Raw genomic sequence first — 226531 nt, forward strand, 5'->3', positions numbered from 1 at the left:
CCCTTCCCTTGCAACCCCGCCCAGCCGGTCCGGTCGGGGGCTGGTCGTCGGCGCTCGGGTATCGCATTTCTAAATGGCTGACGACGCCCAAAATGACATTTCTACTTTGCGCCAGAGCGGACATTCCAACTTCCCCGCCACAGTGTAGCCGGGTGGGCTCAAGGATGAAGTGCGACTTGCAATAGATAACAACGGTTTATCCTTGCAAGGAACGAGATATGAATTGCACCTACTCCCAGATCGATATGGATGAACGCCGCAAGATTGCCCGCTGGCGCACGGCTGGGATCAGCGTCGAAGTTATCGTCGAGAAACTTGGCCGGCATCGCTCGACGCATAGACGAAGATCGCTGCGCCTGAAGCGATATATCTCCTCCTACCCGACGATGACGTGCGGCACGAAACGCGATAGATTGGCGGTTATGCGCGAGCGGTCCTCGCGGACGGCAAGCCCGCAGGCGCGATCACCGACGATCCAACTGCCGAGCACGGCGAAGCCGCCATCGCTTTCGAAAAGCGGGGCATAGGCCTGGACGATAAAGCCTTCGTCGCCATAATCGCCGGGGGCGGAAATCAATTCACGGCCATCTCGGTATATCGTGACGTTCTCGCCTTCTCGCGACAGCAGCGGTTTGCGCACATAGTCCGTCAAAGTCGAGACCGCCGGGTCGTCGGTGAAATAGCTGGGCAGCAGGTTGGGATGATTGGGGTGGCGCTGCCAGAGCAGAGGCAGAAGCCCTTTGTTGGAGAGCACGGCCTTCCAGGCGGGCTCGACGAAAACATCGCCCGAGCGCACGAGATCGCGGGCGAACGGCTCGCGCAGCATGAATTCCCAGGGGTACAGCTTGAAGCAGCGGTCGATCACCCGATCCTTGAGGTCGGTGTAGCGGCCCTGCGCATCGATGCCGATCTCGCGGATGTCCAGAAGCTCGACGCGATGGCCGGCCTGCACTGCACAGTCCATCAGATAGACCGTCGTGCCGCGATCCTCCTCATTGTCGGTCATCGCCGCGAAGTGGAAGATCGACTCCTTGGAAAATTGCTCGAACGCCTCGACGAGGCTTTCCTGCAAGGAATTATACTGGTCCGCATCCTTGGGCAAAACACCCAAAGCCATCTGGTCGGTCAGCCAGTTGAACTGGAAATAGGCTGTCTCGAACACCGAAGTCGGGGTATCGGCGTTGTATTCGAGCAACTTGGCCGGACCAGTGCCGTCGTAAGCAAGATCGAAACGGCCATAGAGGTGCCGGTCGCGGCGCTGCCAGGAGCGCTGCACCACATCGCGCAGGTCCTCCGGAATGGCCAGCCTGTCGAGCGTCTCTTCGCTTCTGACGATATCGCCGACCATATCCATGCACATGTCGTGCAGTTCCTGGCTCGGCCCTTCGATCTGCATCTCGATCTCATCGAGCGTGAACGTATAGGCGGCATCGTCGAGCCAATAGGGCTCGCCATACATGACGTGAAACCCGAAGCCGACGGCGCGCGCCTTGTCAAGCCAATCAGGACGCGCCGGAAGGGTGATGCGCTTCATGTCAGCCGCCGAAACTGAACGACGAACGGCCCCCGAAGCCTTGACGGGCAACGGTGCGAGTGTTGACGTTGACCGGCTTGACAGTCTGACGCGAGGGCGCGATCGCGGTGTCGTTGCCGCCCGAGCGAACAGTCGTTGTCACCGTTTGCCCCGAGCGATTGCGATAAATTGGTGTCGAGCCGTAGGAGCCACTCTCCTCCTGGCGCCGGCGATAATTGTAATAGTCGCCGATGTTGTTGAGTGTGGAAGACAGCACGTAGCCTGTCAGGAACGGCACGAAAAAGCTGCCGCCTCCGCCGGTATTGTTGGGGACGGCACCGGCCGACTGTTCCGTGCATTGGCCCGAGCCGTATTCGGCCTCGCAGGCGGCCATGCCGTTGAAACGCGGCGCGGCGGCGAGATGGGCGCGCATCGCATCCTGATAGCCTGCCTGGCAGACCTGCCGGTCCATGCCGGAAGTCACGCATTGGTCGACCGAGGTGAACATTGTCTCCGAAGGTGTCTGATCGCCGCAACCCGACAGCGCCAGGGTCGAGGCAGCAATAGTGCCGAGGGCCAGGAAAGGTCGTTTGTGCCCGGTCATGCGTCTGCGCATCGTTCCCTCCCTCAATAGGTCATGCAGGCGGCGTTGAGAATACCGATGACGAGCGCGATGCCGCCACCCCATATGCCCGCGGCGATATCGTCCGCAGTGATCTTTTCATGCAGATCCGTCATGGTGAAATTCGCGATATAGAAAGCGAGGATCTGCGCCAGAATGCCGACCACCGCCCATATGATGTAGTCGACGATGCTGACCGAATTGGCTGCAGCCGAAGCCAGAGGCAGGCTGAAACCGACAAGCGCGCCCAAGAATGCCGTGACGGCGGCAAGATTGCCTGCGCGAATGAGTTGGACTTCCTTTTGTGGCGTCAAGAATGTGTAGATCACCGCAAAAACGCCATAGGCGGCAAGACCGACGGCGAAATAGCCGAGGAAGGCAGGCAGACCCGCCACATAATCGAGCATTGAAAAAGTCCTCCGTTGAAATTGATAGAATCTCCTCAGACGCGGCGAACATCGGCCGGAGTGAGTCCATAGCCGATCAGAAATTCCACCGAGCTGCCCGCCTGGCTCTGTCCGAGATCCAGGTCGCGCTCGACATTGATCAGAAGCATTTCGCGCGTCGAACCAAGCGGGCGATAATACAACATGCAAGTCTGGTGAATGGAGCGCTGCGCCTCACCGTCGTCGACCTTCTCGACAAACTCCGCCAATGGGGTGCGCTCCGGGCCCTCGCCCCAGAAGCGGCTATAGAGGATGCCATCGGCATCGTAGCTTGGCTGACCGATCAGGCCGTCCGGCCCGGTCCAGCGGTTCCATTCGCCCTGCCCGGCAGGCACGACGCTGTCCCAGGGCTGATAAAAGCTGATGTCGTCGACATCACCCGGCTGGCCCGACGTCGACATCACCTGAATCATCCGATGGTCCTCATCGTAGTAGCGCGACAGAACCGTCGCGGCATCGAGCGAAACCTCACCGTAGGCGGCGATGATGAACGGGCCGCTCCGTGGCAGCGGCATCGCCGGCTGGCCGGCCAAAGCCTCGGCTTCGAGGGAGAGGAAATCGATGTCCAACGCCCCCCCGATGGCGGCGCTCAACGGGCCAAGTTCTTTGGGTAAGGGCCTTTCGTTCTTGTCTCTGCCGAACCAGCCGATCATGATACGTCTCCCATTCGAGCCCAAGCGATGGCAGCGGGATCTAGCCGCATTCCGCTGATGTAGTAAAGGGTCTCGCCGCCCCGCATCAGCGTCTCGTCCTGGCAATTGAGGTCGGTCATGCCCTGGCTCAGCATGCCCACCAGCGTCACATTATGCTGACGCTTGAGCCTTAAAAACACGTCCCCATAGAGTAGCGGCGTTTGCAAAGGCGGTACCGGCAGCGAAAACGCCGTGTCGGTGGAAGCGGCCGACAGCAGCCGTGCGGCGATTTCCGAAGAGCCTGGATCACGAGCGGAACGCGACAGCAGCTCCTCGGCGAGCGAGCCCACCGCCTCGACGCGCGGCCGGCGTTGTTTGACCATCTGTGCCGTGCGGTCGTCGGCGAAATAGGCGACGATATGGGCATTGGGCGCGTGGTCTTCGGCAATCAGCACGGCGGCGAGCGTCTCGTCGTCATTTGCACCGCGCGCGATGATCGCGCGCGCCTTCGCCACTCCGGCCCGCACCAGAGCGTCGGCATCGGCAAGCCGCTCGGTTCTGATATAGTCGGCGTAATTGCTGGCGGGATTTTCCGGCAGGTCCTTGGCAACCAAAACGCTCATCGGTTCGTTGGCCTGTCGTTCGGCATGCAGCAGCCGCAGCGTCTGGTATGTCTGCCCCTCTTGCCAGCCCAGGACGATGATATGGCCGGCGCGTTCGCTGTAATCACCCAATCCGCGCATGCGGTTTCTCCAGATCGTACCGATATTTGTCAACAACTTGCCAAGAACAGCGGTGAAGATGGCAATGCCGCCGGGAAGAACGAACAGGACGGCAATTAATCGGCCAGGCCCCGATTTTGGAGAAAGATCTCCATAGCCGACAGTCGTTGCCGTCACCATATAGTAATAAAGAAAATCGACCGGATTACCGACCAGATCGCCTTCGCCGGCGAGCATGAAGAGCAGATAAGAAGCGACCAGGTGGATCACGAGGATAACAAAAAGGGCTGACCAGGCCAATTCGCTGAGCGAGAGATATACACGCCGCATCAATGAAGCGATAAATGGCAAGCGATTCGCCCCCGTTCCCAACGCGTACCCTAGCGAAATTTATTTAGCGCACCAGATCTTTAAGTTGCAAACCGATTACCCAAATATTTTGACGTTCCAACCGATGGAGGACTTTTTGGAGACCTGGAACCTCACCACTTTAACGCGCCTGTTCGCCGCCGATCCCGACGCACTGGGTGATGTGGATGTAGCCGTACCCGAACAGGGCGACGTCATATGCGTGACTCTTAAGGAAAAAGGCGATCTCGACGTCTTCGTCGCGGTAAGCGGGGAGCGCGACATCCTAGTCAGCGCTGTTCTGGTGCCCTGCAAGGACGTGTCCAATCGAGAAGCCTTCGAACGTATGGTGCTGAAGACCCATAAGTTCGTGCCGCTCTCCAGCTTCGGCATCACCACGATCGACGGTGAGGAATGGTATGAATTGTTCGGCTCGCTGTCAGCACGCTCGCCGGCCGAGACGGTGGTAGAGGAAGTCGCGATTCTGGCTGCCAATGCCGTCGATGCGGCACATATGATTGAAGAATGGAAAAGCGGGGAGATTGCAGCATGAGCACCTGGGGAAAGATTTTCACCGCCATTCGCGGCGGCATCAACGAGGCAGCGGAAGCGGCCGCCGACAGCCAGTCCATGCGCATTCTTGACCAGGAAATCCGCGACGCAGAACAGTCGCTGCGCAGTGCGCGATCCGATCTGGCCGGCATCATGGCTTCCAACAAGAGCGTCATGCGCCGACTTGAAGAAAACCGCGCCAAGGACACCAAGGATACCGACAGCGCTCGTGCCGCGATCTCCGCGGGCCGCACGGATCTCGCTCAAGGTCTGGCTCAGCGCATTGCGAGTATCCGTGCCGAAGTGCAGCGCGACCAGGAAGAGCTCGATCGGCTGCTGCCCCGCCAGCAGCAGATGCTGCGCACGATCCAGGAGACCGAAGCGCGCATTGCTCAGATGAAGCGCGAGGTGGGGAATGTCAAAGCCAATGAGTCGCTGCTGCGCGCTCAATCGGCGATCGCCCATAGCCAGTCGGGCATCAATACCCGCCTCGGTAGCGCCGTCGAAAGTCTCGAACGCATCAAGAAACGCCAGGAAGTCACTGCCGGCCGCATCGAAGCCGGTGCCGAACTGGCCGCGCTGGAAAACGGCAGCGACCTCGATCGTCAGCTGCGCGAGGCCGGTATTGGCAGTTCGAGCCATTCGGCCGACGACATTCTTGCACAGCTGATGGCACCGAAACATTCGGTCGAGCCCATCTTGCTGCCTGCGCCGACCAGCAAAAAAGACTGACAATCCCGGGAGCGGCAGCCCTGCCTGCCATTCCCGCGCGCGCTTACGGAATTGGAACGCCGCAACCCAGCCTCTTAAAGCAGTGGGGATCGCGGCATTTCAATCCGCTGCAAGCTGCCCTTGGCAGGCGGTGCCATCGCCCGCCTGCCCGCTTGTTTGGCGCCGGCAGCGAGAAAGGCACGGTTCCGCGGCCGATACGCCGGATACGCCCGTCAGATCTTGAAATTTGTCGCGACACATGACATATAAAAAGCGACAGATGACGCAGGAGAAAGATCATGGCCGTCGCAGCAAAAGCACCTTCTTCAGCGGCAGGCGGTGGTGAACTGCAAAAAATAGAAGCATTGCTCGGCGGTTCGCGCATTCTGTCGCGTAGCCTGACCAATGCCCTCGACGCCCATGAGCTGCTCCTGCACGGCCTGCCTGCAACAGCACTGGATCATCTTGTCGGTACTCTCGTCGTCCTCGGCAAGAACGAGTCTCTCGAAAAGGCGGTGGGCATGAGCTTGCGCACCTGGCAGCGGCGGAAGGATACGCCTTCCAAGCCGCTCAGCCAGGAACAGAGCGGCCGCGCGTGGAAATTCGCCGAGATCCTCGCAAAGGCAACGGATATCTTCGGATCGCAGGCAGAAGCCGAACAATGGCTGGAGCGTCCGGCGGTCGGACTTGAGCAGCGCCGCCCGATCGATCTTCTCGGGACGCCCGCCGGCGTCGAGCTTGTCGAGGATCATCTCGATCGCCTGGAATACGGCGTCTATGCATGACCCTTTTGCCGATCGCGCTCGGCGGGACCGAGCTGGTCGCGTGGCGGCTCGATCAGGCCGTCCATGCGCCGACTTGGGATAGCGGAGAAGGCGCCTATCGGGTTGGCGGCCGCTGGAACAGCAAGGGGGTTCGCGCGGTCTACTGCTCGCTCGATCCCGCGACGGCGATCCTTGAAGTCGCGGTCCACAAGGGGTTCCGGGCGCTCGACACCGTGGCGCACAGGATGACGGCAGCTGTCATTGCCGACGTCGGCGATATCCATGTTGTCGATCCGGGAAACGTGCCCAATCCCAACTGGTTGCGCCCGGGCATTCCCAGCGCCGGACAGCAAACCTTCGGAGACGATTTGCTTCGACAGCATCGTTTCGTGGCGATCCCGAGCGCGGTCTCGCGGCATAGCTGGAACCTGATTTTTCTGGCAGGCGGCGCAACGGGCGCCTATGCGCTGAAGTTCCAGGAGGCTTTTGCCCTCGATACGCGGCTGCATCCGCCCACGTCATGAACGTCTTGGAGCCACGGGGATATTTGGAAGGGACCGAATCTCAATGTCAAATATTGACATCGCGACCCGGATGCAGAACAATTTCAGGAATTTGATAAGGAGGGTGCTACATGACCAGCAGCCTGCATGTGAGCTTGCCCGATGAAATGCGCGCCTTCGTCGATATGCGCGCCAACGGGAAGAGCCAGTACACGACGCCGAGCGAATATGTACGCGCCCTTATTCGCGAAGATATGGCACGCGAAGAAGATCGCCGCTATGCCATCCGCTCGCTGCTGCGGGCGGAAGAGGAATTCCGGCGCGGAGAGATGCTGCCCCTTTCCGCTCTGGATGCTATCGACGCGGAGCTGGATGAAGAACTGCGCTAGTGACTCCTCGCGTTCTCATCCTCCCGACCGCCCTTGATAACTACCGTCTGGCAGTCCGCGAAACGGCGCGAAAATGGTCCGCCGAACAGGCGAAAGCATATGGTCGCTTGCTGCGGGCGGGATTTGAAGGCATCCCCGAAGCCTATGCCCGCGTAAGGATAAAGAAAGACGAGCGCGCCGGGAATTCGCTCTTCCGGCTCCACAAGATAGAACACCATTACGCCGTATACATCGTCGTTGACGACTCAACCTTCGTCATTGCCGCGGTCTTGCATGAGCGGATGGATATTCCAGCGCAGCTGAGGACAATCGAACGATTGTCCGACAGAGAGTATGAAGCGTTGATGGGACATCCTCGGCCGAAGTCCTGAGGACGGTCGGCCGCGATCACCGGCGGCGCGGCGGCAGATCGAGCAGCAAGCCGCGTTAGATAGGCGAGAGGCGCCCGGTTGCCGAGCGGATAATCGACGCGCAAACGCAGCACGCCATAAAAATGCTCGATCCGCCAAGTCGGCTATTCTCACGGCCTCCTAGTTGACACCGAGAAATTGCTTCAGCTCAGCAGACTGCGGATTGGCAAAGACTTCCTCCGGCGGGCCTGCTTCGTGGACTCGGCCCTGGTGCATGAAGACGACGCGGTTGCAGACGTCGCGGGCGAACTTCATCTCGTGCGTCACCATCAGGAGGGTCATTCCCTCAGCGGCGAGTTCGCGCACGACGGCCAGAACTTCGGCGACCAGTTCCGGATCGAGCGCCGAGGTGATTTCGTCGCAGAGAAGTGCTGTCGGTTGCATGGCCAGCGCGCGGGCGATGGCGACACGCTGCTGCTGGCCGCCCGAGAGCTCGTCCGGATAGGCGTCGAACCTGTGACCCAGCCCTACCCGCTCCAGCATCTTGCGGGCGGTGGCCTCGGCTTCGGCTTTCGGGGTCTTCTTGACCACGGTCTGCGACAGCATGACGTTGCCGCCGACGGTCAGGTGCGGAAAGAGGTTGAACTGCTGAAAGATCATGCCGACCTTGAGGCGCAGTGCCTTCAGATGGACTTCGTCATCAAGGAGCTGCGCGCCGGCCACGGAGATGGAGCCGTCAGTGATGGTCTCCAGGCCGTTGATGCAGCGAAGCAGGGTCGATTTGCCCGAGCCGCTTTTGCCGATGATGGCGATGACCTCGCCGGCCTCCACATCGAGATTGATGCCTTTCAGCACTTCGGTGGTGCCAAAGCTCTTGCGGACTTCAGTGATTTCGATGAGCGACATTGAGCTTCCTTTCCAGGATCTGGCTGCTTTTTGACAAAGGCCAGCAAAGGGCGAAGTAGATGAGAGCGACGAGCCCGTAGACGGTGAAGGGCTGGAAAGTGGCATTGGTGACGACCGTGCCGGCTTTCGACAATTCGACGAAACCGATGATCGAGGTCAGCGCCGTTCCCTTGACGATTTGAACGGAGAAACCGACCGTCGGCGGTATGGCGACCCTCAGCGCCTGCGGGAGAATGACATAGCGCATCTGCTGCAACCGGCCCATACCGAGGCTGGCGGAGGCTTCCCATTGACCCCGCGCGACCGCTTCGACGCAGCCTCGCCAGATTTCGGCGAGAAAGGCGGCACTCCACAGGGTGAGCGCCAATCCCGCAGCAAGCCAGGCCGGTACGTCTATCCCGAAGAGGCCGAGACCGAAAAATGCGATGAAGAGCTGCATCAGCAGCGGCGTGCCCTGGAAGAGCTCGATGTAATATTTCGCGAGTGCCTTGAATGCCTTGCGCTTGCTGATGCGCAGGAACAGCAGCCCCAGTCCGACTGCGCCGCCGCCGATGAACGAGACGAGCGAAAGCAGGATCGTCCAGCGGGTGGCGAGCAGCAGGTTGCGCAGGATGTCCCAGAGTGTGAACTCGATCATCGTGCTGCTCTCCTCGGGAAAATGAACCCGCCGACCATCCCCAGCAGCTGCCGGAGCAGGATCGCCAGCACAAGATAGATGGCTGTCGAAACGATGTAGGCCTCGAAGGCGCGGAAGGTTCGCGATTGTATGAAGTTTGCGGCAAAGGTCAGATCCTCGGCGGCGATCTGCGAGACGACCGATGAGCCGAGCATGACGATGACCACTTGCGACGACAGCGCCGGCCAGATGCGCTGCAGGGATGGCACGAGAACGACATGCCGGAAGGTTTCGAAGCGCGTCATGGCAAGGCTCTCGCCTGCCTCGAACTGGCCTTTCGGGGTTGCCTGGATGCCCGCGCGGATGATTTCGCAGCTATAGGCGCCGAGGTTGACGACCATCGCGAGGTTCGCAGCCGTCAGCTCGGAAAGCTGCAGGCCGAGCGACGGCAGGCCGAAAAAGATGAAAAAGAGCTGGATCAGGAACGGCGTGTTGCGGATCAGCTCGACATAGGTCGCCACGACAGGCTTCAGCCAGGCCGGGCCGAGTGCACGCACCCAGGCACAGAAGATGCCGAGCGATATGCCGAGCACTCCGCCGATCGCGATAAGCTCCAGCGTGATCAGTATGCCCTTGATGATCTCAGGATAATATTCAAGCAGCCAGCCGAATTCGAAATGGTAACTCAAGGAATTGTCCCCTCTTGTGGCGACGGAGCGTCATGTCATCCCGCTCGCGGGCGCGGGATGACATCCGTGAGACCGGTCCTTAGAGATCCGACGGGAGATCGGCGCCGAGCCACTTCTGCGATATGGCGTTCAGCGCGCCATCGGTTTTTGCGGCGGCGACAATGCCGTTCACCTTCTCCAGAAGAGCTGCCTGTTCCTTGTTGAGACCGATGTAGCAGGGCGAGTTCTTGATAAGGAACTTCATCTCAGGGCGCTTGGGAGGATTTTTGGCGAGGATCGCAGCGGCCACGACGTTGCCGGTAGCGATGGTGTCGACCTGGCCGGACAGAAAGGCCGAGATGGTGCCATTATTGTCCTCGTAGCGCTTGATCGTCGCGTCGGCCGGCGCGATCTTCGTCAGCTCGAGATCCTCCACGGCGCCGCGCGTGACGCCGATGCTCTTGCCGGCGAGATCTTCCACCTTGGCGATCGAAAGATCGGCCGGTGCGAACACGCCGTTGAAGAAGGGTGCGTAGGCGGTGGTGAAATCGATCACCTTTTCGCGCTCCGCATTCTTTCCGAGGCTTGATATGACCAGATCGACTTTGTTCGTCTGCAGATAGGGAACGCGGTTGGCGCTGGTGACCGGCACGAGTTCGGTCTTGACGCCCAGCTTTTCGGCAATGAGATTGGCCACATCGATATCGTAGCCCATCGGCGCCATATCGGTACCGACGCTGCCGAAGGGCGGGAAATCCTGCGGAACGGCGACACGCAGCGTACCGCGCGCCGTGATGTCGGCGAGAGCATCGGCGTAAGACGCCGAGCCGAAGCCGAAGGTTGCAGCCAGGGTCGCCATGGCGAAGAAGACTCGTCTTGTCAGCATAGTTTAATTGCTCCTTTGGATGTGTGGTTTCTGGGGTCTGACAGTTTGGGCGGAGGATACGGTCTTGGGAGGAAGTGACAGGGAACTGCGCAGTTCCGAGAGCGGGTCCGGGCGTGTGGTGAGGTCGAGGCCCGTTTCCACTTCGTCCAGATGTTCGATGGAGAGTTCTGCGGCTCTGACGAAATCGCCCGCTTGCATGGCCTCGAAGATCCGGCAATGCCCGTCATGGGACTGTGCGGCATGAAATTCAGACTGATAGAGCATCGAAATGAGGATCGTCCGCGCGGTGAGATCGCGGAGGATGTCGACGATGATGGCGTTACCGCTCAATTCTGCGATGCGGATGTGGAAATCGCCCATCAAATAGGTCAGGCGCTGGCGGTCGCCCGCAGCCATTGCGCTTTTTTCCTCGTTCAAATGCGCGTCGAGCGCTTCGCGTCCCTCGCCTGTCAGCACGCGCATGCCGCGCAGCAACCCGGCTTCGATGACGCGCCGTGCCTCATAGACTGCGGTCGCCTCTTCAGCGGACGGCTCGACAACAAACCAGCCTCGTCTCGGACTGACATGCACGATGCCGCGTGTTTCCAGGCGCATCATGGCTTCGCGGACGCGGGTTCGAGACACACCGAAGAGCGCCGCCAGCTGGTTTTCGCTGAGACGCGTCCCAGGCCGAATTTTAGCTGAAAGAATCCCGGAAACGATCGTCTCCTCGATGGTCTTCTGCGTGCTCTCAGATGTGTGGCTATCTTGCATACAAGACAGGAAAGCAAAGCTCGTGCCAAAATTCTGCGTTCAGGATTTCCAAGATGTCTCGGATCCCTCGCCCTGGAATTTGCACGCTGGGAATGCAGACTGAGCGTAAATTGAGCGAGTCCCCGCAAATTCCTTGCAAACTCCTCAGCGTTGGCCGCCCAAAGCCGGCAAAGCCCCTTCCCTATCGAAAAGTTGCTTGCGGCTGGACCGCTTCGGCTTATATAGTCATGGTAGTCACTATAGTCAGGATAGAGCGAATGCAACCATCACGATCAGAGGATAAACGTTGGACCGTCGCCAGTGCGAAGGCCAAGCTGTCTGAGGTTATCGAACGCGCGCAAGCAACGCCGCAAACGATCATGCGCAATGGTAAACCAAGCGTCGTCGTCGTTTCGGCCGAGGAATGGCAGCGGAAGACCGCGCGCAAGGGCACCCTTGCAGAGTTTCTGATGCAATCGCCGCTGCGTGGCGCCGATCTGGACCTCGAACGACAGCGCGACGAACCGCGAGATCTCTAGCTGTGAGACTTCTGCTGGACACCAACGTGCTTTCCGAGGTGACAAGGCCGCGTCCCGATGCACATGTCCTACAATGGCTGGACAGTCTCGACGAGGATCGCTCATTCATCAGCACCGTATCGATCGCGGAGATCCGGCGTGGTGTTGCATTGATGGGAAGCGGTCGGAAGCGCGACGCGCTGGCCGAATGGCTTGCCCAGGATCTGCCGCAGCGCTTCGAGCAGCGCGTCATCCCCGTGGACCAGCCGGTTGCGATAGCCTGGGGCGACTTGACGGGGCTCGCAAAGCGAAGCGGACGCGGCTTGTCGTCAATGGACGGCCTGATTGCCGCCACCGCGATTGCTCACGATCTCATCCTCGCCACGCGCAATATAAAGGATTTCGAGGGCTTGGGGATCGAACTTGTCGACCCTTGGACCGAGCGCCCGTGACGATCCGCAGAGCGGACGGTCATGGGATCTTTCTTTTCGCCTAATTGAAACTCGAGGTTTTGAGGAATTCCGCCAGTCGTTCGGTCTTCGGATGCACGAACATGTCCTTCGGATCGCCCTCTTCGCAGATGACCCCCTGATTCATGAAGATGACCCGTGACGAAACGTCGTAGGCAAAGCGCATCTCGTGCGTGACGAGCAGCATGGTCATGCCGTCGGCGGCAAGCCCCTTGATGACCTGGAGCACTTCGCCCACCAGCTCGGGGTCGAGCGCGGAGGTCACTTCGTCGAACAGCATCAGCCTCGGCGACATGGCGATGGCGCGGGCGATCGCGACGCGCTGCTGCTGGCCGCCGGACAGCTGGCCGGGATAATGGTTCGCGCGGGCGGAAAGGCCGACACGATCGAGCCATTTTTCCGCGATGGCGCGCGCATCCGGCTTCGTCATCTTCTTCACCTTGACGAGGCCGAGCATGACGTTTTCAGCGGCGCTCATATGCGGGAAGAGATTGAACTGCTGAAACGCCATGCCGGTCAGCGCGCGCTGGCGCGCTATCTCCTTCTCGCTCTTGCGGCGCCGCGTCGCGCCTTCGGCGCGGTAGCCGATCTCCTCGCCATCGAGGCTGATCGTGCCGCCCTGGAACTCTTCGAGCATGTTGATGCAGCGCAGCAAGGTGGTCTTTCCGGAGCCGGACGAGCCGATGATGGAAATGACTTCGCCCTCCTCAACGGCGCAATCGACGCCCTTGAGGACTTCGTGGATGCCGTAAGTCTTGCGCAGACCCTGGATGTCGAGAATGGTCTTGGCCATCGGGGTGTCTCCTCAGGACGGCAGGGCGGTCTTGCGCTCGACATATTTGCCGAAGTGCTCGATGCCGTAGTTGATGATGAAATAGAGACCACCGGCCAGGAAATAGAACTGGAGGCTCATGAAATTGCGGGAGATGATTTCCTGCGTGCGCAGGAGAAGCTCCGCGACGCCGATGACGGAGAGCAGCGTCGAGGCCTTCACCATCTCGGCCGCCGTATTCACCCAGGCCGGCAGGCACTGGCGCATGGCCTGCGGCCACAGCACCGAGGTGAAGGTCTGGGTAAAGGTCAAGCCGATCGCCTTGGCGGCTTCGGTCTGCCCTTTCGGGATCGCCTGAAGCGCCCCGCGCACGATTTCGCCGACATGGGAGGAGCAGAAGATGGCAAGGGCGAGCACGCCGGCCGAGAACGGCCCGAGATCGAGGCCGACGGCGGCGGAGACATAGTAGCTCGCCAGCACCAGCACGAGCACCGGCGTGCCACGGATGATATCCGTATAGGCGCGCACGGCCAGACGCAGAACAACGCCGCCATAGACGAGCGCCAAACCGACGAAAACGCCGAGTATGGAACCCGCGAGGATGGCCAGCAGGGAGATCGACACGGTCACGCCGATGCCGTTCATGACGACGTGTCGGGCGATCCAGAGTTGTTCGAGAAAGGTGTGGGACATCGGCTTATCTCGGCAGGGCCAGACGGCGCTCGACGAAGCGCATCACGGCGGCGATGAGGAAACAGGTCGCGACATAGAGGGCTGATGTGACCATCCAAGTTTCTATGACGCGGAAGCTCTCGACATTGATCTTGCGGGCGGCAAACGTCAGTTCAGGCACGGCGATGGCGGCGGCAAGCGAGGTGTCCTTGAAGAGCGAGATGATCGTCGAGGAAAGCGATGGCAGCACGTTGCGCAGCATCAGCGGAGCGATGATGGAGCTGCGGATCTGCATCCCCGTCAGGCCGATAGCAAGCCCCGCTTCCGTCAGTCCTCTCGGAATAGACAGCAGCCCGGCGCGGAACACCTCAGCCAGATAGGCGCCGGAATAAAGCGACAGAACCAGGACGAAGCTTTTTATCTTGTCGAGGCGCACGCCCATCTGCGGCAGCGCGAAAAACACGAAAAGCACCAGGACGAGAATCGGCAGGTTGCGAATGACAGTGACATAGACCCGTGCCGGCACAACTGCAAAACGGCTCTTGGATGTCAGCGCGAAGGCCACGACAAGGCCGATCGCGGCCCCGATCAGGATCGAGATCACCGCAAGGCCGAGACTGAGCGCGAGCCCGCTCAAGAGAAAATCGAAGTTGCGCCAGACGGCAGCGAAATTCAGCGTGTAACCCATACGGGCCGTCCTTTCAGGCCAGAGCATGATGCCGAAAAGTGCGAGCGGTTTTCGGCATCATGCTCTCACTCTTTAAATGCAGAGCGGGAAATATGTCCCGCTCCGCATGGCTGTTACTTGAACTCGACCGGGAAGCCGATCTGCGGCGGCGTCAGATCTTTGCCGAACCAGGTCTTGAAGGACTTGGCGTAAAAGTCGAATTCAACGCCGGTCATGGCTTCGTGCAGGGCGGTGTTGACGAAGTTCAGCCAGTCCTGATCGCCGCGCTTGACGCCGCAGGCGTAGGTCTGCGGGTTCCAGCCGTAGCCGGCATCTTTATAGCGGCCCGGGTTCTGCGTCATGTACCAGGCGAGCGACGACTGGTCCGTGGCGACTGCATCGGCGCGTCCCGATTCCAGCGCCTGATAGATCAGGTCGACGGAATCGTATTGGTCGACGGTCGCCTCCGGCAAGGCCGCATGCACCATCGCCTCGGCGTAGACGTTCTGGAGAACCGAGATGGTGACGGAGGAGCCGGCCGCCTTGAGGGTGGCGTAGTCGGCATATTTGCCATCCGCCTTGAGCATCAGGCCGACACCCTCGCGATAATAAGGAATGGTGAAGGCAACCTGCTGGGCGCGTTCGCCGGTAACGGTCATGAACTGGCAGGTGATGTCGACTTTGTCGGTGGTGATGTTCGGGATGCGGGCGTCGGAGGACTGGTTCACATACTCGATCTTCTCAGGATCGCCGAAGAGCGCCTTGGCGATGATGTGGCCCATGTCGACGTCGAATCCCTGAAGCTTGTCGTCGGCGCTCTTGAAGTGCCAAGGCGCATTGGTGCTGCCCGTGCCGAGGACGAGATGGCCGCGGGCCAGCACTTCATCGAGCTTGCTGCCTTCGGCCAGCGCAGGCGTGGACAACAGAGCGGCGACAGCCAGCGACATCACGCCGGTGCGAAAGGAAATGGTCATGGCGTTCCCCTTATGGATTGTTCCTATTGTTCCAGTATACTGGACGCATGTCTGTTTTACTGGAATAATGCTATGAAGTGCCATCAGGGATGAATTGTCAATGGGTCATGCTGAAAAAACGCGCAGCGGAGCGCGTGGTGATTTTTTCGGCAGTGCAGGATGTATAGGCAGGTTCGACAAACATGCTGTGATGTTTTCCGACGATCTCCCTCAACTCGTAACCAAGCGCCCTGCCGAAGCTCTCGTTTGCGGTGAGGATATCGCCCGATAAATCAAACTCGATCATGGCATCTGCACCACGATCAAGAATACTCACGCGCGACGCGCGCGTCCGACGTGACATCGTTGGGATCGAGCCCCTTCGCCTCGAGCACGAAGGAACCAGACGATCGTCGGCCAGGAATTCGCTGGCCGTGGTCGTCATCATCTGGTCGTGAAAATAGGCAAATTTTTTCGTCCGCCGCGTCGGTCGCTTCGGTCAACTCGTCGCCTTCGAGATATCGGATCTTGTCCTGCTTGCAGTAGGTTGCATAGTCGTCGACGACGGACTCCGACATGGCCTGCAGCGAAACGGTCACGTCACCATTGCTGTCGAAGTTGATGGCTTCGGCGACGAACCGGTCACCATCGAGGCTGTTGAAATAGCTTCGAGTCCGAGCATCGCTTTCCAGGATTTTTCGAATGCGCTTTAGGCGGCGCCGACGCCTGCGGCAAAGATGGCAATGCAGCGGCGAAGATGGGCAAACAGTTGAGCCCGATCGGGCCAGGCCCGCGCGCGCCCTTCCGGCGGACCCATGCCGCCGAGGATCATATCCATCAGCATCCGGGCTCCGCTCGCCGTATCGTCCAGCGTCAATCTGCCTTCCGACCGGCGTTCGCTCAGCCAGTCGGCGAGATGCTGGCGGCTGGCAAGCATGCCTTCGCGCTGCAGGATATCGACAAGTTCCGGAAATTGCGCCGCTTCGCGAAAGACGAGCTGCAGGAAGCCGGTGCGATCGGCATCCTTGTCCTCATCCATATCGATCATGAAGATGCGTTCGAGGCTCGCGGCTATCGAGATATCTTCGGCAGGCCTGGGCAGATCGAGCATCAGGCGTCGATGCGCGCCGACCACGGCAGCAAACAACTCTTCCTTGCTCTGAAACAGCTTATAGAGCGTCTGCTTCGAAACGCCCGCCTCGGAGGCGACGATCGCGGTCGTGCTTCCGGCATAACCGTATTTGACGAAAACGCGGCCGGCGACTTCAACGATATGCGCCCGCTTGTCCTCGTCGCTGGAAACTTTCGGTCGACCGCGTTTGCGCGGCTCAGCCGCAGGCTCGTCGACAATATCCATGATGGTCTAGACCACTCTGCCGAAACGCGTAGCGACGACCTGAGAACGTAGACTACGATTTCTAAGGGATAGTGTTCTCGGTTGTGGCATTAGTGATTTCGATTTAAAGAACTAATCAGTTCTGTAATGCGCGTTGCGTCCCCACCTCCCTAGCGATGGAGCGCTTATGACGACTATTTCCGCTGCAACATCAGTCTCTTCCTATTCCTATAGCAAGCGCCCGACATCCGGGTCCCAGAACATCTTATCGTCTAATACGGTTTCGTCGGCAAAAGCAACCAAAAGCGGGCAGCTCGACGAAGACACGTCGAGCAGCGCCGATCCGATATGACGTTGGTATCGAGAAAGATCAAAGTTCGATGCCCTTGTGTGCCCGCCTGTCCTCTTTGATGGCTGATTCAAGGTCGATATCCGTGCTGCTTTGCTGCAGAAGACGAGCATAGAAGGTCGTGGCTGCCTCGCGGCCGGCTTCCCGTATTTCATACGATTCCAGAGCCCGCTCAACGATGTCAGCTATTGAGCGATTTTCGCGCCAGGCAAGCCGATGCGCAAGATCGCGTGCCTTCGCACTGCGCACGGAAAGTTGAGGTTCAGCCATGTCGGTCTCCTTTCACCTGTATATAGCATCAGTCAGCCATCAACATGGCAACTGATGGCTTGATACCACAAGTATTCAGGGTCCTGATTTTGTTCCGATGTCGAAAAGAATTAACCATATCTCAGTGGTCTTACGAAATAATGCCATACGTAGATCAGGCATCTCGAAGCAGAGAGGCCAAAAGTTATTTGGAGACAGTCTTGGCACTTACCATTGCTCGTAGTCTAGTGGCGTTTGGTGTCGCCGTTTCAGCCGGCCTTTTCATGTCGATCGGATTGCAGCAATCGGCGCTCGAACGGCTGAAGGTCAACGGTCCGGTTTACGAGCAGGTCGTCTACGGCAAGGATTTGATCGCCGATATTCTGCCGCCGCCACTGTTTGTGGTCGAATCCTACATGCTGTCCTTCGAGGCGAGCAAATTTCCGGAGCTCACAGAAACCAATCTTGCCAAGATCGCAAATCTCAAGGCCGCTTACGACGACCGCCGCGCCTATTGGAAAACCACCCGCCTGCCGCAGGCTTTGAAGGACGAACTTGAAAACGATGTCATCGCCAAGGGCGATACATTCTGGGGGGTGATGAACCGTGAGATCATCCCGGCCCTGAATGCCAAGGATGAAGACAAGGCGCATGGTGCGATCGAGCAGCTGCGCGTCGCCTTCCATTCGCACCAAGATGCAGTCGAGAAACTCGTTGCCAATTCCGACGCCTTCCTGAAGGGCGAGGAGCGCAATGCTGCCTCGGAGATCGTCACCTGGACGATCTATGCGGGGGTTGCGGGTCTCGGTTCGTTCGGGCTATTGCTGGTGGGGCTCTATCTCTTGCGTCGCCGGGCGATCGTGCCGCTCGATGGCATGAAGGCCTATATGGGCAACCTTGCCGAAGGCGACTTTTCGACCGAAGTTCCCTATGCCAACCGGTCCGACGAGATCGGAGCCATGTCCAAGGCCGTGGCGGTATTCCGCCACAACGCGCTTGAGCGGCAGGAGGCGCAGAAGCGCGAGACGGTGCTTCGCGATGCTGAATTTGAGCGCGAACGCAGCCAGCTGGCCGAAAGGGCCGCAGAGGAGCAGATCCGCGAAACGGTGATCGATAGGTTGACATACGGCCTGGAACAGTTGTCGACCGGCAATCTCGATTGCCGGATCACGACGCCGTTCGCCGCCGCCTATGAGACGTTGCGCGCGAAGTTCAACGACAGTATGGACGCGCTTTGCGCTTCGATGGCGGAGATCGCCCAGACCTCCAAGCAAGTGGGCAGCTCCTCGGCCGGCATCACAGAGGCAGCCGACAGTCTTGCGTCGCGCACGGAACAGCAGGCCGCAATGCTCGAAGAGGCCACAGCTGCGCTCGATGAGATGAATATCAAAGCCAAAGACGCCTCCCACCATGCCGGCAGAGCGACCGGCATGATGGCCGAGACGCGCACCAGCGCCGAACATTCAGCAGCTGTCGTTCGCGAAGCCATCGCCGCCATGGAAAGGATCGAAGGCTCGTCCTCCCAGATCGGCGACATCGTCAATGTCATCGATGAAATCGCCTTCCAGACCAATCTTCTGGCGCTCAATGCCGGGGTTGAAGCCGCCCGTGCAGGCGAAGCAGGCAAGGGTTTTGCTGTCGTGGCGCAGGAAGTGCGCGAACTCGCCTTGCGCTCGGCCAACGCCGCCAAGGAGATCAGAGCTCTGATTTCCACCTCCTCGTCTCAGGTCTCCACCGGGGTGCAGCTTGTCAATCGCACCGGCAAGGCGCTGCTGGAAATCGAAGGCCAGGTCGAACAGGTTGCCGGGCTGATCGCCCGTATCGTTTCGGTGTCATCCGAGCAGGCGGTGGCGATCGGCGAGATCAACGCCTCCGTCAACGCCCTCGATCAGGTGACGCAACGCAACGCAGCCATGGCCGTCGAAACCGCCTCGGCCTGCCGGGCGCTCGGCAGCCAGACACAGACGCTGGAGGGGGTCGTCAACCGCTTTCAGGTCGATGCGGGAGCCAGCAGACCGCAGAAAGCGGCTTGACGAGCGATCGTTGAAGCTCGTCTCTCTACCTCAGTCGTCAACGATCGCCACGACGGCGACGCAGTCTCCGGCCTTGACCAGCCCCGGGAAATGCCGGGCACAGAGAATGCCGTTCATGCCGGCGCGGATCTCGCGGGGGCCTACCCCGGTCCGCCCGGTCGGATAGATGCGAGCGATGACGGCATCGGCCGTGACGGCTTCACCGAGATCGATGACAGCTTCGATCAGCCCACCCTCCTCTGCGAAGGAGAAGCAGCGGCCGTCCGGCATGTCGAGCCAGGTCGTCGGACCGGGATCGACGGCGCCCGCGACGATCCCGGCGTGGCGCAGCACGTTCATGGTGCCGCGCTTGGCAATCGCCGCACTTTTGGCCGTGGCGGTGCCGCCGCCGCCGAGTTCCGTGGTGATGAAGATCTTGCCCATCTCCTCGGCCGCGGTGTCATACATGCCGACCGCGTCGATCTCCAGCATTTTCATCGAATAGGGAGCGGCAAAGGCCGTCACGAATTCGAAGGCTTTTTCCTCCTGTTGCTTGTTCGGCAGGATGTGGGCGGCGCAGAATGGCAGAAAGTCGAGCGTCTTGCCGCCGGAATGGAAGTCGAGGACGAGATCCGCCATCGGCAGAAGCACACGGCTGAAATAGTCGGCGATCTTCTCCGTCACCGTGCCGTCCGGCCGGCCCGGGAAGCTGCGGTTCATGTTGCCCCTGTCGATCGGCGAGGTCCTGGTTCCCGCCAGGAATGCCGGATAATTCATGGCCGGCACGATGATGACAGTGCCGTTCACGTCTTCGGCCTTCAGCGAGCGGGCAAGATCGAAAAGCGCGATCGGTCCCTCGTATTCGTCGCCGTGATTGCCGCCCGTCAGCAGCGCCGTCGGCCCCTTGCCGTTCCGGATGACCGTTATCGGCACCATCACCGATCCCCAGGCGGAATCGTCGCGGCTGTAAGGCAGGCGCAGGAAGCCGTGCTGGACGCCCTCGGCGGCAAAATTGACCGTCGCGCTGATCGGCGACGGCCGCAAGCCAATCTCTGTCATGACAGCCTCAATCCTTGACCATCAGCCTGCGCGGCACGTTCGCGAAGCACTCGACACCGCTGTCTGTGATGAGGATGCTCTCGGTCGTCTCGAAACCCATGTCGTCGAGCCAGAGACCGGTCATGAAATGGAAGGTCATGCCGGGCTTCAGCTCCGTCCGGTCGCCCGGCCGCAGGCTCATGGTGCGCTCGCCCCAGTCCGGCGGATAGGAAAGGCCGATCGGGTAACCCGTGCGGTTGTCCTTGACGATGCCGTATTTCTTCAGCACAGCGAAGAAGGCGTTGGCGATATCCTCACAGGTATTGCCAGGTCTGGCGACCGCAAGACCGGCTTCCATGCCCTCCAGCGTCGCCTTTTCGGCATCGAGAAAGGCCTGCGTCGGCTTGCCGAGGAAGACGGTGCGCGACAGCGGCAGATGATAGCGGTTGTAGCAGCCGGCGATCTCGAAGAAGGTGCCCTCGCCCTTCTTCAGCGGCCGGTCGTCCCAGGTCAGATGCGGTGCGGATGCTTCGACGCCGGACGGCAGCAGCGGCACGATCGCCGGATAATCACCCCCGATCCCGTCAACGCCGCGGGTGCCGGCATCGTAGATTTCCGCGACCAGATCGCACTTGCGCATGCCGACCTCGATCTTGTCGAAGATGCGGGCGTGCATCGCCTCGACGATACGGGCGGCATTGCGCATGTAGCCGATCTCGGTCTCGCTCTTGACGGCTCGCTGCCAGTTGACGAGGGCGGTCGCGTCGACGAAACGCGCATTCGGCAAGTGCTTCTGCAGCGCCGCAAAGGCCGCCGCCGAAAACCAGTAATTATCCATCTCGACGCCGATCGTGAGCTTGCCGAAGTCGCGCTCGGTCAGGATGCCCGAGAGGTAGTCCATGGGGTGGCGCTCGGTCGACTGCACATAGTGATCGGGATAACCGACGATGTTGTCGTGCTTCAGATAGGTAGTGAACTTGGCGCCATTGGCATCCTGGCCGCGGCCGAACCAGATCGGCTCGCCCTGCGGCGGCACGATCACCGCCTGGTGCACGTAGAAGGACCAGCCGTCATAGCCGGTCAGCCAGGCCATGTTCGACGGGTCGCTGACAACAAGCAGGTCTACGCCCTTCGTCTCCATGGCACGCCGTGTCTTTTCCAGCCGCGCGGCATATTCGCCGAGCGAGAATTTGAGTTTGGGCTGGGTCATATTTCTTCCCTTCTTTTCCGGCGCCGCGCCGGTCAGCTTTCGAACGTGGTCCCGGCATTTGCCGCGCCGGCACGGGCAAAGGCGAGCGTGGCGATGGCGGTGTCCTGGATGCCGGTCCCGGTCAGGTCCGCAATGGTGATTTGGTCGTTGCGCGTCCGCCCCGGCATCCGACCGGCGACGATCTGGCCGAGCTCGGCAAAGACCGCATCGCCTGCGACCAGGCCGGCATCGATTGCGTGATGCAATTCGCCGAGGCGCCGCGTCTGCTTCAAGCTGTCGGCGACATAGACGTCGGCACCTGCGATGGCGGTCGGATCGATCTCATTCTTGTGCTCAGCATCCGAGCCCATGGCCGTCAGATGCTGTCCGAGTTCCAGCCACCCGGCCTCGATGATCGGGATTTCCGCCGGCGTGGTGGTGACGATGAGATCAGCGCCGCTCACCGCACCTCTGGCGTCCGATGTGGCGGTGATGGGAAAGCCGAGCTTTGCCGCCAGTTCCGCTGCCACGCTTTGCGCCTTGGCGGCATCGCGCGCCCAAATCCTCGCTTCGCGGATCGGCCGGACCAGCGTCAGTGCTTCGAGCTGCAGCCGCGCCTGCATGCCTGCACCGAAGATCGCGGCCACGGACGCATTTTCCCGCGACAGATGTTTTGCCGCGACGGCGCCCGCTGCTGCGGTGCGCACGTCGGTGAGATAGCCGTTGTCCAGCAGCAGCGCTTGCACCAGTCCGGTTCGGCTCGACAGCAGCACCATCATGCCGTTGGTGCTCGGCAGGCCGATCTTGGGATTGTCGAAGAAGCCGGGGCTGATCTTGATCGCGAAGCCCTCGATGCCGGGCACATAGGCGGTCTTTACATCGACTTCGCCCCGATATTCCGGAATGTCGAGTCGCAGGATCGGCGGCATGGCGACGGCCTTGGTCGCGAGTGCTGCGAAAGCGGCCTCGACGCAATCAACCGCATCGCGATCAAGCCCGATGACTTTCCTCAGTTCCGCTTCCGTCAGAATGATCATTCGGCTCATAGGCCCTCCTCGCGATAGAGCGGCTGAGTCCCGTTGATCACCCGAAGATGCTGTTCCATGTCGACATTCTGCCCGGACAGGATCGCGACGATAGGACCGTTCCCCACAAGCTTCCCGGCAAGAAGCGCTGCAATGCCGACCGCGCCAGCGCCTTCCACAACCTGGCGTTCGCAGGCATAGGCATGGCGCATGCCCGCGGCGATTTCCGCCTCCGTCAGCAGGATGATCTCGTCGAGAAGGTCGCGGCACATGGCAAAGGTCACGCGATTGTCGAGGCCGATGCCGCCGCCGAGCGAGTCGGCAAGGCTCGCCACTTCCTCCACCTGCACCGGCCGTCCGGCATCGAGGCTCGCCTTCATCGCGGCACCCTTCTCCATCGTCAGGCCGATCACTTTGGTCGTCGGACTGATGCCTTTGACCGCGGCGGCAACGCCGGCCGCAAGGCCGCCGCCCGAAAGCGGCACCAGCACGGTGGCCGCCTCCGCCAAGATGTCGATGATTTCGAGCCCCAGTGTCCCCTGCCCGGCTACGACATCAGGATGGTCGAAGGGCGGGACCATCACCAGCCCCTCCTCGCGGACCAGCCGATCGACCTCCTGCTGCGCCTCGTCCTGCGATGATCCAACGATGCGGACATCGGCACCGAGGCGGCGGATTTCCGAAACCTTGTTCTCCGGCACCAGCCGCGACATGCAGATGGTCGCGACAGCACCCTCCGCCTTTGCCGCATAGGCAAGCGCCCGGCCGTGATTTCCGGTCGAGGCCGCGACGATGCCGCGCGAGCGCTCCGCCCGCGACAAGGAGAGCACCGCATTGGTCGCGCCGCGCAGCTTGAAGCTGCCGGTCATCTGATGATGTTCGAGCTTGAGATGGACAGGTACACCGGCCAATTCGCCAAGGGAAAAGGACTGCACCATCGGCGTGCCGAGCACGCGGCCGGCAATCCGGCGCGCCGCCGCACGGATATCCTCCAGCGAAACGAGCAAGGTGCTCACCATGATCTCAGCCTTCCCGATAGGGCTCGGTCATCAATTGACCGAGTTCGGGCCGCGCCCGATCGTCGCCGCAAAGCCGCAGGCAGGCCCAGGCGGTCGCGAGATTGCTGGTGACCACCGGCTTGCCGATTTCAGCCTCGATCCGGGCCGCGACCTCTGCTGCCCGCACCGCCGTACAGGAGATAAACAGCGCGTCCGACTGCGGCGCCAGCGCCTGGCGCGCGAAGGCAAGGATCTCCTGCGGCGCAATCCGCGCCATCTCGCGATCATCGGTCAGGCCGAGACAGGTGAAGCGGTCGATCGCAAAGCCAAGCTCCGCGAAATAGTCCGCCATCGGCCGGCTGGTCTCGATCGTATAGGGCGTCAGCACCGAAATCCGTCTGGCGCCCAGCGCCTTCAGGCCGGTCACGGCGGCAGCCGTTGGCGTCACGACGGGCACGCCGGGCTTGGCCGCATGGATCGCCGCCTCGATGTTCCGGTCGCCGATCACCACCGAAGCGGAGGTGCAGGAATAGACGATTGCATCGAGCGCCTCGTCCGGCAGGATCAGTGCCGCGCCTTCGGTCAGCGACGGCTGCATCTTCAGGAGATTTTCCGGCGTGACCGGATTGGCATAATGGATGCGGCTGACATAGACGCCGAGGCGATCTCCGGCGACCATGCGCTGGAAGTCGACTTCCGTCGTATGGTCCGTTGCGAGGATGACCAGGCCGATGCGCTTTTCCAGCGGCCGGTCCTCCAGCCGCGGCGGCCGGCCGGCAGCGATGATCTCGATCTCTGCGGTCATGGTCAGTCATCCATCCTGGCGTAGCGTTCCTCGAGCCAGCGCAAACCCACCACCGAGATCAGGCTGATGACGAGGAAGAAGACGCCGACCAGCGTCATCGGCTCGATGTAGCGGTAGTTGCTGTTGGCGATGCTCTTTGCCTGGTTCATGAGTTCGAGCACGGTGATCGCCGAAAGCAGCGGCGTCTCCTTGAACATGGCGATGAAATAATTGGCGAGCGCCGGGATCATCGGCGGGATCGCCTGCGGCAGGATCACGTGGATCCAGGCCTGGCGCGTCGAGAGATTGGTGGCCTTGGCCGCCTCCCATTGTCCGCGCGGCACGTTCTCGATGCCGGCGCGATAGACCTCGGCGGTATAGGTCGCATAGTGAATGCCCATGCCGATGACGCCGGCGACCAGCGGCGCCAGCCGGATGCCGATATCCGGCAGCACGTAGAAGATGAAGTAGAGCTGCACCAGCAATGGCGTGCCGCGGATGAATTCCGAGACGAAAGCGACGGTCCTGGAAATGCCGGCGACCGGTGAGCGCCGCGCAATGGCGAGCCCCAGGCCGACGATCATGGCGACGGCAGCGCCGAGGATGGTCGCGAGAAGGGTGATCTTGAACCCTTCGAGAAGGGTCGGCATGATCTGCCAGACGAAGTCCCAATCCCATTCCATCTGATCAGGTCCTTATGCCGTCGAGGCTGCGCGCCAGCCGCCGCTCCAGCCAGCGCATCGTCGCGGAGATCGCCGAGGCCATGAGAAAATAGAGGAGGAGGATCGTCGCGAAGGGCACCAGCGTATTGCCGGTCTGCGCCCGCACCACCTGCGCCTGGAAGGTCATATCCGTCAGCGAGATCAGCGAGACGACCGCCGTGCCCTTCAGTAGTTCGATCGCATTATTACAGAAGGTCGGCAGCATTAGCGGCAGCGCCTGCGGCAGGATGACGTGGCGCATGCGCTGGTATCGCGAAAGGTTGAGCGCGATACAGGCTTCCGACTGTTCGCGCCCGACGGCCTTGACGGCGCCGCGCACCACTTCCGCCGCATAGGCGCCGACATTCAGCCCGAGCGCCAGCACGCCCGCCTGCAGCGGCGTCAGGGTCAAGCCCGCAAAAGGCAGTACAAAATAGACCCAGAAGAGCTGGACGAAGATCGAGGTGCCGCGGAAGAATTCGATATAAGCCGTCGCCAGAGCCCGCACGGCGAAGAAGCGCGACAGGCGGCCGAGGCCCGCCAGGAAGGCCATCACCAGCGCCAGCGCAGACCCCATGATCGTCAGTTCGAGCGTCACCAGGGCGCCCTCAAGGATCAGTGTCAGATAGCCGGACCATCCCGACATCGGCAGCTCACTTCTCTTCTCTGGAGATCGTTCGAGGACGATCCGGCCATGCCCATGGCATGGCCGGCTGCTTACCCTTTATTACTTCGCCGCGGCGCAGAGCTTTTCGCGGCTCGTCGACATCGCGGCCTTGGCCGAGAAGCCATAGGGCTCGATGATCTTGGCGAATTCGCCGGATTCCTTCAGCTTCTTCAGCTCGACATCGAAGGCGTCGCGTAGCGCAACATCCTGCCTGCGGAAGGCAGCGCCATCGCAATAGACCGGAGCATTGACGACGGGAGCGACGGTTTCGAGGTTCGGATCGTTTGCCTTGGCCATCAGATCGTGGATCGAAAGAACCGGCAGCGAGTAGACGTCGATGCGGCCGTCCTGCAGCATCTTGATGCCGCTCTGGCCATCGGGAACGACGATGACACGATCGCGCGGCACGCCGGCCTCGAGCGCCAGCTTTTCCTCGGTGCCGCCGCCCGGCGCGCCGATCTTGGCATCCGGATTGTCGGCGATGTCCTTGTAGCTCGTCAGCTTCAGCGGGTTGCCCTTCTTGAGAGCGAAAGCTTCGGCATCGCAAAGGATCGGTTCGGAATAGGCGACGGCGTTGCAGCGCTCGGGCTTCATGAAGAGGCCTGCGGTGATCGCGTCGTGGCGGCCGGCCTGCAGGCCGGGGATCATCGCGCCATATTCCGAGATCGAGGCGACCACTTCCTTGATGCCCAGCTTTTCGAAGATTGCGCGCGCCACATCGGGTGCGGCGCCGGACACCTTGCCGTCGGCGCCGACAGCGGTGAACGGCGGCTCGTTGGCGATGGCGATACGCGCATAGCCTTGCTCCTTCAGCTGCTCGAGCTTATCATCGGCGGCGGAGGCCGGGGCGGCCGTCATGACCAGAAGCACCGACAGGCTGGCGGCGCTCAAAAGATATCCTGCTTTCATCGTTCCCAACTCCTCTGATTTTCCTTGAGTTTTGTTCTTGCGGGCAATGTCTGAGGTTAGACGCGGTGCCCCGCCGCAATGATCTTGCGCAGGAAAGTCTGCGTCCTCTCCTGCGTCGGATTGCGAAAGATGTCGCCCGGCTTGCCTTCCTCGACGATCTTGCCGCGGTCGAAGAACAGCACACGGTCGGCGAAATCATGGGCGAAGCCCATCTCATGCGTGACGAGAAGCATGGTCATGTCGGTCTCGGAGGCGAGCCGCCGCATGACGTTCAGCACCTCCTCGACCAGTTCCGGGTCGAGCGCCGACGTCACCTCGTCGAACAGCATGATCTTCGGCGACAGCGCCAGCGCCCTGGCAATGGCGACGCGCTGCTTCTGTCCGCCGGAAAGCTGCGCCGGAACGCTCTTTGCCTTGTCGGCCAGGCCGACCATATCGAGAAGCTCCATCGCCCGCTTTTCCGCCGCGGGCCGCTTGATGCCCTTGGTCAGCATCGGCGCCAGCGTCACGTTGTCGAGCACGCATTTATGCGGGAACAGATTGAAATGCTGAAAGACCATGCCGATCTTTTCGCGCATGCGATGCAGATGCCGTTCATCGGCCGGCACCAGCCCACTGCTATCAGGCATATGGTAGAGCTGTTCGCCGTCGACCTCGATATGGCCGCCGCTGATCGTCTCCAGCGTCATCAGAATGCGCAGGATCGTCGTCTTACCGGAGCCGGACGGCCCGATCAGCGCCAGCTTCTCGCCCGGCATGACATTCATCGACAGGCCGTCGAGCACGGTCAGCGGGCCGTATTTCTTGACGATATTGTCGATGCGGATGATGGGCGGAAGCATTCATGTCTCTCCCTGTTGAGACAAGCAATGTCTAACGATGACGGTCCATCAAAATCATGTCAATTCGTAAAATAATATCATGACAATTATTCTGCACACGCTCAAATACAAGGCAGCGGCATCAGATCGCAAGCAGCAGCTCTTCCGGATTGCCTTGCGCCAATGAGGCGACGATGCCGAGCCCGGTCCGCAACTCACTTTCCGTCGTCGAACCAAGCGAGATGCGCACGGCCGGCGTCCAGCCCTGATCGGCGGTGTGGAACGATTTGCCGGGCGCGATCGCCACGCCGCGCAGCCTTGCCTGCGATACGAAACCGTCCTCCGTATGATTGCCGGAGAGCGGCAGCCAGACGTGCAGGCTTTGCGGATGCGCCCGGTACGGCAGGCCGGCCAGCATCTCCGCCGCGATCGCGTGCCGGCTCAAAAGGGCACGGCGCTGCCAGTTGACCAGCTCCATCGCCGTGCCGTCGCTGACCCAGCGGGTGGCGATCTCGGCCATGGCAGGCGTCGCCATCCAGTTGGAGACAAGATGCCGGTTGGCGACGGCGGCGACATAGCGGTCGGGCGCGGTGAGATAACCGATCCGCAGGCCGGGAACAGTAATTTTCGTGAAGCTCGTGACGTAGAGTGTCCGCTCCGGCGCAAACGCGGCCATCGGCGGCGCACGACCCTCGACCATCGGGCCGAGAATATCGTTTTCGATGATCGCGATATCATGCTTCGCAGCGACGTCAGCAAGCGCCTGCCTGCGCTCCGCGCTCATCAGCGCAGCCATCGGATTGATCACCGAGGGCTGCAGGAAAATGGCCCGGATCGGTCCCTTTCGGCAGGCTTCGTCCAGCGCTTCGGGGATCATGCCCTCCTCGTCGATCGCCAGTCCTTCGAGGTGCAGACCGAGATAGGTGGAGAGTGGAACGAGCGTATGATGGCTGATGGCTTCGGTCGCAACCGTCGAGCCGGGCGGGGCGACGCTCATCAGCGCCACCGTCATGCCCGATGTCGCACCGTTCGTCACACTGATGTTCAGCGGCGACACCTCCAGCCCGCAGCGCGCCAGCCATTCCGTAGCGACCGCGCGATGGCGCGGAAATACCATGTTCGGCCTGAACGAAAGGGCCGAGCTGGAAGGCAGGTTTTCCGAAAGCCAGCCGAAGGCCTGCCGAAGCCTTTCCAAATGGATCTGCTCGCAGACCGGTTTCAGGATCGACAGATCGATCACCTCGCCCAGCCGTTCCGGCAGATAGGGCGGCTCCGGCTCACGCGGCCTGGTCTGGACGAAACTGCCGCGTCCGATCTCGCCGGAGATCAGCCCCCGGCGGATCAGTTCGTCATAGGCGCGGCTGACCGTCTGCACGGAAAGATGCAGATCGTCGGCCATCTTGCGGTGCGGCGGCAATTGTGTGCCGTCGGAGAGCTTGCCGTCCGTGATCGCGCTTGCGATCTGTTCGGCAAGCGAGAGATAGGCCGGCCGGCGAAGTTGCGAGGGATCGGGGCGCCACTTTGTCATGATTTCAACACTGCTAAAAATCAGTTCAATTGACAATGCCAAAATGCGCTCCCATTGTCTTTTCCCTGCGTTTGAAATGATTTCTTTCTAAAGAAAGCACCATGAAGCTCGACGCCATCGACCTGCGTATTCTCGACGCCGTCCAGCGCGACGGCCGCATCACCAAACTGGCGCTGGCCGAAAAGGCCGGGCTGTCGCCGACGCCGTGCTGGATGCGGCTGCGCAAGCTCGAAAAGGCGGGTGTTATCACCGGCTATCACGCGCGCATCGCGCCGCGGCGGATCGCTCCGGTCGCCAGCGTGATGATGGAAGTGACGCTCGCCAACCATCGCCAGGCAGATTTCGAGCGCTTCGAGCGCGCCGTGACCGCGATCCCGGAGATTGTCGCCTGCTGGTCGGTCGGCGGCGGCGTCGATTACATCCTGAAGATCATCGCGCCCGATATCGATGCCTATCAGCGGCTGGTCGACGGGCTTCTCGACCGCGAACTCGGCATCGACCGCTACTTCACCTACATCGTCACCAAGACGGTGAAGGAGGACACAGTCCTTTCGGTCTCTTCCTTCACTGCCACCGATGAAGAACCGAGCGCGTCGTAGACAATCTCTCTGCCAGGCGGCCATCCTTTAGACCGTCTCTCTCTTTTCGCATTCGCCAACAGACAATCTCTCGCCCGCTCCCGTGGAAGACTTGCGTCAACCGCCACGAGGAGAATGGATATGACCGCCGTTTTTGCCCGCCCCGCCTATCATGACGCGCTGTCGCGGCTCGCCGACCGTCATCTCCTGCGCGATCTCGCCTATGTCGGCGGCCGGTGGATCGCCGGCAAATCAGGGAAAAGTTTTGAGGTCACCGATCCCGCCTCTTCGGCGACGCTGGCCTGGGTTGCAAGCCTTGACGCCGATGAGACGGCGCTGGCGATCGATGCAGCGTCGGAGGCATTCGCCGGCTGGCGCGCGATGCTGCCGCAGAGCCGCGCGTCGATCCTGCGCAAATGGTTTGAACTGATGCTTGCGGCCAAGGAGGATCTGGCGCTGATCATGACGCTCGAACAGGGCAAGCCGCTTGCGGAATCGCGTGGCGAGATCGATTACGCCGCCTCCTTCGTCGAATGGTATGCCGAGGAAGGCAAGCGGCTGAACGCCGAGAGCGTCACTAGCCATCTGCCCGATGCGGAAATGATCGTTCGGCGCGAGGCGCTCGGCGTCGTCGGCATCGTCACGCCCTGGAACTTCCCCTCTGCCATGCTCACCCGAAAGGCTGCCGCAGCGCTGGCCGCCGGCTGCACGGTCGTCGCCCACCCCTCCTCCGAGACGCCGCTTTCGGCACTGGCGCTTGCCGAGCTCGGCGAACGGGCCGGCATTCCCGCCGGCGTCTTCAACGTGGTCACCGGCAATGCCGCAACGATCGTCGGGCGGATGTGTGCGGACACCCGCGTGCGCGCCATGAGCTTTACCGGCTCCACCGGGATCGGACGGCTGATCGCCGCCCAGTGCGCGCCGACCCTGAAGCGGCTGGTGATGGAACTCGGCGGCCACGCTCCGCTGATCATCTTCGACGACGCCGATATCGAAAAGGCGGTCGAGATCGCCGTCAACGCCAAATTTGCAACCTCCGGCCAGGACTGCCTTGCCGCCAACCGGATCTTCGTCCAGCGGCGGATCGCCGATGGCTTTGCCAAGGCCTTCGCAGACCGCATTGCCGAACTGAAAGTTGGTCCAGGGCTCGAGGATGGCGCCGAGATCGGACCGCTGATGCATGAACGCGCCGTCGCCAAGGTCGAGGGACAGGTCGCCGACGCGCTGGCGCATGGCGCACGGCTCGTCACCGGTGGCAGGCGCCACAAGGCCGGCCGGCTTTTCTATGAGCCGACGTTGCTGACCGATATGCCGGCGGATGCGCTGATCATGCGCGAAGAGACCTTCGGGCCTGTTGCGGCGGTTACCACTTTCGACACCGAAGACGAGGTCATCGTCCGCGCCAACGATACCGAATATGGTCTTGTCGCCTATATCGTCACGGAGAACGGCGCCCGCCAGATGCGGCTCGGCCGCGCGCTGGAATACGGCATGGTCGCCGTCAACCGCGTAAAAATCACCGGCGCTCCCATTCCCTTCGGCGGCTGGAAGCAGTCCGGCCTCGGCTGCGAGGGTTCACGCCATGGGCTCGAGGCCTTCACCGAGCTCAAATATCTCTGCATCGACACGGCCGCCTGAGCCGCCCCATTTTCAAGAAAGAGGTTACGACATGCTCGATAGAAGTAACGAACTCACCGCCTGGGACCGCGATCACTTCTTCCATCCCTCGACCCATATGGGTGGGCATGCCCGCGGCGAGACGCCGACCCGTGTCGTCGCCGGCGGCGAAGGCGTCTACATCACCGACACGACAGGACGCAAAAGCCTCGACGCCTTTGCCGGCCTCTATTGCGTCAATGTCGGCTACGGTCGCCAGAAGATCGCCGACGCGATCGCCGAACAGGCGAAGAACCTTGCCTATTACCACGCCTATGTCGGCCACGGCACGGAAGCCTCGATTACGCTGTCGAAGATGATCATCGACCGCGCCCCCGCCGGCATGAGCCGCGTCTATTTCGGTCTCTCCGGTTCGGACGCCAACGAGACCAACATCAAGCTCATCTGGTACTACAACAACATCCTCGGCCGTCCGGAAAAGAAGAAGATCATTTCGCGCTGGCGCGGTTATCACGGCTCCGGCGTCATGACCGGCAGCCTCACCGGCCTAGCGCTCTTCCATAATGCCTTCGATCTGCCGCGGGCGCCGGTGCTGCACACCGAAGCACCCTATTATTTCCGCCGCCCCGACCGGTCGATGAGCGAGGAGCAGTTCTCGCAATATTGCGCCGACAAGCTCGAGGAGATGATCATCGCCGAAGGCCCGGAAACGGTCGCCGCATTCATCGGCGAGCCCATCCTCGGCACCGGCGGCATCGTGCCGCCGCCGAAAACCTACTGGCAAAAGATCCAGGCCGTGCTCGACAAATATGACATCCTGCTCGTTGCCGATGAAGTCGTCACCGGCTTCGGCCGTCTCGGCACGATGTTCGGCTCGGATCATTACGGCATGAATCCGGACCTGATCACCATCGCCAAGGGCCTGACCTCGGCCTACGCTCCCCTTTCCGGCACGATCGTTTCGAACAAGATGTGGCAAGTCCTGGTGCAGGGTTCCGATCAGATGGGCGCGATCGGTCACGGCTGGACCTATTCCGCCCACCCGATCTGTGCCGCCGCAGGCATTGCCAATCTCGAACTGATCGACGAACTCGGCATCGTCGAGAACGCCGGCACGACCGGCGCCTACTTCCGTTCGGAACTCGCAAAGGCCGTCGGCGGCCACCGCAACGTCGGCGAAGTCCGCGGCGACGGGCTGATGGCGGCCGTCGAATTCGTCGAGGACAGGGACGACCGCACGTTCTTCGATGCCGGCCGCAAGATCGGCCCGCAGGTCGCCTCTGCCCTCCTCGAACGCGGCGTCATCGGCCGCGCCATGCCGCAGGGCGACATCCTCGGCTTCGCCCCGCCGCTCTGCCTGACACGCGAGGAGGCCGACATCGTGGTCAAGGCCGCGGCGGATGCGATCGAAACCGTCTTCAAGAACATCTGAGAGAGAAGAGCGGTATGACGATCCCGGAAAAGATGGCGGCCGTATTGCTCACCGGCCATGGCGGTTTGGACAAGCTCGTCTATGACAGGGACGTGCCCGTCCCGACGCCCGCGGACGGCGAGGTTCTGATCCGCGTCACGGCCTGCGGCATGAACAATACCGACGTCTGGGTACGTCAGGGCGCCTACGGGACCGAGGATGATCCGTCGGCCGTCTCCACATGGCGCAGGCAAGGCAATACGCTGACATTCCCACGCATTCAGGGCACCGATACGGTCGGTCATATCGTCGGCGTCGGAACCGGCGTCAATCCGGCGCGCATCGGCGAACGCGTCATGGTCGACTTCTCGATCTATAACCGCGACGACGACAGCCTCGCAGACATCGACTACATGGGCCATGGCCGCGACGGCGGTTATGCCGAATACATGGCACTGCCGGCCGAGAACGCCCATGTCGTCGCAACCGATCTGACCGACGTCGAACTCGCCACCTTCTGCTGCGCCTATCTGACCGGCGAGCGCATGCTGGAACGGGCAAGGCTTGTTGCCGGTGAACGCATCCTCGTGACCGGCGCCTCGGGCGGCGTCGGCTCGGCGATCATCCAGCTCGCACGGGCCCGCGGCGCCATCCCGATCGCGGTCGCGGGCCCCGGCAAGGAGGCGGCGATGCTCGATATCGGCGCCGAGGCGGTGGTGACCCGCGGCAAGGGCGATCTGGTCGAAGCCGTCCATTCTGCGAGCCGTGGCCAGCCGATCGATGTCGTCGCCGATCTCGTCGGCGGACCGCTGTTCAACGATCTCCTGAAGATCCTGCGCCCCGAAGGCCGCTACACGACAGCCGGCGCCATCGCCGGCCCGGTCGTCCAGCTCGATTTGCGGACCATGTATCTGAAGCAGCTGGAACTGCACGGCTCGAGCCAGGGAAGCCGCGCCGACTTCCGCCGGATCGTCGGCTATATCGAAAGCCGGAAAATCCGGCCTCTCGTCGGCGGTGTCTATCCGCTGTCGGAATTCCACCGCGCGCAGACCGATTTCATGGCGAAGAACTTCGTGGGCAAATTGGTCGTGGTTCCCGACGACAGATGATCCTTGCTTTCGCGGCGAACCTTATCGGGTTTGCAGCGTTTCACGGCCATGGAAAATCATGATGGCACCGGGCTTTCGCTACGTCGGAATATTTCGCAGCAATGCGACGACATCCTTCCCGCGCCGTCACTCGAGGAGGCGGAACGGTCGTTCGCGCCAAAAGGTCGCTGATGCCAGCCTCCGCCAGCACGAAACACCTGACGTCCATCGAACTTGGAAGAATTCGGCGCGCCGTCAGCATAGCGCGCCTGATGGATACCGCGATCCGATTGCCTGTCATCGGCGTGCGCATCGGCGCAGACTCAATTCTCGGTCTTATCCCGGCTGTCGGCGACATTGCCGCATCCCTCATCGGTCTGTTCATTATCGATGAAGCCAGACGTCTCGGTGTTCCCACCCATAAGCTCGCACGCATGGCCGTCAATCTCGGGATCGACGCCGCCGGCGGAACAGTTCCTCTGATCGGCGATCTTTTCGACGTCTACTTCAAGTCTCATCGCCGAAACGTCGGCATCATTCTCGACCACTTTGGGATCAGCGAAGATGAGCTGAATCGGCGCATCTGACCAAGCCGGCGTCCCTTTGCAACTCCCCTGTCGAGGAATTGGTACGAGGCCGTCAGCGCCGGTTCCAACGAGGCCGCGCAACCGGTGCCCTCGCCTTAAAATGACGAGCAACCTGCAGAGGTGGCACTGAACTGGAGCGCCTTCGCTTAAAGTTCAGTCAGAGCGCCGGCCGTCTTCACTGCGTGGTCAAGAACGAATTGCAGCTTGGCCGCGTGGCCGAAACCAGGCTCATCCAGCTGCCCCTTTTGCACGGCATTTGCAAATCGCTGGAAATTGGTGATAACCGGTTCGACCTCGATGTTACGCCAGATTGCCTTGTCGGCATCGGGACCTTCACAGGCCCTAAGCGTCGACCCTTCAGGCGTATGCACCACCTCCAGCGCGCCCTTGTCTCCATGTAGGCGCAGGCGCAATTCGTTCAGATGGCCAGTCGCCCAGCGCGTTGCGTGAATGACGCCAGCGGCACCGTTTTCGAGTTCAGCCATCATCAGGAAACTGTCATTTGCATCGAGATCATACTCGCCGATCCGATTTCCGGGGCTCTTGTCGAACACCTTAAGATGCGATGCGGCCGCCTTGACGTCACTTCCGGCTGCAAAAACCGCGAAGTCGAGAATATGGATACCGACATCGCCCAGCACGCCATTGGAGCCGTGCTTTGTCGACAGCCGCCAAAGCCATTGCGATTCCTTGGTCCAGTCGCCCCACGCCTTTGAGACCAGCCAGCTCTGGAGATAAGACGCTTCGAAGTGGCGGATCGCGCCGATGCGTCCGTCCAGCACCATCTTACGCGCTGCTTGCAGCGGCGCCACATTACGATAGGTAAGGTTTACCATCGTGACCTTGCCGGACGCAGCGGCGGCGTCGGCCATCTCTTTGGCTTCGCGGTAGTTAACCGCAAGCGGCTTCTCGCAGAGGACATGCTTTCCGGCGCCGAGTATCTTCATTGTCGTGGAATAATGCGCGCGATCCGGCGTGACATTGGTCACGGCGTCAAACTCTCCCCAGGCAAGCGCGTCATCAAGCGACGTGAAAGTAAGTGGGATACCATGCCTGAGCGCGAAGGCCCGCAGCCGGACCTCGTCCGTATCGACAGCAGCAACGATTTTTACGTCGGCGATTTCGGAAAAATTCATGGCATGGGTGTTTGCCCATCCTCCGGTTCCGAGAATGATCAAGCGCATTTTTGTCCTCATGGTCGTTTATCGAACTGTTAGCAGCAAAATCGATCGTCTTTCACAAGCACCAGACACCCTTGCCGATAGCGCCCGTCTGTCATGGTCTCCACGCCCAAGGAAGGCGTTTCAATTTCTCAGCGGTAACCGGCTTCGCCGGCCTGGTGCAGTCTCGGGCCGCGTTCGACGATCGGCTCCAGTGCTTTTTCTACCGGCACATTTGGAGCATCGGTGATACCAGTCAACGACCCCTCAGGGTTATAGGCCCACTTCACGCCGTTGATCAGCACCTTCTGGACATTGACGTCGTGATAGGTCGGATAAGTCTCGTGGCCGGGGCGGAAATAGAAGATGTTGCCGGCGCCGCGGCGCCAGGTCAGGCCCGAGCGGAACACTTCGCCGCCCTGGAACCAGGAGATGAACACCGTTTCGAGCGGTTCCGGCACCGAGAACTGCTCGCCGTACATTTCCTCGTTCTCAAGCTCGAAATGCTCGCCGATGCCAGCAGCGATCGGATGGCGCTGGTTGATCGTCCACAGACGCTCGCGCTCACCCGCCTCGCGCCATTTCAGCGCGCAGGGCGTGCCCATCAGCCGCTTGAAGATCTTGGAGAAATGGCCCGAATGCAGCACCAGCAGGCCCATGCCTTCCCAGACGCGCTTGGCGACACGCTCGACAACGACGTCGGAGACCGCGCCGTGATCCTTGTGGCCCCACCAGGTCAAGACGTCGGTCTCAGTAAGACGGGCTTCGCTGAGGCCGTGTTCCGGCTCCTGCAGCGTCGCTGTCGTCGCCGAGATACTTGGATCGGTGTTCAGTGCGTTGGCGATCGTCGTATGCATACCTTCGGGGTACATGCCCCGGACGATCTCATTGGTAGTCTCGTGGATGTTCTCACCCCACACAACGGTGCGAATGGTCACGTCGTTCTCTCCTTTTAGTTAAAAACGGATCGAGCCTTGGGAGGAACATCGACCCTGGGAAAATCAGGCAGCCCGCATGGATGCTCGCTCAAGCGCTCGGCCCGACCGGTCGAAACGGTGAACGTGGCCGGCAAGCGGCACAAGGCCAAGTGTTTGGCCGGGCGCGTGGCGGGAGACACCGGCTTCCCGCACGACGAACGGCTCATCCGCCCCGATATCCAGATAGACGAAGCTATCGGCGCCGAGGATTTCTGAATGGATGACCGTGCCGCTCCAAACGGGCGACTCCGGCGTGATGCGAACATGCTCTGCGCGCACGCCAATCGTATGGCTATCATAGGGTTGCGCCAGCCCGCCCGAGAGGAAATTCATTTTCGGCGAACCGATGAAGCCGGCAACGAAGACCGAATTGGGGCTTTCGTAAAGTTCCAGCGGCGTGCCGATCTGCTCGACGACGCCGTCCCTCAACACGCAGATCCGATCGGCGAGTGTCATGGCCTCGACCTGGTCATGGGTCACATAGATCATCGTCGTGTTGTGCATGCTGCGATGAAGCTTCGCGATTTCCAGCCTCGTCGCGACGCGAAGCGCCGCATCGAGGTTGGACAGCGGCTCGTCGAACAGAAAGACCTTGGGATCGCGTACGATCGCCCGGCCGATTGCGACGCGCTGACGCTGCCCGCCGGAAAGCTGTCGCGGCAAGCGGTCTAAGTAGGGTGAGAGCTGCAGCATACCGGCGGCCTGTTCAACGCGCTGGCGGCATTCGTCTCTGGTGCTTCCGGAAAGTTTCATGCCGAAAGCCATGTTGTCGAAGACCGTCATATGCGGGTAGAGCGCGTAGGACTGAAACACCATGGCGATCCCTCTCTTCGACGGCGCATGCTGGTTCACCGTCTTGTTGTCGAAGGAGAGGGTTCCCGACGTGATGTCCTCGAGCCCGGAGATAAGCCGCAGCAGCGTGGACTTGCCACATCCCGACGGCCCCACGAACACCATGAACTCGCCCCGGCGGATGTCCATCGTCACGCCTTTGATCACCTCGAAAGCGCCGAAGCTCTTGCGGATATTCTCCAGTCGGATTTCTGCCATGTCCTACTCCCTCAACCCTTGACGCCGCCGGCGGTCAGCCCCGAAATGATCCGGCGTTGGAATATCAAAACAAGCACGACGACCGGCACGGTGACGATCACTGAAGCCGCCATGATGTTGCCCCAGGGGATCTCGAATGCGCTGTTGCCCGAAAGCAGGGCGATCGCAACCGGGACGGTTCGCTGCGTATCCGACGATGTGAATGTCAGCGCGAAAAGAAACTCGTTCCAGGCGGTGATGAAGGCGAGCAGTCCGGTTGTTACCAGCGCCGGCCACATCAACGGCATGAACACCTGGGTGATGATGACCCACGGTGAGGCGCCGTCGACGATCGCCGCCTCCTCGATCTCGATCGGCAATTCCCGCATGAAGGTCGTCAGCACCCAGACGGTGAAGGGGAGCGTGAAGATCATGTAGGAAAAGATCAGCGCGAAGGGCGTGTTGAAGATGCCGATCCAGCGGATGAGTTCGAAGAGGCCTGCAAGAACGGCAATCTGCGGAAACATCGACACCGAGAGGATCGTCAACATCAACAGTGCCCGCCCGCGGAAGTGCACCCGGGCCAAAGCGAAGGAAGCGGTGATCGAAAGTAGCAGCGATGCTGAAACCACGACGCAGGCGATCATCGCGGAATTCGCCAGACTGCGGACGAAACCGCCCTGGCCCATCACGGACGTGTAGTTGCCGAAGGAGATCGAGGTCGGCCAATAATCGACTTTGAAAAGGGCCGTGCCGGTCTTCAGGCTCGTGATGATTGCATAGTAGAACGGAAATACCGCAATGATGACGATGATTGTGACGAGCAGGTAGAAGAGCGTATTTTTGGCGATCGAAAGCAGCATCAACGTTCCTCCCCGCCGAGCTTGACGCGACCGAGCCAGATATAAAGGACGGTTACGGAGGCAATGATGAGGAAAAGCACCGTTGATGCGGTGGCGCCGTAGGCGAACTTGTCGAAGTCGAACAGGTTCTCGCGCGCCATGACCGACATGGTCTTCGTCTGAGCATTGTTGGGCGTCAGTACATAGATCAGGTCGAAGATGCGCATCGCATCCAGCATCCGGAAGATCACGGCAACCATGATGGCCGGTCGGATCAGCGGCAGCGTCAGACGCCAGAAAACCTTGACCGGATTGACGCCGTCGATCTTGGCAGCCTCATAGATGTCTCCCGGAACCATCTGTAGCCCCGCAAGAATCAGAAGCGCCATGAAGGGCGTCGTCTTCCAGACATCGACGATCAGCACTGCGATCATCGCCGTTTCCAGATTGGCGGTCCAGGCAATCTTCTCGCTGATAAGACCGAAGCCGAGCAGAATATCGTTCAGAATGCCGAACTGATCATTGAGCATCCAGGCCCACATCTTTGCTGAGACGATTGTTGGGATCGCCCAAGGAATGAGGATTGCGGCCCGTACGATCCCACGCCCGACGAACCGTGCGTTCAGCACCAAGGCGACGATCAGCCCGAGCACGGTCTCGATTACCACCGAAAGGACGGTAAACTTGGCAGTGTTCCAGACGGCATTCCACCAGACCGGATCGGCAAGCAGCCCGCGATAGACGGTCCTTCCGCTCTTCAGTGTCACCCAAGACAAATAATTGTCAAAGCCGACGAACTGCGCATTGCCAAGGTCGTTCAGCGACGCATTCGTGAAACTGAAATAGATCGTTCTGAACAGCGGCCAGCCAGCGACGATTGCCAAGATCAACAGCGTCGGCGCCAGAAACATCCATGCCGATCGAATGCGCTCGGACCGCAACTCCGTGGTGGCTTTGAAATGTGAAACCCTGGGCTTGATTGCGTGTGGAACTACGATTTCGCTCATGAAACGTCTATCCCTCGTTAGCGTGTCCGAAGACCGGACCGGCGGCCTGACAGCCGCCGGTCGGAGTACTCACCAAGCATCGCCTTTGAGGGTCGTTAGGTCGGCTTCAAGAAGCTCGAGGTTCTCGGCAGCTGAGCCGCTGCCTGACAAGGTATTGTGCACCGCAGTCCAGAACTTCGAGGACACCTCATTGTACTTTACCTTGGCCGTCGCCGAAGGGCGTGGCACCGCGTCCTGGAAAATGGGTTTCCAGTTCGGCATGAAGGGCTGCGCGGCAGCAACATCCTTGTCGTCATAAATATCCGTCAGGGTCGGCAAATTGGAGAGTTCGATGGCACGTGCCTTTTGAACGTCCTTCGACGCCAGGAATTTTACGAGCGCGATGGCTGCGTCCTGCTTTTCGGAATATTTCGAAACTGCCAGGTTCCAGCCGCCAAGTGTCGAAGACGGCTTATCGCCGACGGCTGCAACCGGTAGCGTCATCACGTCGAACTTGCCCTTCACCGCGCTGTCGGCACCGTTTCCGAGAGAATAGGCATAAGGCCAGTTGCGCATAAAGACGGCGTTGCCGGTCTGCCAGACGCCGCGCGATTCTTCTTCCTGATATGCGAGCACCCCTGGCGGTGAGATCGTGCCGATCCAGCCCTTTGCCCGTTCAAGCGCGGCCGCCGCCTTCTCGTTGTTGATCGAGATCGTCCCGTCCGGCTCGACGATCTGGCCGCCACCCGACGATTTCACCCATTCCAGTCCGTTGCAGGTAAGCCCTTCGTAGGAATTGCCCTGGAAGACGTAGCCCCAGAGGTCCTTTTGTCCGGCCTGGCGTTCCTTATCCTGAATCTCTTTGGCGGTTGCGGCCATCTCGTCCCAGGTCTTCGGCGGCTGTTTTCCATATTTCTCCAGCAGGTCCTTTCGGTAAAACAGCGCGGGAGCATCGGTAAACAACGGCAGCGCCACAAGCCGGCCATTGACAGTCTGAGACGCGATGATCGACGGGAAGAACTGGCCGACCACGTCCTTGGCTGCCTCCTTCAGATCGACGAACTGGTCGGCAAGCTGCGGTGCCCAGATGACATCGGTCTGATAGACATCGACGTCCTTGTTTCCAGCAGCAAGCCACAGGCGATATTGAGAAAACTGCTCGCTGCTCGATGACGGCATGGTGACGAGCTTGACCTGATTGCCGGTATCTTTCTCGAAAATAGCCAGCTGCTTGTTCAAGAATTCGACGTTTTTTCCCGTGGTGTTGGCGGCAAAGGAAATTTCGGCAGCACGGATCGGGCCGGCGGTCGCGATGGCGATTCCGAGCGCGGACAAGCCCAAAGCAAATTTTTTCATGATCTCCTCCCAGAAATTGAAATCGATTTGGCGATCAAACCATTGCAGAAGGTCGCAGAGGCGTCAAGCCCATCACGATTAACGATCTTCAGTTGTATTCCGATGGGAAATCGGCCAATATACAGTGATTAGAGGTATTTTTTACCCCCTTCCCCCGAGATTCAAAGCAACAAAATTGAAACCGATTTCAATTTTCGCCGGACTGACACTTGCCCGTTGCGCATCGCCAAAGCTTCGTCCATTGATTGCCGGGACAAAGAAGACATCCGATGAAACTTCGTGAATTTGCAAAGCAGCTTGGGCTCTCTCCGACGACGGTCAGCCGTGCGCTCAGCGGCTATCCCGAGGTGAGCGAAGCCACGCGCGCCAGGGTTGCGAGCGAAGCAATGCGGCTTGGCTATCGTCCCGATATCAATGCCGTGCGACTAAAGACCGGGAGAGCCGGAGCGATCGGCGTCATGATGGCGCGTTCTGGAGAAATCCATTTCGCTGAATTCATGTCGGGGATGGCACAGCGCCTGGAAACGGCCGATACCGACATTCTCATCACGCCTATTACCGCGCACAATGATGACGATGAGATGCAGGCCTACCGACGCCTGGTCGAAAGTCGCCGAGTGGATGCAGTGATCATTCATTCGCCTCGCCCCAAGGACCCGCGGATCGAGCTGCTGAACAGCCTGGGCCTGCCTTTTCTGGTTCACGGCCGCTCGGAGACCGAATGCGTTCACGCGTGGCTCGATATCGACAATGAAAATGCCGTGCGCAGAGCCACCGAACACCTGCTCGATCTCGGGCACCGGCGCATTGCCATGATCAATGGCCTGCGGGGCAAGACGTATTCGATCCATCGCGAACATGGTTTTCGGATTGCCCATCAGGAGCGTGGGCTCGTCGTCGATCCCAACCTGATGGTCTGCGATAAATTCTCCGACGAGAGCGGCTTTCGTCATGCCCGCTCTTTTCTGGAGAGCGCGAATGCGCCGACCGCCATCGTCGCCGGTTCCACGATGACGGCGCTTGGTGTTTACCGTGCCGTCCGTTCGCTTGGGATGACGGTGGGTCAGGATGTGTCGGTTATCGCCCATGACGACGTTTTCCCTTATCTGACGGCCGAAAACATGGCGCCGTCGCTCTCGACAACACGATCGTCCATGCGTGCCGCGGGCACACGTTGCGCTGAGCTAACGCTACAGCTTATCGCTGGACGTGCCGTGGATGACGTCCACGAATTGTGGCCAGTCGAACTGATCCTGAGAGAAAGTACCGCCCCGCCGCCCTGACGAAGAGCAACCTCTCGATACGGACAGGGGACCTTGCGCCAGCGCGTTTACCGATGCACGCAGGATCAGCCTGCTTTTCTAAAGCTGATCGATCGCAGGAGCCTTGCCGGTCAGAAACGCCAGAGCCGCTGCGCCAACGAGGCCCGAGTTCTGATCCAACGCCGCCAGCATTACCCTGACATCCTTGAATGCCGGCATTGCCCATTGCGTGATGTAGGCTTGAATGCCGGGTTGTAGACGATCGAACTCGTGGGAAAGCCCGCCTCCCATCATGATGATATCGGGACTGAAGATATGGATCAGGCTGGTGAACCCGCGACCGAGAATCTCTGCTTCCTCGTCAATCAGTTGATTTGCGAGACGATCGCCATCTCTTGCAGCCGCAAAAACGCTGCGGCTGTCGATGGCGCCGCCGTCGCTGCCGATCGTCGTCCCGCTGGTTTCCATCGCCCTCATTTGGGCGCGGCGCGCAAAAGCCGTTCCGGATCCGTAGGCCTCGAAACAACCCCTGTTGCCGCACGGGCAAAGCTCTCCGTTCGGCACGACCGACATGTGGCCGACATGGGCCGCCATGCCCTTGCGGCCGCGCACGACGCGACCGTCCGACACAACGCCACCGCCAATACCGGTGCTCACGGTGACATAGACCAGATTATCGAGCCCCTTGCCGGCTCCGAACTGCCACTCGCCGATGGCAGCGGCAATAGCATCGTTCTCGAGGTTGACCGGAAATGGAAACCGCTTCTGCAGTTCCGTCTTCAGCGGAAAATCGACAAAGCCGGAGAGGGTCGGGATATGCGAGGCTACACCGGCGACCGTATCGAGCGGGCCTGGAGCGGATACGCCGACGCCCACCACCGAGGCAGGGTTCGATGCTGCCAGCAGTCCATCGGTCAGGCCGCAGATTTGGGCGAGCACACGGTCGGGGCCTGCCAGCGCATCCGTCGGTTCGGCTGCGCGCGCCAGGATACTGCCCTGCTCGTCGACGAGGGCAGCGCGCACCTGCGTCCCACCGAGGTCGATTCCAATGGCAATCTGCTGCATGTGAAGACCATGAGTTAGAGTGCGCGCACCCATGCCATCCGCTCGTCGAGCGAGGGTGCGTTGAAAGCCAGGGAGCCGAGGACGACCGTTTCCGCACCCGACTGGCGCAGAAGAGGCACGGTGTGCTCGCGAATACCGCCGTCGGCGGCAAGCACGATCCGATGCGCCGCACCGCAGCCGCCGATGATCTGCTTTGCCTGCTGAAGCCGCGCGCCGGCTTTTTCGTCGAGACCCTGGCCCTTCACGCCGATCGCCGTGCCGAGCAGCGTCACAAAGCGCAGCCGGGAAGCGTATTTCTCAACGCGCTCGACAGGGGTGTCAACCTTGAGGACCATGCCGGCTGCAACACCGCGGCGGTCGAGAAGATCGAGAGCCTCGGCGGCGACGCTTTCGTTTTCAACATGAAGACTGATCAGGTCGCTGCCCGCATCGGCGAACTGCTCGATCTGCGACAGGAGGATGCTGTCGGCGACCATCAGGTGAACGTGGATCGGGCGCGCGGAAACTTTGCGCACGCCGGCAACAAGATCAGGGAAAAACAACATTGCCGGCGCGAAATGGCCATCGGCGACATCGATGTGGAGGACGTCGACATGAGGATCCACACGCGCGAGATCATCCGCCAGACGCACGAGATCGGCCGACCAGACGGAGAATTCGGCAATCAGGCGATCCTTCGGAAGATCGGCGATCCAGGTCTTGGAGGGGGTCGTCATTGTTTCAGAGCTCCTTCAGAAAATTGCCCGCGGCAAGCCGGAAGTCGGCGACGTATTGCGGGCGGCTCTCGGTCTTCGATGTGATCTGCACCAAACGCGCGCCGGCAATCCGCTCGGCAAGAGCATGCGCGTAGGCGAAAGGATGAATGCTGTCCCGATCATGACCGATAACCAGCGTCGGCAAGGTGAGATTGCCGACCTCCTCGTCGCTCACATCAGGACCATCATTGGAAATCCTGGTAAGCAGCTCGGCGGTCACATCCAAAGGCGTGCGGGAGAAAAAGCCGGCAAGCGACGCCAGATTGTCCGGCGCCTCGGCGGCGAGCCGCACGCCCACCGGCCCGGCCAGGAACGTGGTCTTTGCCTCGCCCAGTGGCAAAGTTTTCAGAAGCCGCCCGACTTCGGCGTTGGGTGCCATATTCTCCGGCGCGGCTGCCGTCAGCCAGGCCGGCCTTGCGATGATCAGAGCCTTGACAAGATCGGGCCGCTTGACCGCGAGACGCAAGGCGATCGCCGCACCCATCGAGATGCCGCCGATCACGATCGGCGGCGTAAGGTTCTTCTCGATATAAGCGGCGATATCATTGCAGAAGATCGCAATCGACAACTGCTCCAGATTGCCGGCTTGGGAGCGGCCGTGGCCGCGCGCTTCGATCGTTACCCGGCGAAAACCTGCGTCGAGCGGAAAGACCTCATCGGTCTGCGCCGCGTCGCCGCATAGACCGTGCTGGAAGATTATGGGCGCGCCTTCGCCCGCCATATCGACATTGAGAATGGTCCCGTCGCTGGTTTCGAACGGTTGCGCCCGTCTCATCTTCCTGCCCCCGCAAAATTAACGTCGAGGCTATTCTTCAGGAAGGCCGCCGCACCGGCCGCCTCCGAAGCCGAAAGACCATGCGTGACGAGACTGCCCTTAAAGCCAATCGCCTCGAGACGGCCGAGATAATGCGCGTAGTCGAGCACACCCTTGCCGGCGGTCGCAAAACTGCCGTCCGGATTGCGATCTTTCGCATGCGCCATGACGATCCAATCGGCCAGAAGCTCGATGGCGGAAGAGACAATGCTCCGCTGCTCATCGAGCGTCGCGACCTCAAAGAGATTGGCCGGATCGAGCACGATCTTGATGCGGGGGCTCTTCAGTGCCGCGATCAGCCGATAGGCTTTCTCAGCCGAGTTGACGACATTGGCAAGCTCGGGTTCGATGCCGAGATCCACGTCATAGCGCTCGGCGATCTCGATGGCCGCGCCCATGGCCCCGAGGAGATCCTGCCAGGCCTCCGGCGTGTCGTTGTCGGCATGCGCCTTCCACTGATCGATGGGGTCGCGTGTGCCGGTGCAGAGCGTGATCAAGCTCGTCGACATGTTGGCGCAGCGCTCAGCCAGCGTTGCCAGTCTGCGAAGGCCGGCCTCGCGCACGGCGGGGTCCGGATGGATCATGTTGAAAGTGCCGGAAACAGCAGCGATCTCGACGCCGCTCTCACGCGCCGCTTCGGCAACCGAGCGGGCCTGGGCTTCCGTGATGATCTCCGGCATCGGCGCAAGGCCCGAGCAGGCCATGTTATATTGCGCGCAGTTGAACCCGGCGCTAGCGACCGAGTTAAGAACGGTTGCGGGGTCCGTTCCCTCGAAGGTCTTTGCGAAGATGCCGAGCTTCATCACACGCCACCCGTGACGTCGGACAGCGCAACCGCCTTGCCGCTTTCGACGGAGCGCGCAACCGCGACCATGGCCCGGACGGATGCCAGGCCATCATCGATATCGGCGCCTTCCATCACCGCGCCATCCAGAATGGTGCGGGCAAAGCCCTCGACCTGGCGGCGATAGAAATGGCCGTCGGCACCGAGAATGCGATGGGTGGCGCCGTCCGCCTCCCGGAAAATGTCCACCTCGCTGGTCTTGTAGTACCACGGGTTATAGGTCTTGCCCAAAATGCTGCCGTTCTTGCCGTAGATCTGAAAGCCTTCGTGCCAGTCCATGCGCACCTGGACGGTGAGATCGAGATGGCCGAGCGTGCCGGAGGCAAATTCCACGTCCACGAACCAGCACCAGATACCGGCGCGCTCGGACAGACGCGCGTTGACGGAGACGATGTCGCCGGCGAAATACCGTGCCGTGTCGATCAGATGGCAACCATGCGCAAGCATATAGTAGCGCCGCAGGTCGGCCTTCGGATTGGTGGAGGGTTTCTTCGCATTGGCGCTGGTAACGATCAGCGGCTGGACCGCATCGGTCATCGGATAGCGGTGCGTGCTGTCGCAATACCATGCTTTCAGAGCGACCATCTCGCCCATTTCATCGCGGATGAAGGATTTGGCAGCTTGGAGCCCGGCGTCGAAACGCTTCATGTGCCCGACCTGAAACACCTTCCCCGACTTGTCGACCGCGGCCTTCAGTTCAAGGCATTCCTCAATGGTAACGCCGACCGGTTTTTCGCACAGGACATGTTTGCCTGCCTGAAGGGCGCGAAGTGAAGCCGGGACGTGAAAGGCATCGGCCGTCGCGATGACTACGGCATCGAGGTCGGGATCGGCCAGCATCTTATCGTAGTCGCCATAGGTTTTTTCCGCCCCGTGGGTGATGGCCATACGTTCGCGGAGATCCTCGGCAACGTCGCAAATTGCATAGAGGTCGGCATTGGCTGCCTTGGTGCAGCTCTCGAAATGCGCGGCCTGGGCAATCTGGCCCGCTCCCAAGACGCCGATGCGGAGACGTCGTTCCTGTTTTGCTGGCATCGATAAGCCCTTTGGATCGGATATTGAAGATGAATGCTGGTTTCGGCGTCGGATGGAATGCTTTCAAGACATCGAACGTTGCCGACCTCTTCTGGCCGGACCGCCACCGGCGTGTCGGCTCTCCCTTGTCACTTCACAGCGCCATATGTGTTTGAGGATTGAAAAAGTGAAGTTTCGCCGGGTCGATGGCCAGATCGATCGATTGGCCCGTCTCGACCGCGCTGACCGCTTCGAACCGCGCGACGGCGTTGGCGGCCCCGCTCAGGTCCTCGACGGCATCGGGATCGCCCGAGTCGATCCGGGCCGCGTCGATCTTCAAATGCACGATCAACTCGGAGCCGAGCTCCTCGATCGACTTCACGACAACCGGGATCGTCGGATGGGAAGCTCCAGACGGCAACCGGCTGTCGTAGAGGTCCTCGGGCCTGACCCCAAAGATCACGTCCTTTCCCTCGAAAGCGGATAGACCGGGGGCACGCTCGAAGGCGCCGCCGGACAAGGGAATGGAGAAGCCCGGCAGATGGATCCGCCCGCTCGACAGACGCCCTTCGAAAAGGTTCATCGACGGCGAACCGATAAAGCCGGCGACAAACGCATTGATCGGGCGGTGATATAGAGCCTTGGGCGTATCCACCTGCTGAAGTACACCGCCCTTCAGCACCGCGACCCGATCGCCCATGGTCAGCGCTTCGGTCTGGTCGTGCGTCACATAGATCGTTGTCACGCCCAGCTGTCTCTGCAGGCTTGCGATCTCTGCCCGCATCTGAACACGCAGCTTCGCATCGAGGTTCGAGAGCGGTTCGTCCATGAGGAACGCCGCGGGCTCGCGGACCATGGCGCGGCCCATCGCAACACGCTGGCGCTGGCCGCCGGAAAGCTGTGCGGGCTTGTTGCCCAGCAAGGGCTCCAGCTGGAGGATCTTGGCGATCTCATGCACGCGCTTGGTGCGTTCGGCCTTGTTCTTTCCGGCCAACTTCATCGAAAAGGCAATGTTGTCGAACACGGTCATGTGCGGATAAAGCGCGTAGCTTTGAAAGACCATGGCAATGTCCCGGTCCTTGGGCGCGAGATCCACGACGTCCTGACCGCCGATGCTCAACGTTCCGCTGCTGATTTCCTCGAGCCCGGCAATCATGCGCAGAGCGGTCGATTTTCCGCATCCGGACGGCCCGACCAGAATCAGAAACTCGCCATCATGGATCGTCAAGCTCAGATCCTTGATCGCATGGTAGCTGTTTCCATAGGTCTTGCAGATTTTGTCGAGTACAACCACAGCCACGTCTCGTCCTCCCGTACCAGTTCGGATCACATCTTCCAACGGCGCTCCCGACGTCTCCGATCCTTTCGACAAGAAAGCTCAGGCCTGAGCTTCAAAGTCAACCAAAGAATCGAGGATTGCTAGCCGTAAATTGTCAGACGATCTTTATAACTATCTGAAAAGAATATATGTTTTACAAGAAATCAAAAATTATTTGCGGAACTATATTTTTTATCGCGCGTAACTTTTATGATTGGCGCATCGGGAGTGGCGCAGGTGCATTCTCCGCCGCCATCCATGTCAGGCACGTCTGGTGATCTGGCAAGCCCTTGCGCCCTCCCCGTGCAGTCACGGAAATGGCGGCCGCCGCCGTGGCATAGGCAGTGCAATCAAGCGGGCTCTTGCCCCTCGCAAGGGCGAGCGCATAGGCACCGTGAAAACAATCCCCGGCGCCGGTCGTGTCGACCGCCTGAACCGGATAGGCCGGCACATGCCACAGGATGGCATCGCCTTTCTGGCGGAGGTAGGTCCCTCGTTCGCCGTCAGTCAGGACAACCGCGGATCGATCCCCGGACCAAAGCTTGTCCAGGATCATCGTGGGATCACCTTCGCCGGTGTATTCCTTCCCGAAGGCGAGCGGCAGCACCAGGTGGTCGGCAAAAGCCAGGATCCGGTCGGTCGCGGCACCGACCGTCCATTCGATATCGGCTATCACGGCAAGGCCCAAAGCGCGTGCGCGCGCCACGACACTTTCGGAGTGCGTGGCATAGCCATCGATCAGCAGTACCGGAGCCTGCATCAAAACCTCGTCGGACAGCGCCTCCGACGTGCCGTGCAGCACATCGTCATCATAAGCGATGAACCGGTCGCCGTCGGGACCGACCGTGATCACAGAGCGGATCGGCGCGGCATCCGCGTGGCGGGGAGCCAGCGATATGTCGACACCGTCCCGCTCGAGCTCGCTGCCCGCCACGTCGGCCGCCCGCTCGTCGCCGAGCCAGCCGATGAAGCCGGCCCGTCCGCCGAGCCGGGCGACGGCGACAAGAGCCGTCGCCACGTTGCCGCCATGGTCCGTGGCGCGCTTCGTCACCTTCCCCTTGCCGGCCGTCAGTCCCCGATCGACATAGATGATGTCATCGATGGCCAGGGCGCCAAAGCCCAAAACCTGGAAAGGGCGCGACACGTCTCAAGCACCGGCCGCCGCCAGCGCATCCTCCGGCGTCATGCCCTTGTGAATGACGAATTTGAAGGCGCGTGCGGCCATGGTCGTATCGCCGTGACCCCAAAGATTGCGACCGACGACCGTGCCTTTGGCTCCAGCGCGCAATGCTTCCGACGTCTGGACGAGCGCTCCGAGCAGCGTATCGGTCTTCGGGCCGCCAGCGATCACGACCGGGATCGGGCAGGTCGCAACGGTCTCGCGGAAGGACTCGAAATCGCCGGTGTAGCCGACCTTGATCACGTCGACGCCGGCCTCGAAGCCGATGCGCACGGCGTAAGCGATTTCATCCGGGGTGAACACGATCTTGCCGCCGTCGGAGAAATCGCGGGGATAGACATGGGCGACGACCGGCATTTCGAAGCGGGCGGCGGCGTTGACCGTATCGGTGAGCCAGCGGATATACTCTCCTTCGGTAGCGCCGCGCACGGGGATGGCGACAGCCAGAGCGTCCGCACCATAACGCACCGCGTCCTCCGGAGTCGCAATGAGCTGACGAATGCGGTCGTCGGCGGTGAAGCAACCACCCTGAATGACGAGCGCTGCCTTTCCGGCATATTCCGACCACAGGTGGCGCGCCGCGCCAGGCTGGATGCTGATATAGTCGGGGCCTCCCGCCATGACGCGTCTGAGCGCACCCGGCAGGTCGGCAAGCCCGCCCTCACGCACATTGCCATAACCGACAAAATGATCGACGGCACCCCCGAACAAATGACCCGATGGGTTCGAGAACAGGCGTGCGAGGCGGATTTTGGTTCCGAGACCCATGGCGATACTTCCTTTGTGATGGCAGCCTTTGGATTGCTGGCGCCGATGCTGGCAAACCCTAACTCGAAAACAAACAAACATTCAATATTTCGATTTCTTTCGTTTTTACGTGAATGCTGAATTTTAGGCGTGCATTTCTGCCATCGAACGGCTATTTCTGCAGCAATAGACGTGGGATGGGATGGCGAACTTTCGTTTTTCAAAAGTCACATTGTTGCAAATAACAGCGGTCGGGATCACACATGCTTGCAGAACAGAGGCGGCAGCAGATCATGCTGGAACTTCAACGGGTCGGTCAGGCACGCACCCGTCAGCTGGCGGAATTCTTCGAAGTCTCAGAAGTGACGATCCGCTCCGACCTCGAAATCATGGACGCCAAGAAACAGCTGATCAAAACACATGGCGGGGCAATCGCCCTGCCGTCCGACTCTCCGGCAGCGGCCTTCGAGGAACGCATGCAACGCAATTTCGATGCGAAGCGACGCATCGCCCAGATGGCTGCGAGACAGATCATCGATAACCAGTCGATCGTCTTCGACAGCGGTTCGACGCTGCTGCAGGTGGCCATGCAGATGCCAGCGGTCAACAACGTCGTGGTTGCGACAACGGCGATGAACATCGCCCAGCATCTGATGTACCGGCCAGGGCTCGACGTACACATGATCGGCGGCCGCGTATTTCCCAGCACCGTGAGCACGATCGTACAAGATTCCGACAGGGCGGTCGGCGGCCTCGTCGCCCACCAGGCCTTTGTCGGCGCCCACGCGATCGATCAGGCGTTTGACGTCGTCGATGTTTCTGAGGACGTGGCGCGGACCAAGCGCAACCTCGTTCGCATGGCCCGGCGTGTCGTCCTCGTGGCGGATTCGAGCAAATTCGACATCGGCGCCTCCTCCAAAGCCTTCTCGCTGTCGCGCGTCGACATGATCATCACGGACAGCAACATGCCGCACAACATTCGCCACCGGCTGGACAAGCTGGGCGTGGAGGTTCGCTACGCGTGACCTGCAGTCAACCTCTCCACTTTAGAAGAGATCGGGGCGACGCTTCGGCGCCGACCAGTGGCTTCGGCCGACACGGGGGAAAACTAGATGGGCTAGAAGCCCAGACGTCGAAGCGTCTCGCGGTTCGCGCGAACGGCGGCAGCAGGATCGGTTGCGGCATGGCCCGATTCTTCCTCGACCACAATCCAGCCGATAAACTTCGGCGCATCCCGAACGGCCGAAATCACGGCAGGCACGTCGCAGACGCCTTGGCCGAGCATCGCCCAGGTCCCGCCGGCGTCGACATCCTTCAGGTGCACGTAACGGATCCGGTCCCGGTGGGCCACCAGCGTGTCGCCGATCGGCTGGCCGCCACGCAGGATATGGCCGGTATCCGGCACCCAACCCACCCGCGGGTCCAAGAGAGCAAACAGGCGATCATAGTCGTTCCGGGTAAAGAGCAGCGTGTCGTGGTGCGAGGAAGGATGAACGGCAACTGTAACGCCAGCCGACTGTCCGATCTCGGTCGCACGATTGTAGCACTCGGCCGCAATGGCGAACTTGTCATCGCGCGGGCCATCCGAAACGACCGTCGCCGATCCCATCGATACCAACGCACCGGGAAAATTCGCCGCGAAATCGATCCATCGCCGCGCCGTGTCGAGATCGGAGGCGATCTTTTCCGCCACCGTGAAGCCACTGGCGGAGCCGAAGGCAAAGGAAACCAGCGCCAAGCCGGCATCCGTCAGGGCGCGGGCAAAGTCGGCAGGCTTGAGCGCGTAGTGACCGATCATCGTGTCGGTGATTTCGATACCGGCATATCCGCCATCGGCAATGGCGCGCACCAGATCGTCCGGACCGCCGCCCCAATCTGTCCCCAGCATCTCCCAGGTGAATGTCTGGCAGCCGATCTGCAGCTCAGCATTTTTCATATCTTGGTCCTGACCCATCCGTTGACGACAGCCGATGCCGAAGCCGGCAGCCGCACGCAATCCTCGGAAGCTTCGCCGGCCTTGCCGAAAGCCCCTTCCGCGGGAGAGGCGGCCGAAACTGGGACGGCAGGCTCGTCATCGGAGATTGCGACGCCTCCCAGCGTCTTGTCATTACGTACGGTCAAATGTTACCGTGCGTCAATATAATTTATTGCTTGCGCTTAAAACACTAACATCCTTCACTCTCCGCGCCGCGACGGCAAAATCAGGTTCTTAGATGGCACAGACCAATGGTATGAAACTCAAGATCGGCGTTGTTGGATGCGGCAATATTTCGCTTGCCTATATGCGCAACGCGCCGCTGTTTTGCGGCGTTGAAATCACCGCCTGTGCAGATCTCAACGCCGACGCCGCCAAGCGTCGCGCGGCGGAGTTCAATTTGCGCGCAGCTGATGTCGATAGCCTCATTGACGACAGGAACATCGACCTCATCCTCAACCTGACGATCCCGGCTGCGCATTTTGACGTTTCGATGCGGGCTCTGTCGGCAGGCAAGCATGTCTTCACGGAGAAGCCGCTCGGCGTCACGGCCGCAGAAGGACGCAGCTTGGTGGATGCCGCCGCGGCGAAGGGCCTCATGCTCGGCTCGGCGCCAGACACGTTCCTCGGCGCGGCCGGACGCCATGCCCGGCGGCAGATGGAAGCCGGCGCCATCGGCAAGCCGGTGACCGGGACAGCCTTCATGATGGGGCGCGGCATGGAGCACTGGCATCCGGATCCCAGCTTTTATTACCAGGCCGGCGCAGGCCCGCTGATGGATATGGGGCCTTATTATCTCACGATGATGGTCAATCTGATGGGGCCGATCCGTCGTGTGCAGGCCGTCGCCACAAGCGGGCAGGAAGAGCGGCTCATCACGGCGGAGGGACCGAAGCAGGGCACGACGTTCAAGGTCGGCACGCCGACCAGCGTGCTGTCGCTGCTAGAATTCGAGTGCGGTGCGACAGTCACCTTCGGCACCTCCTGGGACGTATTCCGCCATTCCAACCACCCCATCGAACTCCACGGAACCGAAGGCTCGCTGCGCCTGCCCGACCCCGACAATTTCGGCGGCTCCGTCGCGCTCTCCGGCCGCGGCGCGCCCTGTCAGGAAACGGATACATCAGGCGAACTCTTCGGTGCCGTCAATTGGCCGATCGCAGCGCCGGATCGTGCCAACTATCGCATGCTCGGTCTTGCCGATCTCGCACGCGCAATCGTCGAAGGCCGTAAGCCGCGCGCTTCGGGCGATCTGGCGCTGCACGTGCTCGAAGTCATGGAAGCGATCCTGCATGCCGGCGAAACCGGTATCGCGCAGACCATTTCGGGTACCGTCGCGCAGCCGAGGGAATTGCGGGAAGACGAAGCGAGGAGTTTGCTCAAATGACACAACTGGATGAATCCGCCAAACGCGCGCTTGCATGGCCTGGCGATCCGCAAACGCCGGTCGAAAGCTGCACGCCGGCGCTGGCCCGGCAGCAATATCTGGATAGTTTCGCAGACATTCAACGGCCGCTCGAAGACGTGGTCGAGACCCTGGAAAAGCATGCAGGCGCAATCAGGTTGAGGATATGGCGCGGCCGCGCTGCGCCGCGCCAGGGCGCGCCGGCCTTGCTTTATCTCCATGGCGGCGGCTTCGTGATCGGCGCGCCGGAAACCCATGAGGATATCTGCCGGACGCTTGCCAATATGGCAGGCGCCGTCGTGGTTTCGCCCGACTATCGCCTAGCCCCGGAACATCCCTTTCCTGCTGCCATTGATGACTGCGCCGCCGCACTCGTCTGGATGACGGAGCAGGCTGATGCGCTCGGCATCGATCCCTTGCGGGTTGTCGTCGCTGGTGATAGCGCCGGCGGCAATCTGGCCGCCGTCGTCGCCCTGCTGGCGCGGGACGGACAGGTGCCGCCTGTCATCGGACAGGTGCTGATCTATCCGGTGACCGACCAGCTGCAGGGAACCGACAGCTACTCACGTTACGAAGAGGGTTTTGGCCTGACGGCAGCCGCGATGAAATGGTTCCGAGACCACTATCTGCCGGACACCACGAGGCGGTCGGACTGGCGAGCCTCGCCGCTTAAAGTAGCGTCGCTGGCGGGCGTGGCGCCGGCTCTCGTGATCCTTGCCGGATACGACGTGCTGTTCGACGAAGGGGCCGCTTATGCCGAGCGGCTCAGCGCCGAGGCGAAGGCAACGACCCGGACCTGGCCCGGACAGATCCATGGCTTCGTATCGAAGAGACGGGCCATTCCGGAGGGGCAAGAGGCCCTCGAAGCCATCGCAACGGCATGGCGCGCTATGGACCCAGCGCTTGCCCGTTGACGCGGAAACCCGTGCCGCCCTCAAGCAGACTCGCGCATAACAAGCGTTGCCTCGAGGATTACCTTGTTCGTCACAGGGGTGGTCCCATCATCCTCGCTCTCGATATGCGCCAGCAAAAGCTCCACGGACTTCGCGGCGATCTCGGGCGCGTTCTGGGCCATCGTCGTCAGCGACGGACAGGTGTATCGGCTAAGCGGATGATCGTCGTGCCCGGCAATGCGCACGTCGCAATCGTCATTCCGGCCGATTTTCAGTCCCGAAGCGAATGCGGCTGCCATCGCGCCGAAAGCAAAGCGGTCGTTGGCGCATAGCAGCGTTTTGCCCGGAAGACCGCCATTCGCAAGAATTCTCTGCATCTGCTCGTATCCGAGACGCTCGAATTCCCAGGAAGGCGGCGCGTCGCAATCGATGACGAGCGGGGAATGCCCTTCCCTCGCCATGGTCGCGCGGTAGCCCGCCTGCCGCTCGCCGGCATTTTCGGTCATATGCGGAATTTCCAGGAAGATCGGCGGCTCACCGGACCGGCAGAGATATTGCACAATGGCTGCCATGCTTTGCGCATTGTCGTTGCCGACATAAGGAAGGTCGGCGTCGGCAGGATTGTCGAAGCAGACGACGGGGATGGCATCCCTTAATCTTTCGAGCGCGGAACGGCGCGAACCGGCTCCGAGCGGCGCCACGATCGCACCCGCGACCTTCAGCGAGAGCAAGGTCCGAACGGCCTCCGCCTCCAGCTCCGGCCGCGTGTGCGAAGAAATCTGGACGGGCCAGAATCCCTTTTCGCGCAACTCCAGCTCGATCAGCGACACGACCTGCACATAAAAGGGATCCGACATGGTCGGGACCAGAATCCCGATATTCCTGGTCCGCTTGCGATTGAGATGCCGCGCGAAAAGGTTCGGCTCGAAATGCGACTTCTTGAGAGCCGCCTCGATACGTTTGCGGGTCACCTCCTTGATCTGCGAGGGATCATCGAAATATTTCGACAAGGTCGGACGCGATACGCCGGAGGCGCTCGCGAAGTCGTCCATCGATTTATAACTTTTCTTGGCCATTCAATTCCTTATTGGCGGGACGACGACAACTGATCGGGAACGATTTCGCACAAAGGCAGATCCGCCGACGCGCCAAATCTCGCATTCGGCAATTTGTACAGGTGATCTTCGGATCCTGAATCGTCGAAAATCACCGCATAACCGGCGTGATCCGTCGTTTTTGGTGCGGGCCCTGCCCTCGCTTTCGAAAAGCGAAATATTCCCTTCACTGCGACTTGCCCCGTCTGCGCCGCGTGGTTGCAAAAGGCGCTTGTTTCAGCACCCAAAATTCGAAAATTTGCAACGAAGACGCCGGGTGCCACGCTTTTCATTTTGTTGGGTAAACTTTCATTTGTTTACGAAAGTAAAGAAAAAATGCGTCACAAGCAATACAAATGCTGCAGAAAAACACTGATGATGTCAATCAATTTTATGATTTTTTATCAACGATTTAACGCAACTCGCTCCGTGCATGCCGGCCTCCCATCTTTTCCAGATCGCAGTTCTTCATTGACAGATAGGGCCGTCAGGGAACCTACTTTGCCTACGATCTTGAGGAGGATCGATTAACTGACAATCTTTGGGAGGCACAGATGAATATCAGAAAATTCGGCGTGACGATGCGGGCTGCCGTGGCGGTATGGGCGCTCTGCGCCACATCGGCATTTGCCGACACCACCATCGAGTTCATTCAATGGTGGGAACCCGAAATGCCGTCGGGCGCTCTGCGCGGCATCATGAACGATTTCGAAGCCAAAAACCCCGGCATCAAGGTGACGCTGGTCAGCGGTCCCTATGCCACAACGCGTGACCAGATCGTCGTCGGCGCAGCCTCCGGAACGTTGAGCGACGTGGTGGGCCTCGATGGTGCCTGGGTAAACGGGCTCTCCAAGCAGGGCGCGATCGCCTCCATGGACGAACTGATGGAGAAGGCGAAATACGACAAAAGCCAGATCACCGATATCGTCAAGGTCGATGGCAAGAGCGTGATGTTCCCGCTGGCATCCTTCGTCTACCCGGTCTTCGTCAACCTCGATATCTCCAAGGCATCCGGCGTAGACAAGCTGCCGACCACGCGCACGGAATTCGCTGAAGCCGCGAAGAAAATGACCGACGCCTCGAAGAACCAGTACGGCTGGGTCCTGCCGCTATCGCTGCAGTCTCCGAGCGGAATCCAGAACGACGTCATGTCCTGGGTCTGGGCCTCCGGCGCCTCAATGATGAAGGACGGCAAGCCTGACCTCGAAAATGACGCCGTCGTCGGCACGCTCGACTATATCGCTTCCCTCAACAAGGAAGGCGTTATTTCTCCCGGCATTTTCGCCAAGAAGGAACAGGACAAGGTCGAGGAATTCGTCAACGGCCGCGTCGGTATGATGGTCGACTCCCTCGCACATGTGAACCTCATCCGCGAGCGCAATCCGAAGCTCAATTTCGGCATCTCCGCTTTGCCGGCCACTGACGGCTACACCGGCAAGCGCGGCATGCCCTATGCATCCTGGGGCATCGGCATCAGCGAGGGCAGCCAGCACAAGGAAGAAGCCTGGAAGCTGGTCGAATATCTGATGAGCCCTGAGGTCAACGGCCGTCTCGTCTCGATTGCCAACGCCTTCCCTGGCAACGTCCATGCCAAGCCGGACTTCGTGGCCTCGGACCCGATCTTTGCGGAAGCCTTCAAGATCTTCCAGAGCGGTTATCCTGCGAACGAATTCGTCGGCCTTCCGGTTGCCGAAGAGCTGATGCGCGACATGAACGTCGAAGTTCAGAAGATGTTCGACGGCGGGCAGTCAGCCAAGGAGGCAGCTGCCAATACCGAGAAGGCTTGGCTGGCGAAGTTCTAAGCACGTCGCTTTCACGGATCACCGGCAGCGCGACCAGGCGCTGCCGGTGCAAGTCGTCAAATCTCGGCAGAATAGAAAGTCACAGCTCATGAATCATTCGGCTACGGCTCTGGTCGCTGCGCAAGCCAAAGCGCGAAGAAAAGGATGGCTTCGTTACAGCACCTTGAGGAAGCTGGTGCCGTATTTCTACGTTTCGCCGGCGACCCTGCTGCTTGTCCTGCTGATGCTGTTTCCCATGGTGATGGTCTTCAAATATTCACTGATGGACGGCGCCATCATGAAAAAGGACGCAGCCTTCGCGGGCGTCCAGAATTATATGACCATCTTCGAGAATCCGGTCTTCTGGCAGTCGGTCGTGCAGACGCTTTATTTCACGATCATGAGCGTCATCTTCCACTTCATCATCGGCCTGGCCTTCGCGCTGCTGTTGAACACCAACCGCGTCGATCCGCTCATTCGCAGCATCCTGCGCGTGCTCTTCATCCTGCCCTGGCTGTTCACGGCCGTCATCATCGCCATCATCTGGCGCCTGCTGCTCGACCCGAACGGCGTCGTCAACAGCGTGCTGATGGCGCTCCATATCATCAACTTCAAGGTCGAGTGGTTCTCCTCCACGCGCACCGCCATCCACGCTTTGACCTTCGCAAACATCTGGGCAGGCTATCCGCTCTACATGGTCAGCCTGCTCGCCGGCCTCCAGGGCATTTCGAAGGAGCTTTACGAGGCGGCCGGTATCGACGGCGCCAACGAACTCCAAAAGTTCTGGTACATCACCATTCCGCAGCTGATGCCGATCATCATCAGCATCGCGCTCCTCGATTTCATCTGGACGATGCAGGTTTTTCCACTCGTATGGATGACGACGGGCGGCGGCCCGATCTATTCGACGGAAGTGCTCTCCACCTTCACCTACAAACTCGCCTTCTCCCAGTATGAATTTTCGCTGGCTTCGGCGAGCGCGATGATCATCCTCATCATCTCGATGAGCGTCACCTACTTCTACATCAAACACCAGCAGCGCAGGTGATCCATGGCAAAGCGTTCCTTCAAGAGCTCGGTATTGCCGACCATCCTGACCTATCTCGGCCTGGCGATCGGCCTGGTCTTTTCGGCCTTTCCGATCGTGTGGATGTTTTTCAGTTCGCTGAAATCGAATACGGAAATCTTCGCCCTTCCGCCGCGGCTGTTGCCGGATGATTTTACGGTGGCCGCCTATCTGACGATCTTCAACGATCCAGTGAAAGTGCGGTTCTTCATCAACAGTTACTTCGTCGCCGGCGTCGTCACCGGCCTGACCCTGATCGTAGCAATCATAACCGCCTACGGCTTCAGCCGCTATCAATTCCGGTTCAAGAACACCTTGAACATCTTCATCATCAGCACCCAGACCGTTCCGCCGATCACCCTTCTCATCCCCTACTTCGGAATGGTGGTCGCCTTCAGGATCTTCGATACCTATGTGGCGCTGATCCTCACCTACATGGTCTTCACCCTGCCTTACGCCGTCCTGCTGATGACAGGCTATCTCAACACCCTGCCGAAAGAGCTGGACGAGGCCGTCCTTGTCGACGGCGGCTCAAGCTGGACGGCGCTCTGGCGCGTCATCGTTCCCGTTTCCATCCCCGGGATCGTTGCAACCGCGGTCTACACCTTCCTGCTGGCCTGGAACGAATTCCTCTTTGCGCTGACGCTGACGAAATCGATGGACCTCAGAACCGTGCCGATCGGCATCCAGCTTCTGATGGGGCAGCACGCCTTCGAATGGAACGAAATGATGGCGATGAGCGTGCTCGGTTCCCTTCCCCTTCTGGTTCTTTACCTGGTTGCTCAACGCTATTTCCTGGCAGGCATGACCGCCGGCTCGGTCAAAAGCTGACGAGACGTCTCAGAACCCGCGCCAGCCGCGTCCAAGATCGTTTGGGCAATCTCGGCAAAGCCAAGCCCGGCGGGTTGCGAGGAGACCCATTTCGGCGCGTATTGCAATTGTGAAAGAACCGGGATGATGTTGTTGACCCCGAAGGAGTTGCGGATAAAGCCGAACATTGGCGCATCGTTTCGAGAGTCGCCGACGAAGGCGGTAACGGCGGGAGTTTCAGCCGAGTCGATACCGAATATCTCGGTTAGAACGCGTTCGCTCATCGACCGCTTGTTGTAATCGCCGATCCACGTGTTGATGTGAATGGAGCTGATCGCAACCGTTCCGCCAATGGCTCTTATACTGGACGCGAGGTCCTCGACCTCACGCGGGTCGTGACCCTGGATATCGATCGCGACGTCCGCCAGCCGGAAGACCTGATCGTGGGCAATTCTGAACGTCTTGCTCCCCTGAGAGACCAGCTCTTTGATTGCCTGGAGATGCTGGCGCTGGCGCTCAGCCTGCAGGGTGGCGTCCTCCCAATAGTCGAAGACGACTGCGCCGTCCTGACGGGTGACACAATATGCGCCACTTTCGCCGATGACCGCAGCTACCGGCCAGGCACGAACGATATGTTCGCACCAACCGGCGGAGCCGCCCGTAACCGGCACGACTGCAATGCCCGCCCGGCTGAGATCCCAGAGAGCGCCGTAGGTCTGCGGCAGAAGTTTACCCTCTGTCGTCAGGGTATCGTCGATGTCGGTGAACAGGTAGCGCACGTCCTGCAACTCACGAGCTGATGGCGCCAGGTCTACGTAGCTCATGTCATATCCTCGCTGCATGTGACCACGTCCAAGCCGCTCTCGGCCAGAGCATTGGTGGCGGCCGCGTCGCCAGGCAGCTGATCGGTGTAGAAACGGGTGAGTTTGCTGAATGGCGCAACACGCACGGCCGCGTTGCGCGTCCACTTGCTGACGTCCGCGGCCAGGATCTGCGTTTGTGAATTCTCCAGCAGGGCATTGGTGATCTGGGCTTCGCTATAGCTGAAGTCCATCAGTCCGTTCAGCGGGCTCAGAGCGCCTGCACCGACGATTGCGTAAGTCGCATAAAATTTTTCGACGAACCTGATCACATCCGTGCCGACCACATCGCGGTCATCGTGACGCAAAAGACCGCCCGTCAAATGAACCTCGACGCTCGGCGCGTCGCAAAGGCTCAAGGCGACGTGGATGTTGTTGGTGATCACCGTCAGCCCCTGATGATCACGCAGCGCTTCGGCAACGAATTGAACCGTACTGCCGATCCCGAGAAACACTGTCGCGTCTGCCCCTATGTCGGCGGCGACGCGCTTGGCGATCAGCCGCTTGGCCCGTCGGTTGAGCTGGGCGCGGGCATTGAGCGAGATGTTGCTGCCTTCGACCGGCAGATCGACGCCGCCGTGGAAGCGGCGTGCGTGCCCGAGATCGCATAATGCGTTGATATCGCGCCGGATCGTCTGCGTCGTCAGATCGTATCGACGTGCCAGTTCCTCGATGTACTGAACACCTTCCGTCTCGATCAGCGCGAGGATCTCACGTTGCCGGCTCGATATGATCCGCTGCCCCATCGCCGCTCCTTAGGTGAGGTAGACACTGGGGTCGTCTGTTATCACACCGGTCAAACCGACATCCCAGAAAGATGCGAGCCGCCGGGGATCGTTGCAGGTCCAAGCCCGCACCTTGATGCCACGACGAACGGCCTCTTCAAGAAACCCGATACTGAGAGCCTTGTAGTCAAGATGGATGGTCTTTGCGGGTATTGACCGAAGGATATCGGTCCAATCCGCAGGCAGCTTGCTCCACAGCATGGCGAGTTCGTAGCTTGGATCGATCTCGTACATTCCCCTCAGCGCAGCGACGTCAAAGCTCGAGATCATGATCTCGGTGTGCGCCGCCCGCGCCTTCAGATGTCGATCAACGACTTTGACCAGCTGGCCGAGTGACTTGTGATGGGCGTGCTGCTTGATCTCGACATTGGCGTTGAGGCCGAGTTCGTCCAGCGCCGAAACAACGCGGGCCAGCGTCGGCAGTGGTTCGCCTTTGAACTTCGGGCTGAACCATGAGCCGGCGTCGATGGCGTCGAGATCCGACGCGGTGAGGTCGGCAAGATTTCCCTTCGACGACGAACAGCGATCGATGGACACGTCGTGGATGACGACCGGGGTTCCGTCGGCAAGAAGTGCAACATCGAGTTCGACCCACTCCGCGCCTTGTTCGGCGGCCGCCCGGAAAGCGGCAATGGTATTCTCGGGCGCAATGGCAGAGGCGCCTCGATGCGCCTGAACCTCACTGCGTCTTGGGCCGGATCGCGGCTCTACGGTCGTCATCGTCTCATCTCTTTCGTCGTCGTCTGCGGTGGGATGGAGAAATAATAAACCGGAGTCAATCTGTGCGTTTTCCGGTTTCGCTGTTGAAAGGATGCATTGCGCCGACACGTGCGAAGACGTCGATATTTGCATTCTCAGCAAAATCAGGACGACCCGGCACTGTCAGGACGACCGTCTGCTGGCTTCCGCGCAATCGCACATGCAGGTGGCTTTCTCCCCCGATTGGCTCGAGCAATTCGACCGTTGCATTGAGACGAACGGAAGGCTCTACCGGTTTGGTGACGAGCAACGCGTCCGGGCGAAGGCCGACCATGTCGGTGCCGGCGGGCAATGCCAGCGCACCTGCGCTGTCGGCTGCCCTGAGGACGTCGATCGGCACGAGATTCATAGGTGGCGAGCCGATGAAGCTGGCGACAAACAGGCTCGCCGGGCGATCGTAGACCGCCACGGGCGTGCCGACCTGTTCGACAAGTCCTCCGTTCATGACGACCAGCCGGTCTGCCAGCGTCATCGCTTCAAGCTGGTCATGAGTGACGTAGATGCTGGTGGTCTTCAGACGCCGTTGCAGCCGACGTATTTCAACACGCATCTGCACCCGCAATTTGGCATCGAGATTGGACAAAGGCTCATCGAAAAGGAAGGCGGCCGGCTCACGAACGATGGCGCGCCCCATAGCAACACGCTGGCGCTGCCCGCCGGAGAGTTCGCGAGGTTTACGATCCAACATCGGCCCGATCTCGAGGATCTCGGCTGCCTCCGCCACGCGGCGGTTGATTTCCGCCCGTTCGGTGCCGCGATTTTTCAAACCATATTCGAGATTTCCGCGTACGGTCATATGCGGATAGAGCGCATAATTTTGAAAGACCATGGCGATATCGCGGTCGGCGGGCTCTGCCTTGTTGACATTGCGGCCGGCAATCTCGACATGGCCTTCGCTGATGGTTTCCAGCCCGGCAATCATGCGAAGCAGGGTTGATTTGCCACAGCCGGAGGGGCCGACGAGGACGATCAGTTCGCCGTCTGCAACAGACAGGTTGATGCCTTTCACCGCCGGAACGGCACCATAATTCTTCTTGACGTCGATGATATTGATCGTTGCCATTTCATTTCTCCGTTTCGACCAGGCCTTTGACAAAAAGGCGTTGCATGGCGACGATGACGAGGACGGGTGGTAGGGCGGCCAGAATGACGGCTGCCATCACAAGGTTCCAGCGCGGCTCGGCATCGGCAACCGCTGCCATGCGCTGGATTCCCATCACGACGGTATAGAAGCTCTGGTCGGTCGTTATAATGAGCGGCCACAGATACTGGTTCCAGCCGAGCACAAACAGGATGATGAACAATGCGGCGATGTTGGTGATCGACAGCGGCAGCAGGATATCCCGGAAGAACTTCATCGGCCCTGCCCCATCGACACGGGCAGCCTCCATGAGTTCGTCGGGAACTGTCAGAAAGAACTGACGAAACAGGAAGGTTGCCGTTGCCGATGCGATCAGCGGAATGATGAGGCCGCCGTAATTGTTCAGCATTCCAAGATCGGCGACGACTTTATAGGTCGGCACGATGCGCACCTCGACCGGCAGCATCAGCGTGATGAAGATCATCCAGAATGCCAAGGTCCGGAACGGAAACCGGAAATAGACGATGGCAAAGGCTGAAAGGATCGAAATAGCGATCTTCCCGACGGCGACGCCAACCGCCATGATCAGCGAGTTGATCATCATCGGCCCGATCGGCGGCGCCCCGGAGCTTGTCATTCCCGACGACAGCATCGTCGAATAGTTCTCGATGATATGGCTTCCCGGTGTCAGCGGCACGACGCCTGACAGGAAGTCGTTTGGGCCGTGGCTCGATGCGATGAAAGCCACGTAGACCGGAAATACGACGATCGTGACGCCAATGATGAGGACAAGGTGCGCCAGAAAATTCAGGAAAGGGCGATTTTCAACCATCCTCGGGATTCCTCAATATTGCACGCGGCGTTCGATGAAGCGGAATTGGACCGCGGTCAGAGCAATGACGATCACCATGAGAATGACCGACTGCGCCGCCGACGAGCCCAAATTCAGTCCGATGAAGCCGTCGAAATAAACCTTGTAGACAAGGATCTCGGTTGCCCGCGCTGGTCCGCCCTGGGTGGTCGCATGAATGATGCCGAAAGTATCGAACATCGCGTAAACGATATTGATGACGATCAGATAGAAGGTCGTCGGGGAGATTAGCGGGAACACGATCGTCCAGAAACGCTTCATGGGACCGGCTCCGTCGATGGCGCCGGCTTCCTGAAGCGAGCGCGGGACGGATTGCAGCGCAGCCAAGAAGAACAAGAAATTATAGGAAATCTGTTTCCAAGTCGCCGCTATGACGATCAGGACCATGGCGTCATCAGGATTGATCAGATGGTTCCAGTTGATCCCCATCGCCCGCAACATATAGGCGATGATACCGATCGATGGATTGAACATGAACCACCAAAGAATGCCGGCGATCGCGGGTGCGACGGCATAGGGCCAGATGAGCAAGGTCGAATAAATTCGAGAGGTGCGCAACACGCGCATCGCCGCTGCGGCCAGGAGTAACGCGATCGCCGTCGATAGGACCGTCACGAGAATGGCGAAGACGAGCGTGTGGCCGAAGGCATTGATGTAGATCGGATCGGCAAAGAGCCGGCGATAGTTTTCGAACCAGACGAAATTCGTTTTGAATCCGAAGGCATCCTGGCGCAGGAAAGACTGCCAGAATGCAGTCGCCGCGGGCCAGAGGAAGAATACCACGGTCACGAAAATTTGGGGTGCGATGAGCAGGTAAGGTAAAAGCTTATTGGGAAATACGGTCCGTTTGGTTTGCATAGGCCCTCACACTGACGGATGGGAAACGGGGGCCGGTCTCTCACCAGCCCCCGTCGCGGAGCCCATTAGTTGGCGGACTGGAAATCGCGAAGCTGTTCGTTGCCTCGTGCGACCACGGAATCAACCGCTTCCTTCGCCGTCTTCTTCCCGCCCAGCAAGGCTGCAAACTCATCGTCGATGATGCCACGCACCTGGACGTAGTTGCCGAACCGGATACCCTTGGAATTGTCGTTGGGTGTCACCCGCGTCAGCTGCTTGATACCGATATCTGCTCCGGGGTTCTTCTCGTAATAGCCCTGGTCCTGGCCCAGCTTGTAGGCAGCCTCGGTGATCGGCAGGTAGCCCGAGAACTGATGCCAATCGGCTTGGACTTCTGGCTTCTGCAGGTAGGTGAAGAATTTCGCGACTCCCTTGTACTCCTCTTCCGGGCGGCCTTTCAGCGTCCAGAGCGTGGCGCCGCCGATAATCGAATTGAGCGGCTGCGGAATGACGTCGTCATAGTAGGGAAGCGGCGCAAACCCGACCTTGAAAGCCTTTGCGTTGTTGATGACACCGGCCCGGCCGGCCGAGGAATTCATGTACATCGCGCATTCCTGCGAATAGAACATCGGAGGAGCGTTATCGCCGCCGCCAGGTCCGCCGAATTTGAAGAGCCCCTCGTCCTGCCACTTCTTCAGATTGCCCCAATGGCGGATCGTCAGATCGTTGTTGAAGGTGAATTCCGCATCCAGGCCGCCAAAGCCGTTGGCCTTGGTGGAGTATGGCTTGTCGTGCAAGGCATTGAGGTTTTCAGTCTGGATCCAGGAGATCCAGGCGCTGGTAAAGCCGCATTTGGCAGCGCCGGACTTCATGATCGTCCGTGAGAAGGCTTCGATGTCCGCCCATGTTTTCGGCGGTGTTTCCGGATCGAGCCCCGCTTTTTGGAAGACATCCTTGTTGTAATACATAATCGGCGTCGAGGAATTGAACGGCAAGGACAAGACGTTGCCGCTGGTGTCCGAGTAGTAGCCGACGACCGGGGCAATGAACTTGCTCTGGTCCCAGGCTTCGCCTTCGTCCTTCATCAACTGATATACAGGATAGACCGCACCCTGTGCTGCCATCATCGTGCCGGTGCCGACTTCGTAGACCTGTACGATTGCCGGCTGCTGGTTGGCACGGAACGCAGCAATGGCGCCGGTCAGCGTCTCATCATACGTGCCTTTGAAGACCGGAACGATCTCGTAGTCAGATTGAGACGCGTTGAACCCCTTGGCGATCTGTTCAAGCTTCGCGCCATTCTCGCCACCCATTGCGTGCCACCACTGGATCTTCGTGGCGGCCATGGCCGGAACGGATAACGAAAGGCTGGTCAGTCCTGCGGACAGGAAAAAAGCGATCTTGTTCATTCTCACTCCCACTTGTTGTCGGTTCATAGCCTCCCGCTACGAACGTGAGCCGATCGTAACAGGCGAGTTTCACTTTGCAAATATGGAATGTTCATATGAACATTTGATGACACCAAGCCGGACGGTCATAAAGGGCTGTTGGCTGGAAATATGAGTTGAGTGGCCGACCGATTTGCGCGCTAGCCCAGCTTTGGGAAACAGCTCTTCACGGCAGCGGCGTGCTTTGTGGCAGTTTTGCGACACTCGATGGAGCGCAGATGCTGAACTGGTTCCGAAAATTGAGGCCGCGGGAAGATCGCTTCTTCGATTTGTTCGCCCAACACGCGAAGACCGTCGTCGGTGCGGCCGAAACCCTGCGATCATTTCAGCCTTAGGCTATTGGCTTTCGGACCTTTTCCATTGACGATCCCTGATCTTGGTCATCGGCACGTCCCAATACCGCAGGCCATCGCAGACCTCGGCTCTGCTAGGCGCGCCGGTACGACCGCCGAACACCTGGCATTTGAGCGCCGCTGCGATGGATGACACGCGCATCGTCTCTTCGATCGGCAAGCCTTCCGCAGTAGCCAGCGCAAAAGCACCGTGAAAGATATCGCCGGCTGCGAGCGTGTCGATGGTGCTCACCTTCGGAGCGGCAAGATGGACAATTTCGCCGGTCCGGTCATCGAACCAGAAGGAGCCCTTTTCGCCAGCCGTGACGCTGATGAAAGCTTGCTCGAACTTTCGCTTCAGAATGCCGACGACCTTCACCAGCTCGGCCGTTCCGGCAAGCCGCTCGGCCGCCGGCTGCGAGAAGACGATGTGGCTCGCAACCGGTGCAAGCATCTCGATTACGCCATCGCCTGCGACATCGCCATCGAGAATCGCCGGTTTTCCCGCCTCTCGGGCCGCAGACAGCGTGCGCAACGCAAGCTTCGGCCACCGTACGTCGACCAGCACCGCATCGAAAAAAGAAACGTCCTCTCTTGTGACCGGCTTGACCGTCTCGTGCAGGCCCGCATCGTAGAAGGGCACAATCAAGCGCTCGCCATGATCATCGACAAGGATGGTCGAGATGGCCGAGTGGGCGCCGTCCACGCGCAGCATGCCGTTCGTGTCTATGCCGCTCTCGCTGAGATCGGCAATGATGCGTTCGCCGGTGGCATCGTTGCCGACAGCGCCCCAGAGGCTGGCGTTGCCGCCCAGCCGGGCGACCGCAAAGGCAGCACTCGATGCCATGCCCTCGGCGATCTGCAGCATGTCGTAGGGCAGAATTTTGCCCTGGCCGGTGGGCAGCGAGCGCACCCGAAACAGGGTATCCATCACCGCCGCGCCGACACACAAAACGCGGCGCGCCGGACCGGGAGGCGCATCGAAGGCAGAAGAAGTCGTCAAAACCGTTGTCTCACCCGCTTACTTGACGGCTCCGGCCGTCAGACCCGCCACGATCTGCCGTTGCGCAAACACCGTCAATATCAGCACGGGCAAGGTGACGATCAATGCGGCTGCGGCGAGCGGACCCCAACTGACCTGTTCGAAAGACAGCATGTTATAGACCGCGACAGGAAGCGTGCGCGTCTCGCGGCTGGCGAGCACGATGCCGAAGACGAAGTTGTTCCACGAGAAGATGACTGACAGGATGAAGGCGACGACGATGCCCGGCCTGGCGATCGGCAAGGCGACCAGGCGGAAAACCTGCCAGGGTGTTGCGCCGTCGATGCTTGCAGCCTCCTCCAGCTCCATCGGCGTCGTCTCGAAATAGCCGATCATGATCCACACGACGATCGGCACGGTGACAACGAGATGGATGATGATCTGCGGCATGAGCGTGCCGAGCAGGTTCAGCCACTGGAATAGCAGGAAGAGCGGTATCAGGAAGGAAAGGCCGGGCGTCATGCGCGCGATCATGATGACCATCGCGGACTTCTCGGCCTTCAGGCGCGCAATGCCATATCCGGCGGGCACGCCGATCAGCAGCGCCAGAAGCGTGGCCGCGCCCGTCACCAGCACCGAATTCCAGAGATAGAGGAAGAAGTTGTTCTCTTCGAAGACCTTCAGATAATTCGACCAGGCTAAGCGCTCCGGGATGAAGACCGGCGGATAGGCGCCGTTGTCGATCTCATATTTCAGCGACAGCGAGATCATCCAGAGAAAGAACAGGACGACCGGCGAGATCATCACCAGGGCAACAAACAGCAGTCCGATGCGATCGAGCGTCTTGCGTTTCATCAGCGTGCCTCCCCGTCGGACCAGTTCACGCGCTGCCGGAGCATCATAAGGACGAAGGAGAGCAGCACGATGAGGATGAAGAAGACAACCGCCATGGCCGAGCCATAGCCGATATCGTAGTAAGCGAAAGCGGTGTTGTAGAGATAGATGTTGATCGTCTCCGACGCCGTGCCGGGACCGCCTTGGGTCATGGCATAGATGATGTCGAAACTTTTCACCGCATCGATGCTGCGGATGATCACCGCAATCATCAGAAACGGCGCGATCATCGGCAGCGTCAGATAGCGGAATTTCTGCCAGACATTGGCGCCGTCGATTTCAGCACTTTCATAGGGCTCGCGCGGAACCGCCGCCAGACCGCCGAGCACGATCAGCATGATAAGCGGCGTCCACTGCCAGGTCTCAACCAGTACCAGCGACGGGATGACGCTGCTCTGATTATAGATCCACTCCTGCGGGCCGATGCCGATGAAGGAGAGGAGATAGTTGAGGACGCCGAGCTGCGGATGGTACATCATCGTCCAGACGAGTGCGATGGCGACGGGCGTGGCCATCATCGGCATCACGAATATGCCGCGGATAAGACCGCGCAACGGAAATTGAGCATCAAAGATCAGCGCGGCGAGCGTCCCTAGAAAAAGGGGGACCACCACGGAAAGCGTCGTATAGAGCACCGTATGCCACAGCGAGTCCCAGAAGCGCATGTCCACAACCAGCCGGGCATAGTTGTCCAATCCCGCAAAGACCTGGGACTGGCCAAGCGTCCAGCTGTTGACGCTCATCCAAAGCGTAAACACCCATGGAAAAACGATGACGGCCGCAATGACGATCAGCGCCGGGATGACGAAAGGCCAGTAGTTGGGAGCAAACCGGTCCGGTTTGCTCCTCCCTTTCGACGTCTTGGCCACTGCGGCCGTTTCGATGCTTGTCGAGGCCATTATCCCTCGCTTTTCGCCAGGACGGGTTCGAACTGTGCCGTCGCTGCCTTCAGCTCGGTTTCGGGATCGGCGCCGCCGATCATGTTAGTGAGACCGACACCATAGACGTCGCGGAACTCGGTGACCGGAATGATGACCGGCAGCGCGAGTTGCGAGATCTTGCCGGAACCGACGACGGCATCAAGCCAGGCGCCCGGCATCTTGACGCCTTCGCGGACCTTCGCATCCTCGAGGACGGACTGGCGGAAAGGAACGCCGGCGCCGGCCTGCAGCAGACGTGCGCCCATTTCATGCGAAATCGCCCATTGGCAGAAGAGGTACCCGGCTTCTTTCTTCTGGCTTGCCGCGACAACGCCAAGACCGTCGCCAAAAGTGCCTGCGGCTTGTGCCTTCGGACCTTTCGGCATGATGCCGTAACCGACCTGGCCGACGACGCGCGACTTTTCCGGATTCTCGATCGGCGGTGCAAAACCGACGCCGTCCAGCCACATGCCGATCTTGCCCTGCAGGAAGGCCGACTGCGCCTCGGCCCAGTTGAAGCCGGAGACGCCGGGAGGGGCGGTCTTGGTCATCAGCTTTTGATAAAGCTTGGCTGCATCGATCGCTTCTTGCGAGGTGGTGCGCAGCTTGCCATCCGGACCGAGCGGGCTCGAACCATAACCGAGCAGCAGCGACGTCCAGACCGGCGTATTGGCGTTCTTCAGGCCGCGGGCGACGAAGCCGTAGGTGTTGCTCGAAGGATCGGTGAGCGCCTCCGCAGCACTGGCGAGTTCTTCGAACGTCGTCGGGTAGGCGAGCCCCTTCTTCTCGAACAGCGTCTTGTTCCAGTAGATGATCCAATAATCGACCGAGAATGGAAGCGAACGCAGAACGCCGTCCGGGTCTCTGGCGAAGGTCAGGCCGGCTTCGGCGAAGTCGCTTTCAACCAGAGACGGGTCGGTCAGAGAGGGGTCCTTGAGAAACCCGCCGATATCCGCAAGCCAGCCGCCCTTTTCGAACTGCCGCTTCTGGACGTGGTAGCTCATGTGCACGACATCGAAGCTCGGCTTGCCGGAGCTCAGCTCGATGGTCGTTTTCTGACGCTGCTGTTGTTCGGGCGTCGCTTCGGCATTGACCTTGATGCCGGTGAGCTCCTCGAATTCGGACAGGTACTTCAGAAGTATTTCGCTGCGCGGGCTCTTGACCAGGTTGACTTCAAGCGTCGTGCCGGCAAAGCGCTTCCAATCGACGGCAGCCGATGCCAACCGGACGCCGAGCATGCAGCTGGCGCCAAAAGCGGCCGTACCCGCCAGAAAGCCGCGTCTCGTCGGGTTCAAAAACGATGTCATGTGATTCCTCCTCCTTTTGCCGGCGATCTCCTCATCCCCGGCTGTTTATTTCCGATTATATCCTGAGCGCACGATCTCTTGCATGATTGATATGTGCGACAAGGCTGTTGACGGCGTCCTCCGCCGATCGCCGCTCGATCGCCTCGAGCACCTTCAGGTGCTCACCCATGACAGGTCCGACGTGACCATCGATGCGAAAACGGTCCTGACTGATCAGGCGCATCTTGATCGAGTTCACCCGGTAGGCATTCGAGATGATGGTATTTCCCAAAGCATCGATGAAGGCGTCGTGCATGCCCCAATCGACGGCTTGCGCGTGAACTTCCAATTCGTGCGATCCATCGCCGTTTCGAATGGCGTCGGCGATATCCCGATGCTGCTTCACCAGCCCGGCGATCGTCTCGTCAGATGCGGAGCGGGTGAAAAGCGCGACCGCTTCCTTCTCCAGGAAGACGCGCAGCTGGAACGCCTCGCGAATGAGGTTCAGGTCGATATGAGCGATCTGCAAACCCCGCTGGGGCACCGTCTTGATCAGCCCTTCGGCTTCGAGCCTCGGGATGAGTTCGCGGATAGCGCCAAGCGTCAGCCCTGTCAGCTCGACGAGGCGACGCTGCGAAACGAACTGGCCGGGGCGCACGTCACGCGCAAGAAGGTGGCGTGTGAAGCTCTCATACGCCTTTTCCCGCAGCGTCGGCTGCTCGTCCGTTCCGTCCATCGCCTCTCCCAGAAACATCTCCGCCCTATGCCGCCTTCGAGCGGAAAAGAGTGTCGAACGCAAGAGCGAGTTGCGCCTGCCCTTCGCCGGATATTGAAACGAGTGGTGGGCGAACCGCAAGCCAGATTTCATCCGACGTCAGGTGAGCGACCATCGCTTTCACGGCGGCGGTCACCGGAAATTTCAGCAGTTCGTCCACGAAATCCTCGATGCGGGAATCGTCTTTGCCCTCCTCCGCCATCAGCTTGACTTCGCGAGGCACGAAATTCGCCATGCCGGAGATCGCACCCTGGCCGCCAAGCCGCACGCCCTTCGCCAGGTGACGCTCGTCACCGACCAGGATGACGAGATCGCCATGCGCCTTCAGTAGCGTTTCGGTAAAAGGCCAGTCGCCGGAGGAATCCTTGACGCCCGTAACCACCTTGGGAAAGGCAGTCCGCAGTCGGCCGATCAGCGAAACAGTCAGCGGAACCATGGTGACCGAGGGAATGTTGTAGACGATAATGTCTCGCGCCTTGTCGCCCAGGATGGCGAAGACAGCCGAAAACCACTGGAAGACGCCGTCGTCACTCACGTTCTTGAAATAGGAAGGAGGAGCAAGAAGGATATTGCGGGCTCCCTCGGAAAGCGCATGCCCGGCCTGCATCGCCGCATCCTCGGCCGCGTCGACCAGCACACCGACGATGATCTGATTTGCGGCTATCCCACTATCGAGCAAGGAAGCGAGAACATTCTCACGTTCCCGCGTGCCGATGGAAGAGCCTTCACCCGTCGTCCCGAACAGGGTCACGCTCGAGCACCCCGCAGCGAGGCTTCGGCGTGCCTGCTCGACCATCGCCTCGATCGCGATATCGCCATTGCTGTCGAACGGTGTGGCGAGAGCGACCGAGAGCCCGAATTTTTGTGTCAAATATGCTTCCTCCCAAAGAATGGATCAGATGTAGCAAACTAACATGTTAGATGTAAAGAGGTGATTGCACTCTGCCTACGCGAATGTCGAGGCAGTCGCTTTCTCACGATCAACTAGCATGCCTCACTGTCGGCCCGTTCGTTCGCACGAGCGCCATCAGCATCGGGCCGATCGCAAATTCGCTCCTTTCGGTCCTTCGGGTCAGATCTCTGAGATAACCGCCGGGCGAGTTGATGTGCCCTCCCCTTTCCAGGATGCAAGCGATCACGGTTGCGGCGTTTTCCGGCCCCATGCCCGAGCAGGCTTCCTCATAGGCCGAGGGACTGACGCCGAGCATCGACCGCACGACGACGGCGGCCGACATCAGGTCTCGCCAATTGCCGATGCTTCCGCCAGGCCCGTAATCGAGAATACTGGGGCAGGCCTGGAGGACGAGGCCGAGCGGGAAGGATTTCAGGCTTGGTCCGGCGCCCGGATCGGCCGCGCCCCCCGCCCTGTTGCTCATCCCGCCGGAAGGCTTTTGCTGTTTCAATCTTCGTTCGTCCGACGGCCCGGCGTCCGGGTCGTTATCGGCCGCTGCCTTTTCGCCCTGCTTCGTTTCGAAGCTTGGTTCAAATTCACAAAGGGAGTTGGGATTTGAACTCTGTTTGTGATGCTCAATTTGAGACTCATTGGCGTCTATTTTTTTTGCTTTTATCCGTCTTTCCAGCATGTTGACGATCTCAGCACGCAGCAGCCCCATCTCGTCGAGCAGCGGTGCGAGGTCTTCGGCAGTCGCCACGCGTGGAATTCGAGCAAGAAGCGCTCGAAACATCGCCGAAATGCCTTCCCAATTACCGGAAACCCCTTCTTCGAGCGCCGCCGCGATTAGTTTGGAAATGTCGCGCCGGCACACCGTCAGGCGTTCCCTTGTCACCCGTAACAGCTCCCGGTCGGCAACCGCCTGGGCGGCCAGGCTTTCGATTTCGACAGCACGGGCCAGAAGCGGTGCGACGCTGAAGCCGAAGGCCTCGCCGATGGCACCTGCCCTGTCGCGGCGCGCATAACGCTTTCCATTCGGGCTGTCCTTGCGCAGGATCAGGCCGGCCTCGACCAGAACGGCAAGATGCCGCCTGAGGGTGGCTGGGGTCATGCCGCGAGCGCGCAACGAAAGCTGCGCATTCGACGGGAAGACGATCAGTCCCTTTTCCTCGGAGATTTCGTCGTCAGGGTAGAAGGTCAAAAGCGCGTCGAGCACCGTCAGCGCCCGATCGGTGACGCCAAGCGCCGGCCGTGCTTCGCAGATCGCCCTGAACAGCTTCCATTTGCTGCGTTTCATCCCCGGCTCGATGGTCTCGGCCAGTTGCTGGCTTGCCAGCATGCCAAGCGACATCGGCCGCCGCCCGAAGGGCGTCGTCACATATCCACTCTCCATTTGCCTTCACCTTCGTTCAGGCAAAAGAAAACCATCCACCAATTTGGTGCCTAAGACGCTTGACTGTGATTCGTGGAAATGCGATTCTCGATGTGCTTAAGATCTGAGAAGGGCTTCCACGACGGCGTCGTTGGGGGCCTTTTTCTTTTGCGCGCTACGCTCCTCTGTCCTTGTTGAACTCCTGGAATAGGCCCTTCAGCCTTTCCTGGACGAATTGATCGAAACCGGGCGCGGTCTTGCCGTCGAAGACGAAGGTCGCACCGGATGCTGTCTTCTTGATCATGACAGGCACGCCACTAACCTGGGTTTTGGCCACCGCCGGCTTCGGCGCGGCCGTCTTCTTCGTTGCCAGAACGAGTGCCCGCTGAAACCGCTCGTCGCTTGAAATTTTGCGCGCGTCGTCCGCGGACAACTCGGCGATGATCTTCTCGACGTCGGCTTTCTCAAGCCGCTCGCCCAGTTCCAACCATCGCCGGCGGCCGATATCAGGTGCTGCACCTATAGCGTTGACGAGCCCCAGCGGGACCTGTCGTATGACGATCAGCATTCTCGACAGCGCCGCCTTGTCCACACCGAGAGCCGCCATGATGACATCGCGGCCAAAGCTGCGTTCCTCGAGCCGCGATGCAAAGAGCGCGCGCTCGATGTAGGAGAGATTGGTTCGAGCGCTGTTTTCCTGTCCCTGGCTGACGACCAGTTGACCGTCGGTGAGATCGCGGACGACCGCACGCACCCGGATGCCGATTTCTCGGGTGGCAGCCAGGCGCCGATGGCCGTAGGCGACCTGATAGCGTCCCCTGGTTTCCGGATGCGGGCGGACAAGGATCGGAACCTGCTGCCCATGCTCGCGGATCTGCTCGACAAGTTGCGCGAGTTCGGCCGCATCGATCGCCAATCGATCACTGACGAAGGAGGCGTCGATCAGGCCGGGATCGAGTTCGACGATGGTTTGGCCGGTGGCAAGCTGCCGTTCCAGCTCACTCGCCCGCTCCATTTTCTCGGTAATGTTGCCGAGCGTCTTGGTAATGCCGCCGACCGGCGCGGCACTGCGCTCCTGCGGTACGAATCCGGCGATCGGACGATTGTCGCGCGGCGCGACCGTTTCCGCCCTTGCCGGGTTCGGAGCGGAAATTTCGATGAGGTTTTTGCGCGCCATCTATCTATTTCCTCCCCCAGGTCGAGCGAATATGCGCCTCGATCTCGCCATTTACGAGGTTGAGGGATTCCAGTGCCCGATCGTAGGTTCCGCGTGTGAACTGCGACCGCTCGACCTCGTAGAGTGTCTGCTTGGTGACGCCGGCGTCGGCGACCGCCGTCGACTTCACCATGGCGTTGTGGAGCATTCGATTGCCGAAGATCGCTCGCATGAAGCCGGTCATCTGGCTTTGCGGTCCGTCGTTCGGCTCGAACCGCGTCACCAGATAGCGCATCCAGTCATAGCTGGTACGCCCGCCGGCCTTTTCCACGACCGACATCAGCTCACTCGTCATCGTCAGAAACTGCGACATCGACATCACATCCAGCATCTGCGGGTGGACCGTGATCAAAACCGAGGTGGCCGCGCAGAGCGCCGACATCGTCAGGAAACCCAGCTGCGGCGGGCAGTCGATGACCACGACGTCGTAGAGGCTTTCGATCTCCGTCAGGACTTCGCCGATGCGGGCAAAGAACATCGTCTCGGCCGTACCCGACGCCATCGCCTTCGGCGTCTCGTGCTCGAATTCCATCAGCTCGAGATTGCCTGGAATGAGATGCAGATTGGGCGTGTAGGTGGCGCGCACGATGTCGGCGATGGGGCGCGGCTCCTCATATCGGATCGCACCATAGATCGTTTCGCCCTCTCCGACATCGAACTCCGGCTGATGGCCGAACAAGGCGGACAAGGAGGCCTGCGGATCGAGGTCGACGGCGAGCACGCGGTAGCCCCTGAGCGCCATGAACTGCGCCAGATGGGCCGCAGTGGTGGTCTTGCCCGAGCCGCCTTTGAAATTCATGACCGAGACGATCTGGAGCTTTTCGCCCGGCCGGCGGGCCGGTACATATTTCGGCGTTCCGTTTCGCTCGTCGAGGACCCGGCGAATCCGGTCCATATCGGTTGCACTGTAAAGCCGCCGTCCGTTTGCGAGCGGATCCGGCCCATGGCCGTCGGCGGCCACCTGGCGGAGATAACCTTCGCCGATGCCGATGAAGGCCGCAGCTTCCGCCGGCGAAAATGTTCTGATGGTCTTTTGCGAGAGCGGGGGAAAGATTTTCGCTTGATGCTGCTGAAGTTGATAGGATAACTCCTTCGCGTCTGTTGCCAGAAGCGATGGGAGGTGCTCTTGATCGTCTTGAAGAGCAAGACTCGGCTGCATGATCTTTTTCCCAGGTAACTGCGCAATTTTGAACGAAAGCGCTTCAGTTGCGCAGTTACTATATGCCTCGATTCGTTACCAATTTACAAATGCTTAACCAAACCGCCCGTTGCAGCCCATCGTGGCGGCTGGCGACATGAGCCAGATTTCAAGTGATCCGCGCATTGCCGATGATTCGAAGTGACTGATAACTACGGTGGTTTCCAGTCGCCCGGGAGGTCAATCACGTCGCCCTATAATCCCTATTTATCAATAGCTTGGGCGCGCCATCTCTATTTCCCATCGTCCTTCAGGTAGTTGTTGCCGTTGATCACCAGAAGCCCGTCGGAACCTTTGTCGGGTTCGAATATGCTCATGGTCTCCGTCTTGCCGCTCGCATCGGTCAGATCGCGGCGATAGCCGGAAAGCTTGTAGCGTCCGCTTGCGCCCGGCGGTTGCTCGACGTGGTGACGCCCGATTGCGATCCGCCCATTTCGCCAGCCTGTGCGTTCGAAAGTACCGTTTCGATGAAGCGTCAGCGTATGGCTGGACGCCACCGATCCCGATGATGTCGCGGTTATGCTGCTCGAGGCGAAGGTGGATACCCATTCGCCGTCGAGCGTCGCTCCCTCATCAAATGGCGGCACGGCGCGGTAGTCTGCGTCGGCAATCACCAGGTCTTATCCGGCAAATGAATGTTTGCCATCCCTTGTTTTGCAGTGCACAATATTTGCTGTTAACAGGGATGTGAGCCGGTGAGAATTTGCATCTACAAATCAGATGAAGCTCCTGAAGTGACGCTGTTCTTGCGAGAGGGCGTACCGGTGCCCGCACACCCGAAGAGCCAAAAGTGGCGGCACATAAAAGCGGTTGTTGGCGAAGAGGTAAGGGCCGACCTTCTGACCCAGATAGAGATCGGCAATGGATGTCTTTTTGTCAATCTTGGGGCATCCCCGAAGCACTGATCTAGGCGGCTGGGTTAAACGCTGCTCAACCGACACGGAATATGCTCGCTCATTATTGTACCCGCCGCCAATCTTTCAGGGGGCAAGCCTTGGACCCCCCGTTCATCTCGATTTAAAGATTACGGTGAAGCCTTTGAGGGTTCTAATCGCAGCCAGATGAACGTTCTGTGGCGAGCCAATTTTGTGTCTCCAACCGGCCGGAAGAAAAGCCGCACGGCCTACTCCCCCATCGATTGGTAGAGCCAGTCGGAAAGCGTCTGGCGCGCCACGCGCGCACCGGCGCCGGGAATCAGGGCGTCGTCGGTCAGTTCGACGCCGAAATACGACGTGGACCGATCGGTTATCACCTGGCGTTCGTCTTCGTTCGCGGCGAGATAGATCCGAGCGATTTCATCGATGCCGAACTGCTCCGGGCCGCCGATTTCGACGACATCGCCCGAGGGAGCGCTGGCTGCCAGTTCCGCCAGGAATGCGGCGACATCCCCGGCAGCGACCGGCCTCATCAAGGCCGATGGCAACCGAAAGACATTGCCTTCAGCCCCGATGTCGATCAATCCGTTTATGAACTCGTAAAATTGCGTGGAGCGGAGGATCGTATAGGGTCGACCTGAAGCGCGGATCAGATTTTCCTGCACCATTTTCGCGCGAAAATAGTCGCTCTCCACGAGGCGCGGCGTGCCAACGACGGAGAGTGCGAGATAGTGCCGGATGCCGGCTTGCCCCGCAGCTGCGAGCAAGTTCTTCGTCGACGCCTTGAAGAAATCGAACGCCGAACTGTCACCGAACGATGCGGCATTGGTCACGTCAACGACGATTTCGGTTCCCGCCATTGCCGCTTCGAGACCCTTGCCGGTCACCGTATCGACGCCCAGCGACAATGATGCGGCCGTGACGTCATGGCCCGAGCGGCGCAGCTTCTCGCTGAGCCGGGTTCCGATGAGACCGCTTGCGCCCACCACCATGATTTTCATGTCGGCATCCTCTGTTGCATCTCGTTTGCAATGCCTCGCGCGGATCGACAATGGCCGGAAAGCCGCGCGCCTTCCATCGTGCTTGAGGTCCGGCGCCTTAGACCTGCGGCATAGCGGAGGCAGCCCAAGGTCTAGTCTGTGCCATCGGAAGGAGGGAGGAGCCTTCGGATTGCGCGTTCGCCCCCGAAAATTCCGGCTATATTCCCGCGCAATGCATGGGTTTCCATGAGTTGCGGTTGTGGTGTCGCGGGATTACGGTTTGAAGATGAGCGCTCCCGCCCCGAAATCGAGAACGACCGCTTCAGGAAATGCCGACGATCCCCCGGTTCTCTCTGCCCGGCAGGGGCAGTTGATGCTGAGCATCTGGTCGCACCGTCCCCAGTTCCTGCATCTGGGGCTTTTCTTCCTGGCCTATGTGCTCGCCTGCGGCTTCGCGCAATCGCTGGCAATCGTGCCGGGAACGGGTATTTCCATCTGGCCTCCGGGCGGGCTTTTCGTGGCTACGCTCATCCTCGCCTCCAGGCGCAGCTGGCCATGGTGGATCCTGGCTGGCTGCCTGGCAGAAATGTTCAGCAATTTCCTATGGTTCTACAGCCCCGTGCCGGCGGCCTTCCTGATCTATGTCGGCAACGCTCTTGGAGCAATGGTCGCAGCATGGCTGGTGAACCAGGCCCTGAAGCATCCGGTTCGGATGGAGACCCTGCAGGAGGTTCTCACATTCGTCGTCCTGGCTGCCGGAATTGCACCGATCGTGAGCGCGACCGTGGGAAGTGCGACGCTCGCCTGGTTCGCGATCCAATCGCAATCCTTCGCGACGGCCTGGCCGCTGTGGTGGATCGGAGACGCAACCGGGGTTCTGATCGTAGCGCCGCTGGCGCTGGTGCTCTTTCACAGCTGGCGCGGCAAGACGCAGTTCTCGACCGCGCAATGGGTGGAAGCCTGCGTCCTGGGGCTCATCTTTCTCGGTGTCGCGGCTCTTTCGCTCAGCGGCTATCTTCCCTTCGCCTATATCATCATGCCGCCTCTTCTTTGGGCGGCGGTCCGTTTCGAGTTCAAGGGTGCAGCCGTATCGCTCGCCCTGCTCGCTCTAATCACGGCGGTATTTACGATAACCGGCGCCAGCCAATTTGTCGGCGACGCCGAGTCCCAGAAACACAAGCAGATCATGCTGCAGCTGTTTTTGGCCATTTCGGCATTTTCGGCGCTTATCGTTGCCGCCATATCCCGGCAGCACCAGTTGGCGGTGCTGACATTGCGCCAAAGCGTGGAGACGTTGCGCGACCGGGAGCGGGAACTCTCTCAGCTCGTGGACATGGTTCCAAGCCATGTCTGGCGTCTGACGCCCGACGGCGAGCCGACCTTCTTCAACAGGCGGATGGTCGATTTCCTGGGTCTCGACGTGGCGGACTCGGACAGGCCAGGCATCAGCCGGCTGGAGGCGGTCCTGCAGGCCATCGTTCATCCCGATGACGCAGCCGGGTTCAGGGACGCCCTTCGCCATTGCCTCGCGACCGGCGAGAGCTTCGTCATGCGGTATCGGCTGCGGCGCGCCGACGGTCTCTATCGCTGGATGTCGAGCCGCGCCGAGCCGATGCGCGATCAGGCCGGCAACATCGTCCAGTGGTACGGGCTTTGTCACGATATCGACGATCAGGTGCATGCCGAAGAGACCGTGCGCCGGAGCGAGCGGCAGCTTCAACAGATGATCGATGCCGTGCCGGTCCGCATATGGAGCGTGGAACCAACAGGCGGATCGATCTACTTCAACAAACGCTACCAGGATCATTTCCACGCCGTCATTGCCAATTTTGACGCGCAGGCCGAACCGCGCATCGATGAACTGCTGCAGCAGCTGGTCCATCCCGAGGATGCGTCCGAAGTGCAGCGCACGCTGCACACCTGTTTCGAAACCGGCGGCGGCACCACCATGCGGTTCCGCTGGCTTGAAAAGGACGGCGTCTATCGCTGGGCGGAATGCAGAGTGGAGCCTCGGCGTGACGACCACGGAACGGTCGTGCAATGGTACGGCGTCTCCCTCGACATCGACGAGGAGGTGCGCGCGCTGCAGGCGTTGCGCGACCGAGAGCGCGAGCTCTCGCAGCTCGTGGACATGGTCCCGGTGCAGATCAGGCGCCTGACGCCGGAAGGCGAGCCGGTCTTCTTCAACAAGCGCCTGATCGACTTTTTCGGCCTCGATGTTGGCGATATGGACAAGCCAGGCATGAGCCGCCTCTCGTCGGTCATTCACACCCTCGTCCATCCCGATGACGCATCACGATTGCTGGAGACGGTTCATCATTCCCTCGCCAGCGGCGAGCCCTTCTCGATAAAATATCGCATGCGCCGTTTCGACGGAGCCTATCGCTGGGTCGATGGCCGAGCCGAGCCGCTGCGCGATCAAAGCGGCGCGATCATGCAATGGTATGTCATATCCGTCGACATCGACGATGAGATGCGCGCGCAGGAAGCACTGCGCGACCGAGAGCGAGAGCTTTCGCAACTCGTGGACATGGTTCCGAGCCTGCTCTGGCGGCTCAATCCGGAAGGCGCTCCGACCTTCTTCAACCAACGCCTGATCGATTTTCTCGGTCTCGATATCGCCGATATGGAAAAGCCGGGCGTCAGCCGCCTGGCAGCGCTCATCGAGGCCGCCGTCCATCCCGACGATGCCGCCGGCCTGGAGCAAGCGCTCAACCATTCTCTCGCCACCGGGGAGCGCTTCTCCAGCCAATATCGCCTGCGGCGCGCCGACGGTGTCTATCGCTGGGTGAAAGGCAGCGCGGAGCCGCTGCGGGATGATAATGGACGGATCGTTCAGTGGTACGGCCTCTCGCATGACATCGACGATCAACTGCGCGTCGAGGAAGCACTGCGGGAGAGAGAACGATCGCTCTGGCAGCTCGTTGAAACGCTGCCGGCGATGATCGATTGCGCAGCACCTGATGGAGAGCCGATCTATCGCAGCCAGCAACTGCGCGACTTCCTCGGTTATAATCTCGAAGAGCTGGATGGAACAGGCAAAACCCGGCTGGACGGCACACTCGATGCCGGTGTTCATCCCGACGATTTGGCCGGGGTCAAGGAAAACTATGCCCATTCATTGTCCACTGGCGAGCCCTATGCGCGCAGGCACCGTCTGCGGCGCCATGATGGTGAATATCGCTGGGTCGAGACGCGCGCGGCACCGATGCGCAATGCCGAAGGCGTCATCGTCCAGTGGAATGTCATCTGGCTTGATATCGACGGTGAGGTTCACGCGGAGGAAGATCTGCGTCGGGCGCGAGAGGGTCTTGCGCGGGCGAGCCAAGTGGCGAGCCTGGCCGAGCTTTCAGCCTCCATCGCGCACGAGGTGAACCAGCCGCTCGCGGCCGTCGTGGCCAACTCACACGCCTGCCAGCGCTGGCTCATGGCCGAGCCGCCGAATATGGAGCGGGCACAGAGGACGGTCGAGCGCATCATCCGGGATGCCAACTCGGCGGCGGATGTCGTCAGCCGCATTCGCGCTCTGTTCAAGCAATCCGTAGACAGGAGGACCCCATCGACGCTCTCCGGTATCGTCAACGAAGCGCGCAACCTCATGGCCGACGAGGCCTGGCGTCGTCACGTTCAGATGGAAGTGGAGGTCGACGCCACCCTTCCGCTCATCGCAATCGACCGCGTCCAGATCCAGCAGGTTCTCATCAATCTCATCCGCAACGGCATCGAGGCAATGGACGCCACGACAGGCGACAGGGTCATCGAAATCCGCGTGCGCCAGATCGGGAATATCCTCCAGACCGAGATCAGCGATCGCGGCCAGGGCATCGACTTTCCCGAAAAGATGTTCGAGCCGTTCTTCACGACGAAGGAAAACGGCATGGGCATGGGGCTCGCCATCTGCCGCTCGATCGTCGAACTGCACGGCGGACGATTGTGGGCCGAGAAGAACAATCCGTGCGGAGCGACGTTGATCTTCACATTGCCTATTGAAACGAAGGCGGCGCCATGACGGCCGACGACCATATCGTCTTCATCGTCGACGACGATGAACGTATCCGGGAAGCGCTCGTCGAGCTGCTGGACTCGCACGGCATGCACGCCGTCGCCTTCGAATCGGCCTGCGACTACGTGAGAGCGGACAAGCCGCACGTGCCCGCCTGCCTCGTGCTGGATATCGAGCTGCCTGACATCAACGGTCTCGATCTGCAGAGACAGATCGCCGACAGGGATCATCCGCCGATCGTCTTCATTACCGGACACGGCGACATTCCCTCCTCGGTGCGTGCGATCAAGCATGGCGCGGTGGACTTCCTGACCAAGCCGTTCAGCGATGCGGATCTGATGGCGGCAATCCACGCAGCGATTGCTCAGGATCGGGAAAAGAGAGCCGGGCGCGCCGAGATCGACATGCTCAGACAACACTATCTCGACCTGACGCCGCGCGAGCGCGAGGTGCTGCCGCTCGTCGTCAGCGGCCTTCTCAACAAGCAGGCCGCAGCCGAACTGGGGATCAGCGAAGTCACGCTGCAGATCCACAGAAGAAACGTGATGCAGAAAATGGCCGCGGCATCACTCGCCGATCTGGTGCGGATCGCGGAGAGATTGGAAATACCGATAACCCATTCGCGCAGAGTGGGAGGGAATTGAACATGAACAAGACAAGACATGTCGTGGCAATTGTCGATGACGATCCAAGGTTGCTTGAATCGATGGGCGACCTTCTGGAATCGGCGGGCTATGTGGCCCGCAGCTTCTCATCGGCGGGCTCGCTGCTCGTCAACGGGCTGTCGGACCTCGACCTGCTCATCACCGATATCGGAATGCCTGGCATCGACGGCTTCGAACTTCGTGACCTCGTGAGGAAGTCGCGTCCGGAGCTGCCGGTATTCATGATCACGGGCCGCCACGAAATAGCGGATCAGGGACGCGCTCAAGGCGCGAGCGGATTTTTCCGCAAGCCCTTCGATGCCCAGGCCCTGCTGACGGCCATTGCCAACGCTTTGCATAAATCGACAGATGGAGGGTGACATGAGAGTTGACCAGCCGTTGCCGCGGAGATCGGCGCCGTTATCATTGCAGTACAGTTATGAAGAGAACCAGCCGCTTGTCATTATCGTCGATGACGACGCGTCGGTTCGCGAAGCGCTGTCGGAGCTGATCCTGTCGGCGGGTTTCCAGTCGACCAGTTTTGCTTCGACCCGAGAATTGCTTGACGCCGATATTTTGGATAGCCCCGGCTGCCTGATCCTCGACGTGCGCATGCCGGGGGCAAGCGGCCTTCACCTGCAGAGCCATCTGGCCGAAAACGGCATTTCCAAGCCGATCATCTTCCTGACCGGGCATGGCGACATCCCGATGACCGTCCAGGCGATGAAGGCCGGCGCCGTGGATTTTCTCACCAAACCGGTGCGAGACCAGACGTTGCTCGACGCCGTGACTGCCGGCATTGCGATGGATGCCGAGCGACGAGCCGAAGCGGCGATCACCAAGCGCAATATCAAACGCCTGGAGACACTGACGCAGCGCGAGCGCGAGGTCCTGCATGAAGTGGCGCGCGGCCGCCTCAACAAGCAGATCGCCTTCGACCTCGGCATCAGCGAAGTGACGGTCAAGCTGCATCGCAGCAATGTCATGCACAAGATGGAGGCGGCCTCCATCGGCGAACTGATCCGGGCCTGGGAAACACTGCCCGCGCAAATGCGCCAGGTCGGCCCGCGCTAGTAGGCGAAGGATGCCGGCCTCGAAGATGCTCTGCCGCCGCTGTCCATTTGATGCGCGCCGTATCCGATTCGCGCCGGAAAAGACGATACGGCGCCGATAATGGGTTTCGGCCCCGCACCTATGCGTTATCTCTAAATTAAAGCTCGGGGATATGACCTGGTGCCCGGCTTTGGTTCCCCAAAGGAGATCTCGCCTTGAACAATCAATCGTCAGCTGCGCCTTCCCCTGAAACCAACGCCTTCGACAACGAAGCAAATTTCCTGTCGGCCATGGGGAATGCCAAACGGCTTCACATTCTGCATCTTTTGGCCGAAGGAGAAATGTCCGTGTCCGTCCTGGCTGACGAGGTGGGATTGAGCCAATCTTCGACTTCCCAGCATTTGGCAATTCTTCGAGAACAGGACCTCGTGCGGACGCGAAGGGCTGCCCAGACGATCTTCTATTCACTTCAATCCGCGGCGGCCACGGCGATGCTCGATACGCTCGCCGACATCTTCGGATGGCACCCTCGCTCCCCAGTGGAACGCGTCCGAGCCGTAGGTACCTGACGAAATGACGAAGCGTTGCTCTTGCGGCTCATGATTGGAGCATGATCTTGTAGGCAACTCGGGATCGGCGCCGCGGCGACGAAGAGCAGCGTAATGGCGAAGACGGCGAAAGATATGACCCGGCTTGAGCGCAAGCGCCAAGCCGAGGCCGTTCAATGGGCGTAGTTCTAAGCCCTGGATGCAATGGCGCGGGGGTCCGGCGATGCTTCGCCTACATGCCCCTCGAATGCCTCGATCCCTGATGTACGTTTGATGTACGCCTCCTAGACGACGGTGTGATTACGCCTCCATTGCGAATGGAGATAATGAACCACATCAGGAACGGGAACTGTCAGGAGGAGACGCCATGAGGATGGACGTACCGAACGACCGGCGGCATGGAGGCGATCATGGACGTATATGAGGCAGTCACAAGCCGACGGGCGGTGCGCGGATTCAAAGGCGAGCCTGTGAAGAGGAAGGTGCTTGAGCGAGTGCTGTCCGCCGCAGCTTGGTCGCCGTCAGGATCGAACATCCAGCCGTGGAACACCTATGTGATGACCGGCGCACCGCTGGCTGAGCTCAAGACGTCCGCCGTCGAGCGCGTGGCCCATGGCGACGCCTGGGACAAGCGGCAGTACGAGATGTACCCGGCCGTGCTGAAGTCCCCCTACGGGGAGCGCCGATCCGCCTTCGGCAAGGAGCGCTACAGCGCGCTCGGCATTGCGCGCGAGGACTGGGAGGCGCGCCAGCGGGCAGCGATCGCCAACTGGAACTGTTTCGGCGCGCCCGCCGCCCTGTTCTGCTACATCGACCGCGACCTGGGCCTGGCCCAATGGGCCGACGTCGGCATGTATCTGCAGACCGTCATGCTGCTGCTCCGTGCCGAAGGTCTGCACAGTTGCCCGCAGATGGCTTGGTCGCAGGTTCGCGAGACGGTCGCAGAAGTCCTGTCACCCCCGGACGAGCTCATCCTCTTCTGCGGCATGTCGATCGGCTACGAGGATCCCACGGTCAGTTACGCCCGCACAGGCCGCGCGCCGCTCGACGAGACGGTCACGTTCGTCGGCGATTAGTGACTTGCGATCATCATGCGAGATATTGGAGAACGCCATGACCACGCATAAAGTAGGCTATCTCATCGGCAGCCTCGCCAAGGGCTCGATCAACCGCAAGCTTGCGAAAGCGTTGGTGCGGTTCGCCCCGCCGGAACTTGAAATGTCGGAGATATCCTTCAAGGACCTGCCGCTCTACAGCTACGACTATGACGCCGACTACCCCCCGGCTGGCAAGGCATTCAAGGCAGCAATAGCGGCCGTCGACGCCGTGCTGTTCGTCACGCCCGAATACAATCGATCCATACCCGGCGGGCTGAAAAATGCCATCGACTGGGCGAGCCGCCCCTACGGCACCAACTCGTTCACACGCAAGCCGTCAGCGGTGATCGGCACATCGCCGGGCGCGATAGGCACAGCAGTCGCCCAGCAGAATTTGCGCAGTGTGCTCAGTTTCTGCAACTCTCCCCAGATGAATGCCCCGGAAGCTTACATTCAGTTCACACCGGGGCTGATCACCGATGACGGCGAGGTCACGAACGACAAAACCGCCGATTTCCTTCGCACCTTCATGCAGGACTTCCATGTCTTCATCGCAAGGGTTCGCTCAGTGCTGCCGAAAGATGCCTAGAACCGGATGATTTTAGGCCGGACGGCCCAAAAATCTGAATCCTGTTCTAAATTAAATAGTTAGAGCATGATGTCACCCGAAAACCGCTCACACTTTTCGGCATCATGCTCTAGAAGCGTCGCCCTGCGGGAGCTGGCCGCGCCATCCGGGCGGCCAGCTCCTGTTTTAAGCGGGCGATGCCCTCAGGCGAAGGCGTAGGAGCCGTCGGGCCGCTTCGGCACGCGTCGCTGCCAATGGATGTAACCTTCCTCTTCCATCGCCTTCTCGTCCATTTCGACGCCCCAGCCCGGCCGGTCGGGACGCAGCTCCAGATAGCCGTCCTTCGGTAGATAGGGATCGACGACGTAACGGGTTTCCCCCTCCCGCTTCTCGATATCGAGGCCGCCATAGACATAGGCCTGTCCCTTTGGCAGCCGGTATTCGAGGATGCGAAAATTCTGTGCCGCCGCCGAAAAATGAACGTTGACCGCCGTCGCAAGCGGGCCCATCGGGTTGTGCGGCGCCACGCCGACGAAGAAGGCTTCGGCGAGAGTGGCGATGCGGCGCATCTCGCTGATGCCGCCGACGACGCAGATGTCAGGCTGGATGAGATCGGCGCCCTTGACCTGCAGCAGCCGCAGGAACTCGTTTCTGTTGTAGAGCGACTCGCCGGTCGCAAGCGTGCAGTTGAGGCCCTGTTTCAGGTCGCCCCAGGCCTCGATATTTTCCGGACGCAGCGGCTCCTCAAAAAACAGCGGATCATAAGGCGCCAGCGCATTGCCGAGCTGACGAGCCGCGATTGGCTCGAAAATCTTCGCATGGGCATCGAAGGCAATTTCGTATTCGTCATTGACCGTTTCGCGAAGCGAGCGGAAATAATCCGCCGAGGCTTTGACGACATTGCCCCAGCGGTTAGAGTGCATGTCGATCCGCCAGGGGCTGAGCTTGAAGGCGGTGAAACCCCACCCCTCCTTGAGACGATCGAACTCGTCGCGGGCCGCCGGCGCATCCGGTGCGGTGTAGACACCGGCATAGACCTTGATGCGGTCGCGCACTTCGCCACCCAGCAGCTTGTAGACCGGGACATTCGCCGCCTTGGCGGCAAGGTCCCACAGGCAGTGATCGAGCGCGGAGATCGCGGCAAGACCAAGCGCTCCCGGCGGAAACCGGCTTTGCTGGATCAGCAGATTGACGAGATAGTCGACGCGTGTCGGATCCCGGCCGGAGAGAAATTCGTACAGATAATCCAAGAGGGGCGGCAGCGCCTTATCGGGGCCGTGATTGTAGCATTCGCCCCAGCCCGTCAGCCCGTCATCGGTGTCGAGCGCGACGATCACGCGGGGACGGTCCTTGTCGCGGGTCATGAAAACCCGCATGCGGTCGATCTTCATCTTTCTGTCCTTCTAGCGATTGAAATAGGTGCGGCGCGACTGGCGCGTCTGCACGTAGACATGCTCATTGTCGGTTCCGGGATTGTAGGCGCCGGCGCTTTGCGGCACCGAGACATTGCCGTTGCTGGGGAAGCGCGCCACGAAGGCCTCGTCGATATCGCAGCCAAGTCCCGGGCCATCAGGAACGGCGATCAAGCCGTCGACCTGTTGCGGATGCGGCATGATCGTCTGGCGGCGGCCGTCCCAGTCATCGTCGAGGCGCTCGAGGATGAGGGCGTTGGGGATCGCCGCAAGCAGATGCAAAGCTGCATATTCCGCCACCGGCCCGAGCGAACCCGAATGCGGCGCCACCTGGATATGATGGGCTTCGGCCATGGCGGCGATCTTCTTCATCTGGGTGATGCCGCCGGCCCGGCCGGTGTCCGGCTGGATCACGTCGACCAGTTCCTTCTCGATGAGCTCACGCTCGCCGAAAATGGTCGCCGAGCGTTCGCCGGCGGCAAGCGGCACATGTGCTGCGTCGCGGATGCGCCGGTAGCCGTCGATATTCTCCGGCGCGATCGGATCTTCCACCCACATCAATTCATAGGGTTCGAGCGCCCGCACCAGCCGGCAGGCATCCGCAGGCGTCAGCCACGGCGGCCCATGCAGATCGATGGCGATGTCCATATCGTCGCCGACGGCGTCGCGCAGCGCAGCAACCTTGCGGACCGGATCGGCGACGCCGCCGCATTTGATCGCCTTTATGCCGCGCGCTTTTATGGCAAGCGCGCGCTCGGGCGTATTCGCATGCGAATAGATCGGGATCCGGTCGCGCACCTTGCCGCCGAGCAGCATCCAGACAGGCACGCCGAGCGCCTTGCCCTTGATGTCCCATAGCGCCATGTCGATGCCGGTCATCGCACCGCCTCCGACCGTCCCGAGCATGCCATGGCCCATCATGGCGATATGCATCTTCTGCCATAGCCGTTCGGTATGGGCCGGATCTTCGCCGATGAGAAGTGGGGCGATATCATGGATCGCCGTCTCGACGACGCGCGGCCAGCCTGAGCATTCACCGATGCCGGTGATGCCCTCGTCGGTATCGACCTTCAGAAAGAGCCAGTTTCTGGTGCCGCCGAACTGTTTCGAGGCGCCGCCACCGGAATGCTGGTCGGAAGCCCAGTTCGCGGGATCGGGCTGACCGACATGCATGAGAAAAGTGCGGATCCCGGTGATTTTCATCGCTGAAAACTCCCATTCTTCAAAATATCCGGCGCGACATAGCGGAAGCGCCGCGATTGATCGCGATCACGCGGATCGGGGCGCGGGATCGCTGATATGAGCGCCTGCGTATAGGCGTGCTCGGGTGTGCGGCAGACCTTCTCCGCATCGCCGATTTCGACGAGCTGGCCTTTGTACATGACGCCGACACGGTCACACATGTAGCGGATAACGCCGATGTCATGGCTGATGAAGATATAGGCGAGGCCGAGTTCGTCCTGCAGGCGCATCAACAGATCGAGCACCTGCGAGCGCACGGAAACGTCGAGCGCCGAGGTCGCCTCATCGGCAACGATGACGCGCGGATTGAGGGTGATGGCGCGGGCAATGCCGATGCGCTGGCGCTGACCGCCGGAGAATGCGTGCGGATAGCGTTCGCGTGCCCTCGGATCGAGGCCAACCTGCTCCATCAGGTGGCAGACCCGCTCTTCCAGCGCCCGCCCCTTTGCGACGCCATTGACGAGCAGCGGCTCGCCGATGATCTGGGAGACGGTCATGCGCGGGTTGAGGGAGCCGAAAGGATCCTGAAACACCATTCGCAATTCCCGCCGTGCGGCGGCGAGCGTCTGACCTTTTGCCGTTGCCAGGTCGATGATGTCGCCGTCGGCGCGGCGATAGAGGATTTCGCCTGCAGTCGGATCGATCAGCCGCATGATCGAGCGACCCATCGTCGTCTTGCCGGATCCGCTCTCGCCGACGATACCGAGCGTCTCGCCCGGTAGAAGCGAAATGGAAACATCGTCCAGCGCTTTCACCTCGCCGAAATCCATCGATACATTGCGCAGTTCGAGGATCGGCGCCGCCGTCGTGTCGAGCGGCGCGCGCGCCAGCCGGATTTCGGCTTTCGCTTCCAGCTTCAGCACCGAGCCGATCAGCATGCGTGTGTAGTCGTCTTTCGGCGCATGAAAGATCTGCTCGACCGGCGCATATTCCTTGGCGACGCCGTTGTGCATGACCAGCACATCGTCGGCGATCTGCGCCACGACGCCCATGTCATGCGTGATGAACAGAACGGCCATGCCCTTGGCCTTCTGCAGCCGGGCGATCAGGTCGAGAATTTCGGCCTGCGTCGTCACGTCGAGGGCCGTGGTCGGCTCGTCTGCGATCAGCAGCTGCGGTTTGCAGGCGAGCGCCATGGCAATCATCGCGCGCTGGCGCATCCCGCCGGAATATTGAAAGGCATATCGGTCCAGCGCTTTTTCCGGCGAGGGAATTTCGACCTGGCTGAGCAGCGATATGGCTTCCGCGCGCGCCTCTGCCTTGCTCATCCGGGTGTGAAGGCGAAGCGCCTCGACGATCTGGTTGCCGACCGTGTGGATCGGCGACAGCGACGACATCGGCTCCTGGAAGATCATGGCGATGTCGCGGCCGCGGATCGCTCGGATCTGACGCCCGCGCGGATTGAGGCTGGTCAGATCGATCGACCCGCCGTTCTGATCGTTCAGTATGATCGACCCGCCGGATATGCGGCCGGGCGCATCGACGATCTGCAGGATCGAACGCGCCGTCACTGACTTGCCGGATCCGCTTTCGCCGACGACACAAAGCGTCTTGCCCGGCTCGATCGAGAAAGACAGATCGCTGACCGCGCGAAAGACGCCGGTGCGCAGGGGGAACTCGACCGTCAGATTTTTCACCTGCAGCAGCGGCCTGCCGGCAATGGGAACAATATCGGTCATGCCGGCCTCATTTGTTGTAGGGATCGGCCGCATCGCGGAGGCCGTCGCCGAGAAGGTTGAGCGCCATCACGGCGACCACGACGGCACAGCCCGGCATGAAGAGCCATGGCGCGGTGGCGATCGAGCGAATGTTCTGGGCCTCGCGCAGAAGCACGCCCCAGGAGATGGTCGGCGGCTGCAGACCGAGCCCCAGGAAGGAGAGAGAGGTTTCGGCAAGGATCATTGCCGGCACCGCCAGCGTGATCGACGCGATGATATGGCTGGCAAAGCTCGGCAGCATGTGGCGAAAGATGATGCGCCTTTCGCGAACGCCGTCGAGCCTCGCGGCGGCGACGAATTCCTCGGTGCGCAAAGACAGGAAGCGGCCGCGAACGACGCGGGCGAGCTGCGCCCAGCCGGTCAGCGACAGGATGATCGTGATCATCATATATTGCAGCGTCGCAGGCCAGTCCTGCGGCAGGGCCGCGGCCATTGCCAGCCAGATCGGGATCGTCGGCAGCGACAGCACGAAATCGATCACCCGCTGCAGGAAGAAATCGATGCGGCCGCCGTAATACCCCGAGATGCCGCCGAGCACGATGCCGAGCATCAGCGAGAAGAAGACGCCGACGAGGCCGATCGACAACGAGATCTGCGAGCCCTGCACCGTTCGGCTGAAGACGTCGCGCCCAAGCCTGTCGGCGCCGAAGAGAAGCAGCGGCGTCGTCTTGTCGGGCGAGGCGATCAGATGGATGTTGGTCCTGAACAGGCCGAACACCGAATATTCGTAGCCGCGCCCGAAGAACTGGACATCGACACGCTTCGTCGTGTCTTCCTTGAAGATGGCGGCCAGCGTTTCCGGATCGCGGGTCAGCTTCATCGGATAATAATGCGGGCCGAAGGAGAACCCGTTCTCAGTATCGATCAGATGCAATTTCTGCGGCGGGTGAAAGGTCGCCCGCGCATTTTGCAGGTACGGATCGTTGATGGCGAAGAAGCCGGGAATGAGGGCGACGATATACATCAGCACGGTGACGACAAGCGCCACCATGGCCAGCCGGTGCCGGCGGAAAGCCCACCAGATGAGCTGCCACTGGGATGCAACGGCGGCGCGATCCGGCGGAATGTTCGTAACGGTGATGTCGGCCATGTGAGGCTCCTATTCCAACCGGATGCGGGGATCGACCAGCGCAAGCAGGATGTCGCTGATCAAAGAGCCTATCAGCGTCAGCGCGCAGATCAGCAGGACGAAGGCGCCGGCGAGATACATGTCCTGGGCCATCAGCGCCTGTAGCAGCAAGGGTGCCGCCGTCGGCAGATTGAGGACGATGGCGACGACGACCGAGCCGGAAATGAGGTTGGGCAGCAGCCAGGCGATCGTCGAGATGAACGGATTAAGGGCGATCATCAGAGGGTATTTCATCAGCAGCCGGAACTCAGAGAGCCCTTTTGCCCGTGCCGTGGTCACGTAAGGCTTCGGCAGTTCATCAAGCATGTTGGCGCGCATGACGCGGATGAGGCTCGCCGTCGAGGAGACGGCAAGGATGATGACCGGAAGCCAGAGATGCGAGAAGAGGTCGACCATCTTGGCGAAACTCCAGGACGCGTTCTCGTATTCCGGCGAAAACAACCCGCCGACATCCTGTCCGAATTCGACCGCCGCGACATACATCAGCACCAGCGCCAGCAGGAAGGACGGAACGGCCAGGCCGAAAAAGGTGAAGGCGGTGAAGAAATAGTCGCCGATCGAATATTTGCGCACGGCGGAATAGACGCCGATCGGCAGCGCGATCGCCCAGGTGGCGATCAATGTCGACAGGGCCAGAACGAGCGTCAGCGCCATGCGCTCCCAGATCAGGTCCGAGACCGGCTGCTGCCATTCGAAAGAGATGCCGAAATCGCCGCGCGTGAGAATGCCCCACATCCATTTGAAATATTGGACGAGCATCGGGTCGCCGAGGCCGAAGCGCTCGCGCAATTGCGCCGCCGTGTTCTGATCGACGATCTCGTTGGAGGCTGCCAGCGTCGCAATATAAGTCGTGACATAATCGCCCGGCGGCAGCTGGATCAGCACGAAAGCCAGGAAGCTGACAGCAAACAGCGATGGAATCATCCATAGGAAGCGTTTGGCGATAAAGACCAGCATGAGGCGCCTCTTGCATTGAACGCCGCCTTCCGGGCCCTGTCGGCCGTCGGGGCCGGCAAGGTATCTCGGAGGGCGAACTGAAAGAAAGCGCCGTACCTGATGGTACGGCGCTCAAGACGAAAATCAGCTCGTGAAGGTGAATTGCTGCGGCATTGCAGGGCCGGGATTGGGCCAGGACCAGCTATCCGGCTCCTTCTCGGGAACATTGCGCAGATTGTTGCGGATGATGCCGAAACCGCCGACGGCAAGGCAAAGGCCGACGGTCTCGAACTCCTCGGCCGCGATGTCGAAGATCTGCTTCATGATCGCACCGCGCTTGTCGAGATCGGCCGTCGAACGCGCTTCGTCGAAAAGCTTCATGCGCTTCTTCTGGCTTTCCGGCGGTTCTTCGCCGCGTGCACCGTTGGAGGTGTACCAAAGCGTCCACGGGATGGCGTAACGCGAACCCTGCGGATGGAAGGCGAAGAAATCGCGCGGATCGAGCATCGGATCGAGACCGCCAGGACCCGGCCACACCGCCGCATCATGGGCGTTGTCGTCGCCGCGGGTGTAATAGAGCGCCCGCTCGATCGTGTTGACCTTCATGTCGATACCGATCTGAGCCCAATGCGCCTTGACCAGTTCCAGGGCATCGACGAGGTCGGGATAGAGCGTCGGAATGACGTCGATCGAGAAGAACACCTTCTGGCCGTCGGGCCGGAGGCGAAAACCGTCGCCGCCTTTCTTATAGCCGGCCTCATCGAGCATTGCGCCTGCCTTGTCGGCGTCAAATTCGGTGAATTGGCGCGCGTATGTCTCGTTATACCAGGGATGGGTCGGACGCGGCCCGGCCTGGTAGGGCTCGCTCTGTCCGAAATAGACGATGTCGATGAGCTCCTGGCGGTTGATGCCGATCGAGAGCGCTTGCCGGAACGCCTTGTCGGCAAACATCTTACGCATGGCAGGATCTTTGTGGGTGATGTTGAAGTAGATCTGGCACTGTTGCGCGGCCGAAGGCACGAGCGTCAGCAGCCGATAATCGCCCTTTTCCATGTTTTTGGACAGCGTCGGCTTGTTGGCGAGAACGCTGATGTGACGTTCCTGGATGTCGATCTTTCCAGAGATGACGTTCAGCATCAGCGATTCGACGTCCTGCGAGATGCCGAAGTTGATTTCATCGATGTAGGGGAGCTGGTTGCCCTCGGTATCGACCTGCCAGAAATAAGGGTTGCGGGTCATGACGACGCGCGTAGCACCGCCGGCATAGGGCTCCTTGACCACCCATGGATCGAGCGTCGGCTTGTCGACATTGCCCCATCGCGACGGGATCTCGATGTCGCCGCAACGGCTGCGGAACAACTCCGTCCAACTGGTAACGCCGGCCTTCTTCGCATCGGCCTCGATATTGGGATTATATTTCGGCAGGAACTGGCTGCAGTAATGTTTCGGGAACAGCGTCGGATGCTGTCCAAGCGGTGTGGCGAGGTTTTCCAGGTAAAGCGCGTTGGCCGCAGCAAAGGTGAACTTCACCGTATAATCGTCAATCTTCTCGACCGTGACCGGCTTGCCGGCGACAGCAAGCTGCGCCGGGGTCGAGCTGTAGAGCTCGGTGTTCTTGACGCAGTCTTCGATCGCGAAAACGACGTCATCGGCCGTAAAGGGATGACCGTCGGACCAGCGCACGCCTTCGATCAGATGGAACGTGAATTGTGTTGCGTCGTCGCTGACTTCCCAGCGCTCGGCAAGGTTCGGCTGCACGGCGGTAAAATCGAGGTTCCAGCGCACAAGGCTCTGGTTGCCGACCATGCGCAGGATGCCGTTATGGTCGGATGAACCACGAAGGCCGCGGCGCAGTGAGCCGCCATAGGTGCCGACCTTCTCGAACGGCGTCACGACCATCGGCTTTTTCGGCAGGCGCTCGGCGAGCGGCGGCAGCTTTCCATCCTTGGCGAGCTGCGCAAGGGCCGGCGCTTCGCCGCCTGCGGCAGACACGCGACCGGCGATAGACAGCGCCGCGACACCAGCCATGCCACCAAGCACGGCGCGGCGGGTGACGCCACGCGACAGTATTTCTTTGGCCATTGAATTCCTCCCTTTTGTGCCGGCGCAGCCTTTGCACCGGCTGATGCGGCGGGCTCCCGACCCGACGCTGACGCCCTCCTCGGCGCTACGACCGAAACCATAGACACGTTCTCAAATGATTACAAGAGTTGACAGATAATTACAAATTTTGTAGCCATGCTGCATTGAAATGCGGCGTTGTGCCGCTGAAATACGGCCAGCAGGACGAAAAACGTTGGATCTGTCAGATGCTGTCGCAGCCCTGAACATCATGGCCGGCGACAGCCAGGGTGCGGCCGCTGACCCGGCGCACGCGGCGTTGAGAGAAAAGGACCATGATGACATTCGCCGCCGATGCCGTTTCGAACAGGGGCGCAACGCGCTTCAGCGACATCATCTACGAGAAGATCGTGGGAATGATCGCCGACGGCAACTTTCCGGTGAACGAACGGCTGCCGCCGGAGACGAAGCTCGCCGCTGATTTCGGCGCATCGAGACCCGTCGTGCGCGAAGCGCTCGAACGCTTGAGAGCCGATGGGCTGGTCGTTTCGCGCAAGGGTTCCGGTTCCTATGTCAGGCAAAGGCCGGATTCGTCGATGCTGAAAATGGTGCCGGTCGGCTCCTTGGCCGATGTCCAGCGGTTCTTCGAATTTCGCGCCGGTCTCGAAGCCGAGGCGGCGGAGCTTGCAGCGCGAAACTGGCAACCGGTCGACAAGGAGCGGATAACGGCAGCGCTTCTGTCGATCGAGCAATGTTTGCGCAACGGGGAGCTTGGCGCCGAGGAGGACCAGGCTCTGCACGATGCAATTGCCATGGCAACCGGTAACCAGTTTCACATCACCCTGCGCGAGTGGTTCAAGCCGCATTTCGCCATCGGGCATTCCGTTACGCGAAGCTTGAGCTTGAAGCGGACGCCGGAACAGATCCGCAGCGTCCAGGATGAGCATGCGGTGATCGTCGAGGCGATCTTCGCGCGCCGGGAAACCGAAGCGCACGATGCGATGAAGAAACACATACTGAATGCTCGCGCCCGCATGTTCCAGGGCGTTTGAGCGATAATGGGAGGAGAGACGATGAAACGGGTCGCTATGACGGGTGCTGCCGGACGTGTAGGGACGCTGCTGCGCCCGTTTCTTCGGTCGCATTTCGAGCACCTCAGCCTGATCGATCTCCATGAACCTGACGGGCTTGGCGAAAACGAGAATTTCGTAAAAGCCGACCTCACAAAGCTCGACGAGGCGACGGCTGCGCTGAAGGATATCGACGGCATCGTCCATCTGGCGGGTATTGCCAGCGGCACGGACATGAACGCCATTCTGCACGCGAACGTGCTTGGAACATACAATCTCTACGAAGCGGCGCGGATCAACAAGGTCCAGCGGGTCGTCTATGCATCGAGCAATCATGCCACGGGCTTTTATCCGCGCGGCCAGCTCGTGTCGCCGCTCGACCCGATGCGCCCCGACAGCCCATATGGACTTTCCAAATGCTGGGGCGAGCTTGTGGCGGGGCTTTATTACGACACGTCGGGCATTCGCTCTCTTTCCATCCGCATCGGCAATGCGGGCACCTATCCCAACAGCGAGCGATCCATTGCGATCTGGATCAGCGCGCGAGACCTGGCGCAATTGGTCAGGATCGGCCTTTCGCACCCGTTGATCGCAGCAACAGTGGTCTACGGCGTTTCTGACACCGAGGAGATGTGGTGGGAGAACGATCTGGCGACACGATTGGGCTACCAGCCGCAGGACCGGCCGCGTGACCACGCCCTGATCGAAGAGGGATCCGAAGGGCCGGTCGCGCTGGCGTTCCAGGGCGGCGGGTTCTGTGAGATCAATCACGACGGCACCATCCGCATGCGCGATGCCGAGGGCCTGGCCAAGAACCTGGAGACGGTTGAATGACGGCGCCTCGGATCATCCGCCCGGACATCCGTCCGGTGTTCCAGCAGCCGCTGACGGTTGGTGAATCACCGGTGTGGGACGAAGAGACCGGCACTTTGTGGTTCATCGACATTCTGGCGCCGGCGCTCGTCCGGCTCTCGGCTTCTGGAAAGATCGACCGCTTCGACATGCCGGCTGCAATCGGCGCCCTCGGGCTTTGCCGCGATCATAGGATCGTCGTGGCGCTTCAGACGGGCGTCCATCTCTTCGATCCTGTCTCGGGAGATTTCGAGCTTGTGTCGGATCCAGTCGGGCGCCACATCAACTGCCGCCTCAATGACGGAAAGGTCGGCCCCGACGGGCACTTCTGGATAGGCTCGTTCAGCGAAGCCAAGCCGCAGACCGATGAGGCCGCACTTTACCGCGTGGGCGCCGATGGCCGCACGCGGACCGTTGCAACCGGACTGACGAGTTCCAACGGCCTTGCCTGGTCGCCGGACGGCCGGCGGATGTATCACTCCGACAGCCGGCAATGCTTCCTGCAGGCATTCGACTTCGATCCAGATACGGGCGACCTCGGCGATGGGTGCCGGCTTCGCAGCTTCACGGAAGACGAGGGTCGGCCGGACGGAGCGACAACCGATCGTGACGGGTTCTACTGGAGTGCCGGCGTTTCCGCCGGTCGCCTCAACCGAATATCGCCCGAAGGCGAAATCGTCGAAATCTACATTCTGCCGGTCCCCGCACCGACGATGCCGTGTTTCGGAGGGCCGGATCTGCGCACCCTCTTCGTCACGAGCCTGTCGACGGACCGTACCGGACATTTCGAGGCAGGCACCGTCATTGCCTTCGATGTGGATGCGGAAGGCCTGGCGCCCTTCCGCTTCGGATAACGATCATTTGGGTGGAAAGATAACGGGGAAGAAAGATGAGCATCGCAACCATGCGCAAGGCGCTTACAGGCGTATCGGGTGTTCCGGTCACCGCCTATGACGGCAAGGGTGAAGTCGAACCCCGGATCACGGCGAAGGTCTATGAGCGGGTGGCGGCAGCGGGCATTCACAACATCGTCGCTGCCGGCAATACCGGGGAATTCTATGCTCTGACGCCGAATGAGATCAGGATCGTCCACGAGGCGGCGGTTTCAGGCGTTGCCGGCAAGGCGCCGGTGACGGCGGCGATCGGCCGGTCGCTGCGCGAGGCGATCGGCATGGCGAAAGATGCGGCCGCGATCGGCGCATCCGCCGTCATGTCGCATCAGCCCGTCGATCCCTTCGCAGCACCTGCGGCCCAGATCGACTATTTCTGCAATCTTGCGGATGCTTCCGCCCTGCCGCTCATCGCCTATGTCAGGGCGGATGGTTTCGCCGTCGCCGATATCGTCCGCCTCGCAAATCACGGCAATATTGCCGGCATCAAATTCGCCACGACCGATCTGATGTTGTTGTCGAGAGCGATCCCGGCGGCGAGCCCCGGCGGCGCGCTGTTCGTCTGCGGCCTGGCGGAGAGCTGGGCGCCGACATTTACCGCAGCCGGCGCCCGCGGCTTCACGTCCGGCCTCGTCAATGTCGCGCCGAAGCTCTCGCTTGCGGTCCACGCTGCGCTTGAAAAAGGCGACTTTGCCGCCGCCAGGGCGGTCGTCAACAAGCTCGAGCCATTCGAGCGGATGCGAACCAAATTCCGCAATGGCACGAACGTGACCGTCGTCAAGGAAGCCGTCACCTATTCCGGTCTCGATGTCGGTCCCGTGCGTGTGCCGGGATTGCCGCAGCTCGACCAGCATGACCGCGAGGAGCTTCATCGACTGCTTCAAGGCTGGGAGGCCGAAGGCGACATTCAAACTCATTCAGACCAGCCGGCCGTAAAGGCGGCCGGCTGAGTTCGACATTATCCACAAACAACAGGATTGGGAGGTCTTGAGATGCTGAGACAAGTACTGACAACGATCGCAATTGCCGGCGCCCTGACGACGGCGCAGCCCAGCTTCGCGGCGTCGCCGCCCAACATGCTGGTGATCGGCACCAATCTCACCGGCATAAGGACGCTCGATCCAGCGCAGAACAATGCCCGCACGGTTTCCGAACTGATCTCGAACCTCTACGACAACCTCGTGCAGCTGTCGCCGGACGACCTCAAAACGCTGAAGCCGATGCTCGCGACGCAATGGAGCGTCTCGGCGGATGGCAAGATCATCACGTTGACATTACGCGACGATGCGGTCTTCCAGAGCGGCAACAAGGTGACCGCCGAGGATGCGGCCTGGTCGATCCAGCGCGTCATCAAGATGGGCCAGGTCGGCTCCACCGACATCGCGCTCTGGGGCTTCACGCCTGAAAACGTCGAAAAGCTCGTTCGCGCAAAAGACGAACACACGCTCGAGATCGAGCTGCCGCAGGCAGTCAATACCGATCTGGTGCTCTATTCGCTGGCGGGCTCGTCGATCGGCATCGTCGACAAGAAGACGGTGTTGTCGCACGAGGCGAACGGCGATTTCGGCGGTGCCTGGCTTTCCGCCAATTCCGCCGGCAGTGGCCCGTTCAGCCTGGCGCAGTGGCGGCCGAACGATGTCGCGATCTTCAATGCGCAGCCGAAATACTGGGGCGGCAAGCCGGCCATGGCGCGCGTCGTCGCTCGTCATATTCCGGAATCCGGCAATCTCCGGCTTCAGCTCGAAGCCGGCGACGTCGATGTCGGCCAGTATGTCGCTAGCGGCGACCTCGATGCGCTCGCCACCAAGAAGGACATGGTCATAGAGAATGTCCCGGGTCTCGGCTTTTACTATATCGCCCTCAATCAGAAAGACCCGGATCTGCAGAAGCCAAAGGTTCGCGAGGCCTTCCAGCATGCCTTCGACTGGAAAGCGATCTCCGGCAACATCATGCGCCATACGGGCTTTCCCTGGCAGTCGATGATCCCGCGCGGCATGATCGGCGCTCCCGGCGAGGCGGCGGTCCGCTACGATTACGATCCCGCCAAGGCCAAGCAGCTGCTGGCGGAGGCCGGATATCCCAATGGCCTGAAGAAGGTGCTCAATCCGTCGGGAGCCCCGACCCTGCCCTTCGCCGAAGCGCTGCAGGCGAGTGCCCGCGCCGCCGGCCTCGATCTCGATCTCGTACCCGGCGAGTTCACGCCCGCCTTCCGCGAACGCAAATTCGAAGTGCTGCTCGGCAACTCCGGCGCCCGCCTGCCCGATCCCTTCGCCGTGGCCACGCAATATGCCTTCAACCCCGACAATAGCGACGAGGCACGCCTCGGCAGCTATTACCTCTGGCGCACGGGCATGAAGGTGGACGAGCTCAACACGCTCATCGACCAATCGATGAAGGAGCGCGACACGGAAAAGCGCACCGACATCTTCAAGAAGATGGATGGCATCTATGCCGGCATGGCTTCGCCGTTGGTCATCTTCTTCCAGCGAACGGACCCCTATGTCATGCGCGCCAACGTGAAGGGCTATCACGGGCATACGACCTGGTCGACGCGCTGGCATGACGTGACCAAGGAGTAGAACGCGTGGCGAGCGCCGATATGACATCGAAGGGGGAGAGCAGCCGGCACTCCCCGGCGGGTGGGTTCGCCGAGGCGGCCCCGCACCCGGCACTGAGCCTGCTGCGGCGCCTGGCAGGACGAGTCGTAGCCGTCGTGACGACGCTGCTCGGCCTGCTCTTCCTGACCTTCTCGATGGGCCGCCTGCTGCCCGCCGACCCGGTGCTATCAATCACCGGGGCGGAAGTCAGCAAGGAGGTTTACGATCGCGTCTATAACGAGCTGGGTCTTGGGCAGCCGATCTGGATGCAGTTCCTGTCCTACGCCGGCAAGATCGCCACAGGCGATCTCGGCATGTCGGCGACGACGGGCCAGCCGATCCTCACCGATCTGTTGACGATCTTTCCAGCGACGATCGAACTTGCGATCATCGCCATGATCATCGGGGCGATCGTCGGCATTCCCTTAGGGATAACTGCTGCGGTCAGGCGCGGAACCGTTATCGACCACATCGCGCGGATCGTTGCCCTTGCCGGCCACTCCATCCCGATCTTCTGGACCGGGCTGATGGCGCTCTTCGTCTTTTATGCGAAGCTGAAGCTCGTCGGCGCCTCGGGCCGGATCGACGTCTTCTATGAAGGCCTCGTCACGCCGATGACGGGCTTTCTCCTAATCGACGCGGCGATTCAGGGCCAATGGGACGTGTTTTACAACGCCCTTGGCCACATCATCCTGCCGGCGGCAATCCTCGGCTACTATTCCGTCGCCTATATCAGCCGCATGTCGCGAAGCTTCATGCTGGAGCAGCTCAGCCAGGAATACATCATCACCGCGCGAGCCAAGGGGCTCGGCACCCGCAAGGTGGTCTGGCGCCATGCGTTCAAGAATATCCGCGTACAGCTCCTGACGATCATGGCGCTGACCTTCGGCGGGCTTCTCGAAGGCGCGGTGCTGATCGAGACCGTCTTTGGGTGGCCAGGGCTCGGTCAGTATCTGACCCGGGGGCTGCAGATGAACGACATGAACGTCGTGATGGGTTCGGTGCTGACGATCGGTGCCGTCTTCCTGACGATCAATATCCTGTCGGACTTCCTTTATCGCATTCTTGATCCGAGGACACGGTGACGCCATGACGATCTCCTCTGAGCAAGCAGACAGCGTCAACACCGGCGGCCTTCGCAACTGGCTGCTCGCACCGGAGCCTCGAGGCTGGTTCCAGTCATCGGCGCAGCAAATTCACCAGGGCTGGCGGAAATTCAGCCTGCACCCGCTTGGCCTCGCCGGATTAGCCATCATCCTGCTGCTGATCGTCGTGGCCCTGGCCGCACCCCTGCTGACGAGCTACGATCCGATCGTTCAGGACATGGCCGGGCGGCTTGCCGCGCCATCCGCGAGCCATTGGCTCGGCACCGACAATTTCGGCCGCGACGTCTTTTCACGGGTGATTTATGGCGCCCGCACGACGCTCTACATCATCATGCTCGTCACGGTCATTGTCGCCCCGCTCGGCCTGCTGATCGGCACCGTCTCGGGTTATTTCGGCGGCATCGTCGATGAAATCCTGATGCGCGTCACCGATATTTTTCTCTCCTTCCCCGGCCTCGTGCTGGCTCTGGGTTTTGCCGCAGCGCTCGGTCCGGGCATCACCAATGCGATCATCGCGATTTCACTGACCGCCTGGCCGCCGATCGCGCGCCTTGCGCGCGCCGAGACGCTCAGCCTCCGCAAGGCGGATTACATCGCCGCCGTACGCCTGCAGGGCGCGACATCAATCGCGATCATCACCCGCCACATCCTGCCGATGTGCATTCCCTCGGTGATCGTTCGCGTCACCCTCAACATGGCCGGCATCATCATCACTGCCGCCGGTCTCGGCTTCCTCGGCCTCGGCGCGCAGCCGCCGTGGCCGGAATGGGGTTCGATGGCCGCCAGCGGACGTGAATTCATGCTCGACAGCCCCTGGGTCATCGCAGCACCCGGCATTGCCATTGCGCTCGTCAGCCTCGCCTTCAACCTCGTCGGCGATGCGCTTCGCGATGTTCTCGATCCCCGAGGTTCGGAATGACTGACCTGATCGACATTCAGAACCTCGAAATCGCCTTCGGCGGCGGACAGGTGCGGGCCGTGCGCGGCGTGAGCTTTTCGCTTGGACAGGAAAAGCTCGGGATCGTCGGTGAATCCGGATCGGGAAAGTCGACCGTTGGCCGCGCGATCATGAAGCTGCTGCCACCGACCGCGGTCGTCAATGCCGAGCGGATGCGCTTTCGCGACGTCGATCTGCTCAAGGCGAACGAAAAAACGATGATGACGATCAGGGGGCGGCGGATCGGCCTGATCCTGCAGGATCCGAAATATTCGCTCAATCCCGTCATGCGGATCGGCGAACAGATTGCCGAGACCTACCGCTTCCATCATCCGAGGGTGAGCAAGGGCAAGACCTATAGCCAAGCGCTCGATATGCTCGAAGCCGTCCAGATCCGTGATCCCGAGCGCGTGGCCCGCCTATATCCGCACGAAATCTCGGGCGGCATGGGTCAGCGGGCGATGATCGCCATGATGCTGATTGCCGAACCCGAAGTGCTGATCGCAGACGAGCCGACGTCAGCGCTCGACGTGACGGTGAGGCTCGAGATCCTGGCTCTGCTCGACGAGCTCGTCTTGCGACGCAATCTCGGGCTGATCTTCATCAGCCACGACCTCAATCTCATCCGGAATTTCTGCGATCGCGTCCTCATCATGTATGCGGGGCGGGTCGTGGAAGTGCTCGAGGCGCGCGATCTCGACAAGGCTCGACATCCTTATACGCAAGGATTGCTGGCATCCCTGCCGACGATCGAAGATCCCCCTGCCCGGCTGCCGATCCTGAAACGAGATCCGGCCTGGCTCAAAGAATTCGCATTGGAGCCGCCGCGGTGATCAAAATCGACAATCTTACGGTCCGTTTCGGACCCGGGCAGCGGCCTGTCGTTCGAGACGTAAGCTTCGCCATCGAAAAGGGAACTGCCTTCGGCCTGGTCGGCGAGTCCGGCTGCGGGAAGTCCACTGTCCTGAGGGCGCTTTCCGGCCTCAACGCCAACTATGACGGCCGGATCGAGCTCCAAGGCGAGCCGTTGAATCAACGGCGCAGTCGGCCATTCTTCCGGCAAGTGCAGATGGTGTTCCAGGACCCCTATGGATCCCTCCATCCCCGCAAGACCATCCGCTCGCAGCTGAAAGAACCACTGCGCAACCAGGGCCTGGATACGAATTCCGTCGACATGAACGCCGTCCTGAGATCGGTCGGCCTCGATCCGGCGCTGAGCTACAGATTTCCGCACCAGCTCTCCGGCGGGCAGCGCCAGCGCGTGGCGATCGCCCGCGCGCTGATGCTGGATCCGGACGTTCTGCTTCTCGACGAACCGACATCGGCGCTCGACGTGTCGGTTCAGGCCGAAATCCTCAATCTCCTCCAGGATTTGCGCACCAATCGCGGCCTGACCTATCTGCTCGTCAGCCATGATCTCGCCGTCGTCTCGCACATGTGCAGCCGCGTCGCCATCATGGAAGCGGGCGAGATCGTCGAACAGGTCGATGTCGGCGCCCTCCGAAGCGGTGCGGTCGAACACCCCTACTCGCAACGCCTGCTGCGCGCGAGCCGGATGTACGGAAGGGCGTAATTCTCGATCGATGCGCGGCTGCTTCTTGAAGTCGTCGCAGGCCGTTCACCCGTGCATACTCAGGATTTTCGCTGGCGGATCGAGATTCCCAATCTAACGTTATCCGCTTGATCTGGAGTACAGGCCGAGGTCGCTTATCATAGCAAATTCGCAACGCTGATAGAACTCCGAGAGCGCCCCTCCTCGCTTTGAGATCAGCCACACGCTGCTACATCCTTCAGCTGTGGCTGTTTCGAACATTGCAGAAAGTAGAGCGGTCCCTATTCCCGTACCCTGTGCGTCGGGCTGCACTGAAAGCTCGTCCACATAAATGACGGGGCCGGTATGGCGCCGCTGTCGTATCCCGAGCGCAATGCCGAGCACCTTGTCTCCGTCAACTGCCGCAAGTGCAATTGACCTGGGAGTTTCAAGCACATAGGTCACATTTTCTGCAGCCGCCTCAAGCGACCAGCTCTCATTCCACGGAGGCAGGGCATAGGCATTTACCAATACGGCGGCCGCGCCGCTAATGTGTTTTTCAAGCAGACGCTCGATCCGAAATGACATAAACTCGCCTCACGCCACGTGAGGTGACATTCGCCGAAGGCTATTGGTTTCGCAATGGCGTGTTGGCTGCATCCGCAGGTTTTTCGCCGAGCTTGTCCCTAAAATGGTAAAGATCGCGGCTGCGCCAGGCAGGTCCGGGTCAGTCCGCTGGCTGAGCCAGCATTGAATGCTCTATTTCCACCTCACGTGAAGCCGCAAGATCCCAGGTGGGACTGGACGAATGATCTCTTCGGCCGCAGGCAGCATCTTTTCTTTTCGGCAAACCCGAGGGCGACGCAATTAACGCACTGGTTCAGAACCGTCCGGTGAATGCTGAGCAGATCGAGGATGCGGCAATCCCTTTCAGCGTGCATGGGCAGCATTGGTAGTTTGATCCTGTTGAAAACGCGTGCTCCGCGGCGGGCGAATACGTCCCATACGGAACCAATTCACCGCCGAGTGGTTATATGACACCCTCCTCCTCGAAGAGCCGAGCGTCGTGATGTGGATGTTAAGCGGCCCGAAAGTTACTCAGATGATCAAGGTCCTTGCCTGCGCCATCGCCGCTGCGACGGCGTCAATGCTCATGGCCGGCGCCGCCAAAGCCGACGAGTCTGCCTTCCTCAAAACACTGGCGGGAAATTGGAGCGGTAAGGGTACGGTGAAAGTGCGGACAAATGCACCCACCATGAAAGTCACTTGCCGTTTCAAGTCGGACGCGAATGCAAGTTCCCTTGCGCTCAATGGGCGCTGCACCAGTCTCGTCGTTTTTTCCCGTGTCATCAGCGCTAACCTCAAGGCCAGCGGTGACACCTACACCGGCTCCTACGTCGGCGCGGGCACCGGCACCGCGGGCCTTGGCGGAAAACGCGCCGGTAATGCCATAAGCCTCGCGATCAAATGGGCGAAAGAGGTCAATGGCGATCGCCGTGCGCAGATGACGATCGAAAAAACCGGGGCGTCGGGCATGCGTCTCACAACCATCGATAACGACCCTGCGACAGGTCGATCGGTTGTGACGAGCCGCATTGAGCTTCGCCGGAGCTGATATCTTTTTGCGTTCAAACAGCCGTTGGCGTGCTAAAGGGTTGATAGAGAAGCTCCGAAGCTATAGTTTCGCCTTCGCAAATCGTCGAACGATATAAGGAAATAGTTATCTCATGCCGACAGGTACCGTTAAATTCTTCAATGACGACAAGGGCTTCGGCTTCATTACCCCTGAGGGTGGCGGCCAGGACGTTTTTGTTCACGTGTCTGCGCTGCAGAGCGGCGGGTCGCTCCGCGAAGGCGACAAGGTCAGCTTCGAAATTGGACAGGATCGCAAGACCGGAAAATCGAAGGCTGAGAACGTCTCGACGCTCTGATCGAAATCGAAGATGGCCCGGCCTGCGTTGAGCGGGTTGGGCTCATCGTCACGAGTCGCGGGCGCGAATGCCTTCGTACTCTAAAGCGCGTCGTGATCCTTCGCGCTTTAGGTCTTTGTGTTACGCATGTCGTTGTCGCAAAGCCGCTGCACCGTTTGCGCCACATGCTTTAAGCCGAAACGCTGACGATTGAGCCTTGGCGTGCCGTTTGATGTCCGCGCCTTCGAAATCCCGGATATGAAGCGTGAGGACGCTCGTGCCAGCGCAGCGGCGGCAATCAGAGCATTTTCTCTCTGACAAAAGATGTTCCACGCATTCGTTTTAGACGATGCGATGAGCTGATCACATCATGCCCCTGACAGAATGCTCGTCGCGGCCTTCTCGGCAATCATGATCACCGGCGAGTTGGTGTTGCCCGACACGATCGTCGGCATGATCGACGCATCGACCACCCGCAGTTTCTCCAGTCCATGCATCCGCAATTGCGGATCGACAACCGCCATCGTGTCGCTGCCCATCTTGCAGGTACCGACCGGATGGAAGATCGTTGTGGCGATATCGCCGACGCGACGGATCAGTTCCTCGTCAGTCCGGTATTCCGTGCCCGGCAGCATCTCCTGCGGCCGGTACTTGGCGATCGCACCGGCCTCCATGAGCCGGCGGGCGTGCCGGATCGATTTCGCCGCAACCATCCGGTCGCCGACGGTCGAAAGATAATTCGGGCGGATTTCCGGCGCCACGGAAAAGTCCGGGCCGACAACATGCACGGTCCCCCGGCTCTCCGGCCGCAGATTGCAGACGGAGACGGTGACGGCGGGATATTTGTGCAGCGGCTCGCCGAGCCGGTCGGTGCTCAAGGGCTGCACGTGATATTCGAGATCGGCGGTCGCAACGGCCGGATCGCTCTTGGCAAAGATACCGAGCTGGCTCGGCGCCATCGACAGCGGCCCGGACCGGCGCAGCATATATTCAAGCCCCATGCCCGCCCGGGTGAACAGGTTGTGATAGAGCTGGTTCAGCGTCTTTGCGCCCTCGATGCGGAAGACCGTACGGATTTGCAGATGGTCCTGCAGGTTTTCGCCGACACCCGGAAGTTCATGGACGACGTCCAGTCCGGCAGCGGACAACACATCCGGTCGACCGACCCCGGAAAGCTCCAGGATTTTCGGTGAATTGATCGCACCGGCAGACAGGATGACCTCGCGACCGGCGCCAGCCAGATGGTTCTGCCCGTTCAGCCGGAACCGTACGCCAGTCACCATTCTGCCGTCGAATTCCAGCCGCTCGGTTTCGGCGCCGATCAGCACACGCAGATTGGGCCGCTTCATCGCCGGGCGCAGAAAGGCCTTGGTCGTGTTCCAGCGCAGGCCACCGCGCTGGTTGACCTCGAAATAGCCCGAGCCTTCATTGTCGCCATCGTTGAAATCGTCGGTCTTCGGGATACCGAGTTCTTCGGCGGCATCGCGAAAGGCATCGAGGATCGGCCAGGACAGCCGCTGCTTTTCCACCCGCCATTCGCCGCCTGCCCCGTGCATCCGCGACTGGCCACGATAGTTGTCCTCGGATTTCAGGAAATAGGGCAGCACGTCGTCCCAGCCCCAGCCGGAATTGCCCGCCTGCCGCCAGCCGTCGTAATCGGCCGCCTGGCCGCGCATGTAGATCATGCCGTTGATCGACGAACAGCCGCCCAGCACTTTTCCACGCGGGTAGGGCAGTGAGCGGCCGTTCAGTCCGGCTTCCGCGGCCGTCCTCATCATCCAATCGGTGCGTGGATTGCCCATGCAGTAGAGATAACCGATCGGCACATGCACCCAATGATAGCGGTCGCTGCCGCCGGCTTCGAGCAGCAGGACGCGGGTTTTTGGATCGGTCGACAGCCGGTTGGCCAGAACGCATCCCGCCGATCCCGCCCCGACGATGATGAAGTCGTAGCTCCCCGCATCAACGGCCGCATCATCCACACGCATATTCACGCCGCCCCCGCTGCCACCGGCGGGACCGCCGTCAGACGCCGCCAGAGCGGTGCCATCGCCTCGGCGATATCCTGATGGAGAGCGTAGCGCCGCGCATAATGCGCCTCAAGCGAGACATCCGGGCGATAGTGCCGCTCGCTCCGGACCATGGCCGCAGCACCAGCGCCGAAGTCTGTGAAGAGGCCGACGCCGGTTCCGGCCGCAATCGCCGCCCCCAGTGCACCGGTTTCGCGCGAGCGGGCAACAGTGACGGGTACGCCGAGCACATCGGCAAAGATCTGCGGCCAGATCAGGCTGCGCGAGCCGCCGCCGGAGAGCACGGCCTCGTTGAAGACCGCGCCGGCCTTTCGGATCGTCTCGATGTGCTGGCGATGACCGAAGGCGACACCTTCGAGAAGCGCGCGAACGAGATGCCCCTTGGTGTGCCAGCCGGCAATGCCGTAGAAGCCGGCGCGTGCATGCCCGTCCTGCTGGGCGCCATAGAGATAGGGATGGTAGAGCGGGTCGTCTGCCGCGGGCTCGATCGCCCCGCCCAGTGCGCAGCAGGCATCGAAGGGCGACACGCCTCCCTCATGCTCGCCTTCGAAGAACTCCCGCACCAGCCATTCGAGATTGGCAGCCGAGGTGGCGCTGTTCTCCATTGCCATGTACCGGCTGCGATCGAAGGTCGAGGACATGAAGACCGGCCCGTCGAGGTCGGGACTGTCTATGATGACCTGGTTGATGCTCCAGGTGCCGGCAATGATCGAGGCGCTGCCGGTGCGCGAAACGCCGGAGCCGAGCGCCGAGGCGACGACGTCGAACAGCCCGCCGACCACAGGCGTACCGGCGGCGAGCCCGGTTTGCGTCGCCACCTCTTCCGTTACCGCACCGGCAATGTCGGCGCTTTCGATGAGCGGCGGCAACAGGTCCATGCAATCGTCCAGTCCATAAGCTTCCATCAGTGCCTGGTCGTAGCGGCGCGCGGCAAGATCGAGCAGACCGGCTCCCGACATGTCGGATACCTCGCTGACGCGGCGGCCGGTCAGGCGGTTGACGACGAAATCCTTGGAGAGGAACACCGTACCGATGCGGTTGAACAGTTCCGGCCGGTGACGCTTCAGCCAGGCAAGCAATGTCGGCGTCTGGGATGGCCATGGGCGCTGGCGGGCAATCGGATAGGTCCGGTCACCAACGCCGGCTTCTCGCCATTCATCGACCAGCCCGGCCGCCCGAGTGTCGAGCGACTGGATGCCGATAAGCGGAGCGCCGCCGCGATCAAGCGCATAGAGACCGTTGCCATGCCCGGCGCAACCGATCGCGGCGATTTCCTCCGGCTGGATCTTTGCCTTTTCGATGCAGGCGCGAATGACCTGCCGGGCATTCGCCCAGAGTTCGTCCAATCCCCGCTCGACATGCCCCGGGCTCGGCATGCGGCTGTGTCCCTCTTCGGACGCAGCCGCGATCTCGTTGCCCGCCCGGTCGAAAATCACCGCCTTGATGACGGTGTTTCCGGCATCGAGCCCCAAAAGATACTCTCCCATGCAGAACCCCTCCCAAGATTCGAAATCGCTGCTCAGCCCTGCTGATAGAGCGCAAAGGCCTGCTCGCCGCTCGCATCCTCGTGCACGATCGCCATCAGACCGCGCACCACGGCACTCGGATTGGCGTGCTGATAGATGTTGCGTCCATAGACCATGCCCATTGCGCCCTGTCGCATCAATGCTGCGGATTTGTCGAAGACGGCACGAAGATCTTCCTTGCCGCCGCCGCGCACCAGAACCGGGCAGCGGGCTGCTTCCACCACTCTGTGGAAATCCTCGGCATTGGTGGTCGGATCCGCCTTGACGATATCCGCCCCCATCTCGCGGGCGAGCCGCGTCAAGGTAACGATCTTGTCTGCATCGCCATCGACCATGTAACCGCCCTTTTCGGTGACCGGCTGCATCACCAGCGGCTCGATCATCAGCGGCATGCCATACTTATCGCAATCGGCCCGCACGCGGGAAATGTTCTGCACGCATTGGCGGAACAGGTCCGGCTCGTCCGGCAGCATGAACAGGTTGACGACGACGCAGGCGGCATCCATTTCGATCGCGCCGATCAACGGCTCGGCCTCGTTCTGCAGCACCGCCCACATGTCGCGGTGGCGGATCCGGTTATAGGGATTGCCCATGTCGATGCGCATGACCAGCGCCGGCTTGTCCTTGCCGGGCACGTCCTGCAGCAGGTCCGCCTGGCCGTAATTCATCTGGATCGCATCCGGGCCGGCAGAAACCAGCGCCTTGACGACGGCCTGAATATCCTCCAGCCCGTTGAGGAAGGACGGTTCGTTGCAGACGCCGTGATCGATCGCCACGTCGAGGCAGCGGCCGCCGCCGAACAGCCGGTTCATCCGGACTTTGCTGTTGTGTCGCATTCTATGCTCCTTGGTTCGTTCCTTGCGGAAAGCATGTTTTCGTCGACGCCGTGGCGTTCGGTGAGAAGGGTGAGAAAACGGTCGCGCTCACGGCTGCGATGCGCGAGCGTCCAGTGCTTTTCCTGCGCCAGCAGGTCGAGTACGGCATCCATCATCTCGAGCGAAAGCTCGCCCGAAACGGCCAGCGTCGTACGCCGCAAAAGCAGGTCGTCCAGATGTTCCACCGCTTCGCAGCGGATCAGGAACTGCAATTCGCGCATCGAGTAGCCGGCGTGCGGCAACACTGTATCGGGGCCTGCCACGATGAAGCCGGCAACCGCCTCGGCATCCGTGCCGTACCGGGCAAACAGCTCGGCTATGCGCCCACCGGGAAGGCCTTTGCTGGCCGCCACCTGCGCAAGCCAGACAGGCGCGTTGGCCGGAAATGCCTGCCCGCCGCCGATCGGCCGATCGGTTGTCGCAACGCGGCGCCGCCTGCCTAGCAGTTCCAGCGCCATGTCGGCCGCCAGTTCCCCGAAGGATCGGAATGTCGTCCACTTGCCGCCGATCATGCACAGAACCGGTGGGCCACCATCCTTCGGCTCTACGACCGTGCAGAAATGATCGCGCGGGATGCGGCCGGTAAAACTGTCGGTGCTGGCCGGCAGCGGCCGCACGCCGGAAAACTGGAAAACGATCTGTTCCGCCCGGATGGCGATATCAGGCAGCACGAAGGCGAGCGATTGCAGGATATAATCCCGCTCGTCGGCCTCGCAGCGCACCGTTTCCGGATCGTCGACGCGGATATCGGTCGAACCGACAAGAACCTTTCCGAGATAGGGAAACAGGATACAGATCCGCCCGTCCTCGTTCTCATAGTAGATCATGTGACCGGCGAGCGCGTCGCGTAGATCCGCATTGTCGACGATCAGATGCGAGCCCTTGGTGCCGCCAATCAGCGGTGCAGGCCGCGCTTCTGGCGAAAACAGCGTCTGATTGGCGATGTCGATCCAGCCGCCGGTGGCGTTGATGATCAGCGCCGGTTCGACGGCAATGGACTCGCCGCCGATCTGGTCTTCTACGCGGTACTGACCATCCTCTGTCCGCCGCAGTTCCGCATAGTTCAGCGCCATTGCCCCAAACTTTGCTGAAAGACCATCCTGCAGAAGCTCGATTCCCAGCCGCTCCGGATGGCTGACCCAGGCGTCGAAATAGGTGGCGGAACTCTTGATGTCGGGATTGAGCGCTGGCCACTTGGCAAGCGTTCTGCGCCGGCCACGAAACTGGTGGCGCGGCATCAGCGCCCGTTTGCGGGTCAGGAAATCATAGATGCTCAGGCCCGCCTTGATGGCGATAGCGCCACGCCGGCTCGGGCGGCGGCTCAGGCCCAGGAAGCGGACGATGCCATTGCCGAGGCCGGAAAAGATATCGAACACCGGCACCGTCGTCGGCAGCGGCGCGACGTAGTGCGGCGCATTGCGCAGCAGACGGTCCCGCTCGACCAGCGATTCCTGCACCAGCTTGAATTCGCCATTTTCAAGATAGCGGAGCCCGCCATGCACCATGCGCGACAGCGCCGAACTGGCCCCGGAGCAATAGTCGTGTTTCTCGACGAGCAGCACATTCAGCCCCTGCAGCGCCAACTCCCGAAAGACGCTGATGCCGTTGATGCCGCCGCCGATGACGCAGACGTCCACCTTCGGGCGCTGACGGAGCCCGTCCAATATCTCTTGCCGTTTCATGATGGCGATCCGCTACCTGTCCATGTCAGTCAGTTTCGCCACTATGGCCGCATCGATGGCCGCAAGATCGGCCGCATCCATCCGGATGGTCCCGGCCCGCGCATTGTCGAGCGCTTGTGCCGGGTTGCGCGCCCCGCAAAGTGCAAAGGTGATGCCCGGCTGCGCCAGCGTCCACGCAATCACGATCTGAGCGATGCTGGCGTCGTGTTTTTCGGCGACCGGCCGGATGGCGTCGGCCAGCGCTGTTGCCTTCTGGCGGTTGTCGACCGAAAAGCGCGGATTGCCCTTGCGCTGGTCGTCACCTGAGAACACCCGGTCCGGACCGATGGCGCCGGACAGCAACCCCAGCGCCAGCGACGAGTAGCTCAGCGTTGCAATGCTGTTGGCCTTGGTCAGCGGCAGAAGCTCCGCCTCGATCTCCCGGTCGATCATGCTGAACCGCTCCTGAATCGCGTCGAGACCACCGACAGCGATATAGGCATTGAGGTCGTCGGGACTGACATTGCTTGCGCCGATCGCCCGGATCTTGCCCGATGTGCGCAGGTCTTCCAGCGCCCGCATCGTTTCCTCGATAGGGGTCGTCGGATCTTGCCAATGGGTGATGTAGAGGTCGATATAGTCGGTTCCGAGCCGCATCAGGCTTTCCTCGACCTCATGCAGAATCGCGTCGCGGCCGAGATAACGGTGCACCGGCTTGCCGTCCTGGTCGAAGAAATGACGGCCCTTCTGCGTATGCCAGACAAGGCCGCATTTGGTGGCGATAACAGCCTTGTCGCGGCGCCCGCTCAGTGCCTTGCCGACGATCTCTTCGGAACGTCCAAGCCCATAGGCCGGCGCCGTGTCGATCAGCGTCACGCCGGCATCGAGCGATGCCTGGATCGCCGCGATGGATTCGGCCTCGTCGGTCCCGCCCCACATCCAGCCGCCGATCGCCCAGGTGCCCAATCCCACCGCCGAGGCGGAAACGCCCGATTTGCCGATCTCACGTGTCAATTGCTGTCCGCTCATGCCCATTTTCTCTCCCCATTCGCCAATGCCAGCACCCGCGCACCCGTCGCCTCATCGGTCACCAGCGTATCCAGATGATTGCCGCGCAGAACGCTGAGGATCGGGCCTGCCTTGTTCGGCCCGCTCGCCACACCGATCTTGGTGGGGATCGAGGCGAATTCCGGCAGCGTCAGCGACACCAGCGAACGGTTGAGGCTGTAGTCGCAGATCTGGCCATGATCATCGAGCAGATGCGCCAGCAACTCGCAGGAGGCACCGGACCGCTCGATCGCGGCGCGGTCGGTGCTCGAGGACGGATGCAGGTCGTAATAGCTCGAATCGTCCGAGAGGATCGAGCCGATGCCGACCACCGCCACCTTCGCCTCACGCGCCCGTTTGAAAACGTCTGCGACGGAACGCATGTTGATCAGCATCGCCCGCTGCTCGGCATCGTCGGCAAAGAGGGGCGCATGGATCTGGTAGGAACGCCCCCCAAGCCGGTCGGCCATCAAGGTCGAGACATGGTTGACGTCGGTATAGTGCTTACCCTGGACGCAGCCGGTTACTGGAATGACCTCGACATTGAACCGACGCGGCGGCTGCAGACCGGCAACGACGGCGCTCACCCCTTTGCCGCCGGTGATGCAGATCGTATCGCCATCGGTGATCTCTTCCAACAGCAACCTTGCTGCCGCTTCGCCGACGGCTTGAAGCGCCGTCTGCGGATTGTCGGACACTGTCGGCACCACCACGGCGCGGCCGATGCCGCCAAGCGCTTGGAGCCGTTCTTCCATGTCGACCAGCGGCTCGACCGGCGACTTGATCTTGATCTCGACCAGGCCGAGCTGGCGGCCGCGCTTGATCAGGCGGTTGACGGTGGCGTGCGAGATGCCGAGCTGATCGGCAATCTGCGCCTGTGTCAGTCCCTCGAGGAAATGCAGGACCAGAGCCTGGTGCATCTGCCGGGCGATGACGATTTCCTCGCGCGGCGCATTTGCGGGTTTGAGCTTGGCTATCGGCATATCAGGCAGCCTTCCGCTTGTGCAGGAAATGGTCGATCGAGACGGCGGCAAGCAGAATGCAGCCTTTGATCATGTCTTGCCAATAGACAGACACGTCGAGCAAGATCAATGAGCTTGTGACGACCGACAGCAGGGCAATACCAAGAATTGCCCCTAGGATCGTGCCGGAGCCACCATTCAGCGACGCACCGCCGATCACCGCGGCTGCGATGATGTTGAGTTCCATGCCGACGCCAAAGGTCGGGGTCGCGGCACCGAAGCGGGACATGTAGATCACCCCGGCAACACCTGATAGCGTGGCGCAGAGCACCGTCACCCAGAACTTCACCTGGTTGGTCTTGATGCCGGAATAGAGCGCCGCCTTCTCGTTGCTGCCGGTGTAGAACACCTTGCGGAAGGCGGTTGCCCGGCGCAGCAGGAAATCGAACAGCACGACGACCGCGACAAAAATCAGGATCACATAGGGGACGCCATAGAATGTGCCCTGCCCGACCGCCTTGAACGAGGGCGGCAAGGTGAACAGCGACAGCGGCGTGCCCTTGGTGATGATCAGGCAGATACCGCGCACGATGACCATGGCCGCAAGCGATGTGATGAAATGGTTGAGCCCGACGATCGTGACGAAGAAGCCCATGACGCAGCCGATCAGGCCGCTGGCAATGATCCCGATCAGGGATGCGCTCCATGGATCGAGCCCCATCAGGAACAGTGAACCCGACAGCACCATCGAGAAGCAGACGACCGAGCCGACCGACAGGTCGATGCCGCCGACGATCAACAGGATGGTCATGCCGACGACGACGATCCCTTCCACCGAAAATGACATCAGCATCGCCCGGAAGTTGCCGAGCGTCAGAAAATGCGGCGAGGCAAAACTCATAATGATGCAGAGCGCCAGGATGATCGCGATCAGCCCCGCCTCGCGCATCGTCCCCAGCCGTTTCCAGCCGGGCGCGCGCGCCTGATGTGCCGTTGCCAATGTAGCGTCCGCCATGACCCTGTCTCCTGCCCCTGCTTTTTCCCTACGCGGCATGCTCTGATGCCTTCGAATTGCTATGACCGCCGATACCCGAGGCGAGCAGCATGATCGCTTCCTCCGTCATCGCCTCGCCCTCGACCTCGCCTGCCACGGTGCCTTCGTGGATGACCAGCACCCGATCGCACAGACCGAGAAGCTCCGGCAGTTCCGACGAGATGACGACGATGCCGATGCCGGAGCGCGCGAGATCGCGCAGCAGCCGGTGGATTTCCGATTTGGCGCCGACATCGATGCCGCGGGTCGGCTCGTCCATCAGGATGACCTTCGGATTGACCGCCAACTGCTTGGCAATCGCCACCTTCTGTTGGTTCCCGCCCGACAGCGACGAGACCGGCATGTCGATGCCACCCATCCGCACGCCGAGCCGCCGGACCAGCTTGTGGGCACGATCCGCCTCGGCCTTGGAATTCAACAGTCCCAGCGGTCCGGTCAGCGATTTCAAATCGAGAACGGCAATGTTCTGGGCGATGGAAAGATCGAGGAAAATGCCGGAGCCTTTCCGATCTTCCGACAGGTAGACGACGCCCGCCTGCGCGGCCTGCGCATAGGACCGCGCCCGCAGCCGCTCACCATGCAGTTGCACCTCGCCGGCGATGACCGGCCGCAATCCGCAAATACCTTCGGCTATCTCGGTGCGGCCTGAGCCAATCAGCCCGCCGACGCCGAGAATTTCCCCTTTGCGCAGGTCGAAGCTCACATCCGTGAAGCGGCTGCCGTCGCCGAGATCGCGAACGCTCAGAATGATCTCATCGGTCTTCTCCGCCGGTGCCTGCTTTTCCGGATAGAGCTGGGTGATCTCGCGCCCGACCATGCGGCGCACCACATCATCCGGTGTCAAATCCGCCACCTTCTCGGTCGAGACATAACGGCCGTCGCGAAACACGGTGACCCGGTCGCACAGGCTGAAGATTTCGGCCATGCGGTGGCTGATATAGATGATCGAAATTCCCTGCGCCTTGAGGTCGCGGATGATTGCGAACAGGATCTGCGTCTCCGACTCCGTCAATGCCGCCGTCGGTTCGTCGAAAATCAACACCCGACAATCGAGCGTCAGCGCCTTGGCGATCTCGACAAGCTGCTGGCTGGAAATCGACAAGTCGCCGACTTTGCGACGCACGTCGATTGGTGCCAGACGGTTCATCACGACCTGCGCATCCCGCTCCAGCCGGCCATAGTTCATGAAAGGCGAGCGGCGGCGGTTGGTCGCGGCCATGAACATGTTCTCGGCCACCGTCGCATCGGGGCAGAGCGCGATTTCCTGATGCACCAGACCAAGCCCGAGCGATTGCGCCACGGCCGGCGACGTCACCTTTACCGGCGCGCCATCGACGAGAACCTCCCCCTCGGTCGGCTGCAGCACGCCGGCAATGATGTTCATTAGAGTCGACTTGCCTGCGCCGTTTTCGCCGCAAAGCGCATGAACCTCGCCTTTTTCCAGGCTGAAGCTCACCTCCGTCAACGCCTTCACCGCACCGAAGTGCTTGCTGACATTGCGGATTTCCAGAACCGGCACCGACACCATCATCGTCCCCTCCTCACGCTCGCGGTGGCTGTCCGGAGTTTCCTGCCCCGGACAGCCGGCACAAAGGCTTACTCCTCGATGCCTTTGGTGCCCCGCCGCTTCAGGTACTTGTCCCAGTAGAAATCGTCGGCATTGGCAGCCGTGACGATCGACAGGCCGTTGTCGACGAACGGAATGCTCATCGGATTGAAGCCGACGCGCTTGGCGTCGTTCATCGGGTCGATGAGTTCCGGATGCTTGGCAAGCCACAGGAGCATGAAGCCCATGTAGCCCTGCATGCCCTGGTTCGGATTGATCGAGCCGAACACTTCGCCCGCCTTGATCATGTCGAGAATGTTGGCGTTGACGTCGGCGCACATCACGAGGATCTTGCCGCCGCTTTCCTTGTTGGCCTGAGAAGCGCCGATGGCCGAGTTCGCTTCCGGCATGAAGACGGCGCCAATGTTCGGATGTGCCTGCACCAAGCTCATCAGACCCTGATAGGCCTTGTTCGGGTCCTGGTTGGACGCAGCACGGCCGACCAGCTTCATGTCAGGATATTTTTCCTCCATACGGGCGATGAAGGCGGCGATACGCTTGTCGTGGTTGTCCTGGCCCGGATTTTCCAGAACGGCATATTCACCCTTGCCACCCATCTTTTCGGCAATCGCGTCGGCCGCATAGGTGCCTTCGCGGGTATTGTCCGAGGTGACGAACGAGATGCGCTTGGAGAGCGGCGCATCAGCCGCGAAGGTCACCACCGCCGTGCCCTGGTCGATCGCCCGGTTGATCGGCTCGATGAACGGGTCGGAGTTCATCGGGTGAACGAGAATACCGGCCGGGTTCTGGGCCAACGCCTGGTCGAAAGTGGCGATCTGCTTGTTGACGTCATATTCCGGCGTGCCGGTATAGGCGGTCTCGCAACCGAGCTGCTGACCGGCCTGCTTGAACATTTCATAGACCGGGAACCAATATTCGACGCCCGATACCATGACGTTCATGACGTATTTTTCACCCGGCTTGCAGCGGAATGGATTTTCCGCGTCCGCGCTGGCCACGCCGGCGAAAAGCGTCGATGCGAGGACCGCCAATGCGGTCGTGCTTAGAAATTTGCGCAAGTTTCCTCCTCGAGGCCGAAGCCCCTCCCAAATATCCGGCGGCGCCTCAGCGGCTGCCGATGATCCATTGAAGACCGGAGTTCCTCCTCGAAGTCCGGTATGGGCAGATAATCGCAACGTCAGAGTACTGTCAATATAATTCATGCCGTGAAATATATTTCACAAAGGACTGTGTGGCGGAATGTCGATAACGCCTTAGGCGTTTGGAAGGCGTAGTGTTTGATTCTCGCGTCTGGATTATTACCGCTGACAGGACAGGGCAGGTGAGCAGTTATTTGGGTGACGAAGGTTGCTCTTTCGAAGGTACTGCAACGGAACCATCTGCTCTCGCCGCGGGTTGGATAGGCATCCTCAAGCTCTCAGCCCCACGGAGCATGCGATGGCTATATCCGCCAGCAATCGAGACTCGGCCGCCTATCCGATACAGTCGCTGTTCGTCCCCTTTCCCTTCGTCTGCGCTCGCGCTAGCGACCGATATTGCTTTCTGGCAGACCGGCAATCTGATGTGGCAGAATTTCTCTGCATGGTTGCTGCTCGCCGGGCTCATGTTGGGCTCGCTTGCCGTTCTGGCCGGATTGATGGATCTGATGCGTCCCCGCACCCGCCCGTTGCGGCCGCCGCTTCTGTCCGCGCTCCTCTATCTGATCATACTGGGCCTCTCCTTTGCCAACAACCTTGTCCATGCCGGCGATGGATGGACGGCCGTAGTCCCATATGGACTGATGCTTTCGGCCCTCACCTTTGTCTTGTGCCTGGTGGCCGCAGCAGTTTCCGCTCGAAAATATGCCAGACTGGCCTGGAGGATATGATGATGAAGTCCCCGATTCTCGGCGCTTCGGTTCTGTCGATATCTCTCGGCGTCGGTCTTGCCGCTTACGCCCAAAGCGGAGATTTTGATATCTCTCAGCAGATCGGACCGAATCCCGTCCTTCCGGAACCAACCGCCTCCCTGCTGCCTGATCTGAAGGTAGCGGAGGTCATTGGCTGGAAGGATGGTGAGACGCCGGCTGCCCCGAACGGTTTGACGGTCACCGCTTATGCCAAGGACCTCGCCAATCCGAGGACAGTCCACACCTTGCCGAACGGCGACGTACTGGTGATTCAGTCGCGCGGCCCATCAGGCGAACCGACGTCACGGCCGAAGGATTTGATCCGGGGCTGGATCATGTCGATCGCTCATGGCGGCGGCGGCGAGCAGAAGGAAAGCAACGTCATCACACTGCTGCGTGATGCAAACCGCGACGGCACGGTGGATGAGAGGCACGATCTCCTCAAGAAACTCGATTCGCCGTTCGGTGTCGCCTGGGTCGACAACACGCTTTATGTCGCCTCGACGTCCGCCATTCTCGCCTACCCCTATGAACTTGGGCAGAATGAAATCACCGCCCAACCGAAAACCCTGACGCCCCTGCCCGGTGGTCCGATCAATCATCATTGGACCAAGGATCTGGCGCTGAGCCCCGATGGGCAGATGCTTTACGTCTCGGTTGGCTCGAATTCCAACATCGCCGAGAACGGGCTTGAGGCGGAAAAGGGCCGTGCGGCGATCTGGCAGGTCGACCGGCACACCGGCGCGGCGCGCGTCTTCGCCTCAGGTCTGCGCAATCCGAACGGCCTCACCTTCAACCCGGAGACAGGTACGCTCTGGACGGTCGTCAACGAGCGCGACGAACTCGGACCGAACCTCGTTCCCGATTACATGACCTCGGTCATGGAAGGTGGCTTCTATGGCTGGCCATGGAGCTATTATGGCAAGCAGGTCGATGCGCGCGTGCATCCGCCGCGTCCCAACATGGTCGAAAGGGCGACCCCACCGGATTATGCATTGTCGAGCCATGTCGCCGCGCTCGGACTGACCTTCTCGATGAATTCAGCGCTGCCGGCAGCTTACGCCAACGGCGCCTTCATCGGTGAGCACGGCAGTTGGAATCGGGACAGCTTCAACGGCTACAAAGTCGTATACGTGGCATTCGAAAACGGCAAACCATCCGGCAAGGCGCAGGACGTCGTCACGGGCTTTATCCAGGGCGACCAGGCGAAGGGGCGGCCGGTCGGCGTCGAAATCGACGGGACGGGAGCGCTGCTCGTCGCCGATGACGCCGGCAATACCGTCTGGCGCGTATCGTCGTCCGACGGCAAAATCACGCCGCAGCCAATCGGCACAGACCAGGTAAAATTGCAAGCTGCGACAAATGCGGCGAGAGATCAGTCTCCCGAGGTAAATCCAAACATCGGAGCGGAGATGACGGGGTCGGCCGCTCAATCCCAGCCGCCGCCGGCCTCACCCGATAAGCGCCCGGCCGGCCTGGAACCACCTTCCGGCCAACAACAGGATGAGCGCCGGCCTGCGCAGATGCAGATTACCCCCGCATCAGGTCTCTAAAAATTGGGAGGTGCCGAATCCGAAGCACCGTTCATGGGCACAAGACCACTCCGCACTTTGCTGGATGCTCTACAGCCGATTGGCGCGCAACAAGGTGTCACGAGACAAATATCCCGCAAGCGTCCCATCGGCGGCTCTAACGTGCAGGCCCGGCATCTCACCGGAGAGGATAAGCGCCAAGGCGTCGTGAACCGTGGCATCAGCGGCAATCTCGGCATCGCCGTTCGACGGTTCCGGCGCGGTCATGATCATCGATACGGCGATCAAGCTCAGCCTTTTTATGGCTCGGTCGGGACCGAGGAAACTCTCGACGAATTCATTGACGGGACGCGCGAGGATTTCCTGCGGGGTATCATACTGAAGAAGGCGCCCATCCCGCATGATGGCGATGCGATCGCCCATCTTGATCGCCTCATCGAGGTCATGGGTGACGATGACGACGGTCTTCTTCACCTTCCTGAGAATATCGCGGAATTCGTCCTGGAGCCGAACGCGAGTGATCGGATCGATCGCGCCGAAGGGTTCGTCCATCAGCATGATGGCAGGGTCGGCGGCGAGCGCGCGCGCGAAACCGACGCGCTGACGCTGCCCGCCCGACAATTCGTGTGGCAGGCGCTGCCGCATGATAGCCGGATCAAGGCCCACGAGATCCAGCAGCTCGTCGACCCGGCGATCGCTGCGCGCCTTTTCCCAACCAAGAAGCCGCGGCACGGTCGCGACATTGCGCGCGATCGACATATGCGGAAACAGACCGACTTGCTGGATGACATAACCGATGCTGCGGCGCAGCTCTTTCTGATCGACCCGGGCGATATCTCTGCCATCGACCAGCACACGTCCCGTCGTGGGCGTCTCCAACTGATTGATCATCCGCATGGTCGTGGTCTTGCCGCAGCCCGACGGACCGATCAGGGCAACCGTCGTACCGGTCTCGATCAGGAGATCGAGATTGTCGACCGCATGCTGGCCGCTTCCGTCGTAATTCTTCGTAACATGGTCGAGATGAATCATCCTGATATCCGCTTTCGGCCGCTTAGCGCCGTTGAGTGAAGACGCGCTCCAGGGCGCCGAACGCCAGTTCCGCAAAGATCGCGAGCAGGGCTATCGGGACCGCTCCGACGAGAAGGCGCGGCATGTTCATGATCGCAATGCCGGCATTGATGAAATCGCCAAGCCCGCCGCCGCCGATGAAGGAGGCCAGCGCCGCCCCGCCGATGACCTGGATGGCACTCGTCCTGACGCCCGACAGAATCGACGGAACGGCCAGAGGAAGTTCGATCTCCCACAGCATCTGCCCGGCGCTCATGCCCATTCCATCTGCCGCATCGATCACCGAGGCGTCGATCTCGCGGATGCCGATGATCGTGCTCAACAGCAGCGGCGGCACGGCAAGGACGATGAGGGCGACCACCGACGGCAATAATCCGATGCCGAGAAACGGCATCGCCGCCGACAGGATCGCAAGGCTCGGTATGGAGCGCAAGGCGCCGGCAATATTGACCACGGTAAAGGCGGCGCGAGGTGCCCGTGCGACGGCAAATCCGAGTGGCACGGCGATGACGAAGGCGATGCCGAGCGATAGGACGCACATCAGCAGATGGCGATTGAAAGCATTGAAGAAGGTGCCGGAGTTGTTGAAGATCCAGCTGAATGCATCGATAACGATCATGCTGCTTTACCTCCACTGCGCCGGCGCAGCAGCTTTTCGAAGGATGCAAAACAGTAGTCGGCAAAGAGCGCCAGAAATGACGTCAGCAGCCCGCCGGCGATGATCTTTTCGGGGAACCGCTGGTCGATGCCTTCGAAAATAATGACGCCCAGCCCGCCGGCATTGATATAGGCGGCAACGGTCGCGATGCCGATGACCGTCACCATGGCAATGCGGATACCGCCGACGATATAGGGCATCGCCAGCGGCAGCTCGACTTCCCAGATCCGGCGCGCCGTGCCATAGCCCATGCCATCGGCAGCTTCGAGTATGTCACGCGGAATTGCCTGAAAGCCCATGCCGATATTGCGGATCAGGATCATTAGCGAGTAGGCGGCAAGACCGGTAATGGCGGGTGCTGCCCCAATCCCCATGATGGGGATGAGAAGCGCAAACAGCGCCAGGCTCGGCACGGCGAACAGGATACCGGTGAAGATGATGATAACCGCGAAGCTCCGCGGCCGCCTTGCCGCCCATATCCCGACGATCAGTGAGATCACCAGGGCGATGCCGACCGAGGAAAAAACGAGATACAGGTGCTCCAACAGCGCTTCGAATAGCCGGTCGAGGTGTTTAGGGACCCATTTCATCGTCGAGACCTCCGCGTCCGGGCGCTCGTTCGCCTGTCTACCATGAGATCCCCAATCTGCGATCGGCGTCGTCGGCTCTCTGCGGCAGGACATCGTAGGCCGACGGAGCGACCGCCGAAAATCGCCTGAGGCCGAGCCGTTCCAAAGCCGCCGCTCCCTCAGGCGTTTCATGCAACGTCACGAGGCTCCGCTGTAACGCTGTGGCGATGTCCGCGGGCAATGTTTGCGCGGCAACCAACAGCGGCGCGGGAAGCGGATCAGTCGTCGCCAGAATACGAAGACCATCGATCGCGTCGCGTTCGTGCATCGACAACAATTGGAAGGCATAAGCGTCGATCGCGCCCGCATCGATCCTGCCATCCTTGAGGGCTGCGACGATGCCTGAGGGGTTGAGCAGTGGTCCAACCGTCGTGCCCTGCTTCATCGTGCCTGCAAATCGGCCTGCAAGGTAGGAGCGCGCAGCATGGTAGCCCGATTGGGAATCGCGGACGGTCCAGCCCCAACGTGCCGTAGCGAGATCCGCCACCGCGCTCACCGGCCCGGTGGAGGCGACGAGGATGTGGCTGGCATAGAGTGGTTGGTCCACAGACCATGCTTCGCTGGAGACGGGTGCAGCAAGGGCAGTCGGTCTCGCTGCCTCGGGCATGCGCGAAAACGGATAGCCGCACATGAACACCGCCCCCATGTCCGGCCTCGCCCATAATTCCGACAAGGGTGCTGGTGCGGCATGAGCGATGATCTCCAGCTCGACGCCGGAACCGACGCTGACCAGCGCGAACAGCGCGTCCCACAGGCCGCGAATGCGCGGGCTGAGATCATACATTCTCGAACAGGCGATTGGCTTGAACATGACCATGGCTATTTATGCGAACCGCAGGCGCTGGCCGATATCCATCTTCCTGGCTTTCGCCACCATGGCGGCGCCGAGCGCCACGTCGGTCGTGCTGAGGCCGCGATGCCAGAACAGGATCGTCTCCTCGTCGCTTTCGCGGCCGGGTTTCATGCCGCAGACGATCTGGCCGATTTCGGCATGCAGGTTCTCGGCCGTCACCTTGCCCTCGTCGACGTGACGGCGAAGCGCTCCGAAAGGCTTGCCGGGGCCGCATTGTCCCCAATCGTCGACGACGATCTTGTCCATGATATCGGTGAGATCGAATTCAAGCGCGCTCATCGTGCCATAGGGTACGACGAAGGCTCCCTTCTTCACCCATTCCGTCTTGAACAGCGGCGCCGGTTCCGGCAGGCGGCTGGCCTCGACCATGATATCGGCGCCCTTGAGGCAATCCTCCCAATTGTCGGTGACGACGATCTTCTTGCCGAGATCCGCCTCAAGACGCTTTGCGAAGGCATCGCGACTTTCCGGGCGGCGCGAATGCACGCGGATTTCATCGAAGTCGAAGAGATGATCGAGAAGGCGGACATTCCAATAGGAGGTTCCGCGGGCACCGATATGGCCGAGAATCTTGCTATTCTTGCGGGCTAGGTATTTTGCGCCAAGGGCAGTCACGGCGCCGGTGCGCATGTCGGTGATAGCAGTTGCGTCGATGATGGCCTTCGGCACGCCCGTGTTCGGGTCGAACAGGTTGAGGACCGCAAGCTCCGAGGGCAGATCGACCTTATAGTTACCGACGAAGTCGCCGACGACCTTGACGCCGGCATAGTTCAGCGCTTTGACATAGCCGCGAAGCACGTTGAAATGGCCCTTGTCGGAGCTCTCCGGCACAAGATGAACACGCGGCTCGATGACGGTTTCGCCCCTGCCCTGCGCATCCAGCGCTTTCGACACCGCATCGAGAATCTCGTCATTCGTCAGCGCCAGCGCCTTGGCATCGAGGGCGTTGAGATAATCGATCCAGATTTCCTGCATTTCCCGCTTCTCCACATTCCTGTCCGGCTGCTGAACGGACGGATTTTCGAACAAACACCGTAAGAAGATCGCCACACCAGATCGCGGCCGGATCGATACCCGGCCGCGGGCGTGACAATCATTTCGGCAGCAGGCCGTTTTCCTTGAGGAATTCGACCGCCACGTCCTTGGCTTCCTCGTGATCGGTCTCGACCTTGGCATTGAGGACGCGCATTTTCTCGTTATCGAGATGGGTGCCGACCGCTTCCAGCAGTTCGGCAACTTTCGGATTGGCCTTCAGCACGTCCTGGCGGACGACGGGGGCCACGTAGTAGGGCGGAAACAGACCCTTGTCGTCTGCCAGCGGCACGAGGTTCTTCGAGCCGATCTGCCAGTCGGTCGCGGCGCCATTGGCGACGTCAATGTCCTTTTGTTCCAGCGCATCATAACGAAGGCCAAGCTTGGCAAACTGCTTGAACTCCTTGAACTCGGCGTCATAGACACGCTTTAGGCCGGGCAGGCCATCGGCGCGGTCCGGAAATTCAGCGCCGCCGCCGAAGACCAGGGTCTTGGAAACCTTGGCGAGATCCGACAGGCTTTTCAGATTGTTGGCCTGCGCCGTTTCCTGCCGGACCACGATGACGTAGCCATTGTTGATGCCGCTCGGCTTCAGCCAGGTGAGGTTGAACTGCTTGGCGTAGAAGTCCTTGACCTGCGTGTAGACCTTCTCGGCGTCGGTCGACATCTCACCCTTGACGACAGAAGCGAGCGCCGTGCCGGTATATTCCGGATAGAGATCGATCTCGCCGGCCACCAATGCTTGGTGAGCAATCAGCGTGCCGCCGAGGTTGATCTTGCGCTCGACGGTGATGCCGGCATTTTCCAAAACGGCGGCGTACATTTCGGCGAGGATGAACTGCTCGGTGAAGTTCTTGCTGCCGACCTTGATGGTCTCTGCGGATGCAGGCTGAAACATGGCGGCTGCCATGATGCCGGCTGCAAAAATGCCTTTTGTCCAATTTTTCATAGTCATTCCCTCTTGTTGACTTTTCAATGAACGAACCGACGGCATTCCCCGGAATAACCGTCGGCATGACCGGTCGGCGCCCTGCCCTTCTTGCCGGGGCAGTGGCGAACCGGCTTATTGCGGGCCGAGCCCGATCAATGCGGCAATCGTCGCAAAATCCGGCCCTTGCGCGCGATCCTCTTCAAGCGGCGGGACGTGGCTGCGGACAAAGGCATAGGCTTCCGCCGATCCCTTGCCCAATTCGTCTGAGACGCCTCTGAGCTCGGCCGCCTGTACCGAAGCAATCAGTTCGATGGCGGTGAGATAGCGCAGGCGCTCGACGATCGCCTGCGCCTTTGCCAAAACGCTCGGAGCCATCGATGCCTGGTCTTCGACGCCATCGGCAACAGGAATGGGCGAAAGCGAAACAGGCGTGGCCAGATGGCGGATTTCGGCTTCCATGGCCGAGACGGTTTTTTGCACCGTCGCAAAACCCGTACGGCTCTGACCCATCGGGGTCAGGAAACGTGGCAGGTCGGACATGCCAGGCGACATGATCTTCATGATCCGATAGGCAGTGCCTGCCGCACAATGCGCCATCGCCTGCCCCAGCCTTTCCCAGGCGAGCACAAAGGCGGTCATGTCAAAATTGCCGTGTGAAAGAATGACGCCCTCGGATGCGATCACGACAGGATTGTCACTGGAACTGACGAGCTCTATGTCAGTCGCCTGCCTTGCCTCATCGATCGCATGCCTCAACGCGCCCCAGACCTGCGGTGTGCAGCGGTAGCTCAATGGATCCTGCAGACGCCTTGCTGCATCGGCGGCAAGCAAGGAGCTGCCCGAAAGAAGCTCCATCAGCCGAGCTGCGACGCGGCGCTGCCCAAAGGCCGGTCTTGCAGCCAGAGCGCGGTCGTCGAAGGCACTGACATTAGCCCGGAACGCTTCGAAATTAACGGCAATCGCCTTCAGGGACCAATCGAAGAGCCGCTCGATATCCACGAGCGTCAAGCAGGCGAGGCCGATGGAGAGGCTGTTGGCAACAACAAGCGCATGGCCGTCCTTCGGCGCGAATTCGAGAGGCTTCAGGCCGGCCCTTTCAAGGGCGATGGCGGCCGGCAGCACTTCGCCGCCAAGCTCGATCTCACCGAAGCCCAGGAGGCCCCGGCTCATATGGGCAAGCGGCGCCAAATCCGCGGCACCGATCGAGCCCAGTGACGGGACGACAGGGTGAACACCGGCATTGATGGCGGCAATCAGACCGTGGAAGACTTTCAGCGAAACGCCGGAGCCGCCCGCCGCCATGCCGGCGGCCCTGACGGCCATCATCGCCCGCACGGATTCCCGGGCAAGCGGTTCTCCGACGCCGACGGAGCGGGCTTGCGGCACCCGCATCTGGAACGCCACCAGATCTTCCGTTGCAAGTCGTGTATCGACCCCCGCCCCAAGTCCCGTCGTCAGGCCATAGACCGGCAGATCACTTTCCGTATAGCGGTCGACCACGGCGCGCGCGGCCACAATCCGAGCATCGACCTCGGCGGATACCTCGATCCTTGCGTGCCGACGGGCAATTGCCGCGATGTCCTCGATCGTCGGCGGCGCCGCACTGAGGATGATCGATGGAGAATTGGTGGCGCTCACTGTTTCTCTCCGAGAATGGCGACGGGCCTGGAGGGACCCTTGGTGGACCGTGCTTCCAGCCGATATTGCGCGCCGGGGTAATATAACAGCGCACAGGTCACGACGGCCTCGCCTGACCAGGTTCTTCGAAAGACGCGCAGGCAAGGGTGATCATTCCTGAGGCCAAGATATTTGCGTATCGTCGTATCCGGCTTGACGGCCTGGACGATATGTTCGAACGCCGTTATCGGAGCCACCTTCGTCAGATATTCGTGCGGCGTCATGCTGCGGAAGTCGTTCGACAGATAGTCGGGCGCCACCAGCGGATTGACGTAGCGCTCCTCGACCTGAATCGGCTGGTCGTTTTCCATGTGCACGATCAGCGAATGCATCACTTCAGCGCCGAGGATGAGTTCAAGCGCATCGGCGACGTTGGCATCCGCCTTCATCAAGCCGGCCTTGACGACCGCTGCCTGATGCTTGTGGCCCCGTTCCAGTATTTCGTCGGCTATGTTGCGGATTTGAAGCAGATCGACGTCGAGGTGCTTGGGTGAAACGAAGGTTCCGATCCCGGCGGATCGCTTGAGAACACCCTCGAACATCAACTCCCGCAGCGCCCGGTTCGCCGTCATGCGGCTGACGCCGAATGCCGCCACCAATTCGCTTTCAGAGGATACCCGGTCTCCCGGCTGCAGCTTGCCCTCGGCGATCTCGGCCAGGATCTGCTCCTTGATCCTGATATAATGGCGCGCCTCGCCGGCGGCCGGTTTGACCGCTTTCGTCATGACATCCTCGCCATGCCATTGTCGAGGATGGTCGCGCCGCGAGAAGCAACGAGGCCTCGGAAGCGAATCTCGGCATCGTTGCGCCATATCTGCACGGTGATCGTTTCGCCGGGAAAGATCGGCGCGCTGAAACGCGCCGCGATGGCGCTCAAGCCGCTTGCCATGCTTGGATCGATGGCAGCGACAATGGCGTAGCCAGCATAACCGAAGCTGCAGAGCCCATGCAGGATCGGTCGGCCAAAGCCGCTCCTGCCGGCTGCCTGCGGGTCGACATGCAGCGGATTGAGATCGCCGTTCAGGCGATATAGCAGAGCGGCGTTCACGGGAATGTCGACATTGAATTCAAGGTCCGGCTCTCTGTCCGGGACTTTGGACAGAGGTTCAGGTGCAGATCCTGCCGAGCCGCATCCACCGTCGCCGCGGCACGCATTGGTCTGGACGATCGTTGCGATTGGCTCATCACGTTCAGCGGTTGCGATCAGGCGCTCGAAGCTGACGAACATCCCTTTCTCAACGCCGCGGTCGACCACCGACAAGACGCGCGACCGGGAGATGAGCGGCACATCGAGGGGGACCGGCCGGTGGATCGTCAGGCGATGTTCGGAATGCACCAGACGTGCCCAGTCGACGCCCGTCTGCTGCATCCATGGCCCCGGATGTGCCACGATATTGGCAAGGGTCGGCGCGGTCACGAGATTGCGTTCATAGACGTATTTCAATGTCTTTTCGTCGGGCGCGTTGGTGCCGTATCCAACCGACAGGGCGTAAAGGATGGCATCCCTTGCGGTAACCACATGCGTCGCTTGCGGCACCGGAAAATCGAGGATGGATTGGGCCGACAGCATCACGATGCGGCTCCCCCTGAAGTCGCGGGTTTGCGAGCGCCACCGGACAGGCGGATGCCGCCGTCAACGGAAAGCAATTCGCCGGTGACGAAGTCGGCACCCTGAACAAGCCAGACAATGGCGCCGGCAACGTCTTCCGGTGTTGCGACCCGGCCAAGCGGGGCGGTTTCCGAAAATCGCTTGGCAATGGCTCCATAGGCATCCGGCCCGAGCGTATCGCGCATCCAGCGCGTATCGATGATGCCGGGGCAAACCGCGTTGACGCGGATATCGGGACCACAGGTGCGCGCCAAGGCCAAAGTCAGCGCATTCAGCGCGCCCTTGGAGGCCGTATAGGCAAGCGAGCTGCCGCCACCGGTAAAGGCAACGTTGGATGAGACATTGACGATCGCGCCGCCGCCGCTGTCCCGCATCGCTGGTACCGCCGCCCGGCACATCTGATAAGCGCCGATGACGTTGACGCCGAAAACGCTCTGAAAGTCTTCGGCCGACAATGTCTCCAGATCGAAAGGATCGGATTTGACCGTCATTGCGGCATTGTTCACCAAGGCGTCGAGCCGCCCCCAACGATTGACGGCAACCGAGACCATCCGGCGGCAAGCCGCGTCATCGGCAACGTCGGCCTGGACGATCTCGACCTCCGCGCCCAGACTGCGGCAGATATCGCCGGTCTCATCGGCCTCTTTTTTGCTGCGGCTGTAGTTGACGACCACCCGGGCGCCGCCCTCGGCGAATTGCTTCACGCATGCAGCCCCGACACCCGTTGCCGAGCCCGTGACGATGATGGCGGCTCCATCGATTTTCATGGGGCAAAGTCCTTCATGGCAGGGGTCGAAAACAGGCGCGCATCCATCTGCTTCAGCTGGTCCGACACCGCGATGCCCTTCGGCAGGCGGTCGAGAACATGAGCGGCAAGATCGATGCCGGGGGCAAACTCCGTCAGCGTCAAGCATCCGCCGATCACCCGAAAAACGGCCCGCTCAGTGACGACGAGCTGTGATTGTCCCTCAGGCGCAAAGGCCGGGCTCGAGCTGATCTGGTCGACAGCCTCGACGATCTTGCAAAGGCGGCCGTCCCTGACGATGTCGAGCCTGCCGTCGGCAACCGCAATTTGCGCGCCGCCCGCCGAAAATGCGCCGAGATAGACGACGTGCTTGGCCGTCTGCGAGATATTGGTGAACCCGCCGACCCCGACGATGGAATTATTGAAGCGGCTGACATTGACCGCACCATGCCGATCCACCTCAGCCATGCCAAGGAAGGCGATATCGAGGCCGCCGCCGTCGTAAAAGTCAAACTGTGAGGCCTGCGGGACGATGGCGGTCGGATTGACGGCAGCGCCAAAGGACAATTCCTCGGCCGGCACTCCGCCGATGACGCCGGATTCGATCGTCACCGTATAATCGTCGAACCCCTCTTCGCTGGCGATACGGCCGATCCCGGCGGCAATGCCGATGCCGAGGTTGATCGTCGGGCGGTTCAGCGGCGCCAGTTCCAGGAAGGCGCGTCGCTGAATAATCTTATCGACCGACAGCGGCGCCGGCAGCAAGCGGCTCGCCGCCATCCGGACGCGTCCGGTATAGGCGATATTGTCGGTCTCGGCGAAACTGATGCTGTGCTGGGCCGGATCATCGCAGACGACGACATAATCGACGAGCGCCGCCGGGATACGAACATCGTTCGGCTGCAGCGAGCCGCGTTCGGCAATCCGTTTGACCTGCACGACGACGATACCACCGGAGTTTCGGCCCGCCTGCGCCATGGCGAGCACGTCGAGCGGGAAGGCCTCGTCCTCGAGGGTGATGTTCCCATCTTCGTCGGCCGTCGTTCCGCGCAAGAGCACGCAGTCGAGCGGCATCGACGGATAAAGCAGCCATTCCTTGCCGCGCAACGACACACGCTCGACAAGCGGGCGCGGCGTCGTCGCATTCATGCGACCGCCGCCATGAAGCGGATCCATGAAAGAGCCGAGCCCGATATGGGTGACCACTCCAGGCTGACCGGCGGCAATCGCTCGATAGAGCTGCGCGATGACGCCCTGCGGCCAGCAATGCGCTTCGATCTTTTCCTCGATCGCAAGTTTTCCAAGGCGCGGCGTTCCGCGCCATCCCCCGGCAATCACGCAGGCGACCAGACCTTCATAACCGAAGTGCCCCATGCCGCGCGTCTGACGATCGCCCGTGCTGGCAGCAAACAGAAGCGTCAGGTTGCGGGGTTTTCCAGAGGCGAGGAAACGCTCCTCGACAGCGGCCGTGATGGCCTCGGGATGGCAGCATCCTCCAAAACCGGAAGCAGCGACAGTCATCCCGTCTTCGAGAAGATCCGCAGCTTGTTGTGAAGAGATGACCCGCATGACGATCTATGCTTCCGCCTGACCTGTATATACAGGCTAGCCGCTGATCGTTTGGAAGGCAACCGGAATCTTTGCAAGTATTTTGGGCATATCAGCTCGATCAGACGATATTCAGCAGCCCGATCAGGCAAAGCCCGAGAGCCCCCAGCGCCAACAGCGACAGCGCCGCCGCTGCGAGGACACGCCCGCCGGTATGGGCGACGGATCTGACATCAACGGAGAGACCCAAAGCGGCCATGGCGGTGACGGTGAAGGCGGCGGAGACAGCCGCCATCCCGGGCAGCAGCGGTGCCGGGATCGCGTCGAGGGAACGAAGCGTCGCCATGGCTGCAAAACCGAGGATGAACCATGGGAGAAGATGGCGGAGATTGACTGGCGAACCGCCAGGGCGGCGGCCATGAACTGCGCCGAGCACAAGGATGACGGGTCCGAGCATCATCACGCGGATCAGTTTGACGAGCGTGCCCACCTGGGTGCTGACGGCTCCGGCAGAGGCCGTGGCTGCCAGGACCTGCGGGACGGCATAGGCTGTCAGTCCTGCGAAAACGCCATATTGTACGGCGCTCAGACCAAAGAGCAGGTGAAGAAGCGGCAGCGTCAGCACGGCGCCGATACCGAGCAGTGCGGTAAAGGCTATCGAGGCCGCGATATCGTCCGGTTTGGCGCCGATCACCGGCGCTGCGGTGGCAATCGCGGAATTGCCGCAGATCGAGTTGCCGCAAGCAACCAACGTCGCCAGGCTGGCCGACAGTCCGAAGAGCCGCCCGATAACAAAGCTGCCAGCCAAAGACAGAGCAACCAGAACGGCAATTCCGCCGACAAGCGGCAGTCCAGCCTGCCTGATGGCAGCCGTGCTGAGCGAGGCGCCGAGCAATACGACCGCAATCTCCAGGAGCGTCTTGGCGGCAAATTGGATGCCGGGAATGAAGGTCGGCGGCAGGCAGACCGAAGAGCGCACGGCAATGCCGATCAGAATGGCAAGCACGAGGCTCTCGATCCAATGCGAGCCGAAAATCATCAGCTGCAGTTGTTCAACGAGATACGCCGAGAGCGTGACTGCTCCACACAGGACGAGTCCCGGCAGGACGGCAGGAAGCGACAGGGAACGGGAGGCGGAAACGATCATCGGCGAGACCTTGCGGAAGACTGCAATCTCCCACACCAAATTGTCGACTTCCATTGAATAGTTTGGTATAGTTCATTCGGTAAAATCGAACGATTGAATCAGTGACGTTTGAACAGCTTTCCATTTTTGTCGCGGTGGCCGAACGCGAGCATCTGACCAAGGGCGCCTTCGCGATCGGGCTCACGCCATCGGCGGTCAGCTCGGCTATCCGCAATCTCGAGACCTCCTATGGCGTCGAGCTTTTCCATCGCGTCGGACGCCGCATAGAGCTGACATATGAAGGACGGGTGTTTCTGGGGGAGGCTAGAGCGACCCTGGCGCGCGCAAAGGCCGCAGCGCTCGTCCTGTCCGATCTCGGCGGCTTGCAAAAGGGTGAACTGGTCGTTTTTGCGAGCCAGACGATCGCAAGCTACTGGCTGCCGGCTATGCTGATGCGTTTCAAGATCCGCTACCCGGGCATTGACCTGAAGCTGATGATTGGCAACACGACCACGGCGGCAAAAGCGGTGCTCGATGGATTGGCCGAAGTCGGTTTCGTCGAAGGCAGCGTTGATGAGCCGGCGCTGCACGTTCAGCCGCTTGCCGAGGACGAACTCCTTGTCGTCGTCGGTCCGCGCCATCCCTGGGCGCGTGGCAAGCCAATTGCACCGGCAGACCTGGTTTCGGGCACAAAATGGGTCATGCGGGAAAAGGGGTCCGGAACCCGGTCGGCTTTCGAGGCGGCGATTTCCAATCTCGGCATAGACCCCGCAGACCTGGCTGTCGCGCTGCAACTGCCGTCGAACGAGGCGGTCATATCGGCAGCAAGAGAGGGCCTCTGCGCGACAGTCGTTTCTGGAGCCGTGGCCGCACCGCTCTTGACGCAAGGTCTGCTGGTAAAGGCGCGCTTCCCTCTGCCCTCCCGCCAATTTGCGATCCTGCGGCATAAGCAAAGACACTCCAGTCGTGCCTCGTTGGCGCTGGAAACCATTTGCCGCGAGGACAAAGCTGCCGAAGTCCAGAATTGGGATGATTGGGCGCTCTAGCTGATCCAAGCCGCCGACGGTCTTTGTCGTTGCTGCTCAAAGGCGCGTCAGCGGTACTCTTCCACGCCCGCGGGAACGGCTTGGCCTGCTTCATGGCATTATGGTGGTCGCCACGCACGACGTCATGACATTTTCAACATGGGCATGGCTTCATGGATGCCCACTTGCTGCCATCGGTGCTCCTTGATCAGCGAGCGGGCTTATGGATGACGTGCCAGCCAAATCCTGAAACAATACTATCACGAGGCTCGCTAGATTGCGCGTCCGAAACTTGTCACCGCATCGTCTGATGCGTCCGACGTCACCGGCGCAATAGGTTTCGCGCGAAGCCGGCTTGCGTCGCGGGCGGGCGGAAGTCCGAACAGCCGCCCGTATTCCCGGCTGAATTGGGACGCGCTTTCATAGCCGACGGCGAAAGCGACACGGGCGGCGTCGCCCGGAGTCTCGAGCAACAGGCGGCGTGCCTCGTGGAGACGGAACCGCTTCTGATACTGGATGGGCGTCATGGTCGTTGCCGCCTTGAAATGGCGGTGGAACACCGAAGCACTCATTCCCGTCATCCGCGCCAGATCTTCGACCTTGAAAGATTCCGTGAAGTTTTCGCGAATCCAGGCGAGCGCCCGCCTGACCTGAGACTGGCGGCCGTCGATCTGTGCGATCTGCCGCAGCTTCGCTCCCTGCGGTCCCCACAATAGGCGGAACAGGATTTCCCGCTCAATCATTGGTGCCATGACGGAAATTTCGTTTGGCCTATCGAGAAGTCGCATCATCCGTAGAAACGCTTCCTCGAGCTGAGGATCGGTCGGACTCACGCCGAGGCCACACAAGAATTCCGGATCGTGAACATCAGGCATCTCAATCAGAAGGTCGGCGATGTTACGGGCGTCAAAGCTGAACCCGACGCCGAGAAATGGCTTCTGGAGGCTCGCTTCGGATATTCTGCCAAAGACAGGAACCTCGACCGAGGCCACGAAGTAGCTGCCCGCTCCATAGTGCAATACGTTCTCGCCGCAAGTGATTGCCTTGGCGCCTTGTAACACCAAGCATATGACAAGCTCCGTCATGCCTGCCGTCGGCTCAGTCGTGCGTTCTGCTCTTAGCAAACCGACGCGTGGAATGGCGGTCGTCGTACGACCGCCACGCGAGTGCCTCTCGATCAGGGACCTTAGTTCTTCGCCCACATTGTCCATGCTGTTAAATTGCACCCTCCTCCAACGCGCGCAAGTCTTTCGGCAGGATTAGGCAAGAGTTCAATAGAATTTGGCACGCGGCCGGAAAGGCGCCTACTCATATTGGACGGGCAACCAGAATGGAGAACCACCATGTTGAAGAATGCATTGATCACCGGCGCCAACAAGAGCATCGGCTTTGAAACCGCTCGACGGCTCGGGGGAATGGGTTATCGTGTTTGGCTTGGTGCCCGCGATGCGGGGCGCGGTGAGAGTGCGGCGGAAACTTTGCGAGCTCAGGGTCACGATGTGCGCTTCCTTGAAATTGCCGTCGAGGACGACGCAAGTGTGAAGGCAGCCGCGGATCGTGTCAGACATGAAGACGGCAAGCTCGACGCACTGGTCAACAATGCGGGCATACCCGGAGCATTCATCGACCCGGCGGATCAGACCGTAGACGACATCCGTCAGGTCTACGAGATCAACGTGTTCGGGCCGATTCGAATTACGCAAGCTTTCCTGCCTCTGCTCAAAGCAGCGAGTTCCGCCAATGTCGTCAACGTCAGCAGCGAGCTCGGTTCGCTTGGCGCCCTGACAGACCCGGAGAGCGAATTCTATGGTGTGAACAGCCTGGGCTACAACAGCTCGAAGACGGCCCTCAACGCAGTGACCGTATCGTTTTCCAAGGCCCTCGCGTCGTTCGGCATCAGGGTCAACAGCGCGGATCCCGGATACACGAAGACCGATTTTAACGGCAATACAGGCTATCGGACGGTCGAGCAGGCGGCTGAGATCATCGTCCAGCTTGCAGTCGCGAACGACGGCCAGACGGGTGCCTTCATCAATGACAAGGGCACGCTACCTTGGTGAGCCTGACTTAATGTTTAGGGCGGTCGGCGGTGCGCCCTTTTCCTAAAGACGGCCAATTTAATCGCTGGCTCCACGACTGTACGTCACGGCGCCTCGATCAGACAGGTAAGCTGTCGGTCAAGGTGAACGAAGACGGTCGCTCGCCATACCCCTATGGCAAATTCGGGTACAGGCGCTTCAAACTGACCATTGACATCGGCAGTGTTAAGGCAGAAGCCGCACTCGGCCGCGCATGCGCGGCCGTTTTGCGAGGATGCGAGAGATGACGACCAAGACTGGCGTAGCCGATGCCGGAAACCTGATCATAACAGGCGTCGTGCTGATGCTGATTGGCGATCTGCTCTTTGCGCTGAACGATGCAATGGGCAAGTGGCTGGTCGCCAGCTTTGCCGTCGGCCAGGTGCTGGTGATCCGCTCGGTCGGCGCTTTCATCGTGCTCGGACCAATGATCCTCCGGCAAGGGCCGATGGCCTTGTTCCGCGTCGAGCAGAAGGGCCTGCAGTTCATCCGTGTTTTCATGGCGACCTGCGATGTCGCCCTATTCTACGCTGCCGTCGCCTATCTGCCGCTCGCAGACGTCATGACCTTCTATATGGCCGGGCCGATCTATATCGCGGCGCTTTCGCATTTCTTTCTCGGAGAGAAGATCGGCTGGCGCCGCTGGCTGGCCGTTCTGATCGGCTTTGCCGGCGTCGTCATCGCGCTGCGTCCGTCCACGGCGATGCTGTCGCTCCCATCGCTCTTCGGTCTTGCCGGCAGCCTTGCCTTTGCGCTGTCTCTGGTGATGAGCCGCTATCTGCGCTCGACCAGCGACACGACGCTGGTGACATGGCAGACGATCGCCGCGCTCGTCACCGGCATCGTCTTGAGCATCGGCCACTGGCAGCCGGCAGCGCTCATCGATTGGTCCGGCATGCTGCTGCTTGGCATCGTCGCCACCTGCGCGCATCTGCTGATCACCCGCTCGCTGAAACTCGCGCCGGCATCGCTGCTCGCCCCGCTGCAATATACGCTGCTGCTCTGGGCGATCGTCCTCGGATACCTCTTCTTCGACGACATTCCCGATGCACAGATCATCGTCGGCGCCGCAATCATCGTCGTTGCAGGGCTCTTCATCTTCCATCGGAAGAATCTGAAAGAGACGATTCCGACTGAGGCCGTCCCGCCCGACGGTCATTGAGAGCTAGCTCTGGTCGGTCTCCGGCTTCTCCCAGCCGAAGACGCTCCGGCCGCCGAAATCGGCGGATTGGCGGAATTCGCCGGCGATGATTTCCTTGAGGTCGGGACCTGTCACATAGCGTTCCATCTGCCTGGATTGGTCGTCCAGGCGCTTGAGCGCCTGCAACTCCTCCTCGCGTCCGAGCCTGCCCTTCTGTACCGCCGATTTCATTACGGCGATCGTCTCGTCATAAACCTTGAGCGGGACCGGAAAAGGATGGCGGTCCTTGCCGCCATGGGCGATCGAGAAGCGCGCCGGATCGGAAAAACGGCAGGGCGCGCCGTGGACGACCTCCGCCACCATCGCCAACGCCTTCACCGTGCGGGCGCCGACGCCTGGAACGAGCAGCAGCTCTTCGAAATCCGCCGGCCCGCGGTCGGCAGCGGCAGCCAGATTTCCATGCAGGCGCCGAATGTTGACGTCGCTCTCACGAACATCGTGATGGGCGGGCATGATCAGGTGCGGCAGCATCGGTTGTTCGGCAGGTTCGGGCGCCGGCGCTTCGGCACGCAGCAATGCGGCGGCTTCGCGGATGATCCGGTCGGGACCGAGGGTCGCCAGCAGGTCGAGCTGACCACGCCGCGAGCGTTCGGCGCGCCGGTCGGCGAGGTTGACGATCTCGCCCTGGTTCCGTCCCTCGATGGCCGCATGCGGCGAATCCACGAAGCTCTCCAGCCCTTCGGACAGCCAGTGATAGCGCCGGGCCTGCCGCCTGTCGCCGTTCATGCCTTGCTGCACGACCACCCAATGGCCGTCATCGGCAACGATGAAGCCGTGCAGATAAAGATCAAATCCGTCCTGAAGGGCGGCGCTGTCGACCTTGGCAATAAGACGGCTCGTGGTCGCAAGCCCCTCCCCGTCGAGACCGACACGCTCGCCGATCGACACGAGCTCCTGCGGGGTCTTGCGCGAATGCGCACCGCGGCCGCCGCAGACATGCAGGCCGAGCTCGCCGGCACGCGGTTTCAGGCCGCGCTTCAGCGCGCCGAGAACGCTGGTCGTGATGCCGGAGGAGTGCCAGTCCATGCCCATGACCGCGCCGAAGGACTGAAACCAGAAGGGATGCGCCAGCCTGCGCAGGAATTCGTCGCGGCCATAGTGATGGACGATCGCCTCGGTGATCAGCGCCCCGAGCCGCGTCATTCGGTCGCCGAGCCAATGCGGCACGCGTCCCCCATGAAGGGGAAGATCGGCGCTACCTGCTCGTTGTGACATTTCGCTTTCTAAATCCTGTGTGTCAGGGCGCCCATGCGGCAGCCGCGTCCTGCGATCGGGAACCTGGTTAAATTCCAGGCGTTTGGTCTCAGTCGAGAGGCTGAGGCAAACATGACCGTATTTGAAACCATGTCCTATCAATCGTACCTGACCCGAACAAAAGCGCAACATCCGGGCGGCGAAAAACAGGAAAGCATGGAATGGCGCCTGCAAGGACATGCGGAAAAGGCCGCTTTCCTGATCAATGGTAACCGCTATTTCTCAGAACTGGCGCGTGCGTTGCGGCAGGCGCAACGCACGGTGTGGATCATCGGGTGGGATTTCCATCCCGACATTCGGATCGAGCCCGAAAAATCCGACGAAACCTTGGCCGACCTGCTGCATTCCGTAGTGGCGACGAATCCCGACCTCGAAATACGCATCCTCGTTTGGGCGCTCGGGCCGATCTATTCGGACAAATCAATCCAGTTGCTTCGGAAGAAGGATTTTCCCAAGAATACCAGGATCGATCTGCGCTTCGACCTTCCAGGCACCGTACGCGGCTGCCATCATCAGAAGCTCCTCTGCATTGATGATGCTGTCGCCTTCATCGGCGGCATCGATCTGACGTCGCGGCGATGGGATACGAGGCGCCATCGCGTCAAGGACAGGTGGCGGCGCGACCCTGGTGGCGAGCCCTACGATCCTCTGCATGACGTTCAGGCGATGATCACCGGCGATGCCGCCCGGATAATCGGCGACATCGCCAGGCGGCGATGGGAAAACGCGACCGGCGAAAGCCACCTGCCGTTGACCGAGAGCGTTCCCTTCGCCTGGCCGGCCAATCTCGCCGTTTCCATGCAGGAGATCTCGGTCAGCTTGGCCCTGACGGAGCCGCCGACCGCTTTTCGCACCGGCGTCAGCGACGGCATCGCCATGACATTGGACGTCATCGCCCTGGCGCGACGGCAGCTCTACATCGAGGCACAATACCTCGCCTCCTTCCGCGTCGCCGACGCAATCGCCGCGCGGCTGCAGGAGGAGGACGGGCCGGAAGTCATCATCATTTGCACGCGGAGCTCTCACGGGTTGATCGAAAAGATCGTCATGGGCGGCAATCGCGACCGCGTCATCCGCCGACTCAAACGCGCCGATCGCGCAGCCCGCCTGCGCGTCTACTATCCCGTCGTGCCCGGGCCAGTGCCGAAAAAGGACAAAGAAGCGGAGGTGCTCATACACTCCAAGCTGATGATTGCCGATGATGAGCTGATCCGCATCGGCTCCTCCAATCTCAACAATCGCTCGGAAGGGCTGGATTGCGAATGCGACATGCTGTTCGAGGCCGGTAACGGCGAGCACCGCCGCGCGATCGCTGATCTGCGCAACCGCCTTCTGGCGGAATATCTCGGCACCGCCACGGAGACTTTTGCCGCAGCCTTCATGCAAAGCGGCTCGGTGATCGCGGCGGTCGACGCGCTCAACGACGGGCCGCGGGGTTTGCGGGAATTCGCAGTCGAGCTGTCGGGCAGCATCTCACCGATTCCGGGCACCGGCCTCTTCGATCCGGCTCGGCCTTTCGCACTCCTAGACCGACTGGGCCTCGGCGCGCTGGTCCGCCTCCTCATCCGCCCCGCGTGATTTCCGCCGGAAGATTACCTCGCTGATAACGAGGAGCGTCGTGCCGAGCGCCAGCGGAATGAAGAAATAGGCACAGCGGAATGCAATCAGCGCGCCGATCGAAGCCTCCTTTGGCACGACATAGGAAACGGTCGCCTCAAGCACGCCGAGACCGCCCGGAACATGTGTTGCAAGGATTGCCGAATTGGCGAGCACGTAAGCCGTCACCGACCTGAAGAAGGCCACGTCGCCGAAGGCCGAAAGCATCTGGTGCAGGCAGGCGGAGACGAACATGAAATTGATCGTCCCAATTCCGACCTGCGCGACCGCGATCAAAAATCGTGGCAGCTGAAACGACCAGCGCCACAGCCGCAACCTGCCGCGGATGAAAAACGCCAGGCCCGCATAGACCGCCGGCACGACCAGCGCCAGCACGCCGAAGATGCGCACACTTGCCGGATCAATGCGCAGCAGGCGCCCGGCATCGCCGGGATTGATGATCGTGGCAAGGCCGCCGAGCGTGATGAGCCCGAGCCCCACGGTGACGCCGCAAAACAGGATGATCTTCGCCACGTCCTCCGCCGTCAGCCCCCAGCGCGAATAGTACCGATAGCGGAAGGCGCCGCTGCTGAGGCCCGCAAAGCCGATATTGTGGCCGAGCGAAAGGCTGACGAACGAGGCGAGCAGGATGTTCCGGTAGGGCAAGGATTTGCCGAGCGAGCGGATCGCCAGGAGGTCGAAGCAACTGAGGCAGAGATAAGATCCCGCCGCAAACAGAAGCGCTGTGCAGAAGGTCGAGAATGGAATGCTGCGAACCGATTGGACGATCTCATCCAGGCTGTACTGTTGGAAGATCCGATAGAGAAGGAAGACCGCCAGACAAAGGGCGGCAACCAGTAATCCATTCCAGATTATGCTTTTCAGGCTCATCGATTATCCATTCCGAAGCGCGATGCGCAGGTTTTAAGAGTTAGAGCGTCCTTCGTGCGTTCGAAGAAGGCTCGAAGGCGCCAGCCCCGATCATCTGGAACGATCAAACGAGTTCTGTGTTCCCCCGAAGGACAAGTTCCATGTCCTGGGGGAACGAGCTTTCAGCGGGTCTATGCCGGATAAACCAATCAAACTCCTGACCTATAATGTGCACAGCTGTATCGGCGGCGACCGGAAGCTCGATCCCGGCCGCATCGCTTCTGTCATCGCCGAAGCTGAGGCCGATATCGTCGCTCTTCAGGAGGTCGACGTCCTCAGGCGCAGGACCGGCGGCGTCGACCAGGCCCATGCGATCGCCTCGCTTTTGAAGATGCAGGCTCATTTCCATCCGGCGCTGTCGATCGCCGAGGAGCAGTATGGCGATGCGATCATCACTTCGCTGCCGACAGGCGCGGTCAAGGCCGGACCATTGCCATCCATCGGCGAACAGCGCGGCGCCATTTCCGTCGAAATACTGGTCGGCGACAGAAAACTGCTGGTCGTCAACACCCATCTCGGCCTTCGTGGCCGCGAGCGCATCCGGCAGATGACGACATTGCTGAACCCCGGCTGGCTGCACGGCACGGCGGATGAACCTCTTCCAACCATCCTCTGCGGCGATTTCAATGCCATTCCGTCATCTGCGACTTACCGACTTGCCATGCGGTCGTTGAAAGACGCCCAGCTCGCAGGCGGCGCCGCGCCGAGAGCGACCTTTCCCTCGCGCTACCCGCTGATGCGCCTCGACCACATCTTCGTCACTGACGATCTCATCGTCAAAAAGGCGGCGGTCCTGGAAAACCGCCTGACAAGGATTGCCTCGGACCACCTGCCTCTGCTCGCGGAAATCGGCTTCGCCTGAACAGTCATCGAAGCCGACGACTTTCACCGGGCGAGCTTCCGGTTCATCGCCGCCGCCACCAACGGCAGCGCCGTCGTCGCCACGGCTCCCAGAGGCAAACGCATGATGCCCCTCGTGACGACGAAGGTCGCCGCCATTGCACCTGCCAGCTTGAGCCAAGGCTGATTGCCGAGCTGCGCATGGGCGCTGGCATCGGCCCATCGGACGTTCTCCGTAACGACGGTCGCAGCCTGATGTTGGATCAAATGAAGGCGAGCGCGGAGGTTTTCGAGTTCTTCTCTCAGTTCTTGCAGACGGCCTTCCAGGACATGACCTTCGTAGATCGGGGGAGGCTCCTCGACGGTGTCTCCAACGGAAGCATGACCACCGAGCGTCGCAATATATGCCCGATATTCGGCCTCGCTGGCGAAACCCTCACGTCTAATAAGATCAGCGTTGATGCTCGCTTCTTCGAAGGAGGCCGGCGCGGTTTCCACACCGTCGCGCATATCCTTGTTTGTGCCGGTGTCCCCGAGTTCGTCCTTGAACATGATGTGTCTCCAGTTGTTCCTGGCGATAGAACGCTCGACGGCTCAGAAGGATGCATCGGCCTCCGCTGCTGCCTTCATCTTCGCGACGCGCTGAAACGCTCCGGCCGAAAGTCCGCCAGCAGCGGATGGCGGCGTCCGGTGACGATCTCGTCCGCCAGCAGTTCGCCGGCAATCAGGCCGAGGGTGGCGCCGCTATGGCTGAAGGCGACGAAATAACCCGAGATCGATGGCAGTTCGCCGAAGACGGGCTCGCCGTCGCCTGGGATGGGCTTCGGGCCGACCCCATAATCTTCGACCTCCAGCACCGGATTGCCTTCGAGAACTTTTGAGGCCTCGCGCAGCAATCCTTCCAGCGTCGATTGCCTGACATCATAGCTGCCGTCGGGCTTCGCGCTCACCTCTTCCTCGGACCAGGCGGCGTCGAGCGCGAAGCCACCGTTGGGCGTTGGCCGGACGGCGACGCGAGGGGTGTTGAGCACGGCCTTCAGCGGATGGCGGATCGGCTTGGTCCGGACGAGAAGGGCGACTGGCGTTGCATCGCCGATATGCTGGCCGGCCTCGGCGAGGATTGCCGGAACCTCGCCGCCAGCGGCAAGCAGCACGGCATCCGCATCGCGGCGCATGCCGTCTGCCGTGATCACGCCACGGGCACGCCCGCTTTCGACATCGACCGTCGCGCGACCCGCGTCCGTGACGATCTCGCCGCCCAGCGTGCGGAATTCTTCCACGAGCGTGCCGATCAAGGACGGAAGATCGACCCAGCCCTCCCCGGGATTGAAGATCGCACCTTGCGGCGTGACGACACTTGCGTCGACCCCAGGCGTTGCTGCGGCGATTCTTCCCGGGGCGAGCCATTGCGCGTGATAGCCGAGATCGCGCTCATAGTCGAAGATCTCGGCGATCTCGTTGCCGGCATCATCCGCATCCCAGGTCAGGCCGCCGTCGAAGCGCAGCCAAGGCGCATCGGGATACCGGGCGGCCAGCGTGCGGTAGCGATCCAAGCCAGCCAATCGCAGCCGGTGATAGGCATTGGAGCGTTTGCGCGCCGAGTTGAGCCAGGCGAGCGAACGGCCGGAGGCGCCGTTGGCAAGCGGGCCGTCATTGACGAGCACGGTGCGGACCCCGAGCCGTGCCAGATGGACAGCGGTCGAGACGCCAAAGATCCCGCCACCGATGACGACGACCTTCGAAGGTTTGATGGAAGCATTCATGTCGATAACCTTGTTTTCTGCTCTTGCTAGATCGAATGAAATCCGGCACGCCCGGCGTGAGGACGACCGGGGGCACCATGCGTTGCCTCAGGCGCTTCAGAGAACTTCAGCAAGGAAGCGCTTCAGCCGCTCGCTTCGGGGATTGTCGAAGATCTGCTGCGGGCAGCCCGCCTCGACGATGCGGCCCTCATCCATGAAGACGACCTGGTCGGCCACCCTGCGCGCAAATCCCATCTCATGCGTCACCACGGCCATCGTCATGCCCTGGCGGCCGAGGGCAGCCATCAGGTCGAGCACGCCTTTCACCAGTTCGGGATCGAGCGCGCTCGTCACTTCGTCGAACAGCATGATCTCCGGATCCATCGCCAGCGCGCGTGCGATGGCGACGCGCTGCTGCTGCCCACCCGACAGACCTGCCGGCCGATGATCCCTGCGCTCTGCGAGACCGACCTCGGCCAGACGCGCCTCGGCGATGCGGTGCGCCTCCTGCCTCGGCATCTTCTTGATCTTGGTCAGCGAAAGCATGACGTTCTCGAGTGCCGTGTGGTCGGGAAACAGGTTGAAGTGCTGGAACACCATGCCCACACGCCGGCGCAGCCTCTCTTGCTTCATCGCCAGGATGCTCTCGCCATCGAGCAGGATGTCGCCGCCCTTCGGTTCGACAAGCCTGTTCATGCAGCGCAGCAGCGTCGACTTGCCCGAGCCGGACGGGCCGATGATGCAGGTGACGGTACCGGCGGCGATGTCGAGATCGACACCCTTCAGCACGTCGAGATCGCCATAGGCCATGGTGAGGTCGCGGATGTTCAGGGCGCCGCCTTTGAAGCGCGACGTCCTCTCCTCGACCGTGCCCGTGGGATGGGGGCCGGCAGCGGCCTGCAACTCGCTCACCTCGACCAATCCGCTCGCAACACCCGAGCCGCGGCCTTGTTTTCCGAGCCGCAGTCTCGCATCGATATAATTGACGAAATGGGTCAGCGGCACGGTGATGACGAGGTAGAAGACGCCCGCCAGCAGCAGCGGCGACAGATTGCCGGTGACGACAGCCTGATCCTGGCCGACACGGAATATCTCGCGCTCGGAAGCGAGCAATCCGAGGAAGTAGACAAGGCTGGAATCCTTGACGTTTCCGATGAATTGATTGACCAGCGCCGGCAGAACCCGCCTGATGCCTTGTGGGATGACGATCAGGCGCATGCCCTGGCCGTGGCTCATGCTGAGCGCCCGGCAGGCCTCCATCTGACCGCGCTCGACGCTCTGAATGCCCGACCGGAAGATTTCGCCTATATAGGCTCCGGCGATCAGGCTGAGCGCCAGGATGCCGAGCGGAAATGGCGACGGACCGAAGATCTCGCGCCCGATCCGGGCAAAACCCTGGCCGATGATCAGGATCGTGACGATCGCCGGCAGCCCGCGGAAGATATCGGTGTAGATGCGCGCCGGCAGCCGCAGCCAGCGGGATTGCGAGATACCCATCACGGCAAGCGCCATACCGATGATGACGCCGAGCACGGTAGAGGCGGCGGCCAGGATCAGCGTGTTCTTCAGACCGACGCTGATCATGCTCGGCAGAACTTCCGCCATGGCATCCCAGTCCAGGAAACTGCGGCGTAGATTTTCAAGCCAATTCATTCAGATCCCCATGAATTCTTGCCCGGCAGACACCGCCGTCCGGCTGCCGTTAACAATGCCTTGGGAAGCCGCCCGCCGTGAGCGGGCGGCTTACGGCGTCACTTCTTGGGAAGATACTGTTCCGGCATCGGTGAGCCGGGGAACCACTTTTCGTAAAGGGTCTTCCAGGTGCCGTCCTGCATCGCATCGTGAAGCGCGCCGTTGAGCGCCGTGCGAAATGCATCATTTCCTTTTCGGACCACGAAGCCAGCAGGCGCATCGAAGGACGGGATATTCACGGCAACCTTCAGCGCGGGATAGCGCTCGCCATATTGCTTGGCGGCCTCGTAGTCGAGAAAATGCGCGTCGACCGTTCCATTGTTGAGGGCGGCCACGGCGGAATTGTTGTCGGGAAATTTTACCAGATCGGTTCCCCCGAAATTCTTGGCTGCATAGACCTCCTGCAAGGTCCCCTGCACGACGCCGAGACGCTTGCCCTTGAGGCCATCGGCATCCTTGATACCGGCATCCGGGGTCAGGACGGAGAGATAACCGGCAAGATAGCCGTCTGAAAAGTCGATGGTCTTCTTGCGGGCTTCAGTCGTTCCGATCGCAGCAACGGCAACGTCGAACCTTTCGTTTGCGACCGACGGCAGGAGTGCTGAAAATTCCTGGCCCGTGAACGTCACCTTGTCCTTTTGAAAGCCGAGGCGGGAGACGACGTTGAGAAACAGCTCGATATCGAAACCGGTGAACTGACCGTCGGCCGTGGCAAACGTATAGGGCTTGGAATCGCCCATCGTACCGACACTGATAGTCCCGGGCTCGATCAGGTTATAGGGGTTGTCGGCTGCGGCCACAGAGCCTGCCCCCATTGCAAGAAGGCATGTGACAAGGCCGGCCCGCAACGGGGCCATGATGGCCGGAAATGATAGAAAAGGCTTCATCGTCGTTCTCCGCTCTGAAAGGAATGCTCTTGTCGGCATTGTAAGGTCGCCCAATCTCTGCCGCGCATCGCGACAGAGATTTGTGGACAAGATACCGGTCTCTAAGATAAAGAGACCGGTCTCATAACATATTTGATATCTGTCAATTGACCGTTCGTCAACAACTCTTGTAGTCCTCGACTCATGGAAGATTCCGCCCATCCGAAACGTGCAGTCACGGTCGCCGACGTCGCGAAGGCCGCAAAGGTCTCGAAGGCGACGGCCGCCCGCGTTCTCGGCGGCTACGGCGTGGTCAGCGCCAAGATCACGGATCAGGTCATGGCGGCGGCCGCCGCCCTCGAATATCGCCCGAACGAACTCGCCCGGAGCATGAGCACCGGAAGGTCCGGCATCATCGGGGTCGTGGTCGGCGATATCGAGAACGCTTTCTTCAGCCTGGCGGTGCGCGGCATCAGCGATGCGGCCCGCCTTGCGGGATTCAACGTCATCATCGCGAATTCGGGCGAAGAGCTCGATGCGGAAAAATCGGCCGTCGACCTCCTGATCGGCAAACGCGTCGATGGCCTGATCGTCACGCCGGCCCGTTGCGACAGCATCGATCATCTCCAGCACGTCCGCCGCGCCGGCGTGCCGCTGGTCCTGTTCGACCGGGCCATCGCGGAACTCGATGTCGACGCCGTGACCGGCGACGACCGGGATGCGGCCATCGTGGCGACCCGGTATCTGATCGGGCAAGGACATCGCCGCCTCGCCTACGTCTCTGCCATGGATGCCGAGGGCGGTGGGCTAACCAATATCGGGCGGATCTCGAATTCCGCCGTGCGCGAACGCATAGAAGGTTTTGTCAGCGTCCTGACAGAGGCGGGTTTGCCGAACCCTCTTCATTATGTCAGGCTCGGCGCCACGGACCAGCATCACACGGACCGCGTGATCAAACGCCTGCTCTCCGACAGTGCTCCGCCGACGGCACTGCTGGCTTCAGACAGCCTCGTGGGCTTGCGGATCTTCAAATCGCTGCAATCGCTCGGCCTGTCGATCCCCCACGACATGTCGATGATCTCGTTTCTCGACGCCGATTGGACCAGCGTCACCGTTCCGCCGATCACCATCGTCGACCAGCGCGTCTACGAGATGGGCAAGCTCGCCGGCGAGCGGCTCATCGCCCGTATCGAACGCACCCCTCTTGCCGTCGAACGTTTGCGCGTCGGCACGAGCCTCGTCGTGCGCGGCTCCGTCGCGGCGATCGGCCGGTGAGATCCACGCTAATCGTAGAGCTCGCCGTGACCAATCTGCTCCCTGGCGGGTGCATCGCTGATTGAGGGGTCGTCGGCCGGATCGGGATCTCTCTTGTTGGCATCGCTCAGAAACTGCGCGGCCTTCAGGAGCGCCGCGGTTATCTCCTCGGAGCCCCATCCGGCTTCATTGGCAGCTGCAATCAGCCTTTCCAAAGCGTCGCGTGCGACGGCGGTCGCCTCTTCGAAGCGCTGCGCGGGAAATTCGGTCTTGGGTGGTGGAAAGGTCATCGGCGTTCCCTCCATGTGTCTGGCTGTTGGATGAACGCAGGCCGCGGGAAATGGATGCACGACTATGGTGATTTAACCCGCGGAAGCCAGTTCGGATCCGATCGAAAAGGGTCGACGATGTTTCCCGCGTCAGATGACGGTCTGCAATAGAAACGGAGAGCGCTCCACTGGACGCTGGGCAAGAATCCTCAGCATCGCGGGGCCTTGTATGCCAGCGGTCGTGCGCGAACGACCGTCGTGATAGACCACAGTCATGACCTGGTTGAGAATATCGTACCTGATTTGTGCGATCGTTCGGGTGTGAACCGGAAAAATGAATTCGTCGGGGCCAATTTCCTGCCCGGTGGTTTTCAAGGTCATCGTGATGCCTCAGCAACAATAGGAATTTCGGCCCGACCGATGGTCTGAGCCCAACGGCGCCTATCAAGCACATATTGCTGCGACGGTCGCGTGACATCGGCGTGACACGCAGAATCGAGATAATCAAATACAGGCCGCGGGTCTCGTAAGCCGTCGGTCCGAAGCCTGGCGATTAGCCGTCAGTGCAACGTTCTGCAGATTGCGTGCACGTGGGCACCTTTTAGTGAATATCCGACCGAGCGTACCAGCGAGCGGACGGCCTCGTCCACGTTGAAAACAACGTGTCCGAGTCGCTCAATCTCATAGTCGAGTTCGTACACCTCTACCTCGTCAAACTCTTCACTCTGCAGCATCCGCCGCATCGCCTCGATCAGACGCTCCGTCTGCCCAACGACATCAAGTGCACTTCTCACGATAATATCGAACATGTAATCCCTCGCTGATGATGGAGCGTCGGGCATATTGATGATTCTCGCAATCCTGAAATCTTGTCAGACCCGGCCGCGGACCGAGTCATAGAGATCCCGCAATTCGTCCAGTGCCGACCGATAGCGATAGCGCCGCGGCGGCTCTGCACGACGTCCGGCGAAGATAAGCGCAAACGCGCCACATACAGCCGCCACCACGACCAATGTCGAGACTGGATGACGCTTCACCGCCGCCTGCGTCTGGCGCATTGCGTCGTCGGCATTCTCCTTGGCCGATCGGGCGGCAGTGGCCACCCGCTGCTGGAGCGCGTCGATTTGTTTTCGCAGCGCGCTCAGGTCTTCGTGCAGATCAGACTCTGCCTGCCGTGGAATGCCGACGGAGGCGGTATTCGTATCAATGATGGCCTTCGGCACGGGTTCCCCAATTTTGGCTCCCTTGGTGTCGAGTGTTTTCGTTTCTGTGCTCTTGCGGGGCGGCATGATCATTCTCCTTCCTAGTCTCTCAAGCGGAAACTGCTCGTTTAGTCGTCATCGAGCGAGAAGACCGGCCGGTAGTGGCGCTCGGCGATCAGCAAGCTCCGGTCGGGCCGGATGATGTAGATCTCCTCGACCTGGCGTCCCCATTGATCTGTGAAGGTGTGAGGGAAGGAGGAGCCCACGGGCGATTTCGTCAGCTTCGTGCGAGGCTGGCCATTATACGTGATGCTGCCGGGAATGGGGGCCAGCCCTGCCGATGAATAACTGCCTGGGCTGGTCGTGCAGCCCGTCAGAACAACCGCAAAAACCAGGCCAATTCCTATGCTCCGCTTCATCGAGCCCTCCAGCTGCTTTGTCTTTCATGCGGCACGCGCTTTTTATCGTCAATGTAACAGGGGACGACAGACATTGTTCCAGAATTGGCCGGAGACATCAGCGTAGCCGAGACTTCACCCCGAAACCGGGCCGAAGTCTCATCGCGTCGTTCGGTCGGAGCGCACGCAGTTGCTCGATCACCAAGAAGGCGCTCGATTATGCCGGCTCGCAGCAGGGCGTGACGGGCGACCAACTGGCGCAGTCGCTGAAAGGTCTCGTTCCGATGATGATGGCGCAGCTCAACATGCCCGAGCTGCAAAACCAGGTGGCGGCTGCCGTCAACACCTATCTCGACGGACCGAAAAGCCTGACGATCAGCGCCGCGCCGGAAAAGACGGTTCCCGTCCCGATGATCATCGGCGCGGCCATGGGGGCACCGAACACCATTCCTTCAGTACTTGGCGTCAAAGTCACGGCGAACGACTGACTATTCGCAGAGGCGTTTCACGAACGCTGGCTGCCGGAGGCGGGTTTCGCCAACCTGCCTCTGCATCCCTTTTCTAGGAAAGCAGAGGAACATCCGAGCCGACGAAAGGTGTCCACCACCTCTAGCCATTCCAGGAGAGGTGCGAAGCGGTTTTCCCGCGAAAGGCTCTAAAACTCGTCGCTGCGACGCTTCACGGCGTGCTTCAACGCCACCATATGCCTTCGCCGCTCCAGCATATAATCGGCATATCCGACGCAGATGAACAACAGTGTGGGGCCGGCGTAGATGATGATAAGAGCCAATGCGATAAGGATGAATGCGCTCGTCATGTCTTGTTTTCCATCAATACTGGTCGCCGCATCTGAAGCGGCGAAAGCGGACAGGCCCTCACATCGAGAATCCCTGTCCTTATTCCTTCAAAATTCGCCGGCTTCCTATTCGTTCCCTCCCCGATTGATTTCCATATGCGCGGCAGGCCCCATCGAACGACAATGATGAAGCGAACGGCTCGCCCGGCCTTAATCACTCGCACGGCCGTTCCTCCCGCATTGCCGCCGTCACGCTCTTCAGCAACGGGCTCGACATCAGATCCGCGAGCAAAACCGATAGCTTCGGCTTCCAGTTCGGATAGCTGTCGCTGGTGCCTGGCACATTGGTTGGCCTTTTTTCGTCGGTGAGATCGGCGAGACGGACCGCGGCGAGAAGCGAGGGCGTCCTGGCGATGAAGCGGTAGGCGTTGACGGTCAATTCCCTCAGCGTCTCCTCGCTTGCCCGTGCTGGGGAAAGCCTGGCCGGCAGGTCGAGGCCGGCAGACTTCAGCGCCGCCTTCAGGTTCCTCCGCTCGCGCTTGCGGTCTTCGAGATGTTTCTCGCTGAGATCGGCCGGCACGATGCCGTGGTCGCACCGGGCCTGAATGTCGGCGCCGCGCCACCAGCCGGCAAGGGTCTGGTGGTCGTGCGTCGAAATGCAGGCCAAAGCCAGAACGGGATAGACGTCCGCCGGCTTGAAGCCCTTCTCGTCCTGTTCATAGGAAAGGATGCGGTAGGAGAGAATGTGGGCCGCCGCCAGATCGTCCTGCAATCCTTTGGGGATCAGTCCCAAGTCTTCTCCGATGACGAGGCACCGATGCTCGACGGACACTTCTGCGAGGATCTGCAGAAGCCGAGCCGCGGGATAACGGACATAGGCGCCGCCGTCCGGCCTGCTGCCCAATGGCACCAGGAAGAGGCGGCGAAGTGCTGCGGCGTGGTCGATGCGGATGGCGCCCGCATATCGCATGGCAGCGCTGACCATGCGCCGGAAAGGCGACATTTCTCCTGCCGCGATCGCGGAAGGCAGATATCCGGCAAGGTGCCAGTCCTGCCCATCTGTGGCGAAGGGATCGGGAGGGCTGCCGATCGTGGCCTTCGAGAGATAGACATCCGGCTCGCTCCATGTCGCCGAGCCGTCGACCGCCTCCCCGACGGCAAGATCGAGATAAAGCCCGATCCGCAGGCCGGCCTTCCGCGCCCGGTCTGCCGCCTGCATCAGCTGCCGGTGGGCGAGCCATTGCAGCCACATGTGGAAGCCGACATCGTCCGCGTGTCCACGCTCGAATTCGGCGACGGCGGCGCTATCGAAGCGCTGGAAATCGGACGGCCAACGTTGCCAGCCGGCGCCTGCCCCGCGCTCGACCATGGAAAATGAGAGGCATTCGAAAAGTGCGTGCAGCCGCAGGCTGTTTCCGCCTTGCGCGGCGAAGGCATCGAAATCGGCCGGATCATAGGCGCCGTCGATCACGCTGCGCTGTCGCCAGGCCGGCCAGAGATCGCGTAGGGCCCTCAGCTTTATCTGTGCGACGCCAATGTAGTCGACGAGATCGGTCTGGCGAAGGTTGGTCAATTGCTGTTCGAGTTCGGGGCTGGAGGCAAAACCCGGCACCCGGTCGACCGCGATATAGAGCGGGTTGAGATGCTGGCGGCTCGAGGGCTCATAGGGGCTGCAACGGTCGGGATCGGCGAGAAACGGCGCGTGAAGCGGGGTGAGGCCGATGAAGTCGGCGCCCAGCGATCCCGCGAGATCCGCCATATCCGACAAATCTTCGAAATCTCCTATGCCCCAGTTGCGCGCCGAACGGAGTTCGTAAAGCTGCAGGCTCACGCCCCAAACCCGCGTGCCGGAAAGGAAATCCGGCAGAAATGACCTGGCGATCTTCTTAGCCGCCGGCTTGAGCTCCCGCCGCGGCGCGCCGTTCCCGGGATCGGCCGCTGCCGGCAAGTCGATCTTCAGTGCCGAGAGGATCTTGCGCTTGGTTTCGCCTGATATCGCCACCTCCCGATTGTCGGGACTGGGCCTGGTCAGGCTGATGCCGTGCCGGCGGGCGAGCGTGTCGAGCTCAGCAGATTTCATCGTTCGATCGCCTTCCTGTCAGCACGCCGTCACGCCTCGCCGATGCTCCAGATCACCGTCCAGGGCGCGAGATTGCCGCCGTCACTGCCGCCGAGACGGAAGATCGTCTCGCCGTCGTCTTGTTGCGAGACGAGCGGCGCCGCCTCGGCGCCGAGGTTGGCGTACAGATGAAGACGCCGGTTTTGCGCCAGGGTCCAATCCACCGCGAGCGCGCTTCCCACCGAGCGATAGACCGCGTTTCCGGCGCCGGCGCCTTTCAACAAAGGCACGATCCGTCGGTGTCGAAGGTCGAGAAGCGTCCTGTAAAAGCCAAGGACCTCGGAAGAGGCGAGTTTCGACCAGTCCAGCTTGGCAGCAGTGAAGGTCGATGGCGCCGTCGGGTCGAGAAGGTCGTCGGCGTCGAAGCCCGGCAGACGGGAAAGCTCCTCGCGACGGCCTTTCCTGACCTTCTCGTTCAGATCCTCGTCGAAATCGCAGAAAAAGGGGAAAGGTTCTCTGGCACCCCATTCCTCCCCCATGAACAGCATCGGAATCTCAGGCGCCAGCAGGTAGATGGCGGCGACCGCCTTGACAACATCAGCAGGGCTCGAAGCCAGAACCCGATCCCCCAGAGCCCTGTTGCCGATCTGGTCATGGTTCTGAATGAAGGAAATGAAAGCGGTGGGTGGGAGGTGGCCGCTCGGCCTGCCGCGGCTTGCGCCGCGGTAGGGCATGTGTTCCCCCTGAAACACGAAGCCTTCCGCCAGCGCCCGGCCGAGCTTGCCAGCGTCACCGGCGTAATCGGCATAATAGCCGAAGGTTTCGCCGGTGGCGGTGATATGCAGCACATGGTGCACGTCGTCGTTCCACTGGGCGGTGAACAGCTTCACTTCCCCGTTTTCGTCACGCGTCAACAGGTCGCTGTCGTTCTCCTCGTTTTCGACGATCAGATGAACATGCCGGTCGCCGGCCGCGGCTCTGACGCGGCGGGCAAGCGCGTGAAGCAGATGCTCGGCGCTGTCATCCTTGATGGCGTGGACGGCATCGAAGCGGAAACCATCGAGCCTGAACTCGGTGATCCAGTAGATGGCGTTTTCGATGATGAACTCGCGGATCATCTCCGATCCGTCGCCGTCGTAGTTGATGCCGTTGCCCCAGGGCGTCTTGTGATGATCGGTAAAGAGCGGCGCATAGGAGGGGATATAGTTCCCGTCAGGGCCGAAGTGATTGTAGACCACGTCCAGGAACACCGAGATCCCGCGCTGGTGCGCTGCGTCCACCAGCGCCATGAAATCTTCCGGCCGGCCGTAGCTGCTGTCCGGAGCATAGGGAAGCACGCCATCGTAACCCCAGCTGTAACGGCCGGGAAATTCACTCAGCGGCATGATCTGCAGCGCCGTAACGCCCAGCGCCTGCAGATGGTCGAGCCGCTCGATCGCGGCCTTGAAAGTACCCTCCGGCGTGAAGCAGCCGATGTGCATCTCGTAGATGACCATCTCTTCCCAAGGCCACCCCGTCCAGTCGCTCGTCTTCCAGCGATAGAAGGAAAGGTCGACCACTTCGCTCGGCCCGTGCACATCCTGCGGCTGGAACCGCGAGGCGGGATCGGGAATTTCGGAGCCGTCAGGCAGGACAAAGTGATAAAGTGTTCCGGCGTGCGCTTGCGCGACCGTGCAACGGTGCCAGCCGTTTTCAGAAGCCTGCATCGGGCGCGGAGGGGAGCCTTCCAGCTTCAGCGACACGCTTTCATGCAAGGGAGCCCAAAGGCGAAACAGAATGCCCTCTTCGGTGAATGCGGGGCCGAACGTCATTTGGGTCAAACGGAAACCTTCGATGAAGTGAGATCGGATTTAGGTAACTTTTGCGGGAGCAAAAAGTTTCGTCCGCAAGCGGACGCGCGAAAGTGGCCGCTGTCACCAGGATGGCCGCGCCTGTCGCCTTGGCATGTTACGCTTCGATCTCGTCAAGCCGCCGCGACTTTGCCCGAGAGCGCCTGATCCATAGCCGCCTGAAGCTGTTCCTGCGTGAATGGCTTCTTCATCCGCAGCATCCGCCCGAGGCCATGGTCTTCGGAAAACTCGGCATAGCCCGAGGCAAGGATGATGGGCAGGCCTGGAAAGGAGGAGCGAAGGTGACGCGCAAGCTCGGCGCCCGTCATGCCCGGCATGGCATGATCGGTGATGACGAGATCGCAACCCTGCCCGTCGGCAAAGAATTCCAAAGCCTGGGAGGCGGAAGACGCTTCCTGCGGCAGGTGCCCGAGATCCTCCAGCATCGCCACGGTTCCCGTCCGGACAAGCGCATCGTCATCGACAACGAGAATGGCAAGCGGCCGCGACGCCGGTTTCAAAGGCTCCGTCGCCGGTGGCTCGACGGCCGGCTGCACCTTGACGAAGGTTTCGGCAACGGGCAGCCACAGCGAAACGGTCGTGCCCTTGCCCCGGACGCTCGATATCTGGATCGAGCCGCCGGATTGCGCCGCCAGGCCATGCACCATCGACAGGCCGAGACCGGTGCCCTTGCCGACCCCCTTGGTGGTGAAAAACGGTTCGGCGGCACGCGAGACCGTTGCCTCGTCCATCCCCTCGCCATCGTCCGACACCGATATCCTGATATAATTTCCGCCCGCGAGCCCGGCCGGGCGGGCGTCTTCGGCTGCCGCCGCGGCAACCGTCACGGCTCCGCCGCTTTCGAGCGCATCCCGCGCATTGACGAATAGGTTGAGCAGCGCCAGTTCCAGCTGGTTGCTGTCGACCAGAAGGGGCGCCAGATCCGCCGGAATGCTTTTGCGGATTTCGATGCGCGGCCCCACCGCCTTGGCGAGAAGATCCTCGACGTTTTCGAACAGCCTGAAGAAGTCGACCGCCTGCGGCTTGAGCTCCTGGCGGCGTGCGAAGGCAAGCAGGCGCTGGGTGAGCGCGGTGCCGCGCTCGGCCGCCTGGATCGCGTTCGTCACCAGGCGTTCATTGCGTTCATCGGCCGGAAGCCGCTTCTTCAGAAGGTTGAGGCTGCCGAGTACCGCCATCAGGAGGTTGTTGAAGTCATGCGCCACGCCACCCGTCAGATGGCCGATCGTGTCGAGCTTCTGCGCCTCGAACAGCTGTGCGAGCGCTTCTTCGCGCTCCCGCGTCCGTTGATCGATCCGGTGCTCGAGTTCCTCGTTGAGTTCGCGCAACTGCGCTGCCGAGGCCTCGAGCTCGGCGGTGCGCTGATGAACGCGAGCCTCCAGCTCGGCGTTCAGGCGTTCGAGTTCCCTCGTCTTCCTGTAGAGATCGGCAAAGACCCGCACCTTGGCTCTCAGCACCTCGGGGACGATCGGGACGGAGACGTAGTCGACCGCGCCCACCGCATAGCCGCGCAGCCGGTCCGGTTCCGCCAGCATCACCGCGGAAACGAAGATGATCGGCGTGTTCTGATAGCGCGGATGCTGCCGGATCATGCTGACGAGCTCGAACCCGTCCTGTTCGGGCATGCAGACATCGACGAGGATCACCGCGATTTCGGTGCGCAACAGGTGCTCGAAGGCTTCGCGAGCGGATTGCGCCTTGATGAGGTTTTCCTCGAGCTCTTCGAGAATGACCTCGTAACTCAGGAGCTTTGCCGGTTGGTCGTCGACGAGGAGGATGTTGACGGGGTTCATGGCCAGATCCTCAACGATGCAGCCACATACGAAGAGCCGACAGAAGCTGTTCGGTATTGACCGGCTTCGCCAGATAGTCGGACGCGCCCGCTTCCAGGCATTTCTCGCGGTCGCCCTTCATCGCCTTGGCCGTCAGCGCCACGATCGGCAACCGCCGGAACCGCGGCTCCGAACGGATGACCTGCATCGTCTCGTAGCCGTCCATTCCAGGCATCATGATGTCCATCAGCACGATCGCGACAGAGGGTTCGTTGTTGATGACGTCGATGGCTTCGCTGCCGGTCGTCGCGGTCAGGACTTTCATTCCCCGGCGTTCGAGAACGCTGCTCAGCGCGAAGATGTTGCGGGCGTCGTCGTCGACGAGCAGCACGGTCTCGCCGACCAGGTCTTCGTCCGAGCTGTGCAGTTCCTGCAGTGTCGCCTGCTTTGCGGCCGGCAGGTCGGCGACCACCCGGTGCAGGAACAGGGCCGTCTCATCCAGGAGACGTTCGGGCGACTCGACCCCCTTCACCACGACGCTGCGGGCCATGCTGTGCAGCGCCGCGTCTTCCTCGGCGGAAAGCTCCCGGCCGGTAAAGACGACCACCGGCACCTCGCCGATCTCGGCGTCGTTGCGCATCTGCTCCAGCACGTCGAAGCCGGACATGTCGGGAAGGGAAAGGTCGAGCACCACGCAGTCGGCGGAATTCTGCCGAAGCGCCGCGAGAGCCTCCGATCCGGAGCCGACACTGGTGATATCGATGTCGTCATGTCCGAGAAGGGCGGTGACGCTCAGACGCTCGGCCTCGTTGTCTTCCACGAGCAGCAGATGCTTGCGGCGCGGTTGTGCATAGGCCTTCAATCGCGACAGTGCCTTGCCGAGGCCTTCCGGCGTCGTCGGCTTGCTCATGAAGGCAAAGGCGCCGCGGGTCAGCCCGTGCTGACGATCCTCGTCGAGGCTGATGATCTGGACCGGAATATGCCGCGTCTGCGGATTCTGCTTGAGCTGGCTCAGCACCGTCCAGCCGAGCATGTCGGGCAGAAAGATGTCGAGCGAGATCGCCGCCGGCCTGTAGTCCTGCGCGAGTGCGAGCGCATCGCTGCCGCGCATCGCCACCAGAACCTTGAATCCATTGTCGCGGGCAAGATCCACCAGGACGCGGGCGTAATGCGCATCGTCCTCGACGACGAGCAGCACCGAGTCGCCGGCCGCTATCTGATGGCGATCGTCTTCGACATGTTCGGCCGGCTTTTCGGCGCGGCGGTTTGCTGCCGCCTCGGCGAATTCCACGACATTTGCCGGCGGAACGGCCTTCGGCGCAACCGCGCCGGCGCCGACATAGGTGAGCGGCAGGTAGAGAACGAAGGTGCTGCCGACACCGGGGGTGCTGCGCAACTGGATCTCGCCGCCGAGCAGGTTTGCCAGTTCGCGGCTGATCGCCAGGCCAAGGCCGGTGCCGCCATATTTGCGGCTTGTCGAGGCATCCGCCTGCTGGAATGCCTCGAAAATGATGCGCTGTTTTTCAGGCGGTATGCCGATGCCGGTATCGACGACTTCGAAGGCAATGACCGAAGGCGCGTGCTTGAGCGAAGGATGATCGGACGACCAGCCGCTCGTTGCCGACGCGACTCGAAGCGTCACGCCGCCCTGCGCGGTGAATTTGAAGGCGTTCGACAGCAGGTTCTTGAGTATCTGCTGCAGGCGCTTCGAATCCGTGATGATGCTCCTCGTGACATCTGCGCCGATCTCGACCGAGAACGACAGGCCTCGGTTCTCGGCTTCATGCCGGAACGGCCGCGCCATGACCTCGAGCAGGTTGCTGACGGGGATCTCCTCGGCGTCGACCGACACGGTTCCGGACTCGATCTTCGACAGGTCGAGGATGTCGCTGATGAGGTTCAGCAGATCGGTGCCTGCCCCATGGATCGTCTTTGCGAACTCGACCTGCTTGCTTGAGAGGTTGCCATCCGGGTTTTCTCCCAGCTGCTGGCCGAGAATGAGGATCGAATTCAAAGGCGTGCGCAGCTCGTGCGACATGTTGGCGAGGAATTCGGATTTGTACTTCGATGTCAGCGCGAGCTCGGTTGCCTTTTCCTCCAGCGCGCGCCGGGCCTGCTCGATCTCCTGGTTCTTCGCCTCGACTTCGACGTTGCGCTCCTCCAGCTGCTGCGCCTTCTGCCCGAGCTGCTCGTTGGTCTGCTGTAGCTCGCGCTGCTGCGTCTGAAGCTCGGCGGCGAGCTGCTGGGACTGCTTGAGCAGGCCTTCGGTCTGCATGGTCGCTTCGATCGAGTTAAGGACGATGCCAATCGATGTCGTCAGCTGGTCGAGGAAGGACAGCTGCAATTCGGTGAATTCGCCTACGGAGGCAAGCTCGATCACCGCCTTCACCTGCCCCTCGAAATGCACAGGCAGCACAATGGCGCTTCTCGGCAGGGTCGTGAACACGCCGGAGCTTATCGGAACGACGTTGTCGGGAAGGTCGGTGACCAGGATGCGGCGGGCGTCGCTGGCGCACTGGCCGACAAGTCCCTGGCCGAATTCGAGCCTGGCCGGATGCGCCGCCTCGCCCCCTTTCGCGTAAACGGAAAGCAGCGACAGGACCGGCTGCCGCTCGTCGGCATCCACCTGGTAGATGACCCCCTGATGGGCGCCGACCAGGGGCGCCAGCTCCGACAGCAGCATCTTGCCGACCAGCGTCAGGTCGCGCTGCCCCTGCAGCATGTTGGTGAAGCGCGCCAGGTTGGTCTTCAGCCAGTCCTGCTCGGTGTTGCGTTCGGTGGTGAGCCGGAGGTTGTCGATCATCGTGTTGATGTTGTCCTTGAGCTCGGCCACTTCGCCGCGCGCATCGACCTTGATCGAGCGCGTCAGGTCACCCTTGGTGACGGCGGTCGCCACCTCGGCGATTGCGCGCACCTGCGTCGTCAGGTTTGCGGCAAGCAGGTTGACGTTGCCGGTCAAGTCCTTCCAGGTTCCCGCGGTGCCTGGAACATTCGCCTGACCGCCGAGGCGGCCTTCCACGCCCACTTCGCGCGCAACCGTGGTCACCTGATCGGCGAAGGTCGCAAGCGTGTTGGTCATGTTGTTGATGGTCTCGGCAAGGGCGGCCACCTCACCCTTGGAGGCGACGGTGAGATTTTGCTTGAGGTCGCCGTTGGCCACCGCCGTCACCACCTTGACGATGCCGCGCACCTGCTCGGTGAGGTTGGCGGCCATGACGTTGACGGTGTCGGTCAGGTCCTTCCATGTGCCGGCGACACCCGGCACCTGCGCCTGGCCGCCGAGCTTGCCTTCGGTGCCGACCTCGCGAGCGACGCGCGTCACTTCGCCGGCGAAGGCGTTGAGCTGGTCCACCATCGTGTTGATGGTGTTCTTCAGTTCGAGGATTTCCCCCTTCACGTCGACCGTGATCTTGCGCGACAGGTCGCCGCGCGCGACGGCCGTCGTCACTTCGGCGATGTTTCGAACCTGGGTCGTCAGATTGGCGGCGAGCAGGTTGACGTTGTCGGTCAGGTCCTTCCAGGTGCCGGCGACACCGGGAACGACGGCCTGGCCACCCAGCCTGCCATCGGTGCCGACTTCGCGGGCAACACGCGTCACTTCGCCGGCAAAGGAACGAAGCTGATCGACCATGGTATTCAAAGTATCCTTCAAGAGCAGGATTTCGCCGCGCACGTCGACCGTAATCTTGCGAGACAGGTCGCCGTTGGCGATGGCGGTGGCGACCTCGGCGATGTTGCGCACCTGCGCCGTCAGATTGCCGGCCATGGAGTTGACGCTGTCGGTCAGGTCCTTCCAGGTGCCGGCAACACCGGAGACCTGCGCCTGGCCGCCGAGCTTGCCTTCGGTGCCGACTTCGCGGGCAACACGCGTCACTTCGCCAGCAAAGGCGTTGAGCTGGTCCAACATCGTGTTGATGGTGTTCTTCAGTTCGAGGATTTCCCCCTTCACGTCGACGGTGATCTTGCGCGACAGGTCGCCGCGCGCCACGGCCGTCGTCACTTCGGCGATATTGCGGACCTGGCCGGTGAGGTTGGAGGCCATGGAGTTGACGTTTTCGGTGAGGTCCTTCCAGGTGCCGGCAACCCCCGGCACCTGCGCCTGGCCGCCGAGCTTGCCCTCGGTACCGACTTCGCGGGCGACACGCGTGACTTCGGAAGCGAAGCGGTTCAGCTGATCAACCATGGTGTTCAGCGTTTCCTTGAGCTCGAGGATTTCGCCCGAGACCGACACCGTGATTTTCTTCGATAGATCGCCATTGGCGATCGCGGTCGAAACTTCGGCGATGTTGCGCACCTGCGCGGTCAGATTGCCCGCCATGGAATTGACGCTGTCGGTCAAATCCTTCCAGGTGCCGGCGACGCCGAGCACGTTGGCCTGGCCGCCGAGCCGCCCTTCGGTGCCGACCTCGCGCGCCACACGCGTCACCTCGCCGGCAAAGCCGTTGAGCTGATCGACCATCGTGTTGATGGTTTCCTTCAGTTCGAGGATTTCGCCCGACACCGTGACGGTGATCTTCTTGGAAAGGTCTCCCTGGGCGACGGCGGTCGCGACTTCGGCAATATTGCGCACTTGCCCGGTCAGGTTGGAGGCCATGGAATTGACACTGTCGGTCAGGTCCTTCCAGGTGCCGGCGACGCCGCGCACATTGGCCTGGCCGCCGAGCCGGCCCTCCGTGCCGACTTCGCGGGCGACGCGGGTCACTTCGGAGGCGAAGGCGTTCAGCTGGTCCACCATCGTATTGATGGTTTCCTTCAGTTCGAGAATCTCGCCCTTCACGTCGACGGTGATTTTCTTCGACAGGTCGCCATTGGCGATGGCGGTCGAGACGTCCGCGATATTGCGGACCTGCGCCGTGAGGTTGCCGGCCATCGAGTTGACGTTTTCGGTCAGATCCTTCCAGGTGCCGGCGACACCGCGCACATTGGCCTGGCCGCCGAGCCGTCCTTCGGTGCCGACTTCACGGGCAACGCGGGTCACTTCCGACGCGAAGGCATTGAGCTGATCGACCATCGTGTTGATCGTTTCCTTCAGCTCGAGGATTTCTCCCGACACCGTCACAGTGATCTTCTTCGACAGGTCGCCATTGGCGATCGCGGTCGAGACCTCTGCGATGTTCCGCACCTGCGCGGTGAGGTTCGAGGCCATGGAATTGACGTTGTCAGTGAGGTCCTTCCAGGTGCCAGCGACACCCGGGACCTGCGCCTGGCCGCCGAGCCGCCCTTCGGTGCCGACTTCACGCGCCACGCGCGTCACCTCGCCGGCAAAGCCGTTCAGCTGGTCGACCATCGTGTTGATGGTTTCCTTGAGCTCCAGGATTTCACCCGAAACGTCGACGGTGATCTTGCGCGACAGGTCGCCGCGTGCCACGGCCGTGGTCACCTGGGCGATGTTGCGCACCTGCGCCGTGAGGTTGCCGCACATGGCGTTGACGCTGTCGGTCAGGTCCTTCCAGGTGCCGGCAACGCCTGGCACCAGAGCCTGCCCACCGAGCTTGCCTTCCGTGCCGACCTCGCGCGCGACGCGCGTCACTTCCGAGGCGAAGGATCGCAGCTGGTCGACCATGGTGTTGATCGCTTCCTTGAGCTGCAGAATCTCGCCGCGCACGTCGACGGTGATCTTCTTGGAAAGATCGCCATTCGCAACGGCGATCGTGACGTCGGCGATGTTGCGTACCTGCGCCGTCAGGTTCGACGCCATCGAGTTCACGCTTTCGGTGAGATCCTTCCAGACGCCGGTCACCTCTGGCACCTGCGCCTGGCCGCCGAGTTTTCCGTCCGTGCCGACCTCGCGCGCGACGCGTGTCACTTCCGATGTGAAGACACTCAGCTGTTTGATCATCGTATTGACGATATCGGCCGAGCGCAGGAACTCGCCTTTGAGCGCCCGCCCGTCGACATCGAGCGGCACAGTCTGCAACAGATCTCCCTTGGCGACCGCCGTGATCGTCCGGGTCACGGCAGTTGTTGGCCACAGGAGATCGTCGATCAGACCGTTGATCGATCCTTCCATTTCGGACCAGGAACCGTCCGAGAGGCCGAAGCGCACGCGCGTGCTCGTTCGCCCGTCCCGGCCAACCACCTGCCCGACATGCTCCAACTGCTGGGCCATGCGCTGATTGGCGGCGATGATGTCGTTGAGGGCATCGGCGACCTTGCCGGTGAGACCCGTCAGGTCGGACCGCATCCGTACCGAAAAGTCGCCGCGCCGGACCGCGACAAGGACTTCCAGAAGCGCGCTGGCGTCGTCGAACGCCATTGTTTTGTGGTCATGCCCATTGAGGCTGTCAACCGCAACGCTGTCGCGCGCGAATTCGCTGGTTTGGTTGCTCACGAAAATCCCCCTCTTCGACGATCGGTAATTTAGCGCTCAACTCAGAAAATGGTATGGGCCGTCCCGCGTCCATCCTAACATGATTCACCGCCCAAAATGAGCCTGATAGTTGCAGATATCCGAAATGCTCGCCGGAAACCGTCTCGGCGGAATTTGCGGCTTTTCGTGCGCGGGAACACTTTGCTGCCGACTGTCGTTTCCGTCCTGACAATGGAGAGCGACATGTCGAACGTCTCAAGGACAGGCAAGGAAGAGATCAACAACGCGACCAGCCGGACCACTTTCGGAAAGTCGGTCGAGAGCCAGGCGCAAATCGAGGACGCGGCTGCGCAAGCGTCGCCCGACGCTGGCGGCGAGATGCTCAACATCTACCGGTTGGAGCCAATCGCCGCACCCGACGATCCGCGATGGGACAATTCCCCCGGACATGGCACCGTCGTCGTCGCCGCCAGAACGCCCGGTGACGCCAGGATCGTCGCAGCGGCGGGCGAACTCGACTTCATGGAAGTGGATGCGGCTCCCGCCGAGGATGTGACGACGGTCAATGCCAGCGCCTTTCGGGACGACAAGCTCTACACCGTCATCGAGATCGATCGGAACAGGCGCGATGTCCCGCGCGGGATCGTCGACGGTGTGGTCACCATCGACACGATCCGACCGGTTCAAACGGACTGACGTAGCAATATCCCCGGCGCGATCGGCGAGGCGCCGGAGCGTCACAATCGCAGATCCTCTCGTTTCCTCGGAGCTCTCATGAATACGGCCAACCTCCAGCTCAAGGGCCTGATCATGGCCATGGCGGCGATATGTGATGCGATCGTCGAGAAGGAACTGCTTACCAGCGAGGAACTCAATGCCGCGCTGTCGAAAGCCACGAAGGCAATCGAGGAGGACGACGACCATGAACTGTCGGATGCCAACCACGCCGCGATCCTGTTCCCCATCCGCGTGCTGCAGCTTGCCGAAGAGGCAGGCAGGAGAGGCGAACGGTTGACGTTTTCGGACTATGCCAAGCTCGTGGGAAGGCTGAGCTGAACATATTCGAAGGCTTACCCTGATGCTGTCGACATCGGGGCGAGTTCGCTTCGGGCACCTGCCCTTGGTTGACTTCATACCATCATAACTATACAAATACCTTGTCAACCGAGGAGCCGCTCAATGGCCCGCTACGCATCCGGTCCCGTCACAGTGCAGGAAGAGCCGAATTCCATCAGGACCGCGTTTCTGCGACGTGCGACATCGGCGCTGGAGCGCATTTCGGCGAATGTGCCGGCAAAGGACCTGGCCGATGCGCTTTCAGCCCCGACCGACGCCGGATCGTTGGCGCAGCTTCTCAGCCGCTCGGATATGGTGGGCTCGGCGATAAACGATCTCGATCCGCTGGTTCCAGCACTGGCTCGCAACGTCGAGCATCGGCAAAATCTCGTCGAACGGGCCGGCGGGACGATGTCAGCCGAAGACGCCGGACGGATCCTAGGCATCAGCAGACAAGCCGTCGACAAGAGGCGGCGGGCTGGCACGCTGCTTGCCGTACGCGAGGGCAGCGACTGGCGCTATCCGCTCTGCCAGCTGGATCAAGGTGAGGTGATCGGGGGGATTTCCGACGTAGTGCGTGGTTTTGCCGCCGCCGGTCCCTGGATCGCATTGGATTTTCTGCTCGCTGCCGATACGGCTCTCGGTGGTCGGACAGCCCTGCAGGCGCTCCGCGACGGCGATCGTGAAGCAGTCCGGCGTCTGATCCGGATTGAAACCTCCGACGGCTTTGCCTGATGCCGGCAAATGCAGGCAGAGGGCCGTCGGGAGGTGCACCGCCCCCGACCCCTTGGCTCGCCCATTCGCCATTGCCGATCGACCTCATTTTGGCCGGGCAGGTTCTCCATAGGGTCCATCGGACGCGTCTCGATCCCATCTTCTTTGGACCCGGCCCCGGGATTGCCGCCACCAATCATTTCGACAGCGCCAGCGGACGTTTCGGAATTCTCTATGTCGGGATGAGCCGCAGGGGAGCGCTTGCGGAAACGATCCTGCGCAATCCCCAGCGGTTGATGGTGTCGATGACCGAAATCACCACCCGCGCCATTAGTGAACTCAGCTGTATCAGACCGCTGAGGATCGTGCGCATGCACGGAACCGGCCTGCAGGCCCTCGGCACCGATAATGCCATTTCCACCGGCCCTTACGAACCATGCGGCCTTTGGACCGACGCGCTTTGGGACCATGCCGACCAGCCGGACGGTCTCGCCTACCAGTCGCGCCACGATTCGAGCGAGATCTGCCTTGCCCTTTTCGAACGTAACGACATGGCGTTCAACAGAAAGGGCACGCTTCCGCTCTCCGGCATCCTCAAGGAGATCGCCGCGATCCTCGAAGTCTACGGCAAGTCGCTGTCGCCGGTCGGCCCTGTTTAGACGGCGAACGCGGCTACAGTTCAATGGGCGATGGCACGCTGCCCCGCAACAATGCACTGTCAATTTTGCGATAAGTTGATTTGTTTGGTCTTGTTTTCTGCCTGTTTCTGAGGCTATACGGCGGCCGGATATACTCACGCACCGGGAATTTCTTCGTGACCAGCCTCAAATCGCTTCTGGCCGCCTGCGGCCTCTCCGCCATCATCGGCCTTGCCGCAAATCCGTCTTTGGCCGGTTCGACGACCTACCCGCTGATCCTGGAAAACTGCGGCGCCCAGGTGACTTTCCGGAAGGCGCCCGAACGGGCGATCGGCCTCGGCCAAAACAGCGCTGAAATCCTGCTGCTGCTCGGCCTCGAGGACAAGATGGCCGGCACGGCCTTCTGGCCGAGCAAGGTCCTGCCGCAGCTCGCAGAAGCCAATGCCAAGGTCAAGCTTCTGACCGTCGAGATGCCGACCTTCGAATCGATCCTCGCCGAAAATCCCGATTTCGTGGCGGTGGCTCTGCCGAGCCTGGTCGGGCCGAACAGCAAGGTCGCCAAGCGCGAGGATTTCGACAAGGTGGGCGTCGCGACCTATCTCTCGCCCAGCACCTGCCTCAGCACCAAGGACGTCAAGGACCAGTACGGCAGCCGCGCCGAGCTGTGGAACATGGATCTTCTCTACAAGGAGATCGACGAACTCTCGCAGATCTTCAACGTCGCCGATCGCGGTCAGGCGCTGATCGCCGACTTCAAGGCGCGCGAAGCCAAGCTTCGCGGGAGCGTTTCGAAGGACGGCAAGAACCTTTCCTACGTCTTCTGGTTCTCCAGCCCCAGCCCGTCGGCCGACGCCTATCTCGGCGGCAAGAACAGCGCGTCCGGCTTTATCGCCGACCTGCTCGGCGGACACAATGCGATATCAGCGGAAGCGGAATGGCCGACGCTCGGCTGGGAAGGCATCATCGCCTCCAATCCCGACGTCATCGTCGTCGCCAGTCTCGACCGTAACCGCTGGGAGCTCGACAAGCCGGAGGCCAAGATCAACTTCCTGAACACCGATCCGGCCGTCAGCCAGATCCCTGCCGTCAAGAACAAGGCGATCGTGATCATGGACGGCCAGGCCATGAACCCGACCGTCCGCACGGTCCACGGCGCTGAGCAGGTGGCTGGCCAGATGAAGGCTCTCGGTCTGTTGAAGTGACGGACGCGGGCCGTATCTTCCGGCAGCTGGGAGCCGTCCTCGCACTGCTCCTCGCCTCTTTCTGCCTCATCGCTATCGCCGTTGGCGTCAGCGTCGGGATCGGCGACCTGCCGATCCCGCTTGCAACCACGTTTTCGGCCGTCACCAACCGGCTGGGATGGACCGCGGTCGAGCTGAACCGCATCCATGAGACCGTCATCTGGGATTATCGGCTCAGCCGAGCGCTCGTTGCCGCCTTCTGCGGTGCGGGCCTTGCGCTGTCGGGCGCGATCATGCAGTCGCTGCTGCGCAATCCGCTTGCTGAGCCCTATGTTCTCGGCATCTCCGCTGGCGCTTCTTCCGGCGCCGTCGCGATCGTCATCCTAGGGATCGGCTCGGGCGCGGTATCGCTATCGGCCGGCGCCTTTGCCGGCGCCTTCGCAGCCTTCTTCTTCGTGGCGCTGCTCTCGAACGGTACGCGCGGCGGAGCGGATCGCACCATCCTTGCCGGTGTCGCCGCATCGCAGCTTTTCAACGCCACGACGTCCTATATCGTCACCACCTCGGCCAATGCGCAGCAGGCCCGCGACGTCATGTTCTGGCTGCTCGGCAGCTTCGGCGGCGTGCGCTGGCCGGAATTCGCGCTGGTCTCGGTCGTCGTCGGGTTCGGCCTCGCCGCCTGTCTGTTCTACGCCCGCGTTCTCGACGCCTTCGCTTTCGGCGACGAAGCGGCATCCTCGCTCGGCGTCAATGTCGGGCGCGCCCGCATGGCACTTTTTGCGCTGACCGCGATGATGACGGCTACGATCGTCAGCATGGTGGGCTCGATCGGCTTCGTCGGCCTCGTCGTGCCGCATGTCGCCCGCTTCGTCGTCGGGCCGCTCCACATTCGTCTCCTGCCGGCCTGCGCCATCGCGGGGGCGATCTTCATGGTGTTCGCCGACATCGCCGCACGTGCCCTCATTCCCGGCCAGATCCTGCCGATCGGCGTCGTCACCGCCTTGGTCGGCGTTCCCTTCTTCTCGATTATCCTCTACCGGTTCCAGCGCGCGTCATGAGCATCAAGGCCGACAACCTCACCTGGAAAATTGGCAGGAAGACGATCCTGGAGGGTGTCTCCCTGGAGGCGCGGCCTGGCGGGATGCTCGGCCTGCTCGGGCCGAACGGCTCGGGCAAAACCTCGTTGCTGCGGCTTCTCGCTGGCCTGAAACGGCCGCATTCCGGCCGCGTCACGCTCGACCGCAGCGATATCGGCACGATCAGCCGCCGCTCGATCGCCCGGCGGATCGCCTTCGTCGAGCAGCACGCCACGACGAATGCCAACCTGAAGGTGGTCGACGTCGTCAAGCTCGGAAGGTTTCCGCACCGGTCGATGTTCTCGGGCTGGACGAGGGCCGACGAAGAGGCGGTGGAAGAGGCGCTGGCGCGCGCCGGCATGGCAGAGAAGCGCGACGATCGCTGGCAGAGCCTGTCGGGCGGCGAAAAGCAGCGCACCCATATCGCCAGGGCGCTTGCCCAGTCGCCTCAGGAACTGATCCTAGACGAGCCGACAAACCATCTCGATATCCAGCACCAGATCGGCCTGATGCGGCTCGTCTCCGGCCTGCCGATCACCAGCATCGTCGCCCTGCACGATCTCAACCATGCCGCTATGTTCTGCGATGAGCTGATCATCCTGCAGCAGGGTAGGATCGTCGCCTCCGGCCCGCCGCAGGACGTGTTGAGCGAAGATCTTCTGCGCGACGTCTTCTCCGTCGAAGCCCGCATCGAAGCCTCACCCTATCACTCGCGCCCGCATATCCATTATCTCAGGTGAGAGCGGCTCTCACTTCACGATCTGCAACGGCAAAGCGGTCGTCTTTTTCAGTGTCTTGAGGACGATGCTTGACTTCACCGATGCCAGATTGTCAGTGACCCGGATCATTCTTTCGAGAAATTGGCTGAGATGTTCGAGGTCGCGCGTCATGACTTTCATCAGAAAGTCGGCGTCACCGGTCTGCGAATAGCATTCCAGGATCTCCGGCGCGGTCTCGATGAAACGATGAAGCTGCTCGTTTCCACCTTCCGTATGCGCTCTGAGGCTGACGAGCGTATGAGCGACGACAGTGAAACCCAGCTTCACGGGATTGAGGATGGCGACGACACTCTGGATATATTGCTCGTTACGCAGCCTTTCCAAACGGCGTGCGCACTGGGTCGCGGAGAGATTGACCTTCAGAGAGAGTTCGCTCTGCGTCTGCTCACTGTTTTGCTGGAGAGCGGCAAGCAATTTGATATCGAACGGGTCAAGCATGGTTCACTCTCCTCATGCGGTGAATTTCTGCACATTATAGCCATATCGCGCTGATTGTCTGCATAGATGCGCCGTTACAGGGAGATAATCGCAGAAATTCGTCGCGAAAGTTCAGCTAGTCTGCGAGCCAGAATTACGGAAACGAGGTGGACTTGTGTTTGACGAACTGAACAGTCGGCCAGCCGACAGCCTGCTTGCACTCATCAAGGCCTTCCAGGCCGACGATCGCCCCGGGAAAATCGACCTGGGGGTTGGGGTTTATCGTGACTCCATGGGACGCACGCCGGTGATGCGTGCTGTAAAGGCAGCGGAGCAGCTTCTCCTGGAGACCCAGGACAGCAAGAAATATCTTGGCCCGGAAGGTGACCTGCAATTCGTGCGCCTCCTGCAGCCCATCATCTTCGGAAAATCGCCGACGTTTGCTCAACGCCTTGTCGGTATTCAGACACCCGGTGGAAGCGGCGCCCTGCGTCTCGGCGCTGAGCTCATCCAAGCGGCAAATCCGTCAGCAAAGGTTCTGCTCGGGACGCCAAGCTGGCCAAATCATGCGCCGATCCTCAGCTCAGCGCGCTTGCCGGTAAAGGAGTACGCTTTCGTTGACCTGATGTCGCAGCAGGTGAAATTCGAAAGCGTGGTCGCCGCCTTGTCTTCCGCTCGGGAAGGCGACGTCGTGCTGCTTCACGGTTGCTGCCACAACCCGACCGGCATCGATTTCACCATGGAACAGTGGCGACAGATTACCGAGATTCTTGTTGCGCATCGGCTGGTACCGTTCATCGATCTCGCCTATCAAGGCCTCGGCGACGACCTCGAACAGGACGCCGCGCCAACGCGCTTGATCCTCGAGGCGGTCGATGAGGCGCTGATCGCCTATTCCTGCGACAAGAATTTCGGTCTTTATCGCGAGCGTGTCGGCGCGCTCTATGTCATGGCCCGCAATGGGGATGCCCTCAGTAAGGCCGAAAGTAACATGGCGGCACTTGCTCGAGTGAACTGGTCCATGCCGCCCGATCATGGAGCCGCGGTCGTCAGGACCATTCTCGAAAGCGAAGAGATATCAGCCATGTGGCGCGCTGAGCTCGAGGAGATGTGCGAGCGTGTCAACAGCAATCGTGCGGCGCTCGCCGCCGCCGCGCCGGATCTCGCCTTCATCAGCCGTCAACGCGGCCTGTTCTCCAATCTTTCCATGTCTAGGGAAACGGCCGCGGCCCTGCGCGCCAAACACGGCATCTACATGGCCGACTCCGGACGTCTGAACCTTGCAGGCATGCAGCCGGCCGATGCCGGCGTCATCGTCGCGGCGCTCCGGGCCGAAGGCTGCCTGAAATGAGCGGGAAAGAAACGACCGGTCAGGCGATGACCCGTTCACTCGTCGCTCATGGGATCGACACCGTATTCGGCATCCCGGGCGCCCACATGTATGATTTTAACGATGCCCTCTACGGTGCCGGTGACAAAATTCGGTTCATTCACACCAGGCACGAGCAGGGCGCCGGTTACATGGCCTATGGCTATGCCAAGTCCACCGGCCAGATCGGCGCCTATACCGTCGTTCCGGGCCCAGGCGTCCTCAATTCCGGCGCAGCTCTCTGCACCGCTTACGGCGCCAATACCCCGGTGCTGTGCATCACCGGCAACATCATGTCCCATTTGATCGGTCAAGGCAGAGGACAGTTGCACGAACTGCCGGATCAGCTCGCGACGATGCGCGGAATTACGAAAACGGCGGAGCGGATCAATCACCAATCCGAAACCGGTCCTGTCACGGCCGGGGTCGTCGCCAAAATGCTCTCCGGCCGCCAGGGTCCAGGAGCGGTCGAAGCGCCATGGGACGTGTTCGGGCAATTCGGCCCAGAAACCGATCTGCCGGTCGGCACGAGAGCACCTCATCCGGCCGTCAACCCTGATCAGGTCGCTGCCGCGGCGGCACTGATATCAGGTGCCAGCAACCCGATGATCATGGTTGGTGGCGGCGCGGTGGATGCTGGAGCGGAAATCGCTGCTCTTGCGGAATTGCTGCAGTCGCCCGTCACGTCCCATCGCTCCGGCAAGGGCATCGTCGCCGACGATCACCCCAACTACCTGAATTTCGTCGCGGCCTATGAATATTGGCGCAAGACGGACGTCCTGATCGGGATCGGCAGCCGGCTGGAATTGCAGTTCATGCGATGGAAGTGGCTGCCCAGGGGGCTCAAGGTAGTCCGCATCGATATCGATCCGACCGAAATGGTCCGGCTCAAGCCTGATGTCGGCATCGTTTCGGATGCCAAGGCCGGAACACAGGCCCTCGTTGATGCGCTTGCCGGGCTGGGCCGTGAAGATCGCACACGCGAATTTGCGGAACGCAACGAAGAGGCCAAGTCTCGCTTCTCGGCAGTGCAGCCGCAGTTCGCCTATCTCGATGCCATTCGCCAAGCCCTGCCAAGGGACGGCTTCTTCGTCGAGGAAATCTGCCAGATGGGCTTTACCGCCCGATTTGCATTCCCGGTCTATGCCCCTCGTCAGTACGTCACATGCGGTTATCAGGACAATCTGGGTTTCGGCTTCAACACGGCCTTGGGCGTGAAAGTCGCCAATCCCGACAAGGCCGTTATTTCTGTTTCCGGCGATGGTGGCTTCATGTTCGGGGTTCAGGAACTTGCTACCGCCGTCCAGCATAAGATCAATGTCATCGCCATCGTCTTCAACAATTCGGCCTATGGCAATGTACTGCGTGACCAGAAGCAGGCGTATGAAGGCCGTTATCTTGGCTCGGAGCTCACCAATCCCGACTTTGTCGCGCTTGGCGAGAGCTTCGGCATTCGAGCATTCAAGGTGACGAGCCCTGGCGAATTGAAAGATGCGATCGACAAAGCCCTATCTCTCGACGAACCTGTTCTCATCGAGGTTCCCATCGAGAAGGGATCCGAGGCGAGCCCTTGGCCTTTCATTCATCCGGCTCCGCACACCGAATGAAAAGGCTCTAAAGCCTTATGGCGACGGCCCTTGCAGAAAGATCGTCGACAGCGGCGGCAGCGTCAGCGACAGGGAGACGGACCTGCCGTGGGCGGGCACGGGTTCAGTCGACACCGCGCCGTTGACCAGGCCCGAGCCGCCATATTCCCGCGCATCCGTCGTCATCCGCTCGATCCATACACCGTCGCTGGGCACACCGATCCTGTAACCGTAACGCGGCACCGGCGTGAAGTTCGACATGACCAGCACCGACGAAGCGCGATCGGGCGCATAACGGAGCATTCCGAGGACGGAATTGACGGCGTCGTCGGCTGCCGCCCATTCGAAACCCTCGGGATGAAAGTCGCCGAACTGCAATGCCGGCTCGTCCCCGTAAAGGCCGTTCAGATCCTTCACCAGCCGCTGGATCCCCACATGCTGAGGCCGGTCCAGCACATCCCAGGTCACCGACCCGTCATGGTTCCATTCGCCAGGCTGGGCGACTTCGCTCCCCATGAACAAGAGCTTCTTGCCGGGATGGCCCCACATGAACGCGAGATAGCTGCGCAGATTGGCGAATTTCTGCCATTCGTCGCCCGGCATTTTCGTCAGCAGCGAGCCCTTTCCGTAGACGACCTCGTCATGTGAAATCGGCAGAATGAAGCGCTCGGAATAGGCATAGATCATGCCGAAGGTCATCGTGCCGTGGTGATAACTCCGGTACACCGGATCCTTCTCGATGTAGCTCAGGCTGTCATGCATCCAGCCCATGTTCCATTTGATGTCGAAGCCCAGCCCCCCTTGCTCCGGTGGCTTTGTTACGCCTGGCCAGGCAGTGGATTCTTCGGCGATCGTCATCGCGTGCGGGCAGCGCTCATGAATGATGCTGTTCAGGTGCTTGAAGAATTCGACCGCTTCCAGATTCTCGCGACCGCCATATTGGTTGGGAATCCATTCGCCCTCATTGCGGCTGTAGTCGCGGTAGAGCATCGAGGCAACGGCATCGACCCGCAAACCGTCGATATGGTAGCGCTCCAGCCATTCCAGCGCGCTGGCGATCAGGAACCCTTTCACCTCGTTGCGGCCAAGATTGTAGATCAGCGTGTTCCAGTCGCGGTGAAAGCCTTCGCGCGGATCTTCGTGCTCGTAGAGCGCGCTGCCGTCGAAGCGGGCAAGCCCCCAGACGTCGGTGGGAAAGTGGGCCGGCACCCAGTCGAGAATGACGCCGAGCCCGGCGCCATGGCACCGGTCGACGAAATAGGCGAAATCCTCAGGCGTCCCATATCGGCCGGTGGGCGCAAACAGGCCGAGCGGCTGATAGCCCCAGGAGCCGCCGAACGGATGCTCCATGATCGGCAGCAGTTCGATATGGGTAAAGCCCATGTCGCTGACATAGGGAACCAGCCGCTGGCTGAGTTCGACCCAGTCGAGCGACCTGTTGCCGTCCTTTTGATCGCGAAGCCAGGAGCCGGCGTGCACCTCATAGACGGAGAACGCGCCCTCCAGCCTGTCTTGCCGGGACCGGCCCTTCGTCCAGCCGTCATCGGTCCATCGAAACGGCGTCGACGATGCGACGATGGAGGCGGTGGACGGAGCGGCCTCGCTCGCCCTCGCCACCGGATCGGCCTTCTGCGGCAGGCAGGTCCCCTCAGCATCGACGATCTCAAACTTGTATCTTTCGCCGGGTGCCAGCCGCGGGATAAACAGCTCCCAGACGCCCGCCGACTGTCTCAGCCGCATCGGATTTCGCCGCCCATCCCAGGCGTTGAAGTCGCCGACAACCGAGACGCGGCGCGCATTCGGGGCCCAGACGGCGAAACGAACGCCTGATATATCGTCGATCGACATCGCCATTGCGCCGAGCGTCCGGCTGAGACTGTAGTGGGTGCCCTCCGATATCAGATGGAGGTCGAGCTCTCCGAGCAGCAGGCCGAAACTGTAGGGGTCCTCGGTGATCTGAATTGCATCCGGCCATGTGATCCGCAGCCGGTATCCTGTCCTCGAGGCGGCGGCCGCTGCAAACAGGCCGGACGGGTGGGCGATGCTGAACGGCGCCACCACCCGACCGCTCGTCGCCTCGATGAGATCGACCGCTTCCGCGCCAGGCAGATATACCCGCACGATCGTCATGCCGCCGCTTTCGTGGGGGCCGAGGATCGAAAAGGGATCGCCATGGCGCCCCTCGATCAAGGCCCATAGCGCATCCTGTCCGATGCCCGCCAGGAGTTCCGAGCGCTCAACATTCATGCCTTGACCCCCGCCAGACGCGATACGATTTCGGTAAAGCCGGATAGCGGGATCGGCAGCCATTTCGGCCTGTTGCGGGCTTCATAGGCGATCTCGTAGGCGGCCTTTTCGAGAAGAAAGGCATCGAGAACCCTCCGTCTTTGATCGGGTGGGATGTCAAGCTCCTTCGATACGGAGACGGCTCGCGAATAGGCATCGAGAAAGGCCTCCTCGGCATGGCGCCCGAAGCGGGCGATCGCCTCGCGCCGGACTTCGTTCTCATGTTCGATGACCGCGTCGTTATCGAGCTGGGCGGTGGCCACGAGGTAGCTCAGCGATCTCAAAAGCCCGGCGACATCGCGCAGCGGATTCGTCTTGGCGCGGCGCTCGGTCAGATTTTTCGCAGGCTCGCCTTCGAAGTCGATGATGACGGCATCGCCCTCGCTGACGAGGATCTGGCCAAGATGGAAATCGCCATGCGTGCGCGTCATCAGCGTATGGCGGGCGCTTTCCGCCAGCGTCGCGGCGAGCTCGACGAGTTCGGAGCGGCGCTCGAGAAGCGGTGCCGCAAGCAGGTCGATTATGGGATCGGCATTCTGCTCGTGTTCGTCAAGCTTCGACATGGCATAGGCAACCTCGCCGGCAACGGCCTTCTTCATCGCTTCGACCTCGCTGTCGCCGGCAACAACAGGGCTGAAGGCCTCGTCCCCGGTCTCCCCGGCAAGCACGACATGCAGTTCGCCGAGCCGGAGCCCGACCATCGCGACAAAGCTGATCAATGGCTGGAAGACGTCGTCGCCGGGTTGGACGGCCGGGTCGTTCAGCACCAATTCGTCTGCCCCGCGGCGCAGATTGTTCAACATCCAGTTCCAGGCGTCGCCCTGGTTACGGATCGCGCCCTGGACGATGATCAAGGTCGAACGGCGTCCGCCGGAATCGGTATGCGCGACCTCGCCGAGCAAGGGTGCGGTGTGCTCATAGCCGGCGCGGGTGAGAAAGCGGGTCATCTCGACCTCCGGGTGTATACCCGGGAAGATGTGCCTGATCAGCTTAATCATCGCGAGGTCGCCGACGATCAGCGAGCTATTGGACTGCTCGGCCGAGAGCCAGTGGACTGGGAGATCGTCGGTGACGGCGAGGCGGTCGAGCCGCTCCGTACCCAGAAATTCGAGGGTGCCGGTACGGCCGGTGATGCGCGAGCGGTCGGCAAGCCCACGCAGGATGCCGCGCGCCATCGCTTCCACAGCAAATCCGTCCGTCAGGAAGCCGACGCGCCGGCCCTGGCGAATCCGTCCGAGCGCCAGCTGCTGGGTCAGCACGGACGGTTGCGCATCGTCCCAGGCGACCGTCAGCGGCAGCTGGTAGGATTCGCTGTGGTTCGGCAGCACGGCTTCCAATTCGCCGAGAACGATGCCATCGGCAAACGGGATCGGCGTTGCGGAGATCAGGCGTGCTGTCTGAAGCGCCTGATCCTTCGCGCCGAACCACCGCCGCTTCGCGAGATAGGCAGGCAGGATTTCGGTGCTGAGGACGCGCGCATGCGCGGGTTCATCGACAAGATCGAGCAGGCCGCGACGGATGACCATGGTCACCAGATCGGGAAGCTGTTCGGGGGGGGCCGTGCGCCATGCCGGCGGGTCGGCATCGGCCGCCAGCTGGAACCAGAAGAAGCCGTAAGGCGGCAATGTCAGGAGATAGGTTAACTGGCCGATCGGCGGAAAGGGCGACATGCCGGTCAATTCGATCGGCACGCGGCCCTCGAAATTCGAAAGGTCGAGTTCGACGGCCTGGGGCAGCCGCGAGAGGTTTGCGACACACATCAGCGTCTCGCCGTCATATTCCCGGAGATAAGCGAGGATCTTGCGGTTCTCCGGCGAGAGGAACCGCAGCGAGCCACGCCCGAAAGCCGGATGCCTGCCGCGCAGCGCCAGCATCTTGCGCGTCCAGTTGAGCAGCGAATGGGCATCCGTGCTCTGCGCCTCGACGTTGACGGCCTCGAAACCGTAGAGCGGGTCGGCAATCGGCGGCAGGACGAGGCGCGCCGGGTCGGTCCTGGAGAAGCCGCCATTGCGGTCCGGAGACCATTGCATCGGCGTCCTCACCCCGTCCCGGTCGCCGAGATAGATATTGTCGCCCATGCCGATCTCGTCGCCATAATAGATCACCGGCGTTCCCGGCATCGAGAGAAGAAGCGCGTTCATCAGCTCGATCCGCCGGCGGTCGCGCTCCATCAACGGCGCTAAGCGCCGCCTTATGCCGAGATTGATGCGGGCACGTTTGTCGGACGCATAGGTCTCCCAGAGATAATCCCGCTCGGCGTCGGTCACCATTTCGAGCGTCAGCTCGTCGTGGTTGCGAAGGAAGATCGCCCATTGGCAGTTATCGGGAATTTCCGGCGTCTGGCGCAGGATATCGGTGATCGGAAACCGATCCTCCTTGGCGATGGCCATATACATGCGCGGCATCAGCGGGAAGTGGAAGGCCATGTGGCATTCGTCACCCTCTCCGAAATATTCGCGTGTGTCCTCCGGCCATTGATTGGCCTCGGCAAGCAGCATCACGCCGGGATGGGTGGCATCGAGCGCGGCACGTATGCGTTTGAGGATCGCGTGGGTTTCCGGCAGGTTTTCGTTGATCGTCCCCTCGCGTTCGACGAGGTAGGGGATCGCGTCGAGACGAAAACCGTCGATGCCGGTTTCCAGCCAGAAGCGCATCACCCTCAGCAATTCCTCCATGACAAGGGGGCTATCGAAATTGAGGTCGGGCTGATGGGAATAGAAGCGGTGCCAGTAATAGGCGCCGGCGACCGCGTCCCATGTCCAGTTGGATTTTTCCGTATCGATGAAAATGATCCGCGTTTCCGGAAATTTCTGATCGGTATCGGACCAGACGTAGAAGTCGCGCTCTGGCGATCCCGCCGGCGCCTGGCGCGCGCGCTGGAACCAGGGATGCTGATCGGAGGTGTGATTGATGACGAGTTCGATGATGACGCGGATATTGCGCTGGTGGGCGGCGTCGACGAAAGCCCGGAAGTCCTCCACCGTTCCGTAATCGGAGCTGACACTGCCATAGTCGGCGATGTCGTAGCCATCGTCTCGGCGCGGAGAGGGAAAGAAAGGTAAAAGCCAAATGGCATTGACGCCTAGGGCTGCGATGTGATCGAGCTTCTGGTGCAGGCCGGCAAAGTCGCCGACCCCGTCGCCATTGGCGTCGTAGAACGACTTGATGTGCAGCTGGTAGATGATCGCATCCTTGTACCAGAGCGGCTGCGGCACGCTATCTGCATTCATCGTGTCCATTCATGCCTCCCTTGAGCGAATACGCCAGATCGCATAGGGCAGGACCTCAGGATTCAGACTGATGCTCTGCCATTTGCCGGTCCACTTGAAACGATGCCGGCCGATCAGATCTTCAGCATCCAGCGTGCCGCCGTCCCCGAGCGACCAGTGCCAGAGCGGCAGCTCGACGTCGCTCTGCTGGAAATTGTGGGGGTCGAGGCTGATGGCGATGAGCAGGACATTGTCGCGGGCACGGCTCGCCTTCTCGAAGAACAGGATATTGTCATTTCGCGCATTCAGCAGCGTCAGCCCGAGATGCGAATGCAGCGCGGTGTTTTCGTTCCGGATGCGATTGAGCGTCCTGATTTCGGCGATGATATTACCCGGCCGGTCGTAGTCCCAGGCGCGGATTTCGTATTTCTCGCTGTCGGCATATTCTTTGCGCTTGGCATCGGGGCGCCCCTCGCAAAGTTCGAAACCGTTATAAACGCCCCACAATCCCGACAGGGTGGCGGCAAGTGCTGCGCGGATCAGGAAGGCCGGGCGCGGCGCGTTCTGCAGGAAATCCGGATTGATATCATGGGTGTTGACGAAGAAATGCGGGCGGAAGAATTCCTTCGGCGCCGTCTCCGTCAGCTCCCGCATATATTGCTCGAGCTCCCACTTGGCATTGCGCCAGGTGAAGTAGGTGTAGGACTGGGAGAAGCCGATCTTTGCCAGCCGGTACATGACCTTCGGCTTGGTGAAGGCTTCCGACAGGAAGACGACATCGGGATGACGGGCCCTGATATCGCCGATCAGCCATTCCCAGAACGGAAAGGGCTTTGTGTGCGGGTTGTCGACGCGAAACAGCTTGACGCCCTGGTCCACCCAAAGCTGGACGACATCCCTGACCTCCACCCATAATGAAGGCAGCGCGTCTTTCGTGTAGAAATCGACGTTGACGATGTCCTCGTATTTCTTCGGCGGGTTTTCGGCATATTTGATCGTGCCGTCGGGACGCCAGTCGAACCACCCGGGATGCTCCTTCAGCCAGGGGTGATCCGGCGACGCCTGGATCGCGAGGTCGAGAGCAATCTCCAGGCCGTGCCGCCCCGCCTCCTCCACCAGCCGGCGGAAATCCTCGAACTCGCCGAGTTCGGGATGGATGGCATCATGGCCGCCCTCCTCGGAGCCGATGGCATAGGGACTTCCGGGGTCGCCCGGCCCCGCTTTCAGGCTGTTGTTGCGGCCCTTCCGGTTGGTCGAGCCGATCGGATGAATCGGCGGGAAATAGAGCACGTCGAAGCCCATGTCACGGATGGCGGACAATCTCGGGATGACGTCGTCAAAGGTGCCGTGCCGGTCCGGATCGCCGCTCTGCGAGCGCGGAAAGATCTGGTACCAGCTGGCAAAGGCAGCCTCCTTGCGTTCGGCATCGACGGCGCTTGCCGTCGAGCGAAGCCGAAACGGCCGCCTGTCCGCCTTGTTCATCAATTCCGATGTTCGGGCGTCGAGCAGGATCGACGTGCGCTCGGCATCCGAGGCGCTTTCGAGACTGCTGACGAGGGCCTTCAATTCGGCGCCGAGCGCGGCACCTGCATGCGTCTCAGCCGAGCGAACCAGGTTCAACCCCTCCTGGAGTTCGAGCTTCAGGTCCAGCCTGGCATCGTTCTTCTTCGTCAGTTCGTAGCGAAAGATCGCAAACGGGTTCTTCCATGCCTCGACGGCAAATTCATAACGTCCGGTGCGTTCCAGCAGGAATTCGGCACGCCAGCGGTCGTTTTCGACCAGTTGCATCTCCGTCTCGTTCCAGTCCGCCGCATCGAGCGGCCGCCAGAGCAGGACCGCGGCGATCGGGTCGTGGCCATCGGCGAATATATCCGCCTCGACGGTGAGGATGTCGCCGACCACCCGCTTGACGGGAAAACGCCCGTCATCGACCCGCGGCATGATGTTTTCAGTGGCGAGCCGCGGCGATGCCGTCGCCTGCTCGACGTCGAGGATCGGCTGGGATGTGATCGGCGCCGGCGCCTTGCATTCGACCACCAGGGTCTCCCCTGCCCGCAACCGCAGAGCCGTACCATCGGCTGCGACCGGAAGAAAACCGGAAGCCGCTTCGCGCAGTGCGGTCACTGGAGCCGGCGCACTTTTCCGAAGGTCCCTGTTGAGCAGGATGAACCGCACATTTTCGGCGCTGCGAAGGTCTTCCGCCGCCGATTGCAGCAGCGCTGAGACCGGTCCGTTGGCATTGCGGATGAGCCGAAGCGATGATGCAGCCACATGGCGAGCCTTGCGGATCTCCGTGTTTGCAAGGCGAATTTCGGAGGAGATATCGAACGCGAGATCATGGCGCAGCCCCCGCAAGCCCGTTCCATTCCCATGGGTCGGATCGAGCGGCGTGGCGGCGCCATATTCGAAGCCCATCGGAACCATCAGGCCGCCGCCCAGCGAGGCGGCAAGGCGCAGCGCCCTTATGGCCCGCCGTTCGAGGATTTCGCGACTCTCGGTTCCGTGCGCGACCCGCCTGGCGAATGGCGGCTCGGGAAAAGCGATCTGCCAGCCAAGCTGCTTCTGGACGCGGTGTTCTTCGATGAACCATCTCTCGTCAAAATCCCACCAGGCCATCGATGAGAAACATCCATCGAAGCCTGTATTCTTGACCGCCTCCCTCACCCCGAAATCAGTGCCGGGCGTCCAGGCGAGGAATTGCGCGTCCGCCTTCTCGCGCACCGCGGAAATCAGCGATTTGAAAGCCGCCGGCGCAATGCGATCGATCCCGAGCGCACGATAGCCAGAGAGGCCTAGACCGGCCAATTGTCGAAGCCGTTCGGTCCATTCTTCCAACAGCCGGGATTGAGACTCCGCCTCCATCGCAGTCATCGGTTCCACCGGATCCAATGGTGAGCGTCTCGGGTCGACAGGGCGAAAGCCTGCCTTGGTATCCCGGGCCTTGCCGTCGAGCATCAGATCCATCATCAGAGCGACGCCGCTCTTGCGGGCGGCCTCCGCCAGGCGTGCCACCCCATCCTCGACTGCGCTTCCGAGCGACAATTGAGGATCGAGACGATTCAGATCCTGGAAGGCAAAGATACTGCGCGCGCCGCCCCGATCGAAGAGCGGTGCCGTCAGCACACGATCGAAACCGGTATCCGCAGCATGGTCGAAAACCTCGCGCCACGCGTCGATACCCTGAAGAAGGAGTGGATTGACATAATAAATCCGGGGTGGGGTGCTCAACACACCCTGGTTTGGAGAGAATGACATCGGCCGCCGCTCGAGTTTGGTTTGAAGGCAAACTTCCGTTGGCCGCGGTTGTTCCACCGAAAGTTTCAATTCAGGTTGCGCCAGACATCGCCGACCGTACCGGCGCGGGACCGATGGAACGCGCTCGATACGCGCGTCAAAAGCCTTGAACCGCGCAGACGGACCTTGAAGGTTCGCGACATAATTGAATAGTCTTGCGCTTTCTCGGACGATGACCCATTTGGCGATGGAGGCCCCGTCGCCGCCCCGCACCGTTCTGAAAGATCAGGCGCCCGAACGAGACTTGATGTATCCGAATGAAATCACTGCGATTGCGATAAAGGCGAGCAGACGTGAACCCATCGGTGGAATTGTGTTCATATCCCGAACTCGATGATCGAATCGTAATCGTCAGGGCGGGGGACGAGGTTGATGCCGTGTTTGTCCGGACCGAAAGGTTCAATGTCCTGATCGATACGCTCGGCACGCCCGAACTCTGCATGGCGGCGCTGGACCTGCTCGAGGGACAGACGAACTCCCGTCCGCTGATCGTCATCAATTCGCACATGGATTGGGATCATTTCTGGGGGAATGCCGCCATTGCCGGGCGCGCTCCGATTATCGCGCATGCAGCCGCGCTCGACCGTTTACGCGACCCTTCCGCACGGGAAGTCCTGAGGGACAAGGCGAGCCAGGAGTCGAGGTTTCAAAACGTCAACCTCATCGGTCCCGATATCACCTTCTCCGGCTCGATGACCCTCAACGGCGGCGATCTAACCCTGGAACTCATTCATACGCCGGGGCACACGCCCGATCATATCGCCGTATGGATTCCCGAACTTCGCATTTGCCTGGCCGTTGACGCGGTGGAATATCCCATCCCCGAAGTCTGGAGCAAAAGTGCAGGCGACCTGCGCCTGATCCGCTCCTCGCTCGAGCGGATACGTGACCTCAATGCAAGACTGGTCATCCCGGCGCATGGCCGGACGCACTTTCCTTCGGCGGTGGATGGCAACCTCGCCTATTTCCAAGCCCTGGCCGATCGCGTCGGCAGTTTGAGCAAGAGCCAGCTGGCCGATCCGCAACTCGGCAGCTCAAGCGGTCTGCGGCTTGAAGACTTCGTCCCCATCCCCGACGGAATGGCCTCCGACACGGTGGCATTCTATCGGCAGTGCCATGAGACAAACCTTGGCGCCACGGTTCAGGCCCATATCGAAAAACTGAATTCGCATAAGGAACGTCTGGAGGCCGGAACGTGAAACTGTTGGAGGGCGGACGAACCGGGCAGATCTGGCAGGACGGCGATACCGTCGTACGGCCTTCCGGCGCATGGACGCCGACAGTGCACCGGTTTTTGCGCCATCTCAGGAACAGAGGCTTTCCGGGAGCGCCGGATCCCATTGAAATAACAGGAGCCCAGGAAGTCGTCGGTTATGTCACCGGGCGCGTCTGCGAAGACCTGGGCGACCAATTTGTCGGATCGGAACGCATGCTGCTTTCCGCAGCCAGGCTTCTGCGCGATTTTCATTCCGCATCTCAAGGGTTTCTCGAAACGGATCGCCAGATCCAGACATGGATGCTGCCGCCGCGGGAACCGTGCGAGATCGTATGCCACGGCGATTATGCGCCCTACAATGTCGTGACGGCAGACCATGACGCTGTCGGGATCATCGATTTCGACACCGCCCATCCCGCGCCGCGCCTGTGGGATCTGGCCTATTCGGTTTACCGCTGGGCGCCGCTCTCCGATCCTGCCAATCATGTGACCTTCGACCTCGACGATCAGCTACGCCGGGCGGAAATCTTTTGCACGGCATATGGCGCGACGATGGAAGACCGGCTCCAGCTCCCCGAGATGATCTGCCAGCGGCTGCAGGCGCTCGTCGATTTCATGCTGGCAAGTGCGGCCGCCGGAGATGAGACATTCGTGGAGGACGTGGTTGCCGGAGACGCCCGACTGTATTTGAGCGATATGGACTATGTTCGAAGCCATGGGGATCGGCTGCTCAAAGCCCTGTGCTGACGCGCCTTCGGCAAGCTGAATGTCCGCCTACCGGATACCCCGCCCCTACATCACATATTTAGAGCCACTTCTTCCGACGGAAGAAAGTGAAGAGGAACAGGCACAAGAACGCGATGACACCGAGCACGAAGAAATAGCCATACCGGAATTTCAATTCCGGCATCTCGTTGAAGTTCATCCCGTAGATACCGGCGATCGCGGTGGGAACGGCGAGGATTGCCGCCCAGGCGGCGAGCTTGCGTGCGATTGCCGTCTGCTCCGTCTGGCCGATCATCACGCTGGCTTCGAAAGCGAAGGCAAGGACCTCGCGCAACGCATCGATATCTTCCTGAACCCGGCGCACGTGATCGGTCACGTCGCGAAACAGCGATTGGAGGGTCGGATCCATGCCGGGAAGATCGATGTGCTCGTACCGCCGACAGACGTCGACGAGCGGCACCACGGCGTTTCGCAGCCGCAGCAGCTTGCGCCGCAACAGGTAAAGCCGCTCGATGTCGGACTTTTCCAGCTGTTCGCGCAGCACCAGATCCTCGAGCTTCTCGACCTCCTCCTGCACGACTTCGATGACAGGCATGTAGTTGTCGACGATGAAATCGAGGATCGAATAGAGAATATAATTCTCGCCGTGGGCAAGTGCTGCCGGCGTGGCCTCGCATCGCTGCCGCACCGCCAGATAGGAGGACGAGTCCCCGTGGCGGACGGAAACGACATAACCGCGACCGACGAACAAGTGCGTTTCGCCGAAGACGATTTCGTCATCCTTCATATGGGCGGTCCGGGCGACGATGAACATCGCGTCCCCATAAATTTCCAGCTTCGGGCGCTGGTGAGGCTGTGCTGCATCCTCGATCGCCAGGGCATGGAGATTGAACTCGGCCTGAACCTGGTGCAGCAGCACTTCATCCGGCTCATGCAGACCGATCCAGACGATGGCATTCTCCCGGCTTCGCCATTCGCCGGCCTCTTCTATCCTGATGTCGCGAATGCGTTGCCCCTGCTGATAAACGGCGGCGGCCACGACGCCGGGCCGTTCATAGGGAGGCGATGTGGAGCCCCCGTCTGCCAGCGCGGAAATACCGTTCAGATCCTTCAGCCGTTCCAAATCCAGCTATCCTCTCCATGGCCGCACGGGATCATATATCCGCGGGGCCAATCCCTTCGCCGGTCAGGCGCTCAGCCGAGCATAATGCTATTTCGTAAAACATGCATCACTGCGTCGGTGCCGGGTTTGACCAGCCGCCTTCATCTGGCCAGGCGCCGGGCAGCGTCATGTGTCGTGGAAATATCGTCCATCCGGTTGCCGCTCGCCGCTGAAACGGGCGCCGACAGGAAACCCCGAGATAAAAAGGCGCCCGGCGATTGCCGTGCGCCTTTCATTCGGTCAGGATGCGAAGGCCGGATTGTGCCGCGCGCCCATTCTCAACACGAAATAGATCGCTCCGCCGATGGCGACGCCGAAGAACCAGCCGTAAGTGCCCCACCAGTCCGGCAGGATCGTGGTGAAGGTCGGCAGGATCGAGGAAAACAGCGCCCCCACCGCAAATGCGATGAAGGCATTGCCGTGCCATCCGTTCTGGAAGCGGAACTCGCCATTCTCATGGTAGAGCGCTTCGACGTTCAGCTGGCTCTTCCTTATGAGATAGTAGTCCACCATCATGATGCCGAAGATCGGCCCCATCGTCGATCCGATGAAATTAACGAAATGCGCAGCACCCGTCTCCCACGGGGCAAACGGGTAAAGCACGAGAGCGATCAGGGCGGCGATATATCCGCCGCGTTTGAAGTTGATCTGCCGCGGGAAGACATTGGCGAAGTCGAAGGCCGGCGACACGAAGTTTGCCACGACGTTGATGCCGAGCGTTGCGATCGCGAATGTCAGCGCCGCAAGCAGCGCCAGGAACCAGCTGTCGAATTTCGCCGATATCTGTTCCGGATGCAGCAGCACCTCTCCGTAGACGGTGAAGGCGGCGGTGGTCGTCACACCTGCGACGAGGCAGAACGCCAGGAGATTAATCGGCAGTCCCCAGAGGTTGCCTTTCCTCAGCGCCTTTTCATTCGTTGCGTAGCGCGAGAAATCGCAGAAATTCAGGTAGAGCGCTGCGAAATAGGTGATCCAGGTGGCGGCTACGGCAGCAAGGGCTGCGATCGAACCGGGCTCGCCCGGCACGCCTGCATCCTTGGTCTTTTCGATCAGCACGTCGCGCGGGATTTCGGACCCGAAGGAGAAGGTGCCTGACTTGACGACCAGATAGACCGCGAGCACCAGCATCATGATCCAGACGGCGGGTCCGGCCCAATCCTGGAATTTGCGAACCGTTTCCATCCCGCGCTGAATGATCAGCAGCTGCAGCGCCCAGACGACAACGTAGCAGATAAGCTCGAGGGTCGAGTGGCCGAGCATGTGACTGTTTTGATGAAAGGCAAGCAGGCTGTCATTGCGGATCAGCAAAGCGACGATCGCGCCGGATGCGGCAGCGGTCTGCGCCCCGTACCAGAAGCAGGCAACCACCGCCCGGACCAGTGCTGGAACATTCGCCCCGAACGTGCCGAAGGAGGCGCGCGCCAGAACAGGAAAGGGGACGCCGGTGCGCACGCCCGCATTGCCGACCAGGCTCATCAGGCAGAAGATGACTAGAGATCCGATGCCGATGGCGATGACGAAATTGACGAAGCTGCCGCACAACAGGAACAGGCTCGCCGCCAGATAATAGCCCCACAGGCTGTGGACGTCTGATGTCCAGACGTTAAAGATGCTGAATGCACCCCATTTGCGCTCCTCGGCAGGTGCGAGATCCTCGTTGTACAACGAGGGAGATGGATTTTTTATGCTCATGAATGCCCTCCCATATCCTCGAGGTCAATTTGACCACAGGTGGAAGTCTGCTCTCCATTTGTGCATGTGACAATTTAATAGTCACATTATGCACATCTCTTGGTGATGCCTGAGGATTAGCCACCACCGCCCTGACCTCAGTTTGGTCGTTGCGAGCCGACGACACGTCCCGCCAGGCGAAACGGACTTGCGACTGCGGCGCCGGCGGCATCGAAGACATAGGCGCCAACATCTCCGGCGGTCGAACGCCTTCCGTTTTCGAAGGAGGCAAGTTGCGCTCCGAACTTGGCGAGCGATGCGTAGCGGTCATGCCCCAGCCCGTCGGATGCCTGGATCGACGTGATGTCGATGACCCGAAGCCTTTCCTTCAAGGCAGCCTCCCTGATGACGGGATCGTCGATATCCAGGCGTCCGACACGCGCCCGCTCTCCCGCTATGAAGCTCGAGGCCACCAGCGCCCGGTCGTCCTTCGAAACGAGAAGAGAAATCGGGATTGGCATCCGCCCGATATCCTTCAGCTGGGACCGGAAAACATCGACATCAATGTCAGGGGCGGCCAAGATCACCGCCAGTTTGCCGATGACGTCGTCGCGATGCTGTAGTTTGAGCTGGCGCACCGTTTCCATCACCAGGAATCCGCCCATGCTATGTCCGAAAAGGATGATGCGTTTCACCTTTCCGGAAGCCGAGAGCGCGGCGACAAGCGAGTCGAGGTCGCTGCGCGAGGAGAGAGCCGCATCGCGGTCGGCGACATAACCGGCGACGGCAGCGGCCGAAGGCCACGAAAACAGAACCGGAGAACCCGGAATGTTGGCGTCCGCGGCAATCTGCGCGGTGCGAAACAGCGCCTCCTGGTAACTGTAGTTGTAGCCATGCACGAAGATGCCGATGGTGCCGTCGGACTGAATGGAGCCGACCGCTGCCTGCACGAAGGCGTCCTTTGCAAGCTGCTTGCGCCCGACGACGGCAAATTGCCGTTCGGTATCCGGCCTCGCGGTCGGATAGGTGATCGCGGTGTCCTTTCGGTCGGGAGGGACCGAAAACCCATACTGCTCATAGGTGAGATTATCGGCCCATGCGCTGCCGAACCCGCCCCGTATGCTATCGGGGCTTCTGTTGGTCGCTACGAGCACCTTCACGCTGACCGGGGTCTTTTCGGCATGAGTCGTCAGATGAACTGGCTTCAATACATCCGGCGATGGTCTCGTCGCACAGCCTGCGAGCATCGCCAGGCCGATCGCGGCAATGATGGCCGGCCCGGTCTTCAGGAGCTCTCGGTGATCTGCCTTCGAGGGCTCCGGAGAATATCGTTCCGTCATCGATAAATTTCCCCTGGGATCAAGGCTCTCGGGCGCCAATCTCGTCATGCGCCATGTCGTTCTCGTTCCCGCGTGGGATGGCATCGCCTGCGCCACCCCACACATTTTATCGCGGCCCGTGTTGCAGCGGCCGCCGCGGCGGCCGTGGGCGATGGCCGTCGAAGACTGCGTCATACCTCTGCCGCCGCGGCTTCGGCTCGAACGCCTTCGTCCCTCGGAATCCTGAACCACGCGACGTAGAGCGCAGGCAGAAACAGCAGGGTGAGCGCGGTTCCGACGACGATGCCGCCCATCATGGCGTAGGCCATCGGCCCCCAGAAGATCTCGCGCGAGATCGGGATCAGCGCCAGCGTGGCGGCCGCGGCCGTCAGCATGATTGGCCGCATGCGGTGTTCGGTGGCCTCGATGACCGCTTGCCAGGCCGCCATTCCTTCACTGCGGAGATGCTCGATCTGGACGACCAGGATGACGGAGTTGCGGATCAGGATACCGATCAGCGCCAGCACGCCGAGGATCGCAACGAAGCCCATGGGAGCATTGCTCAGCAAAAGTGCTGCGACCACGCCGATCAGGGCCGTCGGCGCGACGGCGAACACCAGGAACAAGCGGCTGAAGCTTTGCAGCTGAATCATCAGGATCGTCGCCATCGCAAACAGCATCAGCGGCGCCACAGCCACGATCGGCCCCTGTGAGTCGGCGCTGGATTCGACCGCCCCGCCCACTTCCACCTTGTATCCCACCGGAAGGCCTTTCTGGAATTCTTCGACCTTCGGCTTGAGCTGTTCGACGACCGTCGCCGGTTGCGTCGGACCGACGACGGCCGCCTTGACCGTTATGGTGGGTTGCCTGTCGCGACGCCAGATGGTCGGCTGCTCGAGCTCGTAGCGGAAATTCGCCACGGCAGAGAGCGGCACGACCTTGCCGTTGGAGGTGGAAAGCTGAAGATTCTGCAACGTCTGGATGGAATCGCGCTCGGATGCCCTGGCGCGCCCGATGACGTTGACCAGGTAGATGTCGTCTCGAACCTGGGTGGCCGTCGAGCCTTCGACGATGCCGTTAAGCGCGGTGGCGATGTCCTCGGAGGAGACCCCGAGTTGGCGCGCCTTGTCCTGCAGGACATCGACCTTCACCACGCGGGACGGCTCGTTCCAGTCCAGGACCATGTTCGCCAGAAGCGGGTGCGATCCGATGACGCCGGCAAATTTCTGGGAGAGATCGCGGACCTTTTGAATATCAGGGCCGCTGACCCGATACTGGACCGGCTTGCCGACCGGCGGACCGATGTCGAGAAGCTTCACGAAGGCGTCGGTGCCCGGGAAGGTTTTCGTCAGATAGTCCTGCAGCTCTGTTCGCACCTTGTCGCGCACGTCGAGCCCCTTGGTGACGATGATCGTCTGTCCAAACGACACGTTGGGCGTCTGCACGTCGAAGGATAGGATGAAGCGCGGGGCGCCCTGGCCGACATAGGTCGTCCAATGATCGATATCCTTGTTGTCGGCCAGCATCTCCTTTTCGAACCTGGCCATCTGCCTGTTGGTTTCGGCGATCGAACTGTTGTGGGGGAGATTCCAGTCGATAATGAGCTCAGTCCTGTCCGAGCTGGGAAAGAACTGCTGCTGCACCAGCCCCATGCCGCCAATCGAAAGCCCGAAAACGCCGACCGTCAGAATGATGGTGACCCAGCGCCAGCGCATCGCCAGACCCAGGAGCCGGGAGAAGACCGAGGCGAAGCGGCCCTTCTTCTCGTGATGCGATTTCATCGTCTTCGGCAGGATCGTGACGCCGAGAAGCGGCGTGAACAGCACCGCCACCACCCAGGAAACGATCAGCGAAACTGCGATAACCACGAAAAGCGTGAAGGTGAATTCACCGGCAGCGCTGTTGTTGAGACCAACCGGAATGAAGCCCGCAACGGTGACGAGCGTTCCCGTCAGCATCGGAAAGGCGGTCGACGTATAAACGTGGGTGGCGGCTTTCCTGAGATCGTCGCCCGCCTCCAGGCGGGCCACCATCATCTCGACGGCGATCATGGCGTCGTCGACAAGCAGGCCGAGCGCGATGATGAGCGCGCCGAGCGAGATGCGCTGAAGCGAAATGCCGGAATACTCCATCACCACGAAGGTGATGGCGAGCACGAGAGGTATGGAGATCGCCACCACCATGCCGGCGCGAAGACCGAGGCTGATGAAGCTGATGATCAGCACGATGACGATCGCTTCGAAGAGCGCGCGGGTAAATCCGGACACTGCTTCGTCGACAACGGCCGGCTGATCGGAAACCCGGTGGACGTCCACGCCGATCGGAAGGTCAGCGACGACACGTTTCATCTGCGCGTCGAGCCCCTCGCCGAACTCCAGAAGATTGGCGCCCTGCTTCATGCCGATCGCAAGCCCGATCGCAGGCTGGCCGTTGAAGCGGAACAGCGCCGACGGCGGATCCACGTAGCCGCGTTTGATCGTGGCGACGTCGGTCAGCGGAAAGAAGCGGTCGTTGATCCGAAGATTGATCGATCTCAGACTGTCCTCGGAGGTGAACTGTCCACTCACCCGCAATGCGATGCGCTCCGGCCCGGCGTCAACGAAGCCGGACTGCGTGACGGCATTCTGTGCCTGCAAGGTCTGGATGACCGACTGCTGATCTATACCGAGGGCGGCGATCTGCCGCGTGGAGAATTCGAGATAAATCGCCTCGTCCTGGGCGCCGACCACATCGACCTTGCCGACGTTGAGCACGGTCAGAACCTCGGAGCGGGCGTTTTCCACGAGATCGCGAAGCTGCCGCTGGGTAAGGCCGTCGCTGGTGAAGGCGTAGATGTTTCCGAACACGTCGCCGAAGCGATCGTTGAAGAAGGGACCGACGACTCCGGTCGGGAAATCGCCCTTGATGTCGGCGATCATGTTGCGGATGCGCAGCCACGTCGGCGCGACATCCTTTGCCTTGGTCGTCGGCAGCAGCTCGACGAAGACGGTCGTCTGGCCGGCAACGGTCTCGCTCTTGGTGTAGTCAAGCGATTCCAGTTCCTGGAGCTTTTTCTCGATTCTGTCGGTTACCTGCCGCGTCACCTCTTCGGCGGAGGCTCCGGGCCACTGCGCGGTGATCACCATCGTCTTGATCGTGAAGTTCGGGTCTTCCTCGCGGCCGAGCTTCACGTAGGAGAAGGCGCCTGCGAGAATGAAGACGATCATGAAGTACCAGACGAGCGAACGGTGTTCGAGCGCCCAGTCGGAAAGGTTGAAGGACTTCACTGGCTGATCTCCTGGTCGATCCTGATGGCCTGGCCATCTTCAAGTTTATGCACGCCTGCCACGACCACCCTTTCTCCGGGGGCGAGCCCCTCGGTGACGCGGACGCTGCCGCCGTCTTCGACGTCACCGTCGATCTTCACGCGGCGAAGCGATACCTTTCCGGCAGGCGCATCGACGATCCAGACGCTCGGGCCGTCGCTGCCTACAAGGATTGCCGAGGAAGGCAGCACGATCTCAGGATCCGCGGCGATGGTTGCAGAGGCTCTGATGACCGAGCCGAGCCTGAAAGCTTCCGGCGGATTGGTGAGCGCGATCTTGGTTCTGCTCGTGCGGGTAGAGGTCTCCGCCTCCGGTGCTATTTCACGCACGATCCCGGACGTGCGGATGGTCGGATCGAGCTGCAGCGTCACCTCGAAGGGCGCGCCGGTCTTCAGTTTCTCGGCGGCGGCCTGCGGCACGTCGACCACGGCGTCGCGCTTGTCCGGCCGGGCGATGGTGACGACCGTCTGGCCGGCCGACACCACCTGGCCGACCTCGGCCGAGGTCGCCGTCACAACACCGTCGAATTCCGCCCGAAGCTGCGCATAACCGAGTTGCTCTTTGGCCTTGTCGAGGTTGGCCTGCGCCTTGGCGACGGCGGCTGCGGCGGTTCGCCTTGCCTGCTCGGCCTCTTCGAGTGAGGCTTCGGTGCCGGAGCGCGACGCCAGCAGCGCGCGCTGGCGCTGCTCGGTGGTCACCGCGTTTCTGAGTTGGGCGTCGCTGTTCTCGACGTCCGACTGAGCGTTGCGTACGGCAAGCTCGAGCGCCAGCGGATCGATGGCGGCAACGACGTCATGCTTCTTGACAAGATCGCCGACATTGATGTTGCGGGCGATCATCCGCCCGAGAATCCGAAAGCCGAGTTCGGTCTCGATCGTCGGTTCGATCATACCGGTCAGGCCCAGGCTCGTAGCGGGCGTCTGCTTGACTGTCATCGACAGCACGGGACGGGGCGCCTCCACCTTCTCCTCCTCCTGCGGCGCGCAGGAGGAGATCAGGGCCGTGCCCACCATCAGTGCGACTATGTTGAGATGAATACTCACTTGGAAGCTTCCTTGCCATAAGACACGATTTCACCCGGCCTGAGGAACTTGGTCCCGTCGGTCACCACGACCTCTCCTTGCGATACGCCCGACTTGACGATGAAGCTGCCGGTCTCATAGCCGGAGATATCCACCGCCCGAACCGAAACCGCAGACGATGCGGGATCGACGATCCAGACGGCCGGCTTGCCGTCCTTGGATGTCATGGCTGACCAGGGAAGCTGGATGACGTCCTGTGAGACGTAATTGAATCTTCCGACGACGGGAGCGCCGAGAGGGATCGGAACGTCGCTCGATATCGCGACTTTGACTTTGATGGTTCCGGTGGAGGAATCGATGGTCGGCGAAATCTCGCGGATCTTCGCCGTGATCTTCTGCGTCGGGTTCGACAGAAGGGTCACGGTTCCGTCGCCGTCGATCGGGCGCAGGAACGCACTTTCGACCACTTCGAAGACGGCATCGCGGTCACCGTCATGGGCAAGAGTGAAGACGACTTGGGCGGCCTGCGCCACCTGCCCGACCTCGGCATTGCGGGCGGTGATCATCCCGTCGGCGTCCGCCTTCAGCTCGGTATAAGACAAGGTATCCTGAGCGGTTTCCAACAGCGCCTGCGCCGACTTCGTCGATGCCTGGGCGGTCAAAAGCGCCTCCTGCGCCTGGTCGAGTGCGGCGCGCGTCGTCACCTGCGTTCGAAACAGGCTTTGCTGGCGGTCGAATGCAAGCTGCGCCTGCGTCTGCTGGGCCTCAGCCGACTGAAGATTGGCGGCCGCCACATCCAAGTCGGCCTTCTGTTCTTCCGGATCGATGCGCGCCAGGAGCTGCCCTGCCTTTACCGACTGCCCGACGTCGACCAGCCGCTCGATGATCTTGCCGCTGACGCGGAAGGACAGATCGGTCTGGACACGGGCGCGGACTTCGCCGGTGACCGCGCCGCCCTGAACCAGCGGCTCAGGCTTGGCGACGACGACGCCGACCTCTCGTGGGGTTGGCCCAGTCGGTCTGTTCTCATCGCTGCATGATCCCAGACCGATGGCGCATATGATCGCTGTGGCGACCAGAATGGTTCTCATAGTTGACCTCTTGCTCTCAACGGCAGCTGCTATATAATTGACTGACCGATTAGTCAATGAAACTTTGCGTCGCAGGGAGAAAGCGCACGCAGCAGGTTGGAGGATCAGAAAATGGCAGCTCAGAAGAAGCTCACACGCGCCGAACAGAAGTCGCTGCGGCCCATCCAGATTCTCGATGCCGCCTTCGAGGAATTCGTGAGATGCGGTTTCACCGGCACGAGGGTCGAAGACATCGCCGACAGGGTCGGCGTCACCAAGGGTACGGTGTATGTCTACTTCGAGACGAAGGAGAAGCTTTTCGAAGCCATGATCAACCATTTCTCGGTGCCGTTTCAGGAACTGCTGGGGATCACCGAGAACCTCAGCGGCAGCGCCACCGACCGACTGATTTCCATTCTCGGCCTGCTCTACGAACAAATCGCCGAGGATCGCACGACCCGCGAGCTGACGCGGCTGGTCATTGCCGAAGGGCACCGATTCCCCGACCTGATCGACCGCCACCACGATCAGTTCATTGAGCCGATCATCACCAAGGTCGACGCTCTCATTCTGGAGGGCGTGACGTCGGGGGAGTTTCGCGAAGTTCCGGTGGAATTCTCCGACATCGTGGTCGCGCCCATCCTGACGACGACAGTTCTGCGGCTGATATTCGACGACCGCCGCGTGCCCACACCCAATAAGGAGGCCTTCCTGCGGGCCTATTTCGACCTGCTGCTCAATGGCCTGCTTGCCAAGCCTCACTGATCGCCGAATGACGAAAAATACCGCGCCAGGCACGTAGCTTTTCTCAAGTTTTTATGTGAAAACATCGAGTTAGCTATGCCTTCGAAGGCACGACCTCAATTCGTGACGGAAAAAGTGGAACGCAAAGTCAATCTCAAGGATGTCGCGCGCGATGCGGACGTGTCGCTGAGCACGGCCTCGCACGCGCTGAACGGAACCGCACCGCTGACGATAGAGGTGCGCGAAAGGGTTCTGGATTCGGCCAAACGCTTAGGCTACCTCGACCGCCGGAGGAAAAAGGCAACGATCGCGACCTTGCGCGTCCTGCTTCTCGCCATTCCCGACGATGCCGCGCCCGAGAGCGACCTCAACCTGGTGAGTTGGACGATCCTCAACGGTCTTCGCAGGGAGTGCGAACGCCGCGGCATCAGAATCGTACCCTTCGTCAGCACCGGCCGGCGTATCGACGGCGCTCAGGTCAGGCAGATCGCGCTTTCGGAGCGCGCCGACGGCATCGTGGTCCTGAACGACGATCAGCCGGAACTGATCCGAAGCCTCGCCTCTCCTGATATGCCTGTTGTCATCGTCAACGGCGAAGACCCTGCCATGCTGGTCGATACGGTCACCCCCGAAAACCGTTTCGGCGCGAGGCTCGGCATCGAGCACCTGCTGGCGCTCGGGCATCGCCGCATCCTGCATCTGACCTGGAAGGGCCGCACGACGATCCAGCGCCGATATGACGGCTTTTCCGACGCCTATCTTGCCGCCCAGCTTCCGGTGCCTGACGATATGATCGTCGAGGCAGAGGGATATGAACCCAGGCACGGCGAGGCTGCGATCAACGCGCTGCTCGACCGCGACGCCACGATGAAAGGCGCGACCGCCGTCTTCTGCGCGGCCGACAATCTGGCGCTCGGCTGCCTCAAGGCATTGGCCGATCGCGACATCCGCGTACCCGAAGCGATATCCGTGCTGGGGTTCGACGACATCGTCCCCGGCGAATTCAGCCGCCCGCCGCTGTCAACGGTCAGCGTTCCCACAGACAGGCTCGGGGCTGCCGCCTTGGCGCTGATCGAACAGAGGCTGATCGCCAACGATCCGCAGCGGCCGGCCCATCGCCTGGAACTCGGATGCCATCTCGTCCTGCGCGGCAGCATCGCGCCGCCGCGTTAGATGTCCTGGGCGTGATGCTGTATTCCGGCATTTCGTAGATGGAATTGGAGAGGTCCAAGCGATCAGTTAGGACCCTCGGCGCCGGTCAGGATGCTTGTCACAAGATGGCCGACGAATGAGGGCTTTGGACAAAGACAAAAACCGAAACGCGCCGCATGAACCAGGTTCAATGCGACGCGCCTCAGCCGGGAGGAAGACGTGGTATGGGTCGTTCGGCGATTGCGGGGAGGTCTATCTCCACGCCTCGCCGTTCACTTCATGCCTGTTCCGGCGATGCCCGTGGTGATGTATTTCTGCAGGAACAGGAAGACGACGGTGACAGGCAGCAGGCTGAGGAACGTCATCGCCAGGATATAGTGCCACTGCACCGAGAACTCTCCCTGGAATGCATTCAGGCCGACCTGCAGGGTGAAATTCTCGCGGCTGTTGAGGACGATGAGCGGCCAGAGGAAATCGTTCCATCGCCAGAGCACGGAAAAGATCGCCAGCACCGCGAGCGCCGGCGCCGTCAGCGGCAGGATGATGCGCCAGAAGATGCAGAATTCGCTCGCCGCATCGACGCGCGCCGCCTCTATGAGCTCGTCGGGTATGGTCAGCATATATTGCCGCAGCAGGAAGACGGCGGTCGGAGAGGCGACTGTCGGCAGGATGACGCCCCAGAGATTGTCGGCAAGCCCGACCCCGACGATGACGAGATAGGCCGGAACCATGACGACCGCGAGCGGGATCATCAGCGTCGAAATGATGATGACGAAGACCGTCGTATCCCCTGCAAATTTGTATTTCGACAGGGCGAATGCCGCCATGGCATTGACGATCAGCGTCAGAAGCGTTGCGACGAAGGTGACGAACACTGAATTCTTGAGGAAGGTCAGGAAGTTGAAGCGCGTCAGCGGATCGGTGTAATTCTGCGTGGCGACCGTCAGCTTTTGCACCGGCGTCATCCCTTTGACGTCGACGCTGACGGGTGGTCCCGGATTTGCGGGATCGACCATCTGGGCCTTGAGGCCAATGCGGCGGACCATCGCCATTTCACGCATCTGACCGTCGACCTTGACCTGCCAGAGGCTGAGCGGCTTGTCGAAGCCGGGCACGGTCTGCTCCACCGCGGCCCGAGGAAGCAGCGCCGGCGGAAACCGGGTGATCTCAGCTGCCGGCTTCAGCGAGGAGAGGCCCGCCCAGATGACGGGGACGAGCACGACGAAGGTTCCGCCGATCAGCCAGACCCATGACAATATGTCGGTGATATCGATGCGTCCGGCCCGGCGTGTGCGCGTGAAAAAGCTGATCGGGTTCATCTCAGGACTCCATTCGCTTGCCGATGCGCAGCTGTACGAGGGTGAGAACCAGAAGCACCAGCCCCATGAGAACCGATGCCGCGGAGGCCAGTCCGAAGAGACGAAGATCGCTGCCGAATGCCATCTGGTAAATATATTGGACGATGAAGCTGTTGGCCGTGCCCGGGCCGCCGCCATTGGTCAGAACCCAGGCCTCGTCGAAGATCTGGACGGATTTGATCATCAGAAGAATGAACACGACTAAGAGGTTCGGCGCCAAGAGGGGAAGCGTGATCCTGAACAGCGTGCGGCGCGGCGAGGCGGCATCGATGGAGGCAGCCTCGTAGAGCTCCTTAGGGATGGCCTGGAGGCCGGCCAAGAGGATGAGCGTGTAAAAGCCCATGTGGAACCAGACCGACACCACGACGACGAAGAAGCGCGACCAGCCGACGTCGAGCAGGAAGATCTCAGGCGGGACGCCGATCATCTGGAAGAAGGCATTCAATAGCCCGTTGCGATCGAGGAACCATTTCCAGATGAGGCCGATGACGACGGGCGACAGCAAGACGGGATAGAAGAACATCGCCCTGAAGAAGCCACGCGCGACGATCGCCCGATTGAGGATCAGCGCCGTGATCAGCGCCACGAGCAATGTGGCGACGACATTGAAGGCCACGAACCAAAGCGTGTTCCACACAGCCGTCCAGAACAACGATTCCTGGCAGGTTCCCGGCTGCAGATAATTGCCGCAGGAAAGCAGCGTGCGGAAATTGTCCAGGCCGACGAAGGGGCGCTCCGAGACGAAAAGATTGGTTCCGCCGGTAAAGGCGTAACCGATCGCGATCGCGATCGGAAGGAACGTGAAGATAGCGAACAGAACGAGGTTCGGCGCCAGGAACAGCCATGGCATACGCTTGCGGCCGAAGATGCGCTCGATCACATTTATCGGGGCTTCGACCACTCTCATCGCCGTTTCCCCCGCCTGGGACAGCAATGCACCTGCCTTGAGCGCCGCCATGTTCAGCGCCTCCCCTGTCCGGGCCGCCGGGCAAAAGCCAGGCCGTTTTCGGGATCGAACAGATGAACCCGCCCCGGAGCGGCGTCGATCAGGATTGGGTCACCAGGCGCCGGCGCGAAATGGCCGGCCTCATGAATGATGATCTGCTCGTCCTGCCCGGCAAGATTGCCATAGACATAGGTCTCAGTACCGAGGCCCTCGTGATACTGGACGATGAACGGCAGGCCTTGCTCGCTGGAGCGTGAAAAATGCGCGGGCCGGATGCCGGCGAGAACGGCTTGGCCGACCGCAATGCCGGCGAGATCGACGTCGCTGACGATGCTGCCACCGTTGCCGACATCGATGGTGACGCCGCTTTCGCTGACGCCTGATACCTTGCCCTTGATGATGTTCATGCGCGGCGAGCCGAGGAAGCCGGCGACGAAGAGATTGCGCGGACTGTCGAACAGGTCCAGCGGCGCTCCGACCTGCTCGACCCGCCCGGCGCAGAGCACGACGATCTTGTCGGCCATCGTCATCGCCTCCACCTGGTCATGCGTGACATAGATCATCGTCGTCTTGATCTCGCGGTGGAGCTTGGTGATCTCAGCCCGGGTCTGGACGCGCAGCGCCGCGTCGAGATTGGACAACGGCTCGTCGAAGAGAAAAATGTCCGGTTCGCGCACGATGGCCCGGCCGATCGCCACGCGCTGGCGCTGGCCGCCGGAAAGCTGCTTCGGGCGCCGGTCCAGATAGGGTTCGATTGCCAGCATCCTGGCCGCTTCGGCAATCCGCGCCTCGATCTCGGCGCGCTTGAACTTCAGGTTCTCCAGGCCGAAAGCGAGGTTCTTGCGAACGCTCATATGCGGATAGAGCGCGTAGGACTGGAAGACCATTGCGATCTTGCGCTCTGCCGGCGAGAGCGCGCTGACGTCGCGACCCCCGATCGCGATTGCGCCTGACGTCACCTCTTCGAGGCCGGCGATGACGCGCAGCAGGGTCGACTTGCCGCATCCCGACGGGCCGACGAAGACGACGAACTCGCCGTCATTGATGTCGAGTTCGACGTCATGCAGGACTTTGACAGAGCCATACGACTTGTTGACGTTGGAAAGTTTCAGTTCTGCCATGTCCCACTCCCATCAGGTGCCGCCGTTTCGAAGACGGCGTCGTTTTTGTTCCAGCCTTGCGGCAGCGGTGTCGGCCTCGTGATCCGCACCTCGTTCATCAAGATCCCGGCGACATCAGCCACGTAGACGGCCGGCATTCCTCCCGGATAGTGCTCAAGACCGATCACCCGGCCGTCCGACCCGCGGGTCCAGGCATTGGCACGGCCGCCGCCATCGGCTTTCGGGGAAAGGTCGGCGTTCGTTGGACGCAGGTCGTAGGACCGCGCCGTGCCGAGTTGCCCCGGCTGCTGGTCTATAGCGATGCGTGCCAGCGATGCGTTCCGGATGCCGGCCGGCGAGGTCGAAATGACCGTGATCGCCCCCTCCATCCGCCCGGTGATGTCCTCGACGATGAGATTTTCGATGGCGCCTGCGGTGCGTTCCGTAACTCGGTCGACGACATTGACGGTCAGCGCCTCCCCGGAGCCCCAGAAGCCATCGGGGGTCTCGCGGCACTCTACCGCAATTCTCGAAAACCTGACGTTCGATATCCGGCCGCCGTCGCGGGAAAATACGCCGAGCGCCCTGTTGGAGGATGAGACGCTGCAATCCTCGAACACGACATTGGTGACGTCGCCATGCGTTTCCGTGCCGATCTTCAGCGCGCAGCTGAGGCTCTGGACGGCGCAGCGGCGGACGAGAATGTTTTCGCATCGCCCGATGGCGACGCGATCAGGACCGATGCTCGTCTTCAGGCATATGCCGTCGTCGGCCGTCGATATCCGGCAGTCCTCGATGACGGCGCCGCGGCAGGCATCCAGCACGATGCCGTCGGTGTTGGGAAGACGGCGGTCGTTATCGATGGTCACGTTCCTAACGGCGACATCGGTGCAGTTGACGAAGTGCAGCGTCCACATCGGCGAGCGGCTGATATGGATGGAGCTGATCTCGACCTCGTCGCAACCCTCGAAGACGACGACACGGGGACGAAATTCGGCCGGGATGAAGGTTCCGACGATCTCGTCGTCTCCCACGATAAAGCTGTCGCAGCCGGCTTCGATGCGCCCCTCCCCCGTCAGGCTGATCCGCCGCACATCCTTTGCGACGATCATCCCACGGTCCGATTTTTCGGCGATCACCGAAACACTCGTATGCGCATAGGCGGCATAATCCGGAACGGGACGCAGGATCGCGCCGACGGCCAGATGAAGGTCGACGCCGGATCTGAGCTGGAGCCCGCGGCAGACATGGATGCCGGCCATGAGCTCCACGCGTCCGCCGCCCGAAGCCGACAGGCCGTCGATGGCCGCCTGCAGGCGGACCGTATCGTCGCCTTGCGCCGGCTCGATCGCGACGAGAGACACAGGGCTCATTGGCGCTCGCCGTTCTCGAGAAAGACTTCCGTCAGGAGCAGCATGGTCAACGCCTGGCCATAAGGCGTCGGCACGTTCGGGATGCGCCGGTAGAAATCGAGGTCATGACCCATCGGCGTACCGTCGGAGACGCCGTGGACGACACCTTCCTCGTCGATCTGCGCCAGCACCGCCGCAAGCGCGCGTTCCGCATAGGCCCTGTCGTCCTTGTCGAGAATGCCGGCATCGATGGCCCGCAATATGCCATAGGCAATGCCTGCCGTGGCCGAGGTTTCCAGCGGCGACGACGGATCGTCGAGAAGCGTCGTGAACATCCCGTCCGGCCGCTGGTATGCTTTCAGCGAGCGTACCTGGCTGACGAGGACGTTCGACAGAAAACGCCGGTCCTTCTCGCCGAGCGTCGGAACGAGGTCGAAGAGCTCGGGGATGGCGACGGTGATCCAGGCATTGCCGCGCGCCCAGAAGGCATTGGCGAAATTGTGCCGTCCATTGAAGGTCCAGCCGTGATACCAGAGCCCGGTGACCGGATCGGAGAGATAGCGGGTGTGGATCACGAACTGATAGACGGCCTCGTCGATCCATTCGCTGCGCTCGCAGAGCACACCGGCGCGGGCGAGAAACAGGCAGGCCATGAACAGCGTATCGTCCCACAATTCACCGTCGTTGAGACGCTCCTTGACGACGTGCTGAAAGCCGCCGTCCTCGGTCTTCGGCAGCTCCTTGACGAGCCATTCGGCCCAGTCCTCGACGAGAGCGCGAAAATCGGGACGGTCGACATGCTGGACGAGGATCGCCAGCGGCAGCATCGGTGCCGTGCTGTTGATCTGGCGCGGCGGCAGGCCGCGTTCGATCTGGCCGGCATACCAGGCGACGAGCTCCTGCAGCGCTTTCTGATCATTGGTGGAAATGGCGCGCCGCAGGAAGCCGTAAAGGCCGACGCCGACTTCCCAGTCCCATTCGTCGAACTGGATTCCGGAGGCGGAATTTCCCGTCACGAGACCTTCCTTGATGCCTCTGAGCCGGCTGAAAGCCGTTGCCACGCGATCGATCGTCGTCAGGAGGGCGGCGTTATCGACAGATGTTGTGTTCATGCTGGAGACCTATGCTTTTAGGAGTAGAACGGCCCGTCAGTGCCGGCGCCGGAGGCTGCACTGTCGTGGGTGAGGATCGGGTGCGGCTGATCATGCGTGAAGGGCCTCGCCTCGCCGTCGATTGAAAGACCGTCGGCATAGGAGAGGTCGATCGCCGGGCCGCCCGGCGGCGTCAGGGAGAGACGCCGAAGCTCGGGATCGAAGGAAACCGTCGTCCGGCGCAGACGTTCGACGAACGCCTTGAAGGCGTCGCCATCGCCGCATCCGACGATAGCGGCCCAGCCGCAAAGCTCTCCGTGGGAGCGCGCCTCGCGGCCGGCGGTCGGGCCGTCGGTGATCAGCTCCAGGCCGTTCGACGCCCAGAGGGCGGAAAATCCCCGGCCCGATCGCGCGATGAGCCACTTGTCTTCGATGATGAGATCGTCCAGCCCGTCGCGGCCGATATAGGCGTGCGTCCATGCGTGGCGTGTGTCGCTTGTGTCCTCGATCAGCAGGGCAACGTCGCAATGCTGGGCAACGCGCGGCAGGATGCCGTTACCGGCCCAATAGGACGGCCTCTGATTGCCCCAGGGATCGTCCTCGCCGGGATGGTTGACCCACAGCCTCGCCATCGGATGGCCGGCCAGCCGGATGTCGATGACATGCTGCTGGTGCCCCTTCCGGCCGGTCTTGTGATCGACGACCGTCGAAAGCTGCGCCGCCTCATTCTTGAACAGCACGAGTTTTCCGCTCTCCAGCCCCTGGCTGTAACGCGCCTCGACGCTTCTTCCTCGCGACAGCGAAGCAAGTTCGGCCAGATCGGCGGGCGGCTCGTAGCCGCCGGCGCAGAACATGGTCAATGCTGCGACACCGTTGTTCAGCCAGCCGGTTCCGAAAGCGACCTGGGCGAAGGGCGCAAGCTCGGTCAGCGGGCCGGCGCGCAGCTCCTTGTCGTAAGCGCGGCCCTGCGATCCGGCCGGAACGCCTGCGAGCGTATGAAGGGCAATCATCCGGAAGATGAGATCGATCTGGGCGCGGGCGCGCGCCGATATCGCCGTCTCGGCCCAGCGCTCCAGCGCCAGCAGGCCGATGAAATCGATCGGGTAATAGGCGGCCGAGTTCCACTCCGCCAACCCATGGGCTTCGACGCTGTCGAACCAGCGCCCGAGCCGCTCGCGGCCAAGTTCCGCCTGCTGACGCCCCGTCCGGCCCGAGGCCGAAAACACCTCGTCGGGCAGAAGAAGTCCCGCCAGCAGCTGGCTCGTGTGAAAGCAGAGCACATGGTTCTCGCTCCAGAACCACATCGCGTCGTTGCCCGGCTCGTCCACCCAGTAACGGTAGGAGCGAACGGAATGCCGAATGCGATCGACCACGGCATCGGGCATCCGGTCGGCATAGGCGCCGAGCAGCCACAAGAGCGGCACCATGATGAAATCCGAGCAATCCTCCCGCGCATCGATGGAGGCGAGCGTCGCGTCGATGATGCGGTCGAAGCTTTCCTGGTCGTGATGGCCGGTTTCCATCATCGCGATCAGGCGTCCGACGCGGTTGGCGCCGAAGCGGGCGCTATATTCCAGCGCCTGCCGCTTGCGGGCGGCGAGCGACGCCTCTGATGGCAACGGCGAAATGCTGCTCATGAAGGCGGCGTCGATAACGCGCGTAACCGAACCCGTGCCGCTGCCGATCGTCATATGCACACCGTGATAACCGTCCGGAATGCCGCAGACGTCGTCGGCCATGAGGCTGCTCTGATGGGCCTTGAGCGTCAATTGGGAGTGCGCGAGAACGGGCCGCTCGTGGCCATGGCCGACGACCTTGATTTCGACAGGCAGGTCGCGTTCAGGCGCGGTTCCGAAGATGATCTCCAGCGGCTGATTGACGAAGACGTCGCGGGCCGGACGCACGCCGCGGGCAAGGGCTTCCAGCTCGCGGACCTCATCCTGATCAAGCGATACGGGCAGCAGCACGCAGAGCGGCTCGCCGTCCAGCATCTCGAGCTCAAAGAACCACGTCGTGTCGCGCTCGGCCAGGTCTTCGGTATGGACGAGAATCTGGTTGTCGCCGGCGTCCAGCGCCAGCTTTATGTCGGTTGCGCTCTCGGTGTTGCGCTTGAACGGTTCGAAGCGCACCGCCTCCTGTCCGTTGACCCATATGCGGACGCCGCCGCAGGTCTTCAGTCTGAGATTGAGCGTTCGCGCAGTCTCCGTCCTGAACGTGCCCTTCAGCCATCGCCTGAGATGCGTCGGCACATGCCAGAAGCCGGTAAACTCGACACGGCGGTTCGAGCCGGGAAGATTGAGGCTTTCGGTCGGCCAGGCGGTGTCGGGTAGTAGCGGCCGCCCCACCATGGTCGACCAGAAGGCCTTGCGGCAGGGCAGGTCGCCGACATCGACGAAGCCGTTGATGAAACGATAGTTCACGCGGTCTTCGGCCGGCGCGGGCTCGCCGGGAAAATAGCTGGCGATGAGGCCGGAAACGGCCCATGCCGTTATCGTCTGCCCCTCGGCCACGCTGTATGCTGGCGCCATCCCATCCGGCTGCTTGATGTATTCCGTTTTCACAGACCGCCTCCTCCGCAATTCCATGAAAATATTTTCATTAGATTATTTGTGCGCGCTATTTTTGCAAATTGCTCAAAAACATCGCTATTGCCGCAGAAAATAGCTTGACGGAACGAATGTCAAGTATATGAAATTGATTTATCGATGGCTGATGCCGCGATTGATGAAAATGTTTTCATGGGAGGATGAAAATGAAAACCTATCTCTCAGGGGCCTTCGCACTGGCGTTGGCAACCGCTTCTTTCGCATGGGCCGGCGCGGCCATGGCGGAAACCAAGACAATCACCTTTCTATTCACCGACGACGACCAGGCTTACGTCGAGCGGATGGAAGCGCTCAGCAAGGAATTCGAGGCGGCGCATCCCGACATCAAAGTGAATTTCGTTTCTTCGGGCTATGATGCAGTCGCCAAGCAGCTGCCGGTGCAGCTTGCCGTCGGCGAAGGCCCTGATATCGCCAAGATCACCGACTGGCAGCTTGCCCCCTATTACCTCGACATGCGTCCCTACATGAAGGACCCGGACGGCTTCGCCAAGCTGCACGGCGACAGCCTGAACACGCTTCGCTTCCCCGGCGTCAACGATCCGCAGTCGATCAACGGCTATATCGCATCGCAGACCTTCAACCTGCCCTTCGTCAACAAGACGCTCTTCGAACAGGCCGGCGAACCGCTTCCGAAGCCCACCGCCACGCTGAAGGATATCGTCGAAGCCTCGGCGCGCGTCGCCAAGGCGACCGGCGCCCAGATCCCCTTCACGATGGACCGCTCGGGCCACCGCTTTTCCGGCGCGGCATTCTCCTACGGCTCGAACTACGTCAAGGACGGCAAGTTCTTCTTCCCCGACGATGCCGCCAAGCGCTATGTCACGGATCTCTACGGCTGGACGAAGGACGGCTCCTTCCCCAAGGAAATGTGGGGGGCTGCCGGCGGAACCCAGTATAAGAACATGGGCGACGAATTCGTCAACGGCAACGTCGTGACCTATCTCGCCGGCAACTGGATGGTCAATCCGTTCCAGAAGAAGATCGGCGACGCCTTCGACTGGACGGCGATCAGCGCGCCGTGCGGCGATGCCGGCTGCTATGCGATGCCCGGTGGCACCGCGATCGTCGGCTTCAAGCGCACCAAGTCTCCGGAGGCCGTGGCCGCGTTCATCGAGTTCCTCGGCTCTGAAAAGGTCCAGCGTGAAATCGCTGAAAATTACGTCATCCTGACGGGCGCCGACATCAAGGACCCGCAATACAAGCTCGAAAGCAAGAATGCCAAGGAGGCGATGGCCGTCTTTCTTGGAAGCCGCAATAGCGTGCCGCAGGCAGCCCGGGACCTGGAACGTCTCAAGGGATCCTCCGCCATCTATCAGCTCATCGTCCAGCGGATGAGCCAGCTGATCGTCGGCGAGCTTTCCCTCGACGAGACCTTCAAGGCGATGAGCTCGGACGTCGACAAGGTCAACGTGGCGCTCGCCGCCAACAAGTAACCGGCCGCGCCTGTCTCCCACAGATTGCGCGCTGCATCAGCCACGGCCTCGCAACGGGCCGTGGCTGATCGTTTTTTGCTTCTGCCTGCCGTCCTCTCCGACACTTCGATCTTCGAATTGTCGATGATCTGAACCACGCTACATCTGCCGCAAGGAAAGGTGGCGCTCTCGCCGTTCTCTGCCTCGGCGTGCAATTGCTCGGCAGCCTCGCTGCCTGGCGTTTGCTCTGAACCAACGGTCGAGTGCGAAGGCAAGCGCAGTCTCCGCACAGGCTGGCGAACGCATGGTGACACACGCTTCGGGAGAGGCTATAGCCGTTGTCAGCCTTCGCCGGCTCGCAGGCGCGATGGTCAAACCACATATGCCGGCAACCCGGTTACATCAGGCGATCCAGCGCTGCCTACCCTACAGAGGTGCATTTCCATGCCGATGGGCTCCGAGCATCCGCTGCGAAGGGAACTTCACAACGAGCTGCACGCGCGGCCGTCGCTTTACTTCGACGGCGACACGGATGTGTGGCATGTCGCCATCGTCGGCGACAATGCCCCTCCTCAAATGCCCAATTCCCTGCCAGGACTGGAAGACGTCTCCACGACCCGCGAGGGCAACCACGGCATCGGCCGTTTCGGCGACGGCCGGCTGAAGTGGGAGGCGCATACCGAGTTTCTGACGCTGACCTTCATCGTCCCGGCAACGGCCGAGCCCGGCAGCAATCCGCCGGAAGCCTTTCAGGCCTGCTGCCGCCAGATCGACGGGAAGGTCATCGCGGCGGTCCGGGTGCTTGTGCGGGACGAAAAGGACGGACAACGTCCGGAAAAGCCGAAGCTCGACTATGTCGCCTCTGAGGTCGGCGGCGGCGATGCGGAAGTGCATTCGAACTTCCGCCTGACCGACAGCGGTTTCGTCGAATTCCTGTTCTTCAACCGCAACCTCAATGCCTATCGCACCGGCCGCATGGTCAGGCGCTTCCTGGAGATCGAGACATACCGGATGATGGCACTGCTTGCGTTGCCGATGGCGCGCGAGACGGTATCGAAGCTCTCCGTCTTCGACCGGCGCCTCGACCTGCTGATCGCGCATATGCAGAGCGCGGTCAAGGTCGACAAAGCCCTGCTTTCCGAGGTGACCAGGCTTTCATCGGACGTTCTCAATTTCTCGGCGCTCGCCCGCCACCGCTTCGGCGCGACGAAAGCCTATGCCGAGATCGTCGCAAGCAGATCGTCGGAGCTTCGCGAGGAGCGCGTCGAGCAGCGCCAGCGGATCGGCACCTTCATCGACCGGCGCTTTCAGCCGGCTGTCCGTGCAGTTCATGCCGCCGAACGCCGCCTCGATGAACTGGCCGAACGCGTGAGCCTGGCCGGAGATCTGCTCAGAACCACCGTGCAGGTTCAGCTCGAAGATCAGAACGCCTCACTGCTGACGTCAATGGAAGAGCGGGTGCGGATCCAGGTGCATATACAGCAGGCGGTGGAAGGTTTCTCCGTCATCGCCATCACCTATTACACCGTCGGCCTTGCAAAGATCTGCCTGGAAAGCATTTCCGAACTTGGCGTCGATCCGCACGTGTCGAAGCTCGCCGTTCTCGGCGCCATCCCGCTCGTGCTTTTCGCCGTTTGGGCGGCAGTTCGTCACGTTCGCAAGAGCATTGCCGGCCACTCTCACGGTCCCGCCTCAGAGAGCCACTGAGGCGACGCTGGCCGATGATCGCACACCGCCGCCCTTTCGAGGCGGCGGCGTTTTCGTAGCTGTACCGGAAGAACGTCAGGATGCCATTGCGTAGTGACGTTCCGATGCCCGGCCACTGCCCGTCCTGAACCGCCGCAGCAGCTCGGCAAGGCTTTCGGTTTCATGGGTCAGGCTCTGGGCGGCCGCCGTCGTTTCTTCGACCATCGCGGCGTTCTGCTGCGTCACCTTGTCCATCTGGTCGCCGGCAGCCGAGACCTCGCGCAGGCTTGTCGCCTGCTCGCGGGCGGCAACGGCGATCTCGGCCACGGTCGCATTCATGGCGGTGACCTGCTCGACGATTTGTTCGAGCGAAAGGCCGGACTCGCCCACCAGCTGAACGCCGGTCTTGACCTGCGCCGAGGAGGTGGAGATCAGCTGCTTGATCTCCCTTGCCGCGTTGGCGGAGCGCTGGGCGAGCTCGCGGACTTCCTGGGCGACGACGGCAAAGCCCTTGCCTGCCTCGCCGGCGCGCGCCGCTTCTACGCCGGCATTCAGCGCCAGCAGGTTGGTCTGGAAGGCGATCTCGTCGATGACGCTGATGATGTTGCCGATCTTGGACGACGAATTTTGAATTTCCGTCATCGCGTCGATGGCGCGGGCAACGATCTCGCCGCCCTTTTCGGCATTGGTGCGGGCGGTTGCCACGACACCCTGGGCGCGGCTTGCACCCTCCGCCGTTCCGTTGACCCCGCGGGTCACTTCACCCAGCGCCGCGACGGTCTCCTCCAGCGAGGCTGCCTGCTGCTCGGTGCGGCGGGCGAGATCGTTGGAGGCGGTGGAGATTTCCGCAAGGCCGGAGCGGATGGTGCCGACCGCGCGAATGACGGCGTCAACCGCCTCTTCGAGGCTTGCGACCGAGTTGTTGAAATGATCCCGGATCCTGACATAGCGATGGTCGACTTCGCCGACGCGGACGGTGAGATCGCCCTTCGAGAGTGCGTCCAGCCCGACAGAGATCTGGCGGAAGGCATGCTCCATCACCTGCGCGTCGCTGAGCCGCTCGGCCTCCTGGCGGAGCCGCTCTTCTTCGGCCGCCAGGCGGGCGCGTTCGGCATTGGCTTCCGCGATCAGCTTGGCGCGCCCCGTTTCCTGGAAAACCTTCAGCGAACGCGCCATGGCCCCCAACTCGTGGCGATGTTCGACGCCCGTTATCACGATCCCTTCCTCGCCGCGGGCAAGCTGCTCCATGGACTGCGCCATGTTGCGCACCGCCGAGGAAATCAGCCGGCCGACGAAATAGGAAAGGACGAGGCCGATGACGATCAGCAGCCCGCTGATGACCAGCGTCGTGCTGGTGGCGGAGGCAACCGTTGCGTCTACCGAACCGTCAAGGGTCTTCTGCGCACCGGTAACCGTCGCCTGCAGATCCCTGAAGCCGCCTGAGATTTTCGGCGCGAGCACGCTGAGCTGCGTCTGGCGGATATTGCCCGAGGCCTGCAACACGTCCTTCATGTCGCCGAGACGGGCGGTGTAATTCTGCATCAGCTGTCCGGCGCCCATCAGGCGCTTCTTTTGCAGCTCGTTCTTCGCGGCCTTGGCGGCGGCTTCGTTCAGCGCGACCGCTTCGGCGAGTGCCGCCTGCGCCGTGTCATAGGCCGCAAAATCATCGGAATGCACAAAGCGTTCGGAGAAATAGAGGCTGCGGTTCAACGCCTCCAGTGTCGCCGCCGTCATCTGCAGCAGCGGCACATCGTTCTGGCGCCAGGCGCTGCGCACGACGTCGTTGAGCGCGATACTGGTCCAGGGGCCGAATTCGGTGACCTTGGAGATCAAGGCATCACGCCTGGCCTGCAGGGCGACGATCTCTTCGAAAGCCTTGCCATAGGTGGCGATGTCCTGGCGGATCGCCGCAAGGCCGGACTGCAGGTCCTTGTTGCCGGCAAAACGCGGATCGTCGGCGTCGAACGCCTTCACGCCGGCGCGGAAGCGATCGACGACATCCTGCGTCGGCGTGGAGCGGAAGGCTTCCGCCGACATCTGAATCTCGTTCAGCTGGTCGCTGTAGTCCGAGATGGCGAGACTTTGACCGGCCGTGGCGCGATAGGAAGAGAAGATCGAGACGAGCCCGTTCATGCCGGAGATCGCGCTGACCGTGAGCAGGCTCATCAACAGGATCAGCGGCACGAAGCCGGAGGTGATCTGTGCGCGAATGCCGAATTTATTCCAGAAATGCAACATCATAGTCCTCTTATGCTCACTGGCTCTTCGGCAGATAGGTGGCAATGTTCTCAGGTGTGACGAGTTCGAAGGGAACGTTGTTTTCCCGCGGCACCTTCTCTTTGCGGATCAGCTTGACGGCGGCGTCGACAGCGGCAGCGCCCTGTCCGACGGCGCTCTGGAGAATGGTGACGTCGAGATCGCCGGCCACCATCGCGGCGAGCGCGTCGTCGGTCGCGTCGACGCCGGCGACGACGACGCCCTTCATCGGGATATTGTTCTTCTTCATGGCCCGGATCGCACCGAGCGCCATCTCGTCATTATTGGCGATGACCGCGTCGAACTTGACGCCGGCCGACAGCCATTCTTGCATCTGCTGGTCGGCATAATCGCTCGACCAATAGGCGGCCTGCCGCTCGACGATCTGAAGGCCTTTGCAATCCGGCGTGGCGATGACGTCTGATATGTCCTGGGTACGGGCGCGGGCGGCTGCATGGAAGGGTTCGCCCATCAGTACGACGACGCGGCCTTTGCCTTTGAGGAGCGTGCAGACCTGCTTGGTTTCCAGCGTTCCGGATTCCTTCTCGTTGGATGCGACCACCACCTGATTATCAGGCAGGTCCATGAGGTTGGAAGGGACGTTGTTGATGTAGATCAGCGGAATGCCCGCGTCGGCCGCAATCTTGGTCATCTGCGGCCCGAGATCGCCATCGGAGACGGCAACAATGATCGCGTCGACCTTGTCGGCAACGAACTGCTGGACCTGCTTCTTCTGGAGTTCGTTGTCGCCCTTGGCGCTCTCGGTGACGAGCTTGAGGCCTGAAATTGTCTTTCCATGCGAGACGACGCCATTCAGAAGTGCTGTTCTGAATTTGTCGAGATCGGACATCGAAACCCCGATCGTCTGGGCATGGGCAGCAGAGATCGTTATCGCCAAGGCGATGGATGCAAGCGTGGCCGTTTTCATGAATTCCCCTGCGCAATTCGAATATGAAGGCGTTATTTCAAATTTTGGTTAAATTTTACTTTTCGGCCAGAAGCAGCGGGGATATGGTTGCGGCGGCACGAGCGCTTTCTTCGGCGGCGACCGGGCGGACTCGAAAGGCATCACAGCAAACTTGATGTGATGCCCTTAAATCTTTGTTCTTATGAAGATTAGCGCCCACCAAAGCCGGAGCTGACGGTGATACCCTTGTAGATCACCCTCTGCAGCACGATGGCCAGGACGACGCCGGGCACCATGGAGATCGTCGCACCGGCCATGATGTAGTTCCAGGCGGTGCCCTGCTGTGTCTGAAACAGGGTGAGCCCGAGCGGCAGCGTGGCCATTTCGACGCCGCTGGTGGCGATCAGCGGCCAGAGGAAGCTCTTCCACTGCGCGATGAAGGTGAACAGCGCCAGCAGGCCGATGGCCGGCATGGCAAGTGGAACGATGACCGTGACCAGGATGCGCAGGCGCGAAGCCCCGTCCATCATCGCCGCCTCGTCGAGATCCTTGGGAATGCCGAGGATGAACTGCCGCAGCAGAAAGGTGCCGAAGGAGCTGAAGGCGACCGGCAGGATCATGCCGTGATAGGTGTTGATCCAGCCGAGCTTGCTGACGACGAGGAAGAGCGGGATGACCAACATCACCTGCGGGATCATCAGCGTGCTGAGATAGGTAAGCAGCAGCCCCTCCCGTCCGGGAAATCTCAGCCGGGCGAAGGCGTAGGCGGAAAGGCAGGATACGGCAATCACGATCGCCGTAACGCCGCAGGCGACCACGAAGGAATTCAACAGGAAGGTTCCGAACGGCAAGGAAACCAGGGCTTCGACGAATGTTCCCCAATGATATTCCTCGGGCAAGATGCGGACCGGCACGGCCATCACCTCGGCATTGGAGCGCACCGCGTTCGACACCATCCAGAAGAAGGGGAAGAGGAAAAGCAGCGCGATCAGCGAAAGCGCCGCGTAGCTGACGAAGGTGCCGACGCGCCGCAATATGCGGTGACGATGCTGGGACATGGAATGCGGATGCCGTGAGGTCGGATCAATCGTCATAATGCACCCATTTGCGCTGCATGTGGAATTGCAGGATGGTGAGCGCCATGATCATGACGAACATCACCCAGGCGAGAGCCGAGGCATAGCCCATCTGGAAGTTGGTGAAGCCCTTCTGGTAGATAGCAAAGCCAAGCGTCGCCGTTGCCGAGCCCGGACCGCCGCGCGTCATCGCGAATATCTCGTCGAAGACCTGCAGCGAGGTGATTGCCGTCATCACTGTGCCAAAGAAGATGGTCGGCGAGATGAGCGGCAGGCGGATGCGCCAGAAGCGCTGCCAGGCATTGGCGCCGTCGATCGTCGCCGCCTCGAGATAATGCTTCGGCACGAGGTCGAGCGCGGCGTTGAACATCACAACGTTGTAGCCGACATTCGCCCACAGGGTGACGAGCACGACCGCCTGCATGGCCCAGCTCGAGCTCAGCAGGAAATTCGGCAGGCCGAGGCCGAGCGCGAGGATGATGGTGTCGGCCAGCCCGTCCGGCGTGAAGATCAGCAACCACACCACCGACGCCGCGATGGTCGGCGTAAAGGTCGGCAGGAAGAAGATCACCCGGAAGATCGCCTTGCCGCGCTTCAGGCTCGATATCCAGACCGCCAGCGTCAGCGAGACGATAATATTCAGCGCCAGATACTCGACGGCGAAGAACAGCGTATTGCTCAATACGGTGTAGAAGGCCGGATCGACAGTGAAGAGCCTGATGTAATTCTGAAGGCCGACGAAGGATGGCGTCGAGATCAGCTGCCAATTGGTAAAGCTGAGCGCCAGCGACGCCAAAATCGGCAAGGCCATGAAGACCATGAAGCCGAGGAAGCTCGGCAGCAGGAACAGCATGGCTGTCTGCGTCTCCGGCTTCAGGAAGCGCCGTGGCTGACCGGGCTGCAAGCGAACTTCGGCAACAGCGCTTTGCGACATGTCTTCCTCCATGCGCGGCAGATCCTGCCGCAGCGAGAGCTGGCGCATGACCCGAACATCGGAATAGATTTTCCGGTCATGCGCAGATTTCAAAGCAACGGCGCGTCCTGCTGGACGCGCTGGCTTTATTGCTGCGCGAGGCTCTGGATGGACTCCATCGTCTGTTTGGCGTCGACGCTGCCGGCGAAAGCCGGCGGGAAATACTGGTTGAAGAGGTTTTCCACCGCTGCCCAGTTGTTGGTGATCACGTAAGGCACGGAGTGCGCCAGGGAATAGTCGATGGCCTCGCCGCCGTTGGTGATGTCCTTGGCCGCCACCTTGTACCAGGCGGATTGCGACGCAGTGCGCGCCGGCAAGGCACGGCCCTGTTCCGCGAGATAGGACAGGGCTTCCGGACTGGTCAGCACCTGGATCGCCTTCCAGGCCGCGTCCTTGTTCTTGCTCGTCGTGGAAATACCGAAGCCGGAGCCTGCGGTCACGGCCGAAAGTTCGCCCTCTTCGCGCGGCAGGGTGGTGAGGCCGATTTTGAACTTCGCCTGACCCTTCATGCCGATGATCGACCAGGGGCCGTCGATATACATGGCGACATTGCCCGAATTGAACCGCCCTTGGATGACATCACCGGGATTCGCGCCACCTGATGGAACCAGCGGCGCGATCTTATCCTTGGCTGCAAAGCCGATCAGCCTGTCGGCGGCAGCAACTGCGCTCGCACTGGTCAAGTCAAGCTCGCCGGCGTCGTTGACGTATTTATCGCCCCAGGCCGCGGCCAGGACCGAATAGTTCGTCGGGGTGATACCGAAGCCGTACTTGCCGTCTTTTGTCAGCTTTTTGGCGGCATCGGTAAACTCAGCAAGCGTCCAGCCCGGCTTCGGCAGCGGAACGCCAGCAGCTTCGAGCGCGTCCTGGTTATAATAGATGACCCACGGACCGACGTCATAAGGCAGACCATAGAGCTGCTTGTCGACGGACATGCCGCCGATGATCGAGGGTGTGAAGGCGGCGACGTCGAACTTATCGGCCTCGATCCGGTCATTCAGCGGCTCGAGCAGCGAATAGAAGTTCGGCATGCGCAGCGACTGCATGGAGACGATGTCGGCGAGCTGTCCCGATGCCGCCAGCACCGGCAGCCGCGTCCAATAGTCGACCCAGCCCGTCGTCGTCAGCGTCACCTTGATATCGGGATACTTGGCACTCACCATCTCCGCCAGGTGCTGCCAACTCTTGGTGTCGGTTTCGGAGCCGGTCCACATCTGCCAGGTCAGGTTGACCTGCTCGGCCGACGCGGCCGTGGCAAAAAGGCTGCCGCCGACAGCGGCAAGCAAAAGCGTTTTTTTCAGAACCTTCATGGGTTTCTCCTCCCTCCATGACGCAAGGAATACGCGCGTGCGACCGAGTTCACGCCTTGAGGACGATCTCGATCACCGGGACGGTAACGTCAGGTTGCCGGACCGGCAGTTCGAGCGTGATCATGCCTTCCGGCACCATCACGCCGATGTTGGAATCCACTTCCTTCGTCTGGCTGAGCCAGCGCACTTCGCTGGCGTCATGTAGGAACTGCGCATAGGCGATCCTGTCGGCGAGGCGTTCGATATGGATGTGGCGGTAGGGCCAGTTGTAGACATGGAGATAGAGGCGGTTGCCGCGCTGGGTGTAACGGCAGCCGGCCGGCGCCGGATAGCGGGATGGCCCTGCCCCGTAGATGGAACGCCCATTGACGGCCATCCAGTTCTGGTAGACCTCCAGCGCAGCGCTCGCGCGCGCATCGAGCGTGCCCCGGCCGGTCGGGCCGACATTCATCAGGAGGTTACCGCCGAGCGAGACGGAATCGATCAGCAGCTGGATGATCTGTTCCGGGCTTTTCCAAGTATCTTCGTCGCGGTGATAACCCCAGGAGCCGCTGAACGTATGGCAGGCTTCCCAGAGCACCCCCTGGCTGGCGATGGCGGGGGCGACCCGCGGCGTATATTGCTCCGGCGTCGTCACGTCAGGCAGGGTGCCGGGCGGCAGATCGAGGCGGTTGTTGACGATGATGCCGGGCTGCAGCTCGCGCACCAGATCGACCAGCCGCTCGCTCTCCCAATCGGCGCGCCCCTTGCCGGGCAGGCCGCGATATTCGCGCCCGGGATAGCTGAAATCGAACCAGATGATGTCTATGCGGCCGAAGCCGGTCAGCAGCTCGCGCACCTGTTCGCGCATATAGGCAGCGTAGTTGGCGATGTTACGGCCGGCATTCAGCGCCTTGGCGTCGGGATGGTTGCGCAGTGGATGGTGAACGTCGATCGGGAAATCGGGATGGTGCCAGTCAAGCAGCGAATAGTAGAAGCCGATCTTCAGCCCTTCGGCACGGAAGGCGTCGACCAGCGGCGTGAGCAGATCCTTGCCACAGGGCGTGTTCGGCGCCTTGTAGTCCGTCACCTTGCTGTCCCAGAGGCAGAAACCCTCGTGATGCTTGGTCGTCACCACGACATATTTCATGCCGGCAAGACGGGCCCGCCGCGCCCATTCCCTGGGGTCGTAGAGATCGGGATCGAAATTGTCGAAATAGCGCTGGTAATGCTCGTCGGTCAGCTCTTCCCGGTTCTTCAACCACTCGTGCCGGGCCCCTAAGGCATAAAGACCCCAATGGATGAACATGCCCAGGCGATCCTGGCTGAACCAGGCGTGCTGCTCCGCCCCTCCCAATGCCGGATTTTCCGGCTGGCGTTCCGAACTCGTCACAGGTTTCTCCTCCCTGTTTTCCGGCTCAACATCATATCGAACCGGTTCGGTAAATGATCATCTCGCCTCATCCGATGTCTGTCAAGTCGAAATTCGCGATCGAAAGATCACTGAGGCAAACCCTATGAAACAACCGATTTGTAGCACGAGTGTTGCGCCGACCAATAAAATCGGACATAACAAGGCATTAGAACCGGTTCGACAGACATGACCACGATACGAGACGTAGCGCGCCTTGCGGGGGTTTCCATCTCGACCGTCTCGCTTGCGCTCAACAGCCCGAAGCGGGTCGGCGCCCAGACGCTCGACCGCATTCAGCAGGCGATAAAATCGACCGGTTACCGCATCGACCCGGTTGCCCAGACGCTGGCGCGCGGACGCAGCTCGCTGATCGGTTTCGTTTCGGCCAATCTCGGCAACATGTTCTTCGGCGACATTCGCCGAGAGATCGAGCACCAGGCGCTCGATCACGGCTATTTCGTCCTGATCGCCGACTCCTCCGGCAGGGCCGATCTCGAACGGGCGCTGCTGGAGCGGCTGGAGGCGCAGAAGATCGCCGGCATTGCGCTGGCGGCAAACGGGCGCGGCGAGGACTACGCCACGTTCCTGCGCGACTTCAAGACCCCGATCGTGATGTTCGACCAGAAGCTGGAAGGCGCCGAGCGTGATTTTGTCGGCTCCGACAACCCTCTGACCACCACCATCCTGACCGAACATCTGCTGCAGCTCGGCCACAGGCGGATCGGCTTCATCTCCGGTCCGAGCGGCCTGCACACTGCCGACGAACGCCTGAAGGGCTTCATGAACACGATGGCCGGCGCCGGCGTGGACATCGACCCTTCGCTGGTGGTCGAAGGCGGCTACACCAGAACCGGAGGCCATGCGCAGGCCATGCGCCTGCTCACCCGCCGCGACCGGCCGACCGCCATTATCGGCGCCAACAACATGACGGGCCTCGCAGCACTTCAGGTGATGCAGGAGATGGGCTTCCGCTGCCCTGACGACGTGTCGCTGGCGATGGTCGACGACGTGCCCTGGAGCAACGTCATCACACCCCGCATCACCATGGTGGTGCAGGATGCGCAGAAGCTCGGCGAATTGGCGGCACAACGTCTGCTGGCAAGAATAGCAAGCCCCGAGGCCGCCGCCGCGCCACCGCAGGATTTTATCCTGACGCCAAGATTCGTGCGCGGAGAGTCCACCAGGCGGTTGTGAGTGCTTGCCTGAACTTCATCACCGAGGCAACGAAACCGGCCTGTCGCCGTCGAGGCTATCGGCCCAAGCCTGGACCGACCGTTGATCGACGGCATTGCCCTCGTCCACATCGGCCAGCGCCTCCAGCGTCAAACGCAGGCGCTGCTTCTGCGCAGGCGGCAGCGGAACATGTGTGACCGGCAAATTGGTCCCCATCGAAGCTTCCTCGTCATCGTTCCCGGATCATAGCTGCCAATACTGGTCATATGCAAAATCAATCAAGAAAAAAGCGGCCGGTCGTTCGTCCATTGAACGATGAAGAAATTTGTCATACATGTGTGATGAATCGTGAATTTCGCAATGCCGTGCGTTCGAACGGCATTGCGGATCAAGAGCCGATGCGGGGTTAGGCGTGGCTATGCAGGTGAAGGATCGCAGCAAAGGCTCAGGGTCGCTGGTCTCACAGGTCGGCGAAAGCCTCCGGCAAGCTATATTGAGCGGCCAGTATTCCGCCGGCGACAAGCTTCCAAGTGAACACGAGCTGACCGAAACGCACAGCGTCAGCCGCACCGTCGTGCGCGAGGCGGTGGCCGCACTTCGCTCCGACGGGCTTGTCGAGGTGCGCCAGGGAGCGGGGATTTTCGTGCTCGGTGCCGATCCGGCGCTCTCCGCACGGAAAGTCGACAAAGCCCGCGTCGCCTCCGATCTTGAGGTACTCGAGATCAGAACACCTGTCGAAATCGAGGCGGCGGGCCTTGCAGCCCTGCGCCGCTCGCCGGCACAGGAGGAGGCGATATTCGAATGTCATCGGAAAGTCCTCCAATGCATCGAGACTGATCAATCCATTCGCGATGCGGATCTCGAACTCCATGCCGCGATCGCCGAAGCCACGAACAATCCGCTGTTCAGGCAGTTCCTGGAATCGCAGGGCTCGGCGATCATCCCGCAGTCGAGGCTCGTTCCGGAATCGAGGACGGCCGAACAGACCGCCTATCGAAAGCTGATCCACAAGGAGCACGAGGCAATCGTCGTCGCCATCTCGGACAGAGACGATCAGGCCGCCCGAAACGCCATGCGCGACCATCTGGTCGGCAGCCAGGCGAGGTACCGCAATCTGCTGAGGGACCTGCGAAGCTTTACGAGCTGACGTCTGATCCGAAATTGCGTGGAAGTCGGATCGATTATGCGCACGGCCGGCAGACGCCGGATGTGGCCCCGAGGCTCTTGGCGCAAGGCCGCCTTCAGTCTGGCTATTGGCGCGAATTGTCCGTTATTTGTCCGGCACGCGCATTTTCCCCTGTCTTCAAATCGCCGAATATGACTTCATGATCAACCTGCATGGAGCAAAAAATGTCCGGCCATGATACTGTCCTTCTCGTTATCGACGCCCAGGAGTCCTTCAGACACCGCGATTATTGGGATGAAAACCTCGCTTCCGCCTATATCGATCGTCAGCAGGCTTTGATCGACGGTGCGGAAGCCGATGGAATACCCATCATCCAGATTTTCCATGTCGATGAAAATGGGCCGTTTTCGGAAGCATCCGGGTTCGTCAGCACACTCGCCCCGCTCAGGATCGCTCCCAAGGCGACGTTCAGGAAGAACCGCCATAGCGCCCTGGTCGGCTCCGGTCTCGACGTGTGGCTGACCGAGAACGGCGTCCGTCGTATCCTCGTCTCCGGCATCCGCACCGAACAGTGCTGCGAGACCACGACCCGCCATGCCTCAGATCTCGGCTATCAAGTCGACTATATCGGCGAAGCGACCCTGACCTTCCCGATGACCGATGCCGCAGGACGCACCTGGAACGCCAAGGAGATCCGGGACCGGACTGAACTGGTCCTGGCCGGCCGCTTCGCTCGGATCGCTACCGTCGAACAGGCCCTGGCGGGGAGCGGAAAGGCTCTCGCCGCATGACCGACGCCGCGCAGCCCTTCGATATTCCGGTCTTCGTCGTCGTGCCGCCGCGCGTGCTGCTGCTCGACGTCGCTGGCCCGATCGAAGTGCTGCGCAAGGCGAACCTCGAACAGCGCACGGTGCGTTTTACCGTCACCTATATCGGCCCCTCGGCGACGGTCGGCAGCTCGATCGGTCTTGCCGTTACGGGCGTCGCCGCGTTACCCGAGCGCTTGCCCGATGCCGCGCTTGTCGTCATTGCCGGCAGCGCCGATGCACCCATGGAAAACAACCGTCCGTGGGACGAACAGGAACGCGCCGACCAGGCTGCCATCGTCGCATGGTTGAAGCGCGCCATTCTTCCGGGAATTCGTTTGGTCTCGATCTGCTCGGGCGCTTTGCTCGCTGCCGAGGCTGGCATGCTCGATGGCCGTGACTGCACCACCCATCATGGCTGCATAGAGGATCTGGCGAGGCTCGCTCCCACCGCGCGCATCCGGGACAACCGGCTCTATGTCGAGGATGGAGATCGCCTCACGAGCGCCGGCATCACCGCCGGCATAGACCTCATGCTGCATATCGTTGCCGAAGCAGCAGGGCACGCGTGTGCACTTGCGGTGGCGCGATATCTTGTCGTCTATCTCAGGCGCGGCGGCTCGGATCCGCAGCTTTCGCCCTGGCTTGAAGGTCGCAACCATATCCACCCGGTCATTCACCGTGCACAGGATGCCGTGGCCGCCAACCCGTCTGAGGACTGGTCGGTGGCGTCGCTCGCCCGCCTCAGCGGCGCCAGCCCGCGCAACCTTTCACGGCTGTTCAACGAGCAGACGGGCATGAGCGTGACGGATTTCGTCAACCTTATGCGCGTGGCTCTTGCCCGCGAGATGCTCGCCGGTTCAAGGCTGGACATGGAGGCCGTCGCGATGCGCGCCGGCTTCGGCTCGGCACGGCAGCTACGCCGCGCCTGGAACCGTCTGAACGACGGCCCGCCGAGCTCGGCACGCCCGAGGCTGCTTACAGGCTCATAGCGCAATCGGAAGGGCGGACGGATTGAGCCCGGTCTTCGGCACCTCGGTTCCCCAGATTTCGATTTGGGTCAGCGCCGGATAGGGCGAGGTGTCCTCGGCCTTGATCAGGCCGTGCAGTTCCACCCATTCGATGATGCAGGGCTCTACCGGAAAGGCCTGGGCGGCGCCTGATTTCACCAGCGGAAAGCAGGAGGTCCTGCCGTTCGAGAAGGTGACGCTGGCCTCCTCCCACCAGGAATCATGCGGGAAGTCAGCCCGAAGATAGAAAACGATCTCGTCGATCCTGACCGGCCTGCCGAATTCCACCGTCAGGGCCGCCTGCGGATCGCGATTGATGCCCCAGCTCGTATAGGGCCAGAAGCCGTGATCATCGTTGGCCTTCTCGCCGTCGATCGCGTTGCGCGCGGCAAAGACCGCTTCGCCCCGGGTCTCGACGTTGGCGCGCGCATGCGGAAACAGAGCCCGATTGGCGTGATCGTCCCAGGGATTCAGGGCGAGATTGCGCCGGTGAATGATCTCGTCCGGCCGTGTGCTTCGCGCTGAAAGCCGGTGAATATCGCCCCTGAAGGCATTTGGCGAATAGGGCTTGCGCTTGTCGCCGAAGGGTACGGCGAGCGAATAGGCGCATTCCTTCATATAGACCAGGCCGGGTTGGATCGCGCCATCAAGGGAGAGGAAGACATGCCCAGGCTCGGAAACCTCCACGACAACGCGATCGCCTTCATGATAGTTCTGGCGATAGACCAGGACCGTCTCGTCCCGGCCTGTGGAACTCGCCAGCACCGCCCCCTCGGCATCCACGATCTTCAGCGTCAATTCCATGCTCGCCCTCCCCAGAGCATGATGCCGAAAACTGTGAGTGGTTTTTTCGGACGACATCATGCTATAACTCTTTAATTTAGAACAGTATTCAGGACTTCAGGCCGACCCCGGCCTAAAGCCATCCCGTTCTAGACGATCCGCAATCTCAGGAGCCTTTCGGCAAACCTCACGCGCAGCCGGTAGATTTTCTCAGGCCAGGCCGATCTCAGCCGGGCGTCCGTAACGACGATCTCGTCGATTTCGATCTCGCCGGCGCCGACGACGAAAATGCTGCCGAGATCTGCCAGATCGATCCTGTCTGGGCTGACGGTCGGCGCCAGGCATGTCATCAGCGACAGGACCGCCGGCTTGCCCCCGTCATAAGTGTCGACGATCTCGACATGGCGGCCGCGCAGCAGGGAAACGACGCGGCGGTAGCTGTGCAACTGCGCTTCGGGGGGATAGGCGCCTGAAATATCGAGCGATATGCGCGCGCTCCGTTCGTCAAACCCGATCTCGACGTCGCGCGCGCCAAAGGCTTCGCCGGCGGACTGCATGACACCTGCGAATGTCGGCAGGTTGTGGAACGCCGACTGCATCGTCCATATCTCGTAGCGCCGCGCCGAAAAGGTCTTTGCGGTATAGGTCTCGACGCCGACATCGATCAGGAACGGATTTCCGTTCTTGTAAAGCGTCACGCTCCCGACATCATTGTGATTGTGGCCCTCGCCGTTGTTGCCGCCCTTGACGGCAAGCGAAAACTGCTCGTCGCGGGCGATGAACAGACCGATGCCAGGATAGAAGATATCGCGCCGGGACGCAGGATGCGGCTCCGCGGCAGCGGAAAGCGTCGGGCCGACCAGCAGTTCCTGCACCCGATACCAGAGGTTCCATTCCCCCGGCAGGTGCGGATTGGCGGACGCGACCCTGTCGGCTGCCGCGAACTCAGCCAGCATCTCAGAGCCGACCGCCCGCCCCAATAGGTATTCCCGCGCGCTGCAGGGTTCGACCACCGCGGAAGAATCCGCGAAATTGAAATAGTGGCGGCCGGCCACATGCATGTGAGCGATATATTCAGCCATGTTGCGGATCTTCGGCTGTTGCCAAAATCGGCCGAACAGGCCTGGCGCCACCGTATCCAGGATGGTCAAAGCACCATGCAGGCAGAGCGCGGCGTGACGGTAATAGAGTACGCCCTCCTCGCAGGCGCCATCCTCGGCATAGTCCTTCAGGAAGGCGTCGAGGCTGCCGAGCGCCTTTTTGACGACGGCGTGACGCGTGGGCTGACTTGTTTTCAGGGAGAAGACCGTCAACAGGACGTTCTGGCTTATCCATGCCGTCCAGTTGTTCATCCGCTCTTCGCCGCGACCCATCCACCAGAAATGTCGGCCGAGATAGGGCGAAAGGATGCGGATCTCGATCTCGCGCTCGACGCGTGCCGCAATCTCGGGGCTGATGCCGTCGAGCTCGTCGCCCAGCAATGCGACGATGGTGGCAAGCAGGGCGGCCGTTTCGGCGGCGAAGAGATCGACGACCGGCTGCGAATTGTCGGGAAGCGGCAAGCGTGCGCCGCTTCGTTCATAGGCGTTATGCGCCGGAAGCTGCCAGCCGCTCTCCTCCGCGATCAGGAAGATGCCGTCGACGACCTTCGGCAGGAAGCGCGCCTTGGCTTCGATGAGTTCGCCGAGCACCAGATTGTTGAGCATCCGGCGCCGCGTGAAATATAGCTCCTCGAAGCGCGCGCGATTGCCGGTTTCGGTGAACGCCCGGTAATCCGACGCCGTGATCAGCGGAAAGGTGCGCGCAAGCGTCTCTTCGGCCTCGCCAATGACCAGCTCCCGTACCGCCTGCGGCACGGAGTTCCATCTGGGGCGATCGGAGCCCACCGCCCCGGGCGTGAAATCGCCCAGCATATCCGGCAGCTCCTCTGAAATCTCGCTGAACATGTCCCTCCCCGCACTGGAAAAGCATCGATGAGCGCTTGGCCTTCATGCTCACCTATCATATGTGTTTTGCGCTTTCCATGAAATTCGTATGATCTATTCAGAACTTGTTTGACCAATACCGGATATGTGCTATGTGGTTGCGGGAGGAAGAGGAGGCATCGGTGTCCATATCGAATTCGGTCATCGCGACGGATGGCGCTCCGGCAATCTCAAGCCGAAAAGTCGCGGTCTTGTCCAAGCGCCAGCGCAGGATGCGCAGCGCGCTCGTCGCCTATTCCTTCATTGCCCCGAATTTCATCGGCTTTGCCGTCTTCACGCTCGGCCCGATCCTGTTCGCCTTCGCGCTCGCCTTCATGCATTGGGACGGCTCGAATGCGATCACATTCGCCGGGCTGGATAATTTCTGGCGGCTCTTCGAGGACAAGGCCTTTATCGCCGCGTTCTGGAACACGGTCATCTACACAGTCGCCTCCGTGCCGGCGACGCTCATCTGCGCGCTCGGCCTCGCCGTTCTCCTCAACCAGAAGATCGCCGGGCGCGATTTCTTCCGCACGGCAATGTTCTTTCCCTATGTCGCTTCGCTGGTGGCCGTCGCGGTCGTCTGGAACATGATCTTCAATCCCGAGATGGGACCGGTGAACATGATCCTTTACACGCTCGGCCTCGATCCCAAGAACATGCCGGGATGGGCGGCCGATCGCCACTGGGCGATGGTGACGGTGATCCTCTTCGGCATCTGGAAGAATATGGGCTATTACATGGTCATCTATCTGGCCGGCCTGCAGGGCATCAATTCAGAGCTCTATGAGGCCGCCGATCTTGATGGGGCCAATGCCTGGCAGAAGTTCATCCATGTCACCGTGCCGCAGCTCGGGCCGACGACCTTCTTCGTGACCGTGATGCTGACGATCCAGTCCTTCAAGGTGTTCGACCAGATCTACATGATCACCCAGGGCGGGCCTGGAACCTCGACGCTCGTCCTCGTCTATCACATCTACAACGAAGCATTCATTTCCTGGGATCTCGGCTATTCCAGCATGGTTTCGCTCGTGCTGTTCTTCCTCGTGCTTGCCGTCACTGTCTTCCAGTTCCGGCGCCAGAGGGAGGACGAGGCATGAGGATCGCAGGACGCAAGGTGACCGTCAGATCGGTCGCGATCTACGCCATCGTCATCGCCGTCACGCTCATCATGCTGATGCCCTTTGCCTGGATGCTTTCGGCATCGCTGAAGCTCAGCCGCGACGTCTTCGCCTTCCCGATCGAGTGGATACCGTCCGAGCCGCAATGGCAGAACTACGTGGATATCTGGACGAAGATCCCGCTTGCGCTGTTCATCTACAACACGTCGAAGCTGACGATCATCGTCACGCTGCTGCAGCTTTTGACCTCCAGCTTTGCCGCCTACGCCTTCGCCAAGCTGAATTTCCCCTACAAGAACACCCTGTTCCTCGGCTACATCGCCACCATCGCCATGCCCTGGCAAGTCTATATGGTGCCGCAATTCCTGCTGATGCGTGAATTCGGCCTCAACAACACGCATCTGGCGCTGATCTGCCTGCAGGCCTTCACTGCCTTCGGCGTCTTCCTGATGCGGCAGTTCTACATGTCGATCCCGACCGAACTCTGCGAGGCGGCCCGCATCGACGGCATGAACGAGTACCAGATCTGGGCGCGCATCATGCTGCCGCTGTCCAAGCCCGCGCTCTCGACGCTGACGATCTTCACCTTCGTCACCACCTGGAACGATTTTCTCGGGCCGATGATCTACCTGACCAAGACCGAGCTGAAGACCGTCCAGATCGGCCTGCGCATGTTCATCTCGCAATATTCGGCCGAATACGGGCTGATCATGGCGGCCTCCGTCGTCGCCCTCATTCCGGTTCTCGTCGTCTTCCTCTCTCTCCAGCGTTTCTTCGTCGAGGGCATCGCCTCGACGGGACTGAAGGGTTAAATCCATGAATGCCGTCTCGTCCGTCGCCCCGCAGCCGATCGCCGACCAGGAGGTCAAAGCCGCGCTCGATCTTGCCGTCGAGCAGATTAGGCGCAACCTCATCCAATTCACCCATGCCTCGCAGAACCATTCGAGCGTCGGAAATTTCTATCCCGCGGTAGCGAACACCCAATGGACCGCGGGCTTCTGGCCCGGCGAGCTGTGGCTCGCTTTCGAGCACAGCGGCGAGGCGGTCTTTCGGGATGCAGCGCAGGTCCAGGTCCAGTCGTTCCTGCATCGGATCGTGAACCGCATCGAGACGGATCATCACGACATGGGCTTTCTCTATTCGCCCTCCTGCATCGCCGGCTGGAAGCTCGTCGGAGACGAGGACGGCCGCAAGGCGGCGATCCTCGCCGCCGACCAGCTGATCGAGCGCTTCCAGCCCGTCGGCCAGTTCATCCAGGCTTGGGGCCGCAAGGGCAAGGCGGAAGAATACCGCTACATCATCGACTGCCTGCTGAACCTGCCGCTTCTCTACTGGGCAAGCCGCGAAACAGGCGATCCGAAATACCGCGAGATCGCGCTCATTCACGCCCGCACCACGCTCGCCAACTCGGTTCGGCCGGATGATTCCACCTATCATACCTTCTATATGGACCCGGTCACGGGAGCGCCGGTGCGCGGCGCCACCAAGCAGGGCTACAGGGACGACAGCGCATGGGCGCGCGGACAGGCCTGGGCAATCGCTGGAATGGCGCTGTCCTATCGTTATGAGCGGATCGAGGAATATCGCCGGACCTTCGACCGGCTGCTCGCCTTCTATCTCAACCGGCTGCCGGCCGACATGGTGCCTTATTGGGATCTCGTCTTTTCGGACGGCGACGGCGAGCCGCGCGACAGTTCGTCGGCATCGATCACCGCCTGCGGCCTTCTGGAGATGGCCGATCTCGTCGAGCCGGAACCGGCAGCACGCTATCGCACGCTGGCGCGGCGCATGATGAAGAGCCTTGCGGATCACTATGCGGTCAAGGATCCCAGCGTCTCGAACGGGCTGGTGCTGCACGCCACCTATTCGAAAAAATCGCCGTTCAACACCTGCCGCGGCGAGGGTGTCGATGAATGCGTCTCCTGGGGAGATTATTATTACATGGAAGCTTTGACGCGCCTTTCGCGCAGCTGGTCTTCCTACTGGTGAATTCAGGAGAACCCGATGGCCAGCATTTCGCTTAAAGAGCTGAACAAGAGCTACGGTGCGCTCACCGTCGTCCATGACATCGACCTCGAGATCGCAGACAAGGAATTCATCATTCTGGTCGGCCCCTCCGGCTGCGGCAAATCGACGACGCTGCGGATGATCGCCGGCCTCGAGGAGATATCGGGAGGAGAGCTCAGGATCGGCGGCGACGTCATGAACGACGTTCCCTCCAAGGATCGGGATATCGCCATGGTCTTCCAGAATTATGCGCTCTATCCGCATATGACCGTCTACAAGAACATGGCTTTCGGCCTGCAGCTCAGGAAGGTGTCGCGCGACTTCATCGATGCCCAGGTGCAGGACGCCGCCAGGATTCTCGACATCTCTCATCTCCTGAACCGCAAGCCGAAGGCGCTTTCGGGCGGCCAGCGCCAGCGCGTCGCGCTTGGCCGCGCCATGGTGCGCAATCCGGCGGTCTTCCTTCTCGACGAGCCGCTTTCCAACCTCGACGCCAAGCTGCGCGGGACGATGCGCTCCGAAATCACCAAGCTGCACAAGCGCCTCGACGCCACCTTCATCTACGTCACCCACGACCAGGTGGAAGCGATGACCATGGCGGACCGGATCGTCGTCATGAAAGACGGGCATATCCAGCAGGTCGATACGCCGCAGAACCTCTATGATCGCCCCGTCAATATGTTCGTCGCCGGCTTCATCGGCGCACCGCAGATGAACATGCTGCCCTCGACCATTCTGCGACGGGGCGACGGCTATATCGCCGTCTTCGACGGCCGAGAACTGCCGCTACCCGCCCATTTCGACAAGGCCAGGATCGCCCCCTACGAGGGCCGCGAACTGGTGCTCGGCATCCGTCCGGAGAATTTCCACGAATTGCCGCCGGCCGACATCGCACCGGAGAACCTGGCGCCCCTCAAGGCGATCGTCGAACTTGCCGAGCCGATGGGCTCGGAAGTGCACCTGAACATGGTGGCGGGCGGGCGCAATCTCATCGCCCGTGTCTCGCCGCGCTACCGGCCTGATATCGGCGAAGAGGCGATGCTGGTTGCCGATATGACCAATGCGCAGTTGTTCGACAAGGAAACGGAACGCTCGATTCTATACTGAGACGCCTGCGGGAGATGGCTATGCAGTGGTTGCGGGACATGTGGACGAGAGAGGGGCCGGGCATTCCGAAGGATGCGCCGAAGAGAACCGGCCTTGCCCTGTTCGCCGAGATCCTCGTCCGCGAGTGGTGGGAGATGGTCAAGCTGAACATCCTCTTCATCCTGACCGGCCTCTTCGTCGTGACGCTGCCGGCAGCGCTCGCCGCCATGGCCCGGGTCTCGGTGGCTCTTGTGGAAGATCGCAACACCTATCTGCTGCGGGACTTCACGGAAGCCTTTCTGCGCTACTTCTGGCGCGCCACGGCTTGGGGCCTGGCGCTGGCGGGCGCTCTCGCAGTCTGCCTCTATGCGATCGCAACCTATGGCGCCGGCGCGCGGGACAATCTATTGCTGAGCGCACCACTGACGATCGCCCTCGTCGCTACCGCCTTCGTCGCGGTCCTCGCCTGCCATCTCTTCGTTTTGATGGTGATGCGCGATCTGCCGGCTCTGAGGCTGCTGCGCCTCGCCGCCCTCGCCTCCGTCATCCGTCCGCTCCCGGCGCTTGCAGCGCTCGCCCTTACCGCCAGCCTCTGGCTGGCGCACATCCTCTTCTATCCGGTTTCGGTGTTCATGCCGGCAACCTTCAATTTTTCACTCGGAATGTTCGCCGTCGCATTCGGCGTCCATCGGGCGGCGGTGACGGTTCTAGACCTGCCAAACGCAACACAGCCGCACCGCGAACCGCATAGACGAGACGCTTCTTAAAATAACTGATCCAGAGATGATCCAGGGAAGGAGAACGGGAATGTATTTGGATAAATTCGGGGGGACGGTGAAACTTGCCGTGGCGGGGTTCACCTTGGCGGCGATGACGGCCGGGGCAGCGCTTGCCCAGGACGTCGTGACGCTCAAATGGGCTTTGTGGGATTGGGACAAGACCGCCTATTACAAGCCGCTGATCGAGGCCTATCAGGCCAAGCACCCAAACGTGAAATTCGAGCCGATGGATCTCGGTTCGCAAGACTACCAGCAGATGATCTCGACCCAGCTGACGGGCGGCTCCAAGGACATCGACATCGTCACCATCAAGGATGTGCCGGGCTACGCCAATCTGGTGCGCGCCGGCAACATTGCCGATCTCAGCGGCTTCGTGAAAGATCAGAAGATCGACCCGGCCCCCTATGGCGGCCTGATCGAGGAGCTGACCATCGACGGCAAGATCTACTCCCTGCCGTTCCGGTCCGATTTCTGGGTCGTCTATTACAACAAGGATATATTCGACAAGGCAGGCGTCCCCTACCCCACCAATGACATGACCTGGGCGCAGTTCGACGAGACCGCCGAGAAGCTTTCGGGCGGCATGGGCACCAACAAGACCTACGGCGCGCTTCTGCACACCTGGCGGTCAACCGTTCAGCTGCCCGCCATCCTCGACGGAAAACACACGCTGGTCGACGGCGAATACGGCTTCCTGAAGCCCTGGTACGAGCGGGCGCTGACCCTGCAGAAGGATGGCGCGATTCCCTCCTATGCCTTCCTGAAGACGTCGAACACACATTATTCGGCGCTCTTCTTCAATGGCACGATCGGCATGCTGCCAATGGGAACCTGGTTCGTCGGCACCCAGATCACCAAGGTGAAATCGGGTGAATCGAAGAGCAAGAATTGGGGCATCGTGAAGTTCCCGCATCCCGACGGTGTGGCAACCGGCACGACCGCTGCGCAGATCTCGGGCCTGGCGGTCAACGCCAACTCCGTTCACAAGGATGCCGCTCTCGATTTCATCAAGTTCGTCACCGGTCCTGAGGGCGCAGCAGTCATCGCGTCGACGGGCACTTTCCCTGCGCTCAAGACGGATGATGTCAGCGCCAAGATCGCGGCAACACCCGGTTTTCCCGAGGATGCGGCCAGTAAGGAGGCGCTGAAGCCGTCGAAAACCTACCTGGAGATGGCAGTCAACCCGAACGCCGCCAAGATCGAAGTCGTACTCAACCGTGCGCATGACGCGATCATGACCGACAGCACCTCCGTCGATGATGGGCTGAAGGAAATGACCGAAGGCGTGAAGGCCATCAAGTAGGCGTCCAGAAATGTCGACGGCCGCGGGCAATATCTGCCCGCGGCCGATCCTGTTTTTCATGAATTTCGAGCCTGACAATGATATATGATCCCGCCCGGGCCAATCCGCTTTTCGGCAATCCCTTGAAGACGCGTGACGACCTTGCCAAGGCCGTCACTGATCTCTTCGAGCCTCTGCTGCCGTATTTTTCCGAGGGCGGCGCCCGTGTGCGCCTCGGTGCGGCCGGCGCGATCTTCGACCGGGCAGCGGCGGATCTGGAGGGATTTGCGCGGCCGCTCTGGGGGATCGTTCCGCTCGTTGCCGGCGGCGGCGCGTTTCCGCATTGGGATCTCTATCGCCGCGGGCTGGCAAACGGCACCAATCCCGCTCATCCCGAATATTGGGGCGATCTGGCCGACCGCAATCAGCGGCTGGTCGAGCTCGCCGCCGTCGGCTTCGCCCTGGCGCTCGTGCCCGAGCACATCTGGGAACCGCTTGACGACAGCGAGAAGAAGACGGTCGCTGCCTATCTTCTCAGAGCGCGCGAGCTGGAATTCATCGACAACAACTGGAAATTCTTCCGTGTGCTCATCGATCTCGGGCTGGAACGCGTGAGCGTGGCGTTCGATCACCGGAAAACCCTGGCCTATCTCGACGAATTGGAGGCCTTCGACCTCGGCGACGGTTGGTATCGCGACGGGCCGGTTCGGCGGGTCGATCATTACATTCCCTTCGCCATGCATTTCTACGGCCTGATCTATGCGGTGCTGGCCAAGGGCGACGAGGCGCGCAAGGATCGCTTCCGCGATCGAGCCGAGATCTTCGCCAGCGATATCCGCCACTGGTTCGGCCCGGATGGAGCAGCCCTAGCCTTCGGCCGCAGCCAGACCTACCGCTTCGCGACGGGAGGTTTCTGGGGCGCGCTTGCCTTTGCCGGCGTCGAAGCGCTGCCCTGGGCGGAGATCAAGGGCTATTACATGCGCCATATCCGATGGTGGTCGGCGATGCCGATTGCCGATCGCGACGGCGTTCTCTCGGTCGGCTACGGCTATCCGAACCTCTTCATGAGCGAGAGCTACAACTCGCCCGGTTCACCCTATTGGGCGCTGAAATTCTTCCTGCCGCTCGCTCTTCCGCAGGGTCATCCGTTCTGGACCGCCGAGGAGGGGCCGCAGCCGGAATTTCCGGAGCCGGTTGCGTTGAAGCCGGCGGGAATGGTCGCCATGCACACGCCGGGAAATGTAGTCGTACTCTCCTCAGGGCAGCAGCACGACAAGATGCTCGGCGCAAACGAGAAATATTCGAAATTCGTCTATTCCACGCGCTACGCCTTCAATATCGAAGCCGACGACCGGAATTTCTCCGCCGCAAGCTTCGACGGCATGCTCGGTCTCTCCGATGACGGCGTCCATTTCCGCATGCGGGAAACTCTCGAAGAGGCGTTGATAACAGGTGACCTGCTCTATTCGCGTTGGCGCCCCTGGGGCGATGTCACCATCGAAACCTGGCTGCTTCCCGAAAACCCGTGGCACATTCGCATCCACCGCATCGCCACGCCGCGCACCCTGATGACCATCGAGGGCGGGTTTGCGATCGAACGCGCGGATTTCAATGCCGATCGCTCCGATGTAAGCGATGGCCGGGCCGTCTGGTACGGACGGACCGACGTCAGCGCCATCGTCGATCTATCGCCCAATCCAAGGGCCGGCCATGCGTTAAGCCCGATCCCAAACACCAATCTCATCCACGCCAAGACCCTGCTGCCGCAGCTGCGCGGCGAAAGCGGCCCCGGAACCACCGTGCTGGTGACCGCCGCGATGGCCCTGCCCCGCCGTGAAAACTGGGCAAAGCCGCTCGATAACCCGCCGGCCTGTCCTCGCCTCGACGAGGTGGAGCGGTTCTTTCGCGAGAAAGGCGTACGCGTGCCGGCATTCGCCCTCAGGACGTAGCTTGAAGCACTGGCTTCCGGGTTTCGACCGCCAGGCGGTTGGCTATCTCGCGGTCAGCTCGGAACGGTATGCTTCGGCAATGCGCTGCGCCAGCCGTGCCATTTGATCGTCAGGTATCTGTAAAACCCCGTACTCCGCCATCAGTGCATGGTATTGCTGCTTTTCGAGCGGCACACCCGAGGGCAAGGGAACGACATGAAAATGCAGGTGGCTGTTGGCTTGTTGGCTGCCGAGCGAAAGCACGTAAATTCGCTCGGCGTCGAACAGGCTTTTGAGGGCGCGTGACAAGACATGCACCTTCTCCTGTAGTCGAAGATATTCATCCGTCGACATGTCCCGCGCCAGATCCTCCCGGTGCTCCTTCGGACAGACGAGGCAATAGCCCGGTAGAGTGGGATATTTGCTCAGGAAAATGATCGTCTCGTCGTCTTCAAAAACGCGATGATGAAAGAAGCCAGGGTCATTCCTGACCAAGCCACAGATAAAGCATGGCCTTGTTCCGATGTCGTGCACATAGGCCTTGAGATCAAATGGTTGGCGTTCGATCATTCTAAACCTCTGTCGTCTCACGCGCCGAGGCGTATCCGATCGTCAAATTGGTGCGACAACCGATATTGGGAAGTCAAATCGATCCTGCCATCAAATCTGTCCACTGGCGCATATGCGAGGTGATGGTCATCCTGACACTCCCCATTGCAATCGACTTTGCATGACTTAAGTGATATTGAGATGTTCATCACCAATCTCACGTGGCCGGAATGACCGAAGCTCTCTTTTCCGAATTTCTCATGATTGATCGGTCGTCCGCCAACGACGGACGAACCGTGCCATTGGCTGGCCGCCGGCGCAAAGGCGTTGTTCCAGAACGGACCTCGGATGAAAACGCTCTGCGTGATGCGTTCGCGGATGCCTTCCTGCAGACCCTGACGAAGTTCGCCGTCGATCGATCTGCTTTTCCTGAGAACGCGGACCCCGAACTCGCGAAGCTCGCCAGGGCGATGGCAAATGTTGCGGTCGGGGATTCCGTGGTAATCCGCTTGAAACCCGATCTTCCGGAAGGACATCGCAGATCCGTCAAGACCTTCTTCCAGACGATGGTCCGCGTCAGCGGCTCGCTGGAAGAAAGCCGGCTGGAAGACGCGATCAACAAGCTCGCGGACGTTATCCTGCCTGATGAGCTTGGCGAGGCGCGCGGCGTGCTCGCAGCGGACAATCTGGAGCTCAGGGATCGCTTCATCGCTGAGGTGCCGCAGCTCACCAGCGCAGAGATCGGAAACCGCGCCGGCTCAAGCGCGAGAAACCTCTACGCGACTGCGGCGCGCTGGAAGAAAGCCGGCGACATTTTCTCAGTACATCATCGCGGCACCGAATATTTTCCGGCGTTTCAGCTCCGGGACGGACGGCCGCATCCTGCGATCAAGAAGGCGCTTGTGGCGCTTCCGGAAAACCTGTCTCCATGGCAGCGCGCATTCTGGTTCGTTTCAACGAACGGCTGG

The 226531-nt window shown here is 61.1% G+C and carries 205 protein-coding genes and 9 pseudogenes (1 of these 214 cut by a window edge); 79 read left to right on the forward strand and 135 right to left on the reverse strand.

Annotated features, from left to right (window positions below):
- Nucleotides 1–218 precede the first annotated feature (218 nt).
- Nucleotides 219–335, forward strand: a pseudogene (locus tag GFM02_RS34880) (helix-turn-helix domain-containing protein); the annotation flags it as partial.
- 41 nt (nucleotides 336–376) lie between these two features.
- On the opposite strand, the gene GFM02_RS00005 reads toward GFM02_RS34880, so the two are convergent.
- Genes GFM02_RS00005 through GFM02_RS00025 form a run of 5 tightly spaced genes read right to left on the reverse strand, consistent with a single transcriptional unit; the run spans nucleotide 377 to nucleotide 4286 of the window.
- Nucleotides 377–1534 (reverse strand): glutathionylspermidine synthase family protein, encoded by a 1158-nt coding sequence (locus GFM02_RS00005; protein WP_168320382.1) that lies wholly within the window; start codon nucleotides 1532–1534, stop codon nucleotides 377–379.
- A gap of 1 nt (nucleotide 1535) precedes the next feature.
- Nucleotides 1536–2129: a DUF1190 domain-containing protein gene (locus tag GFM02_RS00010; protein ID WP_168320383.1), complete on the reverse strand. Its 594-nt coding sequence runs from the start codon at nucleotides 2127–2129 to the stop codon at nucleotides 1536–1538.
- A gap of 11 nt (nucleotides 2130–2140) precedes the next feature.
- Entirely contained in the window at nucleotides 2141–2542 is a 402-nt protein-coding gene (locus GFM02_RS00015; RefSeq protein ID WP_027664870.1) for a DUF350 domain-containing protein, read from the reverse strand.
- Between the two features lie 35 nt (nucleotides 2543–2577).
- The gene (locus tag GFM02_RS00020; RefSeq protein WP_168320384.1) at nucleotides 2578–3234 is read right to left on the reverse strand and encodes a YjfK family protein; all 657 of its coding nucleotides are present in this window, start codon (nucleotides 3232–3234) and stop codon (nucleotides 2578–2580) included.
- Nucleotides 3231–4286 (reverse strand): ion channel, encoded by a 1056-nt coding sequence (locus tag GFM02_RS00025; RefSeq protein WP_168320782.1) that lies wholly within the window; start codon nucleotides 4284–4286, stop codon nucleotides 3231–3233. The genes GFM02_RS00020 and GFM02_RS00025 overlap by 4 nt, the downstream gene beginning before the upstream one ends.
- 103 nt (nucleotides 4287–4389) lie before the next feature.
- On the opposite strand from GFM02_RS00025, the gene GFM02_RS00030 reads away from it, so the two are divergent.
- From GFM02_RS00030 to GFM02_RS00055, 6 genes are all read left to right on the forward strand, one after another.
- Complete coding sequence (locus GFM02_RS00030) at nucleotides 4390–4836, forward strand: YjfI family protein (RefSeq protein WP_029871137.1); 447 nt, start codon at nucleotides 4390–4392, stop codon at nucleotides 4834–4836.
- On the forward strand, nucleotides 4833–5567 hold the full coding sequence (locus GFM02_RS00035; RefSeq protein WP_131627356.1) for a PspA/IM30 family protein: 735 nt from the start codon (nucleotides 4833–4835) through the stop codon (nucleotides 5565–5567). Before GFM02_RS00030 ends, GFM02_RS00035 begins: the two co-directional genes overlap by 4 nt.
- A 278-nt stretch (nucleotides 5568–5845) precedes the next feature.
- Nucleotides 5846–6331 (forward strand): type II RES/Xre toxin-antitoxin system antitoxin, encoded by a 486-nt coding sequence (parS, locus tag GFM02_RS00040; RefSeq protein ID WP_012755584.1) that lies wholly within the window; start codon nucleotides 5846–5848, stop codon nucleotides 6329–6331.
- Nucleotides 6328–6834 carry an RES family NAD+ phosphorylase gene (locus GFM02_RS00045; RefSeq protein WP_168320385.1) on the forward strand — a complete coding sequence of 169 codons (507 nt, stop codon included), beginning with the start codon at nucleotides 6328–6330 and terminating at the stop codon, nucleotides 6832–6834. Before parS ends, GFM02_RS00045 begins: the two co-directional genes overlap by 4 nt.
- Nucleotides 6835–6944: 110 nt before the next feature.
- On the forward strand, nucleotides 6945–7202 hold the full coding sequence (locus tag GFM02_RS00050; protein WP_003550229.1) for a ribbon-helix-helix domain-containing protein: 258 nt from the start codon (nucleotides 6945–6947) through the stop codon (nucleotides 7200–7202).
- Nucleotides 7202–7573, forward strand: coding sequence for a type II toxin-antitoxin system RelE/ParE family toxin (locus GFM02_RS00055; RefSeq protein WP_168320386.1), 372 nt, complete (start codon nucleotides 7202–7204; stop codon nucleotides 7571–7573). Before GFM02_RS00050 ends, GFM02_RS00055 begins: the two co-directional genes overlap by 1 nt.
- A 159-nt stretch (nucleotides 7574–7732) precedes the next feature.
- On the opposite strand, the gene GFM02_RS00060 is transcribed toward GFM02_RS00055, so the two are convergent.
- The 5 genes from GFM02_RS00060 to GFM02_RS00080 all read right to left on the reverse strand — a co-directional run bounded on the left by GFM02_RS00060 (nucleotide 7733) and on the right by GFM02_RS00080 (nucleotide 11381).
- A complete protein-coding gene (locus GFM02_RS00060; protein WP_168320387.1) occupies nucleotides 7733–8458 on the reverse strand; it encodes an amino acid ABC transporter ATP-binding protein in 726 nt (241 codons plus the stop codon).
- Entirely contained in the window at nucleotides 8436–9095 is a 660-nt protein-coding gene (locus tag GFM02_RS00065; protein ID WP_017956570.1) for an amino acid ABC transporter permease, read from the reverse strand. Before GFM02_RS00065 ends, GFM02_RS00060 begins: the two co-directional genes overlap by 23 nt.
- Nucleotides 9092–9763, reverse strand: a complete 672-nt coding sequence (locus GFM02_RS00070; RefSeq protein ID WP_020047052.1) for an amino acid ABC transporter permease — start codon at nucleotides 9761–9763, stop codon at nucleotides 9092–9094. Before GFM02_RS00070 ends, GFM02_RS00065 begins: the two co-directional genes overlap by 4 nt.
- Nucleotides 9764–9842: 79 nt before the next feature.
- Entirely contained in the window at nucleotides 9843–10628 is a 786-nt protein-coding gene (locus tag GFM02_RS00075) for a transporter substrate-binding domain-containing protein (RefSeq protein ID WP_020047053.1), read from the reverse strand.
- Between the two features lie 3 nt (nucleotides 10629–10631).
- Nucleotides 10632–11381 (reverse strand): GntR family transcriptional regulator, encoded by a 750-nt coding sequence (locus tag GFM02_RS00080; protein WP_168320388.1) that lies wholly within the window; start codon nucleotides 11379–11381, stop codon nucleotides 10632–10634.
- Between the two features lie 257 nt (nucleotides 11382–11638).
- Between GFM02_RS00080 and GFM02_RS00085 the strand changes: the two genes are divergently transcribed.
- Together GFM02_RS00085 and GFM02_RS00090 are read left to right on the forward strand one after the other, a co-directional pair.
- Entirely contained in the window at nucleotides 11639–11899 is a 261-nt protein-coding gene (locus GFM02_RS00085) for a type II toxin-antitoxin system prevent-host-death family antitoxin (protein ID WP_168320389.1), read from the forward strand.
- A 2-nt stretch (nucleotides 11900–11901) separates the two neighbouring features.
- Complete coding sequence (locus tag GFM02_RS00090) at nucleotides 11902–12330, forward strand: PIN domain-containing protein (RefSeq protein ID WP_168320390.1); 429 nt, start codon at nucleotides 11902–11904, stop codon at nucleotides 12328–12330.
- A gap of 40 nt (nucleotides 12331–12370) precedes the next feature.
- On the opposite strand, the gene GFM02_RS00095 is transcribed toward GFM02_RS00090, so the two are convergent.
- The 7 genes and pseudogenes from GFM02_RS00095 to GFM02_RS00125 form a co-directional block, all read right to left on the reverse strand.
- Nucleotides 12371–13141, reverse strand: coding sequence for an amino acid ABC transporter ATP-binding protein (locus GFM02_RS00095; RefSeq protein ID WP_168320391.1), 771 nt, complete (start codon nucleotides 13139–13141; stop codon nucleotides 12371–12373).
- A gap of 12 nt (nucleotides 13142–13153) precedes the next feature.
- Nucleotides 13154–13813 carry an amino acid ABC transporter permease gene (locus tag GFM02_RS00100; RefSeq protein ID WP_020047057.1) on the reverse strand — a complete coding sequence of 220 codons (660 nt, stop codon included), beginning with the start codon at nucleotides 13811–13813 and terminating at the stop codon, nucleotides 13154–13156.
- A 4-nt stretch (nucleotides 13814–13817) separates the two neighbouring features.
- Nucleotides 13818–14480: an amino acid ABC transporter permease gene (locus tag GFM02_RS00105; protein WP_026264480.1), complete on the reverse strand. Its 663-nt coding sequence runs from the start codon at nucleotides 14478–14480 to the stop codon at nucleotides 13818–13820.
- A gap of 113 nt (nucleotides 14481–14593) precedes the next feature.
- Entirely contained in the window at nucleotides 14594–15433 is an 840-nt protein-coding gene (locus GFM02_RS00110) for a transporter substrate-binding domain-containing protein (protein WP_020047059.1), read from the reverse strand.
- A gap of 115 nt (nucleotides 15434–15548) precedes the next feature.
- Nucleotides 15549–15776, reverse strand: a pseudogene (locus GFM02_RS00115) (PAS domain S-box protein); the annotation flags it as partial.
- Nucleotides 15763–16116 (reverse strand): annotated as a pseudogene (locus tag GFM02_RS00120) (DUF1217 domain-containing protein); the annotation flags it as partial. The pseudogenes GFM02_RS00115 and GFM02_RS00120, both read right to left, overlap by 14 nt.
- Before the next feature lie 5 nt (nucleotides 16117–16121).
- Complete coding sequence (locus tag GFM02_RS00125; RefSeq protein ID WP_020047060.1) at nucleotides 16122–16769, reverse strand: TetR/AcrR family transcriptional regulator; 648 nt, start codon at nucleotides 16767–16769, stop codon at nucleotides 16122–16124.
- 166 nt (nucleotides 16770–16935) lie between these two features.
- Between GFM02_RS00125 and GFM02_RS34885 the strand changes: the two are divergent.
- Nucleotides 16936–17097 (forward strand): annotated as a pseudogene (locus tag GFM02_RS34885) (EF-hand domain-containing protein); the annotation flags it as partial.
- A gap of 21 nt (nucleotides 17098–17118) precedes the next feature.
- Here the strand turns inward: GFM02_RS34885 and GFM02_RS00130 are convergent.
- The gene (locus tag GFM02_RS00130) at nucleotides 17119–17367 is read right to left on the reverse strand and encodes a plasmid stabilization protein (RefSeq protein ID WP_168320392.1); all 249 of its coding nucleotides are present in this window, start codon (nucleotides 17365–17367) and stop codon (nucleotides 17119–17121) included.
- Nucleotides 17368–17567: 200 nt separating this feature from the next.
- Here GFM02_RS00130 and GFM02_RS00135 point away from each other — a divergent pair, with 200 nt between their 5' ends.
- On the forward strand, nucleotides 17568–19379 hold the full coding sequence (locus GFM02_RS00135) for a methyl-accepting chemotaxis protein (RefSeq protein WP_168267423.1): 1812 nt from the start codon (nucleotides 17568–17570) through the stop codon (nucleotides 19377–19379).
- A gap of 30 nt (nucleotides 19380–19409) precedes the next feature.
- On the opposite strand, the gene doeB is transcribed toward GFM02_RS00135, so the two are convergent.
- The 10 genes from doeB to GFM02_RS00185 form a co-directional block, all read right to left on the reverse strand.
- Complete coding sequence (gene doeB, locus GFM02_RS00140; protein WP_168320393.1) at nucleotides 19410–20417, reverse strand: N(2)-acetyl-L-2,4-diaminobutanoate deacetylase DoeB; 1008 nt, start codon at nucleotides 20415–20417, stop codon at nucleotides 19410–19412.
- Between the two features lie 7 nt (nucleotides 20418–20424).
- A complete protein-coding gene (gene doeA / locus GFM02_RS00145) occupies nucleotides 20425–21606 on the reverse strand; it encodes an ectoine hydrolase DoeA (protein ID WP_020047063.1) in 1182 nt (393 codons plus the stop codon).
- Between the two features lie 32 nt (nucleotides 21607–21638).
- Nucleotides 21639–22631, reverse strand: a complete 993-nt coding sequence (eutC, locus tag GFM02_RS00150; protein ID WP_168320394.1) for an ectoine utilization protein EutC — start codon at nucleotides 22629–22631, stop codon at nucleotides 21639–21641.
- The gene (gene eutB / locus GFM02_RS00155; RefSeq protein ID WP_168320395.1) at nucleotides 22628–23629 is read right to left on the reverse strand and encodes a hydroxyectoine utilization dehydratase EutB; all 1002 of its coding nucleotides are present in this window, start codon (nucleotides 23627–23629) and stop codon (nucleotides 22628–22630) included. The genes eutC and eutB overlap by 4 nt, the downstream gene beginning before the upstream one ends.
- A 4-nt stretch (nucleotides 23630–23633) precedes the next feature.
- Nucleotides 23634–24413 carry an ectoine utilization protein EutA gene (gene eutA / locus GFM02_RS00160; protein ID WP_168320396.1) on the reverse strand — a complete coding sequence of 260 codons (780 nt, stop codon included), beginning with the start codon at nucleotides 24411–24413 and terminating at the stop codon, nucleotides 23634–23636.
- A gap of 2 nt (nucleotides 24414–24415) precedes the next feature.
- Nucleotides 24416–25075, reverse strand: a complete 660-nt coding sequence (gene ehuD / locus GFM02_RS00165; RefSeq protein WP_003550192.1) for an ectoine/hydroxyectoine ABC transporter permease subunit EhuD — start codon at nucleotides 25073–25075, stop codon at nucleotides 24416–24418.
- 4 nt (nucleotides 25076–25079) lie between these two features.
- Complete coding sequence (gene ehuC / locus GFM02_RS00170; protein ID WP_168320397.1) at nucleotides 25080–25739, reverse strand: ectoine/hydroxyectoine ABC transporter permease subunit EhuC; 660 nt, start codon at nucleotides 25737–25739, stop codon at nucleotides 25080–25082.
- Nucleotides 25740–25820: 81 nt separating this feature from the next.
- A complete protein-coding gene (gene ehuB / locus GFM02_RS00175; protein ID WP_168320398.1) occupies nucleotides 25821–26669 on the reverse strand; it encodes an ectoine/hydroxyectoine ABC transporter substrate-binding protein EhuB in 849 nt (282 codons plus the stop codon).
- 56 nt (nucleotides 26670–26725) lie between these two features.
- Entirely contained in the window at nucleotides 26726–27511 is a 786-nt protein-coding gene (gene ehuA, locus GFM02_RS00180; RefSeq protein WP_164563679.1) for an ectoine/hydroxyectoine ABC transporter ATP-binding protein EhuA, read from the reverse strand.
- A 121-nt stretch (nucleotides 27512–27632) separates the two neighbouring features.
- Entirely contained in the window at nucleotides 27633–29018 is a 1386-nt protein-coding gene (locus GFM02_RS00185; RefSeq protein ID WP_168320399.1) for a PLP-dependent aminotransferase family protein, read from the reverse strand.
- Between the two features lie 101 nt (nucleotides 29019–29119).
- On the opposite strand from GFM02_RS00185, the gene GFM02_RS00190 reads away from it, so the two are divergent.
- The 5 genes from GFM02_RS00190 to GFM02_RS00210 all read left to right on the forward strand — a co-directional run bounded on the left by GFM02_RS00190 (nucleotide 29120) and on the right by GFM02_RS00210 (nucleotide 34299).
- Nucleotides 29120–29617, forward strand: coding sequence for an Lrp/AsnC family transcriptional regulator (locus tag GFM02_RS00190; protein ID WP_131662811.1), 498 nt, complete (start codon nucleotides 29120–29122; stop codon nucleotides 29615–29617).
- 120 nt (nucleotides 29618–29737) lie between these two features.
- Nucleotides 29738–31234 (forward strand): NAD-dependent succinate-semialdehyde dehydrogenase, encoded by a 1497-nt coding sequence (locus tag GFM02_RS00195; RefSeq protein ID WP_168320400.1) that lies wholly within the window; start codon nucleotides 29738–29740, stop codon nucleotides 31232–31234.
- Nucleotides 31235–31265: 31 nt separating this feature from the next.
- Entirely contained in the window at nucleotides 31266–32645 is a 1380-nt protein-coding gene (locus GFM02_RS00200; protein WP_168320401.1) for an aspartate aminotransferase family protein, read from the forward strand.
- 14 nt (nucleotides 32646–32659) lie between these two features.
- The gene (locus GFM02_RS00205) at nucleotides 32660–33733 is read left to right on the forward strand and encodes an alcohol dehydrogenase family protein (RefSeq protein ID WP_168320402.1); all 1074 of its coding nucleotides are present in this window, start codon (nucleotides 32660–32662) and stop codon (nucleotides 33731–33733) included.
- 170 nt (nucleotides 33734–33903) lie between these two features.
- Entirely contained in the window at nucleotides 33904–34299 is a 396-nt protein-coding gene (locus tag GFM02_RS00210; protein WP_168320403.1) for a DUF4112 domain-containing protein, read from the forward strand.
- A gap of 146 nt (nucleotides 34300–34445) precedes the next feature.
- Here GFM02_RS00210 and GFM02_RS00215 read toward each other — a convergent pair whose 3' ends face one another.
- From GFM02_RS00215 to GFM02_RS00240, 6 genes are all read right to left on the reverse strand, one after another.
- On the reverse strand, nucleotides 34446–35483 hold the full coding sequence (locus GFM02_RS00215) for a Gfo/Idh/MocA family protein (RefSeq protein ID WP_168320404.1): 1038 nt from the start codon (nucleotides 35481–35483) through the stop codon (nucleotides 34446–34448).
- Nucleotides 35484–35611: 128 nt separating this feature from the next.
- Entirely contained in the window at nucleotides 35612–36397 is a 786-nt protein-coding gene (locus tag GFM02_RS00220) for a ThuA domain-containing protein (protein WP_168320405.1), read from the reverse strand.
- Nucleotides 36398–36460: 63 nt separating this feature from the next.
- Nucleotides 36461–37486 (reverse strand): ABC transporter ATP-binding protein, encoded by a 1026-nt coding sequence (locus tag GFM02_RS00225; protein ID WP_017991311.1) that lies wholly within the window; start codon nucleotides 37484–37486, stop codon nucleotides 36461–36463.
- A gap of 11 nt (nucleotides 37487–37497) precedes the next feature.
- On the reverse strand, nucleotides 37498–38328 hold the full coding sequence (locus GFM02_RS00230) for a carbohydrate ABC transporter permease (RefSeq protein WP_168320406.1): 831 nt from the start codon (nucleotides 38326–38328) through the stop codon (nucleotides 37498–37500).
- Complete coding sequence (locus GFM02_RS00235; RefSeq protein WP_168320407.1) at nucleotides 38328–39314, reverse strand: carbohydrate ABC transporter permease; 987 nt, start codon at nucleotides 39312–39314, stop codon at nucleotides 38328–38330. The genes GFM02_RS00230 and GFM02_RS00235 overlap by 1 nt, the downstream gene beginning before the upstream one ends.
- A gap of 69 nt (nucleotides 39315–39383) precedes the next feature.
- Nucleotides 39384–40649, reverse strand: coding sequence for an ABC transporter substrate-binding protein (locus GFM02_RS00240; protein ID WP_168320408.1), 1266 nt, complete (start codon nucleotides 40647–40649; stop codon nucleotides 39384–39386).
- 269 nt (nucleotides 40650–40918) lie between these two features.
- Between GFM02_RS00240 and GFM02_RS00245 the strand changes: the two genes are divergently transcribed.
- Nucleotides 40919–41932: a substrate-binding domain-containing protein gene (locus GFM02_RS00245; RefSeq protein ID WP_168267390.1), complete on the forward strand. Its 1014-nt coding sequence runs from the start codon at nucleotides 40919–40921 to the stop codon at nucleotides 41930–41932.
- 78 nt (nucleotides 41933–42010) lie between these two features.
- On the opposite strand, the gene GFM02_RS00250 is transcribed toward GFM02_RS00245, so the two are convergent.
- The 8 genes from GFM02_RS00250 to GFM02_RS00285 form a co-directional block, all read right to left on the reverse strand.
- Nucleotides 42011–42976 (reverse strand): ROK family protein, encoded by a 966-nt coding sequence (locus GFM02_RS00250; protein WP_168320783.1) that lies wholly within the window; start codon nucleotides 42974–42976, stop codon nucleotides 42011–42013.
- A gap of 14 nt (nucleotides 42977–42990) precedes the next feature.
- Nucleotides 42991–43692: a ribulose-phosphate 3-epimerase gene (locus GFM02_RS00255; protein ID WP_168320409.1), complete on the reverse strand. Its 702-nt coding sequence runs from the start codon at nucleotides 43690–43692 to the stop codon at nucleotides 42991–42993.
- A 4-nt stretch (nucleotides 43693–43696) separates the two neighbouring features.
- The gene (locus GFM02_RS00260; RefSeq protein ID WP_168320410.1) at nucleotides 43697–44506 is read right to left on the reverse strand and encodes an alpha/beta fold hydrolase; all 810 of its coding nucleotides are present in this window, start codon (nucleotides 44504–44506) and stop codon (nucleotides 43697–43699) included.
- Complete coding sequence (locus GFM02_RS00265) at nucleotides 44503–45348, reverse strand: sugar phosphate isomerase/epimerase family protein (RefSeq protein WP_168320411.1); 846 nt, start codon at nucleotides 45346–45348, stop codon at nucleotides 44503–44505. The genes GFM02_RS00260 and GFM02_RS00265 overlap by 4 nt, the downstream gene beginning before the upstream one ends.
- Nucleotides 45348–46424 (reverse strand): Gfo/Idh/MocA family protein, encoded by a 1077-nt coding sequence (locus GFM02_RS00270; RefSeq protein WP_168320412.1) that lies wholly within the window; start codon nucleotides 46422–46424, stop codon nucleotides 45348–45350. Before GFM02_RS00270 ends, GFM02_RS00265 begins: the two co-directional genes overlap by 1 nt.
- A 133-nt stretch (nucleotides 46425–46557) precedes the next feature.
- Nucleotides 46558–47703 (reverse strand): sn-glycerol-3-phosphate ABC transporter ATP-binding protein UgpC, encoded by a 1146-nt coding sequence (locus GFM02_RS00275; protein ID WP_168320413.1) that lies wholly within the window; start codon nucleotides 47701–47703, stop codon nucleotides 46558–46560.
- A 226-nt stretch (nucleotides 47704–47929) separates the two neighbouring features.
- Complete coding sequence (locus tag GFM02_RS00280) at nucleotides 47930–48865, reverse strand: PfkB family carbohydrate kinase (RefSeq protein WP_168320414.1); 936 nt, start codon at nucleotides 48863–48865, stop codon at nucleotides 47930–47932.
- A gap of 3 nt (nucleotides 48866–48868) precedes the next feature.
- Nucleotides 48869–49669 (reverse strand): class I fructose-bisphosphate aldolase, encoded by an 801-nt coding sequence (locus GFM02_RS00285; RefSeq protein WP_168267380.1) that lies wholly within the window; start codon nucleotides 49667–49669, stop codon nucleotides 48869–48871.
- Nucleotides 49670–49911: 242 nt separating this feature from the next.
- On the opposite strand from GFM02_RS00285, the gene GFM02_RS00290 reads away from it, so the two are divergent.
- On the forward strand, nucleotides 49912–50673 hold the full coding sequence (locus GFM02_RS00290; protein ID WP_168267378.1) for a DeoR/GlpR family DNA-binding transcription regulator: 762 nt from the start codon (nucleotides 49912–49914) through the stop codon (nucleotides 50671–50673).
- Between the two features lie 92 nt (nucleotides 50674–50765).
- Here the strand turns inward: GFM02_RS00290 and GFM02_RS00295 are convergent, their stop codons facing one another.
- Nucleotides 50766–51584, reverse strand: a complete 819-nt coding sequence (locus tag GFM02_RS00295; RefSeq protein ID WP_168320415.1) for a sugar phosphate isomerase/epimerase family protein — start codon at nucleotides 51582–51584, stop codon at nucleotides 50766–50768.
- Nucleotides 51581–51769, reverse strand: a complete 189-nt coding sequence (locus tag GFM02_RS00300) for a hypothetical protein (protein WP_168267374.1) — start codon at nucleotides 51767–51769, stop codon at nucleotides 51581–51583. Before GFM02_RS00300 ends, GFM02_RS00295 begins: the two co-directional genes overlap by 4 nt.
- A gap of 92 nt (nucleotides 51770–51861) precedes the next feature.
- On the opposite strand from GFM02_RS00300, the gene GFM02_RS00305 reads away from it, so the two are divergent.
- The gene (locus tag GFM02_RS00305; RefSeq protein WP_168267372.1) at nucleotides 51862–53010 is read left to right on the forward strand and encodes a Gfo/Idh/MocA family protein; all 1149 of its coding nucleotides are present in this window, start codon (nucleotides 51862–51864) and stop codon (nucleotides 53008–53010) included.
- Nucleotides 53007–53942 carry an alpha/beta hydrolase gene (locus GFM02_RS00310; protein WP_168320416.1) on the forward strand — a complete coding sequence of 312 codons (936 nt, stop codon included), beginning with the start codon at nucleotides 53007–53009 and terminating at the stop codon, nucleotides 53940–53942. The genes GFM02_RS00305 and GFM02_RS00310 overlap by 4 nt, the downstream gene beginning before the upstream one ends.
- Nucleotides 53943–53962: 20 nt before the next feature.
- Here GFM02_RS00310 and GFM02_RS00315 read toward each other — a convergent pair whose 3' ends face one another.
- Both GFM02_RS00315 and GFM02_RS00320 read right to left on the reverse strand, forming a co-directional pair.
- Complete coding sequence (locus GFM02_RS00315; RefSeq protein ID WP_131662790.1) at nucleotides 53963–54997, reverse strand: LacI family DNA-binding transcriptional regulator; 1035 nt, start codon at nucleotides 54995–54997, stop codon at nucleotides 53963–53965.
- 8 nt (nucleotides 54998–55005) lie between these two features.
- Nucleotides 55006–55308: a hypothetical protein gene (locus tag GFM02_RS00320; RefSeq protein ID WP_168320417.1), complete on the reverse strand. Its 303-nt coding sequence runs from the start codon at nucleotides 55306–55308 to the stop codon at nucleotides 55006–55008.
- Between the two features lie 261 nt (nucleotides 55309–55569).
- Here GFM02_RS00320 and GFM02_RS00325 point away from each other — a divergent pair, with 261 nt between their 5' ends.
- The 3 genes from GFM02_RS00325 to GFM02_RS00335 all read left to right on the forward strand — a co-directional run bounded on the left by GFM02_RS00325 (nucleotide 55570) and on the right by GFM02_RS00335 (nucleotide 58693).
- The gene (locus GFM02_RS00325) at nucleotides 55570–56817 is read left to right on the forward strand and encodes an ABC transporter substrate-binding protein (protein ID WP_168267366.1); all 1248 of its coding nucleotides are present in this window, start codon (nucleotides 55570–55572) and stop codon (nucleotides 56815–56817) included.
- An 88-nt stretch (nucleotides 56818–56905) separates the two neighbouring features.
- The gene (locus GFM02_RS00330) at nucleotides 56906–57844 is read left to right on the forward strand and encodes a carbohydrate ABC transporter permease (protein WP_017956611.1); all 939 of its coding nucleotides are present in this window, start codon (nucleotides 56906–56908) and stop codon (nucleotides 57842–57844) included.
- A gap of 3 nt (nucleotides 57845–57847) precedes the next feature.
- Nucleotides 57848–58693 (forward strand): carbohydrate ABC transporter permease, encoded by an 846-nt coding sequence (locus GFM02_RS00335; RefSeq protein ID WP_168267363.1) that lies wholly within the window; start codon nucleotides 57848–57850, stop codon nucleotides 58691–58693.
- Here the strand turns inward: GFM02_RS00335 and GFM02_RS00340 are convergent.
- The 7 genes from GFM02_RS00340 to ugpB form a co-directional block, all read right to left on the reverse strand.
- Nucleotides 58651–59496 carry an HAD-IIB family hydrolase gene (locus GFM02_RS00340; RefSeq protein WP_168320418.1) on the reverse strand — a complete coding sequence of 282 codons (846 nt, stop codon included), beginning with the start codon at nucleotides 59494–59496 and terminating at the stop codon, nucleotides 58651–58653. The genes GFM02_RS00335 and GFM02_RS00340 overlap by 43 nt on opposite strands.
- Nucleotides 59493–60278: a DeoR/GlpR family DNA-binding transcription regulator gene (locus GFM02_RS00345; protein WP_020047099.1), complete on the reverse strand. Its 786-nt coding sequence runs from the start codon at nucleotides 60276–60278 to the stop codon at nucleotides 59493–59495. Before GFM02_RS00345 ends, GFM02_RS00340 begins: the two co-directional genes overlap by 4 nt.
- A 9-nt stretch (nucleotides 60279–60287) precedes the next feature.
- Nucleotides 60288–61037: a glycerophosphoryl diester phosphodiesterase gene (locus GFM02_RS00350; protein WP_168320419.1), complete on the reverse strand. Its 750-nt coding sequence runs from the start codon at nucleotides 61035–61037 to the stop codon at nucleotides 60288–60290.
- 55 nt (nucleotides 61038–61092) lie between these two features.
- The gene (locus GFM02_RS00355; protein ID WP_168267357.1) at nucleotides 61093–62139 is read right to left on the reverse strand and encodes a sn-glycerol-3-phosphate import ATP-binding protein UgpC; all 1047 of its coding nucleotides are present in this window, start codon (nucleotides 62137–62139) and stop codon (nucleotides 61093–61095) included.
- A 1-nt stretch (nucleotide 62140) separates the two neighbouring features.
- A complete protein-coding gene (gene ugpE, locus GFM02_RS00360) occupies nucleotides 62141–62989 on the reverse strand; it encodes a sn-glycerol-3-phosphate ABC transporter permease UgpE (RefSeq protein ID WP_003562583.1) in 849 nt (282 codons plus the stop codon).
- A gap of 12 nt (nucleotides 62990–63001) precedes the next feature.
- Nucleotides 63002–63886, reverse strand: a complete 885-nt coding sequence (gene ugpA, locus GFM02_RS00365; RefSeq protein WP_020047102.1) for a sn-glycerol-3-phosphate ABC transporter permease UgpA — start codon at nucleotides 63884–63886, stop codon at nucleotides 63002–63004.
- 65 nt (nucleotides 63887–63951) lie between these two features.
- Nucleotides 63952–65274: a sn-glycerol-3-phosphate ABC transporter substrate-binding protein UgpB gene (gene ugpB, locus GFM02_RS00370; protein WP_168320420.1), complete on the reverse strand. Its 1323-nt coding sequence runs from the start codon at nucleotides 65272–65274 to the stop codon at nucleotides 63952–63954.
- Nucleotides 65275–65531: 257 nt separating this feature from the next.
- Here ugpB and GFM02_RS00375 point away from each other — a divergent pair.
- Nucleotides 65532–65636 (forward strand): annotated as a pseudogene (locus tag GFM02_RS00375) (nuclease PIN); the annotation flags it as partial.
- A gap of 13 nt (nucleotides 65637–65649) precedes the next feature.
- On the opposite strand, the gene GFM02_RS00380 reads toward GFM02_RS00375, so the two are convergent.
- The 11 genes and pseudogenes from GFM02_RS00380 to GFM02_RS00430 all read right to left on the reverse strand — a co-directional run bounded on the left by GFM02_RS00380 (nucleotide 65650) and on the right by GFM02_RS00430 (nucleotide 77056).
- Entirely contained in the window at nucleotides 65650–66648 is a 999-nt protein-coding gene (locus GFM02_RS00380) for a sugar kinase (protein WP_168267353.1), read from the reverse strand.
- A gap of 18 nt (nucleotides 66649–66666) precedes the next feature.
- A complete protein-coding gene (locus GFM02_RS00385; RefSeq protein ID WP_020047105.1) occupies nucleotides 66667–67482 on the reverse strand; it encodes a carbohydrate ABC transporter permease in 816 nt (271 codons plus the stop codon).
- Complete coding sequence (locus GFM02_RS00390) at nucleotides 67482–68420, reverse strand: carbohydrate ABC transporter permease (RefSeq protein WP_011648808.1); 939 nt, start codon at nucleotides 68418–68420, stop codon at nucleotides 67482–67484. Before GFM02_RS00390 ends, GFM02_RS00385 begins: the two co-directional genes overlap by 1 nt.
- Entirely contained in the window at nucleotides 68420–69748 is a 1329-nt protein-coding gene (locus GFM02_RS00395; RefSeq protein ID WP_168320421.1) for an ABC transporter substrate-binding protein, read from the reverse strand. The genes GFM02_RS00390 and GFM02_RS00395 overlap by 1 nt, the downstream gene beginning before the upstream one ends.
- A gap of 55 nt (nucleotides 69749–69803) precedes the next feature.
- Nucleotides 69804–70481 (reverse strand): GntR family transcriptional regulator, encoded by a 678-nt coding sequence (locus GFM02_RS00400; protein WP_205930118.1) that lies wholly within the window; start codon nucleotides 70479–70481, stop codon nucleotides 69804–69806.
- 7 nt (nucleotides 70482–70488) lie between these two features.
- The gene (locus GFM02_RS00405) at nucleotides 70489–71373 is read right to left on the reverse strand and encodes a dihydrodipicolinate synthase family protein (RefSeq protein WP_168320422.1); all 885 of its coding nucleotides are present in this window, start codon (nucleotides 71371–71373) and stop codon (nucleotides 70489–70491) included.
- Between the two features lie 109 nt (nucleotides 71374–71482).
- Complete coding sequence (repC, locus tag GFM02_RS00410) at nucleotides 71483–72787, reverse strand: plasmid replication protein RepC (protein ID WP_168320423.1); 1305 nt, start codon at nucleotides 72785–72787, stop codon at nucleotides 71483–71485.
- Nucleotides 72788–72941: 154 nt separating this feature from the next.
- Entirely contained in the window at nucleotides 72942–73943 is a 1002-nt protein-coding gene (gene repB / locus GFM02_RS00415) for a plasmid partitioning protein RepB (protein ID WP_168320424.1), read from the reverse strand.
- Between the two features lie 4 nt (nucleotides 73944–73947).
- Nucleotides 73948–75141 (reverse strand): plasmid partitioning protein RepA, encoded by a 1194-nt coding sequence (gene repA / locus GFM02_RS00420; protein ID WP_017991335.1) that lies wholly within the window; start codon nucleotides 75139–75141, stop codon nucleotides 73948–73950.
- Nucleotides 75142–75413: 272 nt separating this feature from the next.
- Nucleotides 75414–75800 (reverse strand): annotated as a pseudogene (locus GFM02_RS00425) (hypothetical protein); the annotation flags it as partial.
- Nucleotides 75801–76303: 503 nt separating this feature from the next.
- Nucleotides 76304–77056 (reverse strand): SDR family oxidoreductase, encoded by a 753-nt coding sequence (locus GFM02_RS00430; RefSeq protein ID WP_168320425.1) that lies wholly within the window; start codon nucleotides 77054–77056, stop codon nucleotides 76304–76306.
- 352 nt (nucleotides 77057–77408) lie between these two features.
- Between GFM02_RS00430 and GFM02_RS00435 the strand changes: the two genes are divergently transcribed.
- The 7 genes from GFM02_RS00435 to GFM02_RS00465 all read left to right on the forward strand — a co-directional run bounded on the left by GFM02_RS00435 (nucleotide 77409) and on the right by GFM02_RS00465 (nucleotide 84969).
- The gene (locus GFM02_RS00435; protein ID WP_168320426.1) at nucleotides 77409–81044 is read left to right on the forward strand and encodes a PAS domain-containing protein; all 3636 of its coding nucleotides are present in this window, start codon (nucleotides 77409–77411) and stop codon (nucleotides 81042–81044) included.
- Nucleotides 81041–81682: a response regulator transcription factor gene (locus GFM02_RS00440; protein WP_168267334.1), complete on the forward strand. Its 642-nt coding sequence runs from the start codon at nucleotides 81041–81043 to the stop codon at nucleotides 81680–81682. The genes GFM02_RS00435 and GFM02_RS00440 overlap by 4 nt, the downstream gene beginning before the upstream one ends.
- A 2-nt stretch (nucleotides 81683–81684) precedes the next feature.
- Nucleotides 81685–82062: a response regulator transcription factor gene (locus GFM02_RS00445; RefSeq protein WP_168267667.1), complete on the forward strand. Its 378-nt coding sequence runs from the start codon at nucleotides 81685–81687 to the stop codon at nucleotides 82060–82062.
- Between the two features lies 1 nt (nucleotide 82063).
- Nucleotides 82064–82756: a response regulator transcription factor gene (locus GFM02_RS00450; RefSeq protein WP_168267332.1), complete on the forward strand. Its 693-nt coding sequence runs from the start codon at nucleotides 82064–82066 to the stop codon at nucleotides 82754–82756.
- A gap of 194 nt (nucleotides 82757–82950) precedes the next feature.
- Nucleotides 82951–83304 carry an ArsR/SmtB family transcription factor gene (locus tag GFM02_RS00455; protein WP_168267329.1) on the forward strand — a complete coding sequence of 118 codons (354 nt, stop codon included), beginning with the start codon at nucleotides 82951–82953 and terminating at the stop codon, nucleotides 83302–83304.
- 389 nt (nucleotides 83305–83693) lie between these two features.
- Nucleotides 83694–84359, forward strand: coding sequence for a nitroreductase (locus GFM02_RS00460; protein WP_168267326.1), 666 nt, complete (start codon nucleotides 83694–83696; stop codon nucleotides 84357–84359).
- A gap of 37 nt (nucleotides 84360–84396) precedes the next feature.
- On the forward strand, nucleotides 84397–84969 hold the full coding sequence (locus GFM02_RS00465) for an NADPH-dependent FMN reductase (protein WP_003562623.1): 573 nt from the start codon (nucleotides 84397–84399) through the stop codon (nucleotides 84967–84969).
- Between the two features lie 182 nt (nucleotides 84970–85151).
- Here GFM02_RS00465 and GFM02_RS00470 read toward each other — a convergent pair whose 3' ends face one another.
- From GFM02_RS00470 to GFM02_RS00495, 6 genes are all read right to left on the reverse strand, one after another.
- Entirely contained in the window at nucleotides 85152–86339 is a 1188-nt protein-coding gene (locus GFM02_RS00470) for a galactarate dehydratase (RefSeq protein ID WP_168267324.1), read from the reverse strand.
- A 12-nt stretch (nucleotides 86340–86351) separates the two neighbouring features.
- Entirely contained in the window at nucleotides 86352–87563 is a 1212-nt protein-coding gene (locus GFM02_RS00475; protein WP_168320427.1) for a mandelate racemase/muconate lactonizing enzyme family protein, read from the reverse strand.
- Nucleotides 87560–89281: an ABC transporter ATP-binding protein gene (locus GFM02_RS00480; protein WP_168320428.1), complete on the reverse strand. Its 1722-nt coding sequence runs from the start codon at nucleotides 89279–89281 to the stop codon at nucleotides 87560–87562. Before GFM02_RS00480 ends, GFM02_RS00475 begins: the two co-directional genes overlap by 4 nt.
- Nucleotides 89282–89288: 7 nt before the next feature.
- Nucleotides 89289–90410, reverse strand: coding sequence for an ABC transporter permease (locus GFM02_RS00485; RefSeq protein WP_168320429.1), 1122 nt, complete (start codon nucleotides 90408–90410; stop codon nucleotides 89289–89291).
- 9 nt (nucleotides 90411–90419) lie between these two features.
- Nucleotides 90420–91406, reverse strand: a complete 987-nt coding sequence (locus GFM02_RS00490) for an ABC transporter permease (RefSeq protein ID WP_027664799.1) — start codon at nucleotides 91404–91406, stop codon at nucleotides 90420–90422.
- A gap of 123 nt (nucleotides 91407–91529) precedes the next feature.
- Nucleotides 91530–93467 (reverse strand): ABC transporter substrate-binding protein, encoded by a 1938-nt coding sequence (locus tag GFM02_RS00495; protein WP_168267317.1) that lies wholly within the window; start codon nucleotides 93465–93467, stop codon nucleotides 91530–91532.
- A 317-nt stretch (nucleotides 93468–93784) separates the two neighbouring features.
- Between GFM02_RS00495 and GFM02_RS00500 the strand changes: the two genes are divergently transcribed.
- Genes GFM02_RS00500 through GFM02_RS00540 form a run of 9 tightly spaced genes read left to right on the forward strand, consistent with a single transcriptional unit; the run spans nucleotide 93785 to nucleotide 102471 of the window.
- The gene (locus GFM02_RS00500) at nucleotides 93785–94498 is read left to right on the forward strand and encodes a FadR/GntR family transcriptional regulator (protein ID WP_168267665.1); all 714 of its coding nucleotides are present in this window, start codon (nucleotides 93785–93787) and stop codon (nucleotides 94496–94498) included.
- Between the two features lie 21 nt (nucleotides 94499–94519).
- Nucleotides 94520–95350, forward strand: coding sequence for an NAD-dependent epimerase/dehydratase family protein (locus GFM02_RS00505; protein WP_168267315.1), 831 nt, complete (start codon nucleotides 94520–94522; stop codon nucleotides 95348–95350).
- Nucleotides 95347–96222 carry an SMP-30/gluconolactonase/LRE family protein gene (locus GFM02_RS00510; protein WP_168267313.1) on the forward strand — a complete coding sequence of 292 codons (876 nt, stop codon included), beginning with the start codon at nucleotides 95347–95349 and terminating at the stop codon, nucleotides 96220–96222. The genes GFM02_RS00505 and GFM02_RS00510 overlap by 4 nt, the downstream gene beginning before the upstream one ends.
- Before the next feature lie 35 nt (nucleotides 96223–96257).
- Nucleotides 96258–97208, forward strand: a complete 951-nt coding sequence (locus GFM02_RS00515) for a dihydrodipicolinate synthase family protein (RefSeq protein ID WP_168320430.1) — start codon at nucleotides 96258–96260, stop codon at nucleotides 97206–97208.
- Nucleotides 97209–97250: 42 nt separating this feature from the next.
- Nucleotides 97251–98837: an ABC transporter substrate-binding protein gene (locus GFM02_RS00520; protein ID WP_168267308.1), complete on the forward strand. Its 1587-nt coding sequence runs from the start codon at nucleotides 97251–97253 to the stop codon at nucleotides 98835–98837.
- 5 nt (nucleotides 98838–98842) lie between these two features.
- A complete protein-coding gene (locus GFM02_RS00525; protein WP_168267306.1) occupies nucleotides 98843–99940 on the forward strand; it encodes an ABC transporter permease in 1098 nt (365 codons plus the stop codon).
- A 4-nt stretch (nucleotides 99941–99944) separates the two neighbouring features.
- Nucleotides 99945–100880, forward strand: coding sequence for an ABC transporter permease (locus GFM02_RS00530; protein ID WP_168320431.1), 936 nt, complete (start codon nucleotides 99945–99947; stop codon nucleotides 100878–100880).
- The gene (locus tag GFM02_RS00535; RefSeq protein WP_168267305.1) at nucleotides 100877–101731 is read left to right on the forward strand and encodes an ABC transporter ATP-binding protein; all 855 of its coding nucleotides are present in this window, start codon (nucleotides 100877–100879) and stop codon (nucleotides 101729–101731) included. Before GFM02_RS00530 ends, GFM02_RS00535 begins: the two co-directional genes overlap by 4 nt.
- Nucleotides 101728–102471: an ABC transporter ATP-binding protein gene (locus GFM02_RS00540; RefSeq protein ID WP_020047136.1), complete on the forward strand. Its 744-nt coding sequence runs from the start codon at nucleotides 101728–101730 to the stop codon at nucleotides 102469–102471. Before GFM02_RS00535 ends, GFM02_RS00540 begins: the two co-directional genes overlap by 4 nt.
- A 99-nt stretch (nucleotides 102472–102570) precedes the next feature.
- On the opposite strand, the gene GFM02_RS00545 is transcribed toward GFM02_RS00540, so the two are convergent.
- Nucleotides 102571–103017, reverse strand: a complete 447-nt coding sequence (locus GFM02_RS00545; RefSeq protein ID WP_020047137.1) for a GNAT family N-acetyltransferase — start codon at nucleotides 103015–103017, stop codon at nucleotides 102571–102573.
- Between the two features lie 514 nt (nucleotides 103018–103531).
- Here GFM02_RS00545 and GFM02_RS00550 point away from each other — a divergent pair.
- Together GFM02_RS00550 and GFM02_RS00555 are read left to right on the forward strand one after the other, a co-directional pair.
- The gene (locus GFM02_RS00550) at nucleotides 103532–104044 is read left to right on the forward strand and encodes a hypothetical protein (RefSeq protein ID WP_026264501.1); all 513 of its coding nucleotides are present in this window, start codon (nucleotides 103532–103534) and stop codon (nucleotides 104042–104044) included.
- A gap of 112 nt (nucleotides 104045–104156) precedes the next feature.
- A complete protein-coding gene (locus GFM02_RS00555; protein ID WP_017956647.1) occupies nucleotides 104157–104360 on the forward strand; it encodes a cold-shock protein in 204 nt (67 codons plus the stop codon).
- A 347-nt stretch (nucleotides 104361–104707) separates the two neighbouring features.
- Here the strand turns inward: GFM02_RS00555 and GFM02_RS00560 are convergent, their stop codons facing one another.
- From GFM02_RS00560 to GFM02_RS00600, 9 genes are all read right to left on the reverse strand, one after another.
- A complete protein-coding gene (locus tag GFM02_RS00560) occupies nucleotides 104708–106327 on the reverse strand; it encodes a GMC family oxidoreductase (RefSeq protein ID WP_205930141.1) in 1620 nt (539 codons plus the stop codon).
- A gap of 2 nt (nucleotides 106328–106329) precedes the next feature.
- The gene (locus tag GFM02_RS00565) at nucleotides 106330–107856 is read right to left on the reverse strand and encodes an FGGY-family carbohydrate kinase (protein WP_168320433.1); all 1527 of its coding nucleotides are present in this window, start codon (nucleotides 107854–107856) and stop codon (nucleotides 106330–106332) included.
- A 32-nt stretch (nucleotides 107857–107888) separates the two neighbouring features.
- Complete coding sequence (locus tag GFM02_RS00570; protein WP_062942948.1) at nucleotides 107889–108731, reverse strand: class I fructose-bisphosphate aldolase; 843 nt, start codon at nucleotides 108729–108731, stop codon at nucleotides 107889–107891.
- The gene (locus GFM02_RS00575) at nucleotides 108704–110452 is read right to left on the reverse strand and encodes a glycerol-3-phosphate dehydrogenase/oxidase (RefSeq protein WP_168320434.1); all 1749 of its coding nucleotides are present in this window, start codon (nucleotides 110450–110452) and stop codon (nucleotides 108704–108706) included. The genes GFM02_RS00570 and GFM02_RS00575 overlap by 28 nt, the downstream gene beginning before the upstream one ends.
- Before the next feature lie 12 nt (nucleotides 110453–110464).
- Nucleotides 110465–111460, reverse strand: coding sequence for an aldo/keto reductase (locus GFM02_RS00580; protein ID WP_168320435.1), 996 nt, complete (start codon nucleotides 111458–111460; stop codon nucleotides 110465–110467).
- On the reverse strand, nucleotides 111457–112461 hold the full coding sequence (locus GFM02_RS00585) for a sugar-binding transcriptional regulator (protein WP_020047143.1): 1005 nt from the start codon (nucleotides 112459–112461) through the stop codon (nucleotides 111457–111459). The genes GFM02_RS00580 and GFM02_RS00585 overlap by 4 nt, the downstream gene beginning before the upstream one ends.
- Before the next feature lies 1 nt (nucleotide 112462).
- Nucleotides 112463–113455: an ABC transporter permease gene (locus GFM02_RS00590; RefSeq protein ID WP_205930120.1), complete on the reverse strand. Its 993-nt coding sequence runs from the start codon at nucleotides 113453–113455 to the stop codon at nucleotides 112463–112465.
- Between the two features lie 28 nt (nucleotides 113456–113483).
- A complete protein-coding gene (locus tag GFM02_RS00595; RefSeq protein WP_168320784.1) occupies nucleotides 113484–115022 on the reverse strand; it encodes a sugar ABC transporter ATP-binding protein in 1539 nt (512 codons plus the stop codon).
- A 68-nt stretch (nucleotides 115023–115090) separates the two neighbouring features.
- The gene (locus GFM02_RS00600; RefSeq protein WP_020047146.1) at nucleotides 115091–116119 is read right to left on the reverse strand and encodes a substrate-binding domain-containing protein; all 1029 of its coding nucleotides are present in this window, start codon (nucleotides 116117–116119) and stop codon (nucleotides 115091–115093) included.
- 379 nt (nucleotides 116120–116498) lie between these two features.
- Between GFM02_RS00600 and GFM02_RS00605 the strand changes: the two are divergent.
- Both GFM02_RS00605 and GFM02_RS00610 read left to right on the forward strand, forming a co-directional pair.
- A pseudogene (locus GFM02_RS00605) lies at nucleotides 116499–116928 on the forward strand (DUF2231 domain-containing protein).
- Entirely contained in the window at nucleotides 116928–118502 is a 1575-nt protein-coding gene (locus tag GFM02_RS00610; protein WP_168320437.1) for a PQQ-dependent sugar dehydrogenase, read from the forward strand. The pseudogene GFM02_RS00605 and the gene GFM02_RS00610 overlap by 1 nt, the downstream one beginning before the upstream one ends.
- A gap of 69 nt (nucleotides 118503–118571) precedes the next feature.
- Here GFM02_RS00610 and GFM02_RS00615 read toward each other — a convergent pair whose 3' ends face one another.
- The 12 genes from GFM02_RS00615 to GFM02_RS00670 form a co-directional block, all read right to left on the reverse strand.
- Complete coding sequence (locus tag GFM02_RS00615; protein ID WP_017991370.1) at nucleotides 118572–119513, reverse strand: ABC transporter ATP-binding protein; 942 nt, start codon at nucleotides 119511–119513, stop codon at nucleotides 118572–118574.
- Between the two features lie 22 nt (nucleotides 119514–119535).
- Nucleotides 119536–120171: an ABC transporter permease gene (locus tag GFM02_RS00620; RefSeq protein WP_077976933.1), complete on the reverse strand. Its 636-nt coding sequence runs from the start codon at nucleotides 120169–120171 to the stop codon at nucleotides 119536–119538.
- Nucleotides 120168–120800 carry an ABC transporter permease gene (locus GFM02_RS00625; RefSeq protein ID WP_003550062.1) on the reverse strand — a complete coding sequence of 211 codons (633 nt, stop codon included), beginning with the start codon at nucleotides 120798–120800 and terminating at the stop codon, nucleotides 120168–120170. Before GFM02_RS00625 ends, GFM02_RS00620 begins: the two co-directional genes overlap by 4 nt.
- A 37-nt stretch (nucleotides 120801–120837) precedes the next feature.
- Nucleotides 120838–121656: a phosphate/phosphite/phosphonate ABC transporter substrate-binding protein gene (locus GFM02_RS00630; RefSeq protein WP_168280889.1), complete on the reverse strand. Its 819-nt coding sequence runs from the start codon at nucleotides 121654–121656 to the stop codon at nucleotides 120838–120840.
- A 6-nt stretch (nucleotides 121657–121662) separates the two neighbouring features.
- Nucleotides 121663–122667 carry an ornithine cyclodeaminase family protein gene (locus tag GFM02_RS00635; protein ID WP_168320438.1) on the reverse strand — a complete coding sequence of 335 codons (1005 nt, stop codon included), beginning with the start codon at nucleotides 122665–122667 and terminating at the stop codon, nucleotides 121663–121665.
- Nucleotides 122668–122785: 118 nt separating this feature from the next.
- Entirely contained in the window at nucleotides 122786–123673 is an 888-nt protein-coding gene (locus tag GFM02_RS00640) for a glycine betaine ABC transporter substrate-binding protein (RefSeq protein WP_032990827.1), read from the reverse strand.
- 114 nt (nucleotides 123674–123787) lie between these two features.
- Nucleotides 123788–125293, reverse strand: a complete 1506-nt coding sequence (locus tag GFM02_RS00645) for an aromatic amino acid lyase (RefSeq protein WP_168320439.1) — start codon at nucleotides 125291–125293, stop codon at nucleotides 123788–123790.
- On the reverse strand, nucleotides 125290–126057 hold the full coding sequence (hutC, locus tag GFM02_RS00650; protein WP_168320440.1) for a histidine utilization repressor: 768 nt from the start codon (nucleotides 126055–126057) through the stop codon (nucleotides 125290–125292). Before hutC ends, GFM02_RS00645 begins: the two co-directional genes overlap by 4 nt.
- Nucleotides 126054–126905 carry a MaoC/PaaZ C-terminal domain-containing protein gene (locus tag GFM02_RS00655; protein ID WP_168320441.1) on the reverse strand — a complete coding sequence of 284 codons (852 nt, stop codon included), beginning with the start codon at nucleotides 126903–126905 and terminating at the stop codon, nucleotides 126054–126056. The genes hutC and GFM02_RS00655 overlap by 4 nt, the downstream gene beginning before the upstream one ends.
- The gene (locus GFM02_RS00660; protein ID WP_168320442.1) at nucleotides 126902–127708 is read right to left on the reverse strand and encodes an SDR family NAD(P)-dependent oxidoreductase; all 807 of its coding nucleotides are present in this window, start codon (nucleotides 127706–127708) and stop codon (nucleotides 126902–126904) included. The genes GFM02_RS00655 and GFM02_RS00660 overlap by 4 nt, the downstream gene beginning before the upstream one ends.
- Nucleotides 127705–129255, reverse strand: a complete 1551-nt coding sequence (locus tag GFM02_RS00665; RefSeq protein WP_168320443.1) for an acyl CoA:acetate/3-ketoacid CoA transferase — start codon at nucleotides 129253–129255, stop codon at nucleotides 127705–127707. The genes GFM02_RS00660 and GFM02_RS00665 overlap by 4 nt, the downstream gene beginning before the upstream one ends.
- 100 nt (nucleotides 129256–129355) lie before the next feature.
- Nucleotides 129356–130417 (reverse strand): putative sulfate exporter family transporter, encoded by a 1062-nt coding sequence (locus GFM02_RS00670; RefSeq protein WP_168320444.1) that lies wholly within the window; start codon nucleotides 130415–130417, stop codon nucleotides 129356–129358.
- Nucleotides 130418–130482: 65 nt separating this feature from the next.
- On the opposite strand from GFM02_RS00670, the gene GFM02_RS00675 reads away from it, so the two are divergent.
- Entirely contained in the window at nucleotides 130483–131406 is a 924-nt protein-coding gene (locus tag GFM02_RS00675) for a LysR family transcriptional regulator (RefSeq protein ID WP_168267265.1), read from the forward strand.
- A 120-nt stretch (nucleotides 131407–131526) separates the two neighbouring features.
- Nucleotides 131527–131612: pseudogene (locus GFM02_RS35675) on the forward strand (type II toxin-antitoxin system VapC family toxin); the annotation flags it as partial.
- A 45-nt stretch (nucleotides 131613–131657) separates the two neighbouring features.
- On the opposite strand, the gene GFM02_RS00680 reads toward GFM02_RS35675, so the two are convergent.
- A complete protein-coding gene (locus GFM02_RS00680) occupies nucleotides 131658–132470 on the reverse strand; it encodes an AraC family transcriptional regulator (protein WP_246648047.1) in 813 nt (270 codons plus the stop codon).
- Nucleotides 132471–132728: 258 nt separating this feature from the next.
- On the opposite strand from GFM02_RS00680, the gene GFM02_RS00685 reads away from it, so the two are divergent.
- Together GFM02_RS00685 and GFM02_RS00690 are read left to right on the forward strand one after the other, a co-directional pair.
- Entirely contained in the window at nucleotides 132729–133445 is a 717-nt protein-coding gene (locus GFM02_RS00685; RefSeq protein ID WP_168267262.1) for an SDR family oxidoreductase, read from the forward strand.
- 262 nt (nucleotides 133446–133707) lie between these two features.
- Entirely contained in the window at nucleotides 133708–134625 is a 918-nt protein-coding gene (locus GFM02_RS00690) for a DMT family transporter (RefSeq protein WP_168320446.1), read from the forward strand.
- A gap of 3 nt (nucleotides 134626–134628) precedes the next feature.
- Here GFM02_RS00690 and GFM02_RS00695 read toward each other — a convergent pair whose 3' ends face one another.
- Nucleotides 134629–135879 (reverse strand): DUF763 domain-containing protein, encoded by a 1251-nt coding sequence (locus tag GFM02_RS00695; RefSeq protein ID WP_168320447.1) that lies wholly within the window; start codon nucleotides 135877–135879, stop codon nucleotides 134629–134631.
- Between the two features lie 111 nt (nucleotides 135880–135990).
- Here GFM02_RS00695 and GFM02_RS00700 point away from each other — a divergent pair, with 111 nt between their 5' ends.
- On the forward strand, nucleotides 135991–137496 hold the full coding sequence (locus GFM02_RS00700) for a phospholipase D-like domain-containing protein (protein WP_168320448.1): 1506 nt from the start codon (nucleotides 135991–135993) through the stop codon (nucleotides 137494–137496).
- Here GFM02_RS00700 and GFM02_RS00705 read toward each other — a convergent pair.
- On the reverse strand, nucleotides 137443–138405 hold the full coding sequence (locus tag GFM02_RS00705) for a lysylphosphatidylglycerol synthase domain-containing protein (RefSeq protein ID WP_168320449.1): 963 nt from the start codon (nucleotides 138403–138405) through the stop codon (nucleotides 137443–137445). The genes GFM02_RS00700 and GFM02_RS00705 overlap by 54 nt on opposite strands.
- A gap of 172 nt (nucleotides 138406–138577) precedes the next feature.
- On the opposite strand from GFM02_RS00705, the gene GFM02_RS00710 reads away from it, so the two are divergent.
- On the forward strand, nucleotides 138578–139306 hold the full coding sequence (locus tag GFM02_RS00710) for an endonuclease/exonuclease/phosphatase family protein (RefSeq protein ID WP_168320450.1): 729 nt from the start codon (nucleotides 138578–138580) through the stop codon (nucleotides 139304–139306).
- A gap of 23 nt (nucleotides 139307–139329) precedes the next feature.
- On the opposite strand, the gene GFM02_RS00715 is transcribed toward GFM02_RS00710, so the two are convergent.
- The 4 genes from GFM02_RS00715 to GFM02_RS00730 all read right to left on the reverse strand — a co-directional run bounded on the left by GFM02_RS00715 (nucleotide 139330) and on the right by GFM02_RS00730 (nucleotide 143605).
- Entirely contained in the window at nucleotides 139330–139836 is a 507-nt protein-coding gene (locus tag GFM02_RS00715; protein WP_168320451.1) for a hypothetical protein, read from the reverse strand.
- A gap of 74 nt (nucleotides 139837–139910) precedes the next feature.
- A complete protein-coding gene (locus GFM02_RS00720) occupies nucleotides 139911–141047 on the reverse strand; it encodes an NAD(P)/FAD-dependent oxidoreductase (RefSeq protein ID WP_168320452.1) in 1137 nt (378 codons plus the stop codon).
- Nucleotides 141048–141143: 96 nt separating this feature from the next.
- Nucleotides 141144–142679 (reverse strand): amino acid ABC transporter permease/ATP-binding protein, encoded by a 1536-nt coding sequence (locus tag GFM02_RS35415; RefSeq protein ID WP_168320453.1) that lies wholly within the window; start codon nucleotides 142677–142679, stop codon nucleotides 141144–141146.
- A gap of 98 nt (nucleotides 142680–142777) precedes the next feature.
- Nucleotides 142778–143605 (reverse strand): ABC transporter substrate-binding protein, encoded by an 828-nt coding sequence (locus GFM02_RS00730; protein ID WP_020047175.1) that lies wholly within the window; start codon nucleotides 143603–143605, stop codon nucleotides 142778–142780.
- Between the two features lie 183 nt (nucleotides 143606–143788).
- Between GFM02_RS00730 and GFM02_RS00735 the strand changes: the two genes are divergently transcribed.
- Complete coding sequence (locus GFM02_RS00735; protein WP_168320454.1) at nucleotides 143789–144859, forward strand: LacI family DNA-binding transcriptional regulator; 1071 nt, start codon at nucleotides 143789–143791, stop codon at nucleotides 144857–144859.
- A gap of 8 nt (nucleotides 144860–144867) precedes the next feature.
- Here the strand turns inward: GFM02_RS00735 and GFM02_RS00740 are convergent, their stop codons facing one another.
- The 5 genes from GFM02_RS00740 to GFM02_RS00760 all read right to left on the reverse strand — a co-directional run bounded on the left by GFM02_RS00740 (nucleotide 144868) and on the right by GFM02_RS00760 (nucleotide 146728).
- Complete coding sequence (locus tag GFM02_RS00740; RefSeq protein WP_168320455.1) at nucleotides 144868–145128, reverse strand: hypothetical protein; 261 nt, start codon at nucleotides 145126–145128, stop codon at nucleotides 144868–144870.
- Between the two features lie 129 nt (nucleotides 145129–145257).
- Nucleotides 145258–145488, reverse strand: a complete 231-nt coding sequence (locus GFM02_RS00745) for a hypothetical protein (RefSeq protein ID WP_168320456.1) — start codon at nucleotides 145486–145488, stop codon at nucleotides 145258–145260.
- Between the two features lie 179 nt (nucleotides 145489–145667).
- On the reverse strand, nucleotides 145668–145916 hold the full coding sequence (locus GFM02_RS00750; protein WP_168320457.1) for a hypothetical protein: 249 nt from the start codon (nucleotides 145914–145916) through the stop codon (nucleotides 145668–145670).
- A 63-nt stretch (nucleotides 145917–145979) separates the two neighbouring features.
- Nucleotides 145980–146396 (reverse strand): hypothetical protein, encoded by a 417-nt coding sequence (locus tag GFM02_RS00755; RefSeq protein ID WP_168267659.1) that lies wholly within the window; start codon nucleotides 146394–146396, stop codon nucleotides 145980–145982.
- 41 nt (nucleotides 146397–146437) lie between these two features.
- Entirely contained in the window at nucleotides 146438–146728 is a 291-nt protein-coding gene (locus GFM02_RS00760) for a hypothetical protein (protein ID WP_131708082.1), read from the reverse strand.
- Nucleotides 146729–146901: 173 nt separating this feature from the next.
- Between GFM02_RS00760 and GFM02_RS00765 the strand changes: the two are divergent.
- A pseudogene (locus GFM02_RS00765) lies at nucleotides 146902–147195 on the forward strand (hypothetical protein); the annotation flags it as partial.
- Between the two features lie 167 nt (nucleotides 147196–147362).
- Here the strand turns inward: GFM02_RS00765 and GFM02_RS00770 are convergent.
- From GFM02_RS00770 to GFM02_RS00790, 5 genes are all read right to left on the reverse strand, one after another.
- Nucleotides 147363–147524 carry a hypothetical protein gene (locus GFM02_RS00770; RefSeq protein ID WP_012755472.1) on the reverse strand — a complete coding sequence of 54 codons (162 nt, stop codon included), beginning with the start codon at nucleotides 147522–147524 and terminating at the stop codon, nucleotides 147363–147365.
- A gap of 193 nt (nucleotides 147525–147717) precedes the next feature.
- On the reverse strand, nucleotides 147718–149583 hold the full coding sequence (gene malQ / locus GFM02_RS00775; RefSeq protein ID WP_168320458.1) for a 4-alpha-glucanotransferase: 1866 nt from the start codon (nucleotides 149581–149583) through the stop codon (nucleotides 147718–147720).
- A 29-nt stretch (nucleotides 149584–149612) separates the two neighbouring features.
- Nucleotides 149613–151382, reverse strand: a complete 1770-nt coding sequence (gene treZ / locus GFM02_RS00780) for a malto-oligosyltrehalose trehalohydrolase (protein WP_168320459.1) — start codon at nucleotides 151380–151382, stop codon at nucleotides 149613–149615.
- Nucleotides 151383–151525: 143 nt separating this feature from the next.
- Nucleotides 151526–153202: a response regulator gene (locus GFM02_RS00785; protein WP_168320460.1), complete on the reverse strand. Its 1677-nt coding sequence runs from the start codon at nucleotides 153200–153202 to the stop codon at nucleotides 151526–151528.
- A gap of 10 nt (nucleotides 153203–153212) precedes the next feature.
- The gene (locus GFM02_RS00790) at nucleotides 153213–159512 is read right to left on the reverse strand and encodes a HAMP domain-containing protein (RefSeq protein ID WP_168320461.1); all 6300 of its coding nucleotides are present in this window, start codon (nucleotides 159510–159512) and stop codon (nucleotides 153213–153215) included.
- 210 nt (nucleotides 159513–159722) lie between these two features.
- On the opposite strand from GFM02_RS00790, the gene GFM02_RS00795 reads away from it, so the two are divergent.
- The 7 genes from GFM02_RS00795 (at nucleotide 159723) to GFM02_RS00825 (ending at nucleotide 164896) form a co-directional block, all read left to right on the forward strand.
- Nucleotides 159723–160187 carry a hypothetical protein gene (locus GFM02_RS00795; RefSeq protein ID WP_168320785.1) on the forward strand — a complete coding sequence of 155 codons (465 nt, stop codon included), beginning with the start codon at nucleotides 159723–159725 and terminating at the stop codon, nucleotides 160185–160187.
- A gap of 78 nt (nucleotides 160188–160265) precedes the next feature.
- Entirely contained in the window at nucleotides 160266–160547 is a 282-nt protein-coding gene (locus tag GFM02_RS00800) for a hypothetical protein (RefSeq protein WP_168320462.1), read from the forward strand.
- 123 nt (nucleotides 160548–160670) lie between these two features.
- Nucleotides 160671–161282, forward strand: coding sequence for a helix-turn-helix domain-containing protein (locus GFM02_RS00805; protein ID WP_168320463.1), 612 nt, complete (start codon nucleotides 160671–160673; stop codon nucleotides 161280–161282).
- Nucleotides 161282–161920 carry an RES family NAD+ phosphorylase gene (locus GFM02_RS00810; RefSeq protein WP_168320464.1) on the forward strand — a complete coding sequence of 213 codons (639 nt, stop codon included), beginning with the start codon at nucleotides 161282–161284 and terminating at the stop codon, nucleotides 161918–161920. Before GFM02_RS00805 ends, GFM02_RS00810 begins: the two co-directional genes overlap by 1 nt.
- A gap of 155 nt (nucleotides 161921–162075) precedes the next feature.
- Entirely contained in the window at nucleotides 162076–163101 is a 1026-nt protein-coding gene (locus GFM02_RS00815; protein WP_168320465.1) for an ABC transporter substrate-binding protein, read from the forward strand.
- Nucleotides 163098–164138 (forward strand): iron chelate uptake ABC transporter family permease subunit, encoded by a 1041-nt coding sequence (locus tag GFM02_RS00820; RefSeq protein WP_168320466.1) that lies wholly within the window; start codon nucleotides 163098–163100, stop codon nucleotides 164136–164138. The genes GFM02_RS00815 and GFM02_RS00820 overlap by 4 nt, the downstream gene beginning before the upstream one ends.
- A complete protein-coding gene (locus tag GFM02_RS00825) occupies nucleotides 164135–164896 on the forward strand; it encodes an ABC transporter ATP-binding protein (RefSeq protein ID WP_168320467.1) in 762 nt (253 codons plus the stop codon). Before GFM02_RS00820 ends, GFM02_RS00825 begins: the two co-directional genes overlap by 4 nt.
- Nucleotides 164897–164905: 9 nt before the next feature.
- Here GFM02_RS00825 and GFM02_RS00830 read toward each other — a convergent pair whose 3' ends face one another.
- Nucleotides 164906–165373, reverse strand: coding sequence for an Lrp/AsnC family transcriptional regulator (locus GFM02_RS00830; RefSeq protein WP_168320468.1), 468 nt, complete (start codon nucleotides 165371–165373; stop codon nucleotides 164906–164908).
- A 154-nt stretch (nucleotides 165374–165527) separates the two neighbouring features.
- Here GFM02_RS00830 and GFM02_RS00835 point away from each other — a divergent pair, with 154 nt between their 5' ends.
- Nucleotides 165528–166703: an aromatic amino acid transaminase gene (locus GFM02_RS00835; protein WP_168320469.1), complete on the forward strand. Its 1176-nt coding sequence runs from the start codon at nucleotides 165528–165530 to the stop codon at nucleotides 166701–166703.
- Complete coding sequence (locus tag GFM02_RS00840) at nucleotides 166700–168328, forward strand: thiamine pyrophosphate-dependent enzyme (RefSeq protein WP_168320470.1); 1629 nt, start codon at nucleotides 166700–166702, stop codon at nucleotides 168326–168328. The genes GFM02_RS00835 and GFM02_RS00840 overlap by 4 nt, the downstream gene beginning before the upstream one ends.
- 15 nt (nucleotides 168329–168343) lie before the next feature.
- Here GFM02_RS00840 and glgB read toward each other — a convergent pair whose 3' ends face one another.
- From glgB to GFM02_RS00855, 3 genes are read right to left on the reverse strand one after another with little or no spacing between them, the layout of a single operon-like run.
- Nucleotides 168344–170554 carry a 1,4-alpha-glucan branching protein GlgB gene (gene glgB / locus GFM02_RS00845; protein WP_168320471.1) on the reverse strand — a complete coding sequence of 737 codons (2211 nt, stop codon included), beginning with the start codon at nucleotides 170552–170554 and terminating at the stop codon, nucleotides 168344–168346.
- Nucleotides 170551–173832, reverse strand: a complete 3282-nt coding sequence (treS, locus tag GFM02_RS00850; RefSeq protein ID WP_168320472.1) for a maltose alpha-D-glucosyltransferase — start codon at nucleotides 173830–173832, stop codon at nucleotides 170551–170553. Before treS ends, glgB begins: the two co-directional genes overlap by 4 nt.
- Nucleotides 173833–177057: an alpha-1,4-glucan--maltose-1-phosphate maltosyltransferase gene (locus tag GFM02_RS00855; RefSeq protein WP_168320473.1), complete on the reverse strand. Its 3225-nt coding sequence runs from the start codon at nucleotides 177055–177057 to the stop codon at nucleotides 173833–173835.
- A gap of 332 nt (nucleotides 177058–177389) precedes the next feature.
- Between GFM02_RS00855 and GFM02_RS00860 the strand changes: the two genes are divergently transcribed.
- A complete protein-coding gene (locus tag GFM02_RS00860) occupies nucleotides 177390–178295 on the forward strand; it encodes an MBL fold metallo-hydrolase (protein ID WP_168320474.1) in 906 nt (301 codons plus the stop codon).
- The gene (locus GFM02_RS00865; protein ID WP_168320475.1) at nucleotides 178292–179059 is read left to right on the forward strand and encodes a phosphotransferase enzyme family protein; all 768 of its coding nucleotides are present in this window, start codon (nucleotides 178292–178294) and stop codon (nucleotides 179057–179059) included. Before GFM02_RS00860 ends, GFM02_RS00865 begins: the two co-directional genes overlap by 4 nt.
- A 58-nt stretch (nucleotides 179060–179117) precedes the next feature.
- On the opposite strand, the gene corA is transcribed toward GFM02_RS00865, so the two are convergent.
- From corA to GFM02_RS00895, 6 genes are all read right to left on the reverse strand, one after another.
- Entirely contained in the window at nucleotides 179118–180161 is a 1044-nt protein-coding gene (gene corA / locus GFM02_RS00870; RefSeq protein ID WP_168320476.1) for a magnesium/cobalt transporter CorA, read from the reverse strand.
- 279 nt (nucleotides 180162–180440) lie between these two features.
- Nucleotides 180441–181892, reverse strand: a complete 1452-nt coding sequence (locus tag GFM02_RS00875; protein WP_168320477.1) for an NCS1 family nucleobase:cation symporter-1 — start codon at nucleotides 181890–181892, stop codon at nucleotides 180441–180443.
- A 137-nt stretch (nucleotides 181893–182029) separates the two neighbouring features.
- A complete protein-coding gene (locus tag GFM02_RS00880) occupies nucleotides 182030–183118 on the reverse strand; it encodes an alpha/beta hydrolase (protein ID WP_246792035.1) in 1089 nt (362 codons plus the stop codon).
- A gap of 263 nt (nucleotides 183119–183381) precedes the next feature.
- On the reverse strand, nucleotides 183382–186456 hold the full coding sequence (locus tag GFM02_RS00885) for an efflux RND transporter permease subunit (RefSeq protein WP_168320478.1): 3075 nt from the start codon (nucleotides 186454–186456) through the stop codon (nucleotides 183382–183384).
- The gene (locus tag GFM02_RS00890) at nucleotides 186453–187538 is read right to left on the reverse strand and encodes an efflux RND transporter periplasmic adaptor subunit (protein ID WP_168320479.1); all 1086 of its coding nucleotides are present in this window, start codon (nucleotides 187536–187538) and stop codon (nucleotides 186453–186455) included. Before GFM02_RS00890 ends, GFM02_RS00885 begins: the two co-directional genes overlap by 4 nt.
- Nucleotides 187535–188608: an efflux RND transporter periplasmic adaptor subunit gene (locus GFM02_RS00895; protein ID WP_168320480.1), complete on the reverse strand. Its 1074-nt coding sequence runs from the start codon at nucleotides 188606–188608 to the stop codon at nucleotides 187535–187537. The genes GFM02_RS00890 and GFM02_RS00895 overlap by 4 nt, the downstream gene beginning before the upstream one ends.
- A 111-nt stretch (nucleotides 188609–188719) precedes the next feature.
- On the opposite strand from GFM02_RS00895, the gene GFM02_RS00900 reads away from it, so the two are divergent.
- Both GFM02_RS00900 and GFM02_RS00905 read left to right on the forward strand, forming a co-directional pair.
- A complete protein-coding gene (locus GFM02_RS00900; protein WP_168320481.1) occupies nucleotides 188720–189352 on the forward strand; it encodes a TetR/AcrR family transcriptional regulator in 633 nt (210 codons plus the stop codon).
- Between the two features lie 75 nt (nucleotides 189353–189427).
- Nucleotides 189428–190504, forward strand: coding sequence for a LacI family DNA-binding transcriptional regulator (locus GFM02_RS00905; RefSeq protein WP_205930121.1), 1077 nt, complete (start codon nucleotides 189428–189430; stop codon nucleotides 190502–190504).
- Between the two features lie 251 nt (nucleotides 190505–190755).
- On the opposite strand, the gene GFM02_RS00910 is transcribed toward GFM02_RS00905, so the two are convergent.
- From GFM02_RS00910 to GFM02_RS00935, 6 genes are read right to left on the reverse strand one after another with little or no spacing between them, the layout of a single operon-like run.
- On the reverse strand, nucleotides 190756–191802 hold the full coding sequence (locus tag GFM02_RS00910; protein WP_168320483.1) for a carbohydrate ABC transporter permease: 1047 nt from the start codon (nucleotides 191800–191802) through the stop codon (nucleotides 190756–190758).
- A 1-nt stretch (nucleotide 191803) separates the two neighbouring features.
- On the reverse strand, nucleotides 191804–192799 hold the full coding sequence (locus tag GFM02_RS00915) for a carbohydrate ABC transporter permease (protein WP_168320484.1): 996 nt from the start codon (nucleotides 192797–192799) through the stop codon (nucleotides 191804–191806).
- Nucleotides 192800–192801: 2 nt separating this feature from the next.
- Nucleotides 192802–193908, reverse strand: coding sequence for an ABC transporter ATP-binding protein (locus tag GFM02_RS00920; protein ID WP_168320485.1), 1107 nt, complete (start codon nucleotides 193906–193908; stop codon nucleotides 192802–192804).
- Complete coding sequence (locus tag GFM02_RS00925; RefSeq protein WP_168320486.1) at nucleotides 193896–195260, reverse strand: glycoside hydrolase family 28 protein; 1365 nt, start codon at nucleotides 195258–195260, stop codon at nucleotides 193896–193898. The genes GFM02_RS00920 and GFM02_RS00925 overlap by 13 nt, the downstream gene beginning before the upstream one ends.
- A complete protein-coding gene (locus tag GFM02_RS00930; RefSeq protein ID WP_168320487.1) occupies nucleotides 195257–196351 on the reverse strand; it encodes a glycoside hydrolase family 88/105 protein in 1095 nt (364 codons plus the stop codon). Before GFM02_RS00930 ends, GFM02_RS00925 begins: the two co-directional genes overlap by 4 nt.
- A 17-nt stretch (nucleotides 196352–196368) precedes the next feature.
- Nucleotides 196369–198891, reverse strand: a complete 2523-nt coding sequence (locus GFM02_RS00935; RefSeq protein ID WP_168320488.1) for a hypothetical protein — start codon at nucleotides 198889–198891, stop codon at nucleotides 196369–196371.
- Nucleotides 198892–199082: 191 nt separating this feature from the next.
- Between GFM02_RS00935 and GFM02_RS00940 the strand changes: the two genes are divergently transcribed.
- The gene (locus GFM02_RS00940; RefSeq protein ID WP_168320489.1) at nucleotides 199083–200369 is read left to right on the forward strand and encodes an ABC transporter substrate-binding protein; all 1287 of its coding nucleotides are present in this window, start codon (nucleotides 199083–199085) and stop codon (nucleotides 200367–200369) included.
- Between the two features lie 423 nt (nucleotides 200370–200792).
- Nucleotides 200793–202055, forward strand: a complete 1263-nt coding sequence (locus GFM02_RS00945; protein WP_168320490.1) for a DUF3422 domain-containing protein — start codon at nucleotides 200793–200795, stop codon at nucleotides 202053–202055.
- Between the two features lie 75 nt (nucleotides 202056–202130).
- On the opposite strand, the gene GFM02_RS00950 is transcribed toward GFM02_RS00945, so the two are convergent.
- The 6 genes from GFM02_RS00950 to GFM02_RS00975 form a co-directional block, all read right to left on the reverse strand.
- A complete protein-coding gene (locus tag GFM02_RS00950) occupies nucleotides 202131–204272 on the reverse strand; it encodes a methyl-accepting chemotaxis protein (protein WP_168320491.1) in 2142 nt (713 codons plus the stop codon).
- Nucleotides 204273–204288: 16 nt separating this feature from the next.
- Nucleotides 204289–205218: a substrate-binding domain-containing protein gene (locus GFM02_RS00955; RefSeq protein ID WP_168320492.1), complete on the reverse strand. Its 930-nt coding sequence runs from the start codon at nucleotides 205216–205218 to the stop codon at nucleotides 204289–204291.
- A 188-nt stretch (nucleotides 205219–205406) separates the two neighbouring features.
- Nucleotides 205407–206291: a carbohydrate ABC transporter permease gene (locus GFM02_RS00960; RefSeq protein ID WP_168320493.1), complete on the reverse strand. Its 885-nt coding sequence runs from the start codon at nucleotides 206289–206291 to the stop codon at nucleotides 205407–205409.
- A complete protein-coding gene (locus tag GFM02_RS00965) occupies nucleotides 206281–207255 on the reverse strand; it encodes a carbohydrate ABC transporter permease (RefSeq protein ID WP_205930152.1) in 975 nt (324 codons plus the stop codon). The genes GFM02_RS00960 and GFM02_RS00965 overlap by 11 nt, the downstream gene beginning before the upstream one ends.
- Before the next feature lie 77 nt (nucleotides 207256–207332).
- A complete protein-coding gene (locus GFM02_RS00970; protein WP_168320494.1) occupies nucleotides 207333–208556 on the reverse strand; it encodes an ABC transporter substrate-binding protein in 1224 nt (407 codons plus the stop codon).
- A gap of 49 nt (nucleotides 208557–208605) precedes the next feature.
- Nucleotides 208606–209928 carry an alpha-L-fucosidase gene (locus GFM02_RS00975; RefSeq protein WP_168320495.1) on the reverse strand — a complete coding sequence of 441 codons (1323 nt, stop codon included), beginning with the start codon at nucleotides 209926–209928 and terminating at the stop codon, nucleotides 208606–208608.
- Nucleotides 209929–210135: 207 nt separating this feature from the next.
- Here GFM02_RS00975 and GFM02_RS00980 point away from each other — a divergent pair, with 207 nt between their 5' ends.
- The gene (locus GFM02_RS00980) at nucleotides 210136–211143 is read left to right on the forward strand and encodes a LacI family DNA-binding transcriptional regulator (protein WP_168320496.1); all 1008 of its coding nucleotides are present in this window, start codon (nucleotides 210136–210138) and stop codon (nucleotides 211141–211143) included.
- 18 nt (nucleotides 211144–211161) lie between these two features.
- Here the strand turns inward: GFM02_RS00980 and GFM02_RS00985 are convergent, their stop codons facing one another.
- Entirely contained in the window at nucleotides 211162–211338 is a 177-nt protein-coding gene (locus GFM02_RS00985) for a CopG family transcriptional regulator (protein WP_168320497.1), read from the reverse strand.
- Nucleotides 211339–211540: 202 nt separating this feature from the next.
- Here GFM02_RS00985 and GFM02_RS00990 point away from each other — a divergent pair, with 202 nt between their 5' ends.
- The 3 genes from GFM02_RS00990 to GFM02_RS01000 all read left to right on the forward strand — a co-directional run bounded on the left by GFM02_RS00990 (nucleotide 211541) and on the right by GFM02_RS01000 (nucleotide 214046).
- Nucleotides 211541–212269 carry a FadR/GntR family transcriptional regulator gene (locus GFM02_RS00990; RefSeq protein WP_163874176.1) on the forward strand — a complete coding sequence of 243 codons (729 nt, stop codon included), beginning with the start codon at nucleotides 211541–211543 and terminating at the stop codon, nucleotides 212267–212269.
- Between the two features lie 191 nt (nucleotides 212270–212460).
- On the forward strand, nucleotides 212461–213039 hold the full coding sequence (locus tag GFM02_RS00995) for an isochorismatase family protein (protein ID WP_205930123.1): 579 nt from the start codon (nucleotides 212461–212463) through the stop codon (nucleotides 213037–213039).
- On the forward strand, nucleotides 213036–214046 hold the full coding sequence (locus GFM02_RS01000; RefSeq protein WP_168320499.1) for a GlxA family transcriptional regulator: 1011 nt from the start codon (nucleotides 213036–213038) through the stop codon (nucleotides 214044–214046). The genes GFM02_RS00995 and GFM02_RS01000 overlap by 4 nt, the downstream gene beginning before the upstream one ends.
- Here the strand turns inward: GFM02_RS01000 and GFM02_RS01005 are convergent.
- Nucleotides 214041–214868 carry a carbohydrate-binding protein gene (locus tag GFM02_RS01005; RefSeq protein ID WP_168320500.1) on the reverse strand — a complete coding sequence of 276 codons (828 nt, stop codon included), beginning with the start codon at nucleotides 214866–214868 and terminating at the stop codon, nucleotides 214041–214043. The genes GFM02_RS01000 and GFM02_RS01005 overlap by 6 nt on opposite strands.
- A gap of 128 nt (nucleotides 214869–214996) precedes the next feature.
- Complete coding sequence (locus tag GFM02_RS01010) at nucleotides 214997–216793, reverse strand: heparinase II/III domain-containing protein (RefSeq protein ID WP_168320501.1); 1797 nt, start codon at nucleotides 216791–216793, stop codon at nucleotides 214997–214999.
- Between the two features lie 131 nt (nucleotides 216794–216924).
- On the opposite strand from GFM02_RS01010, the gene GFM02_RS01015 reads away from it, so the two are divergent.
- From GFM02_RS01015 to GFM02_RS01045, 7 genes are all read left to right on the forward strand, one after another.
- The gene (locus GFM02_RS01015) at nucleotides 216925–217911 is read left to right on the forward strand and encodes a carbohydrate ABC transporter permease (RefSeq protein ID WP_205930124.1); all 987 of its coding nucleotides are present in this window, start codon (nucleotides 216925–216927) and stop codon (nucleotides 217909–217911) included.
- Entirely contained in the window at nucleotides 217908–218744 is an 837-nt protein-coding gene (locus GFM02_RS01020) for a carbohydrate ABC transporter permease (RefSeq protein WP_011649417.1), read from the forward strand. Before GFM02_RS01015 ends, GFM02_RS01020 begins: the two co-directional genes overlap by 4 nt.
- A 4-nt stretch (nucleotides 218745–218748) precedes the next feature.
- Nucleotides 218749–219921, forward strand: coding sequence for a glycoside hydrolase family 88 protein (locus GFM02_RS01025; RefSeq protein ID WP_168320502.1), 1173 nt, complete (start codon nucleotides 218749–218751; stop codon nucleotides 219919–219921).
- Between the two features lie 15 nt (nucleotides 219922–219936).
- Nucleotides 219937–221046 carry an ABC transporter ATP-binding protein gene (locus GFM02_RS01030; protein ID WP_168320503.1) on the forward strand — a complete coding sequence of 370 codons (1110 nt, stop codon included), beginning with the start codon at nucleotides 219937–219939 and terminating at the stop codon, nucleotides 221044–221046.
- A gap of 20 nt (nucleotides 221047–221066) precedes the next feature.
- Nucleotides 221067–221792, forward strand: coding sequence for a YesL family protein (locus tag GFM02_RS01035; RefSeq protein ID WP_168320504.1), 726 nt, complete (start codon nucleotides 221067–221069; stop codon nucleotides 221790–221792).
- A gap of 40 nt (nucleotides 221793–221832) precedes the next feature.
- Nucleotides 221833–223107 carry an ABC transporter substrate-binding protein gene (locus GFM02_RS01040; RefSeq protein WP_168320505.1) on the forward strand — a complete coding sequence of 425 codons (1275 nt, stop codon included), beginning with the start codon at nucleotides 221833–221835 and terminating at the stop codon, nucleotides 223105–223107.
- Between the two features lie 77 nt (nucleotides 223108–223184).
- The gene (locus GFM02_RS01045; RefSeq protein ID WP_168320506.1) at nucleotides 223185–225035 is read left to right on the forward strand and encodes a DUF2264 domain-containing protein; all 1851 of its coding nucleotides are present in this window, start codon (nucleotides 223185–223187) and stop codon (nucleotides 225033–225035) included.
- A 42-nt stretch (nucleotides 225036–225077) separates the two neighbouring features.
- Here GFM02_RS01045 and GFM02_RS01050 read toward each other — a convergent pair whose 3' ends face one another.
- Nucleotides 225078–225584, reverse strand: a complete 507-nt coding sequence (locus GFM02_RS01050; RefSeq protein WP_168320507.1) for an HIT family protein — start codon at nucleotides 225582–225584, stop codon at nucleotides 225078–225080.
- A gap of 209 nt (nucleotides 225585–225793) precedes the next feature.
- Here GFM02_RS01050 and GFM02_RS01055 point away from each other — a divergent pair, with 209 nt between their 5' ends.
- Nucleotides 225794–226531: the 5' portion of a hypothetical protein gene (locus GFM02_RS01055; RefSeq protein ID WP_168320508.1), read on the forward strand. Its footprint extends 90 nt past the window's final position; only the first 738 of its 828 coding nucleotides appear in the window; its start codon is at nucleotides 225794–225796; its stop codon lies off the right edge, out of view.

Source organism: Rhizobium leguminosarum bv. viciae (assembly GCF_012276115.1).
GTDB classification, from domain to species: Bacteria; Pseudomonadota; Alphaproteobacteria; order Rhizobiales; family Rhizobiaceae; genus Rhizobium; species Rhizobium leguminosarum_T.

What these genes read in the sequence shown, in the direction of transcription:
- ugpE (WP_003562583.1), bottom strand. Translation starts at nt 62,989, where the DNA reads ATGGTTGAAAATCGCCCTTTCCTGAATTTTCTGGCGCACCTTGTCCTC.
- GFM02_RS00680 (WP_246648047.1), bottom strand. Translation starts at nt 132,470, where the DNA reads ATGACGGAGCTTGTCATATGCTTGGTGTTACAAGGCGCCAAGGCAATC.
- GFM02_RS00430 (WP_168320425.1), bottom strand. Translation starts at nt 77,056, where the DNA reads ATGAAAATCATGGTGGTGGGCGCAAGCGGTCTCATCGGAACCCGGCTC.
- GFM02_RS00555 (WP_017956647.1), top strand. Translation starts at nt 104,157, where the DNA reads ATGCCGACAGGTACCGTTAAATTCTTCAATGACGACAAGGGCTTCGGC.
- GFM02_RS00265 (WP_168320411.1), bottom strand. Translation starts at nt 45,348, where the DNA reads ATGAAGCTCGGCATCTTCGCAAAGACCTTCGAGGGAACGGACCCCGCA.
- GFM02_RS00585 (WP_020047143.1), bottom strand. Translation starts at nt 112,461, where the DNA reads ATGCCGATAGCCAAGCTCAAACCCGCAAATGCGCCGCGCGAGGAAATC.
- GFM02_RS00185 (WP_168320399.1), bottom strand. Translation starts at nt 29,018, where the DNA reads ATGACAAAGTGGCGCCCCGATCCCTCGCAACTTCGCCGGCCGGCCTAT.
- GFM02_RS00710 (WP_168320450.1), top strand. Translation starts at nt 138,578, where the DNA reads ATGCCGGATAAACCAATCAAACTCCTGACCTATAATGTGCACAGCTGT.
- ehuB (WP_168320398.1), bottom strand. Translation starts at nt 26,669, where the DNA reads ATGAAAGCAGGATATCTTTTGAGCGCCGCCAGCCTGTCGGTGCTTCTG.
- GFM02_RS00805 (WP_168320463.1), top strand. Translation starts at nt 160,671, where the DNA reads ATGGCCCGCTACGCATCCGGTCCCGTCACAGTGCAGGAAGAGCCGAAT.
- GFM02_RS01040 (WP_168320505.1), top strand. Translation starts at nt 221,833, where the DNA reads ATGTATTTGGATAAATTCGGGGGGACGGTGAAACTTGCCGTGGCGGGG.
- GFM02_RS00875 (WP_168320477.1), bottom strand. Translation starts at nt 181,892, where the DNA reads ATGAGCATAAAAAATCCATCTCCCTCGTTGTACAACGAGGATCTCGCA.
- GFM02_RS01025 (WP_168320502.1), top strand. Translation starts at nt 218,749, where the DNA reads ATGAATGCCGTCTCGTCCGTCGCCCCGCAGCCGATCGCCGACCAGGAG.
- GFM02_RS00965 (WP_205930152.1), bottom strand. Translation starts at nt 207,255, where the DNA reads ATGCGCCAGCTCTCGCTGCGGCAGGATCTGCCGCGCATGGAGGAAGAC.
- GFM02_RS00970 (WP_168320494.1), bottom strand. Translation starts at nt 208,556, where the DNA reads ATGAAGGTTCTGAAAAAAACGCTTTTGCTTGCCGCTGTCGGCGGCAGC.
- GFM02_RS01010 (WP_168320501.1), bottom strand. Translation starts at nt 216,793, where the DNA reads ATGTTCAGCGAGATTTCAGAGGAGCTGCCGGATATGCTGGGCGATTTC.
- eutC (WP_168320394.1), bottom strand. Translation starts at nt 22,631, where the DNA reads ATGAGCCGAATGATCATTCTGACGGAAGCGGAACTGAGGAAAGTCATC.
- ehuD (WP_003550192.1), bottom strand. Translation starts at nt 25,075, where the DNA reads ATGGAATGGGATTGGGACTTCGTCTGGCAGATCATGCCGACCCTTCTC.
- GFM02_RS00060 (WP_168320387.1), bottom strand. Translation starts at nt 8,458, where the DNA reads ATGTCGCTCATCGAAATCACTGAAGTCCGCAAGAGCTTTGGCACCACC.
- GFM02_RS00255 (WP_168320409.1), bottom strand. Translation starts at nt 43,692, where the DNA reads ATGACGACCCCCTCCAAGACCTGGATCGCCGATCTTCCGAAGGATCGC.
- GFM02_RS00755 (WP_168267659.1), bottom strand. Translation starts at nt 146,396, where the DNA reads ATGCCGCCCCGCAAGAGCACAGAAACGAAAACACTCGACACCAAGGGA.
- GFM02_RS00925 (WP_168320486.1), bottom strand. Translation starts at nt 195,260, where the DNA reads ATGAGCCCTGTGTCTCTCGTCGCGATCGAGCCGGCGCAAGGCGACGAT.
- GFM02_RS01030 (WP_168320503.1), top strand. Translation starts at nt 219,937, where the DNA reads ATGGCCAGCATTTCGCTTAAAGAGCTGAACAAGAGCTACGGTGCGCTC.
- GFM02_RS00550 (WP_026264501.1), top strand. Translation starts at nt 103,532, where the DNA reads ATGATCAAGGTCCTTGCCTGCGCCATCGCCGCTGCGACGGCGTCAATG.
- GFM02_RS00075 (WP_020047053.1), bottom strand. Translation starts at nt 10,628, where the DNA reads ATGCTGACAAGACGAGTCTTCTTCGCCATGGCGACCCTGGCTGCAACC.
- repA (WP_017991335.1), bottom strand. Translation starts at nt 75,141, where the DNA reads ATGCAGCCGAGTCTTGCTCTTCAAGACGATCAAGAGCACCTCCCATCG.
- ugpA (WP_020047102.1), bottom strand. Translation starts at nt 63,886, where the DNA reads ATGCAAACCAAACGGACCGTATTTCCCAATAAGCTTTTACCTTACCTG.
- GFM02_RS00095 (WP_168320391.1), bottom strand. Translation starts at nt 13,141, where the DNA reads ATGGCCAAGACCATTCTCGACATCCAGGGTCTGCGCAAGACTTACGGC.
- GFM02_RS00800 (WP_168320462.1), top strand. Translation starts at nt 160,266, where the DNA reads ATGAATACGGCCAACCTCCAGCTCAAGGGCCTGATCATGGCCATGGCG.
- GFM02_RS00035 (WP_131627356.1), top strand. Translation starts at nt 4,833, where the DNA reads ATGAGCACCTGGGGAAAGATTTTCACCGCCATTCGCGGCGGCATCAAC.
- GFM02_RS00630 (WP_168280889.1), bottom strand. Translation starts at nt 121,656, where the DNA reads ATGGTCATGTTCAAGCCAATCGCCTGTTCGAGAATGTATGATCTCAGC.
- GFM02_RS00215 (WP_168320404.1), bottom strand. Translation starts at nt 35,483, where the DNA reads ATGCGCTTGATCATTCTCGGAACCGGAGGATGGGCAAACACCCATGCC.
- glgB (WP_168320471.1), bottom strand. Translation starts at nt 170,554, where the DNA reads ATGAATGTTGAGCGCTCGGAACTCCTGGCGGGCATCGGACAGGATGCG.
- GFM02_RS00745 (WP_168320456.1), bottom strand. Translation starts at nt 145,488, where the DNA reads ATGACCTTGAAAACCACCGGGCAGGAAATTGGCCCCGACGAATTCATT.
- GFM02_RS00880 (WP_246792035.1), bottom strand. Translation starts at nt 183,118, where the DNA reads ATGCTCGCAGGCTGTGCGACGAGACCATCGCCGGATGTATTGAAGCCA.
- ugpB (WP_168320420.1), bottom strand. Translation starts at nt 65,274, where the DNA reads ATGAACAAGATCGCTTTTTTCCTGTCCGCAGGACTGACCAGCCTTTCG.
- GFM02_RS00915 (WP_168320484.1), bottom strand. Translation starts at nt 192,799, where the DNA reads ATGGCGGCGCTCAAGGCAGGTGCATTGCTGTCCCAGGCGGGGGAAACG.
- GFM02_RS01005 (WP_168320500.1), bottom strand. Translation starts at nt 214,868, where the DNA reads ATGGAATTGACGCTGAAGATCGTGGATGCCGAGGGGGCGGTGCTGGCG.
- GFM02_RS00715 (WP_168320451.1), bottom strand. Translation starts at nt 139,836, where the DNA reads ATGTTCAAGGACGAACTCGGGGACACCGGCACAAACAAGGATATGCGC.
- GFM02_RS00530 (WP_168320431.1), top strand. Translation starts at nt 99,945, where the DNA reads ATGACGATCTCCTCTGAGCAAGCAGACAGCGTCAACACCGGCGGCCTT.
- GFM02_RS00350 (WP_168320419.1), bottom strand. Translation starts at nt 61,037, where the DNA reads ATGACGACCGTAGAGCCGCGATCCGGCCCAAGACGCAGTGAGGTTCAG.
- GFM02_RS00250 (WP_168320783.1), bottom strand. Translation starts at nt 42,976, where the DNA reads ATGCAGCAGATTGCCATTGGAATCGACCTCGGTGGGACGCAGGTGCGC.
- GFM02_RS00050 (WP_003550229.1), top strand. Translation starts at nt 6,945, where the DNA reads ATGACCAGCAGCCTGCATGTGAGCTTGCCCGATGAAATGCGCGCCTTC.
- GFM02_RS00030 (WP_029871137.1), top strand. Translation starts at nt 4,390, where the DNA reads ATGGAGGACTTTTTGGAGACCTGGAACCTCACCACTTTAACGCGCCTG.
- GFM02_RS00515 (WP_168320430.1), top strand. Translation starts at nt 96,258, where the DNA reads ATGAGCATCGCAACCATGCGCAAGGCGCTTACAGGCGTATCGGGTGTT.
- GFM02_RS00955 (WP_168320492.1), bottom strand. Translation starts at nt 205,218, where the DNA reads ATGAAAACGGCCACGCTTGCATCCATCGCCTTGGCGATAACGATCTCT.
- GFM02_RS00520 (WP_168267308.1), top strand. Translation starts at nt 97,251, where the DNA reads ATGCTGAGACAAGTACTGACAACGATCGCAATTGCCGGCGCCCTGACG.
- GFM02_RS01020 (WP_011649417.1), top strand. Translation starts at nt 217,908, where the DNA reads ATGAGGATCGCAGGACGCAAGGTGACCGTCAGATCGGTCGCGATCTAC.
- GFM02_RS00200 (WP_168320401.1), top strand. Translation starts at nt 31,266, where the DNA reads ATGCTCGATAGAAGTAACGAACTCACCGCCTGGGACCGCGATCACTTC.
- GFM02_RS00770 (WP_012755472.1), bottom strand. Translation starts at nt 147,524, where the DNA reads ATGACGAGCGCATTCATCCTTATCGCATTGGCTCTTATCATCATCTAC.
- GFM02_RS00855 (WP_168320473.1), bottom strand. Translation starts at nt 177,057, where the DNA reads ATGTCATTCTCTCCAAACCAGGGTGTGTTGAGCACCCCACCCCGGATT.
- GFM02_RS00335 (WP_168267363.1), top strand. Translation starts at nt 57,848, where the DNA reads ATGGCAAAGCGTTCCTTCAAGAGCTCGGTATTGCCGACCATCCTGACC.
- GFM02_RS00260 (WP_168320410.1), bottom strand. Translation starts at nt 44,506, where the DNA reads ATGAGACGGGCGCAACCGTTCGAAACCAGCGACGGGACCATTCTCAAT.
- GFM02_RS01035 (WP_168320504.1), top strand. Translation starts at nt 221,067, where the DNA reads ATGCAGTGGTTGCGGGACATGTGGACGAGAGAGGGGCCGGGCATTCCG.
- GFM02_RS00400 (WP_205930118.1), bottom strand. Translation starts at nt 70,481, where the DNA reads ATGTTTCTGGGAGAGGCGATGGACGGAACGGACGAGCAGCCGACGCTG.
- GFM02_RS00720 (WP_168320452.1), bottom strand. Translation starts at nt 141,047, where the DNA reads ATGAATGCTTCCATCAAACCTTCGAAGGTCGTCGTCATCGGTGGCGGG.
- GFM02_RS00390 (WP_011648808.1), bottom strand. Translation starts at nt 68,420, where the DNA reads ATGGCCTCGACAAGCATCGAAACGGCCGCAGTGGCCAAGACGTCGAAA.
- GFM02_RS00495 (WP_168267317.1), bottom strand. Translation starts at nt 93,467, where the DNA reads ATGGCCAAAGAAATACTGTCGCGTGGCGTCACCCGCCGCGCCGTGCTT.
- GFM02_RS00480 (WP_168320428.1), bottom strand. Translation starts at nt 89,281, where the DNA reads ATGACCGATATTGTTCCCATTGCCGGCAGGCCGCTGCTGCAGGTGAAA.
- GFM02_RS00900 (WP_168320481.1), top strand. Translation starts at nt 188,720, where the DNA reads ATGGCAGCTCAGAAGAAGCTCACACGCGCCGAACAGAAGTCGCTGCGG.
- GFM02_RS00910 (WP_168320483.1), bottom strand. Translation starts at nt 191,802, where the DNA reads ATGAACCCGATCAGCTTTTTCACGCGCACACGCCGGGCCGGACGCATC.
- repC (WP_168320423.1), bottom strand. Translation starts at nt 72,787, where the DNA reads ATGGAGAGTGGATATGTGACGACGCCCTTCGGGCGGCGGCCGATGTCG.
- GFM02_RS00320 (WP_168320417.1), bottom strand. Translation starts at nt 55,308, where the DNA reads ATGAAAAGCGTGGCACCCGGCGTCTTCGTTGCAAATTTTCGAATTTTG.
- GFM02_RS00340 (WP_168320418.1), bottom strand. Translation starts at nt 59,496, where the DNA reads ATGAGCTACGTAGACCTGGCGCCATCAGCTCGTGAGTTGCAGGACGTG.
- GFM02_RS00620 (WP_077976933.1), bottom strand. Translation starts at nt 120,171, where the DNA reads ATGATCGTTATCGATGCATTCAGCTGGATCTTCAACAACTCCGGCACC.
- GFM02_RS00500 (WP_168267665.1), top strand. Translation starts at nt 93,785, where the DNA reads ATGACATTCGCCGCCGATGCCGTTTCGAACAGGGGCGCAACGCGCTTC.
- ehuA (WP_164563679.1), bottom strand. Translation starts at nt 27,511, where the DNA reads ATGCTTCCGCCCATCATCCGCATCGACAATATCGTCAAGAAATACGGC.
- GFM02_RS00940 (WP_168320489.1), top strand. Translation starts at nt 199,083, where the DNA reads ATGAAAACCTATCTCTCAGGGGCCTTCGCACTGGCGTTGGCAACCGCT.
- GFM02_RS00020 (WP_168320384.1), bottom strand. Translation starts at nt 3,234, where the DNA reads ATGATCGGCTGGTTCGGCAGAGACAAGAACGAAAGGCCCTTACCCAAA.
- GFM02_RS00825 (WP_168320467.1), top strand. Translation starts at nt 164,135, where the DNA reads ATGAGCATCAAGGCCGACAACCTCACCTGGAAAATTGGCAGGAAGACG.
- GFM02_RS00735 (WP_168320454.1), top strand. Translation starts at nt 143,789, where the DNA reads ATGGAAGATTCCGCCCATCCGAAACGTGCAGTCACGGTCGCCGACGTC.
- GFM02_RS00565 (WP_168320433.1), bottom strand. Translation starts at nt 107,856, where the DNA reads ATGGGAGAGTATCTTTTGGGGCTCGATGCCGGAAACACCGTCATCAAG.
- GFM02_RS00590 (WP_205930120.1), bottom strand. Translation starts at nt 113,455, where the DNA reads ATGGCGGACGCTACATTGGCAACGGCACATCAGGCGCGCGCGCCCGGC.
- eutA (WP_168320396.1), bottom strand. Translation starts at nt 24,413, where the DNA reads ATGACCGCAGAGATCGAGATCATCGCTGCCGGCCGGCCGCCGCGGCTG.
- GFM02_RS00470 (WP_168267324.1), bottom strand. Translation starts at nt 86,339, where the DNA reads ATGAAGATCGACCGCATGCGGGTTTTCATGACCCGCGACAAGGACCGT.
- GFM02_RS00665 (WP_168320443.1), bottom strand. Translation starts at nt 129,255, where the DNA reads ATGCGGGTCATCTCTTCACAACAAGCTGCGGATCTTCTCGAAGACGGG.
- repB (WP_168320424.1), bottom strand. Translation starts at nt 73,943, where the DNA reads ATGGCGCGCAAAAACCTCATCGAAATTTCCGCTCCGAACCCGGCAAGG.
- GFM02_RS00485 (WP_168320429.1), bottom strand. Translation starts at nt 90,410, where the DNA reads ATGGCCGACATCACCGTTACGAACATTCCGCCGGATCGCGCCGCCGTT.
- GFM02_RS00065 (WP_017956570.1), bottom strand. Translation starts at nt 9,095, where the DNA reads ATGATCGAGTTCACACTCTGGGACATCCTGCGCAACCTGCTGCTCGCC.
- GFM02_RS00100 (WP_020047057.1), bottom strand. Translation starts at nt 13,813, where the DNA reads ATGTCCCACACCTTTCTCGAACAACTCTGGATCGCCCGACACGTCGTC.
- GFM02_RS00615 (WP_017991370.1), bottom strand. Translation starts at nt 119,513, where the DNA reads ATGATTCATCTCGACCATGTTACGAAGAATTACGACGGAAGCGGCCAG.
- GFM02_RS00245 (WP_168267390.1), top strand. Translation starts at nt 40,919, where the DNA reads ATGAAACTTCGTGAATTTGCAAAGCAGCTTGGGCTCTCTCCGACGACG.
- GFM02_RS00225 (WP_017991311.1), bottom strand. Translation starts at nt 37,486, where the DNA reads ATGGCAGAAATCCGACTGGAGAATATCCGCAAGAGCTTCGGCGCTTTC.
- GFM02_RS01045 (WP_168320506.1), top strand. Translation starts at nt 223,185, where the DNA reads ATGATATATGATCCCGCCCGGGCCAATCCGCTTTTCGGCAATCCCTTG.
- GFM02_RS00295 (WP_168320415.1), bottom strand. Translation starts at nt 51,584, where the DNA reads ATGAAAAATGCTGAGCTGCAGATCGGCTGCCAGACATTCACCTGGGAG.
- GFM02_RS00435 (WP_168320426.1), top strand. Translation starts at nt 77,409, where the DNA reads ATGCTGAGCATCTGGTCGCACCGTCCCCAGTTCCTGCATCTGGGGCTT.
- GFM02_RS01015 (WP_205930124.1), top strand. Translation starts at nt 216,925, where the DNA reads ATGTGGTTGCGGGAGGAAGAGGAGGCATCGGTGTCCATATCGAATTCG.
- GFM02_RS00580 (WP_168320435.1), bottom strand. Translation starts at nt 111,460, where the DNA reads ATGAGCGGACAGCAATTGACACGTGAGATCGGCAAATCGGGCGTTTCC.
- GFM02_RS00640 (WP_032990827.1), bottom strand. Translation starts at nt 123,673, where the DNA reads ATGAAAAATTGGACAAAAGGCATTTTTGCAGCCGGCATCATGGCAGCC.
- malQ (WP_168320458.1), bottom strand. Translation starts at nt 149,583, where the DNA reads ATGAAATCTGCTGAGCTCGACACGCTCGCCCGCCGGCACGGCATCAGC.
- GFM02_RS00625 (WP_003550062.1), bottom strand. Translation starts at nt 120,800, where the DNA reads ATGAAATGGGTCCCTAAACACCTCGACCGGCTATTCGAAGCGCTGTTG.
- GFM02_RS00190 (WP_131662811.1), top strand. Translation starts at nt 29,120, where the DNA reads ATGAAGCTCGACGCCATCGACCTGCGTATTCTCGACGCCGTCCAGCGC.
- GFM02_RS00105 (WP_026264480.1), bottom strand. Translation starts at nt 14,480, where the DNA reads ATGGGTTACACGCTGAATTTCGCTGCCGTCTGGCGCAACTTCGATTTT.
- GFM02_RS00690 (WP_168320446.1), top strand. Translation starts at nt 133,708, where the DNA reads ATGACGACCAAGACTGGCGTAGCCGATGCCGGAAACCTGATCATAACA.
- GFM02_RS00560 (WP_205930141.1), bottom strand. Translation starts at nt 106,327, where the DNA reads ATGCGTGTGGATGATGCGGCCGTTGATGCGGGGAGCTACGACTTCATC.
- GFM02_RS00985 (WP_168320497.1), bottom strand. Translation starts at nt 211,338, where the DNA reads ATGGGGACCAATTTGCCGGTCACACATGTTCCGCTGCCGCCTGCGCAG.
- GFM02_RS00610 (WP_168320437.1), top strand. Translation starts at nt 116,928, where the DNA reads ATGATGAAGTCCCCGATTCTCGGCGCTTCGGTTCTGTCGATATCTCTC.
- GFM02_RS00355 (WP_168267357.1), bottom strand. Translation starts at nt 62,139, where the DNA reads ATGGCAACGATCAATATCATCGACGTCAAGAAGAATTATGGTGCCGTT.
- GFM02_RS00950 (WP_168320491.1), bottom strand. Translation starts at nt 204,272, where the DNA reads ATGTTGCATTTCTGGAATAAATTCGGCATTCGCGCACAGATCACCTCC.
- GFM02_RS00445 (WP_168267667.1), top strand. Translation starts at nt 81,685, where the DNA reads ATGAACAAGACAAGACATGTCGTGGCAATTGTCGATGACGATCCAAGG.
- GFM02_RS00685 (WP_168267262.1), top strand. Translation starts at nt 132,729, where the DNA reads ATGTTGAAGAATGCATTGATCACCGGCGCCAACAAGAGCATCGGCTTT.
- GFM02_RS00130 (WP_168320392.1), bottom strand. Translation starts at nt 17,367, where the DNA reads ATGGCTGAACCTCAACTTTCCGTGCGCAGTGCGAAGGCACGCGATCTT.
- GFM02_RS00465 (WP_003562623.1), top strand. Translation starts at nt 84,397, where the DNA reads ATGACCACGCATAAAGTAGGCTATCTCATCGGCAGCCTCGCCAAGGGC.
- hutC (WP_168320440.1), bottom strand. Translation starts at nt 126,057, where the DNA reads ATGACGAAAGCGGTCAAACCGGCCGCCGGCGAGGCGCGCCATTATATC.
- GFM02_RS00635 (WP_168320438.1), bottom strand. Translation starts at nt 122,667, where the DNA reads ATGCAGGAAATCTGGATCGATTATCTCAACGCCCTCGATGCCAAGGCG.
- GFM02_RS00080 (WP_168320388.1), bottom strand. Translation starts at nt 11,381, where the DNA reads ATGCAAGATAGCCACACATCTGAGAGCACGCAGAAGACCATCGAGGAG.
- GFM02_RS00505 (WP_168267315.1), top strand. Translation starts at nt 94,520, where the DNA reads ATGAAACGGGTCGCTATGACGGGTGCTGCCGGACGTGTAGGGACGCTG.
- GFM02_RS00660 (WP_168320442.1), bottom strand. Translation starts at nt 127,708, where the DNA reads ATGAAAATCGATGGAGCCGCCATCATCGTCACGGGCTCGGCAACGGGT.
- GFM02_RS00840 (WP_168320470.1), top strand. Translation starts at nt 166,700, where the DNA reads ATGAGCGGGAAAGAAACGACCGGTCAGGCGATGACCCGTTCACTCGTC.
- GFM02_RS00740 (WP_168320455.1), bottom strand. Translation starts at nt 145,128, where the DNA reads ATGACCTTTCCACCACCCAAGACCGAATTTCCCGCGCAGCGCTTCGAA.
- GFM02_RS00730 (WP_020047175.1), bottom strand. Translation starts at nt 143,605, where the DNA reads ATGAAGCCTTTTCTATCATTTCCGGCCATCATGGCCCCGTTGCGGGCC.
- GFM02_RS00760 (WP_131708082.1), bottom strand. Translation starts at nt 146,728, where the DNA reads ATGAAGCGGAGCATAGGAATTGGCCTGGTTTTTGCGGTTGTTCTGACG.
- GFM02_RS00905 (WP_205930121.1), top strand. Translation starts at nt 189,428, where the DNA reads ATGCCTTCGAAGGCACGACCTCAATTCGTGACGGAAAAAGTGGAACGC.
- GFM02_RS00395 (WP_168320421.1), bottom strand. Translation starts at nt 69,748, where the DNA reads ATGACATCGTTTTTGAACCCGACGAGACGCGGCTTTCTGGCGGGTACG.
- GFM02_RS00990 (WP_163874176.1), top strand. Translation starts at nt 211,541, where the DNA reads ATGCAGGTGAAGGATCGCAGCAAAGGCTCAGGGTCGCTGGTCTCACAG.
- GFM02_RS01050 (WP_168320507.1), bottom strand. Translation starts at nt 225,584, where the DNA reads ATGATCGAACGCCAACCATTTGATCTCAAGGCCTATGTGCACGACATC.
- GFM02_RS00695 (WP_168320447.1), bottom strand. Translation starts at nt 135,879, where the DNA reads ATGTCACAACGAGCAGGTAGCGCCGATCTTCCCCTTCATGGGGGACGC.
- GFM02_RS00895 (WP_168320480.1), bottom strand. Translation starts at nt 188,608, where the DNA reads ATGAGAACCATTCTGGTCGCCACAGCGATCATATGCGCCATCGGTCTG.
- GFM02_RS00010 (WP_168320383.1), bottom strand. Translation starts at nt 2,129, where the DNA reads ATGCGCAGACGCATGACCGGGCACAAACGACCTTTCCTGGCCCTCGGC.
- GFM02_RS00535 (WP_168267305.1), top strand. Translation starts at nt 100,877, where the DNA reads ATGACTGACCTGATCGACATTCAGAACCTCGAAATCGCCTTCGGCGGC.
- GFM02_RS00385 (WP_020047105.1), bottom strand. Translation starts at nt 67,482, where the DNA reads ATGAAACGCAAGACGCTCGATCGCATCGGACTGCTGTTTGTTGCCCTG.
- GFM02_RS00450 (WP_168267332.1), top strand. Translation starts at nt 82,064, where the DNA reads ATGAGAGTTGACCAGCCGTTGCCGCGGAGATCGGCGCCGTTATCATTG.
- treS (WP_168320472.1), bottom strand. Translation starts at nt 173,832, where the DNA reads ATGGACACGATGAATGCAGATAGCGTGCCGCAGCCGCTCTGGTACAAG.
- GFM02_RS00270 (WP_168320412.1), bottom strand. Translation starts at nt 46,424, where the DNA reads ATGCCAGCAAAACAGGAACGACGTCTCCGCATCGGCGTCTTGGGAGCG.
- GFM02_RS00325 (WP_168267366.1), top strand. Translation starts at nt 55,570, where the DNA reads ATGAATATCAGAAAATTCGGCGTGACGATGCGGGCTGCCGTGGCGGTA.
- GFM02_RS00085 (WP_168320389.1), top strand. Translation starts at nt 11,639, where the DNA reads ATGCAACCATCACGATCAGAGGATAAACGTTGGACCGTCGCCAGTGCG.
- GFM02_RS00305 (WP_168267372.1), top strand. Translation starts at nt 51,862, where the DNA reads ATGGCACAGACCAATGGTATGAAACTCAAGATCGGCGTTGTTGGATGC.
- GFM02_RS00785 (WP_168320460.1), bottom strand. Translation starts at nt 153,202, where the DNA reads ATGAACCCCGTCAACATCCTCCTCGTCGACGACCAACCGGCAAAGCTC.
- GFM02_RS01000 (WP_168320499.1), top strand. Translation starts at nt 213,036, where the DNA reads ATGACCGACGCCGCGCAGCCCTTCGATATTCCGGTCTTCGTCGTCGTG.
- doeA (WP_020047063.1), bottom strand. Translation starts at nt 21,606, where the DNA reads ATGACCCAGCCCAAACTCAAATTCTCGCTCGGCGAATATGCCGCGCGG.
- GFM02_RS00235 (WP_168320407.1), bottom strand. Translation starts at nt 39,314, where the DNA reads ATGAGCGAAATCGTAGTTCCACACGCAATCAAGCCCAGGGTTTCACAT.
- GFM02_RS00240 (WP_168320408.1), bottom strand. Translation starts at nt 40,649, where the DNA reads ATGAAAAAATTTGCTTTGGGCTTGTCCGCGCTCGGAATCGCCATCGCG.
- GFM02_RS00750 (WP_168320457.1), bottom strand. Translation starts at nt 145,916, where the DNA reads ATGTTCGATATTATCGTGAGAAGTGCACTTGATGTCGTTGGGCAGACG.
- GFM02_RS00920 (WP_168320485.1), bottom strand. Translation starts at nt 193,908, where the DNA reads ATGGCAGAACTGAAACTTTCCAACGTCAACAAGTCGTATGGCTCTGTC.
- doeB (WP_168320393.1), bottom strand. Translation starts at nt 20,417, where the DNA reads ATGACAGAGATTGGCTTGCGGCCGTCGCCGATCAGCGCGACGGTCAAT.
- GFM02_RS00230 (WP_168320406.1), bottom strand. Translation starts at nt 38,328, where the DNA reads ATGCTGCTTTCGATCGCCAAAAATACGCTCTTCTACCTGCTCGTCACA.
- GFM02_RS00930 (WP_168320487.1), bottom strand. Translation starts at nt 196,351, where the DNA reads ATGAACACAACATCTGTCGATAACGCCGCCCTCCTGACGACGATCGAT.
- GFM02_RS00960 (WP_168320493.1), bottom strand. Translation starts at nt 206,291, where the DNA reads ATGACGATTGATCCGACCTCACGGCATCCGCATTCCATGTCCCAGCAT.
- ehuC (WP_168320397.1), bottom strand. Translation starts at nt 25,739, where the DNA reads ATGTCGGGATGGTCCGGCTATCTGACACTGATCCTTGAGGGCGCCCTG.
- GFM02_RS00475 (WP_168320427.1), bottom strand. Translation starts at nt 87,563, where the DNA reads ATGAAAATCACCGGGATCCGCACTTTTCTCATGCATGTCGGTCAGCCC.
- GFM02_RS00310 (WP_168320416.1), top strand. Translation starts at nt 53,007, where the DNA reads ATGACACAACTGGATGAATCCGCCAAACGCGCGCTTGCATGGCCTGGC.
- GFM02_RS00570 (WP_062942948.1), bottom strand. Translation starts at nt 108,731, where the DNA reads ATGCGACACAACAGCAAAGTCCGGATGAACCGGCTGTTCGGCGGCGGC.
- GFM02_RS00125 (WP_020047060.1), bottom strand. Translation starts at nt 16,769, where the DNA reads ATGGATATTGTCGACGAGCCTGCGGCTGAGCCGCGCAAACGCGGTCGA.
- GFM02_RS00440 (WP_168267334.1), top strand. Translation starts at nt 81,041, where the DNA reads ATGACGGCCGACGACCATATCGTCTTCATCGTCGACGACGATGAACGT.
- GFM02_RS00795 (WP_168320785.1), top strand. Translation starts at nt 159,723, where the DNA reads ATGGAGAGCGACATGTCGAACGTCTCAAGGACAGGCAAGGAAGAGATC.
- GFM02_RS00315 (WP_131662790.1), bottom strand. Translation starts at nt 54,997, where the DNA reads ATGGCCAAGAAAAGTTATAAATCGATGGACGACTTCGCGAGCGCCTCC.
- GFM02_RS00285 (WP_168267380.1), bottom strand. Translation starts at nt 49,669, where the DNA reads ATGGGTCTCGGAACCAAAATCCGCCTCGCACGCCTGTTCTCGAACCCA.
- GFM02_RS00700 (WP_168320448.1), top strand. Translation starts at nt 135,991, where the DNA reads ATGACCGTATTTGAAACCATGTCCTATCAATCGTACCTGACCCGAACA.
- GFM02_RS00995 (WP_205930123.1), top strand. Translation starts at nt 212,461, where the DNA reads ATGGAGCAAAAAATGTCCGGCCATGATACTGTCCTTCTCGTTATCGAC.
- GFM02_RS00045 (WP_168320385.1), top strand. Translation starts at nt 6,328, where the DNA reads ATGACCCTTTTGCCGATCGCGCTCGGCGGGACCGAGCTGGTCGCGTGG.
- eutB (WP_168320395.1), bottom strand. Translation starts at nt 23,629, where the DNA reads ATGGTGAGCACCTTGCTCGTTTCGCTGGAGGATATCCGTGCGGCGGCG.
- GFM02_RS00015 (WP_027664870.1), bottom strand. Translation starts at nt 2,542, where the DNA reads ATGCTCGATTATGTGGCGGGTCTGCCTGCCTTCCTCGGCTATTTCGCC.
- GFM02_RS00545 (WP_020047137.1), bottom strand. Translation starts at nt 103,017, where the DNA reads ATGTCATTTCGGATCGAGCGTCTGCTTGAAAAACACATTAGCGGCGCG.
- GFM02_RS00330 (WP_017956611.1), top strand. Translation starts at nt 56,906, where the DNA reads ATGAATCATTCGGCTACGGCTCTGGTCGCTGCGCAAGCCAAAGCGCGA.
- GFM02_RS00810 (WP_168320464.1), top strand. Translation starts at nt 161,282, where the DNA reads ATGCCGGCAAATGCAGGCAGAGGGCCGTCGGGAGGTGCACCGCCCCCG.
- GFM02_RS00945 (WP_168320490.1), top strand. Translation starts at nt 200,793, where the DNA reads ATGCCGATGGGCTCCGAGCATCCGCTGCGAAGGGAACTTCACAACGAG.
- GFM02_RS00110 (WP_020047059.1), bottom strand. Translation starts at nt 15,433, where the DNA reads ATGACCATTTCCTTTCGCACCGGCGTGATGTCGCTGGCTGTCGCCGCT.
- GFM02_RS00595 (WP_168320784.1), bottom strand. Translation starts at nt 115,022, where the DNA reads ATGGTGTCGGTGCCGGTTCTGGAAATCCGCAATGTCAGCAAGCACTTC.
- GFM02_RS00490 (WP_027664799.1), bottom strand. Translation starts at nt 91,406, where the DNA reads ATGCTGGTCTTTATCGCCAAACGCTTCCTATGGATGATTCCATCGCTG.
- GFM02_RS00195 (WP_168320400.1), top strand. Translation starts at nt 29,738, where the DNA reads ATGACCGCCGTTTTTGCCCGCCCCGCCTATCATGACGCGCTGTCGCGG.
- parS (WP_012755584.1), top strand. Translation starts at nt 5,846, where the DNA reads ATGGCCGTCGCAGCAAAAGCACCTTCTTCAGCGGCAGGCGGTGGTGAA.
- GFM02_RS00205 (WP_168320402.1), top strand. Translation starts at nt 32,660, where the DNA reads ATGACGATCCCGGAAAAGATGGCGGCCGTATTGCTCACCGGCCATGGC.
- GFM02_RS00575 (WP_168320434.1), bottom strand. Translation starts at nt 110,452, where the DNA reads ATGAAACGGCAAGAGATATTGGACGGGCTCCGTCAGCGCCCGAAGGTG.
- GFM02_RS00345 (WP_020047099.1), bottom strand. Translation starts at nt 60,278, where the DNA reads ATGGGGCAGCGGATCATATCGAGCCGGCAACGTGAGATCCTCGCGCTG.
- GFM02_RS00830 (WP_168320468.1), bottom strand. Translation starts at nt 165,373, where the DNA reads ATGCTTGACCCGTTCGATATCAAATTGCTTGCCGCTCTCCAGCAAAAC.
- GFM02_RS00705 (WP_168320449.1), bottom strand. Translation starts at nt 138,405, where the DNA reads ATGAGCCTGAAAAGCATAATCTGGAATGGATTACTGGTTGCCGCCCTT.
- GFM02_RS35415 (WP_168320453.1), bottom strand. Translation starts at nt 142,679, where the DNA reads ATGAATTGGCTTGAAAATCTACGCCGCAGTTTCCTGGACTGGGATGCC.
- GFM02_RS00460 (WP_168267326.1), top strand. Translation starts at nt 83,694, where the DNA reads ATGGACGTATATGAGGCAGTCACAAGCCGACGGGCGGTGCGCGGATTC.
- GFM02_RS00980 (WP_168320496.1), top strand. Translation starts at nt 210,136, where the DNA reads ATGACCACGATACGAGACGTAGCGCGCCTTGCGGGGGTTTCCATCTCG.
- GFM02_RS00210 (WP_168320403.1), top strand. Translation starts at nt 33,904, where the DNA reads ATGCCAGCCTCCGCCAGCACGAAACACCTGACGTCCATCGAACTTGGA.
- GFM02_RS00290 (WP_168267378.1), top strand. Translation starts at nt 49,912, where the DNA reads ATGCTTGCAGAACAGAGGCGGCAGCAGATCATGCTGGAACTTCAACGG.
- GFM02_RS00005 (WP_168320382.1), bottom strand. Translation starts at nt 1,534, where the DNA reads ATGAAGCGCATCACCCTTCCGGCGCGTCCTGATTGGCTTGACAAGGCG.
- GFM02_RS00510 (WP_168267313.1), top strand. Translation starts at nt 95,347, where the DNA reads ATGACGGCGCCTCGGATCATCCGCCCGGACATCCGTCCGGTGTTCCAG.